A 168,337-nucleotide genomic window follows, 5' to 3' on the forward strand; every position below is an offset into this window, starting at 1 on the left:
TCTCTTTGCTTTGGCGGACCTTATCAAATTAACTCGGCAAAGGGGGGCTTTTTAAAGTGGCGAAGAGGGGTCAATTTGAAGCGGTTTATCCACCCTGACCAATATTGCTTCGAACGCTTGAATATGAAGGACTTCTGTCAGCAGAACCGTTCCGTTTGCAGCATATAAAAGCGAATCTAGAATTACCCTCCACTCCGCTAGACTTTTAAAACTGAATAACGCTTCTAACAAAGTGCAAGAATCAATAGTTTGTATATCAGCTCCCTGGCAAGTTCGATGAATTTGTAATAGGTTATTCTTATCAGGTAATGGATTATATGTTACTTGGTTATTGGTGTTCGGACGTATCGGAGTACTGTCTAGGGAAGTAGTTGCACCGCTTTCTTTGATAACAAAGCTGAGTTCCAAAAGCTTGACAAGTTGCTGTTGCAGATAGAAATAGTCGGCGTTTTCTGGATTGGTAAATGCGGCTTTGAGTAATTGAATTACTCCTGATTTCAGGCGCAATAAACTATTCTCTTCGCTACAGAAAAAGTGAGCGATCCTGTAATGTGGACTGATGATATCTTTTTCTTTTAAATAGCGGAAAGTGGTTGTTTCGCTAACGGTTGGTTCTTGTTTCATGTTAGGCTTTAATTAGTTCAAGCCAAAGAACCAAAACCTGCAAAGTCTATATTAATCTTCCAGTCCATTTTTTAGACGATTTGGGGCATATTTTAAACGCTATTTCAGATGGAAACCCAATCCAGATGGTCTGCTTTTATGTTTGAAAAGATATAGTTATCTTTGTGTATTAACCCCTTTAGACACAGATCATGAAAGTAATATTAGATATTAAGGACAGTAAGGCGGCTTTCGTAATGGAGCTATTGAGCAGCCTGTCTTTTGTGAAGGCAAGACCACTGTCCGATGAAAATGCTGTTTTAGTTGACGAGATTAAAGAAGCGGTTGAAGACCTTAAATTAGTACGTCAGGGTAAACTTAAAGCCCGTTCTGCAAGGGATTTGATCAATGAGCTATAATGTCTATACCTTACGCCCCTTTGATAAGCAGCTTAAAAGGTTGGTCAAGAAATATCCCTCTTTAAAAAAGGAATATATTGATCTTATTGACTCTTTAGAGAATGACCCTGAACAGGGCACAGCAATAGGCAACAAGTGTTATAAAATCAGGTTAGCCATTGCCTCGAAAGGAAAGGGCAAATCCGGCGGTGCCAGAGTGATCGCAAATTTGGTTATTGAAGATGACGCTGTTTATTTGCTAACCATTTACGATAAATCTGAAAAGTCTAATTTAACAGATGCGGAACTGGCCGAGCTGTTAAAACAGGTTCCCGAATAAACAGACAACTAATTTATTTTACCACACAACAGAAGATTTATTACATTTGATTCAAATTAACAATATATGAGTACTACAACTGATCGTCCAAATAAAGTGCATGAAGGCAGAAATGTGAAACGTTTTCGTGAAATGATGGGGATAAAACAGGAAGGGCTTGCCGCTTCTTTGGGTGAGGATTGGAGCCAGAAAAAGATTTCAGTTCTGGAATCCAAAGAAAAAATTGAAGATGCGCTTTTGGCAGAAATTGCGAAGATTCTGAAAGTACCAGAAGAGGCGATTAGAAATTTTGACGAAGAAACGGCTATTTACAATATCCAGAATAACTATGAAGGAGCCAATACAGGAACCGGAAGTTTGGGTCAATACAACAATTGTACTGTAAATTTCGCCGACAAAGTATTTGAATTAGTTGACGAACTCAAAAAACTTCATGCTGAAAAGGAAGCACTCTATGAGCGTTTATTGAAAGCACAAGAGAATAAATAAGCATTAGACGGAGATATTTTATTCCAGGAAAGCCATTGCAAACCGCAATGGCTTTCTACTTATAATAGATTTTCTAAAAATGACCCTAATTTATATCTCCACGCACGGTGCGGCCTGCGAAATCCCTTCGCTCCTAGGTCTGCCTTGATATCAGAATTAGTAATTTTCTACTGAGCTTCTATTTCATTATAGCTGTACATACTTACCAATCCATCGAAAGAATAGGATGTCTCACAAGAAATCTTCTTGTTCAGGATAGTGATTTTATTGAGTAGTATTTTTGCAATAGCATCGTCTATTAAAGGCATGTCAACCAGAAATGAATTAAACATTTCGCCTATATCAATTATCAATTCATTAGTATAGAAGTCAGTTCCCTGATACACCTGCATCATCAACGCAGAGGATTTTTGAAAGCCAATGCTTGGTTTTAACTGATATCCCCGGTGTATAATTTTATCCCTGACTTCCTTAATTTGAGAGAGCCATGGGAAAGTGGCTTTATCCTTTAAGCGTTTAAATTCAGAAATAAGCTCTGGAGGGAGCTTGTATTTAGGATGAGCGATATTTATGTAATCGGGCAGTTGAGATTCTTCCCTCACTACCTGGTTCAGTGAGATATCCACGAGGCAGGCCAACAAGTCAACATGCGTCTTAATATTAATGATAAGCAGATAAGAATAATCTCTAAATTCTTTTTCATGTTCTATCGCGAACATATCGTATTGAGACAGAGTTGTAATCTTATCCCGTATCTCAGAACAAGCATTTAAGCTTTCAAACAAATTAAACAAATTCATATATGCTTCTATCGTAAACCGCCACTGGTTAAAAAAGGACTGAGAAATTTCTTTTACCCTGTAATCCACATTGGATAAGGGGTTTTGATAACCGACGGATGCCGCAACATTGCAAACTTGAGATGAATGTTGAATTGCTTTATCTCGTGTGGGTGGTGTAATTCATAGCATTTAATACATTCTTTCTAAAAGTTCATCCAGCATTTCAATGTAAACGTTTTGTGTCACTTCTCTCCCATTTCGTAATAATCCGCTTGATCTCCGTTTATTGGCTTTATAAATTAAGCTTGCCATTAATTAAAAGGCCTATTTTCTGCCTGATCATATCATAGTAAACACTATGAGGTGCAATTTCATTCTGACAGATTATTAATCTTTATATTCGGTAATGCTTTGTTATTTTTAATCATCAGTTATTTATCTTTTAAAATTATCAATTGCATTCAGTAACCTTATTTTTCTTCAATCTAAGGAATTGATTTACCAGAATTTATTTCCCTCCAATCTTTCTTTTCAATAACTGCGCATTAATAGCCACTATAATTGTGCTCAAACTCATAAATACTGCACCTATCGCAGGACCTAAAACAAATCCTGATGAATAAAGCACACCTGCTGCAAGAGGAATGGCAATTACGTTATAGCCAGTTGCCCATATCAAATTCTGAATCATTTTTTGATATGTAGCTTTTCCGAAAAGAATTAGGTTAGCAATATCCTGTGGGTTGCTATTTACTAAAATAATGTCGGCTGTTTCGGCAGCTACATCTGTTCCAGAGCCAACTGCGATTCCAACATTAGCCTGAGCCAATGCTGGCGCATCATTTACGCCGTCTCCTGTCATTGCAACAAACTCTCCTTTGCTTTGTAGTTCTTTCACAATTTCCACTTTCTGATGTGGAAGTACCTCAGAGTAATAACCATCTAATCCCAGCTTATCGCTGACAGCTTTTGCGGTTTTCTCATTATCGCCGGTCGCCATTAATACTTTAATATTATTCTTCTTAAATACTTCAATTGCTTCCGCAGATTCAGGTCTGATTTCATCTGCTAAGGCAATGTATCCAGCAAGCTTTCCCTCAATTAAAACAAATACTACTGTTTCTGCCGCGTCGCTAAAAGCGTCTTCTGGAATGCTGATTTTCTCGTCTCTTAAATACCCTGGGCTTACCACTTTTATATCTTTTCCTTCCACGTTGGCTTCAACCCCTTTACCAGTAATTGCATTAAATTTTTGAAGTTGTGGAATTGTAATTTTTTCATCTTTAACTTTCTTTAAAATCCCCACAGCAATAGGATGCTCAGAACTTTGCTCTAAAGCGCTAGCTAAACGAAGGATTTCCTGATCAGCATAGGTTTTATCCACAGATTGGATTCGTGTTACCCCAAAATCTCCTTTTGTAAGTGTTCCGGTTTTATCAAACAGCAATACAGAAATTTTTCGTGACTCTTCAAATGCAGTTCTATTGCGTATCAATAAACCGTTTTGTGCAGATACTGCGGTGGATATAGCCACTACCAACGGTATAGCTAAACCTAAAGCATGAGGGCAGGCAATTACCATTACTGTCACCATTCTTTCTAGCGCATACACGAAAGGGAAACCTAATATTAGCCAGACAGCTAGTGTACCAAAACCTACGGCTAAGGCAACATAAGTAAGCCATTTTGCAGCCCGGTCTGAGAGATTTTGCATTTTGGACTTTGTTTTTTGAGCATCCTCCACCATTTTGATTACCTTATTAAGGTAACTATCTTTACCAGTGTGTTCTACTTTAACTCTTAATACACCGTTGCCGTTTACCGATCCGCCAATTACTTTTTCATCCAGTTCTTTTTTAACCGGTTTTGATTCGCCAGTAAGCATGGATTCATTTAAATAGCTACTCCCTTCAATAATGATACCATCAGCTGGTACTTTTTCACCAGGCTTAATCAAGATGATATCATCTTTCATTAAATCTTCCAGCTTAATATCTTCTACACTTTCTCCCTTTACTCGATGAGCTTCGGCAGGCATCATACTTACCAATAGCTGCAATGCTTTGGATGCGCCCAGTACACTTTTCATTTCTATCCAATGTCCCAAAAGCATGATTGCAATTAAGGTAGCCAGTTCCCAAAAGAAATCCATTCCGGGCAAGCCGAAAACCGTTGCCGAACTATAAAAATAAGCAACACTAATAGCCATGGCAATCAAGGTCATCATCCCCGGCGAGGCTTTTTTAACTTCAAACCAAAAACCTTTCAAAAAAGGCCAACCCCCGTAAAAATATAAGATGCTGGATAGACCAAAGAGAATGTAGGGATTGCCAGGCAGCAAAAATTCATAACTGAAAAAATCCTGTATCATAGGCGATATGAATAGGATTGGTCCTGTAAGAACTAAGGTCACCCAGAATCGTTTTTTAAAGTCTGCAATCATCATTTTATGGTGATCATGACCTGCCATGCCCATTGGGATGGCATCATGATCCATTTTACTGTGATCCATATCACTATGGTCGGCGGATTTTGGGTCTTCCATTTTAGAGTGGTCCATCTTTGAATGATCCATTTTAGAGTGATCAATAACTGCACTATCATCCGCTTTCTTATCCTCAATTGCTGTCGGTTTAGTTTCAGCTTTATCTTTTTCCTCAGGCTTTATTGCAGAAGATGAACTTTTTTCCTCTTTTTCGTTTTTGAGTTCATTTGCAGTGTCATCCGGTTCGGTCACGTCAGGATTTTCTGACTTTGCAGCAGTTGTTGCTTCGGGGCTTTTCTTTTCTTTCTGAATTTTGTCTGATGAATGGATTACTGGGGCTTCCTCTTTCTCCTCTTTAGGTTTGTCTTGTGAATTTTTAGCTGCAAAGGAATCGTAACTTCGTTGTTGTACAGCTGATTTTATACCTGCCACATCCAAACGGGTTTCATCGTAGCGAACCGTGGCGGTTTCAGTGGCGTAATTCATTGTCACACTTTCCACGCCCGGCACCTCGCCGAAGTGTTTTTCCACTTCTTCTACACTCCAGACTGATAGCATGTCGTGTACATTGATATTGCTTGTTTTCATAAAAAATATTTATAATTTAAGATGTCTGTATGTCTTCATTTGGGAGCTTTCATCCCATAAAGTCAATGCTTGGAGTTGGCTTGTGCTTTTTAAGATGAATGATGGATATTTCATTTTTGTAGGTTCTAAAGAATATCATTATCCATTTCAGCCTCATACTCTCTTAGGTTTGCATCTAAGTCACATTTACTCCTAAAATATAATAATGTTTGTGCTTCTTCCACATTCGCCTCCTTACCTTTCCACTTATCCAACGCGGGTTGCTGAATGGCCCTTCCAAAAGAAAAGGAAACAATCCACGGCAAACGATTTTTAAATTTTGTATGTATCGCATTCAAATGTGCTGTTGCATCTTCTGGTGACTGTCCGCCCGATAAAAATGCAATGGCAGGAACTGCAGCTGGGACTGATTCCAGCAAACAGTTTACAGTGGCTTCCGCTACCTCGTCAATGCTATTTTGCACAATGCTTTCTATTCCTGCAATGACCATATTAGGCTTTAGTATCATTCCTTCCAAATAGATTTTGTAAACCGAGAATTGATAAAAGAGTGTTTTCAAAACCTGTGCGGTTATTGCGTAGCAATGTTCCAAATTATGGCTACCGTTCATCAATACTTCTGGTTCTACAATTGGTACAATATCAGCCTCTTGGCATAAAGCAGCATATCTTGCTAGCGCATGAATGTTCGCATCAATAGCGCCCGTAGTTGGAGTGTCATAACCTATGGAAATTACAGCCCGCCATTTTGCAAACCTTGCACCCAACTTTCTGTACTCTTGTAATCGCTCTCGCAATCCGTCTAGTCCTTCTGTCACTTTTTCATCAGGAAAACCGGCCATCAATTTCGCACCCATATCAACCTTGATCCCTGGAATAATTCCAGCCTCAGTTAACACTGCTGTAAAGGGAATCCCGTCTTTTGTTTGCTGACGAATAGTTTCATCATACAAGATCGCACCACCAATACTTTCGTTTAAGTCCGGCGTTGTAACAATAAGTTCACGGTATCTGCGACGCATCTCGACTGTTTGCGGAATGCCTTCGAATGCAAAACGTTTATTACATGTACTAGTGCTTTCATCCATTGCAAGCAACCCTTTGCTACCGGCAAAGAGTTGCACAATTGTATCTTTTAATATTTGTTTGCCCATGAGGTTAGTTTTTCCATTTCCAATTTCTAATTTCTGGCATATCCATACCTTCTTTTCTGATATAGTTTTTATGCGCTATCAATTTATCCTGCATCTCTTGTTTAAGATGAGCGGTTGTGTTTTTCAACTGTGGCAGCCTATCTAAGGTATCCATCACCAAATGATACCTGTCCATATCGTTCAAAACTGTCATATCAAAAGGCGTTGTTATAGTTCCTTCTTCTTTATAACCACGTACATGAAAGTTTATATGGTTAGTTCGCTTATAGGTAAGCCTATGAATAAGCCAAGGATAACCATGGAAAGCAAATATTACAGGTTTGTCTTTTGTAAATAAGGTGTCAAAGTCCTTATCATTCAAACCATGCGGATGTTCTGTCTCGGGTTGTAATTTCATGAGGTCAACCACGTTTACTACCCGCACTTTCAGGTTAGGCAATTTTTCACGAAGGATAGAAACGGCAGCCAAGGTTTCCAGTGTAGGCACATCTCCGGCACAAGCCATAACTACATCCGGTTCTATATCTTCATCGTTACTCGCCCAAGTCCAAATTCCTATGCCCTTGGTACAATGCACTACAGCTTCATCCATACTAAGCCATTGTGGTGCTGGATGTTTACCCGCTACTGTTACATTCACATATTGTCTGCTTCGGAAACAATGATCCATTACTGATAAAAGACAGTTGGCATCTGGTGGAAGATAAACCCTTACTACCGATGCTTTTTTGTTCATCACCACATCAAGAAAACCAGGGTCCTGATGAGTGAAACCATTATGATCCTGTCGCCATACATGTGATGCCAAAAGAATATTTAGCGAGGCTATTTTTCTGCGCCAAGGTAAATGCGAAGTAACTTTTAGCCATTTTGCATGCTGGTTAAACATGCTGTCAATAATATGAATAAAGGCTTCATAACAATTAAAAAGCCCGTGTCTTCCCGTCAATAAATATCCTTCGAGCCAGCCTTCGCACTGATGTTCGCTCAGCATTTCCATTACCCGGCCTTCTTTTTTAAGAAAGTCATCGGTATCAATTACCGGAGCTTCCCATTGACGGTTAGTAGCTTCAAAGACAAAATCCAATTTGTTTGACAGTGTTTCGTCGGGACCAAAAATCCGGAAGTTTCTTTGGTCGGCATTCGCTTTAATAATATCCCTTATAAATTTTCCGAGCACCAAAGTATCGCCCGATCCCATTTCGCCACGCTTCATTTCAATTCCATAATCCCTAAAATCAGGCATCCGGAGATTTTGTAGTAAAAGGCCCCCGTTCGCATGTGGATTGTCTCCCATGCGGTGTTTGCCCGTTGGCGCCAGTTCCCGCAATTCGCTTTTGAAACGACCGTTTTCGTCAAATAATTCTTCGGGCTTATAACTTCTTAGCCATTCTTCTAATTGTTTTAAGTGTGCTGGATTTGTAGCAGGATCTTTAATAGGAACTTGATGCGCTAAAAAATTACCTTCAATCTTTTTACCATCAACAAATTTAGGCCCTGTCCATCCTTTTGGGGATTTTAAAATTATCATAGGCCATTTCGGACGAGTAGCATCTTTGTTTAGGGCAGCGTTCTTTTTTATCTGTTGTATTTCTTCGATTACTTTATCCAGCAAAACCGCCATTTTCTGGTGCATATCCATCGGGTCATCGCCCTCAATAAAATAAGGCTTCCATCCATAACCTAAGAAAAGCTGCTCCAGTTCTTCGTCGCCGATTCTTGCTAGTACCGTTGGATTTGCAATTTTATATCCGTTAAGATGAAGGATAGGCAGTACCGCTCCATCTGTAACCGGGTTTAAAAATTTGTTGGAATGCCAAGCTGTTGCAAGCGGGCCCGTTTCTGCCTCGCCATCGCCAACTACGCAAGACACGATTAAATCGGGATTGTCAAACGCAGCTCCAAAGGCATGACTGAGTGAATAGCCCAATTCGCCTCCTTCATGAATAGAACCGGGGCATTCAGGGGAAACATGGCTTGGTATTCCTCCAGGAAATGAAAATTGTGTGAAGAGCTTTTTTAATCCTTCCTCGTCCTCACTGATATTCGGATATACCTCGCTGTAAGTACCCTCCAAATAAACATTACCAACAATGGCAGGACCTCCATGACCTGGGCCTGATACGTAGATCATATCAAGATCATATTTTTTTATAATCCTGTTGAGATGGACATAGATGAAATTTTGACCTGGCGTTGTACCCCAATGCCCAAGCAACATGTTTTTAATGTGTTCTGGCTTTAAAGGTTCTTTTAAAAGCGGATTATCATGTAAATAAATTTGCCCGACAGAAAGATAATTAGCCGCTCGCCAATAAGCATCAATTTTCTTTAACAGATCTGCTGATAAACTTTCTTTAGATGTTTCTAAGGATTCTGTTTTCATGATATTACTTTTTTAATTAAATTTTTAAATTATTTTGCTTTCAACGGATACGTTAACTTTTTAAAGCCGGCGTAATTCCATTCCCGTATTATTCAAAGCCTAGTCAACTGTGGCTTTTTCTATATTCTTGTCAAGAATTACCACTGACAGACACTGTAAGCAGAAAAAAACTTTCATCTAAAGCTTGTACACTATGTTCGATACCTGCTTTTAAAGCAATCATTTGCCCTTTCTGAAGCGAAACCGAGTGCTGCTCTGTGCAGAAATCTATTTTCCCTTCCAACACCTGCACATAAATATCTTTATATACTTTATGTTTTTTCAATTCGGCTTTTGAATGCATTCCAATCAACACAATTGCAGTATTGTTAGATTTGAAAATGGTAATGGAGTTGTGATCAGCGGTACCCCATGTTGTTTCATTTTTTATCTGATCAATAAACTTATTGATGTCCATTTCCACAAATGGCGCATCCAATATACGGTCACCCTCAGGTCGCAATTCGGTCGCTTCGTTCAATCTTACTTGAACGTCAACATTTTTTACCGATTCGTGGTGGGGAAAACTATCTACATGTGTTTTTAACTTAGCGATTAATGCATTCGATTTTTCATCTGAAGAAATACCATAGCCATTTACCAAAACGCCTTTCACATTAAATTTTGTAGAGGATATAGCATATAATATCGCCTGATCATCAGGATTTGTTTCCCCTTCAAAACGGTACACCTTATCTATCTCAAAATCTTCAGGAGATAAACTTATATTTTGATGATTACAAATCACACAATTTTTGTTGACATTAAAATCCAGAGTATATCCATCTTTGTTTAAACCATTAATAGTTTCTGATAATGTTCCGTAACTTTCTAGCATTTGTATTTTTCTTCTTTTAGTCCGATAATTAATTTGTCTTTTGTAAAAATTTTCGATCGTATTTGGTTTATTGTTCCTCAATATTTATTTGATCTTCTTTACTGCTTTGATATAATTTAGCTGTCAATGCAGCCATCATTATCTCTTCATCTGTGGGGATTACATACACCTTCACTTTACTGTTCTTTGTTGAAATAATTCTTTTATTTTTTCTATTTTTCCCAGCATCTAACTCAATCCCCAGATAATCGAATCCTTGACAGATGCGTTTGCGTATTAGCGGTGCATTTTCTCCGATACCGCCAGAAAAAACCAACACATCAAGTCCGTTCAAAGTAGCGGTGTATGCACCAATTGTTTTTTTAATCTGGTAACAGAATATTTCTATAGCCAAAGCAGCATCTTTATTGCTTTTTTGGTGTTCAAGTAAATCCTGCATGTCGGAACTATAGCCAGAAATGCCAAGCAACCCAGATTGATGATTGATCACATCATTGAATTCTTCCGCGTCAATTCCCTGCTGCATGAGGTACCAAGCCACTCCAGGATCCAGATCGCCACTTCTTGTACTCATTACTACACCTCCTGTTGGTGTAAAGCCCATGCTGGTATCTACACATTTGCCCTTCTTTACCGCTGCAAGACTAGCTCCATTTCCTAAATGAGCAAGAATAATTTTCCCATCAGCTTCTGCTCTATTTTGCGTTTTTAACTCTTTCATTAGGTAGCTATAAGATATCCCGTGAAATCCATATCGTTTTACACCTTGGTTATAATATTTCTTCGGGATAGCAAACGTCTTAGCATATTTTGGCATGGTGGTATGGAAAGAGGTATCAAAACAGGCAACTTGTACAAAATGCGGAAATTGTTTTTTAAATAAGGCTATCATTTCAATTTCTGCCGGAAGATGATCCGGGTCATACTCCATTATTTTATGCAATTCCGTCAACAAATGCTCATCAATAATTTCAGGTCTTGAATGCTCCATACCATGAACAATACGATGCCCCACACATTTTATCCCATCAGTATAATTTTGCTCTTTTAACCATTCAACTAATCCTTCAGCAGCTTCTTTAAAATTTGTTGAGTCTATGGTAATTTGAGTTTTTTTATTGCTGGGTTTATGGGTAACTGTAAATTCAGGATTATCCAATCCTATTCTACTTATTTGACCAGAAAGAACGTTCTCTAATTTTTTATCTGTGTTATAAAGAGCGAACTTAATGCTAGACGAGCCACCGTTGAGAATTAGGATATGTTGTTGTATGGATTTCATAGTTCGGTTTCAAATCCTAAAGCGTTCAATTCTTTACAAGTTGTTTCATAATTACTATGGCAAATGCCTTTAATGCCTAAGCTTTCAGCAACTTTTACAAATACACCTAAATCATCAATACAAAGAGTTTGGTCTGGTTGCGATTTTGACATATCAAGCGCCAGTTTATAAATGTCAACATCGGGCTTTCTTAAATGGACATAAGTGGAGGAAACAAAAAAGTCTATAAATTCGGTCAACTTATATTCCTCAATTCTGTAAGCGTTTAATTCCCTTGCCTCGTTGCTTACGGCAACTATTTTTAACTTATATCGCTTTTTAAGCCGTTTCATCAATTCAATCATTTCCATAAATGGCTGCGATTGGGTGCACATGAATTTCCAGAACTCTTCTTTTGAAAAATCCCGAGGCTCATAAAAAACAGTAATGTTCAGATACTCGTCCAATGTAAGCTTGCCAAGTTCAAAAGTTTCGAATGTCATAGCATGTCTGGCTTCCATTTCATCGCTATCCAGATGGAATTTCTCCGTTGCTAACTTCCGAGATTTATGTCCCCAGCCGTTTGTCAGCAGTACGCCACCAATATCTAAGAATATCGTTGTTATATTTTTTGCCTCATTCATGCTAGTTTTTAATAAAACATTACCACTTTACAAACTTAGGTTGCCTTATTTTGAGTTTCTGCTTCTACAGACCGCTTAGGTTTTCTAAACTCTTTTTTTTTTCCTGATACTCTTCCTTAGTTATTTTTCCTAGAGCAAAGTTTATCTTTAAAGCTTCAAGGGGAGTAATTCTCTTTTTCCTTTGTCCAGGTATATCCCAAGGTGTAGCAAAAATCCAGAATATAAAAACCATCCAAATAAACCACCATATAAAGTGCATTCCTCCAAAGTGATAACCATCATACATATACATAATTTCTAAAATTTAAGATGATTCTACAGTTTCGTTGTAGCCCGATTATCTATTTAAAAATCTTTTGAACGTAACAGCGTTTTTAATTAAGCTCTGTAATGGTGTAGTGCGTATTTGTAAATTGATTCTGAAGTGTCTCGGCATTGACTGCTACAGACGAGGTTATTTCTGCTTGCTTATTTGCCAAGTCAACGGATACGGATGTTACATTTGGCGCAGCAGCTAATCTATTTTTAACTGATGAAACGCATCCACCGCAGCTCATGCCGCCAATGTGAAAAGTGTGTTTGATTGAATTTTCCATGATTTTTCTTTTAAATTGTTGCTAATATTTTAATTTTATTCTAATTGATTTTTCCATCATCATAACAATCGAACATTTCAAATATTCGGGGGCTGTGAATGATGATTCAAATGTTGTAAACATTTGCTTAGTTCGTGGCGTTACATCTTCATCGATCCTTTCATGGGTTTCTTCATTTTTTTGTTTTTCGTATCCATTTTCATTGTAGAACACTTGCCCATTTTGCCACTCATTGCCATGCAGTCACCGTCTTTCATCATCATTTTTTTACCGTCTTTCATGGTATATTCTCCCGTCATTGAACATTTGGTTCCATTTTTCATGGTCATGTCCTTTTCCATGGGCATCATTTTACCGTCTTTCATCATCATCATTTTACCGCCTTCCATCATTACGTGGTCTTTCATCATTGCAGTCTTCGCTTTAGTTTGAGCGAAAGAGCTAGTTGTTGTAAGAGCTAGGGTCAGCATCAGCATCGAAGCAAATACTGTGGTAATTGTTTTCTTAATTTTCATTTTTATAACCCGTAGTGCATTATAAAGATAGGTTAATTTTTAACTGGTTCAATTTTCTATTGAATACAAATTTGTTAAGATATTGAATTGTAGTAAGTGCAGTTATTTTGGCTAATATTCTATTTTTAAAGCCGTTGAATGATTTGGCATAATTTCTTCTTATCATAAATTGGTCACACAGTTGTGAGAATAATGTTTCTATCCTTTTTCTTGACTTTTTAAAAATGAATGGGTAGTTTTTGTGATCTTTTTGATTGTTCCTTAAGGGTGTTTCCAATCTAATGTTAACTGTTTCAAAAAGGTTGATCTGTATGGGTGCTGACAGATAGCCTTTATCGCCAAGCAGCACACAGTCAGTCATTTGTGCTTTTATATCCTTTAAGTAGTGAATATCGTGAACTGAGGCTGGGCTCAAATCAAAATTATCGAATACCCCTTCAACAGAGCAAACCGCATGCAATTTGTAACCGTAATATTTTGTATTTTGTGAAGCGCAGAAGCCCTGATTAGGGTAAGCTCCCTGCTGCTCCTTACATATCTTGCTCCTTGCCATCCTTGCGTTTTTACAAATCTCCAAAGGCATGGAATCTACTATGAAGTATCTCTGATTACCAGTCAATTTAATAGCAAGCTTTTTTCTGAGCTCTTCAGTGTGGGAAAATAATTTTCTCCTTCTTCTATTATACACACTTCTTTCAATTAAGCCACTAAGCTGTGAAAACTTGAGATCTCTAAATAACTGATATTCAGAATCTAAACCAGATGATTCAGCGGCAATATTTAATGCAATAAGCTCTAAATCAGATAGCTTTGGCTTAACGGGCTTGAAATAAAAATTATCAGCAATTGAAATTTCCTTAAAAGTCTTTAAAATTAATTCGTATTTTTGAATAAGGTTGTTCATAATTGTAAATGATTGTAAGTCAATACAATATACTGTTTTTGAGTGATATGAACAACCTTATTTATAATGCACTACGGGTTTTTATAGTTTTAAATTATCTTCAGATCCTCTGTTGCCCGTCCGTCAGTATCACTGTTGCCCGTTTTATCTAGTCTTTATTTTTATGTTGAATTAACTTGTATGAAAATAATATTTTTAGCTTGCTAAGAGTTACACAACTGGGTTAATAAGTTGCATAATTCACATATATACATCGTGTTAAATTAGTGTTTCGTTTTTTTAGCCGTTACAATCCGTCAGTAACTTAACTCTTAATACCAAAGCTTGTATTCGTTTTTTGGATTGACTTTTCCATTTTAGTTGATTGCATAACTCACGCATTAGGAATACTTTTTCAATTCGTTTAAAAGCTCGTTCATACTTATCCGGGCTACCGCAATGTGTTGATCTGCCGAACCATAATAAATGTATAGGTCATCTCCAAAAAGCGCAGTCCCTGTAGGGAATACTACATGATTTACCACACCTTCAACCTCCCATTTCTCTGTTGGGGAGAAGAGCGGATAAGGAAGTCGTGAAATTTCCACCTCCGGTTTATCCAATTGCAACAGTGCAGCAGCAGCATGGTAAGTTTTGCCAATAGTAGTTTCACAAACTCCATGGTAGATGAGCAACCAACCGACTTCCGTTTTTATCGGCGGGCATCCTGCGCCTAAATAATTCACTTCAAAATCATACTTCGGATCCATCACAATATGTGCGGTAAGATCTTTTAGGTAATTTTCCCAAAACGGTTTGGCTAAATCTTCCCAATCATCAAAATACACAATCTGAATTCCCGGCCAAATACGGTGTAGCAAAACAAATTTTCCGTTGATTTTTTCTGGAAATAAAACAATATCCTTGTCTCTTAGTAACCGTTGCTTATCGTCAGCTAATCCTATACTTTCAAAAAGTTTTGCATAATCATAATATTTTGGATTTAGTTTTTCTTGGTTACAGTGTTCCAAATGATGTTTGTAGTCTTTATAATTGATAGGCGGAGTAAAAATTCCTTTCTTTTCAAAATTCTTCAAATCTTTTGAGGTGGCTAGCGCACCCATTGCATTTATCCCATCGTAAGCCGTATACGTTATATAATAAGTGTCTTCTATTTTAACTATTCTAGGATCTTCTATACCGTGGATTTCAAAATCTAACGCTATATAAACCAGAGGTTCTTTAAACCGTTCCACAATATTTGTAGGGCCATTAGCCTTTGCATAACCAATGGTAGAATAATTACCCTCTGCCACCGCCCGATAAAACAGGTGTATATTATCACCGTCCTGATAAACCGCGGGATTTAATACCCCGTTGCTTTCAAAATCATTTTCAGTGGGAGCCAGAAGGATTCCTTTCTTTTCTACATTAACCATATTGATAAATTAAAAGTTGCTCATTCTTTGGTCTTTTACATCGTATAAGTTCAGCCTATGAGGCCGAGGCTTTTGTTTGTTTTAGTAATGGACTTTACCGCGTCTATTGTTTCAGGTATAATAATTGCTTAGTTATCCACCACGAATTTCATCACCCTCAACGCTCAGCATATCCTGACTTCTTAAATCACGCCACAAGACCTGCCCAATTCTAGCGTACTTTTCTTTAATGGTATTATTAGATACTATCCACCTGCATAATTGATGAAACTGATACATGTAGCTAGTTTACCAGTGTTCGCAAAAGCTTATTACCGATAGTGTGTTACACTAAATTTCTGTATAGCATCAGCCACAAACTCCAATTGATGCTTACTTTGGTTTTTATGGAGTAAACCAAGTTCCGGTATTGGTAAGACGACTTCGTTTTCCTCTTATATCATAGTTTACATGCGATCTAGCATTTTGGGATGGGCTTCGCCATACTGACGCCGCCAATAGAGCAAAGGAGTGTTTCTTACTGGTTTGTTGCGTTTTATCCACTACGGCAGGCTTGTTTTTTCCGGATGATTTATCCTGCCCAGTCAAATTCTGATGAACCTCTTTAGCTACTGATGCGCATGCATTGCAATGCTCCATTTCCATAGCTACATGGTCTTGTAAATCCTCGACTGCTGTGCCGCAAATGTTTGTATTTATTTCCGAAAGCTGTGTAGCATAGCTGCTTTTTAAACTTATCAATGTTGCTGTTGCTCTAGAAATAATGGCACATTCTTCTTGTGTTACCAGCCACTTATTATCTTTTGTTAGCTGTTCCTGCGTTTCCAGCTTTTTATAAATCTCCATGGTTTCTTTAGCACATGTTCTACAAACTTCCGCACATTCTTTACAATGTTCCATTCCCATTGCGGCATGCTTTTCACATTCTTCTGCACAGGCATTACAGATAGTTGCACACAAATGGCAAAGCTCTTTTGAAAAAGGACTTTCTACACTCATTAATTCTGCTGCCGTTATACAGATTGCTGCACATTCCAAGTCAAGCCTGATGCATTTGGTTAAATGCTGTACTTTATCTTCTTCCAGACTGGATACTGCACAATAGTTACAAGTGGTGGCACAAGCTATGCAGGCATCCACACAGTTTTTTATTTGTTGATGGGTCATGATTTTATTTTTAGTGTGTGATTAGTTTTGTTCAATGATTGCTCGCTTCTCTTCGTACTCATCTTTTTGAATTTCCCCTGCGGCAAATCGTCTCTTCAAAATATCTAAAGGGGTGTTCTTTTTAGTTCGCCGACCGGGGATGTCCCATGGTGTAGCAAAAATCCATATTAACATAATTACCCAGAAGAACCACCATAGTAGGTGCATCCCCAAAAAATTTCCAAAATTCATCATAATTATTTAATTTAAATTGTTTACATCACTCCGGAAGCAGAAGCTGAATATGCTATGAGAAGGAATACAACTAATAAATTTTTCATTACTTTTTTGTAATGATATAAATCTAACTGTAAATCACTTGTTAAAGAATGACGGCGGTCACACTGCAAAATGATTATCATTTTATAATTAACTCATATTCATTTTATTAAACGATATCGGTCATCCCTATTTATTATGCAACCTGTAATAAATAAGGCGGTAGAGACTTTAAGAGTTCAATTCCCTCATCCACCAAAAGAAAGGATCTAAATGATTACTGGTCAGAAACACAATGCTAGTTATAGCTTTGAGACAGATAGCGTAAACGAAAGACCTTTTAGAAGTCTCTCCTGACAGATTTAGATAAGGGTCGATGCGCTTTTCTTTAAACTTGAACATTATGCACTTCTATTTTTTTAATAAACTGTAATCTATAGTTATTTCTATTTCTTCTGAATAGTTGATGTAAATCCCAGTTAGGAATGATGTTCATGTGTTGGTTCACTTCTGAAACACACAGTCAACTGTTGTAACTCCTTTTATTTGCCATAAAATAACTTAACAGAAGTATCAAATTACGTGATCCTAAACATCGAAGGTCTTAAGTTAACATATCCCTGATGAGTTGAAGAAATTCATCAGGGATAAAACAACCACTGTCTTTTTAAAATGAAAGAAGTTTTGAACTTTCTTGTGGGCAATAGGAGTTAAGGTTACTTTCTTAATAAGTAAATGTCAACCCACCTCCTAAACCCATATCGCTATCGTAATGGCTAGAAAGAGAAATATATTTCGTTAAGATGTACCTCATTCCGGCGGCGTATTCCTTATCAGTATTCACCATAAAGTTGCCTCTTAATCTCTTAGAGATAGGAATATCCTCTCTGCCTAACTGAAATCTCAACTTGCCATTACCATCTATTCTGGCATCTGCCACTACCAACATGGGCAATGTGTAAGCTATACCAGCAACAACAGTTTTACGTTGTTCTTTGTTGCTCACTTGGCCAAACAAATTCCTGTAGTCACTACCGAAGATGTTTTTCTCGTTTGGATTAGGTTTTTTGTAATGGTAATCAAAACCTATGTAAGGAAATAACCACTGATTTCTACCTATATACCTGCCCAACATCGTCTCACTTTCGTAGCCCATTTTTGCATCAGTACCTAAATGCCATAAAGTACTCAATTGCCATCTGGTACTGCCCAACATAAACAGCCCATCTGATCCGTTGCTTTGGAAACTAGCACTTCCCATTAAATGAGGCATTTGATCGTCCCAGTTCAATTTTCTTTGCGCCAGTTTTGGGTCTGGTATTTCAGGATTAGGTGGCGAGTTCTCATAACTGAATACCCTACCCATACCACTCATCATGTGGTAAAGAATATGGCAATGAAAAAACCAATCGCCGCCCTTCTCCTTGGCAGCAAATTCTATGGTATCTCTTTCCATCGGCATGATATCCAAAACATTCTTCATCGGGGCGTAATCTCCCTCGCCATTAATTACCCTAAAATCATGACCGTGTAAGTGCATTGGGTGTCTCATCATGCTGTTGTTGTACAGGATGATGCGCAGATTTTCGCCTTTCTTGATTAAGATCTTATCTGATTCTGAGACGGTTTTGTTATCCAATGTCCATACGTAGCGGTTCATGTTGCCCGTCAAATCGAATTTCAATTCCCTAGTCGGCCCTTTTGGCAAAGTTGTTTTGTTTGGATCACGCAACATGTTGTAATTTAAGGTCACAATATCCGGGCTTTCTGCTGTCATATTCATGCCAGTCATACTGTTGCTATTTGGCATCTGCATGCCCGCAATTTCCTTTTTTTGTGTTGCTTTTTTCGAGGGTTCCTCTCCAGTAATCTCCGGGTACATTACTGTATTCATATCCATAATCTGGTTCTGCATATTCATCCCTTCCATTTGTACCATATTGCCGCTCATGTCCATCATGTCGTTCATCATTTTCATCCCTGCAAAGTATTTAAGCTTTGGCATTTTCTGTGCAGCCATCTTTTCTCCTTTTCCTAACCACAATGATGCGGATTTGGTACGGTCTTCTGGTGTTACTAGGAATTCGTAGCTTTTATTTTCGGGAACGGTTACCACCACATCGTAAATTTCGGAGACACCAACAATCAAACGGTCAACCTCAACGGGTTCTACGTCATTTCCATCGGTAGCAACTACTGTTATTTTACCCCCAGCGTATTTGAGCCAGAAATAAGACGATGCACTCCCGTTCGCAATACGCAATCTAACTTTATCTCCAGCTTTGTATTGCGGTTGTGCATTCTGATTTTTTCCGTTGATCAAAAAAGTATCATAATAAACATCGCTCACATCCATAGCGTTCATCCTTTTCCATTCGTTATTCACTTTGGTTTTAAAGTGCCCTGTTCTTATAGCTTCTGCGTAACTTTGTGTAGTCCCCTTTTTAATGGCAAACCAATCTGTTGCCGCATGCAAGCTTCTGTTCACTTCCTTTGGATTCATATTTGTCCAATCGCTCAGCACAATTGGTATCGTAGGAATGTCCCATTCTTTGCGGGCATTGATAATAAAAGAACCGTACATACCAATCTGTTCCTGTAAACCCGAGTGGCTGTGGTACCAATGTGTGCCATGCTGGATGAGTGGGAATTTGTACTCATGTGTTTCTCCCGGTTTAATAGGCATTTGGGTCATATTGGGCACACCATCATAACGGTTAGGGAGAAACAACCCGTGCCAGTGCAGTGATGTTTCTTCCTTCAAATTGTTGTGCACATAAATCAATGCGGTATCGCCTTCAGTGAAAGTAAGAGTGGGCATCGGTATACTTCCGTTTACGGCAATAGCCCGTTTAGGTTTACCGCCATAAGTTACAGTTGTGTCGGCAATGTAAAGATCGTAGCGAACAGTGCGAGGAGGTTGACTACTAGTTTTAGTTTTAATAGGCCCCAAATTTGCTTTTGCCCTTTTGATGTTTTCCATCGTAGGACTGTTACCTCCCATATCCATACCACTCATATCTTCCATGCCATCATTTTTTTTAGGCATCTCCTTCATTGGCATTTTCATATCACCCATATCTGAAGTCTTTGTAGGCTGCGTTTTCTTATCGTAATTGGAAGCTTTCTGTTTAACAGCTTTTGCTTTTTGAACAACGAGCTTCATACCACATTTCGGGCAATTGCCGGGTTTATTAGACTGAATTTCTGCGTGCATGGGACAGGTGTAGATAACCTCGACCGGCTTATTGTTTTCCTTTTTTGGCATTTTCATTCCCTTCATATCCTGAGCAGAAGCTACAACATAAAAGATCAGTAAAAACGCTGTTAATATATTTTTCATTTCATTGGTGATTAATGTTGGTTAAAAATTCTTTTTGTTTAAGCTATCCTTTGATTTTTGAACCCAATTTGTAATTAGCGATTTTTCCGCTTCGCTCAAAATGGCATTTCTATGGATGAGGGTATATGAAGATAAAGGCATAGTACCATCTTTTAAACTATTTTCTATGGAGCGTAGTTTACTTTGCTGTCTTCTTGCCGTATATGAACCAAACTCATTAAAATTTAATTCAGCTTTACCAGATTTTACATGATCGTCCAAGAACCAATTCAAAGGTTGCACATTGGCATACCATGGGTATTGGGTGTTGTTACTATGGCAATCATAGCAAGCTTTTTTCAGAATTCCTTGCACATCATCTGGCATGGCAACCATTTTAGAAATATCATTTGGCATAACCTGCCCACTTTTGTTGCGGGCAGGTTGTACAAATTGGATAATTACAAGGATTACCAATAACCCAAGAAGTATTTTTTTAATGCCTTTCATGGCCACTATTTTAATTCCTCTTGAACCGTACCGCAAGTTGGCATCGCTTTTCCAAGATAAGGGTTTTTAATATCCTTTACCTCACTCAACCAAATTGCTCCTTTATTGTCATTAAACATCGGGCAGTGATCTACATATAGTTGTTGATTAGCTCCTAATAATTTTACAAGATCATACATGTCCTTGCTCAACATATCAAAATGTTCACGCTGATGTGCAATGTTTCCGACATTAGCCCCAATATGTTCGGCATGTTCTTTGCCATCATCATATATGTCGGTATAAGCTTTATTCTGCTCTGGCGTTAAAGATTTTTTATCAAAAGAAGCGAAACCAGCGACCATTTCATTTCCAGCAGCTGCTGCATCTTTATCATTGTCAGTGGTAAGGGCATTCTTTAATTTGATATATGAACTTAACAACGCAGCAGTGGAAGCGCCTTTTTCTGAAGCCCCTGCTACAACAGTATTAGTTCCTGTAGAGTCTGAGGTAGCTGCTGTTTGAGTTTTATTACTGCCGTTGGAACAGGCTGTTAGAAATAGTAGAGAAATAGCTGAGCTATAAATTAATGTTTTCATCGTATTTTAATTAAAATATTTTTAAATGTTTGATTACCCACCTAAGGGAACAATTGCATTTATATTATCCTAGGCAGAATTATTTGATAAAATCAGAAGTTAATTGTACAGCTACTTACACCAAAATAAGGTGAAACCGTACAATTAACAAACAGAATTACTTTAAAGTTTCTTTTACTGCGCCGCAGGTTAACATTTGTTTACCGAAATAGGGATTTTTAATCGCTACATTATCAGAAAGCCAATAGCTTTTTTTCATTGGGCAATAGTCATAATAGACTGGCTCTTTGGTCAATTTTACAGCTTTAGCCAATTTGAAAAGGTTGGCAGAGAAGTTGGCGAAATGTTCCCTTTGATGTACGATTTCCTTTGTCTCTGAGATATGTTTAGCATCAAATTCAAGTTTATCTTGAAGCCCCATGAAAGATATCATTTCTTCCTTTGGCATTGATTTCATATCCATACTGCCGAGTACTTTAGAAAATTCGCTTGCTTTTGATGCCGCTAAGGTTGCATCGGAATTTACCAACGCATTTTTGATGTCGTAGTAAGACGTTAATAAAGATTGTGTTTGGCTGTTTTGAGCAAAAACAGGTTTGATCCATATAGTTGCAACTAAGACAACTACTAAAAATATATTTTTCATGATGTAATAATTTAATGTTTATACTAATTTTTGGACATAGCAATAGCTATGTGAAACGTATTTGTCCGCTAACAGCAGTAAACTGGCTGTTTAGCAAACCCATTAAATCTTATATCTGAAAACTTTGAATGCTTATTCGAATGTCTTCATTAGGAGGTCGATACCTATGGTCTACGTAACCACTTTGATCTGGCTCGATAGTGCTTACAGGGACTAGTAAAGCATAAGTGTAATGGCAAGCCATACTGCCTGCAAAACGACTAGTACTTTAGCGCTTTCTGGGATTAGCTTACTTTGGATAGTCAGCTCGTTTACTAGCTTTTTACAGCAAGGATCTTCTTTGGAAAAATCTAGCCCTGGTATTGAGCTAATCGGATGTTCATGACTCTCGGCATGATTGTGTTGATGATCTTTGTGTTCATGAACAGCCGCTTTTGTATGGGAATGATTTTCATTATCATGATTTTCCTCCATTGCCAAAGCACAGCCAAACCCCACAACAGTGTTGAGCAAAAATATAACTAACAGAAGGATAGCTTTACTTTTCATGACTATGCAAATCTATATAAAGATGCAAAATTAAATTTATATAATTCAACCTATTAGTTATATAATTATGCTGCTACCCATTTAGAGTAGCAGCGTTTAAATCATCTATTCTATTTCAATGTTTCTTTTACTTCGCCACAAGTCATCATGCTTTCGCCGAAATAAGGATTTCTGATTTCTTTTTGGTTACTTAACCATGTTGCACCTTTATCATGTAGTGCCATTGGGCAATATTCTACATAAATCTCACCAGCGTTTAAGCCAGAGCTTTTTACTCTTTCTATAAAATCAGTACTCAAATCAGCATACAAAGTTCTTTGAGCATCAATATCTTTAGCTGCACCTATTTTAGCTGCTAATGTAGCCAATGCACCGCCGTTAGTTAGCGCTTTTGAACCCAGTTCAATCGCATTAACAGCTACTTTTGCTTCGGTTATATCGCTACTTACAAGTGCATTGGTAAGACGTACGTAATGTTGGTAAACTGCATTTAATTTATTGTCCTTTAAACTAACCGCTACCGCCTTTTTTTCTACAGGAGCGGAATCGTGACCCTCGCCTGCTACATGGTTATGACCCGCATGAGCATCATCTGCTACTGGTTTCTCACTGTTTCCACAAGCTGCAAATAGCGTTACCGCAACTAAAATCATTACAAAATTGGCTATTGTTCTCATTTTTTTGTTTTTATAATTGATATTTATGATTTACTTAATTTAAGTCCTTCAACAGGATTTTTTCCTTTTTTAAGGATATACTCGCTATACAGCAAATATGCTCCAGTTACTACTACCTGATCACCCTTTTTAAGACCGTCAGCAATCTCAACCTGGTCATCGTTTTCTTGCCCAATTATTACAAGCTTAGCTTCAAAATTGTCCTTTCCGCTTTTAACCCAAACGTGCGTTCCTTTTCCATCTCTTATTACAGCATCTACAGGTAAAGTCAATACATTAGTTTGACTTGCAGAAGGTAAAAAGACATTGGCCTGTAAACCTGGCTGCCATTGATTTGCTGGATTGAGAATACTTCCTCTAATTTGTGTAAGTTGTGTACCTGATTGTAAAGCGGGTGTAATAAAACTAATGATCATTTCTTGTGGCTTATCTTCCCAACCGGCAACCACCACTTTAACCTTTTGACCTTGTTTTATGTTTTTAGCCTCATTTGGATAAACATCCGCTTCGACCCATAACTGACCATAGCCTTCCAGTCTTATTATCGAGCCCCCTTCTTGCACATACTGCCCCTGCGTTACAGATAACTCTGCCACAATACCACTTTGCGGTGCATAAAATACAATAAATGGATCCTTTTTCTGTGTTTTTAACAATTGCTGAACCTGACTTTCAGATTGACCATATAACAACAATTTCTGTTTAGCCGCAGCAACTAGCTGACTCTCTATTTTATCGCCCTGAAATTGTTTCTGTTGTGCTACAGCCATTAAATACTCCTGTTGCAGGGTAGCCAATTGCTCAGAATACAATTGATACAAAGGCTGCCCTTTACTTACCTTAACTCCAGTTTCTCTTACATATAATCGCTCTATTCTACCTGCAATCCTACTAGAGATATAGCTACTTTGTTCAGGATCAACAGTTAGTCTTCCATTTAGCTGTTTAGCTGAAAAACGGGTAAATAACTATAATTACAAATAATAGGTTCTATTTTTTAGTTGGCACGAAAACAAGGCGACCTCAAAATTGTTGAATCATAAAGTAATTGGAAACCTAAAGTGCATTTTTTTTCGTGCTTGGATATAATCTATTGGAGATAAGGATTTTTATACCCGGTTGCGGGAATTTTTTTATCTCCAATAATCGCATCACTCTATATTAATTGTAGTTCAGTCTCTGTTATTCTGAATTCTTTAAGAGTGAGGGGCGTAAAGCCTTAATAGAAATGAAATTAACTCGTTTAAATAATAAATCATAAGATCATGGAGAAAGAGAATCAAAAAACAAATCAGAAAAAAATGGAACACGATGGTAGCCCATACAAAAGATTTCTTTTTATGTTGGCCACCTCCTTCATAATTATGTACGGAATAATGTTTTTAAATGTTGATGAAGCTAACCATATTTATTTGAGCACTACAAGAGCCTATATGGCTATTCTGATGGTTTCTGCGATGGCAATTACTATGTTGTTAATGATGGGTAAAATGTATCAAAATAAAACATTAAATAGGGTAATTTTCGGTTCGTCCTTTTTAGTGTTTGTTGTGGCTTTAACCTGTTTAAGGCAACAAATATTTGTCGGAGATGTTCAGTACATGAAGGCAATGATACCCCATCACTCCTCGGCAATTTTGACAAGCGAAAACGCCAATATTAAAGATCCTGAAGTTAGAAAATTGGCTAATGGAATTATCGAAGCCCAAAAGAAAGAAATAGCTGAGATGAAAGCTATATTAGCAAGAATGAAGTGAAAATTAGATAGAACAAAAGCTCTGAATTTCAGTTAATTTTCAAATCTATCCATAAGCCAACAATAAATTCACGCAAGAAGTCATGTTCTTAAATTATTGAATTATGCTCTCTTGCGGGGCGGGTATTTCTCGCGTTAATGAAAAAATCGTAATTTTTTCCGAAGCTTAAATGTCGGACATTTTAATTATCGATCAGAGTAGTAGAAGCGCTCAATTATTTTGAAAATTCTATTTAATCAAACTGAATTGTACAACTTTTTCACAAAATATTGTACCGATTCGGGCTTATGCCGTACTTATCTTTGTTTATCAAAAGTGATAAAATGAATAAAGAAAAAAATATAGCCACACTTTCACTTCCTGTATTAGGGATGACCTGTGCTGCCTGTGCTTCCAGTGTGGAAAGTATGATAGGCTCACAGATTGGTGTGGATGTCGCTACAGTAAACTACGCCACCCAATCTGTCAAAGTTTCTTATGACCCTAAACAAATACAGCCATCTGATTTTCAAAAAGTACTTCAGGGAATAGGTTATGATTTGATATTGGATGCTGAAAGCGGTAAAGAGAAACAGGAAGAAGTACGGCGCAATAATTACCAAACGCTCAAAAAGCGCATCATCGCGGCAGCAGTTTTAACTTTACCTGTAGTAGTTATAGGTATGTTTTTTATGGACATGAAATGGGGAAACTATTATATGTGGGCTTTAACCACCCCCGTTTTGTTTGTATTCGGGAAAAGTTTTTTTATTGGTGCTTTTAAGCAAGCCCGCCACGGCAGAGCCAATATGGATACTTTAGTTGCCCTAAGTACGGGTATTGCTTATTTGTTTAGTGTCTTTAATACTTTAAACCCTGAATTTTGGCATCGCCGTGGTTTGCATCCGCATGTTTATTTTGAAGCTGCCGCCGTGGTAATCGTTTTTATTATGCTGGGCAAGCTATTGGAAGAGCGGGCAAAGTCCAACACCTCTTCTGCCATAAAAAAACTGATAGGCCTGCAACCTAAAACAGTACTGGTAATTACTGAGGATGGCGAAAAAGAAATACCGATTTCAGATGTTCACATCAACGATCAGATATTGGTACGTTCGGGAGAAAAAATTCCGGTTGACGGGGAAGTTTATCAGGGAAGTTCTTACGTGGACGAAAGCATGATTTCGGGAGAACCAGTGGCGGTCGCAAAAAACAAGGGCGACAAAGTTTTTGCAGGCACCATCAATCAAAAAGGAAGCTTTCGTTTTACGGCCGAAAAAGTAGGCGGAGAAACAATGTTGGCGCAGATTATTAAAATGGTGCAGGATGCGCAGGGCTCAAAAGCTCCGGTACAAAAACTGGTGGATAAAATTGCTGGTATATTTGTACCTATAGTGATGGCTATTGCATTGCTTACGCTGTTGACTTGGGTGTTGATTGGTGGAGAAAATGCCTTTACGCATGGTTTACTTGCTATGGTAACCGTATTGGTGATTGCCTGCCCATGCGCCTTAGGCCTTGCAACGCCAACAGCGATTATGGTGGGTATTGGCAAAGGAGCAGAAAATGGAATCTTAATTAAAGATGCGGAAGCATTGGAATCGGGACATAAAGTAAATGCAGTGGTGGTGGATAAAACAGGAACGTTGACTAAAGGTACGCCCGAAGTAACTGAACTGATCTGGTTGGGAGATTCGCACAATAACCAGCAAATCCTGACAAAGATATTTTTCAGCTTGGAACAGCAATCCGAACATCCGCTCGCGGAAGCTATTGTTAAACATTTGAAAGCTGAAAGCAATCCCACACTACAAGTAAGCGAGTTTGAAAGTTTGACAGGCAAAGGTGTGAAAGCCGTTTACGATGGCCAAACTTATTGGGCGGGAAGTCATAAAATTTTGAAAGACCAGCAAATTGTTCTACCCGAAGATCTACAAAACAAAGTAAATGCTTTACAGCAACAGGCTAAAACGGTCATCTATTTTGCAGACCAAACCCAAGTGCTAGCCATTGTTGCCATTGCAGATCAAATTAAAGAGGGTTCTGCAAAAGCAGTACAAGAATTATTACACCAAGGCATTGCGGTATACATGCTCACGGGTGACAATCAGCAAACTGCAGCTGCGGTTGCTAAACAAGTGGGAATTGCGGAGTTCAAAGCAGAAGTATTCCCATCCGACAAGGCGGATTTTGTTCGAGAACTACAAAAGCAAGGGAAAGTTGTTGCTATGATTGGCGATGGAATCAACGACAGCCAAGCATTGGCACAGGCTGATCTTTCCATTGCGATGGGAAAAGGTTCTGATATAGCAATTGATGTGGCTAAAATCACACTGGTATCTTCAGATTTAATGCAGGTGCCAAAAGCGATACGTTTATCCCGACTGACAGTCCGTACTATCAGGCAAAACCTATTTTGGGCATTCATTTATAACCTAATCGGTATCCCAATTGCGGCGGGAATTTTGTATCCGATTAATGGCTTTCTATTGAACCCGATGATTGCCGGAGCGGCGATGGCATTGAGTTCTGTATCCGTAGTAAGCAACAGTCTTCGATTAAAATTTTATAAACTAATTTAACAAACATTAAAATAAAAAATCATGGAAACATTAAAATTTAAAACCAACATTAAATGTGGCGGATGTATAAATGCAGTAACTCCTCACTTAAATAACCTTTCTGGTGTGGATAAATGGGAAGTTGACACCCAAAATCCAGACAAGGTATTGACCGTAGAGAGTGGGGCCGGGCTAGAAAGTCAAAAAGTTATTGATACTCTTAAAGGTGCAGGATACACGGCAGAAAAACTATAATGCAAACAAGTTTTCCAGCAAACATCAGGTCGGCATTCGGCTTGATGTTTGCTCTATGAACAATTTTCCAATAAATTAGATTATGCTTGCGAACAATTCGTCTTTCGCCATTAAAAATTTATAAACTCGTCTTCATTCCTTGCTTGTTTTACGCTAATTATCTTAAAAATAAAATGTTATTAAATATAAAAAACATGGTATGTGATCGTTGCATTCTTGTTGTTAAGCAACAATTAGAGCACATGGATTTGCAAGTCGCGGAAATTTCGTTGGGTACGGCAGTTGTTTCTCCTGATCCTTCTGAAAGTAAGTTAAGTGAAATTGCTTCTTCGCTCAATATACTCGGATTTGAGTTGATTGAAAAGGATAAAGACAAGCTAATTGAGCGTATGCGTAATGTAATTATAGAACTTATACATCATTCAGAATCGCCAGAACTTCACGTTAACTTTAGCCAGGCGCTTACCGAGCAATTGCATAAAGATTACAGCTATTTAAGTCGTTTGTTTTCAGATAGTGAAGGTATTACCGTAGAAAAATTTATCATCCAACAAAAGATTGAGAAAGTAAAAGAACTCCTTCAATACGGCGAACTCAACCTCAATGAAATTGCTTGGAAGATGGGATATAGCAGTAACTCGCACCTTTCTAATCAATTTAAAACAGTTACTGGTCAATCCCCGAGGGAGTTTAAGGCTACGGAGGGCAATAAACGTAAACCCTTGGATAAAGTATAATTTTTTTCTCCGATTATTAGGGCAACCTGCTATCGTCGTAGCATATAATTGGTTATTTCAAATAACATAAATATGTATATACCTATTTAAAACAAGTAAAATTATGACAAATCAAAAAATCAAAGAATGTATTGACGCCTGTTTGGCATGTATGGTGGCGTGTAATCACTGTGCAACAGAATGTTTAAAAGAAGACGATGTTAAAATGATGGCTAAGTGCATCCAATCAGATATGGAATGTGCCGCCTTATGTCGTTCTGCTGTCGAGTTGATGAGTTTGGGCAGTAACTACAGTAAAGAACTGTGTAAAATTTGTGCCGATGCTTGTAATGCCTGTGCGGATGAGTGCGAAAAACACGCCGAAATGGGCATGGAACATTGTAAAGAGTGCGCTGAAGTTTGTCGCCGATGTGCCGAGGCTTGCGAACAATTTGCAAAAGCTGCTTAGTTTAACTAATAATTACCTATCAAGCTTTGGTAGGTAATTATTATAATTTATAAAATTGCGGAGTTATTACACGATCAACACAAGATTTTTAAATTCCCACTCATGCAGAAACTTTCCTTACTATTGTTTTGTTTCCTGTAATAGCAATGTCTCTGTACATCTTTTTATACGTGACTTTACTACGTAAAGCCGAGAATAAAAGTTTCTTTAAGTATTATATTGCCTTATATTTACCTCCAGTCAAAGATCATGAATCTATTCTAATATTTATCTCCTCAGACCAGATCAAAATGGTGTAAAACTGATTGTGGTCTATAAACCTTCGCTCGAAAATGAAATGCTTGTTTTCGTATGTTTAGTGTATGTTTCGACTAGTATGATCGTCTCCCTGAATTTATTTTAGGATCTTTCATGCTGAATAAATTCAACATGAGGCTGAACATAGGGGTTATAAATTATTTATTAGGAAAATAATAATAGAGTTTAGGTTATAATGCTTATTTCTATGCTTGGAATTGCAACGCGTGGCGTAAAGTTCAAAAAGAAAGAATATAAAAGTGTCGAAAAAGATAAAAATCAGTTTTGTGCACCCCATAAATTTGAGAATGATTCTATTTTCGGTAAAATAATTGTATATAAATACCATATCCAATTTGTTTAAAATTTTATTGATAATCTCAACTACATTAGATTTATTTACTCAAGTCAATGTGGTGTATAAGCGTTTTTTAATAGGGTATGATTTTAATTCACTATTACAACACAACTAAAGTTAATTCATAAGTATATTGGTAAAATTTACAATACCTTTCATAGGTAAAACTAATTATTTTTAGTTACTACCCAACCAGTAACCAAAAGTAGAATAATATCTTTTCAAATTTTGCCATAGTATTTAATGTAAAAATTATGGCAACTATTGAATTTATAACAAAAGAGGATCTTGATCAGTTCAAGCAAGAACTTTTTTCCGAATTAAGGCGACCTGGGCAAAGGCTGCATAAAATCAGCGAACAAAAAGAATGGCTGAAAAGCTATGAAGTTCGAAAGTTATTAAGCATATCACCTGGCACTTTACAAGGGCTTCGAGATACTGGCAAACTCAAATTTAACAAAGTTGGTGGGTTGATGTTCTACAAGTATGACGATGTGATTGCACTCGTGGAGGGAAAGAAAATAATTCCAAAACCCTGAATCTAGAACCAGTTAATTTCCAAAAACGAAGAACCTTATTCCACGGAAATTAACAAATAAACGAACCATTAAATTTCATAATCTTAAGTTCCAAAACCAATGTTCTATGGTCTAGGGCTAATCTATAATTTTTTGGGATATTCTCCCAATCTGCATACTTTATCACACCTAATGAACATTTGTAAAATGTTTTGGCCTGAAAATGTAGAATGCTTTCCTATGGAAACACCTGATGACGAAAAATTTCTTGCTATGTTATCTAAGAGCCAATCACAAATCCGTTATACTGTAGGTCAATCAATTGAGCCGGAAGACTTAGAAGAGATTTACAACAGATGTCGTAATTTCGTTTTAAGGTCAGAAAGGATCTATCTGGTTACACTTTCTGATTTAGAAATTGAAGAATATCAAGCTGTGATGTAAGCTTGAAAGGTTATCCCCCTTTAAATGCCAAGCTACTTACAGGATGGAGATTTATAGGATTACTACATTAGCGTCGTCGTTATTAATCTCATAATAACCATTAAATACTTTCGTATTAATTGAGGTTATTATTTAGAGGAAACCAAATAATTGAAATACTTTATCATAGGAATTTAGTAATTTTACCGTTGAGAGCGTTAATGCGGGGGTAAAGTCGTTCTGGCTTGCCTCCGTTTTTTTAATATCGGAATATCTGCTAGATATACGCATTTCAAATTTCGACTACAAATATGGAGCAATTTAAAAATGACATATTGTATCATGCCGTCTGTTCAGAGCAGGAGAGTGATTATTTAGGCTACCTTACTGATCTGGCAAAGTGGAGCATTGCAAACCAAGGCGCATGCGTGAACGAAAAAACGCCAGCTATCCTGCGGGATGATATACAAAACGCCATCGAGCGAATTAAAAAACTTAAACTACTTCTTACCGAATTAGCCCAAAACGGCTATACCATCAGAGGAGGAAATCAATATCCAGATTATGATTTTTACAGTAGTTATTTTAAAAAGGTGATAGCTAGTGCAAGAACCATTTTACGAAAGCTCGATCCGTATTTGACAACAAACAGAAGGGTTTCAGGAACCTTTGCCCTTGGCGAGCTAAGCCCTGGATACTGATACTTACCTATCATAAAAAACGCTTATGACACAATCCATCAACCTCCACGACCTCGAACAAATACATATTTCTAACATCCAAGTGGGTACATTTATTGTAAATTTAGGTGTTATTTTAGAGATCGACGAAAAGGACAATTTTTTCAACCTTGTTATCTCCAGAATGAATGAGAAACAGGTGATAAAATTTGAAAGAGATGTATCTCTGATCATTTATTAAATTACTAAAATGGATTTTGCGGATACTACGATAAAGGCCGATACGTTGATTTGGGTGCGGTTAAACCGGAATAAACAGCTCGGTATCGTAGTTAGTATGCGCCAGCATTCGCTTGATGTAAAAATGTACAGGAAACAAAGCAATAGCTTTAGCCCATATATTGAAACAATATCGCTAAGGGTCATCGAGCGTGCAGAAATTAGTCCAGATGAATACCTAAAAATCGCATGCGGCAAAAGGATACTGTCCAAAAATGCAGCCCTGCAACTTGTTACGGTGAATTTTATCTTTACCGACGTGGAAAGGCGGAAAGAAAGGCGGGTGTATTATTGTGTAAAATGCCAGGGCTTCCACACCACCTCTTTGCGCTGGCTTCCCGAAGAAATCCGGCGCAAATTGCGAGAACGTTCCTTTAAGGCTTACCTGCACAAGACTGGTGATTTTGACAAACACACGTCATCCCTTCGTAACTGGCAGACCAGCCTGCACCACTGGTTAAGAGACGATATTGGTTTGAGAATTGGCAAGGGTACCTTCCTGAAGACACTGCACAAATATAATGACGACGACTTGCAGGCCATAAAGAACCTTGTCAATACACCAGCGGAGTACGTCGAATTTGTGCTTTACGAATATATGCGGTACAAAAATGAACACAACGACCTGTACGATCTTGATGTATAAATTTTATATTTGCCCAGCAAAAATCAATATGTAAGCTCCAAAACAAAATAAGCCTAAAAGGAAAAGGATAGGTCACTTGGATAACAATGACATAAAACCAGTTAATTTGAGCGGTGATAAGGTAGTGTTAGACAAGTTGATTTACGAAAAGGTCGCTACGGTGAAGAAGGAAGAAAATAGGAACAAATAAAAATAAGTCTTTACTAATAAATAATCAATCGCCAAAATTCTATGGCAAAAAAGTATATAAAAAATCCCATTGTAGATGAGTACAATGGGATTTTTTTATATCAAAGATTATTATTTTTTCTTTAATTCTGAACGTATATTTTTAACAAAGTCAACCGAAACCTCTGCAATCTTGCTGATCTGTTCATCAGCTAAACCAAGCTCAGATATCAGGTTTTCCACAATTGTATGTTTCGTCTTTTCCTCACCTCTGCGGTACAGGAAGTCTTTTTCTTCCTTGAAAAATTTACTTATCGTTTCCATAGCTTTTTCAAATTCTTGTTCAACACTGCTGCGTAACTGTACAAATATACGCATTTGTTTAAAATATCTGCTCTCGGCAAAATCACCTTTTGTAAAGGTCTTCACCTGATCTACAATAGATTGAATGGCCTTCTGGCTGTCATCCTCACCAAAGTTAGCCAATATACCCAACATTTTTACTTCGGGATTGCCCGACTTAAGAAATAGTTTATAGCTGGCATCGGCTATACTTATCAGTCGATAACTGAACTTATGGTAGCGGGTATCAATGAATGTGGACATTGATGGCTGATCATCCCTTAAATAAATGACATATTGTTTGATCGACAATTGGTATTTACGCATCAGCATGATGCTGTACTCTGCCATTCGCCAGACCATTTCCTTTTCATCTGCCACCTGAAATTCTACCTGTAGTACATAAGTATGTCCCGCTGCATCGGTCACTTTTTTTAGGGCATCAGGTTTACGTTCCTTGGTATGCTGTACATCATCGGGTAATTCTTCACTTTGTACAATATCCAGTTTTAATATATCCCGGATAATGACAGGCAGCGTGATTTCAAGATTTTCCTTGATAATCTTATCGTACTGGCTAGCCTGTTTTCTGTCGTTTTGTTTGGACATGGTTCACAACTTCGTTAATATTGGTCTATTGGGATAATCCCCCCGCACATTTGCGGCCTGCGGAGCCCCTGCGCTCATTTTGCCATTGCTGCTCCCGCTTTGGGCATTTACGGAAAGGTATACATCGGCTTTTGCCATTCGGATCGGTACCTACAGGTATCATCCGGCAGGAAACCATGCCCGGCATAGGGCAGGGCATGGTTTGATATATAACTAGCCTGCTACCACGGAGATGCCAATTCCGGCACCGCTATGTACTTTTCTCTTAAGGGGGCCACCTCTGCGCCAATTCTGGCTTCAGACATTCCGGCTGCAAGCTCATGCTGGCAGGCAAATTTTCCCATCAGTGGCGCCATATCATTACTGACCTTGGTGTCCAGCACCTTCGCATATAATTGCGTGGTACGTATATTGGTGTGTCCAAGCATTTTGGAAACGCTTTCTATAGGTACGCCGTTCAATAAAGTTACAGTAGTGCCAAAAGTCCTTTTAGCTATGCGGTTGCCGAGTGTTTTATTGACCCCTGAAAGCGCCGCAATTTCAACCAAATATTCGTTCATCTTTTGGTTACTGGAAATTGGCAAAGCCCTGTTGTTATGGAGGCAATAAGGATGATCTTTATATTTATCAAGGATGCTTGCAGCTATTGGCAATAGCGGTATTGCCGCCCTTGTATCTGTTTTTTTTCGGTAGGTAAATATCCACCGTTCCCCGTCAACGCCGATACCGATGTCTGCCAGCTTAAGTTTTTGGACATCCGCATAGGAAAGTCCGGTGTAACAACTGAACAGGAAGAAGTCACGCACCTGCGATAATCTTGTAGTGGTAAACTGTTTATTGGTGATCTTCTGCAATTCATCAGCGGTAAGGTATTCCCGATGGACGGGTTTGGATTTTAGGGTATGGCCAAAGAAGGGGTCAGTACTGATCCATTTATATTTGCGGCAGATGCTGACGATCTTTTTGAGATTTTTAACATGTTTGTTTGCGGTATTAGTGTCGTTTTCCTTAACCGTATGCAGGTAGAAGTCAAAGCCGTCAATAAACTCATGGTCTATGCGTTTTACGTTAAAATCTGCCTTGTTGTATTTGGCGGCAATGAAATCTTCCACATGCCTTTCCAGTACCTCAAATCTTCTAAGGGTTCCGGGCGCATATTCTTCTTTCTCCACCAACGCCTTCATCTTGGCATTATGGAGTTTTATGGCTTCCAGTATGGTGTGTCCTTTTTCTTCTTTTCCAAGGAACTTGCATTTTACGCTGTCGGCGGTTATTTCGGCTCCGTCTACGCTTAGCTGGCTATGTGACGCATAAACTTCCGCTTTCATGTTTTCCAGATAGGCATTCAGGGTTTTGACCTCTTCCTTTGTTCCGATGACTTTTCCGGCTTTTGCGTTCCACCGCTCCGGCTCGCAATTCCGGCTTGTTGACATTTCCGCACGCACCCCATCCACTGTAATTCTTAAGAAAATAAAGTAAACAGCCCCTTTAGTGTAGTTCTTTGGCTTTTTTAAAAAGAAAAGCACGCTAAAATTAGTTTTCATAACGATAACATTAAGGTTAAACAAAAATAGCTTTGCAGTTCCATTCACACAAGATGTTCATCTATTAAACAAGTTGATTATCAGCGTGTTAATACGAATTAGGGGAGTTTGATATTATAAAGAACGACGCACCGAATGACGCACATTTTATATGCGATTTAATGCATATTTTGGCATATTCTGTAAAAGCAAAAACCCTGCAATCGTTTGATTTGCAGGGTTTTAGTTCTCTTTGATATTGTTTCTTGTGATCCCGCTGGGATTCGAACCCAGGACCACTACATTAAAAGTGTAATGCTCTACCAGCTGAGCTACGGAATCGTTCCTTTTGTTTAAGGAGGTGCAAATATAGAGATTAATCCTTTCTTTGCAAATGTTTTTACAAAATGTTTTTCGATGTTTAGCGTTGAATTTAGTTTGGCCATTTGTAATCCCTTGATTTTAAAATGGCTAACACCTGATTTTTTTAATATATTTTTTTAAAAAAAATAATGAAGATGGTGTGGCAGCTATTAAAAGCTGTACTTCTTATTTGGATGTTTTGGGTATAAAGTTCAAAAACGACTGAAATTGCGCTTTATGTTTGTTTTTATCGAGCTTAAAGTAGAAAGCACCCCGCCTTGAACTCGATTTATCTTTTTCATTTTGTTTAATAAGCAAACCACTGGCCGTTATTTTGCGGATAAAGTTGCGGTTATCAATGGGAGCATCGTAAACCTGTTCATATAGCGCCTGCAATTGTGGTATGGTAAAACGTTTTGGCAATAACTCAAACAAAACAGGGTGGAGGGCAGCCTGGTATCGGATTTTATCCATCGCTGCTTTAACCATCACGTTATGGTCAAAAATCAGTTCAGGTACTTCTTTAACCTTAAACCACTCAGCATGGTACTGGTCGTTAATCTGCTTGCTATATTTATTAATATCAATCAATGCAAAATACACAACTGATACCGTACGCTCAATTGGATCCCGGTCAGGGCTACCGTAAGCGTGCAATTGCTCTAAATATACATCATGCAGTCCGGTAAGTTCTAAAAGGATCCGTTTCGCAGCACCATCAAGGTTTTCATCCTCGCCAATAAAACCTCCCATTAAACTCCATTGATCTTTTATTGGCTCAATAGCCCTTTTGATAACCAAAAGTTTAAGATGTTCGCCGTCGTAACCAAAAATAATGCAGTCAACAGCCACCAGTACAGGTTTCTGATTTAAGTATTTTCCCATTTTTAAAAAAGCAGATTTAATTTAGCATCGTTGTAATCGGTAATATAGCCCAAAATATTTGGATAACCATCAAATTCTTCAACTGCGTGTGTAGTTGTTAACACCAGGCATCGCATACCTGCGTTTTGCGCTGACTCTACACCTTTTGGTGCATCTTCAAACACCAGGCAATCGGCGGGTGAAATGCCCAGTGCGGCTGCAGCCTTTAAAAAGGTTTCCGGATCAGGTTTACTCATCTGTACATCATCTGCACTTACAATCGCATCCAGGTAATGGCGAATGTTTAAACCATCTACCACAAAATCAATATTCAAGGGAATAGCTGCCGAGCCAATGGCCATCGGTATTTTTGCAGCCTTCGCCCGATCCAGAAAATTGTTTAAGCCGGGAAGTAAAGCTAAATTCGGTAGATAACCGGCCTGATAGCGCTTTTCCTTTTCTACCGAAAGCCGTTCTATTTCTTCCTGGCTAAATTTATCCTTACCAAAAACGCGTTCCAGTACTTCGTGGTTTTTGCCGTACATTTCTTTTTTTACGCTTGCATAATCAAGGTCTGAACCTAAATCTTCTGTCATTATACTGTACCAGGCCATGGTATGGTACTCCATATCGTTAATCATGGTTCCGTTTAAATCAAACAGAAAAGCTTTTGGACTGAAATTCAGATTGCGCATATGCTTGCTAAATTATATGATTTTTTTTGATGTAAGGAATGATCATCAATATTAACAGAAATAATATGATAATCGTTAACCTGACGTTAATTATTTTTTACTACTTTAGCCCTAACCAAAAATAAATCTGTATGCAAGCATCAGGAGTTTTTCTATGTAAAAATCACGATCGCTTCATCAACTTAAAAAAAAAGTAAACTGATGAAAAAACCATTTCTTAAAGCATTACCATGGACTACCTTATGTTTAGCCCTTGCTTTTAGCGCATGTAACCCCACAACTGATAAAGGTACAGCAAGCAGCACACCGCAAGATTCGTTAAAATACAACACCACCATTGATGGTAAAGCGGTTAAGCTTTATACGTTAAAAAATAAGCAGGGTGCTTCGGTGTCTATTAGCAATTATGGCGGAAGAGTAGTTTCGTTGCTGGTACCAGATAAAAATAACAAACTAACAGATGTAGTACTGGGCTATGATAGTATTGGTGCCTACCGTAAAAAAGGGGAGCCTTTTTTTGGTGCGCTGATAGGCCGTTACGGAAACCGCATTGCTAAGGGTAAATTTACTTTAGAGGGCAAGGAATATCAATTACAGCTTAACGATGGCGTAAATACCTTGCACGGCGGTACTGATGGTTTCTTTGGTAAAGTGTGGGATGCTAAACAATTAGATAGTACAAAGCTGGAGTTAACTTATGTTTCTAAAGATGGTGAAGCCGGTTATCCAGGCAAACTTGATGTGAAGGTAATTTATACTTTGACTGACGACAATTCACTTCAGATTGATTATGAGGCCACTACAGATAAGACAACTATCGTCAACTTAACCAACCATGCCTATTTTAACCTTAATGGTGAAGGAGATAGTACCATTTTGGATCACGAACTGATGATTGATGCCAATGCTTATACACCCGTTGATTCGACCTTGATCCCAACCGGAAAATTACAGCCGGTGGCGGGTACTGCTTTCGATTTTAACAAAGCAAAATTAGTTGGCAAGCAGATTGGCGATAATGATGAGCAGTTAAAATTTGGTAAAGGTTATGACCATAACTTTGCTTTAACCCACCATGATGGTAAAACACCGGTTGCAGTGGTAAAAAGCGCTAAAACAGGTATTGTGCTATCAGTGATAACCACAGAACCTGGCTTACAGTTCTACAGTGGTAATTTCTTAACCGGAGCAGATAAAGATGGTAAAGGCGGCAAATCATACCCACACCGTTCGGCTTTCTGCCTGGAAACGCAACATTTTCCTGATGCGCCAAACCACCCGAACTTTGCTTCGACCGTTCTTAAACCGGGTGAAACATATAAAACAAGTACAACTTATAAGTTCTCGAAATAAGGCTAACTGTTTAATTGGTTAACGGTAAGTTTTATTCAGACCTCTCAGGTTTTAAAAATCTGAGAGGTCTTTTTTTTGGTCTTCTACTCTATCTGATTGATGCAACACCAGCCAGCAGAATAATGCTTTAGGATTGCCAGCCAAACTGGTAATGATGTTTTAAACTTCCAATAACCTTTCCGGGAATTGGGAAATTTTTTCTATAGTGAGTTGCTGCATAATCTGGTACAAATGGGTTTTAAACATATTGATGGTATGTTCTCCACCGTCGTTACCCAATGCCCCAACGCTATACATAAACGGACGGCCCATAAAATTAAATTCAGAACCTACGGCATGTGCCCTGGCCAAATCAACACCCGAACGGATTCCTCCATCCATCATGACTTTCAGTTTTGACTTGTAGGCATCATTTGCCGCAAGTTTAATTAAAGAGTTGATCGATGATTCACCCGCATCAATCTGTCGGCCGCCGTGGTTTGAAACGATGACTCCATCAACACCTATCTGGATAGCAGCCTGCATATCTTCGTCGGTAGCTATGCCCTTTAATACCAATGGACCTTTCCAGATTTCGCGGATCGCAGACACTTTTTCAATGTCAACTTTTCCGGTAAAGGTTCGGTTCATAAACTGCCCCAGCTGAGACATGTCCATACCTTTTTCCATGTAAGGTTTTAAGGTAGCAAAAGAGGGAATACCATGTTGCAACGTTTTAATTCCCCATAACGGCCTGGCGAAGGCCTGTAAAATATTGCTGACCGACATTTTGGGTGGTATGGAAAGGCCGCTTTTAATTTCTTTATATCTTAATCCGAAAGCAGGAACATCTACCAGCACTACCAAAACCGGACATTCAACTGCTTTTAACCGTGATAGAATGTCATCCCGTAATTTATTTTCGGTGGGATGGTAAAGCTGAAACCAGGCTTTCCCTTCTGAAACTTCAGCAATGCGTTCGATGCTACTGGTAGATACCGTACTCAGTGTGTAGGGGATATTGTGTTTGGCTGCCGCCCTCGCTAAAATTTCGGGTGCATTAGGCCACATTAAACCTTGTAAACCGATGGGCGAGATGCCAAAAGGTGCACTGTATTTACGCCCAAAAAGCTCAACCGACATATCAATTTCTCCACCAACACGCAAATAATTTGGTTTGAGGTAAATATTATCGAAATCGCTCTCGTTTCTTGATAAATTAAGTCCCTCATTACAACCGCCTTCCAGGTAATCAAAAGCAAATTTAGGGATTCTTAATTTCGCTCTTTTTCTTAAATCGGCTACTGAAGGGAATTGAGGATTATAGGGGAATGTAATCTTTTTACTCATAATTAAATATTGTGTTGGTCAGATGGTGTTTTAAAAAATGAAAACTAATGTTTTGTATGATGTTTTCCATCCTGCACTATCTGCTATTTTGTATTTATCGTTTTGGATTGGAATTTGTTTGCGCTCGTTTCCAAACCAGTGCATAAATAGCAAAACGATTATATCGTTATAAACGATAAAATATTCAACGCTCGTTGGAAACGAGCGTTAGCGCGTAAACTTTAAATACCATAAAATTCCTTTGCATTATCAGAGAAAATCATTTGTCTTTCTATTGCAGTAAATTTTTCGGTGTAGTTATTTACCAAATTGAACCAATCCTGATATGGCCTGCTGATCAGCACGACCGGCCAATCGCTGCCATACATTACACGTTCAGGACCAAATGCTTCAAATATGACATCAAAACAGTTAAATAAGTCGTTTTCCTTCCAGTTTAACCAATCGGCTTCAGCGAGGAGGCCTGATACCTTACATCGCACATTTGGATTGTCGGCCAAGGTTTTAATATTTTCAGTCCACTCTTTTAAAGTCTGGTTTTTTACATCCGGTTTACCACAATGATCCAATACAAATGGCTGGTCGGGAATTTGATCAACCATTTGTATAATCGCATCCAATTGATTGTGATAACACAATAAGTCGTAGGTATAATTGTATTTTTTTAGCTGCTTAACACCGGCAATAAAAGCAGGATTCAGGATAAAATCGCGGTTTTCGGCCTGTAATACATGTCGCCAGCCTTTGATGAGCTGATGGTTTTGCCAGTGGCTTAAGCGTTCGTCAAGATCAGGATCAAGCAGGTCAACCCAACCCACAATACCTTTTATAATTTCATGTCGTGCAGCAAGTTCAAGTAGAAAATGATTTTCTTCTTCCGACTGGCTTGCCTGCACAGCAATACATCCCTTAATATTTAAATCATTATAAATATCCAGGAGATTTTCGGGAGCAAAATCTTTCCGAATGATTTGCATGTCGTCATTAATCCAGTTATCCCTAACCGGATCGAAATTCCAAAAATGTACGTGGGTATCAATCATTTTTATTAAAGTTTAAATATCTGATCGGTTAAGATCCAGTTTGCTTCAGTTGCCGTTCCTGGTATTACGTTCATAAGATAATGAGGTTTGCATCATCAAGCAGATCAGCGCCAGGGCAATATCTTTTTATCTTAAATTTCGCTATAGGATTTAACAATTTGTTTACTGGTGCCTAAACCATCAATACCCAATTCAACCACATCGCCAGGTTTTAAATACCATGGCTCCGGTTTTTGTCCCAAACCTACGCCGGCAGGTGTGCCAGTAGTAATCACATCACCTGGCAAAAGGGTCATAAACTGGCTGATGTAGGAAACCATAAAAGGCACATTGAAAATCAGGTTCGAGGTATTGCCATCCTGTAAAGTTTTTCCGTTAACGGTTAACCAAAGACGCAGATTGTGTACATCGGCAATTTCGTCCTGTGTGGCAATAAATGGTCCGATTGGCGCAAAAGTATCGGCACTTTTTCCTTTAGCCCATTGTCCGTTACGCTCCAGCTGGAATTCTCGCTCGCTGTAATCGTTATGCAAAACGTAACCCGCAATATGATCCAAAGCATTTTCTTCACTTACATAACTGGCTTTTTTACCAATAACAATGGCTAATTCTACCTCCCAGTCGGTTTTTTTACTGTTTTTGGGGATGACCAGATCATCATTCGGTCCTACGATAGCAGAAGTTGCTTTAAAGAATAAAATCGGCTCAGTTGGAATAGGGGCATTGGTTTCGGCTGCGTGGTCTTTGTAATTTAAACCCACACAAATAATTTTTGAAGGGCGGGCCAAAGCCGGACCAAGACGCACGCCTTTATCTACCTGTGGCAAATCAGCAGATGCAATAGCTGATTTTAGTTCTGCCAAGCCGTCGCCGCCAAAAAATGTTTCGTTATAATCGCTGACCAATGCAGATACATCATAATAATTATCGCCGATGATCACTCCTGGTTTTTCTGCTCCTGCTTCTCCAAATCGTATTAATTTCATGTTAAAAAGGTTATATTTTGTATTTAAGAAGAATATTAATTGTTTAAAGTCGTAAATCCACCGTCAATCGGGTAATCACAACCTGTAATAAATGCGGCTTCGTCACTACATAAATATAAAGCCAGCGCACCGATTTCTTCAGGCCAGGCCATACGGCCAATCGGCTGCGTTTTGGATAATTTATCGAACATTTCAGGGATATTGTCCGGATAGTTCTTCTGTAAAAATCCGTCTACAAATGGGGTATGCACCCTTGCCGGAGAAATGGAATTACACCTGATGTTCTCACCGATATAATCTTTAGCTACACTCATGGTCATGGCTTTCACTGCGCCTTTTGCTGTACTGTACGCAAACCGATCCGGTAAGCCAACTAAGGCTGCAATAGAGGCCATATTAATGATTACACCTCCGCCAGCCAAACGGATTTGTGGAATGGCAGCATGAAGGCAGTTGTAAACACCTTTAACATTCACACGCATTACCCGGTCGAAATCACTTTCATCAGTCGTATCGGCTTTACCAATATGCGCAATACCAGCATTATTAACTAAAATATTGATGTTTCCAATTTGCTCAAAAACAGCTTTAACGGCATTGTGGTCTGAAACATCGCAGGCATAGCTAAAAGCCTGTTTTCCTGCTGCTTTAATTTCATCAAGCGTATCTTGTGCCTGTGCAACACCTAGTTCAATAATATGTACTTCGGCATCTTGTTTGGCCAGAATAATTGCAATAGCCCTGCCGATTCCACTTCCGCCACCTGTAACTACTGCCTTTTTATTTTTGAGTGAAAACATGTGTATTGTTTAAATTGATTGTTGATGTAATATACTTATGTTGATTTTGCACCCTTCACATTATAATTTGTGCTTGCTACCGCCTGAAAAGCGGTGGAATATTATAATTGATTAGAATACGACTACAAATAAAATAAATATTGTTGATTAAAAATTTTATCTTCTTGTCTAAATATTAACAGATATTGTCATACCAGCTGAAAAGCTTTAAACAGGCTTTACCTTGCATAAATTTTACAAAACGTAAAAGGCAATTTACTTATATTTGAATATTATTTTTATATTTAAATAATATTATAACCAAATATTATCCATTACCTAAGTTTAAAGGGTTTGTGATTTGAGCCAGATTAAATGAGAAAATTTCTGATTTTTATTTCCTGTTATTTTTTATCGATCTCTTTTTCAAGTGCCGGAAACCTCACTGATAAAAACATCTTAATATCTGCAGCTGCACATACAAGGATAAAGTTTGGTGCAGAACGGATTTTAAAGGCGCTGAATAAAATTGGTTACCAGACCAGAATAATACAACAGGCTAAAGCAGGGGGAAGCAAACCAGGTATTGTAATCGGCATATTCTCTGATGCGATTATAGCTGCTAAATTACCGGCAGCCGTAAAAAACACGATAGCCACCGCTAAAAAAGAAGCTTACGCCATTTATACAGATAAAAACGGAACCATTTATATCGTTGGTCATGATGCATCGGGTACTTTGTATGGCTGCATTGAACTGGCCGACCGAATTCATGATACCCGAAAATTGCCGACTGCTTTATCGCTTACCGATCAGCCTGAAATGGTGTTACGTGGCACGTGCATCGGTTTGCAAAAGCCGGAATATTTACCCGGACACGACGTTTATGAATATCCATATACACCTGAAACTTTTCCCTGGCTTTACGACAAGGCTTTATGGATTAAATATCTCGACATGATGGTGGAGAACCGCTACAACTCCCTTTATTTGTGGAACGGCCACCCGTTTTCATCCTTATTACGATTAAAAGCCTATCCTTACGCCTTAGAAGTAGATAATGCCACGCTCAAAAAAAACGAAGAAATTTTCAGGTTCTTAACGCACGAGGCCGATAAACGCGGCATTTGGGTAATTCAGATGTTTTACAACATTATTATTCCTAAACCTTTTGCCGATAAACACGGATTAAAAACACAGGATCGCAATCGACCAATTATCCCTTTGATTGCGGATTACACCAAAAAATCGATCACAGCATTTGTAGAAAAATATCCGAACGTAGGTTTAATGGTGGCATTGGGCGAAGCCATGGAAGGGGTTGGGCAGGATGATATCGATTGGTTTACCAAAACGATTATCCCCGGTGTGAAAGACGGTTTAAAAGCAGCCGGTATAAAAGATGAGCCGCCTATTGTTTTGCGGGCACACGATACCGATGCACCCAGCGTAATGAAAGCTGCTTTACCACTTTACAAAAACCTGTATACCGAAAATAAATTTAATGGTGAAGCTTTAACTACTTACACGCCACGCGGGGCCTGGGCAGAACTGAACCGTAAACTCACAGCCATTGGCACGGTAAATATCTCCAATGTACACATCCTGGCTAATCTGGAACCTTTTAGATATGGTTCAGCAGATTTTATCCAAAAATCAGTACAGGCTATGAACAAAATTTATGGCGCCAAAGGGCTGCACCTGTACCCGCAAGCCAGCTACTGGGACTGGCCGTATGCTGCAGATGATGTTAAAGGTCGTTTGTTAGAGGTAGACCGTGACTGGATCTGGTACAAGGAATGGGGCCGGTATTCGTGGAATTCGCAAAGAGACCGCACACGGGAAATAAACTATTGGGGTAAAGCACTGGCCGATAAATACGGCACCAACCTAATGGGTGGAAAGGCCATTCTAAATGCTTATGAAGAATCGGGAGAGATTTCGCCCAAACTCCTGCGCCGGTATGGCATAACTGATGGCAACCGACAGACTTTAACGCTGGGAATGTTAATGACGCAGCTCATTAATCCTTATCGTTACGGTATATTTACTTTAATGTACGAATCGGAAGCACCTGAAGGAGAAATGATTATTGATTACGCCGAGAAAGAATTTAAAAAGCTGGATCATATTGGCGAAACACCTGTGCAGATTGCCAAAGAAGTTGTGTTACATGGCCAGAAAGCTTTAGCTGATATACAAAACGCAGCCCCAACCGTAACTAAAGATACCGCAGAATTTAACCGGCTTAAAAACGACATGTATTGTTATGATGCCATGGCCAACTTTTACGCTGAAAAAGTTAAAGCCGCGCTCTGGGTATTACGCTATAAATACTCAAACAATGTGGACGATCTGGATCAGGCACTTCCTTTTTTGGAAAAAAGTGTAGCATACTATGCCAATATGGTTAAATACACCGAAAAAACTTATTTATATGCAAACAGTATGCAGACCAAGCAACGCAAAATTCCGATGCGTGGCGTAGATAAAACATTTATCCACTGGCGTGAAATGTTGCCGGTTTTTACCAGGGAACTCAATCATTTTAAACACAGTATTGATTCTTTAAAATCGGCTAAGCAAGGAGAAACAGCTAAAATCATCAACTATAAAGCAGCGGCAGTACAAATTTTAAATCATAAAGCGACTTATGTAATTGCTAAAGAGGCCTTGGTTTTTAGCGATACTACGGTCAAAATTAAAGAGCTTGCAGACGAGTTGCAGGGTTTAAAGGGCATTCAACTTTCCAAAGCCAGCCAAATTAAAAACGGAACCGAAATTAAGTTTAGTACCGCACAGCCCGTAAAATTGCTGGTTGGATTTTTTAACCGGAAAAACCCGCAGTATCTGGCAGCACCGCAACTGGAAACAGATGCAAGTGCCAATAACTATGGTCAGTCGGAAATTAAAATATCAAATGCGCTGGTTGCCGCAGGCTTCCCGCCGGTAAACGTACACGCTTACTCTTTTCCAGCCGGTACACATACCTTAAATTTAGGCAAAGGTGCTTGTTTGGTATTGGGTTTTATTGACGATAAACAGGGACTGCGGATTTTTAACGCAGGTTTGGACGGACATGGAAAAGATATAGACTGGTTATTTGAATGATGGTAAACACAAGAAATTTTATAACCACAGCGATATTATCGCTGTGTGCTTTTATGGGCATTGCGCAGCAAAAAACGGTTATCGGAACAGATAAACTGAAAAAGTATGTAACGTATTTTAATGCTATTGATACTGAGGCTGTAAAAAACTACATAACTAATGCCGAAGCCTTTAACTGGCTTTCGGGGCAGATTCCTTTATTCGAATGCCCGGACGAAGTGCTGGAGCAAAATTATTATTACCGCTGGTGGACGTATCGCAAGCATCTGGTCAAAACTCCGGAGGGTTTTATTTTTACCGAGTTTATTGAGCCTGTAAAACATGCAGGAAAATACAATTCCATTAGCTGTGCCTTAGGTCACCATCTTTACGAGGGCAGGTGGCTGAAAAACAACAGCTATTTACAGGATTATGTGAAATTTTGGCTCTACCATGCAGATGTAGGTCAGACCAAGCAACGTTTTCACCAGTTCAGCAGCTGGGTTGATGATGCTGTATACCAAAACTATCTGGTAAAACCCGATCAAAAATTCGTAAAGGATATTCTACCTGCATTGGATAAAGATTATGCCAAATGGGAATCAGAGCGGAAGCTTAAAAACGGCTTGTTCTGGCAAAACGACGTGAAAGATGGAATGGAGGAATCGATCAGCGGATCGAGGAAGGATCAAAACCAAAGGCCTACCATTAACAGCTACATGTATGGCAATGCTATTGCTTTAAGTAAGCTCGGTAAAATGTTTGGAGACAACAGCTTGGTCGCAAAATATAACCTTAAGGCTGATTCAATTAAAAAAATCGTCCAGGATAGTCTTTGGAATCCAGCTTCAGCTTTTTTCGAAACCAGGAAGGCAAAGGGCGGACATGCCGGGGTTCGCGAAGCCATAGGTTTTATTCCATGGGATTTTAATTTACCAGACGATAAAGCCAGCTACGCAAAAGCCTGGGATCAGTTGTTAGATACCGCAGGCTTTAACTCGCCCTGGGGCCTCACCACCGCGGAAAGGAGAAACCCGACGTTCAGAACGCGCGGTACGGGCCATAGTTGCGAATGGGATGGCGCACTCTGGCCGTTTGCCAGCTCGCAAACGCTTAAAGGATTGGCCAATCTGCTTACCAACTATAAACATCATGGTAAAATGAGCGCGGCCGTGTTCTATAAAGAGTTACATAAATTCGCTGCATCTCACACCAAAAATGGCAAACCTTACATCGGTGAGTACCAGGACGAGCGGAATGGCGAATGGTTAAAAGGTGATAATCCGAGAAGCAGCTTTTACAATCACTCTACTTTTTGCGATTTGATTATCAACGATCTGGTTGGCATCAAACCACGGGCAGACAATATATTGGAAATCTATCCGCTAATTCCCAAAACTCAATGGGATTGGTTTATCCTTGATAACCTTTCTTATCACAACAAGATTTTAACAGTATTGTGGGATAAAACCGGAAATAAATACAAAAAAGGTAAAGGATTTTTAGTATTTGAAGATGGAAAGATGATTTTTAAAGGCAAAGATTTAAAACCTTTAAAAGTATTGATGAATTAATAAGAACTCCAATCCATAGTGTTAAGCGCAGCGTCACTACGGATTATTGAATAGGCTTGAGTTTATAACTCAATAGCAATACGGGTCAAAGACTCTTTTCTATTCCAATCGGTAGCGTTTCGAACGCTACGGATAGATAGGATTAAACTGGGGCGATACAATCGCTAAGCTCGATCATCCCCGTTACAAACGAGGATGATCGTAAATAAAACCGTCATTGCGAACTGAAAGGCGGGGATGCGAATGGCGTGAAGCAATCTTTTTAAGAAAATTTGCTTGTATTGCAAGTATACCGAACATGGATACAGCAAAAAATAAATATTTAAACCTAATGAGATACATAATCAAGACCTTAATTTTTGCAATAGCAGTTATCGGTTACCTTAGCGTAAAGGCACAAGGGTACTATAACGTAATTGAATATGGCGCTAAAAACGACAGCAGTAAACTGGCTACTACAGCCATCAAAAATGCGATAGATGCGGCTTCAAAAGTGGGTGGAGGTACTGTATATTTTCCGTGTGGTAAATATTTAACAGGGCCAATCCATTTAAAAAGTAATATTACCATTTTAATTGATGCTGGTGCAGAGCTCCATTTCAGCGATAACTTTGACGATTACCTTCCGATGGTCAAAAGCCGATATGAAGGGGTAGATGTAACCAGCTTTTCGCCCTTGTTTTATGCCTATAAAGCCGAAAACATCTCGATTATCGGTCGTGGTATTATCGATGGACACGGTAAAAAATGGTGGAATTTTGTTGAAGGTTATAAAGAAGGGCAAACGGTATCGAACTGGCAAACCACCTTTGCCAGCCTAAATAAGGACATCATTTTACCGGACGATCCCAAACAAATGAAACGCGGCTTTTTACGTCCGCCGTTTATCCAGCCCATGTTCTGCAAAAATGTGTTGATCGAAGGCATTACCATTCGCAATTCACCATTCTGGACGGTTAATCCTGAGTTCTGCGAAAATGTGAAAGTTCATGCCGTAACCATAAATAATCCGCATTCCCCCAATACCGATGGTATTAACCCCGAATCGTGCAAAAACGTACACATTTCAGACTGCCACATCAGTGTTGGCGACGATTGCATCACCATTAAATCCGGTAAAGATGCACCAGGCAGGAAAATGGCAGTTCCGGCCGAAAACTATGTGATTACCAATTGTACCATGTTGTCTGGTCATGGTGGCGTGGTAATTGGCAGCGAAATGTCGGGCGATGTACGCAAGATAACCATTTCCAACTGCGTTTTCGATGGAACTGACCGCGGTATCCGCATCAAAACCGCACGCGGAAGGGGTGGTGTAGTAGAGGAGATCAGGGTGAATAATATCATCATGAAAAACATACAAGAACAAGCCATTGTACTCGATATGCAATACGCTAAAACCGAAGTTGAACCAGTTTCAGTACGTACGCCGGCATTCCGGAACATTCATTTCGCCAACATCACAGGGCAGGTAAACCAGGCGGCATATTTAAACGGGCTTAAAGAAATGCCCATCAGCAATGTTACTTTTACCGACATCAACCTTGATGCGAAAAGCGGTTTTTCGATTAGTAATGCTACAGCTATTGAACTACACCACGTAGCCGTTAATACCCAATTTGGCCCTGCAATAAAGGCAGCCCAGGTAAGTAACCTGATTATAGATGGGCTAAAAAACGACAAAGTACCTGCAGATGCAGCTGTTATAGACTTAACCAATACTTCTGACCTTTTTTTATACAATGCTTTTCCTTCATCTGGAGTAAATACATACTTAAAATTAAGTGGTGCTGAAACTAAAAATATATTTTTAGGCAACAATAATTTCAGAAGGGTGAAAACGCCAGTTAAAAAAGAAAAGGAAGTAATGGCCACTATAGAAATTATTTCGGGCGATAAAGTACAATAACATGAAATTTAAATCTTTAGCCACTTTAATTTTACCCATAATTGTTCAATCAAATGCCTGGACACAGCAAAACAACCATACTTTATGGTACAATAAACCTGCAGAAAAATGGACAGATGCATTGCCAATTGGTAACGGCCGCATTGGCGCCATGATTTTTGCGGGTACCACGGTCGATCATATCCAGTTTAATGAAGAAACTTTATGGACGGGAAAACCAAGAGATTACAACCGAAAAGGGGCATATAAATATTTAAAAGACATTAGAGAACTGCTTTTTGAAGGAAAACAAAAAGAAGCCGAAAGCCTTGCGCAGACACAGTTTATGGGTTTACAAAGCGAAGCCGGAGACAAAAATGCCTGGGTAAACCAAATGAAGGCCGGAAAAGGCTTAACGGGTAATCCTGCGTTGACCAATTTTGATGACAAAAACTGGAAAAACCTCAAAGTACCAGCTTTTGAGGGCTGGGAAACGGTTGGACTTGCCAATTTAGACGGATCGGTATGGCTTCGAACAACTTTCGATGTCCCTGAAAACTGGAATGGAAAAGATTTGATACTTGATCTTAACCGCATCCGTGATCAGGATTTTACTTACATTAACGGCACATTGGTCGGCAATACTGATAACAGTGAACCGAGAAAATACACCGTTCCAGCAAAACTGGTTAAAACAGGCAGCAATACCATTGCTATCCAGGTGCTTAATTATGCTGATAAGGGCGGTTTACTCGGCTATAAAGATACAAGCAAGAAAATTGGTATTTATCCGGTAGGATTAGATATTACACAAGGAGTTTCACTAGAAAAAGCATGGAAATATAAAATACAGGATGAAAAGCCACCTGCCATATCGCAGTATCAGGAAAGCTACCAACCCTTTGGTGACCTTAACTTATACTTTAAATTTAGTAAATTTTTGGTAAGCACTTATAAACGATCGCTGGATATCAGCACGGCGATAGCTAAAACTACTTTCACCAGCAATGGGGTAAACTATCAGCGCGAATATTTTGCCAGTCAACCCAACCAGGCTGTCGTTATTCATTTAAGTGCCAATAAACCTAAAGCCATCACCTTCGATGCCGAATTATCAAGTCCGCATCGCCGGTCGGCCGTTAAAATACTGGATAAGCAAACACTTGCCTTAACAGTTGCAGTTAACAATGGGGCATTAAAAGGAGAAAGCAGGTTAACGGCAATCGTTAAAAAAGGAAGTTTAAAAATTGCAAACGGAAAAATCAGTATAAATCAGGCAGATGAAGTTACGCTCTACTTAACTGCGGGCACTAATTTTATTAATGCGCAGGATGTTTCGGGCTTACCGGCTGCCGCCAATGTTAAAGCACTTAAAAGCCTCAAAGGGAAAACCTATGCTGAAATAAAACAGAACCACGTTAAAGAATACCAGCAATATTACAACAGGTTTGAGGTTAGTTTTGGGAGTTCAGAAAATGAACACCTACCAACAGATGAGCGTTTGAAAAAATTTTCAAGTTCCGGTGATGCTCCTTTTGCTGCTTTGTATATGCAATATGGACGGTATTTACTAATTTCAAGTTCAAGACCAGGAACGCAACCGGCCAACCTGCAAGGCATATGGAATGATTTATTAACCCCGCCATGGGGCAGTAAATATACCACCAACATCAACCTGGAAATGAATTACTGGCCAGCAGAAGTTTTAAACTTATCGGCCTTAAACGAACCCTTATTCAGGAAAATTGAAGGTTTAAGAAAAGCCGGTGGCGAAACGGCCAAAGCATATTACAATGCAAGGGGTTGGGTGCTACACCATAACACCGATTTATGGAATGGAACCGCCCCAATAAACGCTGCTGATCATGGCATCTGGGTAAGCGGTGCAGCCTGGTTATGCCAGCATTTATGGGAGCATTACCAGTTTAGCCCTGACCGGAAATTCCTCGAAAAAGAAGCTTACCCTTCAATGAAACAGGCTGCGCTGTTCTTTGTAGATTTTCTGATAAAAGATCCTAAAAAAGGCTGGTTAATCAGTACACCGTCTAACTCACCAGAAAATGGAGGTTTGGTAGCCGGGCCAACTATGGATCACCAGATTATCCGCTCACTGTTTAAGAACTGCATTGCCGCTGCCGATGTACTCCATACCGATACAGATTTTAAAAAAATACTGCAGGAAAAGTTGAAACAACTGGCACCAAATCAAATTGGTAAATATGGACAGTTGCAGGAGTGGCTAACCGATGAAGACGATACAACCAACAAACACCGTCATGTTTCACATTTGTGGGGCGTTTATCCCGGTAACGACATTACCTGGGATACTGATACCAAAATGATGCAGGCAGCAAAACAATCATTGCTGTATCGTGGAGATGACGCCACGGGCTGGAGTTTGGCCTGGAAAATAAATTTCTGGGCCCGTTTTAAGGATGGCGATCATGCCATGAAACTGGTAAAGATGTTGATGAAACCAGCCAATAACGGAGCCGGATCTTACGTAAATCTATTCGATGCACATCCGCCGTTTCAGATTGATGGCAATTTCGGGGGATCTGCCGGGATAGCTGAGATGATCCTGCAAAGCCATCAGGGCTATCTGGATATTTTACCGGCTTTGCCGACAGCGATGCCTACTGGCAACATCAGAGGTTTACAGGCCAGAGGTGGTTTTGAAGTAGATTTGAGCTGGGATAAAGGTACATTAACTTCATTTACACTGAAATCTAAAACCGGTGGAGATTGCACGTTACATTATAAAAATTTAGTGGTAGAACTGCACACCAAAGCAGGCGAAACTTATAAACTGAACGGAGATTTGAAATGATAAGTTGGTTGAGGAATTGTTTTGATAATATTTTTAATGGTAAAAGGTACGTGGAGACACGTCCCTTGGGCAAGGAAGTAATCCCCTTATTCAAACGCCATGTTTCATGTCAGCACGAACCAATAACCTATACTTCAAAGCATTTCTTCACCTTATTGTTACTGGGATTAGGCAGTATAAATTTCGTTAATGCTCAAATCCGGAAGACTATCTCTTTAAATAACAGTTGGCTTACTGTTGCCGATGAGAAAAGTGTAAATGCCTTTGAGGGTTTTCAGGCAGCCACTTATCATCCTAAAAACTGGAAAAGTGTAAATGTACCGCATAACTGGGATCAATACGAGGGCTACCAACGCAGGCTGCACGGTAACAAACACGGTTATGCCTGGTATCGCAAGAGTTTTAAAACAAATGAAATCAAGGCTGGAAAACGTTTCTTTTTGTATTTTGAAGGCGTAGGCTCTTATGCAACTGTTTGGCTAAATGGCCATAAGGTAGGCTACCATGCAGGTGGCAGAACTACCTTTACACTAGACATTACAACGGCGATTAAACTGAATAACGTTGAAAATATACTGGCAGTGAGGGCCGATCACCCGGCCAACATTCAGGATTTACCCTGGGTTGATGGCGGTTGTTCTACTGAACGTGGCTTTTCGGAAGGCTCGCAGCCTATGGGGATTTTCAGGCCTGTTCACCTCATCGTTACCAATGAAGTTCGCGTAGAACCTTTTGGTATTCACATCTGGAACGATAATAAAATTTCGGAAAAGGCTGCAGTTTTAAATTTCACTACAAGTCTTAAAAACTATGGTTCAAAAGACAGATCGCTTAAACTGATCAGTCAGCTTACAGAAGCAAATGGAAAAATAATACAAACCTTGAGCAGTACCATTCATCTCGGTCCACGGAAAGAAATGAATGTAGTACAGAAGACGGCTACCATAAGTAATCCGAAATTATGGTCGCTGGAAAACCCATATCTCTACACGCTTAAAACTACCCTCATTGAAAATGGAAAAGTGCTCGATGAGCAGCAAACACCTTACGGTATCCGATGGATTAGCTGGCCAATAGGGGAACAGGCTAATCAGAAAGTATTTTTGTTAAACGGAAAACCTGTATTTATCAATGGGATAGCCGAATATGAACATTTAATCGGACAGAGCCATGCTTTTAGCAATGCCCAAATCCGCTCGCGTGTGATGCAAATTAAAGCTGCAGGTTTTAATGCCTTCCGCGATGCACACCAGCCACACAACCTGCTGTATTCTAATTATTGGGATAAGGAAGGGATCTTATGCTGGACACAAATGGCTGCACACATCTGGTACGATAGCCCTGAATTTAGAAAAAACTTCAAAGCCCTTTTAACCGATTGGGTAAAAGAAAGACGAAATAGTCCTGCTGTGGTTTTATGGGGATTGGAAAACGAAAGCACTTTGCCTGAAGATTTCGCCCGGGAGTGCACCGAATTAATCCGTAAACTTGACCCAACCGCATCGTCACAAAGAAAAGTAACCACTTGTAATGGCGGCAAAGGCACCGATTGGGATGTTCCCCAAAACTGGACAGGCACCTATGGCGGCAACCCCTTAACTTATGGAGAAGACCTGCAAAGACAGGTTTTGGTAGGCGAATACGGCGCCTGGCGAACCATCGATCTGCACGATGTTGATGCAGCAGGAAAGGGTTATACCGAAAACAAAATGACCGCCCTGATGGAAACCAAAGTGCGTTTGGCCGAATCGGTAAAGGATAAAACTGCAGGGCATTTTTTCTGGCTGTATAGCTCGCATGATAATCCGGGACGCGTTCAGGGCGGCGAGGGACTTCGGGATTTAGACCGGGTTGGCCCTGTAAATTATAAAGGTATGTTTACGCCATGGGAAGAACCTACCGATGTTTTTTACATGTTCAGGGCTAACTATGCGCCAAAAGCAACACAACCAATGGTATACATCGTATCGCATACCTGGCCAAACCGCTGGAGCAGGCCCGGGATAAAAGATAGTGTGGTGGTATATTCCAATTGCGATGAAGTAGAGCTTTTTAACGATATTAGCGGTCAGTCACTTGGCAAAAAGAAGCGGGGTGTAACCGGCACGCATTTTCAGTGGAACAAACCCAATATCAAATATAATGTATTGTATGCGATAGGTTACGTTAATGGGAAAGCGGTTGCAAAAGATCAGCTTGTTTTGCAAAATCTACCGCAAAGCCCTGATTTCAATCAACTGGTTACCGATCAAAAAATAATAGCTCCCGAAAAAAACTACCACTATGTTTACCGCTTAAATTGTGGTGGTGATGATTATACTGATACCTACGGGAATCAATGGTCGGCAGACAGGAACTTAACGGCAAAAACTTGTTATGGTTCAAGCTCATGGACAAAAGATTTTCCGGGTATACCTGTTTTTTTTGCCAGTCAGCGCCGTACTTTTCAACCCATTGCAGGCACAACCGATTGGAAGTTATTTCAGACTTTCAGGTATGGCCGGGACCAGCTGAAATACCATTTTCCTTTGCCAGATGGCGAATATTTGGTAGAACTTTATTTTATAGAACCCTGGTTGGGCATTGGTGGTGGCTTAGACGCGAAAGGCATGCGCTTATTCGATGTGGCTTTCAATAGCAAAACCGTGATTAAAGATTTAGATATCTGGAAAGAAGCGGGAAGCAATACATTGTTGAAGAAAACCATCAAAACGACCGTAAAGGGTGGTGCTTTAACGATTCATTTTCCGGAAATAAAAGTTGGACAGGCAGTAATTTCGGCCATTGCCATAGCCAGTTCAAATCAAAATATCAAGCCTGCACCAGCAAGCCAATCGCTTCTGACCAAAATTAAAAATGCAGAAATACATAACTGGCTGGACATTGGAGAAGCACAATTTATTGGAGAAAAAACAAGCTTTACCAGCCTGCCTTCCAGCATATTTGGTTCCGAATGGCTAAAAGCTTCGCGCGGGCAGGAGGGCATTGAATTTACCGCAACGGACACGGCAGATACATTTGTTGCATTAAACCCCAATAGCCGTGTGCCAACAGGTTTTGAAGATACTAAAACCGCTTTGTTCAACAGCAGTGCAGAAAGCTTCCGGCTGTACCGTAAAAGGCTTAATCCAAAAGAGCGGATCATTTTTGATAGCCGCACGGCAAATGTTTTCGTTTTACCGGTTACACATTTACAACCTGCTTACGATCTAAAAAACACCGCCACCTACAAGGCTACCGATGCCATTTTAAAAGGTAACCACATTGTAAAAGAAGAGTTGATGGGCAAGGAGCGCGTTACTTTTAAAGCCAATACAGATGCCGTTCTAACCTGGAATTTCGCTGTAGGCGTTGCCGATCACTATTCGTTAACCATTAAATATCACAACCCTTTGGAGCAAAACCTGAAAGCTAAACTGGAGCTTTTATCAGCTGATGGTACTTTGATGAAAACAGAACAGGCAGAATTTGCACCAACCAAGGCAGGTAAATGGAACTATTTCAGCACCAATACCGGTAATATGATTAACGCAGGTGCCTATCAGCTAAGAATTACTGCCATCAAAACCAAAGGAATGAGTATTGATGCTTTGGATGTTCAATAAGATAAGATGGTACAATATGTGGCCAAAATCTTATATGAATACTGTTTTTTAGAAATGCATATTTGTTTTAACCAAATTAATAAACGAGCCAACCAATAATGAAGGGTCTGCCTATATTCGATCTTGCGATTATCGCCATTTATTTGGTTGGAATGATATTAGTTGGAGTTTATTTTTCCAGGAAAAATAAAAATTCCGAGCAATTTACAAAAGCTTCGGGCCTCATTCCCGGATGGGCAATAGGTTTATCTATTTATGCAACGTTCTTAAGCAGTAATACTTTTTTGGGTGTACCCGGAAAAGCTTTCGGTGGTAACTGGAATGCTTTTGTATTTAGTATCTCAATGCCAGTGGCCGCGTGGGTAGCTTCTAAATACTTTGTGCCGTTTTACAGAAATACAGGTGAAATATCGGCCTATACCCATCTCGAAAAGCGCTTTGGTGCCTGGGCAAGGGTATATGCTGTCGTCTGCTTCCTACTTACGCAACTGGCAAGGATGGGTTCCATCTTTTTCGGCATCGCTTTGAGTTTACAGGCTTTAACCGGCTATTCCATGCAAGTGATTATGATTGTAATGGGCATCTGCATCATTATTTATACCGTTTTAGGAGGAATTGAAGCGGTAATATGGACAGAAGTGGTACAGGCCATAGTAAAAACATTTGGTGCTTTACTCATCCTTTATCTCGTGATCAACCATATGCCAGGCGGAGTAGCGAAAATAGCAGAGATAGGCAAAGCCGCCAATAAATTTAGTCTGGGCAGCTTTAAACCTGATTTTATCAGCTCATCGTTTTGGGTAGTTTTGCTTTATGGCTTTTTCATCAACCTGAATAATTTTGGTATGGATCAGAATTATATACAGCGCTACCATACCGCTTCATCAAGCCGGGCAGCCTCTAAATCAATCTGGTTATGTGTATGTTTATATATTCCAGCATCCTTACTTTTCTTTATTATAGGATCTTGCTTATTTGCCTACTACGAAATTAATCCTGAACTGGTACAATCGGTTAAACACCAAGTAGCGGTAGAGCGATTGCCTTTGCATGCTGCAGCAACTGAGGTTTTAAAAGTACAGAACGCTTTACAGCCGGCAGATTACGGCGATAAAATTATGCCGCATTTTATGGTGACCAAAATACCCGTGGGCTTAGTGGGGCTGATTGTTTCAGCAATCTTATCGGCCGCTATGAGCACCATCAGCTCCGGAATGAACGCGTCGGCAACTGTTTTTTCGGTCGATATTTACAAGCGGTATTTTAAACCCGAAATCAATGAAAAGCAGAATTTATCACTGCTGCACATCGCAACAGTAGCTTTTGGTTTACTGGGCATGATTGCGGGCATTGCCATGATTGGGGTAAAAAGTATATTGGATGTATGGTGGGAGCTTTCGGGCATATTCGCCGCCGGCATGTTGGGTTTGTTTTTATTGGGAATTATAAGCCGGCAAAGCAAAAACCACGAAGCCATAACCGCAACTATTATCGGTATTGCCGTAATTATATGGATGACATTTTCTTCTCTTCTGCCTCCGGAATATGAAGCTTTTAGAAATCCGCTGCATAAAAACATGATTATTGTAACCGGTACCTTAACCATTTTTTTGACAGGACTTTTCCTGACGAAAATTAAAAACAGAAAAATCAAAAACGTCAGTTAAATCCGGAAGGTTCAATCTGGCAATTATTTAGAACAATTTATCAGGACACAATATAATGGAAAACTCACAAAAAGGGTTCATCCCGGTTATGCTTACGCCTTTTTTAAGCAATGGAAATATCGATTTTCCGGCACTTACCCAGCTTACAGAGATTTATTTGCAGGCCGGATCATCGGGTTTATTTGCCAATTGCCTTTCGAGCGAAATGTTCGAATTAACAGATAAAGAGCGCATCCAGGTCATCAAACATGTTATCAAAGTTGTAAACGGAGCAGTACCGGTTGTGGCTACCGGTACCTTTGGCGGGCCCATTTCCAAACAGGCCGATTTTGTGAAAGCGGTAAGCGATACCGGCGTCGAAGCCGTTATTGCCATTGCCAGTTTATTGGCCAATGAGGAGGAAAGCGATGAAATATTTAACGATCGCGTGTTCGAGCTGCTGCATCAGACGGATCAAATTCCGTTGGGTTTCTACGAATGCCCTGTACCCTACAAAAGAGTATTAAAACCACAGCAACTGGCTGATTTTGTCGCCACAGGAAGGGTAATTTACCATAAAGATACCAGCCTTGATCTCATTCAGATTAAAGAAAAACTTAAACTCACTGATGGTCATGCGTTTGGCTTATATGATGCTTACATGGTGCATGCCGTAGAATCGTTAAAAGCAGGTACTTCAGGATTATCCTGCATTCAGGGGAATTATTTTCCGGAGTTGATTGTTTGGCTTTGCGACCATTACAACGATAACCATTTAAAAGATGATGTAGCTGCTGTGCAACATTTCCTAACTGAGAATATGGACGTGATGCACAATGTTTACCCGGTAGTTTCCAAATATTTTCTGCAGAAACGCGGTTTAAACATTTCAACTTTTACACGGAGAAATGTGGGCGCATTTACGTCCGATGTAGCTAAAGAATTAGAAAAATTGTTTGATGATTATACTGCCTTAAGAAGCGAGTTAAATATCGAGGTTTTTATATAAACCATAGGCCTTATAGGTTTTAAAAACCTTTAGGGTCTTAAAGAATCAATTCAAATACTTACGCTTATAATCCAGCGGCGTCATTCCCGTTACCTTTTTAAAATGCCGGTAAAAATTGGAAACGTTATTAAAGCCACAATCAAAACAGATCATTTCAGTAGGCAACTTATTTTCAATCAGGAAACGACAGGCGTGGCTCACCCTGATCTCGATCAGAAAATCGTAGAATGTCTTTTTCGTCATCAGCTTAAAGTAACGGCAAAAAGAAGTTACACTCAAATTGCTTAAAGAAGCTACTTCTTCCAATGTAATTTCTTTTTTATAATTACTTAAAGTATAATTGCAGATTTTGTTAATCCGCAGGGTTTCAGATTCATTGCTTTGGTAAAACGTGTTTTTGCTCGTTACAATGGTCGAGTATTCATCCGTTTCGGCCAGTGTTTTTAAAATTGAGAGCAAAATAATAATCCGGTCAAGGTTGGTGGCATCAACTGCGGCACGCATTAAATCAATCAGTTTGTCTTTAGCTTTACCATTAATTACCATGCCGCTTTTTGCTTTCTCAAATAACTTCGGAATCAGGTAAGCCTCCGGCAAAGTGAGCATATACTTCCCCAGGCAATCAGGCAGAAAATGAATCACCATCGCCTCGGTAGTTAAATCGGGGTTGCCCTGAAAATACTCATCTTTACAACGCCAGGTATGCGGCAGGTTTTCGCCCAGCAAAACCATTTCATCCGGTACAAAATTACTGATGTTATCGCCGATAAAACGTACACCTTCACCTTTAATTACATAATGCAGTTCAAGCTCCGGATGGTAATGCCAGATATTGCCGAAATCGGGTTTAATATCATGACGGATACTAAAAGAACTTTGCAGGGTAACGGGTACTTTATGAAAATGAGGTTTCATGATTCTGATAAAAACATTTGGTTAGGATTGCCATCCAATGCCAATACTGGCATCAATTACAAATGCCCAATTTAGGCACTTAAATGATAATATCCTATATTAAGTTGATAAAAAGCATGATAAAATGCTGTGTTTCATTGCAGAGTTTTGTATAAGAGCCGTATGGCATAACCAAATTAATAAAGAGCATATTATTTTCCTGTAAATTTTGTGTTCATTAATAAAATATGAGATCAGATCAATCAAACGAAATCCTTATCGTTTCCAGTGGAGATTTACGCCTTTCGGCAAACCAAAGTTGCTGGACAGCGCAAGCCGAAATGGAGCAAAAATTAACTGCAGCAATTGAGCAGCTTGGCAGGAAGGTTAAACGGGCACACGCTTATGATCCGGTTAAAAAACACGGCTTCATCGATTCGCAAAGAATGGGTATGGATATCTTCAGGAGTATTGACCCCGGGCAGCCTTTAATCGTTGCAGAGAGCGTTTGGCAGTATTCTCATCACGTATTAGCCGGATTAACCACGCACCGTGGTCCGATACTTACACTCGCCAACTGGAGCGGACAGTGGCCCGGACTGGTAGGCATGTTAAATTTAAACGGTTGTTTGACCAAGGCGCAAATCCCTTACAGTACGCTGTGGAGTGAAAATTTTACTGACGATTTTTTTATCGACGGATTGCAGGAATGGCTTTCTACCGGTAAAATCAGTTATGATCAGAGTCACGTTAAAAGTTTCGCGCTAAATAAAATCCCTTTAAGCGACGATAGAAAAGGTCGGGACTTTGCCAGAAGTCTGAAAGAACGGAAAGTAATAATGGGCGTGTTTGACGAAGGATGCATGGGTATGTACAATGCTATCATTCCCGATGAACTGCTGCACCGCACCGGTTTCTTTAAAGAGCGGCTCAGTCAATCAGCTCTATATGCTGCCATGTTACAGGTAACCGACCAGGAAGCTGAAGGTGTTTTAGATTGGCTGTTGCAAAAAGGAATGACCTTTAACTGGGGTACTGACGAGGCTACACAATTAACAAAAAGACAAACACTTGAGCAATGCCGCATGTATATTGCAGCACTCCGCACTGCCGACGAGTTTAGCTGCGACACCATCGGTATCCAATACCAGCAGGGTTTAAAAGATTTGACCGTGGCCAGCGATTTGGTGGAAGGTTTGCTTAATAACGAAGACCGTCCACCGGTATATGGCTTAAACGGCAAAGAACTGTACGCCAAAAAGGCTTTACCACATTTTAACGAAGTTGATGAATGTGCCGGTTTGGATGCTTTGCTCACTTATCAACTCTGGAATGAACTCGGCATGAGCGGAGAAAATACCCTGCATGATATCCGTTGGGGCGAACATTATAAAGGAGGCGAAATTGACGGCTTTGTTTGGCTCTTTCTCATTTCAGGCGCGGCGCCAGCCGCACATTTCATTGATGGTTACGCCGGAGCAAGCAGCGACAGACAGCCTGCAATGTATTTTCGTTTGGGCGGTGGATCATTAAAAGGCATTAGTAAGCCCGGTTTTATCGTATGGAGCCGCGTATATATAAAGCATAATAAACTGCACTGCGATTTAGGAGTGGGCGAAGTAGTCTCTTTACCTGCAGCTGAAACCAAAAGAAGATGGGAGGGAACCACACCCGAATGGCCTATTATGCATGCCATTTTAAAAGGGGTCAGCCGCGATCAGTTAATGGCACGCCACCAGGCCAACCACATTCAGGTGGTATACACCACTTACGAGGCCGGTGCACATGAAGCCTGCAGAATTAAAGCAGCGGCTATGGATGAACTGGGCATAAAAGTGCACTTTTGTGGAGATGTCAACCTTGGAAAAAAAAAGAAACTCTGATTAAAGATATAAAAAAATGAAATCACAAATTTTAGCCCTGTTCTTAACGTTCTCCGTTGCAACGGCAGTTTTTGCTCAGGATAAGGCCCTTGCAGATCAGGCGGCCTATACCAAAACCATTACTGAGCGTGCCGCTAAAATTGTAAATACCCTGGGTATCAGCGATAGCAAAAAAGCTGAAAAGGTTACCAATATCATCAGAGATCAGTACAGTAACCTAAACGATATTTATACCGCCAGAGACCTCGGGGCGAAAGATATTAAGGAGAAAAATAAAGAGAATAAGGTATTGCGCGATTCGGCTTTAGCTAAGCAGAACCGTGCGGTAGAAGCATCGCTGGCTAAACTGCACAAAAAATACATCAGCAAATTGAACGCCCAGCTCAGTAATGAACAAATTGAAGGGGTGAAAAACGGTATGACTTATGGCGTGCTGCCGCTTACTTATAAAGCTTACCAGGAAGAAATACTCACTTTAACCGATGAGCAGAAAAAGCAAATTCTGGTTTGGTTAACTGAGGCGAGAGAACGTGCAATGGATGCAGAATCATCAGATAAAAAACATGCCTGGTTCGGTAAGTATAAAGGCCGCATCAACAATTACCTTTCTGCTGCCGGTTACGACCTGAAAAAAGAAGGTATTGAATGGGAAAAAAGGCGCAAGGCAAAAGCTGATGGCAATTAATTCTCATTGGTTTTAATGCCCGATTTTTTTTAACATTTTTTATTTAAGAATATTGCATTTATATATGAATTTTATTAGTACCTTGTAATGTCAATTATTAAAAGATATACTAGCTGGTATTTTTGATTTCATGTAAATTAGATCATACAGTATTCAGGCAATAAGGCTAGCTGGAATATCGATACTTTAATTGCAGTTTGAATTACTACTTTCTAACCAAAACATTCACACAAATTAACTATACATGAGCCAGATTACGCTATGTTTTGTCGCATGATTTCCGATAAACGCCGATTAACCCATTTTTTTTTAAAATCGTATTAAAAACCTTTTTAAGGCTTTTAATAGCGGCATTTTAGCAACATGCCTGATTAAGTAGCTGAACGTTAAGTGGAGCAATGCAACCATTTAAATAACTTCAAAACTAACCAAATAACAATATGAACTTAAAATTTTTACGCAAAATTTCTTTGCCTTTGCTACTGATGCTGGTGGCAAGTACAATACTTTTTGCCCAGGAGCGAAAGGTTACCGGTAAGGTTGTTGATCAATCAGATGGAAGCGGTATACCAGGGGTTAACGTCAGCATTAAAGGTATGCCAAGCAATGTCAGCACCAATGCAGATGGCGTTTATACCATCCAGGTAAGAAACAATACAGATGTATTGGTGTTTTCCTATATCGGTTACGTCAGACAGCTTATTACCGTAGGCAGCCAGAACAATATCAATGTAAAGCTTGCTTCAGATAATAAGGGTTTAGACGATGTGGTTGTAGTAGGTTATGGTACCCAAAAGAAAACCTCGCTAACGGGATCCGTTTCTACCCCTAACCTAAAGGCTGTTGAGGATATTCCGGCTTTGAACATTACATCAGCATTAAAAGGTACTACACCTGGTTTAAGTGTTTCCGGTGGCGCACAACGACCAGGACAGGGCACCACAATCACGATTCGTAATCCAGTGGTATTTGCTAAAGATGGCGGACAAGGAACCAATCCATTATTTGTGATTGATGATATCATCAGGACACAGGCAGATTTCGACAATCTTGACATTAATGAGGTAGAAAGCGTAACCGTATTAAAAGATGCAGAAGCAGCCATTTTTGGTATTCAAGGTGCTAACGGTGTAGTGATGATCAGAACCAAAAAAGGAAAAATCGGCGCGCCTAAATTTAATATCAGCAATTCACTGGGCGTTTCTACTGCGACGATTATGCCTAAAATGATGAATTCTTTGCAATTGGGTACATTTTCTAACGATTACACCAATGCATCAGCATATATCCAAACCGTACCAGGTGTACCGGTAGATAAATACATTAACGCTGATGGCTATCTGGTAACCGCCGGTGTTCCGGCAAGCTCAAGAACTGCTGCCTGGTACACCCCGGATGAATTAGAATATTTTGCAAGCAATAGTCACGATTACTTTGGCGATGCTTTTAAACCAGCTTATGTTTGGAGAACAGCAGCAAATATTAGTGGCGGTACAGATAAAGTAACCTATTTTATTGGCGGCGACTTCGTTAATCAGAACAGCAACTTTAAAGGAATTAATTCACACAAATATGGCTTAAGAGCATCAGTTGATGCAAAACCTGCCAAAGGTTTGGTTACTTCATTATCATTAAACGCAAATGTTGGCTATTCCAGAAGTTATTGGTATAAACTAACCAGCACTTCAGAAAATCTGGATAATGATGCCGCATCACTACAGAATGTTCAGCCATGGCAAGAATATTTTATCAATGGTAATCCCGTAGTTATTGGAGGAAGCAATACCGGTGGTAACGATAACATCAACTTTTTCCAGATCCAAAACTCAAATAACTATACCGGTGGCACAAATACATCAACAAATATCCTGGCTAAAGTTACTTATGAAATTCCCGGCATTAAAGGATTGACAGCCACTGCAACATTTAATAAAAATCTAAATGCAGCCAACAACAAGCAATTCGGTACCTCATTTGTTTATTATAAATATGCCGGGTTAGGTGCCAACAACCATATTCCCGGAGGAAATTTAACCGGTACATTCAATGTCTTGAACGGGGACAAAGTTCGTTTAACACCTGTTTTTGCAGATAGCTATCAGATAAACGGAGGTTTTAATTACAACCGGTCATTTGGAAAGCATAATATCTCCGCGCTGGCTTTATTTGAGCAACGGGAACAAAACAGTGAAGGTGTTAACGCAGAGGCAACAGGCTTAGTGGCAGGCGCTTTAGATTATCAATCTTTCGCTGTTGGTACGTCAAATTCAAACCAATCTGCAACAGTAAGTACTTTTGGGTTCCAATCGATTATCTCCCGGTTCAATTACGATTACGATCAGAAATACCTTTTTCAGGCGATCTTCAGAAGAGATGGAAGCTCAAGGTTTGCACCGGGCAAAAACTGGGGTAATTTCCCTGCGGCGTCGGTTGGTTGGGTAGCCTCAAAAGAGTCCTTTATTGCAAATAACCTGAAGTGGTTAGACCTGTTAAAATTCAGGGCCTCATTTGGTTTATCTGGTGTTGATAATACAAAGGCTTATCAATATTTAGCCAACTATAATCTGGGCACCGGTAGTTCTGGAGGAGCCGTGTTTAATGGAAACGATAACCGGACAATTGCCATTAAACCAAATCTGGCGATTCCAAATGCCGACGTAACCTGGAACAAAGAATTTAAAACATCATATGGTGTAGATATGGCTTTTCTGAAAAATCGCTTATCATTCACCGGAGAGTATTACTGGAATCACGGTACAGATATTTTAACCACATTAAGTTCATCTGTTCCGGCAACCATTGGCGCAAATACACCAACAGAGAACTATACAAATGCCAATACCTTTGGCTGGGAGTTCTCGTTAACCTGGAAAGACAATATCGGTAAAGATTTTAGCTACAGCTTTAGTCCATTTTACACCTGGATGGATAATAAAATGTTAAAAGTAGATCAATCTGCAGCAATTGTCGGTACTGTTGAAGATGTTACCGGAAGATCTTCTGATTTGGGGGTATTTGGTTACAAGTCACTAGGTATTATCAGGACCCAGGCCGAAGCTGATGCAATTATAGCACAACGCGCAGCAGCAGCAGGAGGAGCAGCCAATGTTAAAATATTTGGACAAGCCTTACAGCCAGGCATGATCAATTACGAAGATGTAAATGGCGACGGGATAATCAGTACCGATAAAAAAGATCAGTCTTTTATTACAAACAGGCAGAGTAACCACAACGCGCTGGGATTAAACTGGAATGTTGGGTATAAAGGTTTGGTTTTAAACGTGATTATGGGGCTATCATGGGGCGGTTGGACGTCAATTGATGGTTTAAAACCAGCAAATCAATCCAGTTCTGCAACAGGTGCATCTATTTACAACAACCGACCTGTTTATTGGGTAGATCACTGGACACCAACAAACACGGATGCAGCTTACCCTAACCCTTTTTTCAGAACAAATTTTGAAGTAACGTCTGATTTCTGGTTAGTCAAAGCGACGAGTTTTAACATCACCAGCTTGAACTTAAGTTATAACATACCAACCAGAATTGCCAATAAAATAGGTATGTCCAGCGCAAGGGTTTTCACCGTAGCTACCAATCCAATCCAATTTATTAATCCATATCCTGGTAAATACAGAGATCTGCAAACAGCTTTATATAGTTATCCAACACTAAAAACATGGTCGTTCGGTTTAAATATTGGCTTTTAATACGTATTAAGATGAAAAAGATATTCGTTATAACTGCATTGAGTTTAGCCGTAATTTCGCTAACAAACTGCAAAAAAGTTCTGGAAAAATCTGATTTGGGAAATTTTACCGCAGAGCAGGTATTTAATGATTCAACCACGGTAAAGTTAAATGTTGATTATTTATATAGTCAAAACCAACCGGGTTGGTTCGGTAGTACCGGTGGTTCCATTCACTCAGCCGGAACATATAACCTGACAGAAGAAGGTCAGGGAAGTAACGTTTTTGTTTTAGGGACTGCTACCATAGAAAGTGTTACCGATTTAGGGGTAGCCAATGCCAACAATAACAGTTACGGAAAAATCCGGACAATCAATACTTTCCTGAGAGATTTGAATGCAGGTACACTAGATCTAGCCGTGAAACGTCGGTTTGCGGCACAGGCCTATTTCTGGAGAGCATATCGATATTTCGAACTCGTTAAACTATACGGAGGGGTACCCTTGATCCTGGTGCCGCTTAACGCCGTTGGCGACGAGGCCAAACAACTGGCCCTGACACCTCGTGCTAAAACCAGCGAAGTATTTGCCCAGATTAAAAGTGATCTGGATTCATGCGTTAAATATTTGCCAGCAAAATGGCCTAAACAGGCAGATTATGGTAGAATTACGTCAGGTGCAGCTGCTGCTTTTATGGGTAGGGTATTGCTAACTTATGCCAGCCCGCAGTTTAATCCCAATAACGATGCGGCCAGATGGCAGGCAGCCTATGATGCAAATAAGACTGCCGTAACCATATTGTCTGCGAATGGTTTTGGACTTTATCCTAAATTCGACTACACCATGTGGACAACCGAAGGGGGAACTTCGAACGGCGCTCCGGCAAATCCCGAAGCAGTATTGGTAACAGGATTCAATACATCATCTGTTGATATCAATGCTAATAATAATTCATTCGATAATAGTGCCAGACCCAGATCTGTTTCAGGAAACGGCTCATTTACACCTAGCTACGAAATGAGCTTAGCTTTTCCGATGCTGGATGGCAAGCCGGCCAGCGGACCTGGCGCATCAACAAAATATCCGTATGCCATGTCTACCTTCTATAAAAACAGAGACCCAAGGTTTTACGCGACTATTGCTTATAATGGGGCAACCTGGGGTAACGTCATGAATGGCGCACGCTTATGGACATATTATTATTACAGCGCAGCTACAGGTACCACCAACAAAACGACAGAAGCAACTGCAGCGAGTAACACAGGCTTCTATCTACGTAAAGGAGTAGATGAAACCAAAGCTTCGCCAAGTACATTCATCGGTACCGATTGGATTGAAATCCGTTATGCAGAAGTGCTGTTGAATCTGGCAGAAAGTGCGGCAGAATTGAATAAATCAGGCCTTGCGGATGAACCATATGTTAATTTGATCGCCATTAGAAAAAGAGCCGGAATTGAGGCCGGCGCTGATGGCCTGTACGGCTTAGACGCTGGCATGTCCCGTAGCGATCTGGTTGCTGCCATTATGAAAGAAAGACAGGTTGAATTTGCATTTGAAGGTAAAAGATTTTTTGATCTGAGAAGGAGGAAACTACTTGAATCCACCCTGAATGGCATGAAAAGAAATGCACTTGTCATTCAGCTAAAAAGAAGCGGAACGCTGGCAACGGATTATATTGCCTCAACCAGGGAGGCTTCTGCATCAACTTCATTAGATGCTCTATACGCTTCAAACTTTACGTTAAGTCTAAAAGCACTTGATAACCAAAACATTAACTTCCAGTCTGGTAATTACTTCTATGGCATTCCAACTGCTGCCATCAATAACAACGTTAATTTGCAGCAAAACAATACATGGGGTGGCCCGTTTGATCCACTTCAATAATCATTCACAATCGCTTTAGGGGCGGTCTGCTCATCGCCTTTTTTTTATAATTGGTTTGAAAAAGGAAGCATTAATTTGTTTCCTTTTTTCATTTAAGAATGTTACATTTATATATGAATTTTATTGCTATCTTGTAACTGCATTGAATGGATGTAATTTGACGGGCTGGAGGTTCATTTTACCTTTTGGTAAAATGATACAAAATCTCGCTAAAATTATACCGAAAAAAAGTCCAGACAGCATGCAAATTTGAAACATTATATACTTTCTAACCAAAATACAATCATAGGATAAGCAAAGATAAAGCCGCAATTTTTTAAAAAAATAACCTGGCATTTAGGTTAAGTTAAAAATATTTGCGACATTTCTTTAGTTTCCTCAACGGGCAAAACACAAATGAAAAAGAACTTTTTAAATCTGTTGTTCGCAACAGCATTAATGCTCTCCACCAATCATGCTTTCGCACAATACCCTAAAATCCCTGATGATGTAAAAAAATCATCCGATTCGATGCTTAAAGAAGCTTATCATCAATCAGATATTGCCTGGGAAAAGGCCAAGCCTATTATCGCGAAGGAAGCTGCAGCAGGTAAACCTTATATTCCATGGGCGGGCCGGCCAACTGATTTACCACAATCAGAACTTTTGGCTTTCCCGGGTGCTGAAGGTGGTGGAGCCTATAGTTTTGGCGGCCACGGCGGAAGGGTTATTGTAGTAAGAAATTTAAACGATAGCGGTCCGGGTTCATTACGTGATGCCTGCGAGCAAGGGGGCGCCCGCATTGTGGTATTCAATGTTGCCGGAATTATACGCCTAAAAACTCCTTTAATCATCCGTGCACCATATATTACTATTGCTGGTCAAACGGCACCCGGCGATGGGGTTTGCGTAGCCGGCGAATCGGTTTGGCTGAATACCCACGACGTTATTGTGCGTTTCATGCGTTTTAGAAGAGGAGAAACGTTTGTGGGTCGTCGCGACGATGCCATTGGTGGTAACCCGGTAGGCAACATCATGATCGACCACGTTTCGGCCAGTTGGGGATTAGATGAAAATATGTCGATGTACCGCCACATGTATAACGACAGCACCGGTAAAATTGAAGAAAAACTGGGCACAGTAAATATCACCATCCAGAATTCGATCTTCTCTGAAGCGTTGGATTACTGGAACCACGCTTTCGGCAGTACTTTAGGTGGCGAAAACTGCGCTTTTGTCCGCAACCTTTGGGCCGATAATGGTGCCCGTAACCCATCCATTGGCTGGAATGGTATTTTCAACTTTGCCAATAACGTGGTTTTCAACTGGAACAACCGCTCAACTGATGGTGGTGATTATACTGCACAATACAATATCATCAATAACTACTACAAACCTGGTCCGGTTACCGAATTGGGCGACCCGATCAGCTACCGCATTTTAAAACCTGAATCAGGCCGGAGTAAATTGCCTTACGTGGTGTTCGGCAGGGCCTATGTAAGTGGCAATATTATCGCTGGAAATGAAAAAGTAACACGTGATAACTGGGCTGGTGGCGTACAAATGGAAGATAAAAAGGGGGATTTAATGCCATTCGAAACGGCTAGTAAATATTTCCCGGCCATGAAGGCGAAAAAACCTTTTCCGATGCCAAAAATCAGCATTATCCCAACCTTGCAAGCTAAAGATTATGTACTGGCCAATGCGGGTGCTACCTTACCTAAACGCGACCCGGTTGATACCCGTGTGGTAAAGCAGGTGGCTACCGGCAAAATCGAAGTACATCCTGATGCCAAACCTTCCGCTTTCCAGTTTGAACACCGCAGGTTAAAGGGTGATTCTTATAAACTGGGTATTATTACTGAAATTTCGCAGGTGGGCGGCTATCCGGAGTACAAGGGTACACCTTACAAAGATTCTGACGATGATGGCATGCCTGATGCTTATGAGATTAAACAGGGATTAAATCCTAAAGATGCTTCAGATGCCGTTAAAATTACCAAAAGTGGTTATTCGAACATCGAAGTATATTTAAACAGCGTGGTAGACGTGAATAAAGTGAGGCCGGAATTGAGATAGACGGGTAAGGTACAGGCTTGAAGGGAAGTGTCGCCACTCACCTCGCAATTTACCAATCATTTCAGGCGCAGTGCAGCGGAGCCGGGAACCACAATTGCTCAGCGAGGCTAAATCTGAACCGGGAGAGATCTCCGTTTCACTGCGTTACAATCGGGATGACCATAATTTCTATTGCCTCGCAATGATTAATACTTTAAAAAACACAAATGCCCAAAACTAACCAAATATTAAAATCAATGCCAATCAAAACCGTACCGATGCTGGTCATCGCGTTTTTGATGGGTGCGGTATGCTTTGCCCAGAAAACCAGGCCAGTTGAACCACCTAAGCCTGTTTTTAAAGGTAACGATGGTAAATTGGCTTACACAGCCGATGCTCAGGGCAACCGCATTCCCGATTTTTCTTATGCAGGTTATATGGCTGGCGAAAAAGCCATTCCGACAGCAACAGCTAAAATCGTCGTTCCTTTGATTAAAGGAGATGCAACACCTTACATCCAGCGGGCGATTGATATGGTTTCGGCGATGCAGCCCGGCAAAGATGGTTTGCGAGGGGCTGTTTTACTCGAAAAAGGAACGTATGAAGTTGCCGGCACTTTAAAAATTGCAGCTTCCGGCGTCATTATCAGGGGTAGTGGTATGGGAGCCGATGGTACTAAAATTTTTGCTACTGGTTTAGACCGCATGGGTGTGATCAGGGTTTTGGGTAAAAATGATAAAACCCAGGAAGCAGCTGTGGCTGTTACAGATATTTATGTGCCCGTAAATGCCATCCAGCTTACACTGGCCAATACCGGCAGCTTTAAAGCGGGTGACCGAATCACCATTCAGCGGCCATCGACCAGCGCGTGGATCGAAACCCTGAAAACTGTTGAGTTCGGCGGTGGCGAAAGCGCCTTGGGCTGGAAACCGGGCACCAGGGATATTTTCTGGGATCGCAAAATTATCGCTATTAATGGATCGACCATTACTTTGGATGCGCCCATTACCACAGCGCTCGATGCTAAATTTGGTGGTGCAACAGTGGCCAAATACAAATGGAATGGCCGGATCGCACAGGTAGGAATCGAGAACCTGAAGCTTGAATCGGATTACCATAAAGACAATATTAAAGACGAATACCACCGCTGGACAGCCATTTGCCTCGAAAATGTGGAAGATGCCTGGGTACGCCAGGTGGTTTTTGAACACTTTGCAGGTTCTGCTGTGAATGTACTGGCCAGCGCCAAAAGAATTACCGTTGAAGATTGTAAATCGTTGGCACCTGTATCCGAAATTGGTGGTGAGCGCCGTTATACCTTTTTAACAACAGGGCAACAAACGCTTTTTCAAAGGTTATATTCAGAATACGGTTACCACGATTTTGCCGTCGGTTTCTGTGCCCCAGGCCCAAATGTTTTTGTACAATGCCAGGCATACCTGCCATTTTCTTTCAGCGGAGCTTACGATAGCTGGGCTTCGGGCGTATTATTCGATATTGTGAATATCGACGGACAGGCCTTAAGTTACTTAAACCGTGGTCAGGATGGGCAAGGAGCAGGATGGAGCGCCGCAAACAGTGTTTTTTGGCAATGCAGCGCGGCCAGGGTTGATAACTATCAACCTCCAACTGCTCAAAACTGGGCTTTCGGTACCTGGGCTCAGTTTTCGGGCGATGGTTATTGGGATATGTCTAACGAGCAGATTCAGCCCCGGAGTTTTTACTATGCACAATTGAAAGACAGGGTTGGCAATAGTACAGATGCCAGCGCTTTTATACTTCCGGTTGAAACAGAAGCATCAAGCAGTCCACCGGTTGATGTAGCACTAAAACTGACCAAACTGGCCTACAAACCCGCTTTAACTTTATCTGAATATATCGATTCGGCCTCTGGAAGAAATAAGATTCCTACAGAGAAAGGCCAGGCTAAGCTGTTAACCGCTTCAGGGATTCATAAGATGAGTAACACACAAACCGCTGACGTAATGAGCATTAAAAATGGCTGGATTACCCGCGGAAATGAAATTATATTAGGCGACAGACAAGAAGTTCCCTGGTGGAATGGAAGTGCCCGGCCTTATGGATTAAAAAACACTAAATTTCACATTACGCGTTTTGTACCAGGGCTTGAAGGCAATGGTTTAACTGATAACCTGGATGATATCACTGATTCAATGAAGAATGGTTCGGTTAAAATCCTCGATCACAATTATGGTCTCTGGTACGACAGGAGAAGAGATGACCACGAACGCATCCGCCGGATGGACGGCGAGGTTTGGGCACCCTTTTATGAGTTGCCTTTTGCCCGGAGCGGACAGGACAAAGCCTGGGATGGCCTGAGTAAATACGACATCACCAGATACAACCTGTGGTATTGGGACCGTTTAAAAAACTTTGCTAACCTGGCCGATCAGAAAGGCCTGGTACTCATCCACGAAAATTATTTTCAGCACAACATTATCGAAGCAGGTGCACATTACGCTGATTTTCCTTGGCGTACGGCTAACAATATTAACAGCACAGGTTTTCCTGAGCCGGTTCCATATGCAGGTGATAAACGGATTTTTATGGCCGAACAGTTCTATGATATCGGTAACGAACACCGCAGGGCCATTCATAAGGCCTATATCCGCAAGTGCCTTGAGAATTTTGAAGGAAATTCTGGTGTAATCCAGCTTATTGGTGCCGAGTTTACCGGTCCTTTGCATTTTGTGCAGTTCTGGATCGATACCATTAAAGAATGGGAAAAAGAAACCGGTAAACACCCGATTATTGGCTTGAGCGTTACCAAAGATGTTCAGGACGCGATTTTGGCTGATCCGGAGCGTGCCAATGTAGTTGATTTAATTGATATCCGTTACTGGCACTATCAGGCAGATGGTACAGCGTATGCACCTAAAGGAGGTTTAAGCCTGGCGCCGCGTCAGCATGCACGGCTTCTAAAACCAAAGAAAACCTCTTTTGAAGAAGTTTACCGTGCTGTTTCTGAATATAAAACCAAATTCCCTGAAAAAGCAATTATCTATTCGGGGGATAATTACGAAAATTTTGGCTGGGCCATTTTAATGGCAGGAGGCTCGCTTTCGAATGCCGGTCATATCGATAAAGTCACGTTAAACCTGATCTTGGGTACAAAACCTTTTCTTCCGGCCGGAAAAAATGTAAAACAATATGGTTTGGAAAATACCGGAAAAACTTACATCCTCTATAATGCTTCTACCGAGCCATTAAGCTTAAACCTGAGTAAAGCTACAGGAAAATTCAGCGTAAAAATATTGAACCCAAAAAATGGCAAAGTGCTGAAAGAAGAAAAAATAAACGGAAATGCTGTGGCGATAATCAATAAAACCGGTAGCAGCGAAGAGCTCATCATCATCAACAAAATTTAGTTATGAAGCTTAAATCTCAAACGTTCCTTTTATGCCTGCTTTACCTGCTGACATTCAGCTGTAAGGAAAGGTCACATTTTGGCGATAAAAGCTTGCTGGTTTCCGAAAACGGAAGGTATTTAACCACCGGAGACGGTAAACCTTTCTTTTGGCTGGGCGATACCGGTTGGTTGCTGTTTAGCAGATTGACCCGCGAAGAAGCCAATACTTATCTCGAAGATCGAAAACAGAAGGGCTTTAATGTAGTCCAGGTGATGGTTTTGCACGATGTGCCCTCGCGCAATGTGTATTTAGATTCATCTGTAGTGCATGGCGAAGTCGCCAAACCCATGCTTACCCCGGGCAATAATCCGAAAGATTCTGTAGCCTACGATTACTGGGACCATGTAGATTATATTGTAGATAAAGCCGCAGAAAAAGGCCTGTACATGGCATTGGTACCCGTTTGGGGAACTAATGTTAAAGCCGGCAAAGTAAAGGAGGCGCAGGCTAAAAAATATGCTGAATTTTTAGCCAAAAGATATCGTGAGAAATGGAATATCATCTGGTTAAATGGTGGCGACATAAAAGGCGCTGATGGCTTAAAAGTATGGAATGCCATTGGTCAAACCTTGCGTGCCAATGATCCGAATCATTTAATTACTTTCCACCCTCGTGGCAGAACAGCTTCTTCGCAATGGTTTCATAACTCGCCCTGGTGCGATTTTGATATGGTACAATCCGGCCACCGCCGTTATGACCAGGATACCTCAAAGAACGAAAAATTGCACTATGGCGAAGACAACTGGAAATACATCGAAGCCGATTACCGGTTAAAACCCGTTAAACCATCAATTGATGGCGAACCCTCCTATGAGGGAATTCCTCAAGGATTACACGATACCTTACAGCCACGCTGGACAGCTGCAGATGTGAGAAGATATGGTTACTGGTCGGTTTTTGCGGGTGCTTTTGGTTATACATACGGCCACAATTCGGTAATGCAGATGTACAAATTTACCGATAAAAAACCGGCGTATGGCCCGAAAGAGCAATGGATTACAGCTTTAAATGCACCGGGAGCTACCCAAATGCGGTATTTAAAAATGTTGCTGCTTTCGCGCAGCTATTTCGACCGCGTACCCGACCAAACGTTAATCGCAGGTCGCAACGGTGAAAAATATGACCGCGTATTGGCAACAAGGGGCGAAGATTTCGCCATGTGTTATACCTACACCGGCAGAAATTTTGAGGTGCAAATGGGTAAAATTGATGGCGATGAGGTAAAAGCTTCATGGTTTGACCCTCGGACCGGAAAAACAATCCCGATTGGTGAGTTGGAGAACAAAGGCATCCATGAGTTTAACCCTCCCGGCGAAGCTGCCAACGGCAACGACTGGGTGTTGATTTTAGATAAAATATGATGGAAAGATCGTCATTACGACCATAGTGGAGAAATCTGGTGATAAAATCAAAAGATTTCTCCGTTCCGATGCGCTTCAGTCGAAATGAAGATCCTGTAACGTGGCGTCAGATGTTACCATCTGATGCTGAAAATGAAACGAATAAAAGTACCAGATAGCAATGTCTGGCACCACTATAAACAAGGAAAGTGTTAAAATTAAAGTTCATATCCTCCTTACGGTTAGCCATTTTAGGTCTGGCACTTTGCGGGTTAACTTCCTGCAGTAAACAGGCTTATTTGTTTACCTCGTTCCATGAACCGGCAACAGCAGGCTTGCGCTTACTGTACAGTTTCGATGCGTATCACTGGACCGATTTCAACAAAATCTTTTTAAAACCAACAGTCGGAACTCAAAAAGTACTGCGTGATCCGTCCATTGTACAAGGCCCTGATGGTACTTTTCACCTCGTTTGGACATGCAGCTGGAAAGGCGACAAAGGTTTTGGCTATGCCAGTTCCAAAGATCTTATCCACTGGGGTAAACAGCAATTTATTCCGGTAATGGAGAATGAACCTAAAACCGTGAACGTTTGGGCGCCGGAGCTTTTTTACGATGAAGAGAATAAAGAATATGTCATCATCTGGGCATCGACCATACCGTTCCGGTTTGCCAAAGGGATGGAAGAAGAGGAAAATAACCACCGCATGTACTCGGTTACGACCAGAGATTTCAAAAGCTTTTCTCAGCCCAGGTTATTTCTCGATCCCGGCTTTAGCGTGATCGACGCCGTGATTGTTAAACGCAAAGCAAAAGATTATGTACTGGTTCTGAAAGATAATACCCGGCCAAACCGCAATTTAAAGGTTGCTTTTGGATCCTCGGCCTTAGGCCCCTATACGAATGTATCTGAGGCTTTTAGCCCTAAACTGACCGAAGGCCCGACAGTGGTAAAAACGGGAAAAGACTGGCTGGTTTATTTTGACGCTTACGGACAAAAAAACTATTCGGCCATGAAAACTACTGATTTTAAAACCTTTAAAGATATAACCAGAGAAATTTCAGTACCCGAAGGACATAAACATGGTACTATTTTAAAAGTGAAGAAGAAAGTGATTGAAGAGTTATTGATTAATAAATAATTCGTCATTGCGAACTTAAGTAAGGGAAGGAGTGGGCGCGTGAAACAATCTATGGAGCAAGAAAGATTGCTTCGTTCCGATGAAATCGGAAACCCGCAATGATGTAGAACATAATTAAAATGAAAGTACAACAGATATTTGGTTTAGCTATCCTACTTGCATTGGCACTATCCACTGTGCAGGCACAGGATACCGTGCGCTATACTGGCAAAACACTGGTTAATGCCGATTACCACCACGGGCAGTTAACACCGGTAGTGGGTGTACACAGCATGCAAACCTTACGTGCAAACCGCGAGCACCCAGAGCTGGCAGAAAACTTTGGCTGGACCTATAACCACGCACCCATGCTGGCTTATTGGAACAACCGCTTTTATGTAGAATATTTGAGCAATAAAGTAGGCGAGAGCATCCCGCCAGGACAAACGCTGCTGCAATCGTCAAAAGATGGCTACGCCTGGACCAAACCTGACGTTATTTTTCCTGTTTACCGCATTCCGGATGGTACCACAAAAGAAGGCCGTACAGATGTAGCAAAAGATCTGGATGCGGTAATGCATCAAAGAATGGGTTTTTATGTTTCGACCAAAAATATTTTTCTGGTGCTGGGCTTCTATGCCATCAGTTTCGATGCCAAGGATGATCCTAATGACGGACATGGCATCGGCCGGGCCGTACGCGAAATACAGGCAGATGGTACATACGGACCGATTTATTTTATCCATTACAACCCAGGTTATTCTGAAAAGAACACCAGATATCCTTACTATACCAAAAGCAAAAGAAAAGCTTTTATTGAAGCCTGTAACGAGCTGCTCGCAAGCAAATTAATGACCCAGCAATGGAACGAAGAGGCCGACCGGAAAGACCCCCTAATTACTTTACAAAAACAATACAAAGCCTTCAGTTACTATCATTTACCCGATGGTCGCGTAGTGGGCCTATGGAAGAACGCTTTGACCGCCATCAGTACCGACAATGGTAAAAGCTGGCCTGAAAGTGCATTCCGTGCGCCTGGTTTTGTAAACAGCAATGCCAAAATCTGGGGCCAAAAAACCCCTGATGGACATTTTGCAACCGTATATAATCCATCTGAATACCGCTGGCCACTGGCCATCTCCACCAGTAAGAATGGTTTGGATTATACTGACCTTTCCTTGGTAAATGGCGAAATCACACCCATGCGTTATGGAGGCAATTATAAATCGTATGGTCCGCAATACGTTCGGGGCATTGAAGAAGGTAATGGAAAACCTGATGATGGTAAGGTTTGGGTAACATACAGCATGAATAAAGAAGATATCTGGGTTTCAGGCATTCCGGTACCCGTAATCACAACGATTAACACCCATGTAAACGATGATTTCAGTAAAATGCCTGCCGACAAAGCTTTGGCTTTGTGGAATATTTACAGTCCGCTTTGGGCACCGGTAAAAGTAGAAAATGGCAATTTAGTCCTAAAAGACAGAGATCCTTTTGATTATGCAAAAGCCGAACGTGTGTTTCTGGCCTCAAGTAAGTTAAGCACTTCTTTTTCGATTACCCCTAAACAGGATAATTTCGGTTTAATGGAAATTGAGCTGCAAGATGATAAAGGCATGGCTACCGTGCGTTTAACGTTTGATACCGCAGGTGTACTAAGTGCAAAAGCTGGTGCACGCTACAAAAATTTCTTAAAATATAAGGCTGGTGAAACCTACAATATCAAGCTAAAACTAAACACCACAAATCGTTTTTATACCATTACCGTTAATGGTAAAGATGTGCTTACTGGTCTGGCTTTCCAACCGGTAGCCAATGTTTCACGCATTGTTTTCCGTACAGGCGATGTACGCCGTTTCCCGGATATAGACACCCCAGCTGATCAAATCTATGATTTAAAGAACGCAGGTGAGGCCGAGAAAAAAGAAGCCGTTTATCTGATCAAATATCTAAAAACGGAGGGATTATGAGAAAGTTGACAGTTCGGAGTTCAAGGATATCCGTCATTGCGAGCTTTCGATTTCTAACCGAAGCGAAGCAATCTTTGTGCAAGGTTAAAAAGATTGCTTCTTGGTACCTCCTCGCAATGACGATAACTATAATTTTAACCTCACTAGTTACGGTCAACGCCAACGCCAAAATCCTGTTGCCACAAATCCTCTCCAGCAACATGATTTTACAACGCGATAAACCCATCAACATCTGGGGCTTTGCAGCAGCAGGCGAGCGGGTAACCGTAACCTTTGCAGGGCAAAAAAAAGAAGCCCTAACAGATAATAACGGAAACTGGGCAGTAGTTTTAAATCCTTTAAAAACATCAGCGCAACCACAAAGTATGCTTATTTCGGGTTCCAATACCATCGAGCTGAGCAATATTTTGGTTGGCGAAGTATGGCTTTGTTCCGGTCAATCGAACATGGAATATGCCATGCGCAAACTGGCTAAAATCCCGAAGCCCAAAAATGAAAAACTGGGTTTTCCGGCTGATGAAGTAGCACATGCCAGAAACAAGCAGATCAGGATTTTCCTGGTAAACAGAAAAACTTTAATCAAACCTGATTCCATTCATAAAAGCTGGAGTGCGGCCGAAGATTCTGCCTTGCGTGCCTTTTCGGCCGTAGGTTATTTCTTTGCCAAAGAGTTACAACAAAAACTGAATGTTCCGGTAGGCGTAATTTCTTCTGCAGTGCCAGGCAGCGCCATCGAACCCTGGATTTCGGAAAAGGCATTTGCTGATGAAGCTTATTTTAAAGACAAAAATGTAGGCAACGATCCGGGTAAATTTTATACTCCTATGATTGAGCCACTTACCAAATTTAAAATCAATGGTTTTTTATGGTACCAGGGCGAAACCAATTGCTTTTTAAACGAAAACATCAGCTATGCCTATAAAATGAAAACGCTGATTAACCTTTGGCGTAAAGCTTGGGGAGAAAGTAATTTGCCTTTTTATTATGTGCAAATTGCGCCTTTCGATTACAGCAAACATAAAAGCGAAAAAGCTGTACTAACCGCCAATACAGAACCTGCTTTCTGGGAAGCGCAGGAACAGCTTTTACGCCTGCCTAATACGGGAATGATCTCAACTTCCGATTTAAACGATAACGGTAGTGATTTACATCCAACTTATAAATGGGAGGTAGGCAGACGCCTGGCACTTTGGGCTTTAGCCAAAACGTACCATCAAAAAATAGATTTTTCAGGTCCAATTTATCAAACAATAACTTTTAAAGCGAACCAGGCCATACTCGATTTCGAACATTTGAATGCGAAAGATTCTGGCACTGTCGCGGGCTTTACCCTGGCAGGAGCTGACGGGAAATTTGTACCCGCCAATGCCGAAATTAAAGACGGAAAAGTATGGGTATCAGCCAAAGATGTGATGCATCCTAAGGCTGTACGTTACAACTGGGCAGAAAACCCTTCGGGGAATTTTTACAGCAACGGCTTGCCCGCTTTACCTTTTCGAACTGATAATCCATTAACCCAGCAATTTAAAATCAATTAATGTTAAAACGGTCATCACTATTTCTTTGCTTTATTTTACTGTTTTGCCTGGCTAAGGCACAACAAACAGAGAAATTGTATCTATCGGGTACGGGGAACGATCATACCGTAAACTGGGAATTCTTTTGCACCGAAGGCATGAATTCGGGCAAATGGACCACTATTCCTGTTCCTTCAAACTGGGAGCTGCAAGGCTTTGGAAAATACAATTACGGTTTCAATAAAGGAGAAAATAATGGCAAAGAACAAGGTTTTTATAAGTATAAATTCAATGTTCCTGCTGCATGGAAAAACAAACAGATTAATATCGTTTTTGAAGGCTCCATGACCGATACCGAGGTTAAAATCAATGGCCAGCTGGCCGGAGAAATTCATCAGGGGTCATTTTACGTATTTAAATATGACATTACCAAACTGCTTAAGCCGGGTAGCGATAATTTACTTGAAGTAAAAGTAGCTAAACATTCTGCCAATGAATCGGTTAACAATGCAGAACGCAAAGCAGATTTTTGGATTTTTGGTGGTATTTTTCGTCCCGTTTACCTTGAGGCTTTACCAGAATCACATATCAATCGAGTTCAAATTAATGCATCAGCAAGTGGAAGATTTGAGGCTATTGTTAATGCATCTGGCTCGTATGATCGAGTCGAAATTAAACTTACCGATAAAAATGGAAAGCTTTTCGGGTTTATTCCAGACCGTATAGTTATGCCAGATGACAATAAAAATCATTTTATTAGCTATACACTTCCAAAACCAAAATTGTGGTCGCCAGAATTCCCAAACCTATATAAAGTTACTTTTACTTTATATAATGACGGTAAACCAGTTCATATTATCACCAAAAAAATAGGCTTCAGAACGATTGAAGTCCGTGAGCGCGATGGCGTATATATTAACGGCACAAAAATGAAATTTAAAGGCGTAAACCGGCATTCGTTTTATCCTTCATCGGGCCGCACCACCAGTAAAAAAATCAGCATTGCAGATGTGCAGTTAATGAAAGAAATGAACATGAATGCCGTTCGCATGTCGCATTACCCGCCCGATGGTCATTTTCTCGACGTTTGCGATTCGCTTGGCCTTTTTGTAATGGATGAACTGGCCGGATGGCACGGTACCTACAACACAGCCACCGGTACCAAACTATTTAAAGAAATGATGGCGACCGATGAAAACCATCCATCCATTGTGTTCTGGGCCAACGGAAACGAAGGTGGACACAACCGGGAACTCGATCGCCTTTTCCCTGAAAACGATATACAGAAACGCCCGTTAATCCACCCATGGGAGGTTTTTGGTGGCTTCGAAACCACACATTACCGCGAGTATAATTATGGTATCGGCAATTACGATCATGGTCATAATATCTTAATGCCAACAGAATTCCTGCATGGCATGTGGGATGGCGGCCATGGCGCCGGGATAGAAGATTACTGGAACGCGATGTGGAACAACCCGCTTTCTGCCGGTGGGTTTCTTTGGGATTTTGCAGATCAGGCTGTAGTGCGCACCGATAAAAATGGCATTTTGGATACTGATGGTAACCATGGTCCAGATGGAATTGTAGGGCCATACCACGAAAAAGAAGGCAGTTTTTATACCATTAAAGAAGTATGGAGTCCGGTATTTGTTGAAAAAAGAGAAATCACCGCTGCATTTGATGGTACTTTCCTTCTGGAGAACAGGTATTCCTTTACCAACCTGAACCAATGCAGTTTTGAGTGGAAATTAAAAAGATTAAAGGCCGATGGTTCCGAAACCGATTTCAAAGCAGGTAAAGCAAATGCACCTGATATTAAACCTTTAAAGAAAGGAAAATTGCAAATCAGTCTTCCTGCAGACTGGAAAAATTTCGATGCACTGTATTTAACTGCTAAAGATGTTTACGGCAAGGAATTATTTACCTGGAGTTTCCCGATCAGCCTGCCAAAAGATGATGCTGCTAAACTGGTTTTAACCACCGGATCATCAAAAGTGGATCTCAAAACATCGGCTACAGTTTTCGAAGTTTCGGCTAACGGCGTTCAACTAACCTTCGATAAAACAAACGGCCTGCTGCAAAAGGTCGAGAATACGAAAGGAATCATCCCGTTTAACAACGGACCGGTTTTACAGGAAGGTGTAAATAACTTTAAAAACTTCACGACCAGAATGGATGGCCAAAATCTGGTTATCACTTCAACTTTTGACAGAAAAGAAAGTTACAACACCCTGGAATGGACCATTTATCCATCAGGATGGTTAAAAATGCAGGTAAAATATTTCCCCGCGGCTTATTTTACCACTTTCGTTGGCTTAAACTTTTCTTATCCCGAAACAGAAATGAAAGGCATAACTTACAAAGGTAGCGGACCATACCGTGTTTGGAAAAACCGCATGAAAGGTACTCAACTCGGCGTATGGAAAAAAGATTACAACGATTCTGCAACCGGAGAGCCACCATGGCAATACCCTGAATTTAAAGGCTATTATGCCAATTTGTACTGGTGCGATTTTGTTGGTAAGACACAAAATTTCAGGGTAGTAACCGATAGAGAAGATATTTTCTTAAGGCTGTTTACGCCGAAGAAATCGAAAGATACAGAATATGATAACATGAGTCCAACTTTTCCAAACGGCGACATTTCTTTTATGAACGGAATTTCGGCTATTGGTACCAAAACGCAAAAACCAGAAACCACCGGTCCGATGGGCATGAAACATGTATATTACGATTTTGAAAAAGAACCGGCGAGAGCATTGGATATGACTTTGTATTTTGATTTTTCATCCAAGAATTAAACACAGATGAATTGGATGAACACAGATAAAAAATATTATTGAATTATTGCTGCAAAGGATCAGTGTTTATCTGTGGCAAAAAAAATTAACTGAATCGGTGTAATCACTAAAAAAATGAACATTAAAACCTACATATCGCTAATCACACTGCTGCTAGTCCTGCCACTCCAAAAACTGGTGGCCCAGGTGAGCCTGCAAAACCTGAAATGCGAAATGCTGGTTAATCCATTAGGTATTGATGCAACACAACCGCGTTTAAGCTGGGAGATTCTTTCACCAAAACGCAATGTTGTTCAAACGGCTTACCAAATTTTAGTGGCCTCAACTGCTGAGAAGCTGGCTCAAAATGAAGGAGATCTCTGGAATTCAGGAAAAGTAAGCAGTGATGAATCGATCCATGTTCAATACAATGGGCAGGCCCTTAACAGCCGAATGCTTTGTTTCTGGAAAGTAAAAACATGGACAACTGCAGGTGAAAGCGAATGGTCGGCCAGTAATTCGTGGACCATGGGATTGCTTAACTACAAAGACTGGCCAAAAGGCTGGATTGGTTTCGATCGGGCCTTTCCATGGGATAACATCAAAACCGACTCCCGTTTATCGGCACGTTATTTCAGGAAGGAATTTCGAAGTACCAAAAAAGTAAAATCCGCCACAGCTTCAATTATCGGCCTGGGCTTGTACCAGCTTTACCTGAATGGTAAAAAAGTAGGTGAGGAGGTACTCACTCCTTCACCAACCGATTACAATAAAAATGTAAAATACAATACTTACGATGTGACGCCTTATCTGCAAGAAGGGAAAAATGCAGTTGGTGCCATTTTAGGCAATGGTCGTTTCTTCGCCATGCGGCAAAATGAAAAACCCTATAAAATCAAAACTTTTGGTTTTCCTAAAATGCTGCTGAACATCCATATTGTTTACAGCGATGGCAGCACAGCCAATATCGACACCGATGATAGCTGGAAAGGCACTGCTGATGGGCCCATCCGTGCAAATAACGAGTACGATGGCGAGGAATATGATGCCACAAAAGAAACAAGCGGCTGGAATAAAGCAGGTTTCGACGACAGCAAATGGCTGAAGGCAGAATTTGTACAGGAACCATCAGGAACCATCGAAGCCCAGATGAACGAAAATATGCGGGTGATGAATACACTCAAACCGGTTGCTGTTAAAGCAATCTCTGGCGGCAGATTTATCCTCGATATGGGTCAAAACATGGTTGGCTGGTTACAAGTTAAAGTTAAAGGCCAAAAAGGCAAGCAGCTGAAAATGCGTTTTGCAGAATCCCTACAGGAAAATGGCGAGTTATTTACGGCAAACCTGCGCAATGCCAAATGCACTGATTTATATACTTTTAAAGGAAGCGAACCAGAATTGTGGGAACCCACTTTTGCCTATCGCGGCTTTAGATATGTTGAACTATCTGGTCTCAATTACATGCCAACCCCCAGCGACTTTGTTGGCAAAATGATCTACGATAAAATGAATACCACAGGCACTTTCGAAACGTCAAATGCATTAATCAACCAGATCTTTAAAAATGCCTGGTGGGGTATCGCCGGAAATTACAAAGGCATCCCAATTGATTGCCCGCAACGCAACGAGCGTATGCCCTGGCTAGGCGACAGAGGAGCCGTTGCGCATGGCGAAAATTTCCTTTTCGATAATGGCCGTTTTTATGCTAAGTGGCTGCAGGATATCAGGAATGCACAGAAAGAAGATGGTGCAATCCCCGATGTTGCACCCGCATTTTGGCGTTATTACAGCGATAACATGAGCTGGCCGGGTTCCATCGTGCTCATTACCGAAATGCTTTACAGGCAAACCGGCGATGTCCATGCCGTGGCTGAAAACTATCCGGCCATTAAAAAATGGCTGGCTTATATGCAAGACCGTTACATGAAAGATCATATCCTCACCAAAGACAGTTATGGTGACTGGTGCATGCCACCAGCAACAATTGAGGCAGGCAGAGGTAAAAGTGCCGATAAAAAGTATCCTTCCGAACTGATTTCGACGGCTTACTACTATCATTTTACACAAGTGATGATGCAGTTTAGCAAGATAAGCGGGAATCAAGGTGATTATAAAGATTATGACGCGCTGGGAGATAAAATAAAAGCTGCCTTTAATCAAAGGTTTTATAACGAAAAAGGCTTTTATGGCGATAATAACTTAACAGATAATATCATTCCGCTTTACTTCGGAATGGTTCCGGAAAAGCATATCGAGCAGGTTTTCAAAAATATAGTGTATACCGTTGAAGTAACCAATAAAGGGCATTTAAGCAATGGCTTAGTCGGCGTGCAGTGGCTAATGCGCTGTTTGAACGATTACGGCAGACCTGATTTGGCTTATACCATCGCTACACAAAAAACTTACCCAGGCTGGGGTTATATGATCGATAACGGCGCAACCACCATTTGGGAACTCTGGAATGGCAATACCGCCGATCCGAAAATGAATTCGCAAAACCACGTGATGATGCTGGGCGATTTACTGATCTGGTATTACGAAAATCTGGCTGGTATTAAAGCGGAAAGCCCGGCCTTTAAAAAAGTTAGGATGAAACCCGAAATGATCGCTGGATTAGATCATGTAAATGCAAGTTACCAGTCGGCTTATGGTTTAATTAAAAGTAACTATACCAAAACCACCGGTAAACTTACATGGAAAGTAAGTATTCCGGTCAATACCAGCGCTATAATCTATATTCCGGCAAAAAACAAACAAGCAGTTACAGAAAATTCAGGTTCAATAAAGGATTTAAAATTTATAAAATTAGAAAAAGACAGAGCCATTTATGAGGTGGGCTCAGGTGATTATGAGTTTGTGGCAGAACTTTAATCGTCAGTGCAAGGCACGAAGTAATTAAAATGATGGTTTGTGTGGACACAACCATGGCGCAAGAACAAATCGTCATTGCGGGGAGGCACGTCAGCCAGTTCCGATTTCTCGGGAAAGCAATCTATTTCGCAAAAAAATTGCTTCGCCTGATGAAAAATCAGCCTCGCAATGACCAAAACTAATAAGTATGATATTCAAAAGAATTTTAACCATAGCCGCAGCAGCCTTCACGCTTACTGCCCATGCCCAGGTAGAAAAATGGCAAACCGGAATCGTTAAACAGGAGTTTTTATACGATAAGGCTCCGTTTCCATCCTGCCACTCGGCCACCATTGCCGAAACCCCGACAGGTTTAGTGGCCTCGTTTTTTGGGGGCACCAAAGAGCGGAATCCCGATGTAGAAATTTACATCAGCCGTTTTGTTGATGGGAGATGGCTGGCACCGGTTTCTGTAGCCAATGGTATTTTGGCTGATGGCAAACGCTTACCCACCTGGAATCCCGTTCTTTATCAGGTGCCCGGAGGCGATTTATTGTTATTCTATAAAATCGGTCCTAAACCATCTGAGTGGTGGGGCATGATGCGCAGTTCAAAAGATGGCGGTAAAACCTGGTCGGATGCTGCAAAACTGCCAACTGGAAATATCGGTCCGGTTAAAAATAAACCTGTTTTGTTAAGCAACGGAAATCTCTTCGCCCCATCCAGCCGCGAAGGCGATGGCTGGAAAGTACATTTCGAGGTAACCAAAGATAATGGCAAAACCTGGCGCACAGTAGGGCCCATACAGGAAAACGGCATTAAAGCCATCCAACCGAGTATTTTACAGTACGGAAAAGGTAAACTTCAGATTTTAGCGCGTACCGCAAACCGTGCCATCGCAGAATCATGGTCTACAGATAACGGCGAAACCTGGTCGCCATTGACCAAAACCACCTTACCCAACAACAATTCGGGTACAGATGCCGTTACGCTGAAAGATGGCAGACAGGTATTGGTTTATAACCACGTATTGCCTCCGGGCGATCTCGCCAAAGGTGCGCGCACACCTTTAAATGTTTCGGTTTCTAAAGATGGTAAAACCTGGTACGCTGCATTGATTTTAGAAGATTCGCCAATAAGCCAGTATTCTTATCCCGCTGTAATCCAAACGGCTGATGGTATGTTGCATTTCATTTATACCTGGCGGAGGGAGAAAATCAAACACGTAGTAGTAGATCCCACAAAATTAAAGTTGAAGAAAATTGAAAATGGTATTTGGCCAAAGCTAAAGGGATATGCTGCACCGGTAATTACTGAAACTAAAAACGAGGAACCATGAGCAGTATAAGGAACCAATCCGTCATTGCGAGGTTAAGACGATCGTCATTGCGAGGAGGCACGACGAAGCAATCTGTCTTACAAGGAAAGATTGCTTCGGCTGATGAAAAATCAGCACTCGCAATGACGGGCGGAATATTTAGATATCTTGTGTTATTTGTAGTGGGTACGCTGTCCATCACTAACTTCCTTTTCGCCCAAACCCAAAATTCAGATCATGCGTATAAAAAACCTCTATTAGAAGTACTTAAGGATATTGAAAATCGTTATCACGTAAAAATTAAATATGCCGAGCCACAGGTAAAAGATAAGTGGGTAAACTATGCCAACTGGCGCTTTCGGGCAGATGTAGATGAAACTTTGTCCAATGTACTTACTCCATTGGATATGAAAGTGAACAAAGAGAAAGCAGGCGTTTACAAGCTTAAAGAATATGAATATTACCGTTGGGAAGTGCAAGACGGCTGGGATTATCTGGATAGTTTAGCTTCAAAATACAGCGATCGGGACAGCTGGGAAAAACGGAAAGCATTGATTAAACCCCAGCTTTTTGAGGCTTTGCAATTATCTCCTTTACCGGCCAAGCCCAATTCGAAACCAATTATTACTGCTAAACGAATTTTTGATGGCTATTCAGTAGAAAACATTGCTTTAGAGATTTTACCAGGCATTTGGATCAACGGATCACTTTATAAACCACTAAATATCAGAGGAAAAATACCGGTAATCTTAAGTCCTGATGGACATTGGGAAAAACAGCGTTACCGTCCCGATTGCCAGATCCGTTGCGCTATGCTGGCCCGCATGGGGGCTATGGCCTTTAGTTACGACCTCTTCGCCTGGGGCGAATCGATGTTGCAGTTTAAATACGAAGACCATAGAAAAAGCCTGTCGCAAACCGTACAAACACTTGGAGGAATCCGCATTTTAGATTATTTCACTTCACTAAAAGAAACCGATACCAACCGGGTGGCCATTAGTGGTGGTTCGGGAGCTGGCAGCCATTGCATTTTAATGACCGCAATGGATAACCGCATTAAAGTCAGCGCCCCTGTGGTAGCCATGTCATCCTACTTTTATGGCGGCTGTCCGTGCGAAAGCGGTATGCCCATTCACCAATGTGGGGGTGGAACAGATAATGTGGAACTTGCGGCAATGGCTGCACCGCGTCCACAATTGCTCGTATCAGATGGTAGCGACTGGACCGCCCATACTCCTGAACATGATTTCCCATACCTGCAAAAAATGTATGGCTATTATGGCGTAAAGGATAAAGTAGAAAACGTGCATTTACCAGATGAGAAACATGACTTCGGTCCGAATAAACGCATTGCCCTTTACGATTTTCTGGTTAAACATTTCAAACTCAATGGCAATTCTGTTAAAGACAAAGCCGGAAAGTACGATGAAAGCAAAGCAACCATCGAAAAAGAAAATGCCATGTATGTTTTCGGCGATAAAGGTGAAAAACTGCCTAAAAATGCTGTAATGGGTTTTGAAAACCTGCAAAAATTGTTTCCAAAAAGCCAGAATTAAATGATGCAATACCAGAACAGAAGAATCTTTTTCAAACATCTTGCCTTAATTGGCGGGAGCTTAATGTTGCCCGATGTTTTGCTGGCTACAGGCTCAAAGCGCAGGTACAAAGTGGCGGTAATTGATTTAATGATCCTCAAACGCCAGAAATTAAGCGCTTTGGAACTGACCAGTGAAATTGGTGCCGATGGGTTGGAAATCGATATGGGCGGGCTGGGCGACCGGGAAACCTTTGATAATAAACTGGCAGATCCGGCCATCCGAGAGCAATACCTCGAAAAAGCAAAGGCACGTCATCTTGAATTTTGTTCCCTGGCCATGACCGGTTTTTATGCCCAGTCTTTTGCCAAACGACCAACCTATCAAAAAATGGTGCAGGATTGTTTAGATACTGCTAAAGCCATGAAAATCAAGGTGATTTTTTTACCGCTTGGCATACAGGGCGATTTGGTTAAAAATCCCGAATTAAGGGTACCGATTGTTGAACGCTTAAAAATTACCGGTAAAATGGCGGCCAAAGCAGGGGTGGTTATCGGTATTGAGACTTCACTCGATGCCAAAGGCGAACTACAGTTGCTGAAAGAAATCAATTGTAAGCACATCAAAAGCTATTTCAACTTTTCGAATGCAATTAAAAATGGTCGCGATTTACACCAGGAACTAAAAATATTGGGCAGGAAAAATATTATTCAGATCCATGCGACAAACGAAGATGGTGTATGGCTCGAAAATGATCCTAAAATTGACCTCAAAAAGGTAAAACAAACGTTAGATGAAATGGGCTGGAGCGGCTGGCTGGTTATAGAACGTAGCCGTGATGCCAAGCAACCCACCAATGTGAAGTACAACTTTACCGCCAATACCAGATACCTGAAATCTATTTTCCAAAACGAGGTTTCGTCATTGCGAGGCACGAAGCAATCTTACTAGCAAGATGATGACGATGAGTTTAACCAGTTACCAACTAAATAGCCTTAATTTCAAAGCATATCATGTTATTATTCTGATATTTAGCCTACTCTATCTAAATGCAAATGCTGCTGATATTTATGTCTCCAAATTGGGTTCCGATCGCAACACCGGCACAAAGGAAAAACCATTGGCCTCCTTGCATTTTGCCATCCGGAAGGCCAGGGAGCTACGCAGGTTAAATGATCATTCAATCAAAGGAGGGATTCATATCATTATCGAAAATGGTTATTACACTTTAGATGAAGCCGTTGTACTTCGTCCCGAAGATTCGGGCACCAAAGAAAGTCCCACCCAAATTGTGGCGGCTCAGGGAGCTACAGTTATTTTTAGTGGCGGCGTAAAAATTAAAGGCTGGAAAAAATTAACTAATCCGGTTGCAGGCTTACCTAAAAATGCCATAGATAAAGTTTGGGTGGCTGATGCACCTATGTTTGCCGGTAATACGCTATTGTTCAGACAGCTTTGGGTGAATGGAAGTAAGGCTGTTAGGGCCAAAGATGCTAACGGCGATGCCATGAACCGCATTTTGTCCTGGGACGCCCAATCACAGACCTGCAAAATCCCTTTAAATAAAAATATCAGCCTCAACGGGGCTAAAGGTATCGAAATGGTCATCCACCAGTGGTGGGCCATTGCCAATTTGCGGGTAAAATCAGTAAAAACACAGCAGAACACTGCCGAACTTTCCTTTTTACAGCCCGAAAGCCGCATACAATCAGAACACCCATGGCCAGCGCCGTGGATTTCGGATAAAACCGGCAATTCTGCCTATTATTTAACCAATGCCATTCAGTTTTTAGATGAACCGGGCGAGTGGTTCGAAGATTTACAGCACCATAAAGTTTATTACTGGCCCAAAGATAAGCAGAATATGCATCAGGCAGATGTGGTGGCGCCCGCTTTAGAAACCCTGTTGAAAGTTGAAGGAACCATTGATCATCCGGTTGCTTACATTTCTTTCCAGGGGATTTCTTTTCAGCATGCATCTTGGTTATTACCTTCCAGACAGGGCCATGTGCCACACCAGGCGGGCATGTATATGCTTGATGCTTATAAGTTAGACCAACCGGGTACTGCCGGTAAAGCCACATTAGAAAACCAGGCCTGGGTGGGCCGTCCGGCTTCCGCCATCCAGATCAGTTATGCCAATCACATCGATTTTGAGGCATGCAGGTTCGAACACCACGCTTCAACCGGACTCGATTACCAAAAAGGAACGACCAGCAATCTGATTAGCGGCAATTTGTTTAAAGATATTGGCGGATCTGGGATACTAATGGGCACTTTTTCTGACGAAGCTACCGAGGTACATTTACCTTACCAGCCAACGGATGAGCGTGAAATTTGCTCGGATAACCGGATTGAAAATAACCTGATTACCGACGTAACTAACGAGGATTGGGGCGCTGTTGGTATTGGTGCAGGTTACGTACGCGGACTTAAAATCCTGCATAATGAAATCAGTGATGTTTCTTATTCGGGGATTAGCATGGGCTGGGGCTGGACAAAAACCAAAAATGCGATGAAGGACAATACCATCAGCGGCAACAAAATTCATCATTATGGCAAACACATGTACGATGTAGCCGGCATTTATACCTTATCTGCTCAACCTGGTTCATTCATTACCGAAAATGTAGTCGACAGTATTTACACCGCCAAATATGCGCACTTACCTGACCATTGGTTTTACCTCTACACCGACGAAGGATCTTCGTATTTCACCATAAAAAATAACTGGACGCCTAGTGAAAAATACCTGCAAAATGCCAATGGTCCCGATAATTTATGGGAAAATAACGGGCCTGGAGTTGCTGAAAAAATCAAAGAAAACGCTGGTCTTGAAACACGATATCAATATCTGCTAAAGGATAAATCATCGATTTCTGGTACCAGGCAGGTTAATAAGGCGATAGATAGACCTGTGGTTTTTGAGCTGATTTTTAAAACAGGCAAAGTACCAGACGAAAAAGCATTATCCGCATTTGCCCGAGAAAATAATCTGCTGCCCTCATCCATTTACCGTTGGGAGAACCGCCTGGTCATTTACACCTCAACCTTAAAAACAGAGAGCTTGCAGCAAACCCTAAAAAGACTCAAAGCCAGCGAGATTAATCTGTATGATGATATGTTTTACGATTTCGACCGGAAAAAACAATGTGGAACCGAACCGGTAAAAGAATGGAACAATATTATACTATCTGCCAACCTGGTGAAAGACGAAAAACTGCAAAAAGAATACCTCGCTTACCACAAAACGCAGTTTGAAAAATGGCCCCAGATATCCAAAGGCTTTTGTAATGCTGATTTTCAACGGCTGGTTATTTTTAAAAAAGGCCGCCAGCTCATACTGATTATCAGCATACCCAAAGGCAAGAATTTAGATAAACTGAACCCGAAAACAACGGAAAATAACCCTAGGGTAGACGAATGGAATGCATTAATGAAAAAATATCAGGAAGGAATTGAAGGCACAAAACCTGGCGAAGTTTGGGTTTTCTTTAAACCGACAAACGAATAAAAGATTGTCACGTTGAGCCTGTCGAGACGCTTCAAAAACCCTTCGACAAGCTGCCTTTGATAGACCTCCTAGAAGAATCGTCATTTCGACTGGAGCCTGCCGGTTTTTAACTGGTGGCGGAACGGAGAAATCTATCAAGGTAGATTTCTCGACTACGCTGCACTCCGCTCGAAATGACGATCTCAGAGACGCTGTCACTTATATTGATTTTTTACAATAAATTACCCTCAGAATGATAGAATTAAAATTCGAAAACAAATAAATAACGCTTACAAAAAAATAAATATGTTAAGATTAGGAATACTAGGATTAGGCGAGGGCAGAAGCACCATATCTGCCTCGCTGGCCAGCAAAAAGTTCAAATTGATCCAGATTTGCGATGCCAATAAAAAACTTTGTAAAGAACGGGCCCTTGAGTTCGATTTCCAGAACTGGACTACCGATTACAACGATATGCTCAAAAGCGATAAAATTGATATGATTGCGATTTATACACCCGATCATTTGCATTTTGAACACATCAAACTGGCCTTGGAACACGATAAGCACGTGGTTTGTACCAAACCCTTTATTGATGATCTCTCGCAGGCCAACGAACTGCTGGCCCTGAGCAAAAAGACCAAAAAGAAAATTTTCGTCGGTCAGAGTTCGCGCTTTTTCGAACCGGCTATGCGCCAGAAAAAAGATTTCGATAAAGGCCTGATCGGCGAGTTGATTACCATCGAAAGCCACTACCATGCCGATCACCGCTGGTTTTTAGAAAAAGGCTGGTCGCTAAAAGAATCGTTCAAATGGTTGTATGGCGGTTTAAGTCACCCGGTCGATTTTATCCGCTGGTACATGCCCGATATTGAAGAAGTAATGGGCTATGGTATGCTCAGCAGCAATGGGCAAAAAGCTGGTTTAAAAAACCAGGATACCATGCACTTTATCTTCAAAGCCAAAGATGGCAGAATTGCCCGCGTAAGTGGTGCTTACACCGGACCAACCCAGCCTGCAAGTCGCGATAGTGGAATGAGTTGTATTTTGAGGGGAACTGAAGGGGCCAGCCAGGCCGATTACCATGAACTGCGTTATGCCGTAACCACCAAAACAGGCGAAGAAAAAATCATTACCTGGGGCGATACCACTTTGAAACATTATTTCCGTTTCGAAGGCCAGAGTCACCATGCCGGCGAATACCAGAATTACCTGGAGTATTTTGCCGACAGCATTAACAATAAGTTTACCGCTTACCCTGATTTAAAAGAAGGCATTGGAACCATTGCGCTTTTGCAGGCCATGGATAAATCGCTCGAAACAGGTTTACCGGTAAAAGTAGAGGAAATATTAAGCAGTTATAACATTAGCCGGGAAGCGATAGGATTATAAAATATTAAACCACAGATGAAAAAGATAGGCACAGATTGTTGAGAAGCAATGGTTCGTATCACATCAAAAGTTAAAATGTATGTTATAAAAATCGGCCATGGAAATACAGAACTCACGGAATTCAAATTTGTTTGATGCTTAAATATCTGGAAAGTATTAAACCGAGATAAAAGTTTCCGTATTAATCCGTGTTTCCGTGGCAAAAGGATATAGCGTTACAACATTAGCCGGGAATCGATCGAATTATAGAAATTCGTCATCGCGAGGAGGCACGACGAAGCAATCTTACTACTTATGCTGTAGAAAATACCTCATAAAGAATGCTTCGTGCCTCGAAATGACGACAAACCGAGGCGCATGTACCGCTGACGGATAAAGAATAATGCTGTGGCAAACAAATAAAAAACCAAACTAACCAAATGCACAAGATTGTAGAACGTTTAACCAGTTTAGATTATCTCATCGTAATCGCCTACCTTGTCATCCTGATGGTGATCGGGTACCGCGCCAGTTTTCCGAAGACAAAAAACAGTGATGAAACCTTATTTTTAGCCAATAAATCTTTAGGCTGGGCCAGTATCGGCTTCAACATGTGGGGCACTAACGTAGGTCCATCCATGCTGCTTGCTTTTGCCAGTATCGGCTATACCACCGGTATTGTGGCCGTAAACTTCGATTGGTACGCCTTTATTTTTCTTTTCCTGCTGGCCATTGTTTTCGCCCCCAGGTACCTGGCCGCAAAGGTGAGCACCATGCCCGAATTTATGGGAAACCGTTACGGCGATTCTACCCAGAATATATTAGCCTGGTATGCATTGGTAAAGATTTTAATCTCCTGGCTATCGTTAGGTTTATTTGCAGGTGGTTTTTTAGTCCGCCAGATTTTAGGTATCCCCATGTGGCAGTCAGTCACCGTTTTGGTCGCTTTTGCGGGCTTATTCACTTTTTTTGGCGGTTTGAAAGCCATTGCCAAAGTCAACATTTTCCAGATGATTTTACTGATTGCAGTTTCGCTTTCGCTTACCTTACTAGGCCTGCATAAGGTTGGAGGAATCTCAGCACTATACAGCAAAACACCCGGACATTTCTGGAACCTCATACAACCTGCCAGCGATCCCAAATATCCCTGGTATGCCATTCTTTTAGGTTACCCGGTGGCGGCTGTCGCTTTTTTCTGTACCGATCAATCGATGGTCCAGTCTGTTTTGGGCGCTAAAAACCTGAAGCAGGGCCAGTTGGGCGTGAGCTTTATCGGCTGGTTAAAAATCCTTTCGCTGCCACTCTTTATCGTAACCGGAATATTGTGTTATATCCTCTTTCCCAATCTGAAAGATCCCAACGAAGCTTACATGACCATGGTAACCAATCTTTTCCCTCCTGGCATGAACGGTTTGGTAATCGTGGTGCTTATCGCGGTTCTGGTTGGCACCATAGGTTCATCACTGAATTCGTTAAGCACCGTGTTTACCATGGATGTGTATGTGAAGAAAATCAATCCGAACGCCACCAATAAGCAGATTATTAATGTTGGGCGTTTAACCGTAATTGCCGGTTGTATTTTCGCCGTAATTGTAGTGTTGGCTATCGATAATATCAAAGGTCTAAACCTCTTCGATGTGTTTCAATCGGTACTGGGTTTTATTGCGCCGCCACTTTCAGTTGTTTTTCTGTTAACCGTGTTCTGGAAACGGACTACGCGAAAAGCCGTAAATTTTACACTATCCATCGGTTCGATACTGAGTTTAAGTACCGGAATTATGTATTTATGGGTTTTAACACCCAGCGAATATACATTCTGGCCACACTACCTCATGTTATCCTTCCTGATCTTTATGGGTTTGTTGCTCATCGCCATTTTGATTTCGCTTTTTGACAGGAGCCCAAGTATTTACACTACAAACGAAGAACATGAAGCCAATATTGAAAAACCAGATAAGACTGTTTGGATTTCCTGGGTTGCACTGGCCATAGTAATGGTTGCACTTTATATTTTCTTTAACGGACATTAAATGAGTTGATCGTCATTCCCAACTTGATTGGGAATCTTAACGCACCAAAATCAAAGAGATTCCCGACTGCGCGGGGAGGATGAAAGAAATAAAAATATGAAAAGCCTAAAAAAAACACTCCTGATTACCCTGCTGCAAGCCATGGTAATCCCCGCTTTTGCGCAAAAAGCATCCTGGATCTGGTATCCCGGCGATTTTGATATCTACATGAACAATGTGATGCAAAACCGCAGAACAGAACGTGGTTCATTTTTCCCTGTATTCTGGAAAATGGATAGCCATTATGTGCTGGTCGATTTCCATAAAGAGTTTACCCTTAGTGAACCCGAAGAAGCGAAACTTTTTGTAGAAGGCACTTACAATGTTAAAATTGACGGTCAGGCCATAACCGGCTTTCTGAAATCCATTCAGATCCCGGCCGGAAAACATAAACTAAGCCTGAAAGTGTATAGCCAGGCTACAGTGCCAGCCATTTTTGTACAGGGTAAAACCCTTGTATCAGATGAAAGCTGGTTAACCACTTTTGAGGATAAAGAATGGATTGATGCAAGTGGCAAAACCTCCGATAAATCGGGAACAACCTTTGTTTCTGCTGGCTCCTGGGGTTTAACCGATCCTTACCGCCTGCCTTCTGCGTTTAAATTGCCTGTTGTAAAGCATACTGCTGTTAAAACAGAAAAAGCAGGCACAGGTTATTTTGCCGATTTTGGGAAAGAAACCTTCGGTTTTATTAAAGTGCATGGCTTAAAAGGCAAGGGCAAATTGAGTTTGTATTATGGCGAATCGAAAGAAGAAGCCTTATCAACCGATAAATGCGAAACACTGGATCACCTGGAGATTGATCTTACCAACAAAAAAGATTCCGTGATGCCACTTTCCAAAGCTTTCCGCTATGTTAACTTTCAACCCGGAAATGGCGTTTCTGCCGATTCTATCTCCATGCTTTATGAATATGCTCCCGTTACCGAGCGGGGATGCTTTAAATCATCAGATGCGGAGCTGAACAAGATTTACGATGTGGCCAAATACACTTTTCACCTCAATACCCGTGAGTTTTTTATCGATGGCATAAAACGCGACCGATGGGTGTGGAGTGGCGATGCCTACCAAAGTTATCTCATGAATTATTATTCGTTTTTTGATGCGCCGACCGTGAAAAGAACATTGTTGGCCCAGCGTGGCAAAGATCCGGTTACAGCGCACATCAATACCATTATGGATTACTCTTTCTATTGGTTTTTGGGTATTTACGATTATTACAAATTTACCGGCGACAGAAAATTTGTACAGGACATTTATCCCCGCATGCAATCCCTTATGACTTATATTAATGGCCGTAAAAACAAAAACGGTTTGCTGGAATGGATGCCCGGTGACTGGATTTTTATAGACTGGGCCGATAAACTGAGCAAAGATGGGGAGGTGAGCTTTGAGCAACTGCTTTACGCCCGCAGTTTAGAAACCATGGCATTATGCGCCAAATTGGCCAACGACAGCGAAAATGCCACCACATATGAAGAACAAGCCAGAACATTGAAAACCAAAATATTCGATATTTACTGGAATCAAAGCAAACACGCCTTGGTGCATAGCAGGGTAGCAGGTCAGCCCACAGAAAATGTAACGCGCTATGCCAATATGTTTGGGATTTTCTTCGATTACTTTACACCTGAACAGAAATTAGCTGTAAAAGAACATGTGCTGCTTAACAACAGCATTAACAAAATTACCACGCCTTACATGCGTTTTTATGAGCTGGAAGCACTTTGTGCCATGGGTGAGCAAAGCTACGTATTAAAAGAGATGAAAAACTATTGGGGAGGCATGCTTAAACTCGGCGCTACTTCCTTTTGGGAGGAATATAATCCCGATAAAAAAGGTACCGAACACCTGGCCATGTACGGCCGGCCATTTGGAAAAAGCCTTTGCCACGCCTGGGGAGCCAGCCCGATTTACCTGCTCGGCAAGTATTACCTCGGGGTAAGTCCCGATTCTCCGGGTTACGAAACCTATACCATTGAGCCCCATTTAGGTGGTTTAGCCTGGATGGAAGGTAAAGTACCCACTGCCAACGGCGATATTTCAGTTTACATGAATAAAGGGGAAATCAAGGTGAGCGCTGCTACAGGAAAGGGTAAACTCAGGATAAAGAGTAAAACGAAACCGGTAGCAAAAGGAGCAGAAATTAAAGAAATTTCAAAAGGAATGTTCGAGGTTACAATTGAAAAAGGAGTGGAGTATCTGGTTAAATATTCGAGCTAACAGCTCTTTTGTAGCCGTGCAAACCTAGCAGGCTTTAAACCCTGCTAGGTTTAAATGAAGCTAAACTCCAATTCTTTGTTCAATTTTTTTAACACATTTGTTCGCTTCAGCTAAAATGACTTTGCTGTCAATCGCCTGATCGGAATTTAAGGCATTCAGCATCGAAATGGTTAAGCAGGCAATAATGCCATTGTTGCTGGCAATACCAATAGGGACCGAAATATCGGTTACACCCGAAACAGCATCACTATTTTTAAAATATGAACCAGTTTGCTGAATTTCTTTCAAAGAGTTTAAAAAATCTTCCTGCTGTGGTTTGGCATATTTTTTAAAAATAGCGTTGTTTTTTAATACCGTATTTCGTTCAGCTTCGGGCATATAAGCCAGCAATACTTTACCCGAAGCAGTTAATGGTAGCGGAAACAAATTTCCCTCTTCAATAGAAAGGGCAATTGGTCCCGGACTTTTCGCATGGATAATGACCATCACCTGGTTCATGTACAAAATACTCAGGTGACAAGATTGGCGTACCGAATTGGCCAGCTCTTCCAACGGAAACTGTGCAGCCTTCCTTAACTCATCAATAGGTGAGTGGCGGTGAGAAAGGTAAAAAAGTTTGAGCGACAACCGGTATTTACCCGAAACCTCATCGCGTAAAATATAACCACGGCTTTCCAGACTCATCAGCATCCGGTAAATTTCATTCGGTGTTTTTTCAATACCAATGGCAATTTCGGTTTGTGATAAGGGAATGGATTGAGCCGATAGATACTCTAAAATATCAAGCCCTTTATCTAAAGCCGGTGCCTGATACTTCGATTCATTTTCTTTCATACAGGGTTAATTTGGTTGTATCGTATTTTTTACAGTTTCAAACATACAAAAAGCATTCATATTTCATATTCAGAATGAAATTATATCATTATTACCTGAATATATGTTTTCATATTTAAAAAAAAGATTTATATTTGAATTAATTGCGAATTTAAAGTTAAACAAATTCTACAGCTTATACTATAAGTGCCAAGAATTTATTTCTAACTAAATTGAGCACGACAACCAAGTATAAACCAAATCAAGCATCAAAAGCGATCTGTACGGGCTAATGAACAAACTTGTAATTTTTTCTTTTTTTTACCTGTTTACTTTTCCGCTGTTTGCTCAGGAGGTTAAGGTATTCCATTTAAGCTGCGAATACTGTTCAAATCCGCTTGGGGTTGATGCCCTGCAACCACATTTTAGCTGGCAAATGGCTTCAGATCAACACAATATCATGCAAACCGCTTATCAGCTTCTGGTATCAAAGAGCCTGACTTCGCTTAAGCAAGATAAAGGTGAGGTATGGGATTCTAAAAAGATTATTTCCGGTCAGTCCATTCAGATAAAATATAGAGGAGCAGCACTACAATCAGCTGAAAGATATTACTGGAAAATCCGGGTTTGGGATAACCGGGGCAAGCCATCTGCCTGGAGTGAAACGGCACTTTTTCAGATGGGGCTGTTGAGTGCAGCTGACTGGAAAGGCGCCCAATGGATTGCTTACGAAAAACTGGCCGATTCAAACGTAAATATTTTACCGACGGATGGGAAGAAAGACAAATTTAACGGTAATAATATCCTGCCGATGTTTCGCAAAGCGTTTGCAGTAACCAGAAGCATCAAAAAAGCTACTGCCTTTATTTCGGGCTTGGGTCACTTTGAAATAAGTTTGAATGGCGAAAAAGTAGGAGATGATTTTTTAGCCCCTGGCTGGACCAAATATGATCGCGAAGCTTTGTACGTAACCTATGATATTACCAACCAACTAAAAAAAGGCACTAATGCTGTTGGTGTGATGCTGGGCAATGGCTTTTACTACATTCCGCCGGTTAAAGAAAGGTACCGTAAACTAAAAGTGGCTTATGGCTTCCCGAAAATGATCTGCCGTTTACTGATCGAATATACAGATGGCACTTCGGTCAATGTAACCAGCAACGATCGCTGGAAAACAGCACCCTCGCCGGTTACTTTTTCCAGTATTTATGGTGGTGAAGACTATAACGCCGGTTTAGCGCAAAAAAACTGGAACCTGGCAGCATTTAATGATAGCAAATGGAAAAGCGCTTTGGTAGTAAATGGTCCGAAGCTAAACGCCCAAAAAGAAGAGCCTGTTAAAATTTTTGATCATTTTCCTGCAAAGCAGATTACACAAACTGCAAATGGTGACTGGGTTTATGATCTCGGACAAAACGCATCAGGCATTATTGAACTCCAGGTGAGCGGCAAAACAGGCGACACCATCCGCATTACACCAGCTGAACTATTAAAAGAAGATGGTACCGTTACGCAGAAAAACATCGGCGGACCTGCTTACTTTAGCTATATTTTAAGTGGTGAGGCTACCGAAACCTGGCGGCCACGTTTTTTCTACTCGGGTTTCCGCTATCTGCAGGTTCAAGGTGGCGTTCCGGCCGGGAAAGAAAACCCATTGAACAAAGCCATTATCAAAGATTTAAAAGGTCTGCATATACGCAATGCAGCTCCAAATGCTGGCGAATTCATTTCTTCAAACGAATTGTTTAATAAAACCTTTAAACTGATCGATTGGGGTATTAAAAGTAATATGGTTAGTGTTTTTACTGACTGCCCGCACCGCGAAAAACTCGGATGGTTAGAGCAATTGCATTTAATGGGCAGCTCGGTAAATTACAATTACGCGGCTGCACCGTTGTTTGTAAAAGCCTCAGTCGACATGCAAAATTCTCAGCTAGCCAACGGGCTCGTTCCTGAAATTGCGCCTGAGTATGTTAAATTTGAATGGGGAGGCGATATGTTCCGCGATTCGCCTGAATGGGGAAGCAGCAGTATTTTAGTACCCTGGGATTTGTACAAGTGGTATGGCGATAAACAGGCCTTAGCCAATCATTATCCCACCATGCAGCGTTACATCCAATATTTAAGCACCAAAGCCAATAATCACATCTTATCGCAAGGTTTGGGCGATTGGTATGATCTTGGCCCAAAACCTCCGGGCGTTTCACAGCTTACCGCGATGGGCATTACAGCCACTGCTATTTATTATTACGATTTAAAAATCCTCGAAAAAATAGCCACCTTATTGGGAAAAAAGGCTGATGCACTGACTTGTGCCATACTTGCAATTTTAGTACGAGATGCATTTAATGCCAGATTCTTTAATCCGGAAACCAGGCAATACGGCTCGGGCAGCCAAACGGCCAATGCCATGGCTGTTTATATGGGTTTAGTTGAAGAAAAAGATAAGCAGGCAGTTATTGATAACCTTGTAAAAGACATTAAAGATAAAAACAACGGATTAACAGCAGGCGACATTGGCTACCGTTATGTACTACGCGTTTTAGAAGATGCCGGACGCTCGGATGTGATTTTCGACATGAACAGCCGTAGCGACGTACCCGGTTATGGCATGCAGTTATCCAGGGGTGCTACTGCTTTGACCGAAAGCTGGGCCGCACTGCCAACGGTTTCCAATAACCATTTTATGCTGGGGCATTTAATGGAATGGTTTTACAGTGGAGTGGGTGGAATCCGTCAGGATGAAAACTCGGTCGCCTTTAACCGGATTAAAATTTACCCTGAGGTAGTCGGTGATTTAACTGCAGCAACCACGAGTTACCAATCAGCCTATGGTAAAATAGCTACTGACTGGAAAAAAACAGCTGAAGGTTTTGAAATCGCCATAAATATTCCGGTGAATACTACAGCTGTAGTTTATATTCCGGTTTCGGCAAATCAAAGCCTTGCAGAGATTCACAATGCTAAATTCCAAAACCTCGGTACAGCCAACGGCAGAACCCAGGTTGCAATCGGTTCGGGTTATTATAAATTTAAAGTGAAGTAGCATGAGCAAGCTCTGGATATATCTGACAGGCCTATTAACATGCGCTACAGCATTTGCTCAGGAAGTTAAAAATCCGGTATCTGCTGCCGAAATGGAAAAAATTTACCAGGAAGTGAAAACGCCTTTCAAATACGGGTTGGTGATGGTTCCGGCTGATCAGGAGCATAAAATGGATTGTCCCACCATTTTTAGAAAAGGCAAATACTGGTACATGACTTATCTGATTTTTAGCGGTCGCGGTTACGAAACCTGGATGGCAAAAAGCAGCGATTTACTGTACTGGGAAAATCAGGGTAAATTAATGTCGTTCGAAGATTCAGGCAAATGGGACGATAACCAGAAGGCGGGCTACAATGCACTTTTAGATATCAAATGGGGAGGTAGTTACCAGGCGAACAGTTTTAATGGCAAATACTGGATGTCGTATTTCGGTGGCAAAGAACGTGGATACGAAGTAGAGCCTTTATCTATTGGTATGGCTTATACCAATCAACATCCGTCGGTTGTGCAGGAATGGAAACGGCTGGATCAACCGGTTTTAAGCTCGCTCGACAGCGATGTACGCTGGTGGGAAAACCGGCATAAACTATTTAAAAGTACGGTGGTTGCCGATCAGAAAAAGTTAACGGGCCATTCTTTTGTGATGTATTACAATGCTGTTGGCGATTCGCTGGCAAACAATAAAAAAACACGCTGGTATGAACGCATTGGCATGGCAGTATCCGACGATATGGTGCATTGGCAACGCTACCTTAAAAATCCCGTTGTACATCATCCGGTTGGCATTACCGGCGATGCGGTCATCCAGCAGATCGGAAGAAATTATGTGATGTTTTATTTCGGTGCTTTCTGGCAGGACAGGAAAGGTTCTTTTAACCGTTTTGCGGTATCTAAAGACCTCGTCAACTGGACCGACTGGACGGGCAATAACCTGATAGAATCATCAGAAAAATATGATGAGTTATATGCGCACAAATCGTTCGTCGTTAAGCACAAAGGCATTGTTTACCACTTTTATTGTGCGGTGAACAAACAAGACCAGCGGGGTATTGCGGTGGCCACTTCGAAAGATTTAGGAAAAAGTAAATTGAATTTTGTTCAAAATTAAGAAATGAGAATACCGGGCATTTTTAAGGTTTTATTTTTTTTGATTGCATTTTTAGCAATATCATTACATTGCGTTGCGGCCATTATGCCGTCATTGCGAGGAGGTACGACAGCCAGCCCCGATCTTTCGGGGAAGCAATCTAATCTGCAAAAAAGATTGCTTCACCCAATGAAAAATTGGGCTCGCAATCACGAGCCCATAACTAATCCACCCCGAGTAAAAACCAGCTTCAACAAAGACTGGAAATTTTTCCCGGGTGATGATCCCGCTGCCAGGAATTCGCTGTATAATGATTCAAAATGGAGAAAACTTACCTTGCCACACGACTGGAGCATTGAGGGCAAATTCGACGAAAAAAACCCTGCCAAACCTGAGGGTGGTGGCTTGCCAACTGGTATTGGCTGGTACAGGAAAACATTTACTGCACCTGCCGGTTTTAAAAACAAATTGATTACTGTTGAGTTCGACGGTGTTTACAAAAACAGCGAGGTTTGGTTAAACGGCCATTATCTGGGTAAACGTCCTTATGGTTATAGCTCCTTTGCTTACGAAATCAGTAGATTCTTAAAGTCAGGAAATAACATCATTGCTGTAAAGGTCGATAATTCAGCACAGCCCGATTCCCGCTGGTATTCCGGTTCTGGAATTTACAGAAACGTATGGTTAACTACTACTGCCAAAGTTGCGGTGGCAAAATGGGGCACTTTTGTAACTACGGGTACTGATGGAAAAGTGAATATAAAAACGCAAATCCAAAACAAAACCTCGAAACAGCAGCCAGCAGTTTTGGTTCATTCTATTTACGATACCAGGGATAAACTGATCATAAAAACACAAGCACAAAACATCAAAATAGATACGACAGGATTAATCGTTAACAGCGATAGTAAGCTTAAAAACCCTGTGCTTTGGTCGTTAAAAAAGCCTGCACAGTACAAAGTGGTTACACAAATTTTGCAAAACAATAAGCTTATTGATACTTATGAAACTAAATTCGGATTCAGAACCTTCAGTTTCAACGCAGAAAAGGGTTTTTCTTTAAATGGTATGTCCACCAAAATACTGGGCGTTTGCCTGCACCACGATCTGGGTGCTTTGGGCGCTGCTGTAAATGTACGCGCCATGGAGCGCCAGCTCGAAATCATGAAAGCCATGGGCGTAAATGCCATCCGTACAGCCCACAATCCACCAGCACCGGAGTTTTTAGATTTATGTGATAAAATGGGTTTTCTCGTAATGGATGAAGCTTTTGACATGTGGGCGAAAAAGAAAAACAAAAACGATTATCACCTCAGTTTTCCCGAATGGCATAAACGCGATCTGGAAGATATGGTTCTCCGCGACCGCAATCACCCCTCCATTATTTTATGGAGCATTGGAAACGAAATCCGAGAGCAGTTCGATAGTACCGGTGTAGCACTAACCAAAGAGTTGGTGGCAACAGTTAAAAACCTCGATCAAAGTCGTCCGGTAATCTCGGCCTTAACCGAAACCGATGCTAAGAAAAATTTTATTTACCAGGCCAATGCGCTGGATATTTATGGATTAAACTACAACCATAAACTGTATAAAGATTGGCCTAAAAATTATCCTGGTGTTAAGTTTCTGGCCACCGAAACTACATCAGCATTAGAAACCCGAGGTTTTTACGATACTGCTGATACCATCCGCCGGTGGCCAAGAGACGGAAAAACAAAGTTTACTGAAGGCAACCGCGAATGGTCGGCCTCTGCTTATGATAATGTTTCGGCTTACTGGGGTTCCACGCACGAAGAAACCTGGAAAGCGGCCAAAAAATACGATCATGTTTCAGGTCTTTTTGTATGGACGGGTTTTGATTATCTCGGCGAGCCATTACCTTACCCATGGCCGGCACGCAGCTCGTATTTTGGAATTGTCGATTTAGCGGGTTTCCCTAAAGATTCGTATTACATGTACCAAAGCGAGTGGACCGATAAACCGGTATTGCACATCCTGCCACACTGGAACTGGGAATCGGGCAAATCTGTAGAGGTTTGGGCTTACTACAACCAGGCTGATGAGGTAGAGCTGTACCTCAATGGAAAATCTTTAGGTAAAAAATCAAAACAGGATGATGATTTACATGTGCAATGGAACGTAAATTTTGAACCCGGAACACTTAAAGCCGTATCGCGCAAAAATGGAAAAGAGGTTTTGGTTCGTGAAGTAAAAACTGCCGGCGACCCGGCTAAAATTGAGTTAATAGCTGATCGAAAACAGATTAAAGCCGATGGTAAAGATTTATCGTTTATCACTGTACGCATTTTAGATAAGGCCGGGAATGTAGTACCGAATGCGGATAACCTGGTTGACTTTAAAGTGGAAGGCAATGGATTTATAGCCGGTGTAGACAATGGGTTTCAGGCGAGTTTAGAACCTTTTAAAGCCAGCTACCGCAAAGCTTTTCATGGTTTATGCCTGGCAATTTTACAGGCTACAGCTAAATCCGGAACAATTAGGCTAACAGCAACATCGGCAGGCTTATCGCCGGCTTCGATAGTAGTGAGCACGGAGAAATGAGAAACTATGAAATAAAAAATTAATCCTATCGGTTGGTGTTTCACCAGCCGAAACCGAATATAAATGACATTTGTATGGACACGAACCATGACAAAAAATAAATAAATAATAAGTGGAGAAGACGATTAATTTAAAAGGAATAACCTGGAACCACAGTCGTGGCTTACTGCCCATGGTGGCAACTGCACAAAGGTTTTCAGAATTGTACCCTCAGGTAAATATCACCTGGGAAAAGCGGAGCCTGCAGCAATTTGCCGATTTCTCTATCCAGGAACTGGCAGAGCGTTTCGACTTATTGGTGATCGATCATCCCTGGGCAGGCTTTGCCGCCAAAACCAAGTCCATTGTTCCTTTGGATTCTTACCTCAGTGATGACTATTTGAAAGATCAGGAAGAGCATTCGGTGGGACAATCTTACGAAAGTTACACTTATGATGGTCATTTATGGGCATTACCCATTGATGCAGCCACACCCGTAGCCGCCAGCCGGCCTGATTTACTGGCTGAAAAAGGCTTTTCCCTGCCTCAGTCTTTTGGAGATTTAATTGCATTGGCCAATGCAGGCCTGGTAGCCTTTGCAGGCATCCCGATTGATGTGTTAATGAATTTTTATACGCTTTCCTGCTCTTTGGGCGAAGATCCCTGCCAGGACGATGAAATTGTAATTTCAACTGAAACCGGGGTAAGGGCACTACAAATGTACCGTCAGCTGGCATCAAAAATAGATCCGGCAAATTTCAACAGAAACCCCATTCAGGTATATGAAGCCATGACCCAAACAGATCAGATTGCTTATTGCCCCTTTGCCTACGGCTATGCCAATTATTCGAGAAATGGTTATGCACGAAAAGTGCTGCACTTTCATGATATGATATCGGTGAATGGCAAAACAAATTTAAGAAGCACTTTAGGCGGCACAGGTTTGGCTATTTCAGCAAAATGTGCTGAACCAGAAATGGCAGCCAAATATGTTGAGTTTGTGGGTTCTCCAGCTTGTCAGGCTACATTATATTTCGAAAGCGGGGGACAGCCCGGGCATTTGGCTGCATGGAAAAATGAAGAGGTGAATCGCCGGAGCCAGCAATATTTTGCCAGCACATTACCTGCCCTACAAAGGGCTTTTTTACGTCCCCGCTACCATGGGTCCATGTATTTTCAGGATCGTGCCGGTGATGTAGTGCGCGATTATTTAATGGGCGAGGGCGATGAAATGACAGTTTTATCTGCGTTGAACGAGTTATATCAGCAATCTAAAAGTTTAGCAGTATCATGAACAGGCCGTTAGAGGGACTTTTGGTTTTAGAGTTTTGCCAGTTTCTGGCCGGGCCATCCGCTGGTTTAAAACTGGCTGATTTAGGCGCTCGCGTGATTAAAATAGAGCGACCACAAACCGGCGACGCCTGCCGCTCTCTATCCATCAAAAATCTCTTTGTGGATGAAGACAGCTTATTATTTCATACCATTAACCGCAATAAAGAGAGTTATGCTGCCGATTTAAAAAATCCGGAAGATTTAGCAAAAATAAAAAAACTGATCGCAAGAGCAGATGTGATGACGCACAATTTCAGGCCGGGTGTGATGGAGAAAATTGGGCTGGATTATACGCAGGTACAACAAATCAATTCAAAAATTATTTACGGCATGGTTACCGGTTATGGCAAAGAAGGCCCCTGGAAAAATAAACCCGGACAGGATTTACTGGTTCAATCTGTTTCTGGTTTAACCTTTCTTTCCGGTGTATATACCGACGGACCGGTACCCTTTGGTCTTTCCGTTTCGGATATTATGTGCGGCAACCACCTGGCACAAGGTATTATGGCGGCTTTAATTAAGCGTGCTAAAACCCAAAAAAGCGTACTGGTTGAAGTAAGTCTGCTAGAATCTATTCTGGATGTACAGTTTGAAGTAATTACGACCTATTTAAATGATGGAGGCAAATTGCCTGACAGGAGTGGGGCAAAGGGTAGTGCACATGCCTACCTTAGCGCACCTTATGGCATGTACCAAACGCAGGATGGTTACATTGCCATGGCCATGGGCAACCTCCCGAATATCTGCGCCATTATCCGCTGCGATATCAGCGACTTGTATGTAGAAGCTGGTTCAGCTTTCGATAACCGCGACAAACTGATTGTACGTCTTTCCGAAACCTTTAAACTTGATCGTACAGCCAGCTGGGTTAATCTTTTAGAAAGTAATGGCATCTGGTGTGCCGAGGTGCTCAATTACCAAACGGCTACTGCATTAAGTACCTATAAAAACCTCGAAATAGAACAACAGCTTGATTTAGGAAACGGAAAAACCATTAAGACAACTGTTAGTCCCATCCGGCTTGATAAAAGAAAATTATTTGCAGCTAAAGCTGCGCCAAAATTGGGTTTTGATACGGAAAGTATCAACAGAGAGTTTGAGATAGAATAAATTAATGGATTGTCATCCTGAGCTTGTCGAAGGACTTTACGAATACTTAAAAACGTTTCGACAGGCTCAAAGTCACAGTTATTCTAAATCCTTTACAACAATGAGAATGGTTCGTGTTTACACGAAACATGGAAGAATAAAAAAAATTAACATATGCGACCGCTAGAAGATTATTTAGTTATCGATTTTAGCCAGTTTCTTTCCGGCCCATCGGCGAGTTTGCGTTTAGCCGATATGGGGGCGCGTGTAATCAAAATCGAACGTTTGGGCATTGGCGACATCTGCCGTACGCTGTATACCTCAAACCTGATTATGAACGGCGAATCGTCGGTTTTTCATGCGATCAACCGGAACAAGGAAAGCTTTGAGGTTGATTTAAAAAGTAAGGAAGGTTGCGAAATGGTACGCGGGCTTTTAAAAAAGGCCGATGTCATGATTCATAACTTCAGGCCGGGTGTAATGGAGCGTTTAGGTTTCGATTATCCTACAGTGAGCGCTTTAAATCCGACTATCATATATGGCGAAATATCAGGTTACGGCACCGCTGGTGAATGGAAAAATAAACCGGGGCAGGATTTGCTCTTACAATCGGTTACAGGTTTGACATCGCTTACCGGAAATGCAGACAGCGGTCCTGTGGCCATGGGCTTATCCATTGTTGATATGCTGGCCGGTGCACATCTGGCCCAGGGAATTTTAGCCTGCCTGTACCGAAAAGCTGTAAAAAGTGAGGGTGGTTTTGTCCAGGTGAGCATGATGGAATCGGCTTATGATTTTCAGTTTGAAACCATTACCACCTTCATGAACGACGGTGGTAGTTTGCCTGAGCGATCTCAACAAAACAACGCAAACGCTTACTTAGGTGCACCTTACGGCATTTACCAGACCGAAAATGGTTATCTGGCATTGGCCATGGGGTCAATTCCGCAATTGGGTAATTTACTCGGCTGCGAAAAACTGGAAGATTATGCAGAAGTAAGCGAAGCCTTTGAGAAACGCGATGAGATTAAAACCATATTAGCCAGTCATTTGCTTACCCAAACCACCGAAAAATGGCTTTCTAAATTAGAGCCGGCCGATATCTGGTGTTCGGATGTATTAAACTGGAATGCTTTGATGTCGCACGATGGCTTTAAGGTATTGAACATGATCCAGGAAGTACAAATGCTTGACGGCTACCGTTACGAAACCACCAGATGTCCAATCCGGATTGACGGAGAATTATTAACTTCACCGAAAGGTTCACCCAAACTGGGACAGGACAACGAAAAAATCATCAAAGAATTTATAACTCATACCACTGTAAATGTCTAATCAAGCCGAAACTTTCAGAATAGCTGTACGTAAATTTGGCCCTTTTGAATCTGCCATGCAAAAATTCTGGGACAGCTACTGTGCTTTTTCTGGCTGTACACTCCAGCTGGACATGCAGATTATGGATTTACATGAGCTTTATGAAAGCACCATTACCCATCAAGGTTTAGCTGAAGGTATATTCGACATTGCCCACATCAATACCGACTGGGTGTATGAAGGTTACCTGAACCAGGCATTTGAGGTTTTAAATCCTTATATCAATACCAGTAAACCCGTTGATTTTCCAAATGGCTGGAGCAAATCGCTACTCAAATTACAGCGCTTTGGATGGGAAGTGGCGGGTTTACCTTTTCATGATGGTCCGGAGTGTTTTATTTACCGCAAAGATTTGTTTGAAAGCGAAACTGAGCAGGCCAATTATTTAAAGCAGTTTGGAAAAGCTTTAACCATACCCAAAACCTGGGAGGATTTTCATCAGGCAGCACAGTTTTTTCACCGCCCTGACGAGCATCTATATGGCAGCATCTTTGCCTGCTATCCCGATGGGCACAATACCGTTTTCGATTTTTGCCTCCAACTATGGACCAGAGGTGGCAGCCTGGTTGATCAGAATGGAAACATTCAAATCAATTGCCAGGCGGCTGTAGAAGGTCTTGATTTTTACCGAAAGATCGTAAATGATCAAACTGCAGTTCATCCCAAATCAAAAGAATTTGAGTCGGTTGCCGCCGGCCTGGCTTTTGCCAATGGCGAAGCCGCCATGATGATTAACTGGTTTGGTTTTGCCGGCATGTGCGAGGTAGATGCCAATTCGAAGGTAAAAGGTAAAGTAAGTGTCGATTTATTGCCTGCTGCAGCTGGTGAGACTTCAGCATCCTTAAATGTATACTGGCTTTACACCATTGCCAAAGGCAGTAAAAACAAAGAATTGGCTTACGATTTCCTGAAATTTGCCACGAACGCCGCGCAAGATAAGCTACTGACGCTTGAAGGTGGAATTGGTTGCAGGCTCTCTACCTGGAAAGATGCAGAAGTAAACGAAATGATTCCATACTACCATAAATTAGAACAGTTACATGAGGTGGCCAATACGCTGCCACAGCATAAAAACTGGACGCAAATAGCTAAAATTATTGATGAAATGGTGTTAAAAGCCATCAATACCACCGCTGAATCTGCCGGTTTAATTGGGGCAGCCCAAAACCAGATTAACAAATTGAATTAAATGAGTATCGATATCCAATATACACCAGCTTTGCCCGAAACCAAACAGCCGATTATCATCATTGGTGCCGGCGGAATTGTGGCTGATGCACACCTGCCTGCTTATAAAATTGCCGGCTTTGAAGTATATGGCATTGTAAACCGGACAAAAGCCAGGGCACAGAAACTGGCCGATGCTTTCGGCATCCCTCATGTTTTTGATACTGTGGCTGAAGCCGTTGCTGCAGCGCCTGAAAATACGGTGTTCGATATTACCATTATGCCCGAGCAGTATATCGAAACCCTAAAGCAATTACCTGATGGTGCAGCCGTTTTAATCCAAAAGCCTATGGGTGATAATTTTAACCAGGCTAAAGAAATTTTAGCTTTATGCCGGGCAAAAAAACTCAAAGCGGCCATTAACTTCCAGCTGCGCTTTGCACCTTTTGTAAGTGCTGCAAAATACCTTATCGATAAAGGTTTGATTGGCGGACTTTATGATATAGAAGTACGCGTAACCATTAAAACCCCCTGGGAAATTTTCCCGCACGTGATCATCCATCCACGTTTAGAGATTCAGTATCATAGCATACACTACGTTGATTTGATCCGTTCGTTTTTGGGTAACCCCAATAGCGTGCTGGCAAAAACCCTGAAACATCCTGCCAAAAGCTTGTCCTCATCACGTTCAACCATTTTACTCGATTATGGCGATACGATGCATGCCGTGATCAATACCAACCACGACCATGATTTTGGTCCGAAGCATCAGGAAAGTTATATAAAATGGGAGGGAACCAAAGGCGCTATTGTGGCCAAAATTGGTTTATTGATGGATTATCCGAATGGCGTACCCGATGTATTTGAGTATTGTGTGACAGAAGCTGGTAAAACACCGGAATGGCAAACCGTAAAACTGGAAGGCTCCTGGTTTCCTGAAGCCTTTATTGGCACCATGGCCAATCTAATGCGTTATAATGAAGGTTCAAGCCCAGTTTTACACACCAGTGTTGAAGATGTGATTGATACGATGGCTGTAGTAGAAAGTGCCTATCAATCCAGTGATACTGGTGGTGTGAAGCTAAAATAAGTTAGCGTCATTGCGAGGAGGAAAAAATATTGAAAATATCGTCCTCGTTTGTAACGAGGATAAATGAAAACGGCGATTGTATCGCTTATAAAAAAATTAAATTATGTATTTCAAGTCCACATTTTTTGAAGATTACCAGTTACAGGATAAACGTGTGACCTTAGGCCGTACCATCACAGAAAGCGATTTTGTGGTGCACGCCGGCCATACCGGCGATTTTTTTCCGCACCACATGGATGCCGAATGGTGTGCCACACAACCCTTTAAACAACGCATCGCACATGGTACCATGATTTTCAGCATCGGTATTGGCCTTACTGCTTCCGAAATTAACCCCGAGGCCATGAGTAAAGGTTACGATAAACTTCGTTTCATAAAACCGGTGTTTATTGGCGATACCATTCACTCCGAAGTCGCCATTTCTGAAAAAAGAGAAAGCAAAAGGCCGGAATATGGCACCGTAACCGAGCATGTAGAAATCATTAACCAGCATGGAGAAGTTGTATTAGTCTGCGACCATCTTCTTGTAGTTAAAAAGTTCAGTAGTCATTAGTTCATCAATCAGGATACTGATATCCACCTGGCAGTGGCAGCTCCAATAAACAAATCACACCAATGACAAATGAACTGTTGAACGAATGAACCGATAAACCAAATATCATGAACCACAACACCTCATCCGAAATTGTAACTGAAAACCATTCCTCATCGGGAAAAAAGTACCTATTTCCATTTATACTCGTAGTGAGTCTGTTTTTCCTCTGGGGCATGGCGCACAATCTCGATTCGATCCTGATTCCGCACCTTAAAAAAGCCTGTAACTTAAATAACCGGCAATCTACATTAATTGATACTGCTGTTTTCTTTGCCTATTTCTTAATGGCCATTCCGGCAGGCGTTATTTTAAAGAAATGGGGTTATAAGGCTACCATGATTTCTGGCCTGCTGGCTTTTGCAATCGGTGCTTTTCTATTTGTTCCGGCAGCCAATAACCTTTCCTACATCACCTTTCTTATTGCACTTTTTATCATTGGTTGTGGTTTAACCATGCTCGAAACTTCGGCCAATCCTTATGCTGCAGTCTTAGGCGATCCGGTAAAAGCCACCAGCAGGTTAAATCTTGCCGCATCATTTAATGGCTTAGCAGCCATGGTAGCGCCCATGATCGGTGGTTTATTTATCCTTTCCGGAAAATCGCATACCAAAGAACAACTCGCGGCAATGAGTGCTGAGCGCCGAAACAGCTATTTTTTAGAAGAAGCAGCTTCAGTTAAAACCCCTTACATCACTTTAGGAATTATTTTACTGGTTATCGCAGTTATATTTTATTTTATCCACCTGCCCGAAATTAAAACCAAAAGTATTGATGGCGAGGCCAAAGGTAGTTTCTTTGGTGCATTAAGGCATAAACACCTGAGGTGGGCTGTGGTTGCCCAATTTTTTTATGTAGGTGCGCAGGTTTGTGTAACCAGTTTTTTTATCAGAATGGCCCAGCAAGGTGGTGGCTTTGATGAGAAAACCGCGGCATCCTATTTAGCCATTTATGGTTTCTTATTCACTATCGGGCGTTTTGCAGGTACAGCTATTCTCCAGTTTGTATCTTCGAATAAACTGCTGGCAATTTATGCCATTATCTCTGTGTTGTTGTGCATAGTAGCTATTTTAGGAAAGGGTTCTTACGTGGTGTATGCTTTAGGCGGACTTGGATTTTTTATGTCGATCATGTTCCCAACCATTTTTGCCCTGGGTATAGATGGTATTGGTGATGATACCAAACCAGGTTCTTCTTGGTTAATTATGTCAATTGTGGGTGGGGCCATTTTACCTTTCGGCATGGGCACCCTGATTGATCTGTACGGTGATCACATCCAGATTGGTTACAGCATCCCGTTGGTTTGCTTTATAGTGGTGCTTTATTTTGGTTTAAGCGGCTATAAAATGGCGCATAAATCATAATTAATATACTCATTGCTACTATGATCAACTTAAAATTATTGAACCTAAAATTTAAAAATGACACCCAGGTTTATTAAAACACTGTTATGGATATTGCTGATCAGCTTTTGTGCCTCAAAGCGGGCCCATGCGCAAAATGAAAGCGCAAAGCCCTGGGTATTCTGGTACTGGATTAAAGGAGCTGTTTCGAAACCTGGCATAACAGCCGACCTGGAGGCCATGAAAGCCATTGGTATAGGCGGCGCTTATTTAATGAGTATTCAGGGTGCCGATAAAACTCCTCTTTATCAACCGCCAAGTGTACAACTTACTCCCGAATGGTGGCAAATGGTGGAGTTTGCCATGAGCGAAGCCAAACGTTTAAATCTTAAACTGGGTATGCATGTAAGCGATGGTTTTGCATTGGCAGGCGGTCCTTGGATCAAACCCGAACTTTCCATGCAAAAAGTAGTTTGGTCCAAGATAACTACCAGTAATACAAAGAATAAAATACAATTACCTGTACCCAAAAATAAGGAAAATTTCTACCGCGATATAGCCGTTTACGCGTATCCATCACCTGTTGGAGAAGGGATCTCTACCCGCACCGTCATCCCTAAAATTACGGCCAGCAATGGTGGAGACGCTACCGGACTCGTACAACCGGACAATAAGAAAAACTTTGGCTCAAACGAACCTTGTTACATCCAGTACGAATTTGAAAAGCCTTTCACCTGCCGAACCATAACCATTAAGGTTAGTGGCAATAATTACCAGGCCCAGCGACTGGCCATTGAGGTGAGTAACGATGGGAAAACCTTCCGCTCCATCGGGCGCATGGAAGCACCACGGCATGGCTGGCAGGACACAGATGAAGCTGTAACACAAAGCATTGTACCTGTAACAGCTCAATTCTTCAGGTTTATTTACGATAAGAGAGGCGCTGAACCAGGCGCTGAAGATTTAGATGCGGCCAAATGGAAACCTTCATTAAAACTCGTTAACCTGGAATTATCTGCCGAAGCGCAGCTTAATCAATTTGAAGGCAAAAATGGCTCCGTTTGGCGGATCAGCAAAAGAAGTACGGATGCTCAAATTGCCCCAAACCTTTGCATTCCCTTAAAAAACATCATTAACCTCAGCAATAAAGTAAACGCTGATGGCACTTTAAACTGGAAGGCTCCCAAAGGTAAATGGACTATTTTGAGGATCGGACATACCTCAACAGGGCATACCAATGCTACCGCAGGTGGCGGCATGGGGCTGGAATGCGATAAATTTAATCCCGCAGCCGTTAAACTACAATTCGACAATTGGTATGGAGCAGCTTTAAAACATGCGGGTCCTGAAATAGCCAGAAAAGTACTGAGCGTTTTCCATGTAGATAGCTGGGAGTGTGGCAGCCAGAATTGGTCGCCATTGTTTAAAGCCGAATTTTTAAAACGCCGTGGTTACGATTTAACACCTTATCTGCCTATTTTTACCGGACTTCCGGTGGAAAGCGCAAAAGTATCTGAAGATTTTCTTTATGATATCAGAAAAACCATCGCCGAGCTGGTGGTCGATCAGTTTTATAAAACCCTGGCCAAACTAGCCAAGGAGAAAGGGGTAACCTTTACCGCGGAGAGTGTAGCACCTACCATGATGAGCGACGGTTTATTGCACTATAAAACAGTAGATATACCCATGGGCGAGTTTTGGCTGAACAGCCCTACGCACGATAAACCAAACGATATGCTCGATGCCATTTCAGGAGCGCACATTTATGACAAAAATATTGTTCAGGCAGAAGCCTTTACCACCGTACGGATGGATTGGAACGAAAGTCCGGGCAATATGAAAACCCTGCAAGACCGTAATTATGCCCTGGGCATTAATAAACTGAGCTACCACGTTTTTGCGCACAACCCCTGGATGGATAGAAAACCGGGCATGACTTTAGATGGCGTAGGCCTTTACTTTCAGCGTGACCAAACCTGGTGGAAACTGGGTAAAGCCTGGGTTGATTATGCCACACGCACGCAAAATCTGCTGCAACAAGGTAAACCTGTAGTGGATATTGCTGTTTTCACAGGTGAAGAATTGCCCCGACGGTCGGTATTACCTGATAGGCTGGTCACAACCTTACCCGGAGTTTTTGGCAGGGAGGTGGTAGAGGCAGAACAGCAACGTTTAGCCAATATTGGCGAACCTTTGCGACAAATCCCTTCCGGTGTTACCCATTCGGCTAACATGGCCGATCCAGAAGCCTGGGTAAACCCTTTACGCGGTTATGCTTACGATAGTTTTAATCCGGACGTGTTGAGCACCGCAGCCGTTAAAAACGGCGAGGTTGTTTTTGCAAGCGGTACGGCTTATAAAATTCTGGTATTCCCCGGGGATATGAAAATGAAGCCCAATTATCAGTACATAAGCTATGAAACAGTTAAAAAGCTTTTGGAGCTGATCAGGGCAGGTGCGAAGGTAATTATTGGAGATAAACCCTTATACCAAAATGGTATAAAACAGGTTAATGCCATGGAGTTTAATAAAATGGTGGAAGAAATTTGGGATGGCAACTTCGAATCGTATAAAAATAATAACCATCCTGTTTATACCAAAAAATTAGGACTGGGACAGATTTTTAAGGCTCCTTTCTATGGTGAAACCTTTGATGCTTTAGGCTTGAAAAGAGACTTAACGGTTAATGAATTCACAAGCAGTAAGTTAAATGAGGATTACGCATCTGGTATTGCTTACACCCATAGAATTGACGGAAACAAGGAAATTTACTTTATCTCTAATCAGCAAAATAGAAAAAGGGCATTACTCTTCAATTTAAGAAATGGCAAAAAAGCTGTACACAGCTATGATGCAGTAAGTGATGTATGGTCTGAGCTACATCAGATCAACAATGCATTTGATGGTACTAACATCAGTTTAACCTTATATCCTAACCAATCTGTTTTTCTGGTAATGGATACACCGGAAGTAAGTTCTTTTTCTTCACGAAGTGCCCATAGCGGATTGAAAGCTGTAGAAAACAAGCCCGCAGATAAAAAAGCACTGGATATTTCAGCTAACTGGCAGGCGCAATTTGACCCCGCTTATGGCGGCCCATCCCAACCGGTTCTTTTTAATCAGCTTAGCGATTGGAGCAAAAATCCTGATTCGGCAATCCGCTACTATTCGGGAACTGCACTTTACACCAAAAACTTTACTTACAATGGCGATACCAAAAATGCCTGGATCGATTTAGGCGCTTTCTCAAGCATGGCCGAAGTTAAAATCAACGGCGTGACATGCGGCACCTTGTGGACACCGCCTTACCGCTTAGACATCAGCAAGGCCGTTAAAAAAGGGGAGAACCAGATCAGCATTGAAGTGGTAAATACCTGGGCTAACCGTTTAATTGGTGATAGTAAATTACCTGAAGACAAAAGAATTACCAAAACAACTGCACCATTCCGTTTAGAAGGCAAGCCATTAAGCCCTGCCGGATTATTAGGACCGGTACTAATACAACTTGAAAAGTAATCGAGAATTTGATATTTCACATAAATGAAAAAAATAATTGTATTCATTCTGGCTTTTGCTCAAACCATTGTTTACGCCCAACATAAGCAAGTAAAAGATAATTTTAATGTCCGGATTAGGTTAGAAAAGGGTGATTTGAATAACGATGGCTTAACCGACAAAACTGTAATTACAATGGATACAATCGATGCAGCAGTTCCGTTGAGGTTGCAGATATTTTTGTTACAGCCAAATAAGCAATTTAAAATGATTTTCTCTTCAACAGATGTAATTGAACCTCAATATGTAAATGGTATACACACCAAAAACACCATTCCATATTTTTTTATTGAAAAAGGGTTTTTAGTCATGAACTCGGAAAAAAATGATGTTCGTTATGAACATAAATTCATCTACAAAAATGGCGTTTTTCAATTGGTTAAAATCTCCAGTGTAGTTTATGATGGCAAAAATTCAACGATTGAAACAGTGTTTGATCTTTTAGCAGGAGTGAGGACTGAAACTTTAAAATCATTGGGCTCCGAAAAAATTCTAAAAAAAAATGTAAAGAAAATTATGATCAGGCCATTACCCACCCTTCAGAATTTAAGAAATTTTGGAAATAAACTAGATTAGAACGCTAAAAAGGAAAACAATGATAAAAAAGCTACCTCATATAATCGGAAATTTTGTCTTTCAGACTTTACGACTTCAGGTAATGATTTGCGTAATGCTTTTTTTAATGTTAAACGCAGTAGCACAGGATAAAGCGCTGGTCAACACCTCAAACAGCCCTTATGCTAAGCTGCATAGCATTAATATGAGTGATGTAACCTGGACAAAAGGTTTTTGGGCCGACCGTTTTAAAGTGGCCACCGAAACCATGGTACCGAATATGTGGGCCATTTACTACGATCCGAAAATCAGCCATGCCTTTAAAAACTTCGAAATCGCCGCTGGCCTTGATACCGGTTCGCATGCCGGCCCTTCCTTTCACGATGGCGATTATTACAAAACACTGGAAGCGGTGGCGGTGCTGTATGCTTCTACCAAAAATCCAAAATTAGATGAGATGATGGACAAGGCGATTGTTGTAATTGGCAAATCGCAGCGCGAAGATGGCTACATTTATACCAAAGCGATGATTGAGCAGCGTAAAACCGGTGCCAATAACCAGTTTCAGGATCGCCTGAGTTTTGAGTCTTACAACATTGGTCATTTAATGACAGCAGGTTGCATCCATTACCGCGCTACGGGTAAAACCACCTTGCTTAATATCGCCAAAAAAGCCACCGATTATTTATACAGGTTCTATAAATCCGCTTCGCCTACTCTGGCCAGAAATGCCATTTGCCCTTCGCACTACATGGGTGTGGTAGAAATATACCGTACCACCAAAGATCCGCGCTACCTCGAACTGGCCAAACATTTAATTGCCATTAAAGGAAAAATAGAGGATGGAACTGATGATAACCAGGACCGTATTCCGTTTTTACAGCAAACGAAAGCCATGGGCCATGCCGTAAGGGCAAATTACCTGTATGCCGGCGTAGCCGATCTGTACGCAGAAACCGGAAAAGATTCGCTTTTAAACACCCTGAATATGATATGGGATGATGTAAACCAGCATAAAATGTACATTACCGGCGGTTGTGGTTCCATTTACGATGGTACATCGCCTGATGGCACTTCATACAATCCGGCCGAGGTACAGAAAATACACCAGGCTTTCGGCCGCGATTACCAGCTACCCAATTTCACCGCCCACAACGAAACCTGTGCCAATATCGGTAACGTATTGTGGAACTGGCGCATGTTACAAATTACTGGCGATGCCAGATATGCCGATGTGATGGAACTGGCGCTTCACAACAGTGTTTTATCGGGCATTAGCTTAGATGGAAAGAATTTCCTGTATACCAATCCGCTGGCACAATCTGATGATTTACCTTTCAAACAGCGTTGGTCTAAAGATCGGGTACCTTACATAACACTATCAAACTGTTGTCCGCCAAATGTGGTGCGCACCATTGCTGAAGTTAGTAATTACGCATACAGCATTTCAGATAAAGGATTGTGGTTCAATCTTTATGGAGGCAATAATTTAAGCACTACACTAACTAACGGTACTAAAATTGCTTTGAGCGAAGAAACCGACTATCCCTGGAGTGGCAACATCAAAATCGCAGTAAAAGAAAGTACCGACAAAGCCTATTCAATTTTTTTAAGGATCCCTGCCTGGACTCATGATCCGAAGATCAGCATCAATGGAGCAGTTGTACAGGTAAAAGCTGTTCCAGGCACTTATGCTGAAATTAGCCGCCTTTGGAAAAAGGGGGATGTGATTACACTCAACCTTCCTATGGAGGCTGTTTTAATTGAAGCCAATCCTTTGGTAGAAGAAAACCGCAATCAGGTAGCCATTAAACGAGGTCCGGTGGTATATTGCCTTGAATCTACCGACCTGCCGGGTAAGAGTATTTTCAACGCCTTTATACCTACCACAACCCAATTCGAGGCAAAGACCATGAATATTGAGGGCGCTAAAATAATGAGCCTGGAGGGTACCGCTAAAATTGTAGCACCCAATAACTGGAAAAATGTGCTTTACAAGCCAATTGAAGATAAAAACACCACAACCACACTTAAACTGATACCCTACTTTGCCTGGGGCAACAGGGGCCATTCAGAAATGTCGGTTTGGCTGCCCGTTAGTAGATAAACAGATGTGCGTCATTCGAGCGGAGTGTAACATAGTCGGGAACCCGAAGGCTCGGCGAAGCTAAATCTGCTTAGATAGATCCTCTCCATTTCGCCGCGCTACAGTCGAGATGATGATCTTTAAGATTCCAATTGCGTAGGAATAACGAAAGAAAAAAGAATACAACAATGAAATTAAAACTGATACTTTTCCTGATCCTTTGCTCCAGCATTGCATCGGCCACTGTAAAACCAGCTTCCATTTTTACCGATCACATGGTGCTGCAGCAGCAAAGCAAGGTAGCCATTTGGGGATGGGCTAAACCGGCAACCAAAGTTAAAGTGTTTACTTCCTGGAACAAAACCAGCTATACTGTAACTTCTGATGAAACCGGAAAGTGGAAAGTAAAGGTTACTACACCAGCTGCAGGCGGACCATACGAAATCGCGCTTAATGATGGAGAAAAACTCGTCCTGAAAGATATTCTCATTGGAGAGGTTTGGTTTTGCGGAGGCCAGTCGAATATGGAAATGCCTATGAAAGGATTCAAAGGTCAGCCTGTTATTGGATCTAATGAAGTTATCTTGAAATCTTCAAACCCCAACATCAGGTTATATACTGTTCCGCGTTCATCCATTACCGAAAGGCAGGACAACAGCAAATCTTCGTTGTGGAAACTTGCCGAACCCGAAGCCGTTTCTAATTTCAGTGCTACCGCTTATTATTTTGGATCGCTGCTGAGCGAAATGCTCCATGTACCCATTGGTTTAATCAACGACAGTTACGGTGGTTCGAGCATTGAAGCCTGGATGTCGCCCGAAGATTTAAAGCCCTTTACAGAAATTAAAATCCCCTCAAAAGGCGATTCTATTAAAGAAGTAAGCAGAACACCCACTACGTTATACAATGGCATGCTTTATCCGGTAATGGGTTATGGCATTAAAGGAGCCATCTGGTATCAGGGCGAATCAAATTATGAGCGACCACAACGCTACGAAGATTTGTTCCCGGCTATGGTTTCGGGCTGGCGACAACACTGGGATCATGGCGAATTTCCCTTCTACTACGCACAAATTGCGCCTTATAATTATTCACTCATTGCCAAGCCGGGCACCAATTACAATTCGGCATATCTACGCGATGCGCAGCGCAAATCGTTAAGCAAAATACAAAACAGTGGCATGGCGGTGTTAATGGATATCGGTGAAGAAAACTCCATCCATCCGGCCAATAAAAAACAGGGGGGAGAAAGGCTTGCCTACCTGGCCCTGGCCCAAACCTATGGTATCAAAGGCTTTGGGGCGTTTAGCCCGGTTTACGAATCGTTAAGTATCGAAAAAAACACTGCAACCCTTAGGTTTAAAAATATACCTAACGGGTTAACTTCTTTTGGTAAAACTTTATCTTTATTTGAAATTGCGGGCGCTGATCAGAAGTTTTATCCGGCTAAAGCCACTATAAAAGGCAGCAGTATCGTTGTTTCGGCTGAGGAGGTAAAAGTGCCTGTGGCCGTACGTTACGCGTTTAAGAATTTTGTAACCGGCGATTTATTCGGAAATGACGGCCTGCCGGTTTGCTCTTTCCGTACAGACAATTGGGAAAAATAGTAATGATATTAACCACAAAGACATCTGGTTTGTATAAAAAGTACTTAAATGTGCTAAACTTCCTTATATGGCCGGCATTTTTAAGCCATTCCTCAGGTGTTCTCAGCTTTTTAACCACAAAGACACAGAGGCTACAAAGTATTCTATTAATCAACTTAAATCTGCTTAATTGTCTTATATGGTTGATATTTTTAAATCATCAATCAGGTATGCTTAGGTGTATCAGGTGGTCAAATATTTTACGTTTGCAAGGCAAAACCTTTTTCTTTCTGCTCTTCGCGTATTTGTGGTTCACTTCAACCGTTGCCTTTTCGCAAGAGATAGCATCCGCGAATGTGGTATGGACTACCCAAAGCCATAATTCAGCCGAATCGATGCCTATTGGCGGTGGCGATATCGGTTTAAACCTCTGGGTAGAAAAAGGAGAGGTGTATCTGTACCTTTCCCGCAGCGGAACCTTTGATGAAAACAATACTTTACTTAAACTTGGTCGCATCAGGCTGCAGTTTAGTCCCAATCCGTTTGCCGGCCAAACCTTTAAGCAAGAACTCATCCTAAAAGATGGCTACGCCAGCATATCCGGGACCGATGGAAAAATTAAAAGCGAAATCAAGGTTTGGGTAGATGTTTTTAAACCAGTCATTCATATAGACATTCAATCGAATGCAAAAATGACTACTACCGCCAATTATGAGAGCTGGCGCTTTGAAGATCGCATTACCACAGGCAAAGAAAATAACCAGAATTCGTACAAATGGGCTCCTCAAGGCATTGTAAAAACACGGAAAGACAAAATTGCTTTTAAAGATGGTGGCGTACAATTTTATCATCAGAATCAGCCGCAAACTGTTTTTGATGTGACCGTAAAACAACAAGGTTTAACTGAATATCAAACCGCACTCTACAACCCTTTAAAAAATCTGATTTTTGGCGGAATGATGAAAGGGCAAAACATGGTAGTTACCGGTAATGAGGCCGGCACTTACCTCAGCACACCTTTTCAGGGCTGGAAATTGAAAAGCAAAACACCGGCTACAAGCGAACACCTCACCATTGCCCTGAATACAAGTACTACATCGGCTGTTACTACCTGGGAAAAGGAATTGAAAAGCACACTTCAACATGCGAAAAGCGATCAGCAGGCCAGCATCAGATGGTGGAACAATTACTGGAACAAAAGTTTTATTTACATCCAGGCAAAAGATGAGGCCGCTCATCAATCGGGCAGGAATTACCAGCTTTTCCGCTACATGCTGGGCTGTAATGCTTTTGGCAGATACCCTACTAAATTTAACGGCGGGCTATTTACTTTCGATCCGCAACTCATCGATAGCGCATTAAAATATACACCTGATTTCAGAAATTGGGGAGGAGGCACCCATACCGCGCAAAACCAGCGTCTGGTTTACTGGCCCATGCTTAAAACCGGCGATTTTGATATGATGAAGCCTCAATTTGATTTCTACCTGGATTTACTGAAGAATGCGGAGATCAGAACCGCGACTGCCTGGGGGCACAAAGGAGCGAGCTTTACCGAGCAATTGGAAAACTTCGGATTACCCAACCCTGCAGAATATGGCTGGAAACGTCCGGCTGATTTTAACAAAGGGATGGAATACAATGCGTGGCTCGAATACGAATGGGATACCGTTCTGGAGTTCTGCATGATGATCCTCGAAACAGAACGTTATGATCAGCGGAATATTGAAAAATATCTTCCTTTAATTGAAAGCTCACTGACGTTTTTCAAGGAGCATTATACCTATCTGGCCAAACAACGAGGCGCCAAAGCACTTGATGGGGAGGGGCACCTGGTTTTGTATCCGGGCTCCGGTGCCGAAACCTATAAAATGGCATACAATGCTACGTCTACCATCGCTGCATTAAAAACAGTATTACAAAGCTTGATTGAAAGTCCTTCATTACCCGAAAATAAGCGAATCGAATGGACAGCCATGCTCAAAACCATTCCGGAAGTCAGTTTCAGGGCTTTCCAGGGGCACACCACTATAGCACCGGCCAAACTCTGGGAACGAATCAATAACACCGAAAGTCCCCAACTCTATCCGGTATATCCATGGGGCATTTATGGCATAGGGAAACCAGGTTTGGATACTGCGGTCAATACCTTCCGATACGATACAGATGTGCTGAAATTCAGAAGTTATGTAGGCTGGAAGCAGGATAACATCTTTGCAGCGAGATTAGGTTTAACCGAAGAAGCATCCCTATTAACCACCCTTAAATTAAAAGATTCCGGAAGGCGTTTTCCGGCCTTCTGGGGACCAGGCTTCGATTGGACACCCGATCACAACTGGGGAGGCTCGGGTATGATTGGTTTACAGGAAATGCTCATGCAAAGCGATCGAAAAAAGATTTATCTTTTCCCGGCATGGCCGGCAGACTGGAATGTACATTTCAAACTTTATGCCCCATACCAAACTACCGTTGAAGGAAGGTTAAAAAACGGAAAATTAATCGATTTAAAAGTATTACCCGAATCGAGAAGACAGGATATTATAAATATGATCAACCACAGATAAAAAGAATAAATACAGATTTTAATAAAAAAAACCGTATTTATCCGTGAAATACGTTGGCAAAAAATAGAACAGAAAAAACAATTAGAATAAACCACAGATAAAAAGGATGAACACAGATATTAATAATACATAATCCGTGTTTATCCGTGCAATCCGCGGCAAGAAATAAAGCAGGAACTAAACAAATAAAATAACCCACAGCTAAAAAAGACAAACACAAATCTCTAAACTAAATCTGTGAAATCTGTGGCAGAAAAAATAAATATGGATTTACAACTAAAAGAAAAAGTAATCATCATTACCGGCGCGGCCAAAGGCATTGGCCGTAGTATCGCGGAAGTATTTGCCAAAGAAGACGCCATCGCCGTAATTGTAGGCAGAAAAGCAGCAGACAACCAGAAGGTGGTTGATGAAATTACCGCGCTAGGCAAAAAAGCCGATCAGTTTGTAGCCGAACTTTCCAAACCGCAAGATTGTGAAAAAGTAATTGCCCAGATTGTCGCTAAATTTGGCAGGATTGATGGCCTGGTAAACAATGCCGGTGTAAATGATGGGGTAGGCCTTGAGCGTGGCGATTATGAAAGTTTTATGGCTTCGCTCCACAAAAATGTAGTGCATTATTACCTGATGGCGCACCATGCTTTGCCTGAGCTGATCAAAAGCAAGGGGGCAATTGTAAATATCACGTCTAAAACAGCTGAAACCGGTCAGGGAAACACCTCAGCCTATGCGGCAGCCAATGGTGGCAGAAACGCGCTAACCCGCGAGTGGGCGGTAGAACTCTTAAAATATGGCATCAGGGTTAATGCAGTTGTGGTGGCAGAGTGCTGGACACCCGCCTACGAAACCTGGATCGAAACGCTAACTGATGCACAGGAAAAACTAAATGAAATTACCGCTAAAATTCCTTTAGAAAACAGAATGACTACTGCAGAAGAAATCGCCAATATGACGGCATTTCTGATGTCGGCCCGCTCAAGTCACACTACCGGGCAAATAATCCATGTAGATGGAGGCTATGTACATTTAGACCGGGCTTTGGCGAACGCTTAATCAGTTTTCAGTTGACAGTTATTAGTTGGCAGTTTATACCAATGCCGACAATTAACCAACACGAATGAAAACTGGAGAGTAAATAGATCGTCATTGCGAGGAGGAACGACAGCCAGTCCCGATTTCTCGGGAAAGCAATCTGTAATGCGAGCGATTCTTGCTAGAAGGATTGCTTCGTCGGTTGAAAAAGCCTTCTCGAAATGACGAATGTCTATCGTTATTTCTCTATTTTGGTAGGCTATATCCGACAACCTACTGAAAAAAAATCGTCCGCGTTTGTAACGCGGATGCATGAGGACAGCGATTTTATCACTGAAAAGTATAATCACAAAAAAAGCCGATAATTTGAATGTTATCGGCTTCCGTATTATTGGGGTTTATTTAGCTTAACCTTTATAAAACACCTCATTCCAATGCAATTCATTTCTGAACTGATTGATTTTCGTATCGGCCCCAATGTTAATGTATTCCAAACCGGCAATGTTGGCAAAATCTGACAAGTGCTCGGTAGCTAAATTCTGACTGTAAGCCGTGTGGTGTGCTCCACCAGCATAAATCCATGCTGCACAACCTGTTTTCATATCAGGCAGTGGTTTCCAAAGCACACGTGCAACAGGCAGGTTAGGCAAATCATTTTCTGCTTCAACGGCTTTAACTTCATTTACCAGTAAACGGAAACGGTTGCCCATATCAATTAACGAAGCATTCAGGGCATCGCCACCGCCTACGTTGAATACCAAACGTGCCGGATCAGCTTTACCGCCAATGCCCAGTGGATGTACTTCTAAACTGGCTTTTCCTGATGCCAGGCTGGCATCTACTTCCAGCATGTGCGAACCCAGCACCATGGCATTTGCCGGATCAAAATGATAAGTATAATCTTCCATAAAAGCATTTCCACCTGGTAAACCAGCGCCCATTACCTTACAGGCACGTACCAAAGCCGCAGTTTTCCAATCACCTTCACCGGCAAAACCGTAACCATCGGCCATCAAACGTTGTGCTGCAATACCCGGCAACTGAATCATCCCGTGTAAATCTTCAAAGGTATCTGAGAAACCCTTAAAGCCACCATCAACTAAAAACTTGCGTAATCCCAACTCAATTTTAGCCGCATCGTAAACCGATTGGTGTCTCGCACCACCAGCTTTCAGGTCATCAGCCATTTCATAGCTAGCTTCGTATTCTTTTAATAAAGCCTGAACAGCTTCCTCATCAATTCCATTAATTACGGCTACTAAATCACCTATACCGTAAGTGTTTACTGAAAAGCCAAATTTCATTTCCGCTTCAACCTTATCACCATCGGTAACCGCTACAAAGCGCATGTTATCGCCAAAGCGTACAAATTTAGCGCCCTGCCAATCGTTCCATCCGGCAGCAGCCCTGCACCAGGTATCAATCTGTTTTGCCACTTCTTCATCCTGCCAGTGGCCAACCACCACTTTACGGTCCTTACGCATACGCGAAACCATAAAACCAAATTCGCGGTCGCCGTGTGCACTTTGGTTCAGGTTCATAAAATCCATATCAATGGTATTCCATGGAATATCGCGATTGAACTGTGTATGCAGGTGTAACAAAGGTTTCTGCAATACATTCAAACCCCTGATCCACATTTTAGCAGGAGAGAACGTGTGCATCCAGGTAATAACGCCAATACAGTTTTCATCGATATTGGCCTGTTGTAAAGTTTCAAAAATCTCCTCGGTGGTTTTTACAATCGGCTTGTACACCACCGAAACCGAAATATTTTGGTTTTGGTTCAATGAATCAGCAACTTGCTGTGCATGTTCTGCTACTTGCTTTAAGGTTTCTTCGCCGTACAAATGTTGTGTACCGGTGATAAACCAAACCTGTAATTTTTTTAAATCAATCATTACTGCTTATGTTGTTTTTAATTTATTCAAATAAACCTATCAGGTTTTTAAAACCTGATAGGTTTAATATTTTCCGGTCGGTGAGACACCAACCGATAGTTCAAGACTTTGGACTCACTATTTTTGTCCGTAGTAGGCACCTGCACCATGTTTACGCTCATAATGCTTTTCGATTAACGAATCTTTTAACTTTGGCGCCTGCGGATTAATCTGTTGCGTTAACAAGGCCATTTGCGCTACGGCCTCCAGTACTGCACTATTGTAAACGGCTTTCTCTGCTGTTTTACCCCAGGTAAAAGGCGCATGGTTACCCACTAAAATCATTTCTACCTCTTTATGGCTTAAGCCCAGGCTTTGAAAGTGATTAATGATCTGGAACCCCGTTTCATATTCATAATTACCTTTAATCATGGCGTCATCCATCGGTGGCGCACACGGAATATCTACAGTTAAATGGTCAGCATGGGTGGTACCAAAAATCGGGATGGCTTTTTGCGCCTGCGCCCAGGCAGTGCCGTAGGTAGAGTGGGTATGTACTACGCCACCAATATCTTCCCAGTGCTTATACAAAACGGCGTGCGTTTGGGTATCCGAAGAGGGGCGGAGACTACCTTCAACTGTTTTCCCATCAAAATCTACAATCACCATTTTTTCCGGTGTTAAATCCTCATACGGCACACCACTGGGTTTAATTGCAAATACACCTTTTGAACGGTCTGCGGCACTTACATTACCGAAGGTAAAGAGTACCAATCCCAATTTCGGCAACTGCATATTGGCTTCGTAAGCCTGTTGCTTTATATCCTGATAGTTGCTCATGACAGATAAGGTTTAACATCTTTTTTGCTGTATTTATCCAAATAACGGCCAAGCCCTAAATATTGCTGATAATGCTGGCGGTAAAGCTTTTGCTTTTTCACATTTGGCTTATATTCTTTTTCAAAACCGGTACCCATGGCTTGCATGGCTTCCTCAATATTCGGGTAAATACCGGCTGCTACTGCGGCAAACATAGCTGCACCTAAAGCACAGGTATGCTCAAAGCGGTGAATCCGGATCGGCATTTCGAGCACATCAGACATCATCTGCATAATGTAAGCCGATTTTTTAGCCACACCACCAATGCCAATAATACCTTTTACAGGCACCCCTTGTTCTTTAAAACGATCTACAATGGCTTTGGCACCAAAACAGGTTGCGGCTGCCAGGGCGCGAAAAAACCGCGGTGCATCGGTACCTAAACCCAAACCGGTAATGGCACCTTTAAGCTCCTGATTCGCATCAGGCGTTCTTCTGCCATTTAACCAATCTACGGCCAGTTCTGCATAGTCATCATCGTCTAAAGCTTCTGCCTGCTTACTTAAGTTGGCAATAATCTTTGCTTCCAACTCATCTTTTAGCGCAGTTGCTGTAGCTTCATCAATTAACGTAGATTCAGTCAACAAGTGGTTGAGCGGCCAGCTGATTAAATTTTTAAACCAGGCGTATACATCGCCAAAAGCAGACTGACCTGCCTCTAAACCTGCCATACCCGGAATTACAGAACCATTTACCTGTCCACATATACCGTTTATCAGTTTTCCATCTAAATCCTGGTTAGGTGCTACTAAAATATCGCAGGTACTGGTACCCATTACCTTACTTAAATAATAAGGCTCAATCTGTCCGCCAACTGCGCCCATGTGTGCATCGAAAGCGCCAACACCAATTACCACATCGGTACTTAAGCCTAATTTATTTGCCCACTCTTCGCATAAGGTTCCGGCGGCAACATCAGAAGTATCGGTATCATTAAATAATTTATCTCTGAAACCAGCCAAAAGCGGATCCAGACTGCTAAAAAAATCTTCCGGTGGCAAACCGTTAAATTCTTCTGCCCATAAAGCTTTGTGTCCGGCAGCGCAACGACTTCTTTTCATGGTAGTCACATCCTTGCCGCCACAAAGTAAAAACGGAATCCAGTCACAATGCTCCACCCAGGATTGCGCACTGTTCCGAATAGACTGATCTACCCTTAAGGTACGCAAGAGTTTGGCCCAGAACCATTCAGACGAATAAATTCCGCCCACGTACTTCAAATAGTTGGTTTCGAACCGGGTAGCATGCTCATTAATTTCTGCAGCTTCTTTAACCGCTGTATGGTCTTTCCAAAGCACAAACATGGCATTTGGATTCTCTTCAAAACCAGGTGTTAAAGCCAGGGGAGTACCTGCTGCATCAACAGCAACGGGACTTGAACCTGTCGTATCAATCGAAATACCCCTTACTAAAGAAGCAGTTTCTGCACCACCGGCTTTGGTTAAACAATCTTTTATGGTATGCTCTAAACCTTCAATATAATCTAAGGGATGCTGGCGGAACTGGTTAACAGCCGGTTTACAGTATAAACCTTTTTGCCATCTGGGATAAAGAAAAACAGAGGCCGAAATTTCTTTTCCATTTGCGGTATCGACTAGAACAGATCGGACAGAATCAGTCCCATAATCTACTCCAATTACATAGTTTGCTTTGCTCATAACAATAAATAAGTGTCTAATTAACGTTTATTTATTTGAATTAAAAAATTTTATTGATTTTTAATTCAAAAACATCGATTCCGAACAATATGGAGCACTTTTGTTTGCTAATTTCATTTCGTTTAGCAGAGGTATTTCCTGGTTATTTTAACCGACAGGAACCTGCCATACCACTGAAAGGTAAACGCAGGTCCATCAGCAAACAATTTTATCTCGCAGTATAACATCAAAAGGCAGCAACCAAATCAACCGTTGAAGCTTAAACATCAGATACGATATTCGCTTTCAATGCGGAAACCACCTGATTTAACACCACATTGATGTTATTAAGTAAATAGTCAAGTCTTTGTGATTTACCATATTCCGGTGCAAAATTCTCTATTTCGATCAACTCGTCCTTTATGGATGATATACCCATGTCAGCTACAGACGGTTTAATCCGATGTACAAGCTTTGAAATTTTCGAAAAATCATTGTGATCGTATGCATCATTTATCTCTTTTAACGTAAGCGGTATATGCCTGATGAAAAAACCGACCAAATTATTGATGAATTTGGTATTACCTCTCGCTATGGCCTCAATTTTTGATAAATTATAAAGTGGTGTATCAGTTACGTTATCAGGTGCTTTTTTAACTAAGTGAAATTTACCCAGCCATTTCGAAGCAATTTCTAGGAGCTGTTCTTCTTCAAATGGTTTTGACAAATAATCGTCCATGCCATTGTCTAAGCATTTTTGATTATCTCCTTTTAGTGCGAAAGCCGTTAGTGCTATAATCGGTACATCTATTAGTTTTTCCCTAACCAATCTGGTTGCTTCCAGCCCATCCATTTCGGGCATTTGTACATCCATCAAGATCAGATCAAATTTATTCTTTTCAATTAAAAGAAGCGCTTCGTGTCCGTTAGCTGCCTCGGTAACAACAGCACCAAAATTACCTAATATTGCTGAAGCCAGAAGCCGGTTGGTTTCATTGTCATCGGTAATCAAAATCTGCTTACCATTCAGTAATGTCGTATCTACTTCAATATTTCCTTTCTCTTTAAGGTCCTGTTCGTTACCCTTTGGTATCCTAAGGTTGAAGGATACCGTAGTTCCTTTGTTTTTTTCGCTGTTTACCTTAATTTCTCCACCCATCAGTTCAATGAGTTCTTTAGATATGCTCATGCCCAGTCCTGTTCCTCCGTATTTTCTGGTAATAGAGTTATCTTCCTGTGAAAATTTAGCGAACAGGTGGTTAACAAATGTCTGCTCCATTCCAACGCCACTGTCAATCACGCTTATCTCAATAAGCTGTTCCGATTCGTGATCCTGTAAAACGCTGCAGTAAATATCTACTTTTCCTTTAGGGGTAAACTTAATTGCATTGCTGACTAAATTGAGCATAATCTGTGAAAGGCGGTAAGGATCGCCAATTAATACCCTTGAAAGTCGCTGATCGTAAAATGAGTTGGTAAACGTAAGTCCCTTTTCTTCGGCCCGGTGCTGCATCACCTGCATAACATGGCTAATAACCTTTTTAGGTTCAAATCCAATTTTTTCAATACCCAGCTTGCCAGACTCTATTTTACTTAGGTCAAGAATATCATTGATAATCACAAGCAGATTATCGGCAGAGGAGCGGATTGTATTGAGAAAAAATTGCTGATGATGATCTAATTTTGTTTTACTAAGCTGATTGGCCATCCCGGAAATGGCATTCATTGGCGTTCGTATTTCATGGCTCATATTGGCCAGAAATGCTTCTTTTGATTTCGTTGATTCCTCGGCAGCCTCTTTAGCTTTGATAAGCTCATGCTCCAGCTTTTTCTGCTCAGTGATATCTAAGTGTATCCCGACAGAGCCGATATGTTCCCCTTTATCATTGAGCCTTGGCGCTCCGCTTATAAGCCACCATCTTAATTCGCCGGCTCTAGTCCGAACTTTCACTTCATAGGCATCCGATATTCCATGTTTTCGGAGACTTGTTTTTGACGCTACGGTCTCCTTACTTTCGTCAAGGTCTATTATATCTGTGTCTTTCGCTCCGGCAAGTTCTTCCTGGTCAAAGCCGATCATTTTACAAAAGGTTTGATTTGCAAATTGAATATATCCGTCATTATCAACCTCCAGTAAGCCCAGGTTCATATTGGTAATGATGTTTCGGTACTTTTCTTCTTTGTTGATCAGGGCCTGCTCAGAAAGTTTACGTTCAGTGATGTCAGAATGGGTACCAATAATTCTCTCCGGCAACCCATCTGTTGTTCTGTTCACAATCATTCCCCTGTCAAGTACCCATATGTAGTTACCATTTTTATGCAATATCCGGTACTCCCGCTGATGTGAGTTTATTTCACCTGAAAAATAGGCTTCATCTGTCTCCAAAATTTTAGGAAGGTCATCGGGATGTATCCGGCTTAACCACTCATCAGGGTCATTAGCAAAATCTTCATCCCCATAGCCGAGCATGCTTTTGTATTTTTTAGAAAAAAAGGCTTTTTTGTTTTGGAAATTGTATTCCCAAACACCATCCCCGGCGCCTTCCAAAGCAAATTGCCATAGCTCCTTACTTGCCCTTAGCTCTTCTTCATTTTTCTTTCTGTCAGAAATATCCCTGATAAAGGCACAGAAAAAATTTGTGCTGCCCTGGCTTACGGGAATGATAGACAATTCAACTGAAAATTCCGCTCCGTTTTTATTCATCGCAGGCATTTCAATCATTTTATTTAAAATTGTACCGGCACTATTTTGATGGTATCTTTCCATACCCGCTTTATGTCCGGCTTTGTGGTAGGATGGAATAATGTTATCTGTTAAATGCTTTCCGATCACTTCAGCTTCCTTCCAGCCAAATATTTTCTCTGCCTGAGGATTCCAGAAAGTAATTAATCCCTCGCTGTCGATGGTAATAATGGCATCCAAAGCCGAATTCATTATCAGGCGATTTTTTAATTCGCTCTGCTCAAGCGCTTCCATCGCTTTTTTCTTTTCGGTAATATCAGTATAATTCCAAAGGTGTCCCTTGTATACATCGTCGATAAAAATTGGAATGTACTCGCGTTTTAATATCCTTCCATCGGCCAGCGTTAGGTTTGTACTTTCGAAAGCTCTGTTTTTCAGTATTTGTCCAATACCGGCAACAAACTCATCAGGATTGTTAAACAGGTATTTTGATTGCTCTGCGCTGTCACTGCAGCTGGTACCAATAAGTGCATCCGGTGGATAGGGTATCTGAAACAGATCGCAAAAAAGCTGATTCGTAAAAACGATGTTTCTATGCTCATCTTCCAACAAAATCCCGCTGTGCGAGTTTTCCACCAAAGAAGTAAATACCTTTTCTGCACTTTTCCTTAACGTAACCTGTTTATTCAGGTATTCTGCAATGGCAAGAAAATCATCAGGATTTTCGCCCTGATAATTCCGACCCATTTCACCCAAAATGTTTTTCAAGGTTTCAATTGATTTCCTTTTTACCGATACTTCATGGCTCAGTTTTTTATTTACAGATATATACTCTTCTTCACTAATTGAAAAAGCCCTTTCAACCAATAATTTATCTCTTAGCAACGCTTCATAGGAATCGCTGATTACGCTCAAAAATTTTTTAATAGCCGGATTCTCCACCAGGTCGGCAGATAAATATTTGCTAATCTGCTTATTGAGTAACTTATGGTAATTCATAGAATGAAGTAATAGTCATCGTTTGATTGTGTAGCTGGCAGGTTCCACTATTATTAAACGGGGAAATCTCACCATACGAATAAAAACCCGCGATGGTAGTTTCTTTAGAAAACACTTCAGCAACTGCTTCAACTTCTTCCTCGGTTCTGGGGCCAAGTATCAATTTACGCCCAACGCAACTGATAAGCAAAGCAAAATCCGGCTTTTGATTATGTTTCAGGCTATTTGTGGCTGCATGGCTCGAAGCTTCGATCAAATTATCGAAATTTGCTTTCATCAATCTTACCTGTGAGCCCTCTGGTATGTCTCCTGCAAAAGTCATCGTTTTTTTATCTTCATCAATCGATAGAATGGTACGTACAACTGGCTCTGAAAAACCCGGAATTGAAATAGCTAACGGAAACAACAACGCAGAGGCCGGGAGGTTATCCACATCAGGTCCCAAATATTTTTTATACAAATCCAGGGCACTTTCGCCATTAATTTCGTACAATACATTTGCCTGCGATCGGGTTACCGTTCGCTCCAAACCGAACATGTCCCAACCACCCTGCGAGCCATGGGTAACCAGCAGCCCGCTCCCATAAAAACCAATGGCAATGATGTTTCCTTCACCTGGGGTTTGATTGAGTCCCACTAAAGTGGATTTGAAATTCGCATCATCACCAGCCAAACCACCGGTTACCAAAATCTTTCCCGCGGCAACGTTTAGTCCTTTAATCAGCTCACTTCCATTTACCATATTTCCATCGGCAAATGTTAGTATATAGCTTAATTCCTCTTTCGGCAATTTCTCAATTAACCCGATCGCCGCGGCGTAACTATTTTCATATTCGCTTATATTGGCCAGCGAAGTTTTTATCGTGGTTGAATCAAAAGCTAAAGCAATAGCAATAAGCGCATTATCGCATACTGTTTGCTGGTAAATTTCGCCTGCACTACTGCATAACGCAATATCTGCATTTGTAAAAAGTGATTTTAACTGCAGGTATACATCAATGGTCTGCAATAAATGCTTGCCACCAAAACACAATATCAATTGAAACTGATCAGCAGCTATGTTTTCCTCACCGTTCTCAGCAATCCATTGGCCTGCCGTATAATTAAAGAGCTTAGCATTCATGATTTATTTTTTAAACATAACACCTGGACAAATGTATTGCTAAAACACACAGACACCTGATTATCAATATTTTATATAAAATTAAAAATAATAATTCATTTAATTGAACTTAAACCAAAACACAGCGCGTATAAAAAACTTCGTCGTCTCTTATCGTTTTATCACCGCTACTTTTTCCGATAGCAAACATTTCTCCGGCTTTAAGCACATCATTATTGTATGTCGAAATACCTATGTTCAAATAATAGGATCAATATGAGCTGACCAGGATCATCCTATACAACGAAAATCAAATAGTTACCGGATATACTTTTCCCTTATAAAATTTAGTTGCACTTAACCTAAATAAAGCTAATGAATTTTTTTCAAATGATTGTGATTCTCTATGCTGAAAGGAAATCCAGAAAAACTATAGATTATCCTCTCTGTTACAACAGCGGAAAACATTTCCATCTGGTCGTTTAAAATTTTGAAATCTCAGATCCTGATACTTTTTTTGGAAATGATGAAACTTTCTGAGAGCCTGCCAAGGTAGGAGCGCTTTATTGGATATTTGAGTTAGAATAAAATAATAAGCGTGCTGTTTTTGGAATAAAATGAAAAAGGGAGCTATCCATTCCGGACAACTCCCTTTTTTTGATCAATAGCTTTTTCTGGTGGTATTATACTTAAAAAGGATCTGAATAAATCGTAGCATTAATTTTAGCATTCTTTGCTACCGAATAGCTATTGTATCCATAAGCAAGATTCCTGTTTGTTATATTATATACAATAAAATTAAAAGGAATATTGGATGGTACTTTTATTGATACAAAACCATTGGCATCGGTAACACCTTTAAGCGTTGACGAATTGATCACTTCAAAAACATTGCTGGAATTAAGGATGATTTCATTAACCGGATAAGCAACTACGCCTACGTTCTTCAATACAGTTCTGTAATCTTTTGTGGATATGAGCGTGAGGTTTAAAAGGCCTGAAAATTCAGACACATTTATACTCTTTTTCTTATCTACATCCGCAACAACCTGAATAAATTCGTCAGTACGGTACCTCACTTTATTGATCCTGGCAGTATCGCAGGTTACAAGATAATTGTTAGGCAGCAGATCAGGGAAATACGCTACGCCATCCTGATCTGTTCTAATTGATCCAACCAACGCACTTGGGTCAGGGTAGTTCGTATTTAAACCAAGTTTTGCATCATACAGTGAAACTTTAATACCAGCTAAACCTTTCCCTGCATCATCCACAAGTTTATAACTCAGTTTGCCAGAATTTACCCCATCAACCAATTTAACGTTGGTAATCTTTTTACAGGAGAGTGTCAAAATAAACAGCCCCATCAGGACCATGATTTTACATTTCATACTATTATAAAATAAGCAATCTTGCAACCAACTATAGTTGATAGATATTCATAGAATAATTGACTGTAGCATCTTTTTGAACCGAAACGCTACTGTTATAATTGTATGATGCATTTGTAACCGTATTATACAGGTATATTGCGTACTGCTTGTTTGAAGGAATTCTGAAAGTGATCAACCCTGCATCGTTTGTCGCTCCTGAAAAATCGGCAACTTTTAAATTGGCAGCAGTCGTTGCAGCGTAGTTGAATTTATTTGAAGGAATCATAATCACACCTATATTTTTTAATGGTTGATTATTATTGTAAGATCTAACTGCAAGCGTAAATGTTCCTGAAAAATCTGTTACCTTGGTTTCTTTAGCTTTATCAGCACCAGTAATCACCTGAACATATTCCTGAACCATGTAGGCAACATTATTTACCTTTGCAGAATCAGCAACAAGTAAGTAATTGCTTGGATTGAGATTGCCAAAATCTACCAAACCATTATGATCTGTTAAACGGGTTTCCAACAGAATGTTGTAATTAGCATAGTAAGTGTCGGTACGGTCAAATAAAGATACTTTTACATTTGCCAATCCTTTACCGGCATCGTCGGTTAGTTTGTAAGTAAGCTTTCCGCTGGTAGAAAGTTTAACATCAACATTGGTCGTTTTTTTGCAGGAGATAAATACCGCTACAAGAAGAATGAAGAGGGTTAATTTTGATTTCATATACATATTTATTTTATTTTGGCCGCAAATATAGAATAATGACTGCGTACTTATGGGATAATTTTTAACCAATTTAAAGACAAATCTGATAATCAGGAGCGTTAGAATTTCATGAGAAAAAAATGAAGTATTTTTGGCGTTGGTCCGTCTTCACTATCAAAACCCGCTTTGGCGCAGGAATATGCGATAGAGCAGAAATCGCCCACAAACAAGATCACATCAAAACAATGGCAAGAAAACAGTTAAACAGCGGAAATGCACCGGGCGTTGAATTATCAAAAGCAAAAATAAACAGAAAAAGTTTGGACAATGTTGCCCGTTTGCTCACTTATCTGAAACCCTATCGCGGCAAATTCATTGCAGCGCTGTTTTTTCTCTTTTTATCAAGTTTGGTTGGGCTGGCCTTTCCATCTTTTATCGGTGCATTGATTGATACCGCACAGGGTAAACACTCCAATGGTTATTTGCCGGATACCATACCGAAAATCTTAATGTTGGCCTTTATTGTATTGGCCTTACAGGCGGTGGTATCTTATTTTAGAATTTTATGGTTTGTCAATGTAGCAGAACGTTCCCTTGCCGATATCAGGCGCGATACCTATTTCAAGTTGATCACCTTGCCGATGAACTTCTTTTCCAACCGCAGGGTTGGGGAGCTCAACAGCAGGATCTCTGCCGACCTGTCGCAGGTTCAGGATACCTTAACCACCACCATTGCTGAGATGTTACGGCAGTTTGTATTGTTTACAGGTGGCATTGTTTTGATGGCCATCATCTCGAAAAAACTGGTTTTTACCCTGCTTTTGATTTTACCCCTGATGATTGTGTTTGCGGTGTTGTTCGGGCGGTTTATCAAGAAGATTTCGCGCCAGGCCCAGGATAAAATGGCCGAATCAAACAGCATTGTTGAAGAAACCCTGTCGGGCATATCAAATGTAAAGGCTTTCGTAAATGAAGCCTTTGAAGCCGCACGGTACAGGAATACCATCCGCGAGGTAGCCGATATTGCCATTAAGGGAGCCAAATTCAGGGGCATGTTTGTTTCCTTTATCGTGCTTTGTGTTTTTGGAAGTGTACTGGGGGTGATCGGTTATGGCTGTATCCTGGTCAGTCACCAGGAAATTACCTTCGGCGAACTTTTAAAATTTTCACTTTATGCGATGTTCCTTGGCAGTTCCCTGGGAAGTTTTCCCGAACTTTTTGCCAACCTGCAAAAGGCTGTAGGTGCCAGCGAAAGGGTGCTGGAGATATTGGGAGAACAGGGAGAAGCAGTATCGATAGTTGAAAAGGATAATGTGACAAAACAAAAAATAGCCGGGAATCTTGCTTTTAAACACATTAATTTTGCCTATCCTTCAAGGCCTGAAGTAGCGGTGTTAAACCAAGTATCTTTCGAAGCGAAAGCCGGACAAAAAATAGCTATAGTAGGTCCAAGTGGTTCTGGTAAGTCGACTACGGCAGGATTGATCCTACAATTTTACCATCCGCAAAGCGGCGAAATCCTGTTTGATGGCAAACCAGCCGCTGCCTATTCCCTTACGGATATACGGAATCAGATCGCGATTGTGCCACAGGATGTAATGTTATTTGGCGGAACGATATTGGAAAACATCGCCTATGGCAAGCTAAAGGCCACAACAGCAGAAATTATACAGGCGGCTAAAAGGGCAAATGCGCATGATTTTATCAGTGCATTTCCAGAAGGCTACGAAACCGTTGTTGGAGAACGTGGCGTAAAACTATCGGGCGGGCAACGCCAGCGCATTGCCATTGCCAGGGCACTGTTAAAAAATCCGTCTATATTGATTCTGGACGAAGCCACTTCTTCGCTCGACTCCGAATCAGAACGCCTGGTGCAGGAAGCACTTGAAGAATTAATGAGCGGACGGACGTCTATCATCATCGCGCACCGGTTATCTACCATTCGTGAAGCAGACAGGATCCTGGTGCTGGAAAAGGGGCAGATTGTTGAATCGGGTACCCACCAGGAACTCATGAAGACTGAACAAGGACTGTATAAGTACCTGAGTGGCTTGCAGCTCGATGCGCAACAATCATGAAACAGAATATAAAAAAGGAGGCATTGAGCGAGGTTCCATGTTAATTTACAGTTGCGGATGATGATTTGAACTATAGCTCATTGGCTGATTAAAACCTTAAAAACCCTTCCTGATGCTTTAAGAAGAGCGTTCACGTTACATTGATTTAGCCCATAAAGATATGGATGGGGAAGGGGCAACCGGAAACAAAACAGCTTCAGTTATTTACCCGTTCAATTTTAGCACTGTTGCCCATGGCTAGATGAATAAAATTAATTTGATCTACTCCATGAAATCGAATTACAATCGCTGGAAAATGATCAATCTGTAGCAGCTTCCCAACGTTTGGTACAAACCCTAATAAATTGCGTTAATATTGACCTTACAGAAAATTTATAAGCTCTTTTTTGTCCGTTTTACCATAATTTTAGTATATTGTAATCACCCAAAAAGACGAGTACCCAAATCATCCATCTGAAAAACGATACTCCCAAAAAACACTCAAAAATCCACCTTCACCCCACATTTACCCCGCGTTTGCCCCACGTTTGAGCCACCTTCCGGCCAGGCTTGCGTGGTACCTGCTTGCACACTGCTAAACACTTACTTCGGTAGAGCTGTAGCCCTGTTATAGATCAGGCAGATCAAACATTTACCTCGTTTTGAATGGAAAGGTTTACAATGGGTAAATAAAAGGTGAAGAGCAATTTGGCCTAGGGTATTGCTGGTGTATAGCTGTATCGGATCAACGCGGAGCAATAAACTGCTGTTTGGGATTTTAGCATCATGAAATAAATCCTTTTGAAATAAAATGCTCCAACGAGCAGGGAAGGATTTAAGTGATCCCGCCGGGATAATAACGTGTTTTTAAGTTCCATTAGGTGAGCAAATTATAAATTTGACGTCAATGTATTTTCAATTAGGACACCCATAAGATTTGATATGTTTTGGCCGATTTTGAAAGAACAGATGTTAGTATAACGAATACTTAATTTGCTAGTGTAAACAAAACTAGGATGAATAAATTAAATAGCTAAAGCATTTTTTAAATTATCTACTACCAATAAATGATTGTTTGGGTACTTAAACTTGTTATTGATTGGAAATCCATGAATGCTTGCGCAGGTTTAAATTTTACGGAAGCTTTCTGTTCTATAAAGGGTATAAACTTAATGAACTTGCCAATTTTGAATTTATCCAATAACAAAGTACTAAACGACCATTACACGTAGAAGGGAGATACTAATACGCCTAATTACTTCCTGTATGATTGGGGAAAAGTCATTTTTTTGCTGGCTCCAATATATATTCCCAAAATTTCTATTAACCAGGGTAGAGGAATCGGAATGAATACTAATCACCAATCAAAAACTTAATGGGCAAAATGGTACAAAGCTTCTTTTTTATCCCCTTTATTGTTGCACCGTTCAGAAATTTCATCGCTCTCACTATTCGCATGGCCTCTTTGTCCAACCTAACGTCAACTCCTTTTTTGATAGCAATTGCCTCCACTTTTCCGTTCTGATCAATAATAAGTTGAACCTGTACTGTACCTTCAGTTTCATCTGCTAGCGCGTCACGGGGATAAACGATTCTTTTGCTAACGAAAATGCTCAAATTCTTTTCTCCCGTAGCCAGTTTTGGCGCGATATAACCTGCACTGTCGTTGTCGGAAAATGAATAACTATTGATCCTTTTGAAATCTAAATAGGTTGCAGTATCGGCCTGGCAAAGATTATCGCTATAGTCGAGTTTAAAATCGTAGTCAAGCGCTTCGCTACTGCCGTACAAATTGGTATATAGCCACTTACCAATGGGTTCCTTATCTCGGTAACTTTCTCGGGAAATCGTTTCCTTATTTTTGAGCCGAACGATTTCAATAGTTGTTTCTCCTTCTGAACCTTTAGTTACCGTTTTTGCATAAAGCGCCCTTCGTTCACTTGTTTTTTTGCCCAAGTAACTGTTTTCATAATAAGTTGTTTCTACACTTTGCGCGAACGATACCGATACCAGGAGGTAGAATACAAAAATGAGAATAATTGAGCGCATAGTTCATGTTTGATTGATTCAAAAGTAAGTTTTTTAAAACAAAACTAAAACCGTTGAAGATGCTGATACTTACAAATTCTGGAGTATGAAGATTTGTTTGCCGAAATCAAAGTTCAATATACCATTAGTCGTGTAAAAAAGCTAAAAGTTCAGATCAGCGAGAAAGTATAACGGAAGTTCTTGTTAAATAACGAACTTATTAAAGATGCCCCAAAAAAGGTGTCTTTTTTTTGAAAACGATAATACCTTCCTATTTGAACATATTTTAAAAAAAATTTTGATTTTGGATAGAGCTAAGGCTAACGTTATGCGTGATTATACAAAACAACAAATTAATCTTTAAGCTAAGTGAATAACGAATTGCTAGATAAATACTTTAGCGGACACTGCTCTGAAGAAGAGCGACAAATTGTAGAAAAATATCTCTTAAGCGAAGACATTCAGGTTCTTGACCAGTTTAGCTAATCAAAATAGGAAAATGTATCTAATGAAATTCCGAACAAAGGCTCAGAAAGGATATTTGCTGGATTTAAAGTATGTTTTCTGATAGATGCATTAATTTAAAGAAATCTAAAGATTTAAATTATGAATGGAAATTTTGAGGGGGCGATCATTTCAAACCCGTTGCATTTTCGATATTAGGACTTTGTCACTACCCAAACAATTTGAGCGGTTCATCTTTTGCTAAGAATTTCAATATCCCTCCTCAGTAAGGATTTATTTACCAATGAGTTTTTATTATCTTGCTCCTCCAAAAAAATCTAAAGTTTCATCTTTAAGGCCATCGTATATTTGTTTTAACTAATGCGGTGAAAACGGAAAATGGATTTGAATTCGAAGTTTATATTTAGTCAGAGAAAAGGGACTTGATGCGCAACATCCTATAACCAAACTAAAGGACTAATGGTGCTCGAAACTGAGCTGTAACTTTCAGGTTGTTACTGGTATTTCTGAAAATCACACTGTGCTTTTTACTTAAATGCCTCGATTATTTATCGATTTGATGAAAACAATTCGTACTTAATTATCTTGTATATTTTTATTTTATTAAGCTTCATACGCGTTATTTTTAACTGTACAGTACTTGTGAATTGCACCAACTGGTTGACATGAATGTTTTAAATTAATAAATAGTTGTATTTATCTTTACAGGTTAATTCGTTCCCTAGATTAATCTTTAACGATTATATTAATTTTTTTGAATTGCGATCATTGCTTTCAGGAAAATAAAATTGCTCAATCTAAAATGCTGGGGATGATAAAAATCATAATAATTATCGTGCTTTTGGTCTCGGTACTGGCCGGTAGCTGTAAGAAAGAAGAGGTTAACAATAATTTCAAGTGTAAGGTAAATGGCGAGGTTTGGCGACCCAGAAATACTAATCTGAAATATGGTCATGAGGCTGAAGCGCATCTAATTGATGAAGGAAAAACGTTCTTTGTTTCTGCTTACCAAGAAGGAACTAGACAGACAATTTCGTTTGCCATATTTTTAGAAGGTGAGGTAGCACTTGGAAATTATAATCTAAACGGGCTTAAAAATACAGCCGATTACGAAGATAAAAGTATAAATCTAAAATTTACTGCCCAATCAGGTTATACTGGTATCTTTCAAATCCTAACGCTGGACAAAGCAACTAAAACAGTAACTGGAAAGTTTTCTTTCAAGGCACTGGAGAACAATACCAAAGCAGTTGTAGATATTTCTGAAGGGGAATTCGACCTGATCTATACGACCTATTAATCTAGTAAATCATTAACAAGGCGTAAGTTAAAGACGCTGGTCATCGACCTGAGGGGAATCCGGGCGGAAATTTAGTTTGGCCGGCGAGGTTTTATAGTCACCTGATCGATTCCCCTAAATATTTCTACAGGCTTCCGGAGGAAATAAAAAAGCAGAAACAGCTGTATGATAATCATAAAATAAGGGTTTGGGTGGATAAAAGTCGAGGTCAGCCTTCGAGTTGATCTCGCCTCACCAATTGACATTTAAGGGTAAGATATATGTACTGATTGACGGTGGTACTTTTTCGGCAGGCAGTTTACTGGCTGCGAATTTAAAAGCCCTGAAAAATATAACATTTGTTGGTGAAGAAACTGGTGGCAGTAAAAATGCATGGACGGCTTTGACACTGAAAAGCCTTAGCCTGCCTGCGAGCCAACTGTTGCTCCGTTATGGTACGCTTCCTGCTTATTTTGGTGACATTACCCGTATTGATGGCAGGGGTGTGATGCCGGATGTTCCGGTTACGTACGTGGTGGATGATTATCTGGCCGGTAAAGATTTGGAATTGGATTGGGTGTTGAAGGATGTGGAGAAGAATATGGACGGGGGATAGGTTTAAGAGTGATTTGCTTTGGGAAGATGATGTGGTGAATGCTGATCTGGATAGGGTATTTGGGGACGATAGGGATAGGTTTAATTTAATGTTTTTACTGGAAGAAGTAGTATAAGATGATTTTTTTTTCTGGGCGTGCCCCTGAAGGGTCGCGTCTTGGCCTGTATCTCCCTGCGGGAGGATGCCGCTGCAACCGCTCACGCGTTTTTTTTGAAGGTTGATGATGGGAGGTGTGCCAGGATGGTATGCAAAAAGGTAATCATATGTTTCACCTTGGTATCCTGAAAAGCATCAAAGTATTTTGCCATGCGGGGGAGCTTGTCCGATTTGGCACTATTAAATACCGGGCTGGCCGGACTTAAATTCCACAACAAATCGTGCGAAACAAAAGCGTAGGGAATAAAATGTTCCACTGCAAAACCAGCTTTGTAAAGTTTCTGGTTGGTATAAATGCAATCGACACCGCCTACCTCTTCAATAACCATATCCCATACTATACGCTGTTTTAACAGACTGTTTCTTTTTGCGGGCTTAATTAACTTGTTTGGATATCGGGTACATTGGGGTTATGTCTTTGCAGGTAAACCTATCTGAAAGCAATATTTATACGTCTTCTTACGGTTAACCGTAAGGAGACTGTCGGCTTAATCTGATCTTTGCATCAGTTAAATAATCAATATTAATCGACAATTGAAAAATGCTTTTCCAATAATCTTTTCTATTTTTAGATTAAAACAGGAACTAAATTATATGGCAATTAATCTGCAAAAAGGACAACGGGAAAATTTAAAGGCCCCAAAATTTACGATCGGGCTGGGCTGGGACATTAATAGTTACGGTGGCAATGACTTTGATCTCGATGCATCTGTATTTATGCTGAGCGAAAACAAAAAGCTGATCAGTGATGAACATTTTATATTCTATAACAACCTAACCTCACCTGATGGAGCACTGGTTCATACAGGTGATAACCTGACAGGTGAAGGCGATGGGGACGATGAGGCGATAAATGTTGATTTATCCATTGTGGGCCCTGCAGTGAGCGAGCTGTGCATCGTTGTAACTATCCATGAAGCGGAAGCGCGCAGGCAGAATTTCGGACAGGTCCGCAATTCATTTGTACGGATTGTAGACCAAGATGGCGTAGAGGTATTAAAGTACGAATTGGAAGAAGATTTCTCAATAGAAACCGCAGTTGAATTTGGAAGGATCTACCGGCGTAACGGGGAGTGGAGGTTTGAAGCTGTCGGCGTTGGAATGAAAGGCGGCCTCCAGGAGTATATTAACAGGTATCAGTAACCTAATGGTACTGAAATGCGACCGTACGGGAAGCTAACAGTCAATATAGATTATCGACAAAGGTTAACATTCGATCTGATTTGGAAATGCAGGTTGAAGTTGGTTATCTTAGTGGCTAGAGCAATGCAGGGTGCGTCTATTTTTCTTGTTATTTCTGCACGCTAAATTAAGGACTCTTATTACTAATATTCATGGATTTATCTATAGTCAACGTGGCCGGTGCAGGCGAACGGATTTCATATTCTCGTGTGGATGATGATGCCGCTTTGGTGGGTAGGTTAGGGGACGAATATCAAAACTTCTTAAATCTGAATGGCCAGCAGGTTCATATTCTGAACCAGTTATGGTATCCCAATAACAATTTCAGTAGTATCCCGTTCTGTAGGTCGCAGATCGTAAAGCTTTTTGTGCTTATCCTGGATGACCTGTCCTATAAATACCAAAAGCAGGGGACGGCCATCGAAGTGGAGTTTAATACAGTGGCAGACCTGATGACTCGGAACCGTATAAAAAATGGCCTTAATGATTATAACTATAAGTATACGTTGTTATCCTCATTGACGGATATACACTACAACATTTTTAAACATGCCGAAAATGCGCTCAGGGTTCACTACGGCCACACCAGGAAAATAAATACGGATTTGAATATCAGCGATGAAGAGGTTTTAGCGGAATACCATACCAGGATCGCCGATAAACTTTCACAGGTACTGCTGGTATGGATACCAAGGGTGGATATGCCCGACAGGAAGACTGAGCGGTTGTTATATGCGCAAAGTCCGGGAAGATGGAGGCCGGCTTTTGAGAAGATCAGCAAAGAGTTTATAAATAATACGGCCAGATATATGGATCTTGTGATGGATCTTGCTGAACTGAACAGTTCCAACCCTTCGCTCGAAATGATCTATTACGAGGCATACAAGGATATTTCTTCGGTGGACACCCAAGCAGCTTTGACGTTATACATCCATTACATCTATGCCGACCTTTTATCCGATACCTTCGATAACCGTCCACTGAACAAAACCAACATAAAACGGCTGTTTAAAACGCAAGAACAACTTCTTGATTTTCAGGTTATCATCGAAAATCTGATTGCCAGCCGGGATATCAGCCAGGCGCTTGCGGCGGTTTCGACATTGCTGATTCCCAAACGGAAGAAGATTTCGCTCAACGCTGAGGCGATCGAGGTGATCAAGCAAAGACATTCCGGGACGGTCGAGCTGTTGAACAAATACCTGCAGGATGAAGAAGAGTCTGCAACTTTAACTCAGGTTGTTTTAGCGGTGGAGATACCGGCGCCTGTTGTATCATCTGCAGGTGGGGCAGGGAATGTTTTTATTGATTCCGTTAATCTATCCTCCCTTCAATGTGATGTCCTCATTCATTTTAGCAGAAACAATTTTGCCGTCCCGCAATCAGCGATCGAGGAGATGGCAAGGAAAAGGGGCGCTTTTAAAAACCAGCTTATAGATAGTATCAATGAAGCCTGTTTTGAGGCTATCGATGATGTACTGATTGAGGAAGAAGAGGATAATTATGTGATTTACGAACAATATTATCAAAATATTTTAGCAAAATGATAGAGAATTTAAAACCCAAAGAGGCTACCGCGATCATCAATTCGCTAATCGGCGGAGTAGTACCAAAGATCGGGATACAGCATATTACTGTGGGAAGGTCAGAAGAAATCAATGCCGTGGTCGCGGCCCTTGAAGATGTGAAAAATGGGCATAGCATGGTCAAGTTCTGGATTGGGGATTTCGGTTCTGGTAAGTCTTTTATCCTGCACTTGCTCAATACGGTTGCCTTAAAACAGAAATTCGTGGTTGCCAAAGCCGACTTTACCCCGGACAACAGGTTGTATGCAAATGACGGGAAAGGACTTGCACTATATTCCGCCATTATGGATAATATTTCGATCCAGACTAAACCAGAGGGTGGAGCTTTGCCGACTTTGCTCGAGAAATGGATTGAACAGGTATTGACCAAAACTGCTGAAGAAAACCAGCTTGCTTTCCATGCGATGCGGGATGAGGCTAATCTTCCGTTGGTGCAGAATGCGATCATGAAAACGATCAATGATCTTTCGGACAGCGGTGGATTTGATTTTGGAACAGTGGTGCTGAGATATTATCAGGCCTACATCTCTGGAGATGATATGCTCAGAAGGAGTGCGCTGAAATGGTTAAAGGGTGAATATACAACAAGGACCGAGGCAAGGCAGGATCTGGGCGTGCGAGAGATCATCAGTGATCTGAACTATTATGACATGCTTAAGAATTTTACCAAGCTGTTCGTAAGTATGGGTTATAGCGGCTTTATGATCAATCTTGATGAGGCAATCAATCTGTACAAGATCTCAACTGCGGCCATGCGGGAAAAGAACTATGAGAAGATCCTGAGTATTTATAATGACTGTTTTCAGGGAAAGGTGTCCAACCTGTTTTTTAATTTTGCGGGTACCTCTGAATTTCTCCAAAATGAACGCAGGGGGCTGTTCAGCTACAATGCGCTAAAGACAAGGCTCGAGACCAATAAGTTCGAGACTGCCGGGATCAGAGATTTTGCCCAACCGGTAATCAGGTTACTGCCACTGGATAACAATGAGATTTTCGTACTGCTTAAAAAACTCAAGCTGGTCTTTGATTTCAACTATAAAACAGAAATCAATATCAATGATGACGACATCCTCAGTTTCATGGAAGAAATGTTCAATAAACCGGGGGCTGACGAATTTTTGACACCAAGGGAGGTGATACGTGATTTCCTAAATATCCTGAACATACTGCGTCAAAACCCGGAGCTAGATAAAAACCGGCTGTTTTCGCAAGTACAGATTTCCGATGAAAGGCCTGATGATCTTATTTTAGACGGAATCGAGGAACTGTGACAGCATTTGAATTATTATCGCCCGCGGTAAGAAAGTTTGTAAGAGATAAACGCTGGGAGAGTTTCCGCGATATCCAGTCGGCTGCGATCAAAAGGATTATGGGCAGTGACGACCATTATATTTTAGCTTCGAGGACCGCTTCAGGTAAAACCGAAGCGGCTTTTCTTCCGATTTTATCCAAGGTTGATTTCAATCAGCGCGGGGTGGCAGTGCTTTATATTTCCCCGCTGATCGCACTGATCAACGATCAGTTCATGCGGGTGGAAGACCTGTGCAGTGATATGGAGATTGCGGTAACCAAATGGCATGGGGAGGCAAACAGAACGCTGAAAAATAAATTACTCAAGGAACCAAGGGGCGTAGTACTCATCACACCTGAGTCGCTGGAGGCGATGTTTATCAATAAACCTTATGACCTCAAGAGCCTTTTTTCCAATTTAAAATATGTGGTGATTGATGAAATCCATTCTTTCATCGGCTCTGACAGGGGTATTCATTTAAAGTCGCTGCTCTCCAGGTTGCAGGGCGTCAACTTTGGTGGCTTTTCGATAGTGGGTTTATCCGCGACTTTGGGGGACTTCTCGGAGGCTAAAAAGTTTACGGGTAAACCTGAAAAGACAGTGGTGTTAAAGGATCCGGCCTCGAAAGACCTTGATGCTGTTTTTAAGTATTTTGAACAGACAGGATCCAGTTTGCCGCTGGATTTGTTAAAGGATCTTTACCGGGAAACCAGAGATTCCAAGACATTGGTTTTTCCAAACAGCAGGGGTAAGGCGGAAGAGGTTGCGGTAAGTTTGATGAAAATTGCCGAGCGGGTAGCTGGCCACCGCAATTATTTTTCGCATCATTCTTCTGTCGATAAGCAGGTAAGGGAATATGTGGAGGAATTTGCAAAAAGCAAGATAAGAAGGAATTTTACGATCGCCTGTACTTCAACGCTCGAGTTAGGGATTGATATTGGTTCGGTGGACCAAGTGGTGCAGCTGGATGCGGCGCATAGTATCGCCTCGCTCATCCAGCGCGTGGGAAGGAGCGGACGTAGGGAGGGGGCTAAAAGCAAACTGCTGTTATATGCCACTAGTTCATGGAGTCTTTTACAGTCTCTTGCTGGTTGGCTATTGTATCTGGAGGGGTTTATTGAGCCTCCGGAAATTATTGACTATCCTTATGATATCCTGTTGCACCAGGCGCTTTCGGTAGCAAAGGAGCGTTTGGGGATCACAAAAAAGGAGCTGATAAGGGAACTGAAGCACAATTATGCCTTTGGCCTGATCGAAGAGGAGGATATCTGTGAAGTTGTAGAGCACCTGATTGCCATTGATTTTTTAGAAGAGCTGGGAGGGGAACTGATTATCGGGGTTGAGGGGGAAAAGATTGTCAACGGGCGAGATTTTTATACGGTCTTTAATGCGCAAAGGTATTATAAGGTAGTGAGTTCTGGTACTGGGATCGGCCAGATTCCTCTAACGGCGCAGGTGAGGGAGAGTGAAAATATCCTGCTTGCGGCGAAGATCTGGAAGATCAGGTTTGTGGACCATGACGCTAAAAAGATTGAGGTGGTGCAGACAAATGATGGGAGGAAGCCGCTGTTTTTTGGTGAGGGCGGGGATGTTCATCCGCGGATCCGTGAAAAGATGATGGAGATCCTTTTTAATGAGGAACATTTTCCGATGCTCGATGAAAATAGTGCCAGGGAGATTGATAAATTACGCATGGAGTTTCATGTGTTTCCGCTAACCGACCTTCATGTGCAGCGGCCCATGCTTATAGGGGCAAAGGAACTTGCGCTTTATTCGTTCACGGGGTCACGGATCAACAGGACGCTTTCTTTTCTTTGGGGTTTGAGTGGGGTAGAGGTCCGTCTGGATGATGAGCAGAGCTGCTTCGGTGTGGAGGCTGCTATAAGGGATGTTGGGGATTTTAGTAAACTGCTTGTCCCATCTTTGGATGATCTTGATTTTCATCTTGAGAATTTCATGTATGCGCATCCGGATATATTGTCTGGCTCTAAATGGGCGGCTTATCTTCCTGTTAAGTTCCGGTTGAGGTTGTTGAAGCAAAGATATTTTGATTTTGAGGGGACCGGGCGGTTTAGTGAGGTTAAGTGGGTGGGTAATAAGCAATAATGGCTGTTCTTAAAATTCCCATGTTCTTTTTAAAATTCCAAAATATACTCCCCGCATGATATTTCTTATAAAGAAATCCTGGATGTATCCTATAGTATTCTTGTAAGTTGATGGCGGTGATGTGACCATGTGATCGACAAACGATTTAATAATAAGATATCCAGCAAATAAACCCAAAAATATCACTATCCCTAAAAAATATCTATTTCGCTTTCGTGTGAATGTAAAATTCAACAATGCAACAATACTGTAAAATAACGTGATATTTAAACTATAATAGGCTATATAAACGACTGGACTTTCGATTTTTTTAAATGTGTGATATACTAAAAACAACTCATATGAGATGAACATTGTCTAGCATATAAAATGATATAAGAATAATTTCTTACTTGACGATATAAAACCTAACGGTTTCAAATCTCCTCCCATAAATACAGAATTTAGTTTCATCTTGGCTATATCTGTAAAAGAATTGTTTTCCAGTTTTACTGGTGATAATTTACCTTAAAATAAACAATAATTGATATGAAAATTAAAAAACTTCCTCCAATGAAGGTAACGGTTTTAAATAGCCATTTTATCTCAGCTAGTGCAGTAGAGTCAAATAACACAGATACGACAACTGTCGCAACTACCTTGACAAGCACGCACGTTTACAGAAACTAGCATTAGTTTTTGATAATGCACCAGGCAGATTCTTGCAATGCTAAAGAACGAACTAAAAAATATAGAAGAAATATTAATTGAGCAAATCTATTCCGACAGCAATACAACTGCCCAAACTGATCTTAAAATTCGGTTTGGGCAAATTTACAAAGCATGGGAAGAGGTATTATTTTCCCATATGCCGGAGAGCAGCCTGGTGCGTTATTTTCATTATCATCTCGATGTGATATCGAATATCTCTGATCAGGTATCTCATTTCCCAAATCCGGGACCATATTTCAGTCTTCAAAAAGAATTTTTAGCGCTGATCGATCATCTTCAAAAATACTATTGTAAATATTTCAATGAGGATGCCATTGCGCCGCTGTGGTATCATAAACGTTTGGTTTCTCAACTTGCCGAAAATATTTGTGCCATTCAAGAACGTCTGCAATCAGGTGGCACTGATCCTGCGTTATTAGCCAGTCTTTCCAAATGGTTTGGCCTGATGTCTGATCATATCGGAAAGGTGTGGTATAGCTTTCGTTCATTACATTACTTTGAGTATATCATTAATCAGCTATCAGAAATTGTTGGTCTATCGACAGAGGCGGATACTCCGCTGGTTTCGTTATTGGTAAGTTTGAATTTCAATCACCTTTCTTTTTTGGTTTACCTTCAGTGTTTCTTTTTAGCGGTACCTCTCGCGCATCATTTTGGTTTACTTTACATTATGAGTAAAGCCAAAATCGAAGAGGATAGCGAGCATATTAAAGAAGTTTTGAAGTTGGTCGGTGCGCGGATTCGGTCCCTTCGAGAGGCGAAAGGGGAAAGGTGCTAATACAGGTAGGGTTAATGCAAAATACAGCAACATTGCCCTAATACTGTTTACTGCACTCATTTCACTTTGTATGGGTGCTTCTTTCGAGGTTGGGTGGTTGATGGCTGACATCTTTACCCCGGTATCCATTCTTTTGATGGGGCTGGTCATATTCAGCAAACCTTTGAAGAATGCAAAATTCTTCGCGATTTCGATAATGCTTGTTCTTGCTCTGCCCATGCATAATTCTAACTTTTATATATGCCTTACCCTGCTACTTATAATCGGTTTCCTGTACTTTTTAACAAATCTTAGACCTGTATTTAAACGTGCCGGAATAGCCCCGAAGAGAATTTTTATTGCTTTAACCTTAATTTTAGCAAGTAACATTGCGCTTTCTACCATCCACTATCTTTATGGAGGAGAATTTAAATCAAGCCGTGGAGGGATTATTTTTCTGATGGGCAATGTTGTTGAAATGGGTATTATAGATCAGTACCTAAACGAGCAATGTTCTGTAAAAAACTATCAGCTATGCAAATACAAGGATTCTATTCCTAACAATTTTCTCTGGGATGCAAGAAGCCCGATGCGCAAAACCGGGGGTTGGAGAGGCAGCGAAAAAGAATATAAAGCGATTTTGAAGGATATTCTAACCACACCACGCTATCTGAAACCTTTTATCTCCAGTTCCATAATATTGACATTGAAACAATTTGCAGTCTTTGAAACTGGAGAGGCTTCCAAGCCTTGGAGGAGGGTAAATATGGCCGTTAGAGATTATTATTATAACGATTTCCGAAACTTTGTAAGTTCAGACCAAAGCTTGGAAAAACTCGATTTTTCGATCATAAATTTTATACAGAATATCATTTTTGGAATCTGCATATTATTATACCTGATAGGATTTGGCTCAAAGGAAATAGAACTTAAAATCAAAGGCTTGGCACTATTCTTAATCATTGCTGCCCTGATCAATGCCTGGGTGTGTGGCACTTTTTCCGGTGTTTTCCCAAGATATCAAAGTCGTGTCGTCTGGCTGTTGCCACTACCCATATTTTTACATCTCCTCAAGTTAAGAAGCAACAAAATCTTTCACAAAATCTAAAACCTCTAACCCTAAACGCTTTGGAATTTACAATATTAATGCCTTGTCTAAATGAGGAGGCAACTCTCGCACGATGTATTTTGAAAGCAGCAGCTTCAATCGAAAAGCTTCAACTGTCAGCTGAAATACTTATTGCCGATAATGGCAGCACTGATCAATCCATTACCATTGCCGAAAGCTTAGGTGCAAGGGTGATTAATGTAGAAGAAAAAGGTTATGGTAATGCACTTTATGCAGGAATTAAAAGTTCCAGGTCAAAATACATTATTATGGCTGATTCAGATGATAGCTACGATTTTAGTAATCTGGATCCATTTATTAAAAAACTAAGGGATGGTTACGATCTTGTAATTGGGAATAGGTTCGATGGTGGTATCGAAGAAAAAGCAATGCCTTTTTTACATCGGTATTTAGGTAATCCCGTTCTTTCATTTTTGGGCCGGTTATTTTTCAAAATTCCTATTCGGGACTTTCATTGTGGGCTTCGCGGATTCAACAGGGTATCTATCCTGGAGCTGGATCTTTGCACTCCCGGGATGGAGTTCGCCTCTGAAATGATCGTCAAATCAGCATTGAACGATTATAAAGTTACAGAAGTTCCAACTAAATTGTACAAAGATGGAAGATCCAGAAGACCTCATCTAAATACTTGGCGGGATGGATGGAGGCATCTATATTTTTTACTCATGCACAGTCCAAAATGGCTTTTCCTGTACCCTGGTTTGCTGTTTTTTATGATAGGATTGATTTCGTATGGTGCAAGCCTCATTGGTGAATTACATATAGGAAATACAACTCTACGTCTCAATTCGTTTGTTTACCTGTCATTTCTGATCATCGTAGGATTTCAGTCCATTCTGTTCTATTTCTTCTCGTTACTACGCAAACATTTCGATGGCAATAATGATGACATCCTTACTGAGATATATCATATCATTATTAATAGATTATATATCTATGTATTATTAGGGGTTATGATCTTCCTGGGAGGGGTTTATATTTTGGTAAATACCGGAACATTTCCAGGCACGGTACCTAAGACCATAAATACAATACAATTACTCAAAACATTGTTGTCATCCATAATCTGCACAAGTTTTGGCATACAAATCATTTTTAACAGCTTTTTTCTTGGTATGATCAGCAAGCGGTAATATTAGATTTAACTAACAAAGCTATCTAGCCATCTTAGAAAACAATAAATATTATTATGAAAAGGCAAAAAAATATAGGCTTTCTGATGAAAGCCATCTATCTCCTTGGCATTTTCATCGTGGTGGTGGTACTTCGCATCTTTTGTCTGGAGTTTTATAAGATTAAGTCCGTAAGTATGGAAGACACGTTAATTGAGAATGACATGGTGATTATAGATAAAATGACCTTTGGAGCAAAACTTCCGGAGAAAGTATCTGATGTACCATTTGCGGACATGTTTGCTTATTTATTGGGATTGAAAACGTGGGCAGATGATTTTCGGGGCAATTATCGGAGGATATCTGGATTGGGTAACCTTAAGCATAACGATATATTGGTGATGAACGGCGTTAGAGACAACAATTACATCGTTAAAAGATGTGTTGGACTGCCTGGTGATACACTAAAAATCTTAAAAGATATTTTATATATAGGAAATAACAAGTTGCTGGAGCCAAATGGAATTAAAAAACGATACACCATTTATGGCAAGCCAAATAGTTATCTCATAAAGACCTTAACGGAGGTGTGTCGCGATAAATGTGATCTATGGACTGATAGCAACAGCTTGCATATTTTGTTAACCGATGCAAACTTTCATCAGTTATCTCATTTCAATATCCCAGCAATAGAGAGGGGTACAGATAAAGATTCTAAACAAAAAATATTTGGTCATGAACAATTTAGGTTTACAAAAGAGAATTTCGGTCCAATAATTATACCGGCGAAAGGCACAACTGTGATGTTAAATCTTAAAAATTTACCACTGTATAAAGACATCATCACCCGATATGAAGGAAATAATGTTAAGGTTCTTGGAGATAAAGTATTAATCAATAATTATGTTGTCCAGAGCTACACCTTTAAATTAAATTATTATTTCGTGATGGGCGATAATAGAGATAGATCCATTGATTCAAGGTTTTGGGGGGTTGTACCGGAGAAATTGATAGTGGGAAAAGTAGCTTACATCGTCTAGCAACTCTAATTATTAACACGCTTTACCATAATTAACTATATTTTTTAACCTAAAAATCATTAAAAAAAAATGAAAAAACAATTGTTTGGCGCTTTGGCGCTATCTGTCGGTGCTGCTGCACTGTTCATCAATGCTACGACTGTCTCCTCAAAGGAAGCTTCAGCATTGAAATTTAACACCGCTATTGTCGCTTTTGCAACAAACGACAGTGCAGGTGATTCTGGCGGTGGAGAAAATGGTGGAGCTAGTGGCGAAAATAATTCAGGTAATGGCTGGGGTTATTCTGAAAATGATGTGCAGTGTAAATCCCCGGATTATGATGCTACTGTTTCAAAAAGTACAAATACTGGGTCTGGTGCAGCAGTTTACGTTGAGGCAGGTGGACCTATTGGCACAACTGGTATAACTGCAGGGGTTTCCGGCAATTATTATACCGGGGCCGGCTCTTCTACTATTGTAACCCATAAATCTCCAACAACTAAAACGGTTTGTGTAAAGGCGTCTTGGTATAACCACTGTTCGCCTCATAGTTGCAGATACATTCCATAAACTACAAATTTAATTAGTCATTCGATTTGGCCTTAGCTTTAAGCTAAGGCCTTTTTAAACATTGCAATATGAATCAAAAGTTTAAACTTATCTTTTTATTTATCATCTTTGCCATTCTAAATTCATGCAAAAATAGGAAGGGATTTTCTGATACAACCTTAAAGTCTGATGCATCTATTATAGCATTCGACCCTCAGAAGGAATCGAATGATACATTAAAATTAATTGATGTCACTTTTTTAAAATTAAAAGGTCCCCGTGTTGGTAATGGTGAAATTATATGTAGTGACAAAAATGTATATTTAATCAGAAAGACTGATTTTTATGTTTATGACCATTCCGGCAATTTTTTAAAGCACATCGATTTAAAATTAATCATAAGTGATAAAATAGAAGAAATTACCCAGGCTAAATACAATTTCTTCAATAAAACTTTGGAATTACTTGTAGACGCTCATTCGATTGAAACATTCAGCTCTTCAGGTAATTTATTAAGTTCAAAGGACTTGGTCTGTCAGGTTTATAATTTTCAACCGCTACAAGATTCTTATTTACTGCATAATGGATTTATTTTATGTGGAGATCATGAATTGAGGCAGGGTTTCTCGAATAGATTAAGCTTAGTAAATTATAAAAACCCGAACAATGTTGCAAAAGATTTTTTACCTTTCGGTTTTGATGGTCTTAAATATCCGAAGGCTACTATTGGTGTTAATAATTTCTTCGTCTCGAATAGCAAATGTGATTCCAGCTTAATGTTCGAATCATTTTGTGATACTATTTATAGTGTACGTCAAGATCTGATCAAACCGTGCTATCTCATTCGGTTCAAAGGAGAAGAAGGTAAGGTATCAAAAATATTGATGGATAAAGGCATCGTTCAAAAATCAAGGGAAATTTCTAAACAGCGGTTAACATCAGTCAACGATCTTTTAGTGAATTCAAAGTTTGTTTATATTTCATTCCATTACTTTTCAAAGAAGTTTAAGATTCTACTTACAGGGTATGCACTTTATAACAAATTAAATAAGAAAATAATTGTTCACGGTGACGGAGATTATATTCCAGTTGATATCAATAATGTCAGGATCAATTTCAATTCAACAGCAATTCCGCAATTTATGGATACCGATGGAAAATTAGGGAGCTACATCAACCCTTCTGATTTCCGCCATGAACTAAGTTATGAAACAGCAGTCCATAACGGTAAAGGCCCCTATCATGAACTTGCTAAAAAATTTAATTTAGAACAAGCCCTCCGTGATGATAACCCTATTGCTATTTTATACAATATTAAATAATATGCTTTTGAAAATCAGAATACCCCTCCTAATAATATATTCTTTTACTATTATTGGGTGTGGTCAACATAAAAGTCAGGATTTTGACTTGAATAATGAGGTAATAAAGGACGCCGTAGATAACATAAACAAGAAATTGGAAGAGCGTGACGATTTATTATTCACTACCTACCTTGACGAGGGCAAAAAAATCATAAATCCTAGCAAATCACAACATAGGTTTACTTTAGTATTTAAAGGTTCTATTACAAACTGTGAAACCTGTGTTGATCAAGTAATTTATCAATTGGCAAATGAAGCATGGTCAAAAAAAATTAATTTACAGGTATGGTTGGACAACCCGGATATTGAACAAACCGCCTTATCAAGGCCTTGGTATAAAGTGAAGAATAAATTAACCATTAAAACAATCAGTAGGAATATGTTGTCAAATTTGGAATGTGATAAGATTAACAAACCTTATTTCTTTTTATTAGACACAACATACAACACCGTCTCGTCTATTTATTTCCCAGAACTAAAGGGGCAGGAAAAAACGAAAAAGTACCTGGATATAATTCTCCAGAAACTCAACGACCAGAAAAATTGAAATTGATTTATTTCCCGCCGAAAAATACGATCTAAAATGCGCAGAATCACCCTAATATCAGTTATCCTGATTTATTGCACGAACGTTTGCCAAGTTAGTGCCCAACAAATAATTAATTATACAACAATAAGAATTGATCCCTCAATAACGTCGGGTGATATACTGGCAGATGAAGTTTTTGACTCGGTTGATTATATACCCTTGGAAACCAATAAGAAAAGCATATTTGGTGCTATTCAACAATTGGTAGTCACTTCTGACCGCTTTATACTAGCTGACCAGGAAACCAATAACATTTTCATATTTTTGAAAACTGGAAAATTCGTAGCCAAGATTATTCGATTGCCAATTGAACGCAAGATATTTTGGGTCGATCAGCAAAATAGGGAGATAGTGTTTATCATTGGCAATGATGAATACCAATATTTCAGTTATGAAGGAAAAAAACTTCGTCAAAAGAGACTTAGCAAATTGGGTTTTACAGAAAACTTAACATTTTTCTCCGATAGTGTTATTGCCTATTCTGCTTACATCGTTAATGATAAGTTATTTAAAGACACGGTAAACCACGAAATATTTCTTGTAAAAAACAATAAGGTATTTGCGGAGTTTTTGCCTTATAACATGAAAAATGAAGCATTAACGCTTAACAATTTACCAAATCGAGAGCAGGGGCCATTTTTCACAAGCGGAAATTTAAACTGGGTTTATTTTGCCAGGCCATACGACTATACAGTATACGAACTAACGCCTTCGAGTTTAATAGAAAAGTATAACTTCGTTTTTCCCAACGTAAACTCATTTAATCGAAAGGATTTTTATGATCCGGTCTTTAAGATAGACGCGCGAAAATACTTTCGAGCCCATCCTCAACTAGTTTCAAGAATATCACATATTTACAAACTAGGAGAGGTCCTGTCTTTTAACTTGAATTCAGTTAGTAAATCATTCGGACCTTTTCTATATAATATTCAAACCCAGACACTGTGTCCTTTTCAGAATATCATACCAGGTGAAAAAAGCTTCAACTTGCCTGTAAATGATGGCAAAGAGCTTAAAGGATCACCTGACGAAGGTATAATATGTTGTGATGGCGAATATTTTTATACTGCTATATCATCCGTTAGCTTTCTAAGTCAAGAAGACGCCAATAAGAAAAATATGCTAACGCCTGATTATCCACAAGCATTAGTGCAATATCTAAAAAAAGCAAATAAAACGGACAACCCGATAATTGTTCAGATCAGGCCAAAAGGTAGTTTTTGAGTTATATGAAAGCGATATTTCCGATCTTTGTAATTGTAATGATATCTTTCCTAAAATCATATGGACAGGAAGTTGCACAGCCTTCTACGGGTATTGTCTTCGGGGTTTTGAAGGATTCAACACAAAAAATGCCATTGCGTTCAGCAACAGTCTCGATATACAAATCTTTGGACACGATGCTGGTTGCTTATCAGCTTTCAGGGAATTTGGGCAATTTTAAGTTTAGTAAAATACCGACAGGTACAAATCTGCAGCTCATAGTTAGTTTTATTGGTTACAGGACTTACAAAAAACAATTTTCAATCCCTATCGGAAGCAGTTCATACGATTTTAAAGAAATATTGATGGATGCTGAAGCTGTTGAACTTAACACAGTCGAAATTAGGCGATATAGGCCACCTGTAGAGATGCGGGGGGATACGTTGGAGTTTAATGCAGATGCTTTCAAAACAGCCAAGAATGCAGTAGTTGAAGACTTGCTAAAGAAAATGCCCGGCGTAATTGTATGGGGGGATGGTCTTATTACCGTTAATGGCAAAACTGTTAAAAAAGTTTTGGTGGAAGGTAAGCCATTCTTTGGTGGTGACACTAAGGTTGCCATCCAGAACCTGCCTAAAGAGGCTGTTGATAAGGTCCAGTTATATAAATCCTCAAATGATTGGAATGCTAAGCTCGATTCATCTCTCAATATGAATATTAAACTGAAGAAGGGATGGAAATCAGGGATATTTGGGAAAATTTCTCAAGGATATGGTACAGATAACCGATACAATTCCCAAATTTCATTAAATACTTTCTCCCCTAGAACTCAGTTTGCCGCAGGTTTCGCTTCCAACAACAACAATGTTTTGGTTAATAATATTGGTGAAGTTATCAAAAATTCATCTTTTAAAGGCACTGGTGTAGACCTGGACTTGCAACCTGATTTCTTCACAGAAGGATTGAACCGGTCTACATCGGGAGGTTTTAGTCTATCGCATGATTTTACAGAAGCGGTTTTTGATAAGAGAGCGAACAAACTTGAAAGTGATTATTTTCTTTCCAACCGCACTACCGATGCCATCAGGAATACGCTTTCCACTATAAACATCAAGGCTGACAGTAATTTGTATCAAAAATCTGATGAAAAAAGAACTGGCTCTATTCTTAAGCATAATTTCAATAATGTATACAATTTCGAAAATGAATCTACAAAGTTCAGGATCATACCTGAAATTCAAATTTCAAGATCTAAAAATACATCTGATTTTAATACTGCGTCATTGAATGACGGCGGTGTCATGCAAAGCTCTTCGTCAAAATACGTTGATGATGATTTATCCGCTCAAAAGTATTCTGTCAACATTTTCTATAGGAATAAAACGCATGGCTTTTCTTTAGCTTCCTCATCTAGTCTAGACAACCGAAGCAATTTGAGGCTTGATAGATCTAGTTTTCAATCATTTAGTTCGATAGAACGGCCTACCCGACTTGAGAGATATTATGATCAGAATATCAAACATTCAGCCAATTCCTTACTATTAAAACTTGAAAGGTTAGATAGCTATTTGGGCTTGGATAAAATTGCAAGAATGAGTTTTGAAAACAGTATTTCTTTTGGGTCTGATAAAACCGACAATCGCGTTGATGATTTAAAAGATAATATTAAATCAAAAGTCAACAATACCTATCTTACCAATGTGAATACTTTTAGGACTATTGATGATAAGCCTACGATAAAGGTCGAGAAAGTGATCGAGAAGAGCCTTTTGAATAGATTCAGCAGCCAGTTGTACATGGGGTTAGATCTGATGGGGCAGGTGTATAGTCAATCAAGTAGGTCCCAAAAAGATTATCAACAGTTTGACGATACATATTTGAGTTTTCTACCAGCTGCAACATTGCGATACAATTATTACAGCGACCTAACAAGGTACAAATCATCGTATGAAATAAATTATAATTCCTCAAGATCGTACCCAACCATAGATCAGATAGCACCACTTGTAGACAGCGCTAATTTTTATTTCAGACAAATTGGGAATGGTTCTCTGATCCCATCCTACAGGAAAGATTTATCTCTATCATATAGGCTGGAAGATTACAACAAGAAAAATTCCACTGATAGCTATCAACTACGGATCAAGCTCAGTTCTATAAATAATGCGATTACCAATAGCGTTGTTTATGATAGTCTTGGAAGAGGTACTGGAAAATTCATCAACATAAATGGAACAAAATATATTTCATTATATGGTGAATTTAGGAAAGCTTTTAAATTAAGGGGCAATCTACTTCAATTTATTTTGAAGCCCTCAATAGATCAATCTATCCAACCAACTTTCATCAATGGTTTGTACAACAGAACAAATTTATTAGAGACTAGCAATAATTTGACAGTATCTTATCTCCTTAAAGACATCTTACAGGTTGAACTCAGCCAACAATACATGAGCAATAGAATTAAGGAGGCCAATGGTAATATAGCCTTTAAAAGTTCGTTGATTGGTACCCGATTTTGTGCCAGTCTGAATTTCACCAAAAGTTTAAATCTAAACACAAATATCACATATAACATAAATTCTGTACCCTATAGCAAATCGTATTCTTTTACGTTGTGGAATACTAATCTTACTTATCGATTTTTAAAAGGGAACCAGGCAGAGTTAAAAATTGCCGCGTTAGATATTCTCCATCAAAACAAGGGCGTTATAAACTATACGGCAGTTAATACTTTGACAACCGGATTCACAAATGTTATGCAGCAATATTTTATGGTGACATTAGCTTATTATCCTCGTATTTTCGGGAAAGGGAAATAGGGGAAACAAGATTGATTTTAGAGGATGATTTGTTGTGCGCAAAACGTCTTTTGGGAGTGCTTACGGGTATTTTTTTAATCTTGTATAAAGAAATAACATCAAGGTTAAAGCGCTGAATCTTGAGATTTAGACGTTTTAAACCCTCGTTTCTTTAATTGGTTTCATGGGTATTTAGAATAAATTGTTAGATATCTCGGCTATAACCACTCTTGGATTTTCCAGTTTTATAACCTAGTTTTATTGTATTTTTGTTCGAACATATTTGGACCAAATGTTAATTGTAGCTACTGATGTATAGCTGATTTTTTACCAATCTGATATTTAACACGTCTGTTTTGCGTCGAGAGGTTGATGAGCTAACTACAGCTTAACGGTTTCTATCAGAATGCCTTTTTTGAGAGTTGCAGTGTTTGCAAAGCTTTCACGGTAAATATAGCTAGTTGGGCCATTTGACAACCCACAAAGAAGCCCTTCAAAAATGAGTAGCAAAAATAAATGGGGGCAGATTGATAAACATAGGTCAAGTGCCGTAAAAAATTATAAACTCGTTGTAATGTTTAATACTCTTCCGAAACCGGAAAAAGTGATAATTCTTTGAAATAATACATCCTTAACTTCTTTATTAACAGATCCACGAATGCCTCTGCAGAATCTTTCAATGCAAAGATCAAAGCTTTTAGGGCAACTTCAAGAGGCGTCAGGGATATTAAATTCTTCTTATTTAGATTATCGAAAATATATGCCTAAAAAATCCCCCAACTTTTCCGCTTGATCCGAATTCATGCGATTTTTGGCAAATCCCTAAAAGCAAAAACCCTGCTAATCATGCGATTGCAGGGTTTTATACGTTTTGATAGTCTTTGGTGTGATCCCGCTGGGATTTGCACCTAGTGCTAAAATCAGCGATTAAATAGTATTTATGGCTGTTTTGTAATTCTACTCATTGAATTACTCACTATTTTTTTAATACGTTTTAGCTGCAATTGCTATATGTAAATATAATCATTTTCTTTAACAGTTAAAAAGGAATTAATTTACTAATCATTGTGCCATTCCGCACCGGCAGTAGGTACCGAATTGGATTTAGTTCTAATTTTAATTCTAAATCCAATGTAGGTAATTGTCTTGTGCCTTTAGCTTCGAGGGGAAAGTTTCATTTATATAGGAAAAATCATGCCTGCGCCATGTTCAAGTTACCTAAGGATATTTTGAAAAACGTCATACAAGACTTTTCCAAGAATACCTAAAGTAATGGACAACACGGCAGCCTGATGCGCTGCAGACCGGTCCCATTTACTCTTATATTCAATCATTGGGTATACCCATCTGAAATAATGGAATAAGACTCTCAACAGGAATAAGCTTAAGAAGAAAAAATACGTCATTGCCAGGTTATTCAGAAATGAGCTTTCCTGAGAAGCCACAAAGGGCGACTGCTGGTACTTATTGCAGACATAAAAACCTAATGGAAGTCCAACCAGCCAAACCAAAATGTCATACACACTTCCTCGATGAATTTTTGGGGCCTTAGATGGTCGGTCTTTTACAAATGCATCAATTTCGTGGAATACCCCATTTACCCACATGCTATCGTCTCCTTGAACAATAAATTCTGAATCGTTTGGTGTTCGGTCGCTTGGTTGAAAGGAAAAATCAAAGACTTTAGGTTTTGAAAAATCGATGTATAATTGAAAATGATTACTCGGGTAATAGTTGAAATTGGCTCGGTAAACAACATCACTGTTCACGTAAATGGTTTTTACGCTGTCTGGAAAAGAAACGGAACCGTATACATCTTCAATAGTTCCGAATAACTCCTCGCTTTTGAAGCCAACAACGGTAATTTTTAACATCGAACATATCTCCACATTATGTTTCACCTGTTCTAAATTTTCAACTTTTTTTTCTTCAAACCGCTTATACTCAATTTCGCTGGCAGTTTTGGCTCGCTGTTGCAAAATATCCAAAAGCTTTCTCAAGTCATCTTTATCAAGACTTAATGCCCCTATCTTCTTAGATAATTTATTCCTTACAACATCGTTTTGCATATTGAATTCCCATTTAAGCTAAATTTAATTTTTGCGCTTGCTATGCTAAGTTAGCAATTAAGGGTAACATTTTGTGAATGATGATGCGATGTCTCATCCAAAAGGATTCAAAAACCAGGCACCTAATTTTTGCCAAAAGTTGGGTGCCTTTACGGTTTTGTCAAAGTCTTCTAGAAAACCTAGTTCTTCTGGGTATTTGTTAAATTTTTTGATAATGTTTTGGATGGCTTTTTTTGCTTTATAATCAAAAGCTGGTATTTAATATTTTTAATAATTGATTTTAAAACCTTATCGGCATCTGCTGTATTAGCGAAAAACGTTGTTGATAAAATGTATGTGTTACTATTCAACTGCCACATAAAGATTCACTAATTTAGACTTTCATTAATTCCATAAATAAGCTGGTATGAAAAGTATAATATTTAGTGAAGCTGAATTAAGCTGGCTGGTAGATCTTTTGAAAGAGCGGCTTGTGTTTTTTAGCTCTGGAAACATTAAGAACAAGAAGAGGCATAAGCATACCTTAATGGCTTTGGAAATTGTGGGCAAGGGATCGGCAGATCTAAATCTTGAACTAAGAAAAGTGATCTACAGTTGCATTAATGGTAAACTTTCAAGGTTATTCGAGCAGATTAATGTCGCTACTCCAAATCCTGATGCTACAGATTCAGGTTTGAACGATTCATATACGACGATTGATATGGGGCTGGACGTGTTGACTAAACTGGGCTACCAGCGTTTGAAATACCACCAAAAGTATGATTTCAGTAGACGCTACCGCGACCTTATTCCAGCTTAAGCATTTAAAAAATAACGAACATAAACTACAAGATATGGATGATCAAAATGTGACGTATGAATGCAATCAGGAATTGCAGCTGATTTTAGAAAAGCAGGGTTTTATAGAAACCACTTCTGAAAGGGACAGAATCAAAGGGAAAAAGGAATTCAGGATTTCAAAGACCTCTAAATCAAAAATCCTCTTTGACTACATCAACTTTGTTTTTTATGAAGGAAGATTGGGCAGAACGGCGTTCGGAACTTCGCATGTTACCGCGGACGAACTTAAACTGTTCTTCTGGTATTTGAAAAGTAGTGCCGCAGACAGAAAAGAATTCGGTACGGAGTATTTTGCTGTAGCAGAAGCCCGAATTGCGCTGAAGTCTATCAGAACAGAGCTGGATTTTTACACGGCAAATGGATTTAAAAATAGGAGGATCCCAAAATTAAGTAGAATGGCAGAGGCCTACGATCAGATTCAGTTGAACTAATTTTAACCAGACATTATATTGGCGCAATCGATAAACTACTTTGAACATTTTAAACCAATACGAAATAAGATCAAGAAGCTCAATCTTTTTGAGACCCTGGCTAAGCTGCATGCCCTGCTGAACTCGAAAAAAGGAATGCTGCCTGAGGTGGCCGAGTTTTTCTATGTCAATCTGCTGCTCTATGCGCAGGAAGATTTACCTGCACATAAAAATGCCCAAAGATATTTACAGGAGATTTTAAACGACGTGGTTGAACTTGACAATATGAATGCTGCCCAGAGTATAGATTTTAGTGTCTGGCGGTTTTTGCATACGCTTATGCTGAATCAATTGAAAGCATCTCATCAAAATTTGTTCAGCGCTTTGTACAAGTACTATTTCATTTTTTCCATGCCTAAGATTGCCGCTCATATCGAGTCGAAAATTGGGATGCCGTATAAAGATTTTTTTATGTGTGCGTTTTGGCTGCATGCTAAGTTCGGGCAAAACTTCGCGCAAAAGAGAGCCAATTTTGTAGATCGGAATAAAAATTCTGTGTTTTCTCCTGAAAATATGAATAGGACATTAGAGTTGCTGGCTAAACCATTGGACGAATTGAAGGCTATATTGAAAACTGAGGTCACTTATGATCATAATTTATTTATCTTTCACGGACATGCGCACTTGACCCATCCTGTTTTTACAAAAGGCGATAACTTGTATTGCATGTATCCTGATCAGTTATTGCAGCAGTTTACCGGAGGCATCTATTACATTACCCAGATCTATGAACCTGCCTACGGTCTGTCAGATGCATTTGGAAAGGCATTTGAAAATTATGTTGGGCTTATCCTGAACAAGATAAACCGGGAACTGAGTTTTAATGTGCAGGAGGAGATTGTATATAAAATCGGGAACAGAAATCTTAAGACTTCGGACTGGATCATCTCTTCAGCTGAGGAACTGGTATTTATCGAATGCAAAACAAAACGCCTTAGGTTGCCTTCCAAACGAATACAGTCAATAGAGGTGACGCTGGATGAAGACCGGAATTCTATAGCTACTGCGGTTCTGCAGTTGTATAAAGTTTATGTTCATTATTCCAAAAACTTAATAACAGGTCTGCCATTTGATCCTCAATTAAAGTTCACGCCGATTGTGGTGACCCTTGAAGAATGGTATGCAGGTGGCCCCGGTATGGATGATAGGATTGAGGAAGAGGTGAAGCGCCTGTTGCTGGAAAATGGTCTTTCCGATACACTGGTAGAGGAACATAAATACAAGGTTTATTCTATTGCTTCATTTGAGTATGATGTGCAGTTGATGTTCGATATGGGGTTTCACCGTTTTTTTGAGAAGCGCAGAAACCATGAGATCACTGAAGAAGTACTGCGGGATTTTCCCTACATTAAATATTTCGAAAAAGAATTCGATGAACATTTTCTGGATCCATTAAAAAGCTAATATAGACATGGGTTATCTTGACGTTGTATACAGCCATATCGGAGATCCGGATTACCTCTCGACTGAGATTGAGGCACGGATCGGGGAATTTACTGAGCCGGACAGGGCTTATTTGGCTATAGAGGTCAAGTGTTTCAAGTTATTACTGACTGATGGAGATCTGGAACCATTTTTCCAGGTGGGAGATTATAAGGATACGGATATCAGTTTATTAACTGATGATGAGGTAAGTTACATCAAAAGCCGTCTCGATACCGAGACCGAGCCATTTTTAGTGTCCAGATATGCACATGTGCTATTCAAAAAATTCAGAGACAACAGGCTTGCGAAAAAAGCGATTCCTGCTTATCATGATTTGGCCATTCAATATTTGGGGCAACTTCCGACCGAGGGTAAGAATATTTTAGATTTTATCAATGTGGTCAAGGCATATGGGCTGCTTTCACTTGCGATTAAACATGAGGTAGATCATTGTCGTGAGCAGGTACTGAATTGGTATAGTTTAGGGGATCAGGAACTTTTTTATTATCAAATGTTTCTTGACTTTTTTGCCGAGTCAAAGTTGTTCCAGCAAAAGCACTTGGCCGGATGCACTGCTAGTGCTCTTGGTCACATTAAGAAGGATAGTAAAAACTCTTACCTGGAGGATTATCTGAAGGTATGCCTTGCTGTGGCTCAAAAGGAAAGGGTTGACCTAAAGCCAGTTTATATGCTGATGGCCGAAAATCAACTTGACATCGCTATGGACCATAATGATGATACTTCTGGGATTATTGTCGCTGATTGTTACCTCAGTGCTGGTAAATATTATAAGCTCGCTAACGAAAAAGAAAAGTCAAACGCGGTGTTGCGTGTGATGCAGGAACATAAAAAGAATATCAAACTGAGTCTGGTGAGTGTGCCCATGAGCGCCAGGAACAGCAAGATATTGATTGACTCTATTACTGAGATTGCAGCATGGATGCTCAATACGTATACAGTGACAGTTTTTCTAGGGATAGGGGTTTCACAAAGGCTCATGCCGGATCTGGAAGCGTATAAACCCGATCGTCAAAATGATTTCCTGAATATGTGCAAACTGTCTGTATATGATATCAATGGAAATACACAGATTTTGAGTGAATTTGAGAAAAAAAGGCGGGATTCGTTTACTTATGTTAAGTCAGGTCTGGAACTGACGATTCCGATGTTATTTAAAGAAATAGTAAAGCAAATGCAGGAAATAAACCGAGATTTTGTAAAAGAAGGATTTGAGTATTTTGAAAAGACCTGGTTTCAGTCTGAGATAAGCCAGTTTATTTTAAGCGAAGACCCCCGGCCGTTCAGATGGATGACTTCTTTGAAGCCTGCGCTGGAACGCTTATTGAAAATCAATGTCAAGAATGAGGGGTATATACTGAGCGTGGAAGAGCAGATGGCTTTCGATCAGTTATCCGTCAAGTTCGAGGGCTTGTTCAGAGACCTTTGTGTGATTGCAGAGATTACCACAACCAAGGTCAGAGAAAATCAGACCGTTGCCATGGACATTAATGAATTGTTGCAAAGTAAAGAGCTCGCAAAGTCTTTTGACAGGAAGGACGTTGATTTGTGGCAATATACCTTTACTGGCTGTGGCTATAACATTCGTAACAATGTCGCTCACGCCTTCTACCGGGAAAATGATTATACCGTTAAGATGTCCAACCTGTTGTTGTTCGCTTATATCAAGCTTGCCAAATACGGAGGGATTATAAAAAATGCACAAAATCGACTTAAGGAATAGGACAATGACGATTATACTTTCAAAAGGTATTGACATGAAAAAGCGGGAAAGATATGGAAGGCCAATCTAGCTTTAAATTAACGCGCTCTCATCTTTGATTTTTGCTGTGTTTAGATATTTAACCAAATACTATAATTTATGACTGATAATGACAACAAGCGCTTAGGGATTTTTAAAAAATATGCAGCTCATCTCCAATTTCTGAGGGATAATGGCCTACTTGTCATAGATATTCAATACCCGGAGACTTACATTTGTCCCCTTTGTGTTCGGCAGTTTAGTGAGGACGCTTTAGTTCAAACATCAGAAAATCCGTTAACCCTCGAAGATGCGCCGCCAAAATCATTAGGAGGAAAAGCGAATGTATTGACCTGCAGGGAGTGCAACAACGTCGCGGGACAGAAGATTGACTGGCATTTAACAGCACGTATGAATGAGCTGGATCAATACGGTTTTGTGCCAGGAGTTGAGTTTTATCCTGAATTTGATAATGATGGACTTATTGTGCAAGGTGCTATAAAGGTTAGTGAGGAGGGTGAGATTACTGCGAACCATGTTAAAAAGAAAAATGACCCTGTAAAATTAAATAAATATGTAGCATCTACCGGTGCCGAAGATTTAATCAATATCAAATTCCGAGATAGCAAAGTAGATATTTTTCGATTACAGCTGGCATTGCTAAAAGTAGCATATCTTCTGACATTTGAAAAATTTGGATATTCATTTCTTCTACACGATGTTTATAATAGACTTCGGGAACAGCTCCGAGCTCCTGAAGTAGAAGTCTACCCTTTAGAGTCTTGGTTTCATGCTGAATACTATAAAGCGTACCAAGGTATTCCATTTATCACTGGAAAAGGATTAGAGGGGATTTTGCCGATATTTGTTTTGAACACAGGGCTAACTGAACGGACGTTTGCTTTTATTCTTCCTTTAATGAATAAGCCGGTAGAGGAACTTTTAGCGCAATTTAAGGCCGCACTGAAAGAACATGGTGGATTTAATGCGCAAATGGATGCGATGACGGGTGCTGATTATTTATTCGATGATCTCGCAATTCATCAAATGCTCGAATGGATTTATAAAATCGACAATTAATTACACATACAGGTTTTTGAGGAAATGCCTGTTTCATTTAAGCAATGAGTGGTATTGGAGAAAGAGCAGGTTAAAGTTTATTCTTATGTTATGGACGCAAAGAAGTGGTATAATCCTATTGAACAATTAAAGCCTGGAATTCATTCGCTGATGAATCATCTGAGCAGTGGGCTAAATTTGGCATTACAACAAGAAATCAGCAATACAAATATCCAATTTGTTTATGACAATAGCCTTTTGCCCATCAAAACGCCAAAAGGAGAACTTAAAACCCATCGGATCTTGCTTCAGGATACCCACATGTCATTCTTATGGTGCTTCAGTTATATCACAGTGGCCTTGAACAGCATGTATTATCAGAAAGCTCAACTGAATACAGATGTTGTTGTTTTTAATAACCTCCAGGACTTTGAAAAGGTTGATCTTACACTGAAATGGGCAAGATCTCTGAAGCAGGATATTTCCCCTTGGCCTAAAAATGCTGGCAGGCCCGATGTAAGAGATAATTGGACTGAGGGTGCAACCAATCTTTATCAGCCTGTGTAGCATACGTACTATTTCACGAAATTGGTCATGTGGTGATGCATCAACACTTGCTGGATTTGGCTACCAGAAGAATGAATCCGTTTTACGAGTTAACGCTTGAGGACAAAAAGCAAATTTACGATGCTTAGCTTGAAGCTGATCATTTTGCACTTAATTGTCTAATGGGAAACTCTAAACGTGAAGATGTAAGAATGGTGAAGTATCTGGGGGCTGTGCTAGCCCAATTGTCAAATTTTTACATGCTGGATACACCCAACACTCGGGGTGGCACTCACCCAGATCACGATGTCCGCTTAAGGGCAATCCTTCAGCATGCTGAGTTGCCAACCGAAGCTAACCAGATACAGTTAAACGCACACCTATGCGTCGGTTTGCAGTTATTCTTTAGATTAACCGGTAAAGAATTTATTCAAACAGGTGGAGCCAACAATGCATTTAAAGATTTTGAAGAACTTCAAACATATCTTTTCGGACTCATTGATAAGATGAAAAATGCCGCAACCTAATGATTTAAGTTTCAATGTCGTTGTGAATTAGGTAAGTTTTGCGGTAGGATTCATTAATATTACTTGAATAACTTACTTTTACTAATCTAAACGCAACTATATGTTAACCCATAACGAACTCACTTCCTTACCGTGGTCATTGGTAGTCATTGCTGATTCGAAAATCATCGCTAATCACCAGATATTGGAAATTAATGGAAACTTTTATTCGGCGCATAGCAGTAGCATATTTCCAAATCATTACAACCAGCAGACCAGGTGGTACAATAAAGGAGGACAAGTGATTCTATTTGAATTACAAAGCGGAACATTTGCGAGACTTGAGCCTGCGGATATCATTAAAAGTACAGTTGATGAATTTGATGGCTTTGAATACGGAAAGGTATTTGAGCTTCGGAATGGACAGAAATGGCGGCAAACCGATGGACTAAATAGTCCCTGTTCTCCTGGCGGTACGGTCTGGGTTTTTAACCATAGTATTATCCGCGTTGCAAATTGGAATTTTGACGTACCGGTTCAGCTTTTAAAATAGTAATGACAGGAATAGAAATTAACGGGAGTGATGCGCTTTTTGAACATATCCTACAAGACTTTCCAAAACGGCTGAATCCATCTGAATTTGAAAAAAGCGGTACATACCTCACCATAAATAATAAGGTTTTCAGAAATTACACCTTCAGGGGGCAGTTTAGCAGTATTTTCTTTAAAAATTGCAAGTTTGTTGACTGTCGTTTTGAACATCTTTTCGGGTTTTTCTGCGTATTTAATAACTGTACGTTTAAAAAAACTACTTTTTTTAACCTTAGGTTTTCGCACATCGAATTTGACTGGAAAAATTTGATTTTCGAGGCTTGTTTTTTTAAAGGAGTGCAACTTGATGAGGGCATGTTATTCAATGTAACCTTTAGTGAATGCACCTTTGAAATGTTTTACATGTTTGATTTTCAATGGATCGAAACCGTGTTCTTCATAAAGTGTCAAATTCAGAATTTTAAAATATCTTCTGTCTTATATCTTTTGGAGAACGATCAGGTCGATCCCGACTATCCGGACTTCTATTTCGATGGCTGCAGTTTTGAATCAGGTAATTTTAGTGGTGTTGATTTAAGAAACAGTATCATTTTAAACACCATGATGTTTAATACATCTTTCGTTGACTGTGAGATGTCAGAAGATACCATCTTAGTTTCAGAGAAACTGAAATTCGAAAGTAATGCCTTTATTGACTTTCAAACGATTTTAAAAAGTGACCCGATCAATCCGGCTATCCTTAGCAGTTATTTCAACATCAATGATCCAAAGATAAAAGATACTGTAAACCTAATAACAACCAAAGTGGAATATAAAAATGTATTTATATCGTTTAGTTTTAAAGACTTAAAGTTTGCCAAAAGACTTCATCAGGTGCTGACTGACAAAGGCATTCGGTCATTTTTCTGGGTAAAAGATGCTCCGCCTGGAGAACCCTTGGAAGACATTATGACCAGAGGTGTTCGCGGAAATGAAAAGATATTATTTATTGGATCTGAGAATTCTATTAAGAGCCCAGCATGCATATACCAATAAATTTGACCCCCTTTCGCCAATTTCAAATTGACCCCCAGAGTTGTTGCTTGAAAAAAGCAGAAGTTGTTGTGCAAAAAGGC

At 40.5% G+C, this 168,337-nt stretch carries 123 protein-coding genes, 1 tRNA gene and 1 pseudogene; 82 read left to right on the top strand and 43 right to left on the bottom strand.

From position 1 onward, the window contains the following. Window positions 1–51: 51 nt before the first annotated feature. Window positions 52–624, bottom strand: coding sequence for a hypothetical protein (locus tag ACIQXP_RS17400; RefSeq protein WP_387506287.1), 573 nt, complete (start codon window positions 622–624; stop codon window positions 52–54). A 191-nt stretch (window positions 625–815) separates the two neighbouring features. Between ACIQXP_RS17400 and ACIQXP_RS17405 the strand changes: the two genes are divergently transcribed. The 3 genes from ACIQXP_RS17405 to ACIQXP_RS17415 all read left to right on the top strand — a co-directional run bounded on the left by ACIQXP_RS17405 (window position 816) and on the right by ACIQXP_RS17415 (window position 1,830). Further along, the gene (locus ACIQXP_RS17405; RefSeq protein ID WP_387506289.1) at window positions 816–1,022 is read left to right on the top strand and encodes a hypothetical protein; all 207 of its coding nucleotides are present in this window, start codon (window positions 816–818) and stop codon (window positions 1,020–1,022) included. After that, window positions 1,012–1,341, top strand: coding sequence for a type II toxin-antitoxin system RelE/ParE family toxin (locus tag ACIQXP_RS17410; protein ID WP_387506291.1), 330 nt, complete (start codon window positions 1,012–1,014; stop codon window positions 1,339–1,341). The genes ACIQXP_RS17405 and ACIQXP_RS17410 overlap by 11 nt, the downstream gene beginning before the upstream one ends. A 66-nt stretch (window positions 1,342–1,407) precedes the next feature. Next, the gene (locus ACIQXP_RS17415; RefSeq protein ID WP_387506293.1) at window positions 1,408–1,830 is read left to right on the top strand and encodes a helix-turn-helix domain-containing protein; all 423 of its coding nucleotides are present in this window, start codon (window positions 1,408–1,410) and stop codon (window positions 1,828–1,830) included. A 167-nt stretch (window positions 1,831–1,997) separates the two neighbouring features. Here the strand turns inward: ACIQXP_RS17415 and ACIQXP_RS17420 are convergent, their stop codons facing one another. The 21 genes and pseudogenes from ACIQXP_RS17420 to ACIQXP_RS17520 form a co-directional block, all read right to left on the bottom strand. After that, entirely contained in the window at window positions 1,998–2,549 is a 552-nt protein-coding gene (locus ACIQXP_RS17420; RefSeq protein WP_387506295.1) for a hypothetical protein, read from the bottom strand. Window positions 2,550–3,120: 571 nt separating this feature from the next. Further along, the gene (locus ACIQXP_RS17425) at window positions 3,121–5,685 is read right to left on the bottom strand and encodes a heavy metal translocating P-type ATPase (protein WP_387506297.1); all 2,565 of its coding nucleotides are present in this window, start codon (window positions 5,683–5,685) and stop codon (window positions 3,121–3,123) included. A gap of 125 nt (window positions 5,686–5,810) precedes the next feature. After that, entirely contained in the window at window positions 5,811–6,839 is a 1,029-nt protein-coding gene (locus tag ACIQXP_RS17430) for a class I fructose-bisphosphate aldolase (protein ID WP_387506299.1), read from the bottom strand. A 4-nt stretch (window positions 6,840–6,843) separates the two neighbouring features. Beyond that, on the bottom strand, window positions 6,844–9,225 hold the full coding sequence (locus ACIQXP_RS17435) for a phosphoketolase family protein (RefSeq protein WP_387506301.1): 2,382 nt from the start codon (window positions 9,223–9,225) through the stop codon (window positions 6,844–6,846). A gap of 130 nt (window positions 9,226–9,355) precedes the next feature. Further along, complete coding sequence (locus tag ACIQXP_RS17440) at window positions 9,356–10,183, bottom strand: cupin domain-containing protein (protein ID WP_387506303.1); 828 nt, start codon at window positions 10,181–10,183, stop codon at window positions 9,356–9,358. Beyond that, the gene (locus ACIQXP_RS17445; RefSeq protein ID WP_387506305.1) at window positions 10,170–11,384 is read right to left on the bottom strand and encodes an acetate/propionate family kinase; all 1,215 of its coding nucleotides are present in this window, start codon (window positions 11,382–11,384) and stop codon (window positions 10,170–10,172) included. Before ACIQXP_RS17445 ends, ACIQXP_RS17440 begins: the two co-directional genes overlap by 14 nt. After that, window positions 11,381–12,007: an HAD-IA family hydrolase gene (locus ACIQXP_RS17450; RefSeq protein WP_387506307.1), complete on the bottom strand. Its 627-nt coding sequence runs from the start codon at window positions 12,005–12,007 to the stop codon at window positions 11,381–11,383. The genes ACIQXP_RS17445 and ACIQXP_RS17450 overlap by 4 nt, the downstream gene beginning before the upstream one ends. 64 nt (window positions 12,008–12,071) lie before the next feature. Further along, on the bottom strand, window positions 12,072–12,299 hold the full coding sequence (locus ACIQXP_RS17455) for an SHOCT domain-containing protein (RefSeq protein ID WP_387506309.1): 228 nt from the start codon (window positions 12,297–12,299) through the stop codon (window positions 12,072–12,074). Between the two features lie 82 nt (window positions 12,300–12,381). Beyond that, window positions 12,382–12,603 (bottom strand): heavy-metal-associated domain-containing protein, encoded by a 222-nt coding sequence (locus tag ACIQXP_RS17460; protein WP_387506311.1) that lies wholly within the window; start codon window positions 12,601–12,603, stop codon window positions 12,382–12,384. Between the two features lie 140 nt (window positions 12,604–12,743). Then, a complete protein-coding gene (locus ACIQXP_RS17465) occupies window positions 12,744–13,118 on the bottom strand; it encodes a DUF6799 domain-containing protein (RefSeq protein ID WP_387506313.1) in 375 nt (124 codons plus the stop codon). A 19-nt stretch (window positions 13,119–13,137) separates the two neighbouring features. After that, the gene (locus ACIQXP_RS17470; RefSeq protein WP_387506315.1) at window positions 13,138–14,022 is read right to left on the bottom strand and encodes an IS982 family transposase; all 885 of its coding nucleotides are present in this window, start codon (window positions 14,020–14,022) and stop codon (window positions 13,138–13,140) included. A gap of 380 nt (window positions 14,023–14,402) precedes the next feature. After that, the gene (locus ACIQXP_RS17475; RefSeq protein WP_387506317.1) at window positions 14,403–15,440 is read right to left on the bottom strand and encodes a glycoside hydrolase family 130 protein; all 1,038 of its coding nucleotides are present in this window, start codon (window positions 15,438–15,440) and stop codon (window positions 14,403–14,405) included. Window positions 15,441–15,824: 384 nt separating this feature from the next. Continuing rightward, window positions 15,825–16,607, bottom strand: coding sequence for a four-helix bundle copper-binding protein (locus tag ACIQXP_RS17480; RefSeq protein WP_387506319.1), 783 nt, complete (start codon window positions 16,605–16,607; stop codon window positions 15,825–15,827). A 21-nt stretch (window positions 16,608–16,628) separates the two neighbouring features. Beyond that, a complete protein-coding gene (locus ACIQXP_RS17485; RefSeq protein ID WP_387506321.1) occupies window positions 16,629–16,841 on the bottom strand; it encodes an SHOCT domain-containing protein in 213 nt (70 codons plus the stop codon). Between the two features lie 748 nt (window positions 16,842–17,589). Further along, complete coding sequence (locus tag ACIQXP_RS17490) at window positions 17,590–20,208, bottom strand: multicopper oxidase domain-containing protein (protein WP_387506323.1); 2,619 nt, start codon at window positions 20,206–20,208, stop codon at window positions 17,590–17,592. Window positions 20,209–20,229: 21 nt separating this feature from the next. Next, the gene (locus ACIQXP_RS17495; protein ID WP_387506325.1) at window positions 20,230–20,697 is read right to left on the bottom strand and encodes a heme-binding domain-containing protein; all 468 of its coding nucleotides are present in this window, start codon (window positions 20,695–20,697) and stop codon (window positions 20,230–20,232) included. A 5-nt stretch (window positions 20,698–20,702) separates the two neighbouring features. Further along, window positions 20,703–21,275 (bottom strand): DUF3347 domain-containing protein, encoded by a 573-nt coding sequence (locus ACIQXP_RS17500; RefSeq protein WP_387506327.1) that lies wholly within the window; start codon window positions 21,273–21,275, stop codon window positions 20,703–20,705. 157 nt (window positions 21,276–21,432) lie between these two features. Then, the gene (locus ACIQXP_RS17505; protein ID WP_387506329.1) at window positions 21,433–21,921 is read right to left on the bottom strand and encodes a DUF3347 domain-containing protein; all 489 of its coding nucleotides are present in this window, start codon (window positions 21,919–21,921) and stop codon (window positions 21,433–21,435) included. 213 nt (window positions 21,922–22,134) lie between these two features. Continuing rightward, window positions 22,135–22,470: a hypothetical protein gene (locus ACIQXP_RS17510; protein WP_387506331.1), complete on the bottom strand. Its 336-nt coding sequence runs from the start codon at window positions 22,468–22,470 to the stop codon at window positions 22,135–22,137. A gap of 110 nt (window positions 22,471–22,580) precedes the next feature. After that, entirely contained in the window at window positions 22,581–23,147 is a 567-nt protein-coding gene (locus ACIQXP_RS17515) for a DUF3347 domain-containing protein (RefSeq protein ID WP_387506333.1), read from the bottom strand. 23 nt (window positions 23,148–23,170) lie between these two features. Next, window positions 23,171–24,061 (bottom strand): annotated as a pseudogene (locus tag ACIQXP_RS17520) (efflux RND transporter periplasmic adaptor subunit); the annotation flags it as partial. A gap of 351 nt (window positions 24,062–24,412) precedes the next feature. Here ACIQXP_RS17520 and ACIQXP_RS17525 point away from each other — a divergent pair. The 10 genes from ACIQXP_RS17525 (at window position 24,413) to ACIQXP_RS17570 (ending at window position 32,082) form a co-directional block, all read left to right on the top strand. After that, on the top strand, window positions 24,413–24,904 hold the full coding sequence (locus tag ACIQXP_RS17525; protein ID WP_387506335.1) for a DUF305 domain-containing protein: 492 nt from the start codon (window positions 24,413–24,415) through the stop codon (window positions 24,902–24,904). Between the two features lie 323 nt (window positions 24,905–25,227). Continuing rightward, complete coding sequence (locus ACIQXP_RS17530) at window positions 25,228–27,462, top strand: heavy metal translocating P-type ATPase (protein WP_387506337.1); 2,235 nt, start codon at window positions 25,228–25,230, stop codon at window positions 27,460–27,462. A 21-nt stretch (window positions 27,463–27,483) separates the two neighbouring features. Further along, window positions 27,484–27,696, top strand: coding sequence for a heavy-metal-associated domain-containing protein (locus ACIQXP_RS17535; RefSeq protein ID WP_387506339.1), 213 nt, complete (start codon window positions 27,484–27,486; stop codon window positions 27,694–27,696). Between the two features lie 242 nt (window positions 27,697–27,938). Further along, window positions 27,939–28,433 (top strand): helix-turn-helix domain-containing protein, encoded by a 495-nt coding sequence (locus tag ACIQXP_RS17540; RefSeq protein ID WP_387506341.1) that lies wholly within the window; start codon window positions 27,939–27,941, stop codon window positions 28,431–28,433. A 103-nt stretch (window positions 28,434–28,536) separates the two neighbouring features. Continuing rightward, window positions 28,537–28,881, top strand: coding sequence for a four-helix bundle copper-binding protein (locus ACIQXP_RS17545; protein WP_387506343.1), 345 nt, complete (start codon window positions 28,537–28,539; stop codon window positions 28,879–28,881). 909 nt (window positions 28,882–29,790) lie between these two features. After that, window positions 29,791–30,075 carry a helix-turn-helix domain-containing protein gene (locus ACIQXP_RS17550; protein ID WP_090993227.1) on the top strand — a complete coding sequence of 95 codons (285 nt, stop codon included), beginning with the start codon at window positions 29,791–29,793 and terminating at the stop codon, window positions 30,073–30,075. 219 nt (window positions 30,076–30,294) lie between these two features. Continuing rightward, the gene (locus tag ACIQXP_RS17555) at window positions 30,295–30,498 is read left to right on the top strand and encodes a hypothetical protein (protein WP_387506345.1); all 204 of its coding nucleotides are present in this window, start codon (window positions 30,295–30,297) and stop codon (window positions 30,496–30,498) included. 290 nt (window positions 30,499–30,788) lie between these two features. After that, window positions 30,789–31,178, top strand: coding sequence for a hypothetical protein (locus ACIQXP_RS17560; protein ID WP_387506347.1), 390 nt, complete (start codon window positions 30,789–30,791; stop codon window positions 31,176–31,178). Between the two features lie 25 nt (window positions 31,179–31,203). Continuing rightward, window positions 31,204–31,398 carry a hypothetical protein gene (locus ACIQXP_RS17565; protein ID WP_387506349.1) on the top strand — a complete coding sequence of 65 codons (195 nt, stop codon included), beginning with the start codon at window positions 31,204–31,206 and terminating at the stop codon, window positions 31,396–31,398. Between the two features lie 9 nt (window positions 31,399–31,407). Continuing rightward, a complete protein-coding gene (locus tag ACIQXP_RS17570; RefSeq protein ID WP_387506351.1) occupies window positions 31,408–32,082 on the top strand; it encodes a hypothetical protein in 675 nt (224 codons plus the stop codon). 300 nt (window positions 32,083–32,382) lie between these two features. Here the strand turns inward: ACIQXP_RS17570 and ACIQXP_RS17575 are convergent, their stop codons facing one another. The 5 genes from ACIQXP_RS17575 to ACIQXP_RS17595 all read right to left on the bottom strand — a co-directional run bounded on the left by ACIQXP_RS17575 (window position 32,383) and on the right by ACIQXP_RS17595 (window position 36,646). Beyond that, window positions 32,383–33,201, bottom strand: coding sequence for an RpnC/YadD family protein (locus ACIQXP_RS17575; protein WP_387506353.1), 819 nt, complete (start codon window positions 33,199–33,201; stop codon window positions 32,383–32,385). Between the two features lie 221 nt (window positions 33,202–33,422). Further along, window positions 33,423–34,745: a site-specific integrase gene (locus ACIQXP_RS17580; RefSeq protein ID WP_387506355.1), complete on the bottom strand. Its 1,323-nt coding sequence runs from the start codon at window positions 34,743–34,745 to the stop codon at window positions 33,423–33,425. A 248-nt stretch (window positions 34,746–34,993) separates the two neighbouring features. Then, a tRNA-Lys gene (locus tag ACIQXP_RS17585) sits at window positions 34,994–35,066 on the bottom strand. 207 nt (window positions 35,067–35,273) lie between these two features. Next, window positions 35,274–35,972 (bottom strand): NUDIX hydrolase, encoded by a 699-nt coding sequence (locus ACIQXP_RS17590; RefSeq protein ID WP_090979378.1) that lies wholly within the window; start codon window positions 35,970–35,972, stop codon window positions 35,274–35,276. Window positions 35,973–35,974: 2 nt separating this feature from the next. Continuing rightward, on the bottom strand, window positions 35,975–36,646 hold the full coding sequence (locus ACIQXP_RS17595; protein WP_293742083.1) for an HAD family hydrolase: 672 nt from the start codon (window positions 36,644–36,646) through the stop codon (window positions 35,975–35,977). Window positions 36,647–36,847: 201 nt separating this feature from the next. Here ACIQXP_RS17595 and ACIQXP_RS17600 point away from each other — a divergent pair, with 201 nt between their 5' ends. Further along, complete coding sequence (locus tag ACIQXP_RS17600) at window positions 36,848–37,999, top strand: aldose epimerase family protein (protein WP_293742084.1); 1,152 nt, start codon at window positions 36,848–36,850, stop codon at window positions 37,997–37,999. 159 nt (window positions 38,000–38,158) lie between these two features. Here the strand turns inward: ACIQXP_RS17600 and ACIQXP_RS17605 are convergent, their stop codons facing one another. The 4 genes from ACIQXP_RS17605 to ACIQXP_RS17620 form a co-directional block, all read right to left on the bottom strand. Then, window positions 38,159–39,328, bottom strand: a complete 1,170-nt coding sequence (locus ACIQXP_RS17605; protein ID WP_387506358.1) for an alpha-hydroxy acid oxidase — start codon at window positions 39,326–39,328, stop codon at window positions 38,159–38,161. Window positions 39,329–39,549: 221 nt separating this feature from the next. After that, a complete protein-coding gene (locus ACIQXP_RS17610; protein ID WP_387506360.1) occupies window positions 39,550–40,371 on the bottom strand; it encodes an amidohydrolase family protein in 822 nt (273 codons plus the stop codon). 131 nt (window positions 40,372–40,502) lie between these two features. Next, window positions 40,503–41,357, bottom strand: coding sequence for a fumarylacetoacetate hydrolase family protein (locus ACIQXP_RS17615; protein ID WP_387506362.1), 855 nt, complete (start codon window positions 41,355–41,357; stop codon window positions 40,503–40,505). A 35-nt stretch (window positions 41,358–41,392) separates the two neighbouring features. Beyond that, window positions 41,393–42,157, bottom strand: a complete 765-nt coding sequence (locus ACIQXP_RS17620; RefSeq protein ID WP_387506364.1) for an SDR family NAD(P)-dependent oxidoreductase — start codon at window positions 42,155–42,157, stop codon at window positions 41,393–41,395. Window positions 42,158–42,511: 354 nt separating this feature from the next. On the opposite strand from ACIQXP_RS17620, the gene ACIQXP_RS17625 reads away from it, so the two are divergent. From ACIQXP_RS17625 to ACIQXP_RS17655, 7 genes are all read left to right on the top strand, one after another. Then, window positions 42,512–45,247, top strand: coding sequence for an alpha-d-galacturonidase (locus ACIQXP_RS17625; RefSeq protein WP_387506366.1), 2,736 nt, complete (start codon window positions 42,512–42,514; stop codon window positions 45,245–45,247). Then, window positions 45,244–46,800 (top strand): MGH1-like glycoside hydrolase domain-containing protein, encoded by a 1,557-nt coding sequence (locus ACIQXP_RS17630; protein WP_387506368.1) that lies wholly within the window; start codon window positions 45,244–45,246, stop codon window positions 46,798–46,800. The genes ACIQXP_RS17625 and ACIQXP_RS17630 overlap by 4 nt, the downstream gene beginning before the upstream one ends. A 331-nt stretch (window positions 46,801–47,131) precedes the next feature. Continuing rightward, window positions 47,132–48,709 (top strand): glycoside hydrolase family 28 protein, encoded by a 1,578-nt coding sequence (locus ACIQXP_RS17635; RefSeq protein ID WP_387506370.1) that lies wholly within the window; start codon window positions 47,132–47,134, stop codon window positions 48,707–48,709. Between the two features lies 1 nt (window position 48,710). Beyond that, window positions 48,711–51,518 carry a glycoside hydrolase family 95 protein gene (locus tag ACIQXP_RS17640; protein WP_387506373.1) on the top strand — a complete coding sequence of 936 codons (2,808 nt, stop codon included), beginning with the start codon at window positions 48,711–48,713 and terminating at the stop codon, window positions 51,516–51,518. Between the two features lie 50 nt (window positions 51,519–51,568). Next, on the top strand, window positions 51,569–55,123 hold the full coding sequence (locus tag ACIQXP_RS17645; RefSeq protein WP_387506375.1) for a malectin domain-containing carbohydrate-binding protein: 3,555 nt from the start codon (window positions 51,569–51,571) through the stop codon (window positions 55,121–55,123). 98 nt (window positions 55,124–55,221) lie between these two features. Next, window positions 55,222–56,790: a sodium:solute symporter family protein gene (locus ACIQXP_RS17650; RefSeq protein WP_391527791.1), complete on the top strand. Its 1,569-nt coding sequence runs from the start codon at window positions 55,222–55,224 to the stop codon at window positions 56,788–56,790. Between the two features lie 55 nt (window positions 56,791–56,845). After that, on the top strand, window positions 56,846–57,778 hold the full coding sequence (locus ACIQXP_RS17655) for a dihydrodipicolinate synthase family protein (protein ID WP_293742095.1): 933 nt from the start codon (window positions 56,846–56,848) through the stop codon (window positions 57,776–57,778). Window positions 57,779–57,823: 45 nt separating this feature from the next. Here ACIQXP_RS17655 and ACIQXP_RS17660 read toward each other — a convergent pair whose 3' ends face one another. Further along, window positions 57,824–58,693 carry an AraC family transcriptional regulator gene (locus ACIQXP_RS17660; protein ID WP_293742096.1) on the bottom strand — a complete coding sequence of 290 codons (870 nt, stop codon included), beginning with the start codon at window positions 58,691–58,693 and terminating at the stop codon, window positions 57,824–57,826. Window positions 58,694–58,920: 227 nt separating this feature from the next. Between ACIQXP_RS17660 and ACIQXP_RS17665 the strand changes: the two genes are divergently transcribed. The 19 genes from ACIQXP_RS17665 to ACIQXP_RS17755 all read left to right on the top strand — a co-directional run bounded on the left by ACIQXP_RS17665 (window position 58,921) and on the right by ACIQXP_RS17755 (window position 95,876). Further along, a complete protein-coding gene (locus ACIQXP_RS17665; RefSeq protein WP_387506380.1) occupies window positions 58,921–60,555 on the top strand; it encodes a fucose isomerase in 1,635 nt (544 codons plus the stop codon). Window positions 60,556–60,571: 16 nt separating this feature from the next. After that, a complete protein-coding gene (locus ACIQXP_RS17670; RefSeq protein WP_293742098.1) occupies window positions 60,572–61,240 on the top strand; it encodes a DUF3826 domain-containing protein in 669 nt (222 codons plus the stop codon). A gap of 440 nt (window positions 61,241–61,680) precedes the next feature. After that, entirely contained in the window at window positions 61,681–64,950 is a 3,270-nt protein-coding gene (locus tag ACIQXP_RS17675; protein WP_387506383.1) for a SusC/RagA family TonB-linked outer membrane protein, read from the top strand. Between the two features lie 11 nt (window positions 64,951–64,961). After that, the gene (locus tag ACIQXP_RS17680; RefSeq protein ID WP_387506386.1) at window positions 64,962–66,812 is read left to right on the top strand and encodes a RagB/SusD family nutrient uptake outer membrane protein; all 1,851 of its coding nucleotides are present in this window, start codon (window positions 64,962–64,964) and stop codon (window positions 66,810–66,812) included. 396 nt (window positions 66,813–67,208) lie between these two features. Continuing rightward, the gene (locus ACIQXP_RS17685; RefSeq protein WP_387506389.1) at window positions 67,209–68,870 is read left to right on the top strand and encodes a pectate lyase family protein; all 1,662 of its coding nucleotides are present in this window, start codon (window positions 67,209–67,211) and stop codon (window positions 68,868–68,870) included. 236 nt (window positions 68,871–69,106) lie between these two features. After that, window positions 69,107–72,238, top strand: coding sequence for a DUF6298 domain-containing protein (locus tag ACIQXP_RS17690; RefSeq protein WP_387506391.1), 3,132 nt, complete (start codon window positions 69,107–69,109; stop codon window positions 72,236–72,238). A gap of 2 nt (window positions 72,239–72,240) precedes the next feature. Next, on the top strand, window positions 72,241–73,641 hold the full coding sequence (locus ACIQXP_RS17695) for a glycoside hydrolase family 140 protein (RefSeq protein WP_387506394.1): 1,401 nt from the start codon (window positions 72,241–72,243) through the stop codon (window positions 73,639–73,641). 188 nt (window positions 73,642–73,829) lie between these two features. After that, window positions 73,830–74,762 carry a glycoside hydrolase family 43 protein gene (locus ACIQXP_RS17700; protein ID WP_387506396.1) on the top strand — a complete coding sequence of 311 codons (933 nt, stop codon included), beginning with the start codon at window positions 73,830–73,832 and terminating at the stop codon, window positions 74,760–74,762. Between the two features lie 119 nt (window positions 74,763–74,881). Further along, the gene (locus tag ACIQXP_RS17705) at window positions 74,882–76,714 is read left to right on the top strand and encodes a six-hairpin glycosidase (RefSeq protein ID WP_387506398.1); all 1,833 of its coding nucleotides are present in this window, start codon (window positions 74,882–74,884) and stop codon (window positions 76,712–76,714) included. 116 nt (window positions 76,715–76,830) lie between these two features. Next, a complete protein-coding gene (locus ACIQXP_RS17710; RefSeq protein ID WP_387506400.1) occupies window positions 76,831–78,252 on the top strand; it encodes a sialate O-acetylesterase in 1,422 nt (473 codons plus the stop codon). Continuing rightward, window positions 78,252–81,035, top strand: a complete 2,784-nt coding sequence (locus ACIQXP_RS17715) for a glycoside hydrolase family 2 protein (RefSeq protein ID WP_387506403.1) — start codon at window positions 78,252–78,254, stop codon at window positions 81,033–81,035. The genes ACIQXP_RS17710 and ACIQXP_RS17715 overlap by 1 nt, the downstream gene beginning before the upstream one ends. Window positions 81,036–81,149: 114 nt before the next feature. Next, window positions 81,150–83,888, top strand: coding sequence for an alpha-L-rhamnosidase (locus tag ACIQXP_RS17720; protein WP_387506405.1), 2,739 nt, complete (start codon window positions 81,150–81,152; stop codon window positions 83,886–83,888). Between the two features lie 187 nt (window positions 83,889–84,075). Next, entirely contained in the window at window positions 84,076–85,206 is a 1,131-nt protein-coding gene (locus tag ACIQXP_RS17725) for a sialidase family protein (RefSeq protein ID WP_387506408.1), read from the top strand. Beyond that, window positions 85,203–86,741: a DUF4974 domain-containing protein gene (locus tag ACIQXP_RS17730; protein WP_387506411.1), complete on the top strand. Its 1,539-nt coding sequence runs from the start codon at window positions 85,203–85,205 to the stop codon at window positions 86,739–86,741. Before ACIQXP_RS17725 ends, ACIQXP_RS17730 begins: the two co-directional genes overlap by 4 nt. After that, window positions 86,742–87,671 carry a sugar phosphate isomerase/epimerase family protein gene (locus ACIQXP_RS17735; protein WP_387506413.1) on the top strand — a complete coding sequence of 310 codons (930 nt, stop codon included), beginning with the start codon at window positions 86,742–86,744 and terminating at the stop codon, window positions 87,669–87,671. Window positions 87,672–87,684: 13 nt separating this feature from the next. Further along, complete coding sequence (locus ACIQXP_RS17740) at window positions 87,685–90,234, top strand: L-rhamnose mutarotase (protein ID WP_387506415.1); 2,550 nt, start codon at window positions 87,685–87,687, stop codon at window positions 90,232–90,234. Window positions 90,235–90,519: 285 nt separating this feature from the next. Next, complete coding sequence (locus ACIQXP_RS17745; protein ID WP_293742113.1) at window positions 90,520–91,605, top strand: Gfo/Idh/MocA family protein; 1,086 nt, start codon at window positions 90,520–90,522, stop codon at window positions 91,603–91,605. A gap of 419 nt (window positions 91,606–92,024) precedes the next feature. Further along, a complete protein-coding gene (locus ACIQXP_RS17750) occupies window positions 92,025–93,614 on the top strand; it encodes a sodium:solute symporter family transporter (RefSeq protein ID WP_293742114.1) in 1,590 nt (529 codons plus the stop codon). Window positions 93,615–93,710: 96 nt separating this feature from the next. Then, window positions 93,711–95,876 carry an alpha-L-rhamnosidase-related protein gene (locus tag ACIQXP_RS17755; RefSeq protein ID WP_293742115.1) on the top strand — a complete coding sequence of 722 codons (2,166 nt, stop codon included), beginning with the start codon at window positions 93,711–93,713 and terminating at the stop codon, window positions 95,874–95,876. A gap of 60 nt (window positions 95,877–95,936) precedes the next feature. Here the strand turns inward: ACIQXP_RS17755 and ACIQXP_RS17760 are convergent, their stop codons facing one another. Beyond that, a complete protein-coding gene (locus ACIQXP_RS17760; protein WP_387506420.1) occupies window positions 95,937–96,710 on the bottom strand; it encodes an IclR family transcriptional regulator in 774 nt (257 codons plus the stop codon). Between the two features lie 271 nt (window positions 96,711–96,981). On the opposite strand from ACIQXP_RS17760, the gene ACIQXP_RS17765 reads away from it, so the two are divergent. The 16 genes from ACIQXP_RS17765 to ACIQXP_RS17840 all read left to right on the top strand — a co-directional run bounded on the left by ACIQXP_RS17765 (window position 96,982) and on the right by ACIQXP_RS17840 (window position 122,749). After that, on the top strand, window positions 96,982–99,735 hold the full coding sequence (locus tag ACIQXP_RS17765; protein ID WP_387506422.1) for a family 78 glycoside hydrolase catalytic domain: 2,754 nt from the start codon (window positions 96,982–96,984) through the stop codon (window positions 99,733–99,735). Window position 99,736: 1 nt separating this feature from the next. Beyond that, on the top strand, window positions 99,737–100,843 hold the full coding sequence (locus tag ACIQXP_RS17770) for a glycoside hydrolase family protein (protein ID WP_387506425.1): 1,107 nt from the start codon (window positions 99,737–99,739) through the stop codon (window positions 100,841–100,843). A gap of 168 nt (window positions 100,844–101,011) precedes the next feature. After that, a complete protein-coding gene (locus tag ACIQXP_RS17775) occupies window positions 101,012–103,384 on the top strand; it encodes a glycoside hydrolase family 2 TIM barrel-domain containing protein (RefSeq protein WP_387506428.1) in 2,373 nt (790 codons plus the stop codon). Window positions 103,385–103,496: 112 nt separating this feature from the next. Beyond that, the gene (locus tag ACIQXP_RS17780) at window positions 103,497–104,657 is read left to right on the top strand and encodes an ABC transporter substrate-binding protein (protein WP_387506431.1); all 1,161 of its coding nucleotides are present in this window, start codon (window positions 103,497–103,499) and stop codon (window positions 104,655–104,657) included. Then, window positions 104,654–105,805: a CaiB/BaiF CoA transferase family protein gene (locus ACIQXP_RS17785; RefSeq protein ID WP_387506434.1), complete on the top strand. Its 1,152-nt coding sequence runs from the start codon at window positions 104,654–104,656 to the stop codon at window positions 105,803–105,805. Before ACIQXP_RS17780 ends, ACIQXP_RS17785 begins: the two co-directional genes overlap by 4 nt. Before the next feature lie 153 nt (window positions 105,806–105,958). Then, window positions 105,959–107,119 carry a CaiB/BaiF CoA transferase family protein gene (locus tag ACIQXP_RS17790; RefSeq protein WP_387506437.1) on the top strand — a complete coding sequence of 387 codons (1,161 nt, stop codon included), beginning with the start codon at window positions 105,959–105,961 and terminating at the stop codon, window positions 107,117–107,119. Continuing rightward, window positions 107,112–108,347 carry an extracellular solute-binding protein gene (locus ACIQXP_RS17795; protein ID WP_387506440.1) on the top strand — a complete coding sequence of 412 codons (1,236 nt, stop codon included), beginning with the start codon at window positions 107,112–107,114 and terminating at the stop codon, window positions 108,345–108,347. Before ACIQXP_RS17790 ends, ACIQXP_RS17795 begins: the two co-directional genes overlap by 8 nt. Beyond that, entirely contained in the window at window positions 108,348–109,415 is a 1,068-nt protein-coding gene (locus tag ACIQXP_RS17800; protein ID WP_387506443.1) for a Gfo/Idh/MocA family protein, read from the top strand. It begins immediately after the preceding gene. Window positions 109,416–109,518: 103 nt separating this feature from the next. Further along, window positions 109,519–109,968 (top strand): MaoC/PaaZ C-terminal domain-containing protein, encoded by a 450-nt coding sequence (locus ACIQXP_RS17805; RefSeq protein WP_293742125.1) that lies wholly within the window; start codon window positions 109,519–109,521, stop codon window positions 109,966–109,968. A 107-nt stretch (window positions 109,969–110,075) separates the two neighbouring features. After that, complete coding sequence (fucP, locus tag ACIQXP_RS17810; RefSeq protein WP_387506445.1) at window positions 110,076–111,371, top strand: L-fucose:H+ symporter permease; 1,296 nt, start codon at window positions 110,076–110,078, stop codon at window positions 111,369–111,371. A gap of 57 nt (window positions 111,372–111,428) precedes the next feature. After that, window positions 111,429–114,866, top strand: a complete 3,438-nt coding sequence (locus ACIQXP_RS17815; RefSeq protein ID WP_387506448.1) for a glycosyl hydrolase — start codon at window positions 111,429–111,431, stop codon at window positions 114,864–114,866. Between the two features lie 24 nt (window positions 114,867–114,890). After that, window positions 114,891–115,481 carry a hypothetical protein gene (locus ACIQXP_RS17820; protein ID WP_387506451.1) on the top strand — a complete coding sequence of 197 codons (591 nt, stop codon included), beginning with the start codon at window positions 114,891–114,893 and terminating at the stop codon, window positions 115,479–115,481. Between the two features lie 106 nt (window positions 115,482–115,587). Then, window positions 115,588–117,567, top strand: a complete 1,980-nt coding sequence (locus ACIQXP_RS17825) for an aceric acid hydrolase (RefSeq protein ID WP_387506453.1) — start codon at window positions 115,588–115,590, stop codon at window positions 117,565–117,567. A gap of 167 nt (window positions 117,568–117,734) precedes the next feature. Beyond that, window positions 117,735–119,153 carry a sialate O-acetylesterase gene (locus ACIQXP_RS17830; protein WP_387506455.1) on the top strand — a complete coding sequence of 473 codons (1,419 nt, stop codon included), beginning with the start codon at window positions 117,735–117,737 and terminating at the stop codon, window positions 119,151–119,153. 209 nt (window positions 119,154–119,362) lie between these two features. Next, entirely contained in the window at window positions 119,363–121,696 is a 2,334-nt protein-coding gene (locus tag ACIQXP_RS17835) for a DUF5703 domain-containing protein (protein ID WP_387506457.1), read from the top strand. A gap of 264 nt (window positions 121,697–121,960) precedes the next feature. Next, the gene (locus tag ACIQXP_RS17840; protein WP_387506459.1) at window positions 121,961–122,749 is read left to right on the top strand and encodes an L-fucose dehydrogenase; all 789 of its coding nucleotides are present in this window, start codon (window positions 121,961–121,963) and stop codon (window positions 122,747–122,749) included. Window positions 122,750–123,135: 386 nt separating this feature from the next. On the opposite strand, the gene araA is transcribed toward ACIQXP_RS17840, so the two are convergent. The 7 genes from araA to ACIQXP_RS17875 all read right to left on the bottom strand — a co-directional run bounded on the left by araA (window position 123,136) and on the right by ACIQXP_RS17875 (window position 134,014). Continuing rightward, window positions 123,136–124,629, bottom strand: a complete 1,494-nt coding sequence (araA, locus tag ACIQXP_RS17845; RefSeq protein ID WP_387506462.1) for an L-arabinose isomerase — start codon at window positions 124,627–124,629, stop codon at window positions 123,136–123,138. A gap of 117 nt (window positions 124,630–124,746) precedes the next feature. Continuing rightward, window positions 124,747–125,448 carry an L-ribulose-5-phosphate 4-epimerase gene (locus ACIQXP_RS17850; protein ID WP_387506465.1) on the bottom strand — a complete coding sequence of 234 codons (702 nt, stop codon included), beginning with the start codon at window positions 125,446–125,448 and terminating at the stop codon, window positions 124,747–124,749. Beyond that, complete coding sequence (locus ACIQXP_RS17855; protein WP_387506468.1) at window positions 125,445–127,145, bottom strand: ribulokinase; 1,701 nt, start codon at window positions 127,143–127,145, stop codon at window positions 125,445–125,447. Before ACIQXP_RS17855 ends, ACIQXP_RS17850 begins: the two co-directional genes overlap by 4 nt. A 259-nt stretch (window positions 127,146–127,404) precedes the next feature. Next, a complete protein-coding gene (locus ACIQXP_RS17860) occupies window positions 127,405–130,806 on the bottom strand; it encodes a PAS domain-containing hybrid sensor histidine kinase/response regulator (RefSeq protein WP_387506471.1) in 3,402 nt (1,133 codons plus the stop codon). Continuing rightward, the gene (locus ACIQXP_RS17865) at window positions 130,793–131,929 is read right to left on the bottom strand and encodes an FIST signal transduction protein (protein ID WP_387506474.1); all 1,137 of its coding nucleotides are present in this window, start codon (window positions 131,927–131,929) and stop codon (window positions 130,793–130,795) included. The genes ACIQXP_RS17860 and ACIQXP_RS17865 overlap by 14 nt, the downstream gene beginning before the upstream one ends. A 668-nt stretch (window positions 131,930–132,597) precedes the next feature. Then, a complete protein-coding gene (locus ACIQXP_RS17870; protein WP_387506477.1) occupies window positions 132,598–133,299 on the bottom strand; it encodes a carboxypeptidase-like regulatory domain-containing protein in 702 nt (233 codons plus the stop codon). Window positions 133,300–133,330: 31 nt separating this feature from the next. Further along, window positions 133,331–134,014, bottom strand: coding sequence for a hypothetical protein (locus ACIQXP_RS17875; RefSeq protein ID WP_293742138.1), 684 nt, complete (start codon window positions 134,012–134,014; stop codon window positions 133,331–133,333). 227 nt (window positions 134,015–134,241) lie between these two features. Between ACIQXP_RS17875 and ACIQXP_RS17880 the strand changes: the two genes are divergently transcribed. Next, complete coding sequence (locus ACIQXP_RS17880) at window positions 134,242–136,074, top strand: ABC transporter ATP-binding protein (RefSeq protein WP_387506479.1); 1,833 nt, start codon at window positions 134,242–134,244, stop codon at window positions 136,072–136,074. A 1,332-nt stretch (window positions 136,075–137,406) separates the two neighbouring features. On the opposite strand, the gene ACIQXP_RS17885 is transcribed toward ACIQXP_RS17880, so the two are convergent. Further along, window positions 137,407–138,102: an energy transducer TonB gene (locus tag ACIQXP_RS17885; RefSeq protein WP_387506481.1), complete on the bottom strand. Its 696-nt coding sequence runs from the start codon at window positions 138,100–138,102 to the stop codon at window positions 137,407–137,409. Between the two features lie 1,255 nt (window positions 138,103–139,357). Here ACIQXP_RS17885 and ACIQXP_RS17890 point away from each other — a divergent pair. Together ACIQXP_RS17890 and ACIQXP_RS17895 are read left to right on the top strand one after the other, a co-directional pair. Next, window positions 139,358–139,846 (top strand): Riean_0653 family protein, encoded by a 489-nt coding sequence (locus tag ACIQXP_RS17890; RefSeq protein WP_293742141.1) that lies wholly within the window; start codon window positions 139,358–139,360, stop codon window positions 139,844–139,846. Window positions 139,847–140,084: 238 nt separating this feature from the next. Then, on the top strand, window positions 140,085–140,441 hold the full coding sequence (locus ACIQXP_RS17895; RefSeq protein ID WP_387506483.1) for a S41 family peptidase: 357 nt from the start codon (window positions 140,085–140,087) through the stop codon (window positions 140,439–140,441). Window positions 140,442–140,638: 197 nt separating this feature from the next. On the opposite strand, the gene ACIQXP_RS17900 is transcribed toward ACIQXP_RS17895, so the two are convergent. Further along, window positions 140,639–140,926 (bottom strand): HNH endonuclease domain-containing protein, encoded by a 288-nt coding sequence (locus tag ACIQXP_RS17900; protein ID WP_293742142.1) that lies wholly within the window; start codon window positions 140,924–140,926, stop codon window positions 140,639–140,641. A gap of 265 nt (window positions 140,927–141,191) precedes the next feature. Between ACIQXP_RS17900 and ACIQXP_RS17905 the strand changes: the two genes are divergently transcribed. The 14 genes from ACIQXP_RS17905 to ACIQXP_RS17970 all read left to right on the top strand — a co-directional run bounded on the left by ACIQXP_RS17905 (window position 141,192) and on the right by ACIQXP_RS17970 (window position 158,764). Then, entirely contained in the window at window positions 141,192–141,740 is a 549-nt protein-coding gene (locus ACIQXP_RS17905; protein WP_293742143.1) for a TerD family protein, read from the top strand. 191 nt (window positions 141,741–141,931) lie between these two features. Beyond that, the gene (locus ACIQXP_RS17910; RefSeq protein ID WP_387506486.1) at window positions 141,932–143,326 is read left to right on the top strand and encodes a tellurite resistance TerB C-terminal domain-containing protein; all 1,395 of its coding nucleotides are present in this window, start codon (window positions 141,932–141,934) and stop codon (window positions 143,324–143,326) included. Beyond that, window positions 143,323–144,636: an ATP-binding protein gene (locus ACIQXP_RS17915; RefSeq protein WP_293742145.1), complete on the top strand. Its 1,314-nt coding sequence runs from the start codon at window positions 143,323–143,325 to the stop codon at window positions 144,634–144,636. The genes ACIQXP_RS17910 and ACIQXP_RS17915 overlap by 4 nt, the downstream gene beginning before the upstream one ends. Next, entirely contained in the window at window positions 144,633–146,762 is a 2,130-nt protein-coding gene (locus ACIQXP_RS17920; protein ID WP_387506489.1) for a DEAD/DEAH box helicase, read from the top strand. Before ACIQXP_RS17915 ends, ACIQXP_RS17920 begins: the two co-directional genes overlap by 4 nt. A 706-nt stretch (window positions 146,763–147,468) precedes the next feature. Next, on the top strand, window positions 147,469–148,251 hold the full coding sequence (locus ACIQXP_RS17925) for a hypothetical protein (protein ID WP_387506491.1): 783 nt from the start codon (window positions 147,469–147,471) through the stop codon (window positions 148,249–148,251). Window positions 148,252–148,321: 70 nt separating this feature from the next. Continuing rightward, the gene (locus ACIQXP_RS17930) at window positions 148,322–149,338 is read left to right on the top strand and encodes a hypothetical protein (RefSeq protein WP_387506493.1); all 1,017 of its coding nucleotides are present in this window, start codon (window positions 148,322–148,324) and stop codon (window positions 149,336–149,338) included. 20 nt (window positions 149,339–149,358) lie between these two features. Next, window positions 149,359–150,492 (top strand): glycosyltransferase family 2 protein, encoded by a 1,134-nt coding sequence (locus tag ACIQXP_RS17935; protein WP_293742150.1) that lies wholly within the window; start codon window positions 149,359–149,361, stop codon window positions 150,490–150,492. A gap of 56 nt (window positions 150,493–150,548) precedes the next feature. Beyond that, window positions 150,549–151,511 (top strand): signal peptidase I, encoded by a 963-nt coding sequence (gene lepB, locus ACIQXP_RS17940; RefSeq protein ID WP_293742151.1) that lies wholly within the window; start codon window positions 150,549–150,551, stop codon window positions 151,509–151,511. Window positions 151,512–151,580: 69 nt separating this feature from the next. After that, window positions 151,581–152,060: a hypothetical protein gene (locus ACIQXP_RS17945; protein WP_293742152.1), complete on the top strand. Its 480-nt coding sequence runs from the start codon at window positions 151,581–151,583 to the stop codon at window positions 152,058–152,060. Between the two features lie 68 nt (window positions 152,061–152,128). Beyond that, entirely contained in the window at window positions 152,129–153,361 is a 1,233-nt protein-coding gene (locus tag ACIQXP_RS17950; protein ID WP_293742153.1) for a hypothetical protein, read from the top strand. 7 nt (window positions 153,362–153,368) lie between these two features. After that, the gene (locus ACIQXP_RS17955) at window positions 153,369–153,950 is read left to right on the top strand and encodes a hypothetical protein (RefSeq protein ID WP_293742154.1); all 582 of its coding nucleotides are present in this window, start codon (window positions 153,369–153,371) and stop codon (window positions 153,948–153,950) included. A gap of 36 nt (window positions 153,951–153,986) precedes the next feature. Then, a complete protein-coding gene (locus tag ACIQXP_RS17960; protein WP_293742155.1) occupies window positions 153,987–155,216 on the top strand; it encodes a 6-bladed beta-propeller in 1,230 nt (409 codons plus the stop codon). Window positions 155,217–155,323: 107 nt separating this feature from the next. Further along, window positions 155,324–158,017: a hypothetical protein gene (locus ACIQXP_RS17965; protein ID WP_391527792.1), complete on the top strand. Its 2,694-nt coding sequence runs from the start codon at window positions 155,324–155,326 to the stop codon at window positions 158,015–158,017. Window positions 158,018–158,623: 606 nt separating this feature from the next. Further along, a complete protein-coding gene (locus ACIQXP_RS17970; RefSeq protein ID WP_423469095.1) occupies window positions 158,624–158,764 on the top strand; it encodes a transposase in 141 nt (46 codons plus the stop codon). A 446-nt stretch (window positions 158,765–159,210) separates the two neighbouring features. Here the strand turns inward: ACIQXP_RS17970 and ACIQXP_RS17975 are convergent, their stop codons facing one another. Further along, window positions 159,211–160,065 carry a hypothetical protein gene (locus ACIQXP_RS17975; RefSeq protein WP_387506502.1) on the bottom strand — a complete coding sequence of 285 codons (855 nt, stop codon included), beginning with the start codon at window positions 160,063–160,065 and terminating at the stop codon, window positions 159,211–159,213. A 406-nt stretch (window positions 160,066–160,471) separates the two neighbouring features. Between ACIQXP_RS17975 and ACIQXP_RS17980 the strand changes: the two genes are divergently transcribed. From ACIQXP_RS17980 to ACIQXP_RS18020, 9 genes are all read left to right on the top strand, one after another. Continuing rightward, window positions 160,472–160,864: a hypothetical protein gene (locus ACIQXP_RS17980; protein ID WP_387506504.1), complete on the top strand. Its 393-nt coding sequence runs from the start codon at window positions 160,472–160,474 to the stop codon at window positions 160,862–160,864. Window positions 160,865–160,898: 34 nt separating this feature from the next. Further along, entirely contained in the window at window positions 160,899–161,336 is a 438-nt protein-coding gene (locus ACIQXP_RS17985; protein ID WP_387506507.1) for a hypothetical protein, read from the top strand. A gap of 18 nt (window positions 161,337–161,354) precedes the next feature. Next, the gene (locus tag ACIQXP_RS17990; protein WP_387506509.1) at window positions 161,355–162,779 is read left to right on the top strand and encodes a hypothetical protein; all 1,425 of its coding nucleotides are present in this window, start codon (window positions 161,355–161,357) and stop codon (window positions 162,777–162,779) included. A gap of 7 nt (window positions 162,780–162,786) precedes the next feature. After that, complete coding sequence (locus ACIQXP_RS17995; protein ID WP_387506511.1) at window positions 162,787–164,541, top strand: DUF4209 domain-containing protein; 1,755 nt, start codon at window positions 162,787–162,789, stop codon at window positions 164,539–164,541. A gap of 138 nt (window positions 164,542–164,679) precedes the next feature. Further along, window positions 164,680–165,639, top strand: a complete 960-nt coding sequence (locus ACIQXP_RS18000; protein ID WP_387506512.1) for a hypothetical protein — start codon at window positions 164,680–164,682, stop codon at window positions 165,637–165,639. A gap of 90 nt (window positions 165,640–165,729) precedes the next feature. After that, on the top strand, window positions 165,730–166,185 hold the full coding sequence (locus ACIQXP_RS18005) for a hypothetical protein (RefSeq protein ID WP_387506515.1): 456 nt from the start codon (window positions 165,730–165,732) through the stop codon (window positions 166,183–166,185). Window positions 166,186–166,346: 161 nt separating this feature from the next. Next, window positions 166,347–166,691, top strand: coding sequence for an FHA domain-containing protein (locus ACIQXP_RS18010; RefSeq protein ID WP_387506517.1), 345 nt, complete (start codon window positions 166,347–166,349; stop codon window positions 166,689–166,691). 100 nt (window positions 166,692–166,791) lie between these two features. Beyond that, a complete protein-coding gene (locus tag ACIQXP_RS18015) occupies window positions 166,792–167,223 on the top strand; it encodes a hypothetical protein (RefSeq protein WP_387506520.1) in 432 nt (143 codons plus the stop codon). A gap of 2 nt (window positions 167,224–167,225) precedes the next feature. Further along, entirely contained in the window at window positions 167,226–168,257 is a 1,032-nt protein-coding gene (locus ACIQXP_RS18020) for a toll/interleukin-1 receptor domain-containing protein (RefSeq protein ID WP_387506522.1), read from the top strand. Window positions 168,258–168,337 lie beyond the last annotated feature (80 nt).

Source organism: Pedobacter suwonensis (genome assembly GCF_044762335.1).
Taxonomy (GTDB): Bacteria; Bacteroidota; Bacteroidia; order Sphingobacteriales; family Sphingobacteriaceae; genus Pedobacter.

Coding starts and splice junctions, on each gene's coding strand:
- ACIQXP_RS17400 (WP_387506287.1), bottom strand. CDS start 624: ATGAAACAAGAACCAACCGTTAGCGAAACAACCACTTTCCGCTATTTA.
- ACIQXP_RS17405 (WP_387506289.1), top strand. CDS start 816: ATGAAAGTAATATTAGATATTAAGGACAGTAAGGCGGCTTTCGTAATG.
- ACIQXP_RS17410 (WP_387506291.1), top strand. CDS start 1,012: ATGAGCTATAATGTCTATACCTTACGCCCCTTTGATAAGCAGCTTAAA.
- ACIQXP_RS17415 (WP_387506293.1), top strand. CDS start 1,408: ATGAGTACTACAACTGATCGTCCAAATAAAGTGCATGAAGGCAGAAAT.
- ACIQXP_RS17420 (WP_387506295.1), bottom strand. CDS start 2,549: ATGTTCGCGATAGAACATGAAAAAGAATTTAGAGATTATTCTTATCTG.
- ACIQXP_RS17425 (WP_387506297.1), bottom strand. CDS start 5,685: ATGAAAACAAGCAATATCAATGTACACGACATGCTATCAGTCTGGAGT.
- ACIQXP_RS17430 (WP_387506299.1), bottom strand. CDS start 6,839: ATGGGCAAACAAATATTAAAAGATACAATTGTGCAACTCTTTGCCGGT.
- ACIQXP_RS17435 (WP_387506301.1), bottom strand. CDS start 9,225: ATGAAAACAGAATCCTTAGAAACATCTAAAGAAAGTTTATCAGCAGAT.
- ACIQXP_RS17445 (WP_387506305.1), bottom strand. CDS start 11,384: ATGAAATCCATACAACAACATATCCTAATTCTCAACGGTGGCTCGTCT.
- ACIQXP_RS17450 (WP_387506307.1), bottom strand. CDS start 12,007: ATGAATGAGGCAAAAAATATAACAACGATATTCTTAGATATTGGTGGC.
- ACIQXP_RS17455 (WP_387506309.1), bottom strand. CDS start 12,299: ATGTATATGTATGATGGTTATCACTTTGGAGGAATGCACTTTATATGG.
- ACIQXP_RS17460 (WP_387506311.1), bottom strand. CDS start 12,603: ATGGAAAATTCAATCAAACACACTTTTCACATTGGCGGCATGAGCTGC.
- ACIQXP_RS17465 (WP_387506313.1), bottom strand. CDS start 13,118: ATGAAAATTAAGAAAACAATTACCACAGTATTTGCTTCGATGCTGATG.
- ACIQXP_RS17470 (WP_387506315.1), bottom strand. CDS start 14,022: ATGAACAACCTTATTCAAAAATACGAATTAATTTTAAAGACTTTTAAG.
- ACIQXP_RS17475 (WP_387506317.1), bottom strand. CDS start 15,440: ATGGTTAATGTAGAAAAGAAAGGAATCCTTCTGGCTCCCACTGAAAAT.
- ACIQXP_RS17480 (WP_387506319.1), bottom strand. CDS start 16,607: ATGACCCATCAACAAATAAAAAACTGTGTGGATGCCTGCATAGCTTGT.
- ACIQXP_RS17485 (WP_387506321.1), bottom strand. CDS start 16,841: ATGATGAATTTTGGAAATTTTTTGGGGATGCACCTACTATGGTGGTTC.
- ACIQXP_RS17490 (WP_387506323.1), bottom strand. CDS start 20,208: ATGAAAAATATATTAACAGCGTTTTTACTGATCTTTTATGTTGTAGCT.
- ACIQXP_RS17495 (WP_387506325.1), bottom strand. CDS start 20,697: ATGAAAGGCATTAAAAAAATACTTCTTGGGTTATTGGTAATCCTTGTA.
- ACIQXP_RS17500 (WP_387506327.1), bottom strand. CDS start 21,275: ATGAAAACATTAATTTATAGCTCAGCTATTTCTCTACTATTTCTAACA.
- ACIQXP_RS17505 (WP_387506329.1), bottom strand. CDS start 21,921: ATGAAAAATATATTTTTAGTAGTTGTCTTAGTTGCAACTATATGGATC.
- ACIQXP_RS17510 (WP_387506331.1), bottom strand. CDS start 22,470: ATGAAAAGTAAAGCTATCCTTCTGTTAGTTATATTTTTGCTCAACACT.
- ACIQXP_RS17515 (WP_387506333.1), bottom strand. CDS start 23,147: ATGAGAACAATAGCCAATTTTGTAATGATTTTAGTTGCGGTAACGCTA.
- ACIQXP_RS17525 (WP_387506335.1), top strand. CDS start 24,413: ATGGAGAAAGAGAATCAAAAAACAAATCAGAAAAAAATGGAACACGAT.
- ACIQXP_RS17530 (WP_387506337.1), top strand. CDS start 25,228: ATGAATAAAGAAAAAAATATAGCCACACTTTCACTTCCTGTATTAGGG.
- ACIQXP_RS17535 (WP_387506339.1), top strand. CDS start 27,484: ATGGAAACATTAAAATTTAAAACCAACATTAAATGTGGCGGATGTATA.
- ACIQXP_RS17540 (WP_387506341.1), top strand. CDS start 27,939: ATGGATTTGCAAGTCGCGGAAATTTCGTTGGGTACGGCAGTTGTTTCT.
- ACIQXP_RS17545 (WP_387506343.1), top strand. CDS start 28,537: ATGACAAATCAAAAAATCAAAGAATGTATTGACGCCTGTTTGGCATGT.
- ACIQXP_RS17550 (WP_090993227.1), top strand. CDS start 29,791: ATGGCAACTATTGAATTTATAACAAAAGAGGATCTTGATCAGTTCAAG.
- ACIQXP_RS17555 (WP_387506345.1), top strand. CDS start 30,295: ATGGAAACACCTGATGACGAAAAATTTCTTGCTATGTTATCTAAGAGC.
- ACIQXP_RS17560 (WP_387506347.1), top strand. CDS start 30,789: ATGGAGCAATTTAAAAATGACATATTGTATCATGCCGTCTGTTCAGAG.
- ACIQXP_RS17565 (WP_387506349.1), top strand. CDS start 31,204: ATGACACAATCCATCAACCTCCACGACCTCGAACAAATACATATTTCT.
- ACIQXP_RS17570 (WP_387506351.1), top strand. CDS start 31,408: ATGGATTTTGCGGATACTACGATAAAGGCCGATACGTTGATTTGGGTG.
- ACIQXP_RS17575 (WP_387506353.1), bottom strand. CDS start 33,201: ATGTCCAAACAAAACGACAGAAAACAGGCTAGCCAGTACGATAAGATT.
- ACIQXP_RS17580 (WP_387506355.1), bottom strand. CDS start 34,745: ATGAAAACTAATTTTAGCGTGCTTTTCTTTTTAAAAAAGCCAAAGAAC.
- ACIQXP_RS17590 (WP_090979378.1), bottom strand. CDS start 35,972: ATGGGAAAATACTTAAATCAGAAACCTGTACTGGTGGCTGTTGACTGC.
- ACIQXP_RS17595 (WP_293742083.1), bottom strand. CDS start 36,646: ATGCGCAATCTGAATTTCAGTCCAAAAGCTTTTCTGTTTGATTTAAAC.
- ACIQXP_RS17600 (WP_293742084.1), top strand. CDS start 36,848: ATGAAAAAACCATTTCTTAAAGCATTACCATGGACTACCTTATGTTTA.
- ACIQXP_RS17605 (WP_387506358.1), bottom strand. CDS start 39,328: ATGAGTAAAAAGATTACATTCCCCTATAATCCTCAATTCCCTTCAGTA.
- ACIQXP_RS17610 (WP_387506360.1), bottom strand. CDS start 40,371: ATGATTGATACCCACGTACATTTTTGGAATTTCGATCCGGTTAGGGAT.
- ACIQXP_RS17615 (WP_387506362.1), bottom strand. CDS start 41,357: ATGAAATTAATACGATTTGGAGAAGCAGGAGCAGAAAAACCAGGAGTG.
- ACIQXP_RS17620 (WP_387506364.1), bottom strand. CDS start 42,157: ATGTTTTCACTCAAAAATAAAAAGGCAGTAGTTACAGGTGGCGGAAGT.
- ACIQXP_RS17625 (WP_387506366.1), top strand. CDS start 42,512: ATGAGAAAATTTCTGATTTTTATTTCCTGTTATTTTTTATCGATCTCT.
- ACIQXP_RS17630 (WP_387506368.1), top strand. CDS start 45,244: ATGATGGTAAACACAAGAAATTTTATAACCACAGCGATATTATCGCTG.
- ACIQXP_RS17635 (WP_387506370.1), top strand. CDS start 47,132: ATGAGATACATAATCAAGACCTTAATTTTTGCAATAGCAGTTATCGGT.
- ACIQXP_RS17640 (WP_387506373.1), top strand. CDS start 48,711: ATGAAATTTAAATCTTTAGCCACTTTAATTTTACCCATAATTGTTCAA.
- ACIQXP_RS17650 (WP_391527791.1), top strand. CDS start 55,222: ATGAAGGGTCTGCCTATATTCGATCTTGCGATTATCGCCATTTATTTG.
- ACIQXP_RS17655 (WP_293742095.1), top strand. CDS start 56,846: ATGGAAAACTCACAAAAAGGGTTCATCCCGGTTATGCTTACGCCTTTT.
- ACIQXP_RS17660 (WP_293742096.1), bottom strand. CDS start 58,693: ATGAAACCTCATTTTCATAAAGTACCCGTTACCCTGCAAAGTTCTTTT.
- ACIQXP_RS17665 (WP_387506380.1), top strand. CDS start 58,921: ATGAGATCAGATCAATCAAACGAAATCCTTATCGTTTCCAGTGGAGAT.
- ACIQXP_RS17670 (WP_293742098.1), top strand. CDS start 60,572: ATGAAATCACAAATTTTAGCCCTGTTCTTAACGTTCTCCGTTGCAACG.
- ACIQXP_RS17675 (WP_387506383.1), top strand. CDS start 61,681: ATGAACTTAAAATTTTTACGCAAAATTTCTTTGCCTTTGCTACTGATG.
- ACIQXP_RS17680 (WP_387506386.1), top strand. CDS start 64,962: ATGAAAAAGATATTCGTTATAACTGCATTGAGTTTAGCCGTAATTTCG.
- ACIQXP_RS17685 (WP_387506389.1), top strand. CDS start 67,209: ATGAAAAAGAACTTTTTAAATCTGTTGTTCGCAACAGCATTAATGCTC.
- ACIQXP_RS17690 (WP_387506391.1), top strand. CDS start 69,107: ATGCCAATCAAAACCGTACCGATGCTGGTCATCGCGTTTTTGATGGGT.
- ACIQXP_RS17695 (WP_387506394.1), top strand. CDS start 72,241: ATGAAGCTTAAATCTCAAACGTTCCTTTTATGCCTGCTTTACCTGCTG.
- ACIQXP_RS17705 (WP_387506398.1), top strand. CDS start 74,882: ATGAAAGTACAACAGATATTTGGTTTAGCTATCCTACTTGCATTGGCA.
- ACIQXP_RS17710 (WP_387506400.1), top strand. CDS start 76,831: ATGACGATAACTATAATTTTAACCTCACTAGTTACGGTCAACGCCAAC.
- ACIQXP_RS17715 (WP_387506403.1), top strand. CDS start 78,252: ATGTTAAAACGGTCATCACTATTTCTTTGCTTTATTTTACTGTTTTGC.
- ACIQXP_RS17720 (WP_387506405.1), top strand. CDS start 81,150: ATGAACATTAAAACCTACATATCGCTAATCACACTGCTGCTAGTCCTG.
- ACIQXP_RS17725 (WP_387506408.1), top strand. CDS start 84,076: ATGATATTCAAAAGAATTTTAACCATAGCCGCAGCAGCCTTCACGCTT.
- ACIQXP_RS17730 (WP_387506411.1), top strand. CDS start 85,203: ATGAGCAGTATAAGGAACCAATCCGTCATTGCGAGGTTAAGACGATCG.
- ACIQXP_RS17735 (WP_387506413.1), top strand. CDS start 86,742: ATGATGCAATACCAGAACAGAAGAATCTTTTTCAAACATCTTGCCTTA.
- ACIQXP_RS17740 (WP_387506415.1), top strand. CDS start 87,685: ATGAGTTTAACCAGTTACCAACTAAATAGCCTTAATTTCAAAGCATAT.
- ACIQXP_RS17745 (WP_293742113.1), top strand. CDS start 90,520: ATGTTAAGATTAGGAATACTAGGATTAGGCGAGGGCAGAAGCACCATA.
- ACIQXP_RS17750 (WP_293742114.1), top strand. CDS start 92,025: ATGCACAAGATTGTAGAACGTTTAACCAGTTTAGATTATCTCATCGTA.
- ACIQXP_RS17755 (WP_293742115.1), top strand. CDS start 93,711: ATGAAAAGCCTAAAAAAAACACTCCTGATTACCCTGCTGCAAGCCATG.
- ACIQXP_RS17760 (WP_387506420.1), bottom strand. CDS start 96,710: ATGAAAGAAAATGAATCGAAGTATCAGGCACCGGCTTTAGATAAAGGG.
- ACIQXP_RS17765 (WP_387506422.1), top strand. CDS start 96,982: ATGAACAAACTTGTAATTTTTTCTTTTTTTTACCTGTTTACTTTTCCG.
- ACIQXP_RS17770 (WP_387506425.1), top strand. CDS start 99,737: ATGAGCAAGCTCTGGATATATCTGACAGGCCTATTAACATGCGCTACA.
- ACIQXP_RS17775 (WP_387506428.1), top strand. CDS start 101,012: ATGAAAAATTGGGCTCGCAATCACGAGCCCATAACTAATCCACCCCGA.
- ACIQXP_RS17785 (WP_387506434.1), top strand. CDS start 104,654: ATGAACAGGCCGTTAGAGGGACTTTTGGTTTTAGAGTTTTGCCAGTTT.
- ACIQXP_RS17790 (WP_387506437.1), top strand. CDS start 105,959: ATGCGACCGCTAGAAGATTATTTAGTTATCGATTTTAGCCAGTTTCTT.
- ACIQXP_RS17795 (WP_387506440.1), top strand. CDS start 107,112: ATGTCTAATCAAGCCGAAACTTTCAGAATAGCTGTACGTAAATTTGGC.
- ACIQXP_RS17800 (WP_387506443.1), top strand. CDS start 108,348: ATGAGTATCGATATCCAATATACACCAGCTTTGCCCGAAACCAAACAG.
- ACIQXP_RS17805 (WP_293742125.1), top strand. CDS start 109,519: ATGTATTTCAAGTCCACATTTTTTGAAGATTACCAGTTACAGGATAAA.
- fucP (WP_387506445.1), top strand. CDS start 110,076: ATGAACCACAACACCTCATCCGAAATTGTAACTGAAAACCATTCCTCA.
- ACIQXP_RS17815 (WP_387506448.1), top strand. CDS start 111,429: ATGACACCCAGGTTTATTAAAACACTGTTATGGATATTGCTGATCAGC.
- ACIQXP_RS17820 (WP_387506451.1), top strand. CDS start 114,891: ATGAAAAAAATAATTGTATTCATTCTGGCTTTTGCTCAAACCATTGTT.
- ACIQXP_RS17825 (WP_387506453.1), top strand. CDS start 115,588: ATGTTAAACGCAGTAGCACAGGATAAAGCGCTGGTCAACACCTCAAAC.
- ACIQXP_RS17830 (WP_387506455.1), top strand. CDS start 117,735: ATGAAATTAAAACTGATACTTTTCCTGATCCTTTGCTCCAGCATTGCA.
- ACIQXP_RS17835 (WP_387506457.1), top strand. CDS start 119,363: ATGCTTAGGTGTATCAGGTGGTCAAATATTTTACGTTTGCAAGGCAAA.
- ACIQXP_RS17840 (WP_387506459.1), top strand. CDS start 121,961: ATGGATTTACAACTAAAAGAAAAAGTAATCATCATTACCGGCGCGGCC.
- araA (WP_387506462.1), bottom strand. CDS start 124,629: ATGATTGATTTAAAAAAATTACAGGTTTGGTTTATCACCGGTACACAA.
- ACIQXP_RS17850 (WP_387506465.1), bottom strand. CDS start 125,448: ATGAGCAACTATCAGGATATAAAGCAACAGGCTTACGAAGCCAATATG.
- ACIQXP_RS17855 (WP_387506468.1), bottom strand. CDS start 127,145: ATGAGCAAAGCAAACTATGTAATTGGAGTAGATTATGGGACTGATTCT.
- ACIQXP_RS17860 (WP_387506471.1), bottom strand. CDS start 130,806: ATGAATTACCATAAGTTACTCAATAAGCAGATTAGCAAATATTTATCT.
- ACIQXP_RS17865 (WP_387506474.1), bottom strand. CDS start 131,929: ATGAATGCTAAGCTCTTTAATTATACGGCAGGCCAATGGATTGCTGAG.
- ACIQXP_RS17870 (WP_387506477.1), bottom strand. CDS start 133,299: ATGAAATGTAAAATCATGGTCCTGATGGGGCTGTTTATTTTGACACTC.
- ACIQXP_RS17875 (WP_293742138.1), bottom strand. CDS start 134,014: ATGAAATCAAAATTAACCCTCTTCATTCTTCTTGTAGCGGTATTTATC.
- ACIQXP_RS17880 (WP_387506479.1), top strand. CDS start 134,242: ATGGCAAGAAAACAGTTAAACAGCGGAAATGCACCGGGCGTTGAATTA.
- ACIQXP_RS17885 (WP_387506481.1), bottom strand. CDS start 138,102: ATGCGCTCAATTATTCTCATTTTTGTATTCTACCTCCTGGTATCGGTA.
- ACIQXP_RS17890 (WP_293742141.1), top strand. CDS start 139,358: ATGATAAAAATCATAATAATTATCGTGCTTTTGGTCTCGGTACTGGCC.
- ACIQXP_RS17900 (WP_293742142.1), bottom strand. CDS start 140,926: ATGGTTATTGAAGAGGTAGGCGGTGTCGATTGCATTTATACCAACCAG.
- ACIQXP_RS17905 (WP_293742143.1), top strand. CDS start 141,192: ATGGCAATTAATCTGCAAAAAGGACAACGGGAAAATTTAAAGGCCCCA.
- ACIQXP_RS17910 (WP_387506486.1), top strand. CDS start 141,932: ATGGATTTATCTATAGTCAACGTGGCCGGTGCAGGCGAACGGATTTCA.
- ACIQXP_RS17915 (WP_293742145.1), top strand. CDS start 143,323: ATGATAGAGAATTTAAAACCCAAAGAGGCTACCGCGATCATCAATTCG.
- ACIQXP_RS17925 (WP_387506491.1), top strand. CDS start 147,469: ATGCTAAAGAACGAACTAAAAAATATAGAAGAAATATTAATTGAGCAA.
- ACIQXP_RS17930 (WP_387506493.1), top strand. CDS start 148,322: ATGGGTGCTTCTTTCGAGGTTGGGTGGTTGATGGCTGACATCTTTACC.
- lepB (WP_293742151.1), top strand. CDS start 150,549: ATGAAAAGGCAAAAAAATATAGGCTTTCTGATGAAAGCCATCTATCTC.
- ACIQXP_RS17945 (WP_293742152.1), top strand. CDS start 151,581: ATGAAAAAACAATTGTTTGGCGCTTTGGCGCTATCTGTCGGTGCTGCT.
- ACIQXP_RS17950 (WP_293742153.1), top strand. CDS start 152,129: ATGAATCAAAAGTTTAAACTTATCTTTTTATTTATCATCTTTGCCATT.
- ACIQXP_RS17960 (WP_293742155.1), top strand. CDS start 153,987: ATGCGCAGAATCACCCTAATATCAGTTATCCTGATTTATTGCACGAAC.
- ACIQXP_RS17975 (WP_387506502.1), bottom strand. CDS start 160,065: ATGCAAAACGATGTTGTAAGGAATAAATTATCTAAGAAGATAGGGGCA.
- ACIQXP_RS17980 (WP_387506504.1), top strand. CDS start 160,472: ATGAAAAGTATAATATTTAGTGAAGCTGAATTAAGCTGGCTGGTAGAT.
- ACIQXP_RS17985 (WP_387506507.1), top strand. CDS start 160,899: ATGGATGATCAAAATGTGACGTATGAATGCAATCAGGAATTGCAGCTG.
- ACIQXP_RS17995 (WP_387506511.1), top strand. CDS start 162,787: ATGGGTTATCTTGACGTTGTATACAGCCATATCGGAGATCCGGATTAC.
- ACIQXP_RS18000 (WP_387506512.1), top strand. CDS start 164,680: ATGACTGATAATGACAACAAGCGCTTAGGGATTTTTAAAAAATATGCA.
- ACIQXP_RS18005 (WP_387506515.1), top strand. CDS start 165,730: ATGGACGCAAAGAAGTGGTATAATCCTATTGAACAATTAAAGCCTGGA.
- ACIQXP_RS18010 (WP_387506517.1), top strand. CDS start 166,347: ATGGGAAACTCTAAACGTGAAGATGTAAGAATGGTGAAGTATCTGGGG.
- ACIQXP_RS18015 (WP_387506520.1), top strand. CDS start 166,792: ATGTTAACCCATAACGAACTCACTTCCTTACCGTGGTCATTGGTAGTC.
- ACIQXP_RS18020 (WP_387506522.1), top strand. CDS start 167,226: ATGACAGGAATAGAAATTAACGGGAGTGATGCGCTTTTTGAACATATC.